149 protein-coding genes are annotated in these 176,859 nt (G+C 71.6%); 74 read left to right on the top strand and 75 right to left on the bottom strand.

Going from position 1 to position 176,859, the window contains the following annotated elements:
• Positions 1–462: 462 nt before the first annotated feature.
• From ACFQU3_RS04375 to ACFQU3_RS04345, 7 genes are all read right to left on the bottom strand, one after another.
• Positions 463–1,752 carry a thymidine phosphorylase gene (locus ACFQU3_RS04375; protein ID WP_385907052.1) on the bottom strand — a complete coding sequence of 430 codons (1,290 nt, stop codon included), beginning with the start codon at positions 1,750–1,752 and terminating at the stop codon, positions 463–465.
• A 67-nt stretch (positions 1,753–1,819) separates the two neighbouring features.
• Positions 1,820–2,236 (bottom strand): cytidine deaminase, encoded by a 417-nt coding sequence (locus tag ACFQU3_RS04370; RefSeq protein WP_385907058.1) that lies wholly within the window; start codon positions 2,234–2,236, stop codon positions 1,820–1,822.
• A 47-nt stretch (positions 2,237–2,283) separates the two neighbouring features.
• A complete protein-coding gene (locus ACFQU3_RS04365; RefSeq protein ID WP_385907049.1) occupies positions 2,284–3,555 on the bottom strand; it encodes an ABC transporter permease in 1,272 nt (423 codons plus the stop codon).
• Positions 3,552–4,670 carry an ABC transporter permease gene (locus ACFQU3_RS04360; RefSeq protein ID WP_385907046.1) on the bottom strand — a complete coding sequence of 373 codons (1,119 nt, stop codon included), beginning with the start codon at positions 4,668–4,670 and terminating at the stop codon, positions 3,552–3,554. The genes ACFQU3_RS04365 and ACFQU3_RS04360 overlap by 4 nt, the downstream gene beginning before the upstream one ends.
• On the bottom strand, positions 4,667–6,187 hold the full coding sequence (locus ACFQU3_RS04355; protein ID WP_385907055.1) for an ABC transporter ATP-binding protein: 1,521 nt from the start codon (positions 6,185–6,187) through the stop codon (positions 4,667–4,669). The genes ACFQU3_RS04360 and ACFQU3_RS04355 overlap by 4 nt, the downstream gene beginning before the upstream one ends.
• 234 nt (positions 6,188–6,421) lie before the next feature.
• Entirely contained in the window at positions 6,422–7,495 is a 1,074-nt protein-coding gene (locus ACFQU3_RS04350; RefSeq protein WP_385907043.1) for a BMP family protein, read from the bottom strand.
• A gap of 111 nt (positions 7,496–7,606) precedes the next feature.
• The gene (locus ACFQU3_RS04345) at positions 7,607–8,860 is read right to left on the bottom strand and encodes an amidohydrolase (RefSeq protein ID WP_385907041.1); all 1,254 of its coding nucleotides are present in this window, start codon (positions 8,858–8,860) and stop codon (positions 7,607–7,609) included.
• A 98-nt stretch (positions 8,861–8,958) separates the two neighbouring features.
• On the opposite strand from ACFQU3_RS04345, the gene ACFQU3_RS04340 reads away from it, so the two are divergent.
• The 5 genes from ACFQU3_RS04340 (at position 8,959) to ACFQU3_RS04320 (ending at position 12,619) form a co-directional block, all read left to right on the top strand.
• Positions 8,959–9,657, top strand: coding sequence for a (2Fe-2S)-binding protein (locus tag ACFQU3_RS04340; protein ID WP_385907038.1), 699 nt, complete (start codon positions 8,959–8,961; stop codon positions 9,655–9,657).
• 10 nt (positions 9,658–9,667) lie between these two features.
• Positions 9,668–10,675: a pseudouridine-5'-phosphate glycosidase gene (locus ACFQU3_RS04335; RefSeq protein ID WP_385907035.1), complete on the top strand. Its 1,008-nt coding sequence runs from the start codon at positions 9,668–9,670 to the stop codon at positions 10,673–10,675.
• Positions 10,672–11,550 (top strand): carbohydrate kinase family protein, encoded by an 879-nt coding sequence (locus ACFQU3_RS04330; protein WP_385907032.1) that lies wholly within the window; start codon positions 10,672–10,674, stop codon positions 11,548–11,550. The genes ACFQU3_RS04335 and ACFQU3_RS04330 overlap by 4 nt, the downstream gene beginning before the upstream one ends.
• A gap of 137 nt (positions 11,551–11,687) precedes the next feature.
• Positions 11,688–11,948 carry a hypothetical protein gene (locus tag ACFQU3_RS04325; protein ID WP_385907029.1) on the top strand — a complete coding sequence of 87 codons (261 nt, stop codon included), beginning with the start codon at positions 11,688–11,690 and terminating at the stop codon, positions 11,946–11,948.
• Positions 11,945–12,619, top strand: coding sequence for an endonuclease domain-containing protein (locus ACFQU3_RS04320; RefSeq protein WP_385907026.1), 675 nt, complete (start codon positions 11,945–11,947; stop codon positions 12,617–12,619). Before ACFQU3_RS04325 ends, ACFQU3_RS04320 begins: the two co-directional genes overlap by 4 nt.
• Positions 12,620–12,654: 35 nt before the next feature.
• Here the strand turns inward: ACFQU3_RS04320 and ACFQU3_RS04315 are convergent, their stop codons facing one another.
• Entirely contained in the window at positions 12,655–14,247 is a 1,593-nt protein-coding gene (locus ACFQU3_RS04315) for a methylmalonyl-CoA mutase (protein ID WP_385907023.1), read from the bottom strand.
• A gap of 222 nt (positions 14,248–14,469) precedes the next feature.
• Entirely contained in the window at positions 14,470–14,982 is a 513-nt protein-coding gene (locus ACFQU3_RS04310) for a GbsR/MarR family transcriptional regulator (protein WP_385907020.1), read from the bottom strand.
• Positions 14,983–15,068: 86 nt separating this feature from the next.
• On the opposite strand from ACFQU3_RS04310, the gene ACFQU3_RS04305 reads away from it, so the two are divergent.
• The 4 genes from ACFQU3_RS04305 to ACFQU3_RS04290 all read left to right on the top strand — a co-directional run bounded on the left by ACFQU3_RS04305 (position 15,069) and on the right by ACFQU3_RS04290 (position 19,721).
• Positions 15,069–15,995, top strand: a complete 927-nt coding sequence (locus ACFQU3_RS04305; protein ID WP_385907017.1) for an ATP-binding cassette domain-containing protein — start codon at positions 15,069–15,071, stop codon at positions 15,993–15,995.
• Positions 15,992–17,644 (top strand): ABC transporter permease, encoded by a 1,653-nt coding sequence (locus ACFQU3_RS04300; RefSeq protein ID WP_385907014.1) that lies wholly within the window; start codon positions 15,992–15,994, stop codon positions 17,642–17,644. The genes ACFQU3_RS04305 and ACFQU3_RS04300 overlap by 4 nt, the downstream gene beginning before the upstream one ends.
• A gap of 40 nt (positions 17,645–17,684) precedes the next feature.
• On the top strand, positions 17,685–18,773 hold the full coding sequence (locus ACFQU3_RS04295) for a mannose-1-phosphate guanylyltransferase (RefSeq protein ID WP_385907011.1): 1,089 nt from the start codon (positions 17,685–17,687) through the stop codon (positions 18,771–18,773).
• Positions 18,774–18,917: 144 nt separating this feature from the next.
• Complete coding sequence (locus ACFQU3_RS04290) at positions 18,918–19,721, top strand: GNAT family N-acetyltransferase (protein WP_385907008.1); 804 nt, start codon at positions 18,918–18,920, stop codon at positions 19,719–19,721.
• Positions 19,722–19,771: 50 nt separating this feature from the next.
• Here ACFQU3_RS04290 and ACFQU3_RS04285 read toward each other — a convergent pair whose 3' ends face one another.
• Positions 19,772–20,773: an SDR family NAD(P)-dependent oxidoreductase gene (locus tag ACFQU3_RS04285; protein ID WP_385907007.1), complete on the bottom strand. Its 1,002-nt coding sequence runs from the start codon at positions 20,771–20,773 to the stop codon at positions 19,772–19,774.
• A 112-nt stretch (positions 20,774–20,885) separates the two neighbouring features.
• Here ACFQU3_RS04285 and ACFQU3_RS04280 point away from each other — a divergent pair, with 112 nt between their 5' ends.
• The 8 genes from ACFQU3_RS04280 to ACFQU3_RS04245 all read left to right on the top strand — a co-directional run bounded on the left by ACFQU3_RS04280 (position 20,886) and on the right by ACFQU3_RS04245 (position 31,013).
• Positions 20,886–22,082 (top strand): glycosyltransferase family 4 protein, encoded by a 1,197-nt coding sequence (locus ACFQU3_RS04280; protein ID WP_385907004.1) that lies wholly within the window; start codon positions 20,886–20,888, stop codon positions 22,080–22,082.
• A 105-nt stretch (positions 22,083–22,187) separates the two neighbouring features.
• A complete protein-coding gene (locus tag ACFQU3_RS04275; RefSeq protein WP_385907001.1) occupies positions 22,188–23,033 on the top strand; it encodes a hypothetical protein in 846 nt (281 codons plus the stop codon).
• Positions 23,033–24,988, top strand: a complete 1,956-nt coding sequence (locus tag ACFQU3_RS04270) for a fumarate reductase/succinate dehydrogenase flavoprotein subunit (protein ID WP_385906998.1) — start codon at positions 23,033–23,035, stop codon at positions 24,986–24,988. The genes ACFQU3_RS04275 and ACFQU3_RS04270 overlap by 1 nt, the downstream gene beginning before the upstream one ends.
• The gene (locus ACFQU3_RS04265) at positions 24,985–25,737 is read left to right on the top strand and encodes a succinate dehydrogenase/fumarate reductase iron-sulfur subunit (RefSeq protein ID WP_385906996.1); all 753 of its coding nucleotides are present in this window, start codon (positions 24,985–24,987) and stop codon (positions 25,735–25,737) included. The genes ACFQU3_RS04270 and ACFQU3_RS04265 overlap by 4 nt, the downstream gene beginning before the upstream one ends.
• 102 nt (positions 25,738–25,839) lie before the next feature.
• The gene (locus tag ACFQU3_RS04260) at positions 25,840–26,562 is read left to right on the top strand and encodes a succinate dehydrogenase cytochrome b subunit (protein WP_385906993.1); all 723 of its coding nucleotides are present in this window, start codon (positions 25,840–25,842) and stop codon (positions 26,560–26,562) included.
• 3 nt (positions 26,563–26,565) lie between these two features.
• Complete coding sequence (locus ACFQU3_RS04255) at positions 26,566–28,566, top strand: fumarate reductase/succinate dehydrogenase flavoprotein subunit (protein ID WP_385906990.1); 2,001 nt, start codon at positions 26,566–26,568, stop codon at positions 28,564–28,566.
• Positions 28,567–28,636: 70 nt separating this feature from the next.
• Positions 28,637–29,389, top strand: a complete 753-nt coding sequence (locus ACFQU3_RS04250) for a succinate dehydrogenase/fumarate reductase iron-sulfur subunit (RefSeq protein WP_385906987.1) — start codon at positions 28,637–28,639, stop codon at positions 29,387–29,389.
• Between the two features lie 79 nt (positions 29,390–29,468).
• On the top strand, positions 29,469–31,013 hold the full coding sequence (locus ACFQU3_RS04245; protein ID WP_385906984.1) for a D-alanyl-D-alanine carboxypeptidase family protein: 1,545 nt from the start codon (positions 29,469–29,471) through the stop codon (positions 31,011–31,013).
• On the opposite strand, the gene ACFQU3_RS04240 is transcribed toward ACFQU3_RS04245, so the two are convergent.
• The 3 genes from ACFQU3_RS04240 to ACFQU3_RS04230 all read right to left on the bottom strand — a co-directional run bounded on the left by ACFQU3_RS04240 (position 30,983) and on the right by ACFQU3_RS04230 (position 33,565).
• Entirely contained in the window at positions 30,983–31,825 is an 843-nt protein-coding gene (locus tag ACFQU3_RS04240) for a class I SAM-dependent methyltransferase (protein WP_385906981.1), read from the bottom strand. The genes ACFQU3_RS04245 and ACFQU3_RS04240 overlap by 31 nt on opposite strands.
• 86 nt (positions 31,826–31,911) lie before the next feature.
• Positions 31,912–33,030 carry a YihY/virulence factor BrkB family protein gene (locus ACFQU3_RS04235; protein ID WP_385906978.1) on the bottom strand — a complete coding sequence of 373 codons (1,119 nt, stop codon included), beginning with the start codon at positions 33,028–33,030 and terminating at the stop codon, positions 31,912–31,914.
• A gap of 4 nt (positions 33,031–33,034) precedes the next feature.
• On the bottom strand, positions 33,035–33,565 hold the full coding sequence (locus ACFQU3_RS04230; RefSeq protein ID WP_385906975.1) for a 2'-5' RNA ligase family protein: 531 nt from the start codon (positions 33,563–33,565) through the stop codon (positions 33,035–33,037).
• Positions 33,566–33,695: 130 nt separating this feature from the next.
• Here ACFQU3_RS04230 and ACFQU3_RS04225 point away from each other — a divergent pair, with 130 nt between their 5' ends.
• Both ACFQU3_RS04225 and ACFQU3_RS04220 read left to right on the top strand, forming a co-directional pair.
• Positions 33,696–33,830 carry a hypothetical protein gene (locus ACFQU3_RS04225; protein WP_385906972.1) on the top strand — a complete coding sequence of 45 codons (135 nt, stop codon included), beginning with the start codon at positions 33,696–33,698 and terminating at the stop codon, positions 33,828–33,830.
• Positions 33,827–35,053 carry a glycosyltransferase family 4 protein gene (locus tag ACFQU3_RS04220; protein WP_385906969.1) on the top strand — a complete coding sequence of 409 codons (1,227 nt, stop codon included), beginning with the start codon at positions 33,827–33,829 and terminating at the stop codon, positions 35,051–35,053. The genes ACFQU3_RS04225 and ACFQU3_RS04220 overlap by 4 nt, the downstream gene beginning before the upstream one ends.
• Here ACFQU3_RS04220 and ACFQU3_RS04215 read toward each other — a convergent pair.
• The 3 genes from ACFQU3_RS04215 to ACFQU3_RS04205 form a co-directional block, all read right to left on the bottom strand.
• Positions 35,026–35,946 (bottom strand): glycosyltransferase family 2 protein, encoded by a 921-nt coding sequence (locus ACFQU3_RS04215; protein ID WP_385906966.1) that lies wholly within the window; start codon positions 35,944–35,946, stop codon positions 35,026–35,028. The genes ACFQU3_RS04220 and ACFQU3_RS04215 overlap by 28 nt on opposite strands.
• A gap of 64 nt (positions 35,947–36,010) precedes the next feature.
• The gene (gene trpS, locus ACFQU3_RS04210) at positions 36,011–37,060 is read right to left on the bottom strand and encodes a tryptophan--tRNA ligase (RefSeq protein WP_385906963.1); all 1,050 of its coding nucleotides are present in this window, start codon (positions 37,058–37,060) and stop codon (positions 36,011–36,013) included.
• 42 nt (positions 37,061–37,102) lie between these two features.
• On the bottom strand, positions 37,103–37,921 hold the full coding sequence (locus tag ACFQU3_RS04205) for an exodeoxyribonuclease III (RefSeq protein WP_385906960.1): 819 nt from the start codon (positions 37,919–37,921) through the stop codon (positions 37,103–37,105).
• 98 nt (positions 37,922–38,019) lie between these two features.
• Here ACFQU3_RS04205 and ACFQU3_RS04200 point away from each other — a divergent pair, with 98 nt between their 5' ends.
• On the top strand, positions 38,020–39,003 hold the full coding sequence (locus tag ACFQU3_RS04200) for a MauE/DoxX family redox-associated membrane protein (RefSeq protein ID WP_385906957.1): 984 nt from the start codon (positions 38,020–38,022) through the stop codon (positions 39,001–39,003).
• 130 nt (positions 39,004–39,133) lie between these two features.
• Here the strand turns inward: ACFQU3_RS04200 and ACFQU3_RS04195 are convergent, their stop codons facing one another.
• The 8 genes from ACFQU3_RS04195 to ACFQU3_RS04160 form a co-directional block, all read right to left on the bottom strand.
• On the bottom strand, positions 39,134–39,751 hold the full coding sequence (locus ACFQU3_RS04195; RefSeq protein WP_385906954.1) for a hypothetical protein: 618 nt from the start codon (positions 39,749–39,751) through the stop codon (positions 39,134–39,136).
• Positions 39,752–39,860: 109 nt separating this feature from the next.
• A complete protein-coding gene (locus ACFQU3_RS04190; RefSeq protein WP_385906952.1) occupies positions 39,861–40,193 on the bottom strand; it encodes a hypothetical protein in 333 nt (110 codons plus the stop codon).
• A 5-nt stretch (positions 40,194–40,198) separates the two neighbouring features.
• Positions 40,199–40,957: a hypothetical protein gene (locus ACFQU3_RS04185; protein ID WP_385906949.1), complete on the bottom strand. Its 759-nt coding sequence runs from the start codon at positions 40,955–40,957 to the stop codon at positions 40,199–40,201.
• Positions 40,954–42,102, bottom strand: coding sequence for a glycosyltransferase (locus ACFQU3_RS04180; RefSeq protein WP_385906947.1), 1,149 nt, complete (start codon positions 42,100–42,102; stop codon positions 40,954–40,956). Before ACFQU3_RS04180 ends, ACFQU3_RS04185 begins: the two co-directional genes overlap by 4 nt.
• A 1-nt stretch (position 42,103) precedes the next feature.
• Positions 42,104–43,135, bottom strand: coding sequence for a glycosyltransferase family 4 protein (locus ACFQU3_RS04175; RefSeq protein WP_385906944.1), 1,032 nt, complete (start codon positions 43,133–43,135; stop codon positions 42,104–42,106).
• Positions 43,132–44,289: a glycosyltransferase family 4 protein gene (locus ACFQU3_RS04170; protein WP_385906941.1), complete on the bottom strand. Its 1,158-nt coding sequence runs from the start codon at positions 44,287–44,289 to the stop codon at positions 43,132–43,134. Before ACFQU3_RS04170 ends, ACFQU3_RS04175 begins: the two co-directional genes overlap by 4 nt.
• On the bottom strand, positions 44,286–45,641 hold the full coding sequence (locus tag ACFQU3_RS04165) for an O-antigen ligase family protein (protein ID WP_385906938.1): 1,356 nt from the start codon (positions 45,639–45,641) through the stop codon (positions 44,286–44,288). Before ACFQU3_RS04165 ends, ACFQU3_RS04170 begins: the two co-directional genes overlap by 4 nt.
• On the bottom strand, positions 45,641–47,662 hold the full coding sequence (locus tag ACFQU3_RS04160) for a glycosyltransferase (RefSeq protein ID WP_385906935.1): 2,022 nt from the start codon (positions 47,660–47,662) through the stop codon (positions 45,641–45,643). Before ACFQU3_RS04160 ends, ACFQU3_RS04165 begins: the two co-directional genes overlap by 1 nt.
• A 199-nt stretch (positions 47,663–47,861) precedes the next feature.
• Between ACFQU3_RS04160 and ACFQU3_RS04155 the strand changes: the two genes are divergently transcribed.
• A complete protein-coding gene (locus tag ACFQU3_RS04155) occupies positions 47,862–49,202 on the top strand; it encodes a polysaccharide biosynthesis tyrosine autokinase (RefSeq protein ID WP_385906932.1) in 1,341 nt (446 codons plus the stop codon).
• Between the two features lie 23 nt (positions 49,203–49,225).
• On the opposite strand, the gene ACFQU3_RS04150 is transcribed toward ACFQU3_RS04155, so the two are convergent.
• Positions 49,226–49,507, bottom strand: a complete 282-nt coding sequence (locus tag ACFQU3_RS04150; RefSeq protein WP_385906929.1) for a PqqD family protein — start codon at positions 49,505–49,507, stop codon at positions 49,226–49,228.
• Positions 49,504–50,406 (bottom strand): nucleotidyltransferase family protein, encoded by a 903-nt coding sequence (locus ACFQU3_RS04145; protein ID WP_385906926.1) that lies wholly within the window; start codon positions 50,404–50,406, stop codon positions 49,504–49,506. Before ACFQU3_RS04145 ends, ACFQU3_RS04150 begins: the two co-directional genes overlap by 4 nt.
• Before the next feature lie 53 nt (positions 50,407–50,459).
• Between ACFQU3_RS04145 and ACFQU3_RS04140 the strand changes: the two genes are divergently transcribed.
• Positions 50,460–51,200 carry a phosphatase PAP2 family protein gene (locus ACFQU3_RS04140; protein ID WP_385906923.1) on the top strand — a complete coding sequence of 247 codons (741 nt, stop codon included), beginning with the start codon at positions 50,460–50,462 and terminating at the stop codon, positions 51,198–51,200.
• Here ACFQU3_RS04140 and ACFQU3_RS04135 read toward each other — a convergent pair.
• The gene (locus tag ACFQU3_RS04135) at positions 51,167–52,228 is read right to left on the bottom strand and encodes a glycosyltransferase family 4 protein (protein ID WP_385906920.1); all 1,062 of its coding nucleotides are present in this window, start codon (positions 52,226–52,228) and stop codon (positions 51,167–51,169) included. The two genes, ACFQU3_RS04140 and ACFQU3_RS04135, sit on opposite strands and share 34 nt — an antisense overlap.
• 149 nt (positions 52,229–52,377) lie before the next feature.
• Here ACFQU3_RS04135 and ACFQU3_RS04130 point away from each other — a divergent pair, with 149 nt between their 5' ends.
• A complete protein-coding gene (locus ACFQU3_RS04130; RefSeq protein ID WP_385906917.1) occupies positions 52,378–53,556 on the top strand; it encodes a glycosyltransferase family 4 protein in 1,179 nt (392 codons plus the stop codon).
• A gap of 82 nt (positions 53,557–53,638) precedes the next feature.
• Here ACFQU3_RS04130 and ACFQU3_RS04125 read toward each other — a convergent pair whose 3' ends face one another.
• The 4 genes from ACFQU3_RS04125 to ACFQU3_RS04110 form a co-directional block, all read right to left on the bottom strand.
• Positions 53,639–55,381, bottom strand: a complete 1,743-nt coding sequence (locus tag ACFQU3_RS04125) for a lipopolysaccharide biosynthesis protein (protein ID WP_385906914.1) — start codon at positions 55,379–55,381, stop codon at positions 53,639–53,641.
• Entirely contained in the window at positions 55,371–56,321 is a 951-nt protein-coding gene (locus ACFQU3_RS04120; protein WP_385906911.1) for a beta-1,6-N-acetylglucosaminyltransferase, read from the bottom strand. Before ACFQU3_RS04120 ends, ACFQU3_RS04125 begins: the two co-directional genes overlap by 11 nt.
• Positions 56,322–56,324: 3 nt before the next feature.
• Positions 56,325–57,299 (bottom strand): glycosyltransferase family 2 protein, encoded by a 975-nt coding sequence (locus tag ACFQU3_RS04115; RefSeq protein ID WP_385906908.1) that lies wholly within the window; start codon positions 57,297–57,299, stop codon positions 56,325–56,327.
• A 76-nt stretch (positions 57,300–57,375) separates the two neighbouring features.
• On the bottom strand, positions 57,376–58,479 hold the full coding sequence (locus ACFQU3_RS04110; protein ID WP_385906906.1) for a glycosyltransferase family 4 protein: 1,104 nt from the start codon (positions 58,477–58,479) through the stop codon (positions 57,376–57,378).
• 43 nt (positions 58,480–58,522) lie between these two features.
• On the opposite strand from ACFQU3_RS04110, the gene ACFQU3_RS04105 reads away from it, so the two are divergent.
• Both ACFQU3_RS04105 and ACFQU3_RS04100 read left to right on the top strand, forming a co-directional pair.
• Positions 58,523–59,641 (top strand): glycosyltransferase, encoded by a 1,119-nt coding sequence (locus ACFQU3_RS04105; protein ID WP_385906903.1) that lies wholly within the window; start codon positions 58,523–58,525, stop codon positions 59,639–59,641.
• 59 nt (positions 59,642–59,700) lie between these two features.
• The gene (locus ACFQU3_RS04100) at positions 59,701–60,939 is read left to right on the top strand and encodes an acyltransferase family protein (RefSeq protein WP_385906900.1); all 1,239 of its coding nucleotides are present in this window, start codon (positions 59,701–59,703) and stop codon (positions 60,937–60,939) included.
• On the opposite strand, the gene ACFQU3_RS04095 is transcribed toward ACFQU3_RS04100, so the two are convergent.
• Positions 60,932–61,519, bottom strand: a complete 588-nt coding sequence (locus tag ACFQU3_RS04095) for a hypothetical protein (RefSeq protein ID WP_385906897.1) — start codon at positions 61,517–61,519, stop codon at positions 60,932–60,934. The two genes, ACFQU3_RS04100 and ACFQU3_RS04095, sit on opposite strands and share 8 nt — an antisense overlap.
• A 54-nt stretch (positions 61,520–61,573) precedes the next feature.
• Here ACFQU3_RS04095 and ACFQU3_RS04090 point away from each other — a divergent pair, with 54 nt between their 5' ends.
• The gene (locus tag ACFQU3_RS04090) at positions 61,574–62,668 is read left to right on the top strand and encodes an LCP family protein (protein ID WP_385906894.1); all 1,095 of its coding nucleotides are present in this window, start codon (positions 61,574–61,576) and stop codon (positions 62,666–62,668) included.
• Positions 62,669–62,725: 57 nt separating this feature from the next.
• On the opposite strand, the gene ACFQU3_RS04085 is transcribed toward ACFQU3_RS04090, so the two are convergent.
• From ACFQU3_RS04085 to ACFQU3_RS04065, 5 genes are all read right to left on the bottom strand, one after another.
• Positions 62,726–63,682 carry a hypothetical protein gene (locus ACFQU3_RS04085; RefSeq protein ID WP_385906891.1) on the bottom strand — a complete coding sequence of 319 codons (957 nt, stop codon included), beginning with the start codon at positions 63,680–63,682 and terminating at the stop codon, positions 62,726–62,728.
• Between the two features lie 106 nt (positions 63,683–63,788).
• Positions 63,789–64,442 carry a low molecular weight phosphatase family protein gene (locus ACFQU3_RS04080; protein WP_385906888.1) on the bottom strand — a complete coding sequence of 218 codons (654 nt, stop codon included), beginning with the start codon at positions 64,440–64,442 and terminating at the stop codon, positions 63,789–63,791.
• Entirely contained in the window at positions 64,397–65,005 is a 609-nt protein-coding gene (locus ACFQU3_RS04075; protein WP_385906885.1) for a dTDP-4-dehydrorhamnose 3,5-epimerase family protein, read from the bottom strand. Before ACFQU3_RS04075 ends, ACFQU3_RS04080 begins: the two co-directional genes overlap by 46 nt.
• A gap of 13 nt (positions 65,006–65,018) precedes the next feature.
• Positions 65,019–65,897: a glucose-1-phosphate thymidylyltransferase RfbA gene (rfbA, locus tag ACFQU3_RS04070; protein ID WP_385906882.1), complete on the bottom strand. Its 879-nt coding sequence runs from the start codon at positions 65,895–65,897 to the stop codon at positions 65,019–65,021.
• 89 nt (positions 65,898–65,986) lie between these two features.
• Positions 65,987–67,327, bottom strand: a complete 1,341-nt coding sequence (locus tag ACFQU3_RS04065) for a UDP-glucose dehydrogenase family protein (protein ID WP_385906879.1) — start codon at positions 67,325–67,327, stop codon at positions 65,987–65,989.
• A gap of 189 nt (positions 67,328–67,516) precedes the next feature.
• On the opposite strand from ACFQU3_RS04065, the gene ACFQU3_RS04060 reads away from it, so the two are divergent.
• The 6 genes from ACFQU3_RS04060 to ACFQU3_RS04035 are packed head-to-tail and all read left to right on the top strand — an operon-like array spanning position 67,517 to position 74,782.
• Positions 67,517–68,773, top strand: coding sequence for a glycosyltransferase family 4 protein (locus tag ACFQU3_RS04060; protein ID WP_385906876.1), 1,257 nt, complete (start codon positions 67,517–67,519; stop codon positions 68,771–68,773).
• On the top strand, positions 68,766–70,637 hold the full coding sequence (locus tag ACFQU3_RS04055; RefSeq protein WP_385906873.1) for a glycosyltransferase family 4 protein: 1,872 nt from the start codon (positions 68,766–68,768) through the stop codon (positions 70,635–70,637). The genes ACFQU3_RS04060 and ACFQU3_RS04055 overlap by 8 nt, the downstream gene beginning before the upstream one ends.
• Complete coding sequence (locus tag ACFQU3_RS04050) at positions 70,634–71,533, top strand: ABC transporter permease (protein WP_385906870.1); 900 nt, start codon at positions 70,634–70,636, stop codon at positions 71,531–71,533. The genes ACFQU3_RS04055 and ACFQU3_RS04050 overlap by 4 nt, the downstream gene beginning before the upstream one ends.
• Positions 71,526–72,491, top strand: coding sequence for an ABC transporter ATP-binding protein (locus ACFQU3_RS04045; protein WP_385906868.1), 966 nt, complete (start codon positions 71,526–71,528; stop codon positions 72,489–72,491). The genes ACFQU3_RS04050 and ACFQU3_RS04045 overlap by 8 nt, the downstream gene beginning before the upstream one ends.
• Before the next feature lie 27 nt (positions 72,492–72,518).
• Complete coding sequence (wecB, locus tag ACFQU3_RS04040; protein WP_385906865.1) at positions 72,519–73,661, top strand: non-hydrolyzing UDP-N-acetylglucosamine 2-epimerase; 1,143 nt, start codon at positions 72,519–72,521, stop codon at positions 73,659–73,661.
• A complete protein-coding gene (locus ACFQU3_RS04035; protein ID WP_385906862.1) occupies positions 73,658–74,782 on the top strand; it encodes a DUF6270 domain-containing protein in 1,125 nt (374 codons plus the stop codon). The genes wecB and ACFQU3_RS04035 overlap by 4 nt, the downstream gene beginning before the upstream one ends.
• On the opposite strand, the gene ACFQU3_RS04030 is transcribed toward ACFQU3_RS04035, so the two are convergent.
• Both ACFQU3_RS04030 and ACFQU3_RS04025 read right to left on the bottom strand, forming a co-directional pair.
• Positions 74,770–76,797 (bottom strand): alginate lyase family protein, encoded by a 2,028-nt coding sequence (locus ACFQU3_RS04030; RefSeq protein WP_385906859.1) that lies wholly within the window; start codon positions 76,795–76,797, stop codon positions 74,770–74,772. The two genes, ACFQU3_RS04035 and ACFQU3_RS04030, sit on opposite strands and share 13 nt — an antisense overlap.
• Complete coding sequence (locus ACFQU3_RS04025; RefSeq protein ID WP_385906856.1) at positions 76,794–81,230, bottom strand: glycosyltransferase; 4,437 nt, start codon at positions 81,228–81,230, stop codon at positions 76,794–76,796. Before ACFQU3_RS04025 ends, ACFQU3_RS04030 begins: the two co-directional genes overlap by 4 nt.
• Before the next feature lie 197 nt (positions 81,231–81,427).
• On the opposite strand from ACFQU3_RS04025, the gene ACFQU3_RS04020 reads away from it, so the two are divergent.
• A complete protein-coding gene (locus tag ACFQU3_RS04020) occupies positions 81,428–82,144 on the top strand; it encodes a DUF6270 domain-containing protein (protein ID WP_385906853.1) in 717 nt (238 codons plus the stop codon).
• Here ACFQU3_RS04020 and ACFQU3_RS04015 read toward each other — a convergent pair.
• Positions 82,124–83,761 (bottom strand): heparinase II/III family protein, encoded by a 1,638-nt coding sequence (locus ACFQU3_RS04015; RefSeq protein ID WP_385906850.1) that lies wholly within the window; start codon positions 83,759–83,761, stop codon positions 82,124–82,126. The two genes, ACFQU3_RS04020 and ACFQU3_RS04015, sit on opposite strands and share 21 nt — an antisense overlap.
• Before the next feature lie 194 nt (positions 83,762–83,955).
• Between ACFQU3_RS04015 and ACFQU3_RS04010 the strand changes: the two genes are divergently transcribed.
• From ACFQU3_RS04010 to ACFQU3_RS04000, 3 genes are all read left to right on the top strand, one after another.
• Positions 83,956–85,200 (top strand): hypothetical protein, encoded by a 1,245-nt coding sequence (locus ACFQU3_RS04010; RefSeq protein ID WP_385906847.1) that lies wholly within the window; start codon positions 83,956–83,958, stop codon positions 85,198–85,200.
• Between the two features lie 66 nt (positions 85,201–85,266).
• Positions 85,267–87,627, top strand: coding sequence for a glycosyltransferase (locus ACFQU3_RS04005; protein WP_385906844.1), 2,361 nt, complete (start codon positions 85,267–85,269; stop codon positions 87,625–87,627).
• A 13-nt stretch (positions 87,628–87,640) separates the two neighbouring features.
• On the top strand, positions 87,641–89,605 hold the full coding sequence (locus ACFQU3_RS04000; protein ID WP_385906841.1) for a glycosyltransferase: 1,965 nt from the start codon (positions 87,641–87,643) through the stop codon (positions 89,603–89,605).
• Between the two features lie 5 nt (positions 89,606–89,610).
• Here ACFQU3_RS04000 and ACFQU3_RS03995 read toward each other — a convergent pair whose 3' ends face one another.
• The 3 genes from ACFQU3_RS03995 to ACFQU3_RS03985 form a co-directional block, all read right to left on the bottom strand.
• Complete coding sequence (locus ACFQU3_RS03995) at positions 89,611–90,429, bottom strand: FkbM family methyltransferase (protein ID WP_385906838.1); 819 nt, start codon at positions 90,427–90,429, stop codon at positions 89,611–89,613.
• A 76-nt stretch (positions 90,430–90,505) separates the two neighbouring features.
• Positions 90,506–91,795 (bottom strand): UDP-N-acetyl-D-mannosamine dehydrogenase, encoded by a 1,290-nt coding sequence (gene wecC, locus ACFQU3_RS03990; RefSeq protein WP_385906835.1) that lies wholly within the window; start codon positions 91,793–91,795, stop codon positions 90,506–90,508.
• A gap of 13 nt (positions 91,796–91,808) precedes the next feature.
• Complete coding sequence (locus ACFQU3_RS03985; protein WP_385906832.1) at positions 91,809–93,680, bottom strand: glycosyltransferase; 1,872 nt, start codon at positions 93,678–93,680, stop codon at positions 91,809–91,811.
• Between the two features lie 142 nt (positions 93,681–93,822).
• Between ACFQU3_RS03985 and ACFQU3_RS03980 the strand changes: the two genes are divergently transcribed.
• The 8 genes from ACFQU3_RS03980 to ACFQU3_RS03945 all read left to right on the top strand — a co-directional run bounded on the left by ACFQU3_RS03980 (position 93,823) and on the right by ACFQU3_RS03945 (position 102,209).
• Positions 93,823–94,734 carry an SGNH/GDSL hydrolase family protein gene (locus ACFQU3_RS03980; protein ID WP_385906829.1) on the top strand — a complete coding sequence of 304 codons (912 nt, stop codon included), beginning with the start codon at positions 93,823–93,825 and terminating at the stop codon, positions 94,732–94,734.
• Between the two features lie 67 nt (positions 94,735–94,801).
• A complete protein-coding gene (rfbB, locus tag ACFQU3_RS03975) occupies positions 94,802–95,815 on the top strand; it encodes a dTDP-glucose 4,6-dehydratase (RefSeq protein WP_385906826.1) in 1,014 nt (337 codons plus the stop codon).
• Positions 95,812–96,672 (top strand): dTDP-4-dehydrorhamnose reductase, encoded by an 861-nt coding sequence (gene rfbD / locus ACFQU3_RS03970; protein ID WP_385906823.1) that lies wholly within the window; start codon positions 95,812–95,814, stop codon positions 96,670–96,672. The genes rfbB and rfbD overlap by 4 nt, the downstream gene beginning before the upstream one ends.
• 114 nt (positions 96,673–96,786) lie before the next feature.
• On the top strand, positions 96,787–97,602 hold the full coding sequence (gene aqpZ, locus ACFQU3_RS03965; RefSeq protein ID WP_385906820.1) for an aquaporin Z: 816 nt from the start codon (positions 96,787–96,789) through the stop codon (positions 97,600–97,602).
• Positions 97,603–97,652: 50 nt separating this feature from the next.
• Entirely contained in the window at positions 97,653–99,521 is a 1,869-nt protein-coding gene (locus tag ACFQU3_RS03960; RefSeq protein WP_385906817.1) for a hypothetical protein, read from the top strand.
• A 7-nt stretch (positions 99,522–99,528) separates the two neighbouring features.
• Entirely contained in the window at positions 99,529–100,179 is a 651-nt protein-coding gene (locus tag ACFQU3_RS03955; protein WP_385906814.1) for a SatD family protein, read from the top strand.
• Complete coding sequence (locus ACFQU3_RS03950; protein WP_385906811.1) at positions 100,176–101,027, top strand: hypothetical protein; 852 nt, start codon at positions 100,176–100,178, stop codon at positions 101,025–101,027. Before ACFQU3_RS03955 ends, ACFQU3_RS03950 begins: the two co-directional genes overlap by 4 nt.
• 192 nt (positions 101,028–101,219) lie before the next feature.
• Positions 101,220–102,209, top strand: coding sequence for a malate dehydrogenase (locus ACFQU3_RS03945; protein ID WP_385906808.1), 990 nt, complete (start codon positions 101,220–101,222; stop codon positions 102,207–102,209).
• Between the two features lie 76 nt (positions 102,210–102,285).
• On the opposite strand, the gene ACFQU3_RS03940 is transcribed toward ACFQU3_RS03945, so the two are convergent.
• The 9 genes from ACFQU3_RS03940 to ACFQU3_RS03900 form a co-directional block, all read right to left on the bottom strand.
• On the bottom strand, positions 102,286–103,254 hold the full coding sequence (locus ACFQU3_RS03940) for a glycosyltransferase (RefSeq protein WP_385906805.1): 969 nt from the start codon (positions 103,252–103,254) through the stop codon (positions 102,286–102,288).
• Positions 103,255–103,264: 10 nt separating this feature from the next.
• Positions 103,265–103,585, bottom strand: coding sequence for a DUF3017 domain-containing protein (locus ACFQU3_RS03935; RefSeq protein WP_385906803.1), 321 nt, complete (start codon positions 103,583–103,585; stop codon positions 103,265–103,267).
• A gap of 9 nt (positions 103,586–103,594) precedes the next feature.
• Positions 103,595–104,479: a bifunctional methylenetetrahydrofolate dehydrogenase/methenyltetrahydrofolate cyclohydrolase gene (locus tag ACFQU3_RS03930; RefSeq protein ID WP_385906800.1), complete on the bottom strand. Its 885-nt coding sequence runs from the start codon at positions 104,477–104,479 to the stop codon at positions 103,595–103,597.
• A 45-nt stretch (positions 104,480–104,524) separates the two neighbouring features.
• Entirely contained in the window at positions 104,525–105,727 is a 1,203-nt protein-coding gene (locus ACFQU3_RS03925) for a glycosyltransferase family 4 protein (RefSeq protein WP_385906798.1), read from the bottom strand.
• A gap of 155 nt (positions 105,728–105,882) precedes the next feature.
• Positions 105,883–107,142, bottom strand: coding sequence for an NAD(P)/FAD-dependent oxidoreductase (locus ACFQU3_RS03920; RefSeq protein WP_385906795.1), 1,260 nt, complete (start codon positions 107,140–107,142; stop codon positions 105,883–105,885).
• Positions 107,143–107,183: 41 nt separating this feature from the next.
• Positions 107,184–109,205 carry an ABC transporter ATP-binding protein gene (locus ACFQU3_RS03915; protein ID WP_385906792.1) on the bottom strand — a complete coding sequence of 674 codons (2,022 nt, stop codon included), beginning with the start codon at positions 109,203–109,205 and terminating at the stop codon, positions 107,184–107,186.
• The gene (locus ACFQU3_RS03910) at positions 109,202–111,097 is read right to left on the bottom strand and encodes an ABC transporter transmembrane domain-containing protein (RefSeq protein WP_385906789.1); all 1,896 of its coding nucleotides are present in this window, start codon (positions 111,095–111,097) and stop codon (positions 109,202–109,204) included. The genes ACFQU3_RS03915 and ACFQU3_RS03910 overlap by 4 nt, the downstream gene beginning before the upstream one ends.
• Before the next feature lie 71 nt (positions 111,098–111,168).
• Positions 111,169–114,174, bottom strand: a complete 3,006-nt coding sequence (locus ACFQU3_RS03905; protein ID WP_385906786.1) for a DUF1116 domain-containing protein — start codon at positions 114,172–114,174, stop codon at positions 111,169–111,171.
• Positions 114,167–115,084, bottom strand: coding sequence for a DUF2877 domain-containing protein (locus tag ACFQU3_RS03900; protein ID WP_385906783.1), 918 nt, complete (start codon positions 115,082–115,084; stop codon positions 114,167–114,169). Before ACFQU3_RS03900 ends, ACFQU3_RS03905 begins: the two co-directional genes overlap by 8 nt.
• 100 nt (positions 115,085–115,184) lie before the next feature.
• On the opposite strand from ACFQU3_RS03900, the gene ACFQU3_RS03895 reads away from it, so the two are divergent.
• From ACFQU3_RS03895 to ACFQU3_RS03860, 8 genes are all read left to right on the top strand, one after another.
• Positions 115,185–116,903, top strand: coding sequence for a helix-turn-helix domain-containing protein (locus tag ACFQU3_RS03895; RefSeq protein ID WP_385906780.1), 1,719 nt, complete (start codon positions 115,185–115,187; stop codon positions 116,901–116,903).
• A gap of 275 nt (positions 116,904–117,178) precedes the next feature.
• Positions 117,179–118,015 (top strand): hypothetical protein, encoded by an 837-nt coding sequence (locus ACFQU3_RS03890; protein WP_385906777.1) that lies wholly within the window; start codon positions 117,179–117,181, stop codon positions 118,013–118,015.
• A gap of 196 nt (positions 118,016–118,211) precedes the next feature.
• A complete protein-coding gene (locus ACFQU3_RS03885) occupies positions 118,212–119,702 on the top strand; it encodes a uracil-xanthine permease family protein (protein WP_385906774.1) in 1,491 nt (496 codons plus the stop codon).
• A gap of 156 nt (positions 119,703–119,858) precedes the next feature.
• Positions 119,859–120,839 (top strand): FAD binding domain-containing protein, encoded by a 981-nt coding sequence (locus tag ACFQU3_RS03880; RefSeq protein ID WP_385906771.1) that lies wholly within the window; start codon positions 119,859–119,861, stop codon positions 120,837–120,839.
• On the top strand, positions 120,836–121,390 hold the full coding sequence (locus tag ACFQU3_RS03875; protein WP_385906768.1) for a (2Fe-2S)-binding protein: 555 nt from the start codon (positions 120,836–120,838) through the stop codon (positions 121,388–121,390). Before ACFQU3_RS03880 ends, ACFQU3_RS03875 begins: the two co-directional genes overlap by 4 nt.
• Positions 121,387–123,819 (top strand): aerobic carbon-monoxide dehydrogenase large subunit, encoded by a 2,433-nt coding sequence (gene cutA / locus ACFQU3_RS03870; protein ID WP_385906765.1) that lies wholly within the window; start codon positions 121,387–121,389, stop codon positions 123,817–123,819. Before ACFQU3_RS03875 ends, cutA begins: the two co-directional genes overlap by 4 nt.
• Positions 123,816–124,484 carry a carbon monoxide dehydrogenase subunit G gene (locus ACFQU3_RS03865; protein WP_385906762.1) on the top strand — a complete coding sequence of 223 codons (669 nt, stop codon included), beginning with the start codon at positions 123,816–123,818 and terminating at the stop codon, positions 124,482–124,484. Before cutA ends, ACFQU3_RS03865 begins: the two co-directional genes overlap by 4 nt.
• A gap of 1 nt (position 124,485) precedes the next feature.
• Positions 124,486–125,409, top strand: a complete 924-nt coding sequence (locus ACFQU3_RS03860; RefSeq protein ID WP_385906759.1) for a carbon-nitrogen hydrolase family protein — start codon at positions 124,486–124,488, stop codon at positions 125,407–125,409.
• A 42-nt stretch (positions 125,410–125,451) separates the two neighbouring features.
• On the opposite strand, the gene ACFQU3_RS03855 is transcribed toward ACFQU3_RS03860, so the two are convergent.
• The gene (locus ACFQU3_RS03855) at positions 125,452–126,414 is read right to left on the bottom strand and encodes an SMP-30/gluconolactonase/LRE family protein (RefSeq protein WP_385906756.1); all 963 of its coding nucleotides are present in this window, start codon (positions 126,412–126,414) and stop codon (positions 125,452–125,454) included.
• A gap of 303 nt (positions 126,415–126,717) precedes the next feature.
• Here ACFQU3_RS03855 and ACFQU3_RS03850 point away from each other — a divergent pair, with 303 nt between their 5' ends.
• The 3 genes from ACFQU3_RS03850 to ACFQU3_RS03840 are packed head-to-tail and all read left to right on the top strand — an operon-like array spanning position 126,718 to position 131,757.
• On the top strand, positions 126,718–128,832 hold the full coding sequence (locus ACFQU3_RS03850; RefSeq protein ID WP_385906753.1) for a hydantoinase/oxoprolinase family protein: 2,115 nt from the start codon (positions 126,718–126,720) through the stop codon (positions 128,830–128,832).
• A 1-nt stretch (position 128,833) separates the two neighbouring features.
• Entirely contained in the window at positions 128,834–130,909 is a 2,076-nt protein-coding gene (locus ACFQU3_RS03845; RefSeq protein WP_385906751.1) for a hydantoinase B/oxoprolinase family protein, read from the top strand.
• A 5-nt stretch (positions 130,910–130,914) separates the two neighbouring features.
• Entirely contained in the window at positions 130,915–131,757 is an 843-nt protein-coding gene (locus ACFQU3_RS03840; RefSeq protein WP_385906748.1) for an NmrA family NAD(P)-binding protein, read from the top strand.
• A 33-nt stretch (positions 131,758–131,790) separates the two neighbouring features.
• Here ACFQU3_RS03840 and ACFQU3_RS03835 read toward each other — a convergent pair whose 3' ends face one another.
• A complete protein-coding gene (locus ACFQU3_RS03835; protein WP_385906745.1) occupies positions 131,791–132,042 on the bottom strand; it encodes a hypothetical protein in 252 nt (83 codons plus the stop codon).
• 218 nt (positions 132,043–132,260) lie between these two features.
• Here ACFQU3_RS03835 and ACFQU3_RS03830 point away from each other — a divergent pair, with 218 nt between their 5' ends.
• The 4 genes from ACFQU3_RS03830 to ACFQU3_RS03815 all read left to right on the top strand — a co-directional run bounded on the left by ACFQU3_RS03830 (position 132,261) and on the right by ACFQU3_RS03815 (position 135,508).
• Positions 132,261–133,208 carry a carbamate kinase gene (locus tag ACFQU3_RS03830; protein ID WP_385906742.1) on the top strand — a complete coding sequence of 316 codons (948 nt, stop codon included), beginning with the start codon at positions 132,261–132,263 and terminating at the stop codon, positions 133,206–133,208.
• Between the two features lie 5 nt (positions 133,209–133,213).
• Positions 133,214–134,350, top strand: a complete 1,137-nt coding sequence (locus ACFQU3_RS03825; RefSeq protein WP_385906739.1) for a ring-opening amidohydrolase — start codon at positions 133,214–133,216, stop codon at positions 134,348–134,350.
• Positions 134,351–134,522: 172 nt separating this feature from the next.
• Positions 134,523–134,876 carry a PadR family transcriptional regulator gene (locus ACFQU3_RS03820; protein WP_385906736.1) on the top strand — a complete coding sequence of 118 codons (354 nt, stop codon included), beginning with the start codon at positions 134,523–134,525 and terminating at the stop codon, positions 134,874–134,876.
• Complete coding sequence (locus ACFQU3_RS03815; protein ID WP_385906733.1) at positions 134,873–135,508, top strand: hypothetical protein; 636 nt, start codon at positions 134,873–134,875, stop codon at positions 135,506–135,508. Before ACFQU3_RS03820 ends, ACFQU3_RS03815 begins: the two co-directional genes overlap by 4 nt.
• Before the next feature lie 32 nt (positions 135,509–135,540).
• Here ACFQU3_RS03815 and ACFQU3_RS03810 read toward each other — a convergent pair whose 3' ends face one another.
• The 3 genes from ACFQU3_RS03810 to purN all read right to left on the bottom strand — a co-directional run bounded on the left by ACFQU3_RS03810 (position 135,541) and on the right by purN (position 139,049).
• Positions 135,541–136,515 carry a DMT family transporter gene (locus ACFQU3_RS03810; RefSeq protein ID WP_385906730.1) on the bottom strand — a complete coding sequence of 325 codons (975 nt, stop codon included), beginning with the start codon at positions 136,513–136,515 and terminating at the stop codon, positions 135,541–135,543.
• Between the two features lie 131 nt (positions 136,516–136,646).
• Positions 136,647–138,263, bottom strand: a complete 1,617-nt coding sequence (gene purH, locus ACFQU3_RS03805) for a bifunctional phosphoribosylaminoimidazolecarboxamide formyltransferase/IMP cyclohydrolase (protein WP_385906727.1) — start codon at positions 138,261–138,263, stop codon at positions 136,647–136,649.
• A 156-nt stretch (positions 138,264–138,419) separates the two neighbouring features.
• Positions 138,420–139,049, bottom strand: a complete 630-nt coding sequence (gene purN, locus ACFQU3_RS03800) for a phosphoribosylglycinamide formyltransferase (protein WP_385906724.1) — start codon at positions 139,047–139,049, stop codon at positions 138,420–138,422.
• Positions 139,050–139,123: 74 nt separating this feature from the next.
• Here purN and ACFQU3_RS03795 point away from each other — a divergent pair, with 74 nt between their 5' ends.
• Positions 139,124–139,516: a hypothetical protein gene (locus ACFQU3_RS03795; RefSeq protein ID WP_385906721.1), complete on the top strand. Its 393-nt coding sequence runs from the start codon at positions 139,124–139,126 to the stop codon at positions 139,514–139,516.
• 19 nt (positions 139,517–139,535) lie between these two features.
• On the opposite strand, the gene ACFQU3_RS03790 is transcribed toward ACFQU3_RS03795, so the two are convergent.
• Positions 139,536–140,813 (bottom strand): DUF6350 family protein, encoded by a 1,278-nt coding sequence (locus ACFQU3_RS03790; RefSeq protein ID WP_385906718.1) that lies wholly within the window; start codon positions 140,811–140,813, stop codon positions 139,536–139,538.
• Between the two features lie 213 nt (positions 140,814–141,026).
• On the opposite strand from ACFQU3_RS03790, the gene ACFQU3_RS03785 reads away from it, so the two are divergent.
• The gene (locus ACFQU3_RS03785) at positions 141,027–141,713 is read left to right on the top strand and encodes a polysaccharide deacetylase family protein (RefSeq protein ID WP_385906715.1); all 687 of its coding nucleotides are present in this window, start codon (positions 141,027–141,029) and stop codon (positions 141,711–141,713) included.
• A 129-nt stretch (positions 141,714–141,842) separates the two neighbouring features.
• Here ACFQU3_RS03785 and sucD read toward each other — a convergent pair whose 3' ends face one another.
• The 4 genes from sucD to ACFQU3_RS03765 all read right to left on the bottom strand — a co-directional run bounded on the left by sucD (position 141,843) and on the right by ACFQU3_RS03765 (position 145,273).
• Positions 141,843–142,736 carry a succinate--CoA ligase subunit alpha gene (gene sucD / locus ACFQU3_RS03780; RefSeq protein ID WP_385906712.1) on the bottom strand — a complete coding sequence of 298 codons (894 nt, stop codon included), beginning with the start codon at positions 142,734–142,736 and terminating at the stop codon, positions 141,843–141,845.
• Positions 142,737–142,766: 30 nt separating this feature from the next.
• Positions 142,767–143,945 (bottom strand): ADP-forming succinate--CoA ligase subunit beta, encoded by a 1,179-nt coding sequence (sucC, locus tag ACFQU3_RS03775; RefSeq protein WP_385906709.1) that lies wholly within the window; start codon positions 143,943–143,945, stop codon positions 142,767–142,769.
• Between the two features lie 234 nt (positions 143,946–144,179).
• Complete coding sequence (locus tag ACFQU3_RS03770; RefSeq protein ID WP_385906706.1) at positions 144,180–144,737, bottom strand: hypothetical protein; 558 nt, start codon at positions 144,735–144,737, stop codon at positions 144,180–144,182.
• Positions 144,737–145,273 (bottom strand): hypothetical protein, encoded by a 537-nt coding sequence (locus ACFQU3_RS03765; protein ID WP_385906703.1) that lies wholly within the window; start codon positions 145,271–145,273, stop codon positions 144,737–144,739. The genes ACFQU3_RS03770 and ACFQU3_RS03765 overlap by 1 nt, the downstream gene beginning before the upstream one ends.
• Positions 145,274–145,413: 140 nt before the next feature.
• Here ACFQU3_RS03765 and ACFQU3_RS03760 point away from each other — a divergent pair, with 140 nt between their 5' ends.
• Positions 145,414–145,953: an RNA polymerase sigma factor gene (locus ACFQU3_RS03760; RefSeq protein WP_385906700.1), complete on the top strand. Its 540-nt coding sequence runs from the start codon at positions 145,414–145,416 to the stop codon at positions 145,951–145,953.
• Positions 145,950–146,561, top strand: coding sequence for a hypothetical protein (locus ACFQU3_RS03755; protein WP_385906697.1), 612 nt, complete (start codon positions 145,950–145,952; stop codon positions 146,559–146,561). The genes ACFQU3_RS03760 and ACFQU3_RS03755 overlap by 4 nt, the downstream gene beginning before the upstream one ends.
• A gap of 64 nt (positions 146,562–146,625) precedes the next feature.
• Here ACFQU3_RS03755 and ACFQU3_RS03750 read toward each other — a convergent pair whose 3' ends face one another.
• On the bottom strand, positions 146,626–147,081 hold the full coding sequence (locus tag ACFQU3_RS03750) for a cobalamin B12-binding domain-containing protein (protein ID WP_385906694.1): 456 nt from the start codon (positions 147,079–147,081) through the stop codon (positions 146,626–146,628).
• Positions 147,082–147,160: 79 nt separating this feature from the next.
• On the opposite strand from ACFQU3_RS03750, the gene ACFQU3_RS03745 reads away from it, so the two are divergent.
• Together ACFQU3_RS03745 and ACFQU3_RS03740 are read left to right on the top strand one after the other, a co-directional pair.
• Positions 147,161–148,153 (top strand): esterase/lipase family protein, encoded by a 993-nt coding sequence (locus tag ACFQU3_RS03745; RefSeq protein ID WP_385906691.1) that lies wholly within the window; start codon positions 147,161–147,163, stop codon positions 148,151–148,153.
• Positions 148,154–148,366: 213 nt separating this feature from the next.
• Positions 148,367–149,203, top strand: a complete 837-nt coding sequence (locus ACFQU3_RS03740) for a M23 family metallopeptidase (RefSeq protein WP_385906688.1) — start codon at positions 148,367–148,369, stop codon at positions 149,201–149,203.
• A gap of 101 nt (positions 149,204–149,304) precedes the next feature.
• On the opposite strand, the gene pcrA is transcribed toward ACFQU3_RS03740, so the two are convergent.
• Positions 149,305–151,812, bottom strand: coding sequence for a DNA helicase PcrA (pcrA, locus tag ACFQU3_RS03735; RefSeq protein ID WP_385906685.1), 2,508 nt, complete (start codon positions 151,810–151,812; stop codon positions 149,305–149,307).
• 102 nt (positions 151,813–151,914) lie between these two features.
• On the opposite strand from pcrA, the gene ACFQU3_RS03730 reads away from it, so the two are divergent.
• The 4 genes from ACFQU3_RS03730 (at position 151,915) to ACFQU3_RS03715 (ending at position 156,801) form a co-directional block, all read left to right on the top strand.
• Complete coding sequence (locus ACFQU3_RS03730) at positions 151,915–152,412, top strand: GNAT family N-acetyltransferase (RefSeq protein ID WP_385906682.1); 498 nt, start codon at positions 151,915–151,917, stop codon at positions 152,410–152,412.
• A 34-nt stretch (positions 152,413–152,446) separates the two neighbouring features.
• Positions 152,447–153,457 (top strand): quinone oxidoreductase family protein, encoded by a 1,011-nt coding sequence (locus ACFQU3_RS03725; RefSeq protein WP_385906679.1) that lies wholly within the window; start codon positions 152,447–152,449, stop codon positions 153,455–153,457.
• Positions 153,454–155,040, top strand: a complete 1,587-nt coding sequence (locus tag ACFQU3_RS03720; protein ID WP_385906676.1) for an amidohydrolase — start codon at positions 153,454–153,456, stop codon at positions 155,038–155,040. The genes ACFQU3_RS03725 and ACFQU3_RS03720 overlap by 4 nt, the downstream gene beginning before the upstream one ends.
• Before the next feature lie 93 nt (positions 155,041–155,133).
• Entirely contained in the window at positions 155,134–156,801 is a 1,668-nt protein-coding gene (locus ACFQU3_RS03715; protein WP_385906673.1) for a sigma factor-like helix-turn-helix DNA-binding protein, read from the top strand.
• Here ACFQU3_RS03715 and ACFQU3_RS03710 read toward each other — a convergent pair.
• The 4 genes from ACFQU3_RS03710 to ACFQU3_RS03695 are packed head-to-tail and all read right to left on the bottom strand — an operon-like array spanning position 156,798 to position 159,236.
• Complete coding sequence (locus ACFQU3_RS03710; RefSeq protein WP_385906670.1) at positions 156,798–157,013, bottom strand: hypothetical protein; 216 nt, start codon at positions 157,011–157,013, stop codon at positions 156,798–156,800. The genes ACFQU3_RS03715 and ACFQU3_RS03710 overlap by 4 nt on opposite strands.
• 30 nt (positions 157,014–157,043) lie before the next feature.
• Positions 157,044–157,406, bottom strand: coding sequence for a hypothetical protein (locus ACFQU3_RS03705; RefSeq protein ID WP_385906667.1), 363 nt, complete (start codon positions 157,404–157,406; stop codon positions 157,044–157,046).
• A gap of 1 nt (position 157,407) precedes the next feature.
• Complete coding sequence (locus tag ACFQU3_RS03700) at positions 157,408–158,115, bottom strand: NUDIX hydrolase (RefSeq protein ID WP_385906664.1); 708 nt, start codon at positions 158,113–158,115, stop codon at positions 157,408–157,410.
• Entirely contained in the window at positions 158,112–159,236 is a 1,125-nt protein-coding gene (locus ACFQU3_RS03695) for a glycosyltransferase (RefSeq protein WP_385906661.1), read from the bottom strand. The genes ACFQU3_RS03700 and ACFQU3_RS03695 overlap by 4 nt, the downstream gene beginning before the upstream one ends.
• A gap of 25 nt (positions 159,237–159,261) precedes the next feature.
• On the opposite strand from ACFQU3_RS03695, the gene ACFQU3_RS03690 reads away from it, so the two are divergent.
• Positions 159,262–160,092 carry a PIG-L deacetylase family protein gene (locus ACFQU3_RS03690; RefSeq protein ID WP_385906659.1) on the top strand — a complete coding sequence of 277 codons (831 nt, stop codon included), beginning with the start codon at positions 159,262–159,264 and terminating at the stop codon, positions 160,090–160,092.
• Between the two features lie 52 nt (positions 160,093–160,144).
• Here the strand turns inward: ACFQU3_RS03690 and ACFQU3_RS03685 are convergent, their stop codons facing one another.
• From ACFQU3_RS03685 to ACFQU3_RS03670, 4 genes are all read right to left on the bottom strand, one after another.
• On the bottom strand, positions 160,145–162,781 hold the full coding sequence (locus tag ACFQU3_RS03685) for an asparagine synthase-related protein (protein WP_385906657.1): 2,637 nt from the start codon (positions 162,779–162,781) through the stop codon (positions 160,145–160,147).
• A gap of 86 nt (positions 162,782–162,867) precedes the next feature.
• Positions 162,868–164,457 (bottom strand): glutamine-hydrolyzing GMP synthase, encoded by a 1,590-nt coding sequence (gene guaA, locus ACFQU3_RS03680; RefSeq protein WP_385906654.1) that lies wholly within the window; start codon positions 164,455–164,457, stop codon positions 162,868–162,870.
• Positions 164,458–164,467: 10 nt separating this feature from the next.
• On the bottom strand, positions 164,468–164,881 hold the full coding sequence (locus ACFQU3_RS03675) for a DUF3817 domain-containing protein (protein ID WP_385906651.1): 414 nt from the start codon (positions 164,879–164,881) through the stop codon (positions 164,468–164,470).
• Complete coding sequence (locus ACFQU3_RS03670; RefSeq protein WP_385906649.1) at positions 164,878–165,645, bottom strand: SURF1 family protein; 768 nt, start codon at positions 165,643–165,645, stop codon at positions 164,878–164,880. Before ACFQU3_RS03670 ends, ACFQU3_RS03675 begins: the two co-directional genes overlap by 4 nt.
• Positions 165,646–165,714: 69 nt before the next feature.
• On the opposite strand from ACFQU3_RS03670, the gene ACFQU3_RS03665 reads away from it, so the two are divergent.
• The 3 genes from ACFQU3_RS03665 (at position 165,715) to ACFQU3_RS03655 (ending at position 170,000) form a co-directional block, all read left to right on the top strand.
• Positions 165,715–166,392 carry a hypothetical protein gene (locus ACFQU3_RS03665; RefSeq protein WP_385906646.1) on the top strand — a complete coding sequence of 226 codons (678 nt, stop codon included), beginning with the start codon at positions 165,715–165,717 and terminating at the stop codon, positions 166,390–166,392.
• Positions 166,393–166,512: 120 nt separating this feature from the next.
• Entirely contained in the window at positions 166,513–168,225 is a 1,713-nt protein-coding gene (locus ACFQU3_RS03660; RefSeq protein ID WP_385906643.1) for an ABC transporter transmembrane domain-containing protein, read from the top strand.
• Positions 168,225–170,000: an ABC transporter ATP-binding protein gene (locus ACFQU3_RS03655; protein WP_385906641.1), complete on the top strand. Its 1,776-nt coding sequence runs from the start codon at positions 168,225–168,227 to the stop codon at positions 169,998–170,000. Before ACFQU3_RS03660 ends, ACFQU3_RS03655 begins: the two co-directional genes overlap by 1 nt.
• A gap of 308 nt (positions 170,001–170,308) precedes the next feature.
• Here ACFQU3_RS03655 and ACFQU3_RS03650 read toward each other — a convergent pair whose 3' ends face one another.
• The 3 genes from ACFQU3_RS03650 to ACFQU3_RS03640 form a co-directional block, all read right to left on the bottom strand.
• Entirely contained in the window at positions 170,309–170,935 is a 627-nt protein-coding gene (locus tag ACFQU3_RS03650) for a glyoxalase (protein ID WP_385906638.1), read from the bottom strand.
• 5 nt (positions 170,936–170,940) lie between these two features.
• Positions 170,941–172,647: a GMC oxidoreductase gene (locus ACFQU3_RS03645; RefSeq protein WP_385906636.1), complete on the bottom strand. Its 1,707-nt coding sequence runs from the start codon at positions 172,645–172,647 to the stop codon at positions 170,941–170,943.
• Positions 172,648–172,712: 65 nt separating this feature from the next.
• Positions 172,713–174,860, bottom strand: a complete 2,148-nt coding sequence (locus tag ACFQU3_RS03640) for an acyltransferase family protein (protein ID WP_385906633.1) — start codon at positions 174,858–174,860, stop codon at positions 172,713–172,715.
• A gap of 220 nt (positions 174,861–175,080) precedes the next feature.
• Between ACFQU3_RS03640 and ACFQU3_RS03635 the strand changes: the two genes are divergently transcribed.
• Positions 175,081–176,676 (top strand): glycosyltransferase family 2 protein, encoded by a 1,596-nt coding sequence (locus ACFQU3_RS03635; RefSeq protein ID WP_385906630.1) that lies wholly within the window; start codon positions 175,081–175,083, stop codon positions 176,674–176,676.
• Positions 176,677–176,859: the final 183 nt, after the last annotated feature.

The raw sequence follows: 176,859 nt of genomic DNA, 5'->3' as shown, positions 1-176,859 counted from the left end.
CAAAGCCCCAAAACGAGGTAATTGGCATCGATTTTTGACACGCTGTTGAGTTCTCAAGAATCGGACACACACCATCAACCACCTCACCGAGGAGGCCTCCGGGGCAACCCTTCAAACTTACCCGCCGGCCCTGTGCCAGTCAAACTCGCTTTCGGCTCCGAGGAGCCGTCCTGAGCTTGACCCGCGCAGATGGCGGACCCGCAGCCCAGAGAGCCGGACCGAAACGGCCGACCTGTGTGCTTTGGGTACCAGCCCCGGGACCGGCCAACTTCGCTCGGTGATCTCTCACCGCCGCGGTGGCGTCCGTTCCTCCCTGTCGGGCTGACGAAGAGAACATTAGCCCGGCCCCGCCGAGAAACACAAATCGGCTCTTCCAGGACTCCACTGCCGGCGCCCCGCAGGCCGCTGACCTGCGCAAACGCCGCATTCGAGGCTCACCAGACGCCGTCGGCGCCCAACCCGTCAGGAGACACGGTCGATGACGATCGCCGGCAGGTCCGGCCGCGATCCCTCGGGAGCGATGGTGAAACCACCCTCGAGCGCCTCGAGAGCCCGCTCGAAGCGCCCCGGCTCGTCGGTGTGCAACGTCATCAGGGGTTCTCCCCCACGCACCGTCGCACCGGGCTTGTGGTGCAGCTCGACGCCGGCGCCCGCCTGCACAGGATCCTCCTTGCGTGCGCGTCCGGCACCCAGACGCCACGCGGCCACGCCGACGGCCAGCGCATCGAGCTGCACCAGCACCCCGTCGGCCGGGGCGAGGACGTGGTGCGTCTCCTTCGCGACAGGCAGGTCGGCGTCCGGGTCGCCACCCTGCGCCCGGATCATCCGGCGCCAGACGTCCATGGCGCGACCGTCCGCGATCACGTCGGCGGGGTCGACGTCGTCGCGTCCTGCGCCGGCCACCATCTCGCGGGCCAGTGCCAGCGTCAGCTCGACGACATCGCCGGGGCCACCACCCGCAAGCACCTCGACCGACTCGCGCACCTCGAGCGCGTTTCCGGCCGTGAGCCCGAGCGGCGTCTCCATGTTGGTCAGCAGCGCGACGGTGCGCACACCCGCATCGGTGCCGAGGCGCACCATCGTCTCGGCGAGCTCGCGGGCCTGGCCGAGCTCCTTCATGAAGGCGCCCGAGCCGACCTTGACGTCGAGCACGAGGGAACCGGTGCCCTCGGCGATCTTCTTGCTCATGATCGAGGTCGCGATGAGTGGGACGCACGAGACCGTCCCCGTCACGTCACGCAACGCGTACAGCTTCTTGTCCGCGGGGGCCAGGCCCGGGCCGGCCGCGCAGATGACCGCCCCGACGTCCTCGAGCTGGCGCATCATCTGCTCGTTCGTCAGGTCGGCTCGCCACCCGGGGATCGACTCGAGCTTGTCGAGGGTGCCCCCGGTGTGACCGAGCCCGCGACCGGACAGCTGCGGCACGGCGACGCCGCAGGCGGCGACGATCGGCGCGAGCGGAAGCGTGATCTTGTCGCCGACGCCGCCGGTCGAGTGCTTGTCGCTCGTCGGGCGGGACAGGCCCGAGAAGTCGAGCCGCTCTCCCGACCGGATCATCGCGTCGGCCCAGCGTGCGATCTCACGCGGGTTCATGCCGTTGAGGTAGATCGCCATGGCGAGCGCCGACATCTGCTCGTCGGCGACGACGCCACGGGTGTACGCGTCGATGACCCAGTCGATCTGGGCGTCCGACAGCTCGGCCCGATCGCGCTTGGCGGAAATGACGTCTACGGCATCGAAGGCTTCGCTCACATGGTCATCCTCACCCATGCGCGCGGATCTGTCGGAACACGGGGACGCGTGCCGTTCACTGCCTTGATCACGGCCTTGAGCTCCCGCGGTTCAGGTCGTCGGGTCCGAACGCCTGCGGCAGGACGGCCGACATGGGCAGCACGCCCTCCGGCGTCATGAGCAGGCACTCCGGGCCGCCGTTCTCCCAGAGCAGCTGCCGGCAGCGGCCGCACGGCATCAGGGGCAGCCCGTCAGCGCCGACGCAGAACACCGCCGTGAGCCGGCCTCCGCCGGTCGCGTGCAGCTCGGAGACCATCCCGCACTCGGCGCACAGATCGACCCCGTAGGCGGCGTTCTCCACGTTGCAGCCCACGACCACGCGGCCGTCGTCGACGAGACCCGCCACGCCGACCGGGAAGTGGGAGTACGGCGCGTACGCGCGCTCCATGAGCGCGACCGCACGCACACGCAGGGACTCCCAGTCGACCGCCGAAGGCGGGGGCACGTCCTCGGGCGACTCGGCGGCATTCGGGCTCGGGGCGTCTGTCGTCACTACTGGCCCTCCCCCTTGCGGTAGATCTGGCCGTCGGCGGCCGGCATTCGCAGTCGTTGCGACGCGAAGGCGAGGACGAGCAGCGTCGTGACGTATGGAGTCGTGCCCGACAGCTCGGCCGGGACCGCGTCCGTGGCGAAGTACCAGACGGCGACGAGCACGCCGACGACGATCGCGAGGATGCCCTGGGTGCGTCGAGCGCGGCGTACGAGCTGCCAGATGCCGATGCCGACGAGCAGGACCGCGAACAGCAGCAGGAACGCGTGGACCGTGGTGCCGCCACCGCGCAGGTACGCCGCATCGGTGTAGCCGAAGAGAGCCGATCCGGCGAGCAGACCGCCCGGACGCCAGTTGCCGAAGATCATCGCCGCGAGGCCGATGTAGCCACGGCCACCGGTCTGTCCGTCGCGGAAGACATTGGCGGCGACGAGGGCGAGGAAACCGCCACCGAGACCGGCCAGGCCGCCCGAGATGAGGACCGCGACGAACTTGTAGCGGATGACGTTGACGCCGAGGGACTCGGCCGCGACCGGGGACTCGCCGACGGACCGCAGACGCAGACCGAAGGCGGTGCGCCACAGGATCCACCAGGTGGCGACGAAGAGCAGCACGGCGATGATCGTCAGGACGTTGACGTTGGTGCACAGGGCCCGGAGTACCCCTGCGAGGTCGGACACGAAGAACCAGTGGTTCGACTCGATGCTCGCGAGCCCGTCGGACACTCCGGGAAGGGAGAACGTAGGCAGCTGCGGCAACGGTGGCGACTGCGTCGGGCCACCTCCGGGCAGCGTGCTGAAGAAGCGGACCGAGAGGTACTTGGCGAAGCCCAGCGCGACGATGTTGAGCGCGACACCCGAGACGATGTGGTCGACACCGAACGTCACGGTGGCGACGGCATGGATGACGGCACCGACGGCGCCGCCCATGACCGCACCGACGAGGCCCATCCACGGGCCCATGTGGTAGCCGAGGAAGCCCGCGCCCCACGTGCCGAGGATCATCATTCCCTCGAGCCCGATGTTGACGACGCCCGCTCGCTCGGACCACAGGCCGCCGAGACCGGCGAGTGCGATCGGGACCGCGAGGCCGAAGGCCGCGATGAGCAGGCCCGAGGAGTCGACGTCGTTGGCGCCGCTGACGACGCGCAGCACCGACAGGACGAGCACGGCCCCGAGGCCCACGACGGCCCACTGGAGCGGCGAGAGCTTCAGACGTCGGGTTGGTCCGGTGGTGACCTTCTGGGTGCCCACCTCGAGTCCGGCGGCGCTCATGCCGGGGCTCCTTCCACGGCCGGTGTGTCGGATCTCGACGCGGCCAGCTCCCGGGCCACGCGCTGCTGCTCGAGTCGGACCTCGACCCGGCGGATGAGCTCGTAGGCGATGACGACGGCGAAGAGGATCACGCCCTGGATGATGAAGACGACCTCGGAGGCGACGCCCGCCCGGATCTGCAGGGCGTTGCTCTGGACGTCGAGGAACGACCACAGCAGGGCCGCCACGCCGATGCCGATCGGGTGGTTGCGGCCGAGCAGCGCGATGCCGATGCCGGCGAACCCGAGACCGGACTGGAACGTCGTGCCGTAGCTGTGGTCCTGGCCGAACAGCAGCGGCATGCCGATCAGGCCGGCGAGGGCGCCGGAGGTGACCATCGTCGTCACGACCATGCGAGGCACCTTGACGCCGCTCGCGACGGCCGCGGACTCCGAGCGGCCGGTGGCACGCAGGTCGTACCCGAAGCGGGTCTTGTTGATGACGAACCAGTACGCGAGGCCGACGATGATCGCGAGCACGATGAGGGTGTAGACCTTGTTGGTCGCACCGGGGATGAGGCCGAGGCCCTCGAGCTCGTTGGACGCGGGGATGGGCTCCGTCGAGATGGTGTTGCTGCCCTGCTGCTTGACCGCGACCTTGAGCAGGAGCCACTGCACGACACCGGTGGCGATCGCGTTGAGCATGATCGTGCTGATGACCTCGGAGATGCCGCGCTTCACCTTGAGGTACGCCGCGATGCTCGCCCAGAGGCCGCCCGCAGCCATCGCGACGACGATCGTCAGCAGGATGTTGACCGGTCCGGGGAACCACGCCTGGCCGGCGAAGAGCGCACCGGCGAAGGCCGCGACCCGGTACTGGCCGTCGACGCCGATGTTGAAGAGGTTCATCCGGAAGCCGACGGCGACGGCGACCGCGGACAGGTAGTAGACCGTGGCGGCGTTGATGATCTGGACGAACTGCCGGGGACGCGGCGAGGACAGGATCGTCGACCACACCTCACCGACGGGGTCTCCGAGCGCCAGCAGAATCGCGGACGTGACGACGAACGCCACGACGAGCGCGAGGGCGGGCGCCGCGACGCCGAGCAGGAGCCGGCGCGGGCTGAGGCGGGTCATCGCGGGCCCTCCGTCGGTGCCTCGCCCCGCGGGGCATCGGTCTCGGGAGCCTCGGGCGGGGCGCCTTGCGAGGCGGCCCCCGTCATCGCCGCACCGAGGTCCTCGGCCGAGACCGTGTCGGGGTCGAAGGTGCCGGTGAGCCTGCCGCGCAGGATCACCTGGATGGTGTCGGACAGGCCGATGAGCTCCTCGAGGTCCGCCGAGATGAGCAGGACGGCGAGGCCGTCCCGGCGGGCCTGGCGGATGATGTCCCAGATGCTGGCCTGGGCGCCGACGTCGACACCACGGGTGGGGTGGGCCGCGACGAGGACCTTGGGCGAGTGGCTCATCTCGCGCCCGATGATCAGCTTCTGCTGGTTGCCACCGGACAGAGAGCCCGCCTTGACGTGGATCGACGGCGTGCGCACGTCGAACTCCTTGACGATGCGCTCCGTGTCGGCCTTGGCGCCGGACGCGTTGATGAGGATGCCCTTCACGTTGGGCTCCTCCGTCTGGTGACCGAGCATGCGGTTCTCCCAGAGCGGCGCCTCGAGCAGCAGGGCGTGCCGGTGCCGGTCCTCCGGGATGTAGGCGACACCCGCCTCGCGGATCTCGCGGGTGCCCCAGTCGGAGATGTCGGTGTCGCCGAGGTGGACCAGGCCGGAGGTCGGCTCACGCATGCCCATGATGACCTCGACGAGCTCGGCCTGGCCGTTGCCCTCGACGCCCGCGATGCCGAGGACCTCGCCCGCGTGGATCGTCAGGCTGATCCCGTCGAGCACGTTGCGGCCCTCGCCGGCACCCGCGAGCACGACGTCCTCGGTGCGCAGCACGACGCGGTCGGTGACCGTGGACTCCTCGGTCTGCGGCGTCGGCAGCTCAGCCCCGACCATGAGCTCGGCGAGCTGGCGGGCGTTGACCGACCGCGGGTCGACGGTGTCGACGGTGGTGCCGCGCCGGATGACGGTGATCGAGTCGGCGACCGAGAGCACCTCGTCGAGCTTGTGCGAGATGAACAGGACGGTGAGGCCCTCGGACTTCAGCTCACGCAGGTTGTCGAACAGCTCGTCGACCTCCTGCGGGACGAGCACGGCCGTGGGCTCGTCGAGGATGATGATGCGGGCGCCGCGGTAGAGGACCTTGAGGATCTCGATGCGCTGGCGGGCCCCGACGCCGAGGTCGGCGACCAGCGCGTCGGGTTCGACGTTGAGGCCGTACGCCGTGGAGATCTCGCGGATCTTGGCGCGGGCCGCGTCACCGATGCCGTGCAGCTTCTCGGCGCCGAGCACGACGTTCTCGAGGACGGTGAAGTTGTCGGCGAGCTGGAAGTGCTGGAACACCATGCCGATGCCCTCACGGATGGCGTCGGACGGCGAGTGGAGGTTCACGACGCGGCCGTCGACCTCGATCGTCCCCTCGTCGGGCCGTTGCACGCCGTAGAGGATCTTCATCAGCGTCGACTTGCCGGCGCCGTTCTCACCGACGATCGCATGGACGGTGCCGCGCCTGACCTTGAAGCTGACGTCCTTGTTGGCCACCACGCCGGGAAAGCGCTTGGTGATGCCCTCGAGCTGGACGGCATACTCGGCGGGTCTCGAAGCGGCTGGCCGCTCGGGTGCTTCAGCGGTGATGGCGACAACTCCTCGTCCGGGCCCGGAGGTCCGGGCAGAAGGTGGTCAGCGGCGCACAGCCGGGGACGGACACGGCCCGCGACGACGCTACCGCGCCGTACGGGCCGTGTCGCCCCTGTCAGGGATTTGCTGCAGGGCAGGTCAGGGCTTCGTCGGGACGGTGATCTCGCCCGAGATGATCTTGGCCTTGAACTCGTCGATCTTCGCCTTGATGTCGTCGACCTTGCCACCGGTGGTCGCGAAGTCCACACCGCCGGCCTTGAGGTCGTAGACCTTGTTGCCCGTGATGTCGTTGCCCTCGGAGCCCGACTTCAGGAAGTCGTAGACGGCCACGTCGACCTTCTTGACCATCGAGGTGAGGATGACGTCGCGGACGTCCGGCGTCGCGGTCAGCGCCTGGTCGGAGTCGACACCGATGGCCAGCTTGCCCGCCGCCTTCGCGGCCGTGAAGACACCGGAACCCGAGCCACCAGCAGCGTGGTAGACGACGTCGGCGCCACCCTGGAAGAGGCCCTCGGCGGCCGTCTTGCCCTTGGCCGGGTCGTTGAAGCCCGAGAAGTCCGGCGGCTGCGACAGGTACTGGCTCTTCACGGCGACGGAGGGGTTGGCGGCCTTGGCGCCGGCAATGAACCCGGCCTCGAACTTCTTGATGAGGTCGACACCGACACCACCGACGAAGCCGACCGTGTTGGTCTTCGACTTGAGGGCGGCGGCCGCACCGACGAGGAAGGAGCCCTGCTCCTCGGCGAAGGTCAGCTGGGCGACGTTGGGGCCGGCCGAGTCGGGCGACGCGTCGTCGATGATCGCGAAGTGGACGTCGGGGTTGGCCTTGGCGACCTTGCCCAGTGCCTTCGCGTAGGCGAAGCCGACACCGATGACGTGCGTCGCGCCGGCGTCGATGAACTGCTGGAGACGCTCCTCGGTGGCGGCCTGCGGCTCACCGTTGACCTGGGTGGCCTCCTTGTACGTGACACCGAGGTCGGTCTTGGCCTTGTCGAGGCCCACAGCGGCCGAGGCGTTGAAGGACTGGTCTCCGCGACCGCCCACGCCGTAGCCGATGCCGACGACGATCTTCTCGCCGGCAGGGGCCGAGCTCGTGCCGCCAGCGGGGGCGGTGCCGTTGCCCGCGGGGGTGTTGTTGTCGCTGCTGCCGCAGGCCGTCAGGCCGAGCGCGGCAGCCGCGACGACCGCCGCGACCTTGGTTGCGTGACGCAAGGTTTGCTCCTTATGTTCCGACGGGCCGACGACGACATCGGCCCAGATGCACGGAACTGTAGACCCGGACGCGACAAGATCTGAGCACGTCAGGGCAAGTCGCAGGAAGTGTTACCGATCCGCGACCGCACTCAGAGGAGAGACGCCACCGAGCGACGGCGTGCCGGCCAGCTGGGCCGCGGCGGAGAACACGACACCGGCCAGGGTGCGGGCACCGACCCCGATCGCGGCCTCGTCGATGACGAGGTCTCCGCGGTGCAGGTCGTACGTGGGGCCACCAGGGGCACGGGTACCGAGGCGCGCCATGGCCCCCGGGACGTGCGTCAGGTACCACGCGAAGTCCTCGCCGCCGAGCGACTGCGGCGTCGACGTGACGAAGGCTCCCGCACCCGTCACCGCTGCGGTGAACGCGTCGATGCAGCCGGCGTCGTTGACGACCGGTGGCACGCCCTTCGTGATCGTGACGTCCGCCTGCACCGCATACGGCTTGACGACCTCGTGGACGACGGCCTCGAGGAGGCGCTCGACGCCCTCCCAGATGGCGGCATCGAGCATGCGCAGCGTGCCGCTGACCTTGCCCGAGGACGGGATGACGTTGGCCGCGCCGCCCGAGTGGATCGACCCCCACACGAGCGCGGCGCTCGCACGCGGGTCGAGGCGACGGGAGAGCACCGCGGGGACGTCCGTCACGACCTTGGCCAGGGCGTACGTCAGGTCCTGCGTCAGGTGCGGGCGCGACGTGTGGCCGCCCCGGCCCGACAACGTCACCTCGACCTGGTCGGCGGCCGCCGTGATGGCACCGACACGCAGGCCCACCTCGCCCGCGTCGAGGCTCGGGTCACAGTGGAGCGCGAAGATGCGGTCGACGCCGACGAGCCCCTCCTGCGCGACGACGTCCTCGGCGCCGCCGGGCATGAGCTCCTCGGCGGGCTGGAAGACGAGGCGCGCGGCGACGCCGGCGGTGGCGAGGCGGGCCTCGGCCTGCTTGAGGGCGAGGGCGGCGCCGATGAGCGCGGTCGTGTGGACGTCGTGGCCACACGAGTGGCTGACACCGTCGGTCTGCGACGCGAACTCGAGGCCGGTCTGCTCGCGGATCGGCAGCGCGTCGATGTCGGCACGCAGCGCGATGCGGTGTCCCGGGCTGCTCGGGCCGATGTCGGCGACGAGGCCGGTGCCGCGCAGCCGGCGCACGCTGATCCCGGCGCGCTCCAGACGCTCCCCGATGACCGCTGTCGTACGGACCTCGCCGCGTCCGAGCTCGGGGTGCAGGTGCAGGTCACGCCGGATGGTGACCAGCTCCGAGGCGTGCTGCTCGACGGTTCGGGCGATGGCCTCGAAGGGCAGCGAGAGGGAGCGGTCGGTCACGAGTACGGGAGTCTAGCCAGAGGATGTCGTAGGTCCGCGCCGGCGGGCCGGGCACGACCCTGGGACGAAACCGATGAGCGACGAGGGACGAAGGCACCATGGATGAGGTGGACGCCGGCACACGGCTGGGCGAGGACGCGGTGCGTCACGTCGTCGGAGTCGTCGACCGCGCGCTGCCCTTCACGACGCTGACGTGCGCGCCCTCCACCGCGACCGTCTGGTGCGGAGACGTCGTGGCCCACGTCAGGGCGGGCTCCGACCCGCTCGCGCCCTGGCGTGCCGCCCTGCTCGCGCAGCTGGAACAGCGTCACGGCGAGCGGGTCAAGGGGCACGTGCCCGCCGCCTTCGTGCTCCAGTGGTGGTGCGAGGTCGTCGCCACCCCGATCGCGTATGCCGCCGCGCTCGGTCCGTGGGTGCTCGTGCCCTCGGGCGCGGGGCTGGGTTTCGAGCTGGCCGCCGGCCTCAACCCGCACCGGATCGTCGTCGAGCCGGCCGGCGTCGAGCTGGCCGTCGAGCCCGAGCCGGGGCGGCGTCTGGAACGCGGCCACACGGCATACCTCGGGCTCGTCACGGAGGTCGTGGCTGCGTACGCACCCGATGTGCGGATGGGCTCGCGGCAACGCTGGGGCGTCGTCACGGACATGTGGGACACCGCGGTGCGGCGTGCTCGCGGTGCGGCCGGCGAGAGCGTCGGTCCCGAGCCGACCCGTGTGTCGTGCTGCTTCATCTACGCGCTGCCCGGGATGCGCGAGTGCGCCGCGTGCCCCCGGAACGGTCGAGGCCGAGGACGCAACTAGGGTGACGGCCATGTCGCAGCGTCTCCCCTCCTCCGACCTGCTCGTCGTCCACGAGGAGGTGCGCGAGGCCCTCGACGCCGGAGTCGGCGTGGTCGCCCTCGAGAGCACGATCCTCGCCCACGGTCTCCCCCACCCCGACAACATCGAGATCGCCGCCCGGATCGAGGCTGCGGTGCGGGCCGGGGGCTCGGTGCCGGCGACGATCGCGCTGCTCGACGGCATCGTCCACGTGGGCCTGGGGGCCGCGGAGGTCGAGCGGGTGTGCACCGACCCCGAGATCGCCAAGCTGTCGGTCCGCGACGTCGGCGTGGCGGCGGCGCTGGGGCGCTCGGGCGCCACGACGGTCGCCTCGACGTCGGCCCTGGCGCACCTCGCCGGCATCCGCGTCTTCGCGACCGGCGGGCTCGGGGGCGTCCACCGCGGCGCGTCCGAGACCTTCGACGTGTCGGCGGACCTCGGCGTCATCGCGTCGACACCGGTCCTCGTCGTCTGTGCCGGCGTGAAGTCGATCCTCGACGTGGCGGGGACGCTGGAGTACCTCGAGACGCTGTCGGTGCCGGTGCTGGGCTACCGGACGGACGCGTTCCCGGGCTTCTACCTGTCGGACTCGGGGCACGCCGTGCCGTGGCGGGTCGAGTCGGCCGAGGAGGCGGCCCGCGTGGTCGTGACCCGTGACCGCCTCGGGACGGATACCGCGGGCGTCGTGCTCGCGAACCCGCTGCCGGCCGAGCGGCAGGTCGACCGGGACCTGCACGACCGCCTCGTCACCGAGGGGCTCGCCCTGCTGCAGCGCGAGGGCGTGCACGGCAAGGACGTCACGCCACGGCTGCTCGAGTACTTCCACGACAGCTCGGGTGGCGAGTCGCTGCGCGCCAACGTCGAGCTCGTCCTGTCGAACGCCCGGCTCGCCGGTGAGGTGGCTGCGGAGGTCGCGCGGCTCTCGATCGTGGCGCCGGTCTCCACCTCCGCTTCCGCTCCCACGTCCGCTCCCGAGTCCGCTCCCACGGCGGCGCCGTGATCTCCCGGCCGGTCGTCGTCGTCGGTGACGTCGGGCTCGACGTCATCACCCGCCCGTCCGGCGACATCCGGTGGCACTCCGACACGCCGTCGGCGGTCGCTCTCGTGCCCGGCGGCGCGGGCGGCAACTCCGCCTCGTGGCTGGCGGGGCTCGGGGCCGAGGTGACGCTCGTCGCGCGGGTCGGCGACGACGCCGCAGGCACGACGTGCCGCCGCGAGCTCGAGGCCGAGGGCGTCGAGTGCGCCTTCGCGGTCGACCCTGCCCTGCCGACCTGCATGGTCGTCATCCTGCTCGACGCCCACGGCGACCGGACGATGTTCCCCGACCGCGGTGCCAACAAGGCCTTCTCGGTGGCCGACGTGGATCTCGAGTCGCTGGGCCTCCCGCTCGATCCGCGGCCGCACCTGCACCTCAGCGGCTACGTCCTGTTCGACGCCGGGTCACGCGAGGCCGGGCTCGAGTCGCTGCGCCAGGCGCGGGCGCTCGGCTGGACGACGTCGGTCGACCCGCAGTCGCCCGCGCTCATCGAGCGCGAGGGCGTGGACACCTTCCTGTCGTGGGTCGACGGCGTGGACCTGCTGCTGCCCAACGAGAACGAGGTTGCCGCGCTCGGCGGGCTCGCGGCGATCCTCGGGCACACGAGCGAGGTCGTCGCGACCTACGGCGCCGGCGGGGCGCGCTGGGTCGGCGACGGTGTGGACGAGACCGCTGAGGCACCCGCCGTCGAGAACGTCGACGCCACCGGGTGCGGCGACGCCTTCAACGCCGGGCTCCTGTCGGCCTGGCTGCGCGGCCAGGACCGTGCCGCGGCCCTACGCGCCGGGGTGGCGGCCGGCAGCGCGGCGGCGGCACGCGTCGGCGCGCGCCCCAGCTAGACGGCATACGCCGGTCGTCGTGGCCGGAACGAACCCCACAAAGGGGCGGACAGCGCCGATTCTCGACCCCGTTCCGGTCGCTCGTCCCCTGTGGATGACGACAGTGCCCCCCGCTCACGAGTGGGGACGATCAGCACATGCGCGCGGAGAAGGTCCTCATCCGGCTCGGTGGCACGGCGACGATGCAGCAGCTGCGGATCGCTGTCGTGCACTGGCGCCACGTCGACGCCGCCTTGGCCGCAGGACGGATCGTGCGGACCTCGCGAGGGCATTACAGCCTCGCGGCCACTGACGCGGCCCGAGCGGCGGCACATGCCCTGAGCGGGGCGGCATCACACCTCACCGCCGCGCTGCACTGGGGCTGGAAGGTCAAGACGGTGCCTGAGAAGCGCACGTGACCGTGCGGCGCAAACGCAGCCTGACCTCCGGCGCCTCGGACGGTGTGGTGCTGCACTGGCGTGACCTCGACGCCGACGACGTCGCCGATCGCTGGGTCACGACCCCGGTGCGAACCGTGATCGACTGCTGCCTGGACCTGCCGTTCGACGAGGCACTCTCGGTCGTCGACTCGGCCCGAGCGGCAGGGCAGCGCCTCGCGGACGTGACGGAGCGGGCGGCCTGGCTCTCACCCCGGCAGCGGGACAAGGTGACTCGCGTCGTCAGCCGCTCGAACCCACGGGCCGCCAACCCGTTCGAGTCGACGCTGCGGGCGATCGCCTTGGAGGTCAAGGGTCTCGTGGTCGAGCCGCAGAGCCGCATCAGGTACGACGACTTCTACGCCAGGGTCGATCTGGCCGACGCGGACCTGCGCATCGTGCTCGAGGCGGACAGCCACGAGTTCCACTCGAACCGCAAGGACTTCGACCGCGACTGCCGACGCTACAACGCGCTGACCGTCCGTGACTGGATCGTCCTCAGGTTCACCTGGGAGCAGGTCATGTACCAACCCGACGTGGTGCGCAGCGTGATGGAAGCCGCCGTCGATCTGCGACGCGCGCAGGGACTGCGACGGACGCGGACGGGCCGAGTGACCGGAACGAGGCCTGTCAACCGGGTCCAGACGGCCTGACCGTCGCGTCGTTCCGGCCGCTTGGACCGGTGCCGTCAGAAGGTCTCGCGGGGTTGGTAGGTGCCCCAGACCTCGCGCAGGGCGTGGGCGACCTCGCCCCCGGTGGCGCGGGCGGCGAGGGCGTCCTTCATCGGGTAGAGGACGTTGTCGGTGCCGCGGGCGGCGTCCTTCAGGCGGGTGAGCGCGGCGGTGACGGCGTCCTGGTCGCGCTCGGCGCGCAGGGCGGCGAGGCGCTCGCGTTGCTCCTGCTCGATCGTCGGGTCGACGCGCAGCGGTTCGTAGCGCTCCTCCTGCTCGAGGGTGAACCGGTTGACTCCGACGACGGTGCGTTCGCCGCCGTCGATCTGCAGCTGCACGCGGTACGCGGAGCGCTCGATCTCGGACTTCTGGAAGCCCTGCTCGATCGCCGCGACGGCGCCGCCCTTGTCCTCGACGGCCTGGATCAGGGCGAGCGCGGCGGCCTCGATCTCGTCGGTCATCGACTCGATGACGTAGGAGCCGGCGAACGGGTCGACGGTCTTGGTCACGTCGGTCTCGTAGGCGATGACCTGCTGGGTGCGCAGCGCGAGCCGGGCGGCCTTCTCGGTGGGCAGCGCGATGGCCTCGTCGAAGCTGTTGGTGTGCAGCGACTGGGTGCCGCCCAGGACGGCGCCCAGGCCCTGCAGGGCGACGCGGACGAGGTTGACCTCCGGCTGCTGCGCGGTGAGCTGGACGCCGGCGGTCTGGGTGTGGAAGCGCAGCATCTGGCTCTTCGGGTTGGTCGCGCCGAAGTCCTCCTTCATGATCCGCGCCCAGATGCGGCGGGCGGCGCGGAACTTGGCGACCTCCTCGAGCAGGGTGGTGCGGGCGACGAAGAAGAACGACAGGCGTGGCGCGAAGTCGTCGACGTCGAGGCCGGCGGCCTGCGCGGCCCGGACGTACTCGATCGCGTTGGCCAGGGTGAACGCGATCTCCTGCACGGGCGTGGCACCGGCCTCGGCCATGTGGTAGCCGCTGATGGAGATGGTGTTCCAGCGCGGCATCTCCTTGTGGCAGTACGCGAACACGTCCGCGACCAGGCGCAGCGACGCGCGCGGCGGGTAGATGTAGGTGCCGCGGGCGATGTACTCCTTGAGCACGTCGTTCTGGATCGTGCCGGTCAGCTGCTCGCCGGGCACGCCCTGCTCCTCGGCGACGAGCTGGTAGAGCAGCAGCAGCGTCGAACCGGGCGCGTTGATCGTCATCGACGTCGAGATCTTGTCCAGCGGCAGCCCGTCGAACAGGGTGCGCATGTCATCGAGGCTGTCGATCGCGACACCGACCTTGCCGACCTCGCCGTGCGCGATCGGCTCGTCGGAGTCGTAGCCCATCTGGGTCGGCAGGTCGAACGCGACCGACAGCCCGCCGGTCCCGGCCTGGACGAGCTGGTGGTAGCGCTCGTTGCTCTCCTTCGCGGTGCCGAAGCCGGCGTACTGGCGCATCGTCCACGGCTTGCCGGTGTACATGCTCGGGTACACCCCGCGCGTGAACGGGTACCGGCCGGGCGCGCCGAGCCTGCTCTCCGGGTCGAAGCCGGCCAGGGCCGAGGCGTCGTAGACCGACTCGATCGGCAGGTCGGACTCGGAGCGCGCGCCAGTGCTGTCAGCCATGGCGCCGAGCGTATCCGCGCGAGGCGGACTCGCTGCCGCCCAAGGCTCGAACGTTGCCCATCTCACGTGACCCAGGACGTATGCCGGGTGGCCGGGGTGCCCGCGGATGGTGGCCTCTCGACTGGCGGGCGGCCACGAGAGTTGACCTCTCGACGGCTGGGGCGCCGCGGATGGTGGCCTCTCGACTGGCGGCAGGACAGGAGAGTTGGCCTCTCGACGGGGTCAGGAGTCGGCGGGCCAGTCGCGGGTGATCTCGGCCTTGCGCTCGCCCCACTCGTCCTCGAGCGCACCGAGCCGCTCGGCGAGGAACTCGAGGAAGGCGACGGACAGCTGCAGGCGTCGCCCGGCCGGGGTCGAGAGCCCGCCGACGGCGGGCACCCCTGCTCGCAGGCTCGTCTCGATCTGGGCGAGCACCCGGTCACGCGAGAGCATCGCCCCGTGCCAGGCGTCGGCCTGCACGACGTAGACGTCGCGTCGGGAGCCGCGTTCGCGTTCCTTGCCGACCATGTAGGTCTGCGTGAGGTAGCGGACCGCCCCGGAGATGGCGGCGGGGCTCACGTCGAGGGCCTCGGTGAGCTCCGAGGCGGTCATCCGCCCGTCCTCGTCAGCCAGGATCTGGGCGAAGACCCGGGCGGCCAGACGCGGCATGCCGGCGTCGGTCAACGTGTCACCGAACCGCTCGACGTAGGCGGAGACCGCCCTGTCGTCGCGTGCTGGTCGGCGCGCTGCCGTCACCTGTTCCTCCTCCACCGTCGGAGCCGTCAGCCTATCCAACGCTCACAACATTCAGTAAATCGTGAATCTTGTGTATTGTCGACGTCATGACCTCAGCGATCCGGGTCCACGACCTGCGCAAGACGTTCGGCCGCACCACCGCCCTCGACGGGCTCGACCTCGACGTGGCCACAGGAGAGATCCACGGCTTCCTCGGCCCGAACGGGGCGGGCAAGTCCACCACCCTGCGCATCCTGCTCGGCCTGCTCCGCGCCGACAGCGGCACCGCGACGTTGCTCGGAGGCGATCCCTGGCGCGACGTCGAGTCGCTCCACCGGCGCCTCGCGTACGTCCCGGGTGACGTCGCGCTCTGGCCGAACCTCACCGGCGGTGAGGTCATCGACCTGCTCGGCACCCTGCGGGGCGGCCTCGACGAGCGACGGCGGGCCGACATGCTCGAGCGTTTCGCGCTCGACCCGACCAAGAAGGGCCGCTCGTACTCCAAGGGCAACCGCCAGAAGGTCGCCCTCGTCGCGGCGCTCAGCTCCGACGTGGAGCTGCTCGTGCTCGACGAGCCCACCTCGGGGCTCGACCCGCTCATGGAGGCCGTCTTCAAGGACGCCGTCCGCGAGTTCCGGGCGGACGGCGGCACCGTCCTGCTCAGCAGCCACATCCTCAGCGAGGTCGAGTCGCTCTGCGACCGCGTCAGCATCATCCGTGAGGGGCGCAACGTCGAGTCGGGCACGCTCGCCCAGCTGCGCCACCTCTCGCGCACGACCATCGAGGCGACGCTGGAGCATCCCGTCGAGGCAGCCGAGGTGGTGGCGCTCCCGGGTGTCACCGACGCCGTCGTCTCCGGCGAGCACGTCACGTGCTCGGTCGAGAGCGGGCACCTGGGGTCAGTGCTCGAGCGGCTGGGGGCACACGGCATACGCAGCCTGGTGAGCGCACCGCCCACGCTCGAGGAGCTCTTCATGGAGCAGTACCGCGCCCCCGAGCCCGAAGCGCCCGTGAGCGAGGCGACGCGCGCATGACCACCACGACCGCACCCCGCACCGCCGGCCACGCGCCGCGGGCCGTCCGCGCCTCCGGCCTGACCGGCACCGCGACGCTCCTGCGCCTCGCCGCGCGACGCGACCGCGTGCTCATCCCGGTCAGCGTGCTGGCCCTCGCGGGCGTCGTCGCGTCGTCCGCCCAGGCGACCATCGACCTGTACCCGAACCCGCAGGGTGCCATCGGCGCCGTGCGCACGGCCCTCGAGAACCCGGCGCTCGTCGCCCTCTACGGGCCGATCTCGAGCCTCACGCTCGACGCGTTCGCGACCTTCAAGACGGTCCTCATGGGCGCCGTCTTCCTCAGCCTGCTCGCCTACGTCGTCGTGCGCCGGCACACCCGCACCGAGGAGGAGGAAGGGCGGCTCGAGCTGCTCGGGGCCGGTGTCGTCGGGCGCCGGGCGCCGCTCGCCGCCGCCGTCCTCCTCGCGACCGGCGCCGTGCTCGCGACGGCGCTGCTGACGACGGCGGCCGCGGTCGGCGTCGGCCTCGACCGCGGCGGCAGCGTCGCGCTCGGCGTCGCGTGGCTGACGATCGGCCTCACCTGGGTCGGCGTGACCGCAGTCGCCGCCCAGCTGACCGAGACAGCCCGGGGCACAGCCGGGTTCGCGCTGGGCGCACTCGGCGTCGCCTACCTGCTGCGTGCCGTGGGAGACACGGCCGCCGCGGGGTCGCCGCTCCGCGCGCTGACGTGGCTCAGCCCGCTCGGCTGGGGGGAGAAGGTGTCGGCGTACGGCGAGAACCGACTGTGGGTACTCGCCCTCGGCGTCGTCGCGTATGCCGGCCTCGTCCTCGCCGCGTTCGCCCTGCTCGAGCGCCGTGACCTCGGCTCCGGAGTCCTGCCGAGCCGGCCCGGCCCCGCCCGCGGCGGCCTGTCGAGCGTCGAGGGCCTGACCCTGCGCCTGGCTCGCGGCACGCTCGTCGGCTGGCTCGTCGCGTTCGTGCTGCTGGGCGGGCTGGTGGGGTCGATGGCCGGCAACGTGCAGGACTTCGTCGACTCCCCCGAGACCGCCGAGATGCTGCGCAAGCTCGGGGGCGGGGGCGGCACGATCGTCGACACGTTCTTCGCCACGGAGATCCATGTGGCCGCCGTCGCGGCCTCCGCGCTCGGCATCGCACTCGTGACCCGGATGCGCTCCGAGGAGGGCTCCGGGCGCCTCGAGCCGCTGCTCGCCTCACCCGTCGGCAGGCTGCGGTGGGCCCTGGCCCACCTGGGACTGGCGCTCGCCGCGACGACCTGCGTCATGGTGGCGCTCGGGCTGGTGGCGGGTGTCGTGGACGGGCGCCGCACCGGCGACGTCGTGGGCACGGTCGGCGCCCTCGCCGGTGCCGCCATCTCGACGCTTCCCGCGACCTGGGTGTGCGTCGCCCTCGCGGTGTTGCTCGTGGGCGCGCTCCCCCGGCTGACCGGGCTGGCGTGGGCGGCGCTCATCGTCTTCCTCGTCCTGGGCGAGCTCGGCGCGCTGATGGGGCTGCCGACCTGGCTCACCGCGATCTCGCCGTTCGACCACCTGCCGGCGCTGCCGGGCGGGACGCTCGACGTTCTCCCGCTCGTCGTGCTCGTCGTCGTCGCCGCGGTCGTCGCGGGCCTGGGACTGACCGCCCTGCGGCGGCGCGACATCCCGGCCTGACGCACGAGGGGACCGTCGCGTTCTCGATACGGTGTGGCCCATGACAGGCATCCCCGGCTTCTGGGCCGTGATCCCCGCCGGCGGTTCCGGCACGCGGTTGTGGCCCATCTCCCGTCGCAGCTCCCCGAAGTTCCTCCACGACCTGACGGGGTCGGGGCAGTCGCTGCTGCGCGCCACCTGGGACCGCCTCGAGCCGCTCGTCGGCGAGCGCATCCTCGTCGTCACCGGCGTCGCCCACGAGGAAGCCGTACGCCGTCAGCTGCCGATGCTCGGCTACGACGCCGTCGTCGGGGAGCCGTCGCCGCGAGACTCTATGCCCGCCATCGGCCTCGCCGCCGCCATCCTCGAGCGTCGCGACCCCGAGGCCGTCCTAGGCTCCTTCGCCGCCGACCACGTCATCACCCGACCCGACAACTTCCACCGTGCCGTCGGGGAGGCCGTCGTCCTCGCCCGCCGTGGCGAGCTCGTCACCATCGGCATCGAGCCGACCGGCCCCTCGACCGCGTTCGGCTACATCCGCCTCGGCGAGGCGCTGGGCGTCGAGGGCGCGGAGAGCGCCCACCGGGTCGACGAGTTCGTCGAGAAGCCCGATGCCGAGACCGCGACGCGCTACCTCGAGAGCGGCCTCTACCGCTGGAACGCCGGGATGTTCGTCGTGGGCGCCACGACCCTGCTCGAGCTGCTGGCAGAGAACCACGCCGAGATGGTCGACCACCTGCGCACGATCGCTGCCGACCCGCGCCGCATGCGCGACCTGTGGCCGTCGCTGCACAAGATCGCCATCGACCACGCCGTGGCCGAGCCGGCCGCTGCGGCAGGACGCGTCGCAGTCGTGCCGGCCGCACTCGGCTGGGACGACGTCGGGGACTTCGCCGCGCTGACCAAGCTGGTCCCCGAGTCCGCGGAGCTGCCCGGCATCACGGCCATCGGTCCGGTGGACGACATCATCAGCATCGACTCGACCGCGACCGTCTCCTCGGGCGGCCGACTGGTCGCACTCATCGGCGTCGACGACCTCGTCGTCATCGACACGCAGGACGCACTGCTCATCACCCGTCCCGGCCGCGCCCAGGACGTCAAGAAGGTGGTCGAGGCGCTCACCGCGCAGGGGCGCACCGAGCTGATCTGACTGCCCGCTCGTGTCGACGGGCCTCGCGGCGTGCCGCTGAGCGGCCCGAGGGTCTGCACCCGCCGCTCCGCTCACGTCGCCACCCGGACCGCGATCTCGTCGATTCCGCGCCACCCCCGCGCCCGAACGGTCGACAGTGGAGGCATGACCTCGATGCTGCCCGAGGACGGCGAGTACCTCACAACCGGTTGGGAGCCCGACGTCGCCCCGGCCGACTCCCTCGTGCGCCAGGCCGTCGACGCGCATGTCTCGTGGGCTCGGGCCCTCACTGCGGCGGCCCGCGGCACGTTCGCCGACGGCTCTGGCTGGTGCAGCGGCAGCGGAGGCGCGGCGTCGGCGCTCCTGAACGTCGCGATCGTCACGGCCCCTCCACATGACTGGGCGGACACCGTGCGCTCGATCTCGGCGGCATACCCCGAGGGCGTGACGGCCATCCTCATCAGCCCGTTCCCCGCTCCCGACCTCTCACCGCACGGGTTCGCGCTCGTCGGTCACCCGCCGCTCATGTTCCGCCCGACGACCACCTCGACGCGGACGCCCGCGACCGCACTCGAGGTGCGTGAGGCGAGGAGCGCCCAAGAGCTCCAGGACGCCGAACGCGTTCTCGTGCAGGGCTACCCGATGCCTGACATGGCCGACCTCCCGCCCGGCGACTTCTACCGCACCGACGTCGTCGAGGGACCGACGCGCGTGTTCGTCGGCTATGACGACGGGGTGCCTGTCGCGTCCTCCGCCGCGCACTCCGCGGCCGGTGTCACCGTCGTCGAGAACGTCGCCGTCCTCCCGTCCGCCCGCGGCAAGGGAGCGGGGGCCGCGCTGACGTGGGCGGCGACGACGACCTGGCCCGACCAGGGCGCGGTGCTCCTCGCGAGCGACGACGGCCAACCCGTGTACGAGCGGCTGGGCTACCTCCGCATCGTGCGCTGGACCTGTTGGGTGCGTCCCTGACCGTCCCTGCTCCATCCCTCTCCGTCAGTGCCGGATGCCGCCGAGCCGGCTCAGGTACCGGGGCTGAGGTCACGCCCCGCGCCGCCCGCAGGCACCCCGGTCTCCTCGAGCACGAAGCGCCAGAAGGCCTCGATCTCCTCGGGCGTCTCGACACCGACCGGCAGGTAGTGCGTCGGGCGGCGCCGCCGGTCGTGCCACAGGCCGCCGGTCCCGATCGCGTCGGACGTTGCGGCGAGCCAGACCGCGGTGTCGGCGCCGGAGTCGGCGTCACGCAGCAGCGGCCTGGTCATCGCGGCGAAGCGTGGGAGCGAGTCGGTGACGCCCGGGGTGTCGGCCCAGCCCGGGTGCATCGAGTGGACGCGGATGCCGTCGGGGGCGAGGTCACGCGCCCACAGCTCCGTGAGGACGAGCTGCATGCGCTTCGTGCGCGCGTACGCCGTGACACCGGAGTAGTCGCCACGTCCGGCCTCGGTGTACTCGGGGTCGTCGACCTCGAGGCGCTGGCCGTAGGCGCCGCCGGACGTCACGAGGACGACTCGACCGCCGGCGAGCGGCTCCCGCAGCCCGTAGGTGAGCACGTGCGGCCCGAGAACATGGGTCGCGAGTGCCAGCTCGTGCCCTTCTCGCGTCGTCGTGCGCTGCCGCGGCATGACACCGGCGTTGTGCACGACGGCGTGCAGGCGCGGCACGCCAGCAGCGAGGTCACGGGCGAACTCGGCCGTGCCGGCGAGGTCGCTGACGTCGGCCACGTGCGTCACGACGTCGGCCAGCGGCGCCTGCTCTAGCAGGACCGAGCGTGCGGCGTCGAGCCGCGACGCGTCGCGACCCGTGAGGTGGACCGTGGCCCCGAGCCTGACGAGGCCACGAGCTGTCGCCAGTCCCAGACCCCCGCTCGCACCGGTGACGAGCACGTGCCGGCCGACGAGCGCTCCGGGCGTGGGGTCGTGCGGCCACCACGCGCGGCGCAGCGCCGGTCCGATGCGGGTGTAGCCGAGCACGAGGGACTTGTCCATGACCCAGTCCAGCGCCGCAGCCGCGTGGTGGAGCACCATGCGCCCACCCTAGGTGGCGAGGAGCGGCGGGGCACGAGCCCGTCATCACGTCGTCACCGGACACACCCCGGTACGTCGCCCGCGGGGCGCGTCCGCTCGCCACCGTGGTCAGGTGCGCATCGCCATCGTCACCGAGTCGTTCCTCCCGAGCGTCAACGGCGTCACGACCAGCGTCTGCCGCGTCATCGAGCAGCTGCGTCGGCGCGGCGACGACGTCGTCGTCATCGCACCTCGATCCCGTGAGGAGGGGCCCGCGACCTTCCACGGCGCGGCCGTGCACCGCGTCGCGTCGCTGCCCGTGCGGCAGTTCGACGTCGGCCTCCCGGTGCCGGAGATCGAGCGGCTCCTGGAGGCGGTCGCGCCCGACCTCGTGCACGTCGCGAGCCCGTTCGTGCTCGGCGCCCGTGGCCTCGCTGCTGCCCGCGCGCTCGACCTGCCGGCCGTCGCCGTCTTCCAGACCGACATGGCTGCCTACGTGCGCCAGCACACCCCGGGGGCGGCCGGCCCTGCCGCGGCCGCGACGACCTGGCGCTGGATCCGGCGGATCCACGGCTGGGCCGACCTGACCCTCGCCCCATCGACGGCGGCGCTCGCCGACCTGCGAGGACAGGGCGTGCCGCGTACGGCTCTCTGGGGTCGCGGCGTCGACGCGTCGCTCTTCAACCCCGAGTGGCGCCGTGACGCCCTGACCCGGGCGCTGCGCCGAGAGCTCGCGCCGGGCGGCGAACGGCTCGTCGGCTACGTCGGTCGCCTCGCGCCCGAGAAGGAGGTGGAGCGCCTGGCCGAGGTCGCAGACCTTCCCGGCACGCGCCTGGTCGTCGTGGGCGGCGGGCCGTCGCGCGGCACGGTCGGAGCCGTTCTCGCCGAGGCCGTCGCCGGCTCGGCCGGCCGGCCCAACCGGCCTCCGGTGTTCCTCGGTCCGCGCCACGGTGACGACCTCGCCCGGGCATACGCGTGCCTCGACGTGTTCGTGCACACCGGCACGTCAGAGACGTTCGGACAGACGATCCAGGAGGCCGGGGCGAGCGGCCTGCCTGTCGTCGCGCCCCGGGCCGGCGGGCCGATAGACCTCGTCGTCGACGGCGTCAACGGCTACCTCTTCGACCCGTCCCGGCCGGGCGACCTGCGCGAGCAGGTGGACCGGGTGCTGGGCGAGCCGGGGCACGCCGAGTCGCTCGGCCGCAGCGGCCACGACCTCGTGCGCGGCCGCTCCTGGGCCCGCGTCGTCGACCGGCTGGTCGGGCACTACGAGACCGTCCTGCGGTCACGTGCCACGGCCCCCGCCGTCGTGCGCACCTCGGCGGCCTGACGTCGCAGGCGATCCCGCGGCGCGTGGGGTTTCATCACCCTTCTGTGACGGACGTGACACTAGAGTGTGCGACGGCGCCAACCAACGACGGTGGAGGTTCGCACGATGAGCGGTACGAGGCTCGACCCGACTTCTGGCGAAGGAGGGTCTGTCGCCGGTGGCGTCGGCTCGCCCGGGCGGGCACAGATCGCCGAGCGGACCCTCCGGGTCGACCGATGGTGGGTCCAGCCCGTCGTCACCTTCACGCTGCTCGTCGTCTGGCTGCTCTACGCGCTGGTCCGCACGGCCTCCCAGCGCGCCTACTTCGTCGAGGAGTACCACTACCTCTCACCGTTCTCGTCGCCGTGCGTGTCGGCGTCGTGCATCCCCGCCGCCCGAGACTTCGGCACGTGGTTCGGGGAGTTCCCGCCCTTCGTGCCGTTCGCGCTGCTCGTCCTGCCGTTCCTGCTCGGCTTCCGCCTCACCTGCTACTACTACCGCAAGGCGTACTACCGGGCCTTCTGGCTCTCGCCACCTGCCTGCGCCGTCGCCGAGCCGCACACGACGTACACCGGGGAGACGCGCTTCCCGCTCATCCTGCAGAACGTCCACCGCTACTTCTTCTACGCGGCCGTCGTCGTGTCGGCCATCAACACGTACGACGCGATCAGGGCCTTCCACGGCAAGGACGGCGGGTTCGGCATCGGGCTCGGCACGGTGATCATGGTCGTCAACGTGGTGCTGCTCTGGCTCTACACCGCGTCGTGCCACTCGTGCCGCCACCTCATCGGCGGCCGCCTCAAGCACTTCTCCAAGCACCCGCTGCGTTACCGCGCCTGGACCGTCGTCTCGCGCCTGAACACCCGGCACATGGAGCTGGCCTGGACCACCCTCGGCACGCTCATGCTGACCGACGCCTACATCGCCCTGGTCGCGTCCGGGGCCCTCACCGATCCGAGGCTGATCAACTGATGACCGCCGAGCTGGAGCACTACGACTACGACGTCCTCATCGTCGGGGCCGGCGGCGCCGGCCTGCGCGCCGCCATCGCCGCGCGGGAGGCAGGGCTGCGCACGGCGATCATCTGCAAGTCCCTCTTCGGCAAGGCGCACACGGTCATGGCCGAGGGCGGCATCGCCGCGAGCATGGGCAACGTCAACAGCAACGACAGCTGGCAGGTCCACTTCCGCGACACGATGCGCGGCGGAAAGTTCCTCAACTCCTGGCGGATGGCCGAGCTGCACGCGAAGGAGGCGCCCGACCGCGTCTGGGAGCTCGAGACGTACGGAGCCCTCTTCGACCGCACCCCCGACGGGCGGATCAGCCAGCGCAACTTCGGCGGCCACGAGTACCCCCGCCTCGCGCACGTCGGCGACCGCACCGGCCTCGAGCTCATCCGCACGATGCAGCAGAAGATCGTCTCGCTCCAGCAGGACGACGAGCGCGAGTCGGGCGACCCGGAGAGCCGGCTCAAGGTCTTCGCCGAGGTGACCATCACGGACCTGCTCCAGGACCCGAGTGGGGCCGTCGCCGGCGCCTTCGGCTACTGGCGTGAGTCGGGCCGCTTCGTGCGCTTCAACGCCCCCGCCGTGGTGCTCGCCACCGGCGGCATCGGCAAGTCGTTCAAGGTGACGTCGAACTCGTGGGAGTACACCGGCGACGGCCACGCCCTCGCGCTTCGGGCCGGGTCGACGCTCGTCAACATGGAGTTCATCCAGTTCCACCCGACCGGCATGGTCTGGCCGCCGTCGGTCAAGGGCATCCTCGTGACCGAGTCGGTCCGCGGCGACGGCGGCGTCCTCAAGAACTCCGAGGGCAAACGCTTCATGTTCGACTACGTGCCCGACGTCTTCCGGGGGCAGTACGCCCAGACCGAGGAGGAGGGCGACCGCTGGTACACCGACCCCGACAACAACAAGCGCCCACCCGAGCTGCTCCCGCGCGACGAGGTGGCCCGCGCCATCAACGCCGAGGTCAAGGCGGGTCGAGGCTCACCCCACGGCGGCGTCTTCCTCGACATCGCGTCTCGGCGCACGCCCGAGGAGATCCTCAAGAAGCTCCCGTCGATGCACCACCAGTTCAAGGAGCTCGCCGACGTCGACATCACGAAGGAGCCGATGGAGGTCGGTCCGACGTGCCACTACGTCATGGGCGGTGTCGAGGTCGACCCCGACACGGCTGCCGCAGCCCGGGTCCCGGGGCTCTTCGCCGCCGGCGAGGTCTCGGGAGGCATGCACGGGTCGAACCGTCTGGGCGGCAACTCCCTCTCGGACCTGCTCGTCTTCGGGGCACGCGCCGGAACGGGCGCAGCGGCATACGTCCAGGGTCTGGGTGGGCAGCGGCCGAGCGTCGACCAGTCGGTCATCGACGCCGCTGCCGCCACGGCCCTCGCGCCCTTCGAGGAGGAGGGCGGCGAGAACCCGTACACCCTGCACCAGGAGATGCAGCAGGCGATGAACGACCTCGTCGGCATCATCCGTACGGCCGAGGAGATCGAGCGCGCACTCGCCAAGCTCGAGGAGCTCAAGGCCCGCGCCCAGCACCTGACGGTCGAGGGACACCGGCAGTTCAACCCCGGCTGGCACCTGGCTCTCGACCTGCGCAACATGCTCGCGGTGAGCGAGTGCGTCGCGCGGGCCGCGCTGCTGCGGCAGGAGAGCCGCGGTGGCCACACCCGCGACGACTACCCGAAGATGGACCCGCACTGGCGGGGCCGCAACCTCATCTGCTCGCTCGACGGCGACGCAGTGGCGGTCGAGGAGCAGCCCATGCCTGCGATGCGCGAGGACCTGCTCGCCCTCTTCGAGGGCACCGAGCTGGCCAAGTACCTGACGCCCGACGAGCTGGCCGCGGTGCCGGCATCCACGGCATCGACGGCATCCACGGCGACACCCACGGCGACACCCACGGACGGGAGCGGGGCATGAGCTACGACGCGAGCTTCCGGGTCTGGCGCGGCGACGCCGAGGGCGGCGAGCTCGTCGACTACACCGTGGAGGTCAACGAGGGCGAGGTCGTCCTCGACATCATCCACCGGCTGCAGGCCACCCGGTCGGGCGACCTCGCGGTCCGGTGGAACTGCAAGGCGGGCAAGTGCGGCTCGTGCAGCGCCGAGATCAACGGCCGCCCGAGCCTGCTCTGCATGACCCGGATGTCGACCTTCAGCGAGACCGAGACGATCACCGTCACCCCGCTGCGTGCGTTCCCCGTCATCCGCGACCTCGTCACGGACGTGTCCTACAACTACGCGAAGGCGCGCCAGATCCCCGCCTTCGCTCCCCCGGACCTCGCGCCCGGCGAGTACCGGATGCAGCAGGTCGACGTCGAGCGCTCGCAGGAGTTCCGCAAGTGCATCGAGTGCTTCCTCTGCCAGGACACGTGCCACGTCGTCCGTGACCACGAGGACAACAAGGAGGCGTTCGCGGGGCCCCGGTTCCTCATCCGCGCGGCCGAGCTCGACATGCACCCGCTCGACGCCCGCGACGACCGAGCCGACTTCGCGCGCGAGGAGCAGGGCATCGGGATGTGCAACATCACCAAGTGCTGCACCGAGGTCTGCCCGGAGCACATCAAGATCACCGACAACGCGATCATCCCGATGAAGGAGCGCGTCGCCGGCCGGCGTTACGACCCGCTCGTGTGGCTCGGCACGAAGATCGGCCTGCGCAAGAGCTGACGGACCTGCGTCATCCGCCCACCACAGTGGAAATAGTCACACTCGCGGTGTACCGGACGGTAGCCGTCTGAACGCGTCCGGCCTCGGGGATAGGGTGCCTCCGTGGCCACCAACACTCTCCCGGCGACGGGATCGACCAGACCTGCCTCGGCCCGCCGAAGCACCGTGTTCATGAAGATGCTCATGGCCGTCTCGGGTGCGTTGTTCGTGTTCTACGTCCTCGCGCACATGTACGGCAACCTCAAGATCTTCTCCGGCGTCGAGGCCTTCGACGAGTACGCCGAGCACCTGCGGACGATGTTCACACCGTTCCTGCCGTTCGGCGGGTTCCTGTGGCTCTTCCGCGCGCTGCTCGTCGCCGCGCTCGTCGCCCACGCGTGGGCCGCCTTCTACCTGTGGAGCCGGGCCAACGGCGCGCGCACGACGCGCTACGTCGCCAAGGCCGCCGCGAAGGCGACGGTCAAGAGTCGGATGATGCGCTGGGGCGGCGTCGCCCTGCTGCTCTTCCTCGTGTGGCACCTGCTGCAGTTCACGATCGTGAAGTTCAACGTCGGCTCGCTCGCGGCCAAGGAAAGCCCCGGCCTGCTCGTCATCAGCAGCTTCCAGGTGTGGTGGGTCGTCCTGATCTACGTGCTGGCGCTCGTGGCCCTCGGGATGCACCTCTACCACGGTGTCTGGAGCGCCACCCAGACCCTCGGCTGGGCCGGCAACGCCGCGGCCCGGGCCCGCGCCAAGACGCTCGCGGCGGTCATCGCGGTCGTCACGAGTGTCGGCTTCGCCCTCCCGCCGCTCGCCATCCTCTTCGGACTCGTCAAGGGAAGCTGACCTGTGACAACCACACCCACGACCTCATCGACGCCTGCGCCCGAACTCGTGTACGGCCTCTACGCCGAGGGCGAGCCGATCACGGACACGAAGGCTCCCGACGGTCCGATCGACCGTCGCTGGAACACCCGAAAGTTCGAGGCCGCGCTCGTCAACCCCGCCAACCGCCGCAAGCTCTCGGTCATCATCGTCGGCACCGGTCTCGCCGGTGGCGCCGCGGCCGCGACGCTCGGCGAGGCCGGCTACCACGTGAAGTCCTTCTGCTACCAGGACAGCCCGCGCCGTGCGCACTCGATCGCCGCCCAGGGCGGCATCAACGCGGCGAAGAACTACAAGAACGACGGCGACTCGACCTACCGCCTCTTCTACGACACCGTCAAGGGCGGCGACTACCGCTCGCGCGAGTCGAACGTCTACCGCCTCGCCGAGGTCAGCGCCAACATCATCGACCAGTGCGTCGCGCAGGGCGTGCCCTTCGCCCGCGAGTACGGCGGCCTGCTCGACAACCGCTCCTTCGGCGGCGTCCAGGTCTCGCGCACCTTCTACGCGCGCGGCCAGACCGGCCAGCAGCTGCTCATCGGCGCCTACCAGGCTCTCGAGCGCCAGGTCGCCGCCGGCACCGTCGAGATGTTCAGCCGGCACGAGATGCTCGAGGTCATCGTCGTCGACGGCAAGGCCCGCGGCATCATCGCCCGCGACCTCGTCACGGGTGAGATCGAGACCCACCTGGCCGACGCGGTGGTGCTCGCGAGCGGCGGCTACGGCAACGTCTTCTACCTGTCGACCAACGCCATGGGCTCCAACGTCACCGCGACGTGGCGCGCCCACCGCAAGGGCGCCTACTTCGGCAACCCGTGCTACACGCAGATCCACCCGACCTGCATCCCGGTGGCGGGCGACCACCAGAGCAAGCTGACGCTCATGTCGGAGTCGCTGCGCAACGACGGCCGGATCTGGGTGCCGAAGCGGGCCGAGGACTGCGACAAGGACCCGCGCCAGATCCCCGAGGAGGACCGCGACTACTACCTCGAGCGGATCTACCCCTCCTTCGGCAACCTCGTGCCCCGCGACATCGCGAGCCGCCAGGCCAAGAACGTCTGCGACGAGGGCCGCGGCGTCGGCCCCAAGGTCGGCGACTTCCGTCGCGGCGTCTACCTCGACTTCACCGACGCCCTCAAGCGGATGAGCGCGGACGCCGTCGCCGAGAAGTACGGCAACCTGCTCGACATGTACCAGCGGATCACGGGTGAGAACCCCTACGAGGTGCCGATGCGCATCTACCCCGCGGTCCACTACACGATGGGCGGCCTCTGGGTCGACTACGACCTCCAGTCGACGATCCCGGGGCTCTTCGTCGCCGGCGAGGCCAACTTCAGCGACCACGGCGCCAACCGCCTCGGAGCCTCGGCCCTCATGCAGGGCCTGGGCGACGGCTACTTCGTGCTCCCGCACACGATCCGCGACTACCTCGCGAAGGGCCCGTTCGAGAAGATCGACGAGTCCCACGCGGCGGTCGTGGAGGCGCGCGCCTCGGTCGACGCCCGGGTCGCCAAGCTGCTCTCCATCAACGGTGACCGCTCCGTCGACTCCTTCCACAAGGAGCTCGGCACGGTGATGTGGGAGTACTGCGGGATGGAGCGCAGCGAGGAGGGCCTGCTCAAGGCCATCGACCTCATCCGTGGCCTGCGCGACGAGTTCTGGCGCAACGTCAAGGTGCTCGGCAGCGCCGACACGCTCAACCAGAGCCTCGAGAAGGCCGGCCGCGTCGCCGACTTCCTCGAGCTCGGTGAGCTCATGTGCATCGACGCCCTGCACCGCCGCGAGTCGTGCGGCGGTCACTTCCGCGCCGAGTCCCAGACCGACGACGGCGAGGCCCTGCGACACGACGAGGAGTACGCCTACGTCGCCGCGTGGGAGTGGGGCGGCCAGGACGGTGCGCCGGTCCTGCACAAGGAAGACCTGGTCTACGAATTCGTCGAGCTGAAGCAGCGGAGCTACAAGTGATCACCCCACACAGGTCAACCCCACACAGGTCAATGTTCGTTCCTCACTCCGACACCTTGCGGGGGCCCCGATGAACCTCACCCTCAAGATCTGGCGCCAGGCCGGCCCCAAGACCAAGGGCCAGATGGTGACCTACCCGGTCACTGACATCTCCGGCGACATGTCGTTCCTCGAGATGCTCGACGTGCTCAACGAGCAGCTCAACGCCCGCGGCGAGGAGCCCATCGCATTCGACTCCGACTGTCGCGAGGGCATCTGCGGCATGTGCGGCCTCATGATCTCCGGCAAGGCGCACGGCCCCGAGGTCACGACGACGTGCCAGCTGCACATGCGCAGCTTCTCCGACGGCGACGAGATCATCATCGAGCCGTGGCGCGCCGATGCCTTCCCGGTCATCAAGGACCTCGTCGTCGACCGCTCCTCGTTCGACCGGATCATCCAGGCAGGCGGCTTCATCAGCGCCAACACCGGGTCGGCCCCCGAGGCCCACTCGGTTCCGGTCCCCAAGCACCATGCCGACCGGTCGTTCATGGCGGCCGCCTGCATCGGCTGTGGAGCCTGCGTCGCGGCCTGCCCCAACGCATCGGGGATGCTCTTCACCGCGGCAAAGATCACCCACCTCGGCGAGCTGCCGCAGGGCCAGCCGGAGCGCAGCGCGCGGGTCGTCAACATGCTGGACCAGCACGACGCCGAGGGTTTCGGTGGGTGCACCAACATCGGCGAGTGCTCGCTGGCGTGCCCGAAGGAGATCCCCCTCGACGTCATCAACCAGCTCAACAAGGACCTGCGTTACGCGCTGATCCACCACGGCACCCCCGAGTGACGCTGCCCGCCCCGGGATCCGTGGCACTTCGATCGACGACCCGCCCCGGACTTCCGGGGCGGGTTAGTCTTTCCCGGCGATGACGCCTCCCGACCGGTCCCGACGTCGTCCGTGGACGCTCCCCGTCGCGGGCGCGTCGCTCAGTGCCGTCGCACTCGGGCTCGCGATGACGACGGCGTATGCCGTCCCGCCCGGCGGACGCCCCCTCTCACCGCGCGTCGGGGCCGCGGCCCAGCCGGTCGCCGTCCCGGCGTGCCGTCCGTGGCAGACCCGTCAGGTCGTGCCGCCCGCCGTGACCCTGACGCCCCGCGTCTTCCCGACGGACGAGGCACCCTCGTGGACGGCGCCTCGGCCCACGAGCGCTGTGCCCACGTCGACGACTTCCACGAGGTCCGCGTCGAGGCCCGCCAAACCACGCGTCGTGTGCCGCAACACGCCGCCGGCGCCGTTCGCCCACCCCGCGTGGGTCCCCGGGAGCGTCGTCGGCGGCTCACGCCTCGCCGAGACGGGCGTCGTCGTCGACCGGCCGGCGACCGTCGCGCCTCCGCCGGACGTGTACGACGTCTCCTACGTCGTCGCCGACCTCGACACGGGCGAGGTCCTTGCCGCGAAGTCGCCGCACGCGTGGCTGCGTCCGGCGAGCACGCTCAAGGCGCTGACCGCCCTTACCCTCATGCCGCGGCTCGACCCGCGGCGGGTGGTCGTCGCGAGCCAGGACGCCCAAGACGCCTCGGGCACGCGAGTCGGCGTCCTCGCGGGCAACCGCTACCCCGTCTCGAGCCTGTTCGACGCGATGCTGATGTTCTCAGCCAACGACGCCGTCTACGCCCTTGCCGATGCAGCAGGGGGCTACGACCGCACGGTCGCGCTGATGAACGAGAAGGCGGCGCAGATCGGGGCGCACGACACCCTGACCGTCGACCCGAGCGGGCTCGACGAGGGCGGCCAGCGCTCGAGCGCCTACGACCTGGCCCTCATCGGTCGTGACGCGATGCGGCTGCCCGGCTTCCGGGCCGCGATCACGAAGCGCGACGTCGTGTTTCCCGGTGGCAAGGACCGCAACGGCAAGGTCTGGAAGCCGTTCCACGTCTACAACATCAACGACCTGCTCACCCACTATCCCGGCGCCATCGGCATCAAGCCGGGACGCACCGACCGCGCCCAGCACACCTTCATCGGCGCGGCCACGCGCGGTGGTCGAACTCTCGTCGTCTCCCAGATGGGGAGCATCACCGGGTCGTGGAAGCCGACGGCCGCACTGCTCGACTGGGGCTTCGCCAACGCCGACCGGGTGACGCCCGTCGGCCGTCTCGTCGAGCCGGGCGAGGCGTCTGCGCCCTCGCCGGCACCGACCCTGCCGCAGCTGCCATCGGCGGGCGCGCCGTCGAGCGGCGCAGAGACAGGGTCAGACGCATCAACCGCCTCGCCCGGCACCGGCACGCCCGAGCCGGTCGCGGCTGCTGCGTCGGAGGCCACCGCGCACGGCGGCACGGCGTCACTGGCGGCGCTCGGTGGCGTCGGCGTCGTCGTCGTGGGGGCGGTCACGCTGCTCGCCGTCGTCCGACGCCGCCGCAGCCGCCCCGCAGTCCGCGGTCAGGCGGGACGCGCGACGGTCCGCAGGTAGCCGCCGAGGCCGGCCGCGCCGAGCGCGAGCCTCGCCGCCTGTCCCGCGGCCTCGAGCGGCCTGCCCTGCTTCAGCGCCGACACGGCGAGCCGGCCGGCGTGCGGGTACGGCGTCGAGCTGCGCACGACCTGCCAGCCCGTCTCGCCGAGCGCCCAGGCGAGGCTCGTGCGGGTGAAGAAGGTGATGTGCTCCGGCGGCCGGAGCTGGGCCCACGCCGAGCGGCGCACGATCCGCCCGGCGCTGTTCCACTGGGGGACCTCGATGACCAGGACGCCGCGGTCGTCGACGACGCGGCGGGCCTCGCGCAGGGCCTCGATCGGGTCGATGAGGTGCTCGACGACGTGGTACATGCTGATGACGCCGAACGGCCCGTCGGCGTCCGGGATGGACGCGACGGTGCGCTGCCCCTTCGCCTCGGCCGCCGCACGGGCCGTGTCACCCACCTCGCACGCGAGCGTGTCCCACCCGTCCCGCGCGGCCCGGAGCGCGAACTCGCCCGTCGCGGCCCCGACGTCGAGCAGCCGGCGGACCGGCACCGTGGAGACCTCCGGGGCCCACTCCTGCAGCTCGTCCCAGGCCCGGACCGCCTGCGCCGCGGCCCAGCTCGCGCCGTCGTAGTCGCCGTAGCCGAACCCCGTGTCGGCGGTGAAGTAGGACGCGCCGTAGAACTCGGCGAGATCGTGCTCCGTCGGTCGAGGCAGCACCGACGCCGTGCCGCACCGCGAGCACCGGACGACGCGGTAGGCACGGTCGGTCGTCCGGGAGAGACCGGTCGCGCGCACGGGTCCGGCACAGACGGGGCAGGAGTCCATGCGCGCATGGTATGTGGCGCTCTCGGCGCGTGAGCCGCATTGAACGGCCCGGGCGGGGCGGGGATCCCGGCTCTTGCGACCCGTCCTCACCGCCTCCGCAGCCGTCGGGCGCCCGCCAGCACGGCCGCGCCGGCGGCCCCCAGCACCGCCCCTGCCGCGAGGCTCGCGCGGTCGGTGGCCCGCGATGCCGGACTCGCGCCACCCGAACCACCGGCGTCGGGACCGGTTGTCGCCGAGGGGGTGGCGGCATACGGGACGAGGCTCGTGTCGGCTCGCGGCGCGGGCGGCGCGGTGAACGCGGGACGCAGGGCCCGGGCGAGGGCCGACCGTCCGGTGTCGTCACCGAGCCGGCCGAGGTCGACCTCGTTGGCCGCCCACGAGGCCGAGAGGAGCACGACCTTGGACATGAGGTTGAGCCAGAAGAGCAGACCCACCGAGACCGCGACCGCGCCGAGGACGGGGTTGGCACTGGCCCGGCTCACGAGGAACCCGCCGAAGAGCTTGAGCAGCGTCAGGACGACCGCGCCGAGCAGCGCCGCGTGCCGTACGTTGCGCCACGGAAGGGGCACACCCGAGAGCATCCGCAGCAGCACGATGAGGATGAGGGTGTCGAAGACGATGCCGACGACGAGGCCCAGCAGGCCGATGAGGGCGCCGTTGCCCTCGAGGCCCACCCAGCCGGCGACGCGCTCGGCGAGGCCGCCGACGACGCTCGTGACGATCGCCGAGAGCGCGATCGCCAGGCCGAGCGTCACGAGGACGAAGAGATCGCGGGCCTTGGTGCGGACCATGTCGTCCGAGGACGCCTCGAGCCCGAAGATGCCGCGGATGCCGGTGCGCAGGGCGCCCACCCACCCCAGACCGGCGAGCAGCAGGGTCGCGAACGAGATGATGCCCGTGAGCGTCAGCGTGAGGCTCGCCGGCGCCTCGACGCTGATGACGCCCTGGGGGTGCCTGGGCGTGCGCACCATGCCCGGCAGCGTGCTGTTGAGCGACTCGGCGATCGTCTCGATGAGGTCGGGGCGGCCCCGGAGCACGAACCCGAAGATCGCGAACGCCAGCGCGAGCGCCGGGAAGACGGAGAAGAAGGCGAAGTAACCGACCCCCGCGGCGAGCAGGTCGCCGTTGGCGTGGCCGTAGCGGGTCCAGGCCTCCCAGGCCCGGGTGGCCTTGAGCCGGGTGAGCAGGGCCGGCGCGGCCGCCATCGGGTCAGGCCCCGGTGAGCGCGAACTCGTGGACCGGGCGCCACACGGTGTCGTCCCCGAGCTCGTAGAGGTGGTACGCGCCGACCTCGAAGTCGACGGCGTAGTCGGCCAGCTCGGTGAAGGCCCGGTCGAGGTCGTCGGGCAGCACGTTGTGGGCCACGGTGACGTGCGGGTGGTAGTAGAACTCGAGGGCACGCTCCACGGGGCCGGAACGCAGCGCCATCTCGAGCGCCTCGCAGTTGGAGACGCCCTGGGCCACCTGAATGAACACGACGTCCGAGAGCGGGCGGAAGGTGCCGGTGCCGCGCAGCACGACGTCGAACGGCGTGTGCCGCGTCGCGACCTCCGAGCAGTGCTCGCGGAAGGCGGCATACTCCTCGGCGTCGACCTCGGTGGGCGGGAGCAGCGTGATGTGCGCGGGGATCTGCCAGGCCTGCGGGTCACCGAAGTCGGCCCGGCGTCGCTGGAGGTAGTCACCGTGTGGGGCCGGGATCGGGATCGAGACGCCGATCGTCAGGGGACGCGCAACACTCACGACCCAGACCGTACCGAACCCGCCTGACGCGCGAGAGGTGTGGGTCGTCCGGATTCGCCCCGTGTGTCCGCGCGACGGGGATCTCGGCGTCTCCCCTCCGCCCGCGCGCGCCACGGCTACGCTGACGCCGATGTCCTCGCAGACGCACCTCGCGCACCTCCCGATGCCGCTCGCCGGGGAGGGCGGATCGGTCGCCCACAGGGGGCGCGTCCTCACCCGCGGCCTGACGAGGGCACGGGCACCATGGGGCGGGGCGCGGGCGTGACGGACGTCGAGGAAGGCGCCCCGCTGCGGGTCCTGCTCGTGAGCGCCGTGGCCAGCCGCGACCCGCACTCGGGCGATGTGACATACACCGAACAGCTCGTCGCCCACCCGCCCCCGGGGGTCGAGTACACGACGTACGACCGCGCGGTCGCGGACGGGACGCTCCGCGAGCTCGGCACGCGCGGCGACGTGCGTACGTCGTTGGGCGGGTCCGCGGGTGCGGCGGGCGCGGCGGGTGCGGCGGCCACTCTCGGCGCCGCCGCCCTGAGGACGGTAGAGGGCCGCGTCCGCGCCACGGGCGCGGTGTTCCGCGAGCCGATCCGGGTGCTTGAGGCCGACCCGACGGCGTTCGACCTCGTGCACGTCCACGTCTTCAACACTCGCTTCGTGGGTGCGTCACCGCCCGTCGTGATGAGTGCCGCCGGACCCCTCGAGTGGGTGTACCGCGACGCGTGGGGGTGGTCCGGAAGGAAGGTGCGACGGGCCAACGCCTTCGATGCGGCGCTCGCGCACGTGGTCGACGCGACCCTGCACGCGCGCCGGCTGGGACGGGCGCGCCGGTTCGTCGCGTTCTCGGAGCACCTGCGTGACTGGGTCTGCGCGAACGGCGTCCCACCGGCGCTCGTCGACGTCGTGCCCAACTACCTCGCACCCCCGCCCGGGCGCCCCGCGACGGCTGCCGCTGAGTCGCGCGCGCCCCGTCGGCTCGGCTTCGTCGCCAAGGACTTCCGGTCCAAGGGCGGGGAGGAGGTCGTCGCGGCGTTCGGGGTGCTCCGCCGGGAGCGGCCCGACCTCGAGCTCGTCGTCGTCGGCAGCGAGCCCCAGGGCGAGCCGGATCAGCTGCGCGCCGCCGGGATCGACTGGCGCGCCTTCGTCCCCCGCGACGAGCTGCTGCGGACGGTGCTGCCCGGCATCGACGTCCTCCTCCACCCGTCCCACATCGACGGGCTGCCGTACGCGCCCATGGAGGCGCTCGCGTACGGCGTGCCGCTCGTCGTGTCCGACTACGGCGCCCTTCCCGAGATGGTGCGGGGCGGCGCGGGTCGGGTCAGCCGCACCCGCGACGTGGCCGACCTCGTCCGGGCGACGACCGAGCTGCTCGACGCCGACGTGCACGCCCGTGCACGTGTGGCCGCCCGCGTGCGGTTCGAGACGGCCTACTCCTCGCAGACGCAGGCGCCGGCCCTGAGGCGAAGCTACGAGCTCGCCCGGCGCACCAGCTGACCGGTCCGGGCCGACACGGTGTCGGCGCCCGCCCGCACGACGGCCGCGGGGTCGAGGCGGGCCGCGGCCCCAAGGTGACCGACCACCCGGCGCCAGTCGCCGCGGTCCTTGGCCCGACGCGCGTTCTCGACACCCTGCCGCGCGTGGAGCCGGTGCGTGTGGCGCAGCCCCTCTCGCGCCGCCAGCGCGACCACGGTGTCGCCGGCCGCGTCGGCTGCGGCGCGATGGCCCTCGAGCACCCACCTGGCCTCGGCCGCCGCCCGCGCGTAGTCACGCGATGCGTTGGCCTCGTGCACGACATAGGTGACGAGGGCGTCCGGGTCGTAGGCCGGGGGGCCGAAGAGGCGGCACAGGTTGAGGGCCAGCGCCCAGTCCTGCTGCTGCCGCAGCAGGGGGTCGTTGCCACCGACCACGACGTACGCGTCACGACGGACGACGAGGCTGCTCAGCAGCACGTGCGCCCGCCCGGCCAGCAGGTTCTGGTAGGTCACCTGCACCTCTCGCGAGGCCTGAGCACCCGTCGGCAGGCTCCAGACGAAGCCGGTGTGCGAGAAGGCGGCCCGCGGCGACGCCTCCAGCCCTTCGAGCTGTCGCCTCAGCTTGGCCGGGTGCCACTCGTCGTCCTGGTCGAGGAACGCGACCCACCGCGAGTCCGTGAGGCCCACCCCGACGTTGCGCGCCACCGAGACACCGGCGTTGGGCTGGCGGTGCAGGCGCACGCGCGGCTCGTCGGCCAGCGGCGCGGGGTCGTCGAGATCCACCGGGTCGGTCGATCCGTCGTCGACGACGACGCATTCCCAGTCGGCGAACTCCTGGGCGATGACGCTGCCCAGGCTCCGGGCGAGGTGCGGCCCGGGGTTGTAGGCGGGGATGACCACGGCGACCTCGGGCACGGGGACACCCTACTGAGGAGCCGGTGACCGCAGGCCCCGATCGACGAAGTCCTGCGGGCCGGGCTCAGGGACGCAGCGTGGACGGGAGCAGACCGACCCTGTCGTAGACGCGGCGCACGGTCGCCTCGGCGACCGCACGGGCGCGCTCAGCGCCGTCGGCGAGGATGCGGTCGAGCTCGGCCCGGTCGGACATGAGCTCGAGCGTCCGGGTGCGGAACGGCGTGACCGCCTCGACGACGACCTCGGCGACGTCCTTCTTGAGGTCCCCGTAGCCCTTGCCGTCGTACAGCTCCTCGAGGATCGCGACCGGGGTGCCGGACAGCGCCGAGTGGATCGAGAGCAGGTTGGAGATGCCGGGCTTGTTCTCCTCGTCGAAGCGGACCTCGCGCTCGGTGTCGGTGACGGCCGAGCGGATCTTCTTCGCGATGCGGGCCGGGTCGTCGAGCAGGCTCACCAGGCCGGCGTCCGAGGCCGCCGACTTGCTCATCTTGGCGGTCGGCTCCTGGAGGTCCTGGATCTTGGCCGTCGCCTTCATGATGTGCGGCTCGGGCACGACCAGGGTTTCACCGAAGCGCTGGTTGAAGCGGCCCGCGAGGTCGCGCGACAGCTCGAGGTGCTGGCGCTGGTCCTCACCGACGGGGACGACGTCGGCGTCGTAGATGAGGATGTCGGCGGCCTGCAGCACGGGGTAGGTGAAGAGACCGACGTTGGTGTTGGTCCCCTTCGCCGACTTGTCCTTGAACTGCGTCATGCGGCTGGCCTCGCCGAACCCGGTCAGCGTGCCGAGCACCCAGTAGAGCTCGGTGTGCTGGGCGATGTGGCTCTGCACGAACAGCGTCGAGCGCACGGGGTCGACGCCGCCGGCGATGTACTGGGCGGCGGTGATGCGCGTGCGCTCGCGCAGCACCTCCGGGTCGGGCACCACGGTCAGGGCGTGCAGGTCTGCGACGAAGTAGAACGCGTCGTGGGTCTCCTGCAGCCGCACCCACTCGACCAGGGCGCCGATGTAGTTGCCGAGGTGGAGCGAGTCGCTCGTCGGCTGCATGCCGGAGAGGCTGCGCGGCCGGCGGGTCGGGAGGGAGGGCGTCGAGGACATGGGTGCATTCTGGCCCATCGGGGCGCGGTGCCCCCAACGCGGGCCGCGCGACGGACCGGCTCAGCCGGGCAGCGCAGCGCCGCCGAGGTCGTAGTCGACGACGACGGGTGCGTGGTCGCTCCACCGTTCGGCATACGTCGGGGCACGGCCGACGGACGCGTGGGTGACGACGGCCGCGAGGCGCGCGGTCGCGAGCTGGTAGTCGATGCGCCAGCCGGCGTCGTTGTCGAAGGCCTTGCCGCGCCACGACCACCACGTGTAGGGCCCTGTCACGTCACCCGCGTGTGCGCGCTGCACGTCGACCCAGGTGCCGTCGGCGAGCCAGCCGTCCATGACCGCACGCTCCTCGGGCAGGAAGCCGGCCTTCGTGAGGTTGCCCTTCCAGTTCTTGAGGTCGGCCTCGCGGTGCGCGACGTTGAGGTCGCCCGTGACGACCATGAGGGCGCCGGCGCCGGCAGCGCGGTGCATCCGCCGCGTCATCGCGCCGAGGAAGGCCATCTTCACGTCCTGGCGCTCGGTGCCCGCCTCGCCGGTGTGGACGTACGCCGAGGCCACGGTGAGGGGGCCGGCGGCGGTCTCCACGTCGACCTCGACCCAGCGGCCCTCGTCGGCGAAGTCGCCGTCGATGCCGACGCGGACGTCGGTGTGGGGCTCACGCGTCACGACGGCTACGCCCGCGCGGCCCTTGGCGCTGCCCTCGGTGTGGGCGACCGACCAGTGCGCGAGGCCCGCCTCGGCGAGCACCTTGGCGAGCTCCACGTCGCTCGCGCGGACCTCCTGGAGGCAGAGCACATCGGGATCCGAGTGCAGCAGCCAGGGGATCATCCCGCGCCTGGCGGCGGCTCGGACCCCGTTGACGTTGGAGGTGACGACGCGCATGCGCCGATTGTGCAGGACACCGTCGACGCCTCTCCCCAGCGCCCGCCGGTTGGCGTGAACCACGCCGGTGGTATGCCGTAACCCGCCTAGAATGCGCTGTGCCCACCGACGCCCTCGTCCTCTCGTCCGCGATCCTCGCCGTCGTCCTCGTCGTCAGTGCGGTGGGCAAGCTGCGCTCGCCGCGGGCGTCGGCGGAGGCCTTCCGCGACCTCCGGGTGCCGGCGCCGCTGGCAGGGCGCCGGGCCGTGGCTGCGCTGCCCTGGGCCGAGATCGTCCTCGCCGTCGCGCTCGTCCTGGTCGGCGGTCCCCTGGGCGTCGTCGCCGCGGTCGCCGCGCTCGTGCTCTTCACGGCATACCTCTGGCTGGTCGTGCGCGCGCTCGGCTTCGACGTCCCGGTCGACTGCGCCTGCTTCGGCGAGTTCGCGCCCGGCCGGATCACCCGCCGCACCGTCGTGCGCAACGGGTGGCTCGTCGCGCTCGCCGTCCTGGCCGTCGGCACCTCGGCGCAGGGCTCGTCGGTCGCGGCACGTCTCGTCGACGGCCGGGCACCGTGGTGGTGGGTCGCCGGTGCCGTCGCCGCCGCCGTCACCGTCCACCTCGTCGTGGGCGGCTCGAGGCCTGCCGAGGAGCACCACGAGCAGGCTGCGCTCGTCGAGGAGGAGGGCGAGTACCTGCGGGTCCGCACGCCGGCGCTGCCCCTGACCCTCGGCGACGGCACCACCACGACGCTGCGTCGCCTCAGCGGCACACGTCCCCAGCTGCTCGTCTACGTGTCCGAGACGTGCGGAAGCTGCCACGAGGTCATCGAGGCGGTGCCGGGGTGGCGCGAGCAGCTGCCGCAGCTCGACGTGCGGATCGTCGTGCAGGCCGACCCGGAGTCCTCCGGCCTCGCGTCGACGCAGGAGCCGCTCTCGGTGCACGACGCCGAGGGCCTCCTCTACGAGACGTTCGACCTGCGCACCCCCAGCGCAGTGCTGCTCGGGGCCGACGGGCTGCTCGCCGGTGGGCCCGTCATCGGGAGCCTGGCGGTGCCGGAGTTCGTCGCCGACGTCCGCGCCGAGCTGGTCGAAGCGCTGAGCTGACGACTCCGGCTCCGGTCACGGCGTCCTCCGCATCGTCCGCGACGTGCAGAGGGCCTCGATCCGTGGATCGAGGCCCTCTGTTCCGTACGTCTGTCCCTATGTCTGTGCCCTACGTCCGCCCCGAGACGTGTCAGCCGCAGTTGGGGTTGAGCCCTGCGGGCACCGGAACGGCGCCCTGGATGCCACACGAACCGCCCCCGCTGGTGGCCGGCGGCGTCGAGAGCACCGGTGTCGAGATGTTGACCGGCGAGGTGTCGATCGCCGTACAGGTGCCGCACTCGTAGCGCTGGTAGTCCAGGCTGAACGAGGTGTTCTTGCTGTTCTGCTGCGTGTTCGTGTAGACGAAGATCCGCTGCGACGTGGCGTCGGGCGTGCAGAACGTGTTGCACGTCGTCGAGCCGGCAGGCGTGCACGTCGCACAGCTGCAGGTGCTGCCATTGGCGACGTAGACCTGGAAGCCGGTGACGAGCTGGTTGTTGACCCGGACGTTGCTGATCACCGTGACGCCCGTCGTCGGGTTGGGACCCGGCGAGTTCGTCGCGATGAGCTCGAAGACGTATCCCTTGAAGATGTCGTTCGCGTTACCGGGGAGCTTGCACGCCGCCCCGGTGAACCGCAGAGGACCCTCGGAGGCTGCCACCGTGGGCGCAGCCCCGGCGACCACGACTGCCGGGACCGCCCAGGCGGCCCCCTTGACGACCGAACGACGACTCGGAGGCGCCGACTCGGCGCCGTGATTGTGTGACATTAAATGAATCCCCCACTCGATGACTGAAACCCCGAAGTGCCTCGTCAATGTAGCGGACCCAGCAGCCTCGGATGCCGGAAATCGCACACCTTGAGGGCTCTCGTGAACATCACGGCCGAATGTCGTCCTGATTGTCCTTTTTGTGGCCCTGACCTGCACTGATGACCTCAGCCGAGAGGAGCGCGAGAACGATCTCGAGCACCCTCTCAGCCAGCCCTCCGCCGGGTGGCGCACCCAGCCGCGACCCCAGCTCGGCCTCGAGCTCGGCCAGGGACGTCCCGCCGCCGATGGCGTCGAGGGCCTCGAGCCCGAGGGGCGAGAGCCGCACGACGCGGTGGAGCGGTTCGACGCCGACCATGACCACCGTGCCGTCCTCGGTCGTGAACTCGTCGACCAGAGGGATGCGCGCCAGCACCGTGTCGGGGTGGAGGGGTACGTCCACGCGGTTCACCGCGACCTCCCGAGGATGTCCCGCACGACCGGCTCGACCTCGACGGCGTCGTGGTAGCGCACGCGCAGCAAGCCGCCGACCGCCTGGACCAGACCTGCCAAGCGGTGCAACGGTCGCTCCACACGTGCAAGCGACGACGTCTCCGGCGCCAGCAGCACGAGGGCGTCGAGCACGTCGACCGGTTCGACGACGGTGGGGGCTCCTTCGGCGCGGTCGCGCCGCAGCAGCACGATCCCGGCCAGCCAGGGCTGGACCCGCGGGACGGTGAGGCCGAGGTCGACCGGGTTGACCTCGTCCTTCGGCAACCCGGTGTCGGGGCGGCGGATCGACAGTGGCTTGCAGTACGGCTCGATGCTGAGGTCGTCGGCGACGGCGACGGTCTCGTCGGAGATGTAGCCCCGTCCCTGTCCCAGGGTGCGGACAAGCGTCGTCTTGCCGGTGCCGCCGGGAGCGACCATGGCGATCGTGGCGCCCGACGTCTGGTCGCAGAGCGCCCCGGCGTGGAACATCATCAGCTGCCCTGCCCTCGCGCCGATCGCCTCACGGGTCACGAGCTGGGTGAGCGTCTGCAGCGCCACCGCGACGTCGTCCGAGGAGGCACCCGGCAGCACGGTGGGGGCCTGCACGACGGGGCAGCCGTCGACCGGGGACGTCGCGCAGGCGGACCAGGCCTGGAGGGCGAGCGGCCGCAGGCGCGGGTCGGTGACGTCGATGGCCACCGTTGCACCGAGTGCGCGGACGTGCAGGAGAGTCATGCGCGCCGGTCCCGATCCCGGAGCCGGCCGAGCACGTCGACGAGCTGGTCCACGCGCCGCGACCAGTCGGCACCGGCCGCCCGCTCGGGATCGGCTGCAGCAGTGGGACCCTCGCCCGTCGAGAGGAGCCCGACGACGGCAGCCGTGAACGTCTCCTGGCCCGCCACCGTGACGAGCGGGTCGTCCACGTCACGGAAGCCGGCCACGGGCGTCGACACGACCGGTCGCCCCGACGCCTGGTACTCGTAGAGCTTGATCGGGTCGAGGCTGTCGGTGAAGGGCGTGACGACGTGCGGCACGACGAGGACGTCGGCGTGCAGCACGTAGGCGGGCACGTCGGTGCTCGGGCGGGCGCCGAGGAGCACCACGCCGGCTGCCTCCAGGCGGCCGCGCTGCTCGGGGACCAGCGCGTCCGGTCCGACGAGCACGAGGTGGCCCGAGCCGGCGAGCGCGCGGGCGGTCGCGGCGCAGAGGTCGAGGTCGAGCCGGTCGCCGTGCAGGGTGCCGACGTAGACGGCGCAGCGCCCGGCCGGCAGGTCGGTGGGCCGGTCGCGCACGACGCGGTAGGCCGCCGTGTCGACGCCGTTGGGCACGAGCGTCACCTCGCGGTCGGCGCCCTTGCTCGCCGCGAGAGCCGGGGAGCAGACGACGACCTCCTCGCAGCGCGCGAGCAGGACGTGCTCCTGTGCCACGACGCGGTCCGTCTCGGCGGCCGCGCGCTCGGCGAGGGTCCAGTCGTCAGTGACGTCGTAGAGCGAGGGCCACGGCGTCGCCTCGACGAGCAGCGACCCGGTCGGGTCGTTGACCCAGAGCAGCGGCTCGGTCATCCCCATCGAGCGCGTCGTCCGCAGCACCAGCCGTGCCCAGCGCTCGTCGACGCGACGGTCGACGCGACGCGGCAGCCACTTGGTCGGCTCGAGCAGCCAGAGGGCCTCCGGGCGGATGCCGTCGACGGGGGGTGACTGGCGCAGCCCACGCCCCAGACGTGGCTGGCCGGCGCCGAGAGCGGCATGGAGCGGGTCGGTCGCCGGCTCGACGAAGAGCACCCTGAGGTCGGCGTCGCGCCGCAGCAGGCCGGCGACGAGGTGCTGGTTGCGGCGCCACACGCCGTCCCAGGCCTCGAGCGAGGTGATGACCAGGTCCACGTCAGACCACCGCCCCGCGGACGGCCGCGTAGACATCCGCCGTCTCGCGCGCCTGGTGCTGGGGCGTGAACCGCTCCCGTTGGACGCCCTGCAGCTCGATGGCGTACGCGTCACGACGGGCGGTGTCGACGGCGAGGCCCATGAGCAGCTCGGCGGCTCGGCTCGCGTCGCCCGCGGGGTGCATGGCGGGGCTCGTGACGCTGCCGACCGTCTCGATGTGTCCACCTGCACCCACCGCCACGACGGGCAGGGCGGCGGCCATGGCCTCGAGGACGGTGAGGCCCAGGCCCTCGATGCGGCACGGGGCCAGCAGGAGCCCGGCGCGCTCCATGAGCTGGGGCACGTCGCTGCGGTGGCCGAGGAACTCCGTCACCGCAGCGATGCCGAGCTCTGCGGCGAGCGCGACGAGACGGCCGCGCTCTGCGCCGTCACCGGCGACCTCGAGGCGCCAGCCGCGGCCGGCGAGCCCGGAGAGGGCGAAGGCACGCAGGGCCACGTCGGTGTCCTTCTCCGGCTCGAGACGCTGGGCGACGAGCACGACCGGGTCACGGTCTGCCGACAGCCGCGTCGACGTGGTGGAGTCGACGCCGGGGTGGATCACGATGCTCGGTGCGTCGATGCTGTCGGCGACGTAGTGGCTGATCGCGATCTGGGCGTCGACCCGTCGGGCGGCACCGGCTCCGGCCAGGGCCGAGACCGGGTTGCTGCCCCGGTCGCGGGCGAAGTGTCGGGTCACCACCAAGGGCGTCCGGACGCCGAGCAACGCCGTTGCAGAGGCGATCTCGGCCGCCGTCATGTGCGCATGGACCACGTCGGCGCTGCGCCCCAGGCGTCGGACCGTGGCCAGCACGTCGGTGACTGTCGTCGCGGGCAACGTGCGCACGCCCAGCCCGGCGGCCTGCGCCATGCGCGCCGGGTCACCGCCGACGACGAGCACGTCGTCGCCGGCCGCCAGCTGCGCGCGGGACAGGCGGGCGACGTGGCTCTCGACGCCGGCGAACGCGTCCGAGCGCACCGCGTGGAGGATCCTCACCGGGCTCCCCCGTCCGCGACCCGGGAGGGCAGCGCGCTCTGGCTCAGACCGGTGAGAACCTCGAGGTAGCGGCGGGCCACGACAGCCCACGCGTGCTGCTCGGCGGTCGCTCGCGCGGCCTCCCGGAGCGGGCCGGGGTCCGCCGCGAGGACCTGCCCCAGCCCCTGCGCGAGCGCCTCGGCCGTCCCGTCCACGACGGCCCCGTTGACGCCGTCGGTGACGACGTCCGGCACGCAGCCGGTGGCCGTCGCGACGACAGGCACCCCGCACGCGAGCGCCTCGAGCACGACGAGGCCGTACGACTCGTAGGCGCTCGGCATCGCGAGAACGTCAGCCGCGTGCAGCCACGGCCTCGGGTCGGGCTGGGCCCCCGCGAAGCGCAGGCGCGCGCCGAGCCGCACTGCGGGCTCACGGCCGGCCTCGGCCGCCACGAGGTCGGGGGTCCCGCCGACGACGACGAGGACCGAGTCGGGCCCCAGGCGCGACACGGCGTCGACGAGCAGGGGCAGGCCCTTGCGCCCGAACTCGTTGCCGATGAAGAGCACGACACGTTGATCGGGACCGAGACCCAAGGCGGCCCGGGCCGCCTCGCGCTCGCCCGGGGTCGGGGGGCGGAGCCGCTCGGTGTCGACGCCGTTGCCGATGACCACGGTCGGGATCGCGAGCCGTGGGTAGGCCTCGCGGAGGAGTCGGTCCTCGTCGGTGACGAGGTTGACGACGAGCCGATGCGTGCTGGGACGGGAGTAGCGCAGCCGGTCGCGCGTGGTCGTGAAGAGGTGCAGCGGGTTGCGGAGCATCCGCAAGGCGTAGTGGCCCCGCGCTCGCATGGCCGCCTGGACGATGCCGTGGTTGACGTAGACGTCGCCGGCCAGGGCGTCGTTGTGGCAGATCGACAGCTGCTCGGGGTGGGCACGCAGGTGGCGCCTCGCGCGCCGGGTGCCGACCGTCGAGAACCACACGACCCGGCCGATGAGGGCGAGCCGCCCGGCCATCCCACCCGCGGGCGCGGGCAGCCAGCCGCCGCCGGCCTCGGCGAGGGTGAACCGGCGTACGTCGACGCCGAGCGCGCGCCACTCCTGCTCGAGGTGGTGCGCAACGGCGCCGACTCCCGTGCCCGGCCCGATCTCGGGAGTGATCTGGACGATGGTCGTCATGCGGTGGCCGCCGGCGCACGTGTGCCGAGGGAGTCCGACCCGGTGGGGGCGGCGTGCTCGTCGCGGCGGTCGGCATGCCACTTCACCCCGAGGCACAGCCCGAGGACGACGAACGGGAGCGAGCCCTGGACGGCCGCCCAGAAGAGGTCGAACTGCCCCTGGACGAGGCGTGTCACCAGGACCGCGACGGCGAGCGTGCCGTAGGTCGGGTCGAGGCGCCAGGCGACACGGAGGGCCACGTACATCAGCGCGAGGAAGGCGACGAGACCGACGACGCCCGCCGACGTCAGCACCTCGATCTCGGCGTTCGGCGGCTGGAACCGGAACGGGAAGCGGTCGGTGTACCACCAGCGCAGGCCCACACCGAACCACGGGTCGGTGATCCAGACGGTGACCGAGTCCTGGAACCACGTGAGCCGCTGGAAGACGGAGTTGAACTGGTTGTCGGACTGCACCTGGTCCTGGACGAGGTTCGTGACGAACACGATGAGGGGCGCGAGGACGAGGAGGGTCAGCTTGGACCGCTTGCGGTCGGTGTTCGAGCGCAGCACGAGGACGAAGATCGCGGCCACGATGCCGATGATGGCCTGCCTCGACTGGGTCGCGAGCACGGCGAGCAGCATGAGCACGACCAGAGCGCGGGACACGCGTCGCGACAGGCCGGCCCAGTCCGGACGGGCATAGACCATGACGACACCGATGCCGCACAGCGTGCCGGCGAAGTTCTTGTGCATGTTGTACGGGAAGGTCGGGTAGACCGGTGTCAGGTCGCCCTGCGAGATGTGGATCGCGCCCTCCACGACGGTGATCACGGCGACGACGGCGATGGTCCAGACGAGCAGGCGCACGCCGATGCGGCCGTGCCCGTTGGCCCCGACCGCCCAGCCGACGAGCAGTGAGCCGGACACCATCATCCAGGCGTGGGCCCACTCCACGGCGTTGGCCGGGTACGGGTTGTTGACGACGGTGACGAGCGTCGCGAACTGGTAGGTGGCGGAGGCCCACAGCACCGCCCGGATGCCGGGGGCGAACGGTCGCCTGGCGAGGAAGACCGCGGGCACGCTCGCTGCGGCGAGGGCGAAGTCGGAGAGCGACAGGTCGACGCCGCCGCTGCCGACGCGCATGACGACGAGCAGGAGCGGCAGCACCGCGACCGGGATGAGGCCCGGCTGCACGGCCGTGAGGCCCGCGGCGAGGACAGCGACGGCGATGACGATGGCCGCTTCCGGCATGGTCACGGCGAGCCGTCCGACGACGGCGACGAGGGCCACGGCGGCGAGGACGAGACCGAGCTGGAACGCGCGGTCCGTGCCGCCGTGGCCGCGCATCCGCTCCGAGATCACGCCGGCCATCATGCCTCCGACGACCGCGCCGACGACGGAGCCGACGACGGCGTCCTCGACGGCGTCGCCGGGTCGACGACCGGCAGGGAGTCGGCGGGTCGTACCTCGGAGCGCAGCGGGCCACGCAGGTAGAGCCGCACGCGTGCACGGGCGGCGCGCCCCCGCTCCCCCGGCAGGACCACACCGCGGACCGCCGAGCCGACCACCTGCCCGGCACGGCTCACCTGCCAGCCGAACGCCCCGAAGTGCTTGCGCAGGTAGACCTCCTGAGCCGCGTGGAAGTGGCCCTCGCGACGCGTGGGGTCGGTGCTCGTGGCCGCTCCCACGTGCTCGGCCCGGGCCTCACGCACGACGGCGTGACGCCAGCCGAGCCGGCTCGCGCGATAGGCCCAGTCGGTCTCCTCCGCGTAGAGGAAGAAGCGCTCGTCGTCGAACGGGCCGACGTGCTCGATCGCCTCGCGCCGCAGGAGCAGCACGGAGCCGATGACGTAGCGGTCGCGACGCAGCCGGCCCAGACCCGCTGCGTCGACCCACGTCGCGAGCGGCGACGGGAAAGGCCACTCGACGCGGGACGGGGCGCCCGCCGCGTCGACCTGTGCCGGGCCGACGCTCGCGAGGTCGGGCGAGGCCAGCAGCGCGGAGTGGAGCATCGTCACGTCGGCGGGCTGGACCACGGCGTCGGGGTTGACCAGGAGCGCGTCGGCGCCGGGGTCGATGACGCGCAGCGCGGCGTTGACGCCCGCGCCGAAGCCACCGTTGCGTCCCGGGTCGACGTAGCGGGCCCCCGCGGCCTCGGCCGCTGCTCGCACGTCAAACGACGAGGAGTTGTCGACCACCGTCACCGACAGCTCGCGCAGCGGGTCGAGGGCCCGGGCGAGCAGCTCAGGCTGGCCGTACGCGACGACGACCACCTCGAGTCGCCGACCTGCCGCGTCGGTCGCGTCGGCCGGCCGCTCGTGCGTGGCAGCGGCGTACATGGCCTCGTGCTCGAGTGCGATCTGGTCCCAGGACGTGCTGGCGGCTCGCTCGAGCCCGGCGGAGCGGAGGCGGCCGGCGACCTCGGCATCGCGGACGACCTCGGCGAGCGCCTTGGCGAGCTCGGCCACGTTGCCCTCGGCGACGACGAGCGCGGCGTCCCCGACGACGTGGGGCAGGGCGCCGCTGTCGCTGACGACGACGGGCGTGCCACACGCCATCGCCTCGAGCGCGACCCGGCCGAACTGCTCGACCCACGAGGGGGTCGTCAGGGACGGCACGGCGATGACGTCGACAGAGCGGTAGAAGGCGGGCAGCGACTCAGGGGGCAGGGCGCCGAGGAACTCGACGCGGTCGGCGAGGCCCAGCGACCCCGCGAGCGCCTCGAGGTCGCGACGCCGGGGGCCGTCGCCGGCCACGCGCAGGCGAAGGTCGGGCTCGAGAGCCACCGCGCGCAGCAGCACCTCGACGCCCTTGGCGGCGTCGAGGCGGCCGGCGAAGCCAGCGACGGGCAGCGTGCGAGGCGTGCCGGCATCCGCTGCCGGCGTGAAGACCGTCAGGTCGGTGCCGAGATCGATGACGCGCGCCCGGCCCGGGAACCCCTTGCGCTCGACGATCCGGCCCGCGGCGTCGTTGCAGACGTTGACGCCCCGCGCGTGCCGCAGCGCCGCGCGCTCGAGCCAGCGGAACGGGACGGGATGACGCTTGTCGATGTTCTGCGCCGAGTAGAGCAGGTAGGGCGCGCGCTGGCGGCGCAGCCAGCGCAGCAGGAGCACCTCGGCCGTGGCGAGGGCGTACGGCTCCTCGTGGATGTCGATGACGTCCACCGGCCGGCCGAGGGCGCGCCACAGGGGTCGCGGGTCGTAGAGGAAGAGAGCGGGATGAGAGCCGACGGTCCGTGCCGCGACGACGTCCTCACCGGGGCGGACGGCGAGCGCGACGACGCGACCGCCCTCGGACCACGACGCGGCCGACACGACGGCGACCTGGTGCCCCCGGCGGCGCAGCGCCCGCTCCCTCTCGCGCCAGGCGTCGACCACGGCGCTGTGGGACACGCGCAGTGCCCACACGACCATTCCAACCCCCAGTCTCCCGTGCCCTCCGCGGATGTCTCGGACTCGGCACAACCTCTTGGATGATATGGGAGGATGCTCCCACGTACCGACGAGTTGGCCGGGGGGCTAGGTGACGTTCCGGGAGTTCCTCAACGTGCTGGCAGCACGTTGGCGGATCATTGCACTGAGCCTTCTTGCCGTGATCGCAGCCACGTCTGTCCAGACGATCATGACGCCTGCCGTCTACACGTCCACCGCCAAGATCTTCCTGTCGGCCACGCAGCCGCCCGATCCGGGAAACGGCACCCAGGTCGCGACGTACGCCGTCAACTCAGACGACCTCGCGAGGTACCTCGACGTCCTCAACGCCCCGTCCGTCATCGAGCCCCTGCGCGCTCGGCTCGGGCTCGCGCCCGGCACACCCATCTCGGTGGCCGGAGAGGTCTCGCAGACGTCCAACATCATGACGATCACCGCCACCGGCGGTGATCCCGTTCTGTTGGCCCGCATCGCCAACGAGGCCGGGCCCGTGCTCGCAGACGTCGCGACGAAGAAGTTCTCGCCCCTGCTCGCCGCCAACGGCCAGTCCGTCGAGGCGACCACCATCGCGCCCGCGACGGCGCCCAGCGAGCCGGTTTCACCCAACGCGAAGCGCAACCTCATGCTCGGTGGCCTGCTGGGCCTCGCCCTCGGCATCGGGCTCGCGCTGTTGCGCCACACCCTCGACACGAAGGTGCGCACCGAGGACGACATCAAGGCCCTGTCCAAGCGGCCCATCCTCGGCGACATCCCGATGGTGAAGTCGGTCAAGGACGGCCTGATGTCCCTCGAGAGCGACCCCCACGGCCGCCACGCGGAGTCGATCCGGCGCCTGCGCACCAACATCCTCTTCGTCGACGTCACGACCGCCGGCCACTCCTTCGTCGTCACATCGTCCGTGCCCGGCGAGGGCAAGACGACGACGACGATCAACCTCGCGCTCGCGATGGCCGACGCCGGCTCGAAGGTGCTGCTCATCGACGGCGACCTGCGCAACCCGTCGGTCGCCCGCACGATGGGGCTCGACGGCTCGTTCGGCCTGACCACCCTGCTGCTCGGCCTGGCCGACCCCGAGGACGTCATCCAGCGCTGGCGCCAGTCGACCCTGCACGTGCTGCCGGCCGGGCCGGTGCCGCCCAACCCCAGCGAGCTGCTCGGGTCGGAGCCCATGGAGATCCTCTTCGGCAAGCTCGCCCACGACTACGACTTCATCCTCGTCGACAGCCCACCCGTGGTGCCCGTCATCGATGCCGTGCTCATCAACAAGCTGACGCACGGGCTCATCATGGTCGTCGGCGCCGACCGGACGAGGAAGCGTGACCTGGCGAGCGCCGTCCAGTCGCTCGAGACCGTGGACGTCCCCGTCGCCGGGTTCGCGCTCAACATGGCGCCCGTCAGCTCGTCGACGGCCCACCGCTACGGCTACTACGGCTACAACCGCGACGCCGATGCCAAGCTGGGCCGCCGGCAGAAGCGCGCACGGGCCAAGCACGAGGCCTGAGGCGCGTCAGCGCGTCAGCCGCCTCAGGCGTCGGGCGGCCAGCCCTCGATGAGATGGCGCTCGCGCAGGTCGGAGACGAACGCGTCGACGTCGGCCGCGATGGCCTCGACTGGCTGCCCGACCGACGCGGCGACGCGCTCGAGCCAGCCGTCGGCGGGCTCCGTCGTGCCCTCGTCCCAGATGACCGCGGCCGCTCCCTCGAGCACGAGGATGGGGCCGGCCGGCAGGTGGGCGAGGTAGACCGTCTGCCCTTCGTCGCTCACCGCGACGCCGGTGTCGGCACCGGGGCGGAAGGCGGGCCTCACCCGCCGTCCCCCTCTCGCCTGCGACCGCGGCGCCTGACCTGCTCGCGCAGCCCCCGGGCGGGCCGCCCGAAGAACTCCGCCAGGATCTCGTTCCGGCTCACGGGCCGGCCGCGCACGATCGTCAGGTGCTCGACGTTGACGAGCACCGACCGAGCTGCCACGCCGACCTTGGCACGCAGGCCGCGGGCGGCGCGCACCCGGGCCCGCCACTCCTCGACCCGGGTGCCGCCGCGTGCGGCGACGCGCCACAGGTCGTATGCCGGGTCGTCCCGGTGGTCGTCGAGGGTGCCGGTGATGACGGAGAAGCCCAGGCCGGCGTCGAGCCGGTCCACCCAGGCGCGGATGCGGTCGCGCTGCGGCTCGTCGGCCGTCGTCCACACCGCCTCGACGTCGAGTCCGGCCTTGGGGTCCTTCCCCCCGCGGGCTGCGTGGAGGAGCAGGAGCGCCGCCTGCGCGTCACGGGACGGCACCGAGCACTCGACGCCACCGAGCGTCACGGTGGTGCGGTCGCGCCAGAGCTCGTCGAAGGCGGCGTCGGGGTCAGGTCCGGTCCCGGGAAAGATGCGGTGGAGGTCGAGCAGACCGAAGTCCTTGTGTCGCAAGGTGGCCGAGTGCTCGAAGGATGAACCGTAGGCGAAGGAGTTGATGAGCTCCCAGCCGTGCCCGCGCAGCTCGTCGAGCAGCAGCCGCACCTGCCCGGGACGGGCGAGGACGTCGGCGTCGGAGTAGCCGCGAACCGGCACGAGCGTCGGGTCGAGTGCTGCGCCCTTGACGTGCAGCAGGTCGGCTCCGCAGCGGTCGGCGATCCACTGGAGGGAGGCGTGCGCGAAGCCGATCCGAACCTCGAGAGGAACCGACGCCCCCATCGTCGGGACCTCCGTCGCCTCGTGGGTTGCCATCGCGCGAACCCCCATAGACTGCAAGCGGACTGGTCGATCGCACCATAACAGCCATGCGGGAGGCGCACGTGCAGCATCGCGAACGTCTCCGGTGGGCCGGTCTGGCAGTGGTCGCCGCGCTCGGTCTCGTCGCCGCCGCGCTCATCTCGACGCGCACCGGCGCCGGCCGCTGGCTCGACGACGCGGTGCGCGACTGGGTGCTCAACGAGCTGCCGGGCTCGTTCCGCCGGCCGCTCAGCGACATCGCCCGCCCGCTCGTCATCGTCGCCCTCGCACCCGTCGTCGTCGTGCTCGCCCTGCTCGCGTTCGTGCGCCGGTCCTGGCGGCGTGCGATCGCCGGCGTGGTCGTGCCGGCGGCTGCGACGCTGCTCGCGCTCGAGGTGCGCGTCCAGGACGTCTTCGGCATCGGCGACGACGCCTTCCCGTCCAACCACGCGGCCGCCGGCCTCGGGCTCCTCGTCGGGGTCGCGATCGTCTGGCCGCGGCGGGTCACCAGACGCGGACTCGGCGCCCTCGCGGCCGCCGGGTTCGGCGTGGGGCTCGGCAACGTGTCGTGGTACGCGCACCTGCCCCGCGACGTCGTCGGCAGCGTCCTGCTCGTGGTGTGCGTCACCGCGTTGGTGCTCGCGGTGCTCGGTGGCGACTCGCCGAACCTCGCCGACGACGTCACGGCCGCCCGCGCGTCGGCGAAGGCAGCCGACGACCCGAGACCGACGGGTCCACGGCCGGAGGCTTCGGATGGGGCGGTCCCATCCGAGCTTCAGGAGCCGACGGAGCGCCAGACCCGCGCGTGACCCTCGGCGCTCGCCTCCCAGGTGAACCGGCGCGCCCGGTCGAGGCCGCGTCGCGCCATGGCCTCGACGTCCGGCCCGCCGGCGAGGACGTCGAGGACCGCCTGCGCGAGCGCAGCACCGGTCGGCTCGACGAGCAGGCCACCGTCGCCGACGACCTCTGGCAGCGACGAGCGGTCGGCAGCCACGACGGGGACGCCGGTCGCCATCCCCTCCAGGGCGGGCAGGCCGAACCCCTCGACGAGCGAGGGTACGACGACGACGGACGCGGCGGCATACAGCCCCGGGAGCAGCTCGTCGGCGACGCGGCCGACGAGGCGTACACCCGGCAACGACCCGAAGAGCTCGGTGCGGCGGGGGTGGGGCGGTCCGGCGAGCACGAGTGTCGTGCCGGGACGCGCGGTGTGCACGCGCGGCCACGCGTCGGCGAGCGCGCCCAGGTTCTTCCGCTCGGACGCTCCGCCGGCGGTCAGAACGTACGGTCCGCTGATCCCGAGCCCGGCCAGCACGTCGGGGGCGAGCGGCCGCGCACCGAAGTAGCGCGACTCGACCCCGTTGGGCACGACGACCGGGTCGCTGAGGCCGAGCAGGTCGACCGCCTCGGCAGCGGTGAACGCCGACACGCACACCACGGCGGCCGCCCGGCGCAGCTCCTCCGCGGCCGAGCGGACCGGCGCCGACTCGTCGGCGTAGCGCCACGCGACGACGTCGTGGAGCGTGACGACCTCGCGTGGGGCAGGCGGCAGCTCGAGGGTCATCCGGTGCACGAGCCCGGCCCGGGCGTACGCGAGACGACCCGCAGCCGCACGGGCGCGCGGTGAGGCGCCGCCGAGCCAGCCCATCGGCAGGCGGTGCGTGCCGGGCAGCGGCGAGCGGAGCGAACGCGCGACGACGTGTCGGACCTGCCACTCCTCGCCGGGACCGGCGAGCGCGTCGAGAGCCGAGGCGGCACGTGAGACGACGTGACGCTCGTACGCCTGCGCCCCCATCGGCACCGCGGTCGCGGTCGTGGCGATCGTGAGCCGGGGCACGGGCGGTCCTGACTGTCGGAGTGCGGTGGGAGTGCGGTGGGAGTGCTCGGAGAGTGCGGTCGGAGCCCGGGACGGGGCCGCCCTCGCATCGTAGGGTGAGACGGCACGCCGGCCGGTCGGCCACGCGTGTCCGATCGAGAGGAGCCGCGGTGGGTCGTCGCGTCGCCCTCGTCACCTCCTCCTACCACCCGCACCTCGGCGGGGTGGAGTCCCACGTGCGCCACGTCGCACGCGAGCTGCACGGCGCAGGGACCGAGGTCGAGGTGTGGACCGTCGACCGCGGTGAACACCTCGGCGTCGCGGAGCTGGACGGCACGGTCGTGCGCCACCTGCCCACCCCGCTGCCGGCCCGTTCGGGCCGGGCTCTGGCCAGCTTCGCGGTCTCCGCACCACGCGCCTGGCACGCGTGGCGGGCGGCCTCGCGCGCGTTCCGTCCCGACCTGCTGCACGTCCAGTGCTTCGGACCCAACGGGGTGTATGCCGCCGCGCTGGCTCGCCGGTCCGGCATCCCGCTCGTGCTGTCGAGCCACGGCGAGACCTTCATGGACGACCACGACGCGTTCGGCACCTCTGCCCTGATGCGCGAGGGTCTCCGGCGCACCATCGCGGGCGCCGCGGCGACGACGGGCTGTTCCGAGCAGGTGCTCGACGACCTGCGCGAGCGGTTCGGTCTCGTCGGTGGCTCCGTCGTGCCCAACGGTGTCGGCCCCGTGCCGACGGCCCCGCCCTCCGGCACGATGCCCGACGCCCTCGGTCTGTCCGACCGGCCGGTCGTGCTGGGGGTGGGCCGGCTCGAGACGACGAAGGGGTTCGACCTGCTCGTCGAGGCGTTCGCCGGGGTCGACGCCGACCTGGGCGCCACGCTCGTGCTCGGCGGCGCCGGCTCGCAGCGCGAGGCTCTTCGGGCCCTCGGCGAGCGCCTCGGTCTCGGCGAGCGCCTCCGGCTCGTCGGGGCCCTCGACGAGGCCGGCGTGCACGCCTGGATGCGTCGCGCCGACGTCGTCGTGATGCCCAGTCGCCGAGAGGCCTTCGGGATCGTGGCCCTCGAGGCCTGGCGCGCCGGGACACCGCTCGTCGCGACCAGCCTGGGTGGGCCGGCGTCGTTCGTCACGGACGGCGTCGACGGGCTGGTCGTCGACCCGGTCAACACCGGCGCGCTGGCGGGCGCCGTCGAGTCGCTGCTTCGCGACCCGCAGCGACGGGCCGCCCTCGGGGCGGCCGGGCGGATGTCCGCGCGCCGCTACACGTGGTCGGTCGTGGCCGATGCGTACGAGGGGGTCTACGCGCGGGTCGTGGCGCCCGTCGTCGAGCGGCGCTCCACCCAGTGACCGAACCGGGAGCGCCCCCGGTTCGATGTGTCCGCGCGACCCGGGGACCGCGGGGATACATCGAACCGGGGGCAGCGGAGCCTCAGGCCGGCGCGGGCTCGTCGACGGCGCGGGCGGTGAGCAGGCCCAGCACGACGGGGCCGACGCGCTTGGCGGGCCGGGGCAGCGCGCGGATGATGGCGTCGGCGTCCGGCACGGTCAGCCCGGACCTGCCCACACGCAGGATCGCGACGTAGAGCACGCCGCCCACCGCGGCGACTCCCACGGCGCGCAGCCACTCGTTGCCGGGCACCGCGGCAGCGGCGAGCATCAGCCCGCCCGCGAGCGCCGCCCCGACGAAGCACGGGAGCGCGTCGCGCGCCGCGAGCGAGACCGTGATGCCCAGGCCGCGCAGCTCCGACCGCGTCAGGAGCAGCAGGCTCGTCATGGAGCCTGCGACGTTGGCGATGACGGCGCCCCACACCCCGAGCGTCGGGATGAGGCTGAGGGCGAGCGCGACGTCGACGACGAGGGCCACCGACGTGGCCTTCAGCATCTCCCCCGCCGACAGGCGGGCCGAGACGAACGCGGCCACGGGGCTGGCAACCGTGACGAACCCGGCCGACACCCCGAGCGCCACCACCACCGGGCCCGCCTCGGCGAACTCCGGGCCGTAGAGGACGGGGACGAGGACCGCGAGTGGCACCACGGCGACGGCTTCAACGAGCCCGACCACCGTCGCGCCGGCCCGCAGGACGCGCCGGAAGGCCGGACGGACCGCCTGCGCATCGACCTCGAGCAGGCCCGAGATGGCCGGCACGAGTGGGCCGACGAAGGCCTGCGCCGGGGCGAAGACGTGGCCGGCCAGCCCGAAGGCCAGCGCGAAGACGCCGACCGCTGCCGGGGCCGCGAGCCAGTTCATGAAGAAGATCTCGCTGCGCGACATGACGAGACCGCCGATGACGCTCGCGAGGCCGACCGGCACGGCATAGCGCCAGAAGCCCACCGGCATGCCCCTGGGGAGCGCTGGACGCAGGACGGCGGTGCGGTAGGCAGCGGAGATGGGGACCAGGCAGAGCGCGACCGCGACGCCGCTGACGATGAGGCGGATGGTCCATACGGAGTCCGGCGTGCCCACGACGAGCACGACGACGACGACCGCGACCTGCGTGGCGAGGGACGTGACGAGGGCGATCTTGGCACCGTCGGCGGTCTTGTTCTCGATGGTCAGGCAGGCGACCGCACCGTCGAACGCCGCGGGCACGGCGATGCCGAAGACGATGGCGATGACCACGACGCTCGGCGGGACGTCGGCGAAGAGCAGGACGACGACCGAGAGCACCGGCATGACGACGAGCAGCCGGAAGCCCTGGGACTGCGAGAGCAGCCGGGACACGGTGGCCGTGCGGCCCGCGGCGTGAGCCTTCGCGCCGAACTGCACGACGGCTGAACCGAACCCGGCCGTCAGCATCCGCGAGACGACCTCCATGAGGGCGGTGAGGAAGGCCAGGCGTCCGTAGTCGGCGGCGCCCAGCACGCGAGCCATGAGGAGGTTGACGAGGAACGCGACGGGGATCGCGATGAAGGTGTGGATGACCGTCCAGACGGCGCCACGCACGGCACTCTGCTGCAGCCCCTCACGGCTCATCGCCCCGGCCGGCTGCGCCTCGAGGTCGTCGACCTGGCGGTCGGGCAGGAGCAGGTCCGCCTCCACCTCCCCCGCCGCCGTCTCGGGGCCGGCGTCCGGTGGATTGGGGCGAGCATCCGGTCCGCCATCCGGTCGAGCATCCGGTCCGCCATCCGGGCGTGCGTCGGCGCCGCCCTCGTCGGGTCGGTCACTCGCCACGGTCGACCCCGTTCACGCGGTCGAGGGCGTCCATCAGCTCTGCGCTGCGCACCGTGTGGACCTTACGGCAGAAGGGTGAGCCGGAGGCCCGGATCTCGGCCAGGTCATCGTGCACGAAGGTGCGGGTCGTGTCCTCCTCGGGCATCCAGACGGAGTAGGAGACGGGCAGCGGCACGGCAGGCGGGCCGGTGTTCCCCAGGACTGTCTGGAGCGCGGCCTCGTCGGCGATGACGGAGCCCTCGAAGAGCCGTCGCAGCGGCGTGCCCTCCGCGAGCTCGGCCAGCACCACCCCGAGGCGGAGGCGGTCCACGGCGAGCCACTGCGAGCCGAGCCGGATGGGCGGCGTGCCCGGCGACACACGGCGCCGGAGCCCGACGTGCGCACCCCGACCGCGGTCGACGAGCCGGAGCGAGACGAGGGGCTCGGTCCGGTGCGCGAGAGCCCACAGGGCGCGACCCGGGAGGCGGCCGGCGCGCAGCACGGAGTCCAGGTGCCGACCGACCGGGGCCCAGCGGTAGGTGTAGCGGGTCAGCGCGTCGTCGCCCACGCCGTGCCGACGCCCCCAGGCCGGGGCGTAGGTGAGCGCCCGCGCGGTGCCCTGCCAGCCCCCGGCCGCGCGCAGCTCGTCCTCCCACGTATCGAGCGTTCTGACGGGATAGCACTGCCCGGACACGAGGACGAGCAGGTCGGGGTCGACGGCCTGGCGTGCGGCCCGCATCGCGTCGAGGGTCACCTCGACGAGCTCCCACGAGCCCCAGTCCGTCGGGCGGCCGTGGGTGGTCACCCGGACCCGGTCGTCGTCGATGAGCGGCGCCGGGAAGCGTCGCGCGTCATGGGTGACGAAGACGGTGGCCAGGGGGCTCGACCGAAGGATCGCGCGCACGAGCCGGGTGACCTGGTCGGCCTCGGTGTGGCTGAGGACGACGTATGCCGCGGGCACCGATCAGGCCCGGGCCGTACGCCGGTCGCCGAGGCGGGTGCGGACGGCCGCGGTGGTGCCGGCGGCGAGACCACCGATGGCCGCCGAGGCGTGCAGGGCCCGGCCGCCCACGGCGCGGACCCTCTGGCGCGGGGTGCGGTCGGTGTCGACGACGGCCTTCGCGCCGTCGACGACGTTGCCGCCCACCTCGCGCAGCGCCACGCCGTAGAAGCGCCGCAGGATCGGCGCCCCCATGCCGAAGGTGTGCGAGAGGAGCACGACGTGGTTGCGGTGGCCGTAGTAGGTGTAGCGCACGTCGAAGCGGCGCCCCCGGGTGTAGGGCGCGGCCACGTGCTCGACGAGGGCCGTCGGGGTGTAGACGATGCGATGGCCGGCGCGGCCGAGCCGGAGCATGATGTCGCTCTCCTCGCGCAGGCACGTGCCGGGGAACAGGTCGACGATGCCGCCGATCTGCTCGAGCGCGGAACGGCGCACCGACATGTTGGCCCCGAGCACGTGGTCGACGTCGAGGTCGCGGCCCGTGTCGGCCGCGAAGTTGCCGGTGAGGGTCCCGTCCGGCAGCAGCCGCCCGACCGCATCGAGGCCCTCGTGCTCCTCGCCGGGCCGTCCGTTGCTCGCGCGGCCGCCGACGGCGCCGACGGCGGGGTCGGCGTAGCGGGCGACGATGTTCTCGAGCCAGTCGGGCTCGGCGTACGCGTCGTCGTCGACGAAGGCGACGATGTCGGAGCGGGTCTCGGCCACGCCGATGGCGCGGGACGTCGCGAGCGTGCCCGGGCCGGCGTCGTTGCGGATGTAGCGCACACCCGGGAAGTCGGCGACGACGTCGGCCGTCAGCCGGTGTGGCGACGAGTCGACGACGACGACCTCGTCGGGCGTGAGCGTCTGAAGACCGAGGTGCTCGAGGCAGGTCCGCACGTTGTCCGGGCGGTTGAAGGTCGCGACGACGACGTCGACCGACGGTGACGGGGCGTCTGGCATGGCAGGAGTATCGCACCGGATCGTCGTGTCCGTGGCTGACCCGGAGATCCCGTCTGCCCCGGTGGGCTGCGGCCTGTCAGCCGTGCCATCCCGCTTCCGCGAGCGCCGCCTCGAGGAGGTCCGTGGACCCGTCCCAGGTGTACCGCTCGGCGTTGCGGCGGCCCGCGGCCACGAGCTGCGACCGACGACCGGGGTGCTCGAGGACCTCCCGGACCGCCTCGACGAGCGCCTCGGGGCGGTCCGGGTCGCACAGCACGGCGCCGTCGCCCGCGACCTCCGGGACCGGCCCGGTGTGCAGCGCGACGACCGGGCACCCGCGTCGCTGGGCCTCCACGACGGGGATGCCGAACCCCTCGTAGACGGACGGGAAGACCAGGGCCGACGCGGCGTCGTAGAGCCACGCGAGCTCCTCGTCGGTGACCCGCCCGGCGAACGTCGCGTGCGCCCAGCGGGCGCCACCGGCGTCGGCGAAGACCCGGCCGTCGCCCCGGGCACCGACGACGACGGAGCGCAGACCTGCCCCCTCGAACGCGTCGAGGGCCGGCACGAGGTTCTTGTGCCGGGCGAAGGTCCCGACGCACAGCACCCACGGCTCGTCACCGCCGGCCACGGCGTCGGCGTCGGCGCCCAGCACCGGCCGGGCCGGGGTGAACCGGTCGACGTGGTCGCTGCCGTTCGGCACGACGGCGAGCCGCCCGGCGTCGACGCCGAGCACCGCCACGAGCTCACGTGCACTGAAGCGCGACACGGTGAGCACGCGCAGGGCGCGCCGCGCCAGCACCCGGTACATCGCGCGGTACCACGTGCGGAAGGCCCGGCTGTAGGTCTCGGGGTGGCGGAAGACCGAGACGTCGTGGAGGGTCGCCACCTGACGACGAGCCGCCACCGGGGCGGGACCGCCGAGGCTGACGAGGAGGTCACGGCGGGCCAGCCATGGCAGCACGACCTGCTCGAAGAGCTGCCCCGTGGCGCGCGACTCGCGCACCCGCGCCGACCCGGCCAGCTCGGCGGGCACGGCCGTCCCCCTCGGCACGTGGAGGACGACGCGCCCCGGGTGCCGGGCGACGAGACGGGTCGCGAGCTCGAGCGCGTAGCGCTGCGTGCCGGTGGTGGCCTGTGACAGGAAGCGCCCGTTGAGCGCGAGCTCGCGGCGGCGATGGCCCACACTGACTCTCGGCACCTGCCCGAATCTAGCGTCCAGCAGGCCTCGAGGATCGGACACCATGACGGATCGACCGCGCGTCGCGATCGCGCACGACTACCTGACCCAGCGCGGTGGCGCCGAGCGGGTCGTCCTCGCGCTGCACCGCGCCTTCCCCGACGCGACGATCCACACGACGCTCTACGACCCGGAGGGCACCTACCCGGAGTTCCGCGACGCGCGCGTCGTGGTCTCCCCCATCAACCGGATCGCGCCGTTGCGCCGCGAGCACCGGGCCGCGCTGCCACTCCTGCCGTATGCCGTGTCGCGCCTGCCCGTCGACGCCGACGTCGTCGTCGCCTCGAGCTCGGGCTGGGCCCACGGCGTGCCGACCACCGGCCGCAAGCTCGTCTACTGCCACGCGCCCGCCCGCTGGCTCTACCAGTCCGACGCGTACCTCGGCACGTCGAAGCGACGCTCGGCACGCGCCCGCGCCCTGTCGGTCCTCAGCGGCTGGCTGCGCCGCTGGGACGCAGGGGCGGCGGCGTCCGCCGACCGCTACCTCGCGAACTCCACGGTGGTCCGCGAACGCATCGCGGCGGCATACGGCATCGAGGCGGAGGTGCTGCCCCCGCCCTACGGCATCGACCCGGCCGACCCGCAGGAGCCGGTCGCCGCACTCGCCGACTGGGCCGCTCCGCGCGGCGACGGCTACCTGCTCCTCGTGTCGCGGCTGCTGCCGTACAAGAACGTCGACGTCGCCATCGAGGCGGTGCGTGGGCTTCCCGAGCGCCTCGTCGTGGTCGGCGCCGGGCCCCTCGAGACGCAGCTGCGGGCGGCAGCGCCCGACAACGTCCGCATCGTCTCCGGCCTCAGCGACGCCGAGCTGCGCTGGACCTACGACCGGGCCCGCGCCCTGCTCGCGCCGAGCCTCGAGGACTTCGGCCTGACGCCGCTCGAGGCCGCGGCGTTCGGGGTGCCGACGCTCGCGCTGCACGGCGGCGGCTACCTCGACACGATCGACGCGCAGGCCAACGGGACGTTCTTCGAGGAGCCGACGGTCGAGGCGGTGCGCGCAGCGGTCGTCGCCAACCGCGCCCGCACCTGGGACGCCGACCGGGTGCGCGCACACGCCGAGCAGTTCTCCGAGGCGCATTTCCGCGAACGCATCCGCGCGGAGGTCGACCGCTTCCTAGAATGACGCCCGGGGCACGACGACGGGGGGGTCGGCCGTCCTGGGGCACGCACTCGAGGGGGACCATGGACGGCACGACCGCGCCGACGACCGCGCCGATGACCGCGGCCGAAGCACGTCCGCCGGCGACCCGGCGGCTCGCGTACGTCGACACGCTCCGCGGCTTCGCCGCCCTGTGGGTCTTCCTGCTCCACATCCACGGCTACTGGCTCGACAACGTCCGTCCGCCGAAGCTGTCCGGAGACGGCGTCCTCGTGCGCGTCATGGGCTTCGGCGGCGCCGGCGTCGACATCTTCATCGTCCTGTCGGGGTTCTGCCTCACCCTTCCGCTCCTTCGTGCCGGTCGCGTGCGGGACCTCCAGCCGCGCCGGTTCTTCCGTCGCCGCGCCTACCGGCTGCTGCCGGCCTACTACGCCGCCGTCGCCCTGGTCATGGCCCTCGAGCTCGTGCCGGCGCTGCGTGAGCGGCTGGTGAGCCGCGACCTCACGCCCGTCGACGCAGTCACCCACCTGACGCTGACCTTCCCGTTCTTCGGTGACACGCTCTCGTCGGTCAACGGCTCCCTGTGGTCGATCTCCCTCGAGGCGACCCTCTACCTCGGTTTCCCGCTGCTGCTCCTCGTGCACCGCAGGCTCGGCATGCGCGGCGCGCTGCTCGTGACACTCGGCGTGGCGCTCCTGTGGGGGGCGTTCGGCGTGTGGTGGACGGGACAGGCGCACCCGGCCGGCTTCCTGCCGTCGACGGACAAGCTCTTCCCGGCCCGCTGGTTCCAGTTCGCGCTCGGGATGTGGGCAGCGACGCTCGTCACCTCGCCGAGAGCCGGTCACGTCTCGCGCGCCGGGATCGCCCTCCCGGTCGCCCTCGCGGTCGGCCTGGCCGGGTACGCCGCCGGGTGGGGTCCGGTGAGCGCGCTCGGGTTCGGGGTCGTGGCCGTGTGCCTGCTCGTGCTGTTGGCGAGGGTGCCCGGGCGGGTCTTCGAGTCGGGCCCGCTGCGCTGGCTCACGGCCCTGGGCGTCATCTCGTACAGCTTCTACCTGCTGCACCAGCCGGTCCTCCTGCTCTCGTCGGGCCTGGCCCGGCCCGACGAGTGGGGCATCGCGCCGACGACCCTCGTGGCGCTGACCGTCGCGGGCACGGCGACCGTCCTCGTCGCCGCGGCGTTCTACCACGCGATCGAGAAGCCGTTCCTCGTGCGCGGCAGCATGCGAAGCGTCGTGCGTGAGGACACGGGCGACACGGGCGACACGGACGACACGCCCGGACGGCCGGCCGCGGGCGAACCGAGGCGCGCGCCGGCTACGTGACGGCGCGCACGACGAGGAACCACGCCACGACCGGAGCGCCCACGACGAGGATGATGGCGAGGACGCGCAGCGCCGCCGCGTGACCGTAGACCTTGGCGATGACGGCCGCGACGACGCCGACCGCGAAGATCCCGAGCGAGTAGTTCGCGAACATCGCGCTCAGCTCGACGAGCTCGGGCGACGTGGTGATGTTGGCGATCGTCGCGGCCTTGCCGGCCGGCCCCCAGGGCGCCGGGAGCGGCACCTGGGCGAGCAGGAACGCGGCGACGCCGAGGACGTCGGTGCGCACGTACGTCCGCCGTCGCGCGGAGACCTGGCTGCGACTGCGCACCGACGGCTGCACCGGCGGTGGCGGCGAGGTGAGCGCTCGCGGGAGCGTCAGCAGCAGGCCGGGCAGTCCGGCGAGGCCTGCGAGCAGCGCGCCGTAGAGCTTGGGCCGGTCGTCCGACGCGAAGGAGAAGGCCGTCACGACGGGCACGGTCGCGCGCGTGAGGAGCCACACGTAGGCGGCGAAGACCAGGACGGCGGCGATGGCGAGGGGGACGTCGGCGTTGACGCGCCTGCCGGCCTCTCGGGACATGGCGGACAGTGTAAGCAGCACACGTGCCCCGCCCGTCACACCTACACTGGCGCCGTGGACAGCACCAGAGAGCGCGGAGCCGACCTGTTCGAACGTGACCAGGCGGGTGCCTCCGACGGCGCCTCCGGCGGGTCCGGTGGCGGCCGGTGGGACGACGGCTCGTCGTCCGACGACCCGTCGCGCCGCCGCGAGAAGAAGCGCAACCGCAAGGTCCTCGTTGCGGCGCTGATCCTGCTGCTGGTGCCCGTCCTCGCCGTCGGTGGCTACCTCGCGTGGCTCAACCAGATCGTCTCGAACAACGTGAAGACCCAGCTGCTGCTGCCCGACGACGCCGACGGCGCGAAGCCGACGAACGACGCCGGCGAGGTCATCGACGTGCCGACCGGCACGGGCACGAACTACCTCATCATCGGCAACGACGCCGGGCCCGGCCGCGTCGGCGCCCGGTCCGACGTCATGGTCCTCGTCCACGTGCCCGCCGACCACTCCAACGTCAGCCTCATCCACTTCCCGCGTGACCTCTACGTCTCGATCCCCGGCAAGGGCAAGAACAAGCTCAACGCGGCGTACGCGTTCGGCGGAGCGCCGTTGCTCGTCCGGACGATGCAGAACCTGCTCGGCGTCCGCATCGACCACGTCGCGATGCTCGGCTTCGAGGGCTTCAAGTCGATGACCGACGCGGTCGGGGGCGTCGACGTCAACGTCGAGGAGGCCTCCGAGGGCGACGGCAAGGTCTTCCGCGAGGGCATGATGCACATGGACGGCGAGACCGCCCTCGTCTTCGTCCGCCAGCGCAAGCAGCTGAGCGAGGGCGACATCTCCCGTGGCCAGCGTCAGCTCGCGTTCATCAAGGCGCTCATGCTCAAGACGCTGAGCAAGGAGGTCCTGACCAACCCGATCCGGCTCAAGGACTTCATCCAGGCGGCCACGAGCAACCTCACCGTCGACCAGAGGCTCGACGTCGGCACGATGCGCTCCGAGGCGTTCGCGATGCGCGGTCTGCGGGGCAACGACATCCGCTTCATCACGGCGCCGTTCACCGGCTTCGGCACGAGCCCCGAGGGCGCGTCGATCGACATCGTCGACACGGTGAAGATGGACGAGCTCGGCGAGGCCATCCGCACGGACGCGATGAACTCCTACAAGTAGGAGGCAGCCCACAGGAGGGCGCCGACGGCATCGGTGTGCGGGTCGGGACGAGCGGGGTCAGACGCGCTTCCACGACGTCAGGTCGCCGACCGAGACCCACGTCTGGTCTCCCGACACGATCCAGCCGGCCCGACCGGTCACGGAGAGACCGACCTGGCCGCGGACCGGCGACGTGACCGGAACGCACGCGACGATGGTGGCGTTGCGGCCCTCCACGACGCGGACGACCTGGACGCCCTCGCACGCGCCCACGATGCGGGCGGCGTACGTCGTCAGGGTCGTGTCGACGAGGAGGTTGCTGAGGGCCACGCCGCCCGGGGCGTCACCGGAGTCGGACCACGTGACCCCTCCGTCGTTCGTGACGACGACGGAGCCGTCGGCGCACAGGGCCTCCGCCTGCGACGCCGACGTGCGCGAGAGGTCGACGACGACGGCGTCGTCGCAGGGGGCCGCCGCGTCCTGCTGGGGCGCCAGCACCGAGCTCGGCTCGTCGAGCTGCCGGGCCCAGCCGCCGCTGACCGTCGTCGGTGCCTGCCAGGTGCGGCCCACGTCGCTCGTGGAGTACTGCTTGAGCGAGCAGTCGGCACCGGCACCGACGACGAACGCGCGGGCCTCGTCGAGCGGTTGGACGCGCACCACGGCCCGGGACGGCGCCCGCAGCCTCGTCCACGTCTCGCCGCCGTCGCTCGTCACCTCGAGGACGGCCCCTCCCGCGTCACAGCTGCCCGTCCTCGCCCGCCAGGCGGTCGCGGCGTCGAGTGCGGTGACGAGCCGGGACACGGGGACCGCCTTCGCTGCCGGCGAGGCGGTCCTGCGCGGTGGCGTGGAGGTCGCCGGCTCGGTCTGCGGGGTGGTCTGTGGGTCGGTCGCCTGGTCCGTCGCGAGGCCGGCCGTGCGGGTCACGGTCGGCAGCGCGGACGTCTCCTCGCGGCCCGCCCCCAGGGCAACCGCGACCAGCGCCACGTCGGCGGCCAGGAAGGCCAGCAGACCGGCTGTCGCCAGTCGGTTCTTCATGTCGGTACTCCCCCTCGACGCATGCTTCCTCCCCTCCCCCGGGGGACATGCTAGAGGCGAATCGCCTTGAACGAGGCGGCAGCCCGATCTCGCCGTCGGGGCTACCTCAGGTGCTGCTCGGCCGCAGCGCCTCGGCCACGACCCTCAGCTGCGACTCGATCTCGTGCGACATCAGGACATATGCGGCAGATCCGCGTCCGTATGGGTCGGATATGTCCGACTCCTCCGGCTGGCGAATCGTGGAGCGGCCCCGGCGGCTCCACGCGAGGGCGGCGAGACGAGCGGCCCAGGACGCGTCGGGCGCGCCCGGTCCGGTCGGTGTCTGCGTCTCGAGAGCGGCCATCTCGGCGCCGAGGTCGGCGTCGCGGAGCAGGTCGGCGAGCTCGCCGAGGCTGAACGTGCGGCGCAGCGCCCGGGGCAGGAGGGCGACGACCTCGTGGCGGTGCCGTTGCGTCGCGGTGACGACGAGGTCGGCGTCGCGCAGCAGCGCCGGCGTGATCTGGCGGGCCGCGAAGCCGGCCGCGTCGGCCTCGAGCTCGCCGAGGGCCTCGACCGATCCCGGCTCGATGGGAGCACCGACGAGCGCCCGGGTGCCGGCGCTGGAGACCTCCACTCCCGTGCCGGCGAGCAGCTGGACGAGGCGCCGCTCGATGTAGGGCGAGCGACAGACGTTGCCGGTGCACACGACGAGGACCCGGCCGGCCACGTCCGTCGTCATGTGCGCGTCGCTGGGGCCAGCGAGGAGGAGTACGCGAGGCATGCCTCGAGGGTGGGCAGCAGCCCCGCGTCGGCGGCTTCGTCAAGAGTGGGTGCGGCGGCGTCCTTGGGCGACAGGAGCGGCACGAAGCCACCGGGAAGGGCCAGCCCGATGCGCGGGTCGAGGGGGTTGACCCCGCGCTCGATCGCGGGGGTGAACACCTCGGAGCAGAGGTAGAGCGCGGTCCCGCCCTCGATGCAGGCGAGGGCGTGCCCCAGCCCCTCGGCGACGTAGACGGCCCGCCGGTCGACGGTGTCGAGCACCACCGAGTCCCACTCCCCGAAGGTCGGCGAGCCGACGCGGACGTCGACGACGAAGTCGATGAAGACGCCGCCGGTCGCCGTGACGTACTTGGCCTGCGAGGGCGGCACGTCGGCGAAGTGGATGCCGCGCACCACACCCGGCCCCGACACCGAGATGTTCGTCTGCCGCACGCGCAGCTCGTGGCCGATGGCCTCGGCGAGGTGGTCGACGCGGAAGCCCTCGGCGAAGACCCCACGCTCGTCGCGCAGCTGCCGCGGCGTGATCTCGAACGCGCCGGCGACCTTCAGCGGCCGAATGTCCATGACGTCCTCGCGTTCACGGGGTGTCCCTGCCCTCGGCGAGCAGGGCGTGCAGGTAGAGACCGTAGCCGCTGCGGGCCTGGTCGTCGGCGTGCCCGCGCATCGCCGTGTCGTCGAGCCAGCCGTTGCGCCACGCGACCTCCTCGACGCAGCCGATCTTCTGGCCCTGCCGGGCCTCGACGACGTGGACGTACTGGCTCGCCTCGATGAGCCCCTCGAACGTCCCGGTGTCGAACCACGCGGTGCCGCGCGGCAGGACGCTGACCGACAGGGTGCCCCGGCGGAGGTACTCGTCGTTGACGGCCGTGATCTCGAGCTCGCCGCGCGCGCTCGGCCGCAGCCCCTTGGCGATGGCCACGACGTCGTTGTCGTAGAAGTAGAGGCCCGGCACGGCATAGCTCGACTTCGGGTCCGCCGGCTTCTCCTCGATGGAGATGACGTGGCCGTCGGTGCCGAACTCCACGACGCCGTATGCCGTGGGGTCGGCCACGCGGTAGGCGAAGACGTGCCCGCCCTCGACGTCGGTGTGGTCGGCGAGGCGGGTGCCGAGACCGGGCCCGAAGAAGATGTTGTCACCGAGGACGAGGCCCACGCGATCGCCGCCGATGAAGTCGGCGCCGAGCACGAACGCCTGGGCGATCCCCTCGGGACGCGGCTGGACGGCATACGCGATCGTCATGCCCCACTGCGAGCCGTCACCGAGGAGGCGCCGGAACTGGTCCGCGTCGACCGGGGTCGTGATGACGAGGACCTCGCGGATGCCCGCCATCATCAGGGTCGACAGCGGGTAGTAGACCATCGGCTTGTCGTAGACGGGCATCAGCTGCTTGCTGATGCCCCGCGTGATCGGGTGCAGCCGGCTGCCCGTGCCCCCGGCGAGGATGATCCCCTTCATGGCACGGAGCCTAGGTGCTGCGTCGGCGCGCCGCCCGGGAGTCGGCAGAAGGCGCAAACCGGGCGCCTGGCCGCCTCACCGTCCCATCCTCACCACGTGGACGCGGTGCGTCCCATCCCGCGGTAGTCCCAGCCGGCGTCGGCCCAGGCGTGCGCGTCGAGGACGTTGCGCCCGTCGATGATGCGTGGCGTGGCCACGAGCGACTTGGCGTGGGCGGGGTCGATGGCGAGGTAGTCCTTCCACGCCGTGAGGAGCATGACGAGGTCGGCACCCTCGAGGGCCTCGTCCGCCGTGTCGACGATGTGGAGGTCGGGACGCTGGCTGCGTACGGCTGCCGCGCCCGCCGGGTCGGTCGCCACGACGTTGGCGCCGCGGCCCCACAGACGGCCCGCGATGTCGAGGGCCGGGGAGTCGCGCACGTCGTCGCTGTCGGGCTTGAACGTGAGGCCGAGCACCGCGACCTTGACCCCGACGAGGCGGCCACCGGCCATGCTCGTCGCGAGGTCGACGGCGTGGTCGCGACGACGCATGTTGATCGAGTCGACCTCACGCAGGAACGTCAGCGACTGGTCGACGCCGAGCTCGCCCGCCCGGGCCATGAAGGCACGGATGTCCTTGGGCAGGCAGCCACCGCCGAAGCCGATGCCGGCCTGGAGGAACTTCGGTCCGATGCGCTCGTCGTGGCCGATGGCCTCGGCGAGCCTGGTGACGTCGGCGCCGGACGCGTCGCACAGCTCGGCCATCGAGTTGATGAAGGAGATCTTCGTGGCCAGGAACGAGTTCGCGGCGACCTTGACGAGCTCGGCCGTCGCGTAGTTGACGAGCAGGCGCGGGATGCCGGCCGCGATGATCGGCGCGTAGACCTCGTCGAGCACCGCACGGCCGGTGTCGCCCGCCAGCACGTCGTCGGGCAGCCCGTAGACGACGCGGTCCGGAGCCTGGGTGTCCTGCACCGCGAAGCCCTCGCGCAGGAACTCGGGGTTCCACACGACGACGGCGTCGAGCCCGGCCTCTGCCACGCGGTCGGCGATCGCCTGCGCGGTGCCCACGGGGACCGTCGACTTGCCGACGATGACGAGCGGCCCGTCCGCGTGCGGCCGGGCGTGGGCGAGGATGTCGTCGACCGCGGTCCAGACGTAGCTCATGTCGGCCGCATAGCTGCCACCACCCTGCGGCGTGCCCACCGCGATGAAGTGCACCCGGGCGTCCCCGATGGCGCTCTTGTCGGTCGTGAACGTCAGTGCCCCGGACTCGACGCCCTTGCGCAGCACCGGCTCGAGGCCCGGCTCGTGGAACGACGGGACGCCCGCGGCGAGCCGGTCGATCTTGGTCTGGTCGATGTCGACCCCCACGACCTCGTGGCCGAAGTCGGCCATGCACGCGGCGTGGACCGCACCGAGGTATCCGCAACCGATCACCGAGATTCGCACGGGGGAAGCATACGCAGGGCGGCCGTCGCGGGAATGGCGCGCGAGTGAACGCCACCGCACGAACACGCACGTTTCTGTGCCATTTCACAGGTCGGACCCATCTCTGGATAAACTTGCCCGGTTAGCCCGATTCAGGGGATTCGAGCGGACGAGGCGAGAGTGCGTGCGTGTCCGTAGGGCGGTGGTGTGATGAGGATCCTGCTCCTCACTCACCACTACGAACCAGAGCTCGGTGCCCCTCAGCAACGCTGGGGGGCGATGGTTCGACGCTTCACCCGTGCCGGGCATGACGTCGTCGTCGTCGCCCCTTCTCCTCATTACTCGTTCGGCGGGCTCATGGACGAGGCAGCGCAGATGCGTCGCGGCTCCGTGCACCGGGGTGCGTACGGCGAGACCGTCCACCGCGTGGCCTTCCGCCCGCACACCGGGCGGCTGGGCTCCCGCCTGCTCGACCAGGCCGTGAGCTCGCTCGACTCCACCCGCACCGTCCTCACGCGCGTGCGGCGCATCCGCCCCGATGTCATCATCGCCACCGCCCCGGCACTGCCGACGCTCTTCTCCGGCGCCCTCCTCGCTCGCACCATCGATGTGCCCCTCGTCACCGAGATGCGCGACGCGTGGCCCGACCTGCTCGCTGTCGCCGACGACTGGGACGCCGCGGCAGTACCGGCGCCCTCGAGGCGCGCCCAGGTGTTCCGGCCGCCCGTGCTGCACGCTGCAGGTGCGCTCATGACCGCGTTGCAGCGCCGCTCCTCCGCCGTCGTCACGACGACCGAGAGCTTCGCCTCGGCTCTGCGGTCACGCGGCGTGCGCAGCGTCCACGTCGTGCGCAACGGGGCCCACGAGCTGCCCGGCTACCGGGTCCACTCGCCGCGCGAGCCCGACGGCGAGCTGCGCGTGCTCTACCTCGGCACGGTCGGCCGAGCCCAGGGCCTCGGCACCGCGGTCGTCGCCGCCCGGCAGGCCCATGCCGCCGGCGTCGCGGTGCGCCTGCGCATCGTCGGGGCCGGCGCAGAGCACGAGGCCGTCGCCGCGATGGCGTCCAAGGGCGACGTGCCGATCGAGATCCTCGGACAGGTGCCCAAGGCGCAGGTCGCCGAGCACTACGCCTGGGCCGACACCCTCCTCGTCGCCCTGCGGCCATGGGCGCCGCTCGAGCTGACCGTGCCGTCGAAGCTCTACGAGGCCATGTCGATCGGCATCCACGTCACCGGCATGGTCGACGGCGAGGCCGCCGCCATCCTGCGCACCGCAGGCATGGGCGCCATCGTCCCGCCCGGCGACGCCAACGCCCTCGCCGAGACCTGGGCCAAGCTCGCCAACGACCCGTCGCAGCTCTACGTCGGCGACGCGGGGCGCGAGTGGACGCACGAGCACGCCAACGACGACCGGCTGGCCGAGCGCTACCTGTCGATCCTCGAGGACGTCGTGGCACAGCATGCGTGACCGCCGGACCTCGTCCGGCACGGGCGTCTCAGGCGGCGCCGGGCGCACGCTCTCCACCGTGCGCAACCTCGCCATCCTCGCGCGGGTCGGGGCCCGGCACTTCGAGGACGACCCAGCCCTGCTCGCCGTCCAGACCCTCCGACGCCTGCCAGCTCCCGTACGCCACGGGCTCGCCGGGGCGGTCGCAGCGGGGGCCCGCCTCTCGAGCCGGGCCGCCGGCGGACCTGTCGTCGGCACGGCCCTGGCGCAGTTCCTCGCCGATCGCCCCGCGGCAGCGCGTGCCTCGCTGGCCGGCGTCGCGCCGACGCGACGGTCCACGCGGCGTCTGCACGCCGAGCTCGCCGTCGCCCTCGGCGACGAGCCACCGGGGGATGCGCCCGACCCCGTTCGCGCCCGAGCCCTGTGGCGCCGCGGGCGCGTCGGCGAGGCCATCACCGCGCTGCCGGCCGGCGTCTCCGGCGCCCTCGGCCGCCAACGCGCCCGCCTCGAGTCCGAGCGCGCGATCCTCGAGCCCGGCTTCCGCCTCGTCGCCGCGTCGTCCCCTGCCTCGTCGCCGGCCTCGGCGCCGGCGTCGTCACCCGCTTCGTCAGCGCGCCCGGCGGGCAGCGGCACCATGAGCCCGCCGGACGGCATACGCGCCCTGCACCTGCTCACCAACTCGCTGCCCTGGACCCAGTCGGGCTACTCGTTGCGCTCGCACGCGGTCCTGCGTGCACAGGCCGCCGAGGGGATCGCCGTCGAGGCGGTGACCCGGATCGGCTACCCGGTCACCGTGGGCCTGCCGCACGCGCGCGACACCGATGTCGTCGACGGCGTGCGCTACCGGCGCCTCGTGCCCTGGTCGATGGCCGACACCCAGGTCGAGCGGCTTCGTCAGACGGCCGCCCTGCTCGTGCGCGAGGCGCAGCGCTTCAGGGCCACCGTGCTGCACACCACGACGCACTACCCCAACGCCGTCGTCGCCGCCGGTGTCGCGGCGACGACCGACCTGCCCTGGGTCTACGAGGTGCGGGGCCAGCTCGAGAAGACGTGGGCCGGCTCGCTGCCCGTGCACGAGCAGGACGAGGCGCACCGCAGCGAGCGCTACCGCCTGTGGCACGCCCGCGAGGCCGAGCTGGCCCGTGAGGCCGACCACGTCGTGACGCTGTCGCGGGCCCTGCGCGACGACCTCGTGGCCCGCGGCGTGCCCGCCGAACGCATCACGATCGTGCCCAACGCCGTCGACGACGCGCTCGTCGCATCGGGGACGGACGACACCGTCTCCCCGGCTGACGCGCGGCGACGCCTGGGGCTCCCGGACGAGGGGTTCTGGGTCGGCACGGTGTCCTCGATCGTGGCCTACGAAGGCCTCGACCTGCTGCTCGAGTCGGTGGCCCTGCTGCGGGCCGACGGCCACGACGTGCGCTGCGCCATCGTCGGCGAGGGCGTGGCGCGGGCCGAGCTGGCCGCGCTCACGACACGCCTCGGGCTCGACGGCGTCGTCGTCATGCCCGGGCGGGTGGCGCGCGACGAGGCGCCGCACTGGCATCGGGCGCTCGACGCGTTCGTCGTGCCGCGGCGTGACCTCGAGGTGTGCCGAACGGTCACCCCCCTCAAGCCCATCGAGGCCATGGCGCTCGGACGCCCCGTCGTCGTGTCCGACCTGCCCGCCCTGTCCGAGATCACGGTGGAGCCGGGTTCGGGCCTCGCCTTCACGCCGGGAGACGCCGCCGCGCTCGCGACTACACTGCACACCTTGTACGCAGACGGAGACCTCTGGGGCACGCTCGCCACGCGTGGTCGCGAGTTCGCGGCGACGCGTACGTGGCGGGCGCAGGCCGCGGCATACCGGGACATCTACGAACGGCTGAGGGGCACGGCATGAGCAGGGAGACCACCCGCCTGCGCTCTCCTCTCGTCGAGATCGACGACATCAACCTCGAGTCAGTCGACGTCAGCCGGCTCCAGCCCGTCGGCCAGCGCGCCCCGCTCGGCGCCTACGTGCGCTCCCTGTGGGATCGCCGGCACTTCATCGTCGCCGACTCGCGGGCGCGGGCCTTCTCCGGCAACCGCGACACCCTGCTCGGCAACGCGTGGCTCGTCGGCCGCCCGATCCTCGACGGCCTCGCCTACTTTGTCATCTTCGGAGTCGTGCTCGGGGCCTCGCGCGGCGTCGACAACTTCATCGGGTTCCTGCTCGTCGGCGTCTTCATGTTCTCCTTCACCTCGCGTTGCTTGACCGACGGTGCGGGCGTCATGGCCTCCGGCAAGAACCTCATCCGCGCGTTCTCCTTCCCTCGGGCGGCCATCCCGATCGCGCTCGTGCTACGCGAGACGATCTCGATGCTCCCCGTCATGGCGACGATGTTCGTCATGGTCGTCGCGATCCCGCCGCACGCGACCATCACGTGGCGGTGGGCGCTCTTCCCGCTCGTCTTCGCGCTGCAGGTGATGTTCAACGCCGGGCTCGTCTTCTATGCCGCCCGCATCACGAGCGCGATCCCCGATCTTCGCATGGTGCTCGGCTTCGTCTCGCGCTTCTGGCTCTACGGCTCGGGCGTCATGTTCTCACTCGATCGCTTCATCACCCACCCAACGGTGCTCGAGATCGTCCAGTTCAACCCGGCCTACTGCGTGCTCGAGCTGTCCCGCGACCTGCTCGTCTATGGCCAGACGCCCGAGCTGACGCTGTGGCTGACCCTCGGTGCGTGGGCCGTCGCGACGCCGGTCCTCGGCTTCCTCTACTTCTGGCAGGCGGAGGAGGACTACGGCCGTGAGTGACACCGTGAACGCGCCGGACGGGCCGGCTGGGTCGAGCGGCGGCCCCGACGCGGCCGACGCACCGAAGAAGGGCATCGAGGTCCCGGTCGGCGACCCGACCGTGCTCGTCAACCACCTCTCCGTGCACTACCGGGTGCCGAGCAGCGAGCGCGCCCGCGGCCCGCAGAGCCGCGCAGCGCGGGTGCTGACCCGCGTCGGCTGGAGCCGCACCGTCACCGTCAAGGCCGTCCGCGACGTCACGTTCGTCGCGCGCGCCGGAGAGTCCATCGGTGTCGTCGGACACAACGGGTCGGGCAAGAGCACGCTGCTGCGCGTCATCGCGGGCCTCGAGACGCCGACGGCCGGCACCGTGCTCGCCTCGGCCACCCCGTCCTTCCTCGGCGTCAACGCTGCCCTCCTGCCGGAGATGTCGGGCATGGCCAACGTCCGGCTCGGGCTGCTGGCGATGGGCATGACGCCCGCCCAGGTCAAGGACACCATCCCCGAGGTCCTCGAGCTCGCAGGCCTCGGTTCCTCGATCCACCTGCCGATGAAGACGTACTCGTCCGGCATGGGCGCCCGGCTGCGTTTCGCGATCTCGGCTGCGGCCCGCCCCGAGATCCTGCTCATCGACGAGGCCCTCGCGACCGGCGATGCCGCCACGAAGGAGCGCAGCGAGGCCAAGATGGCCGACATCCGCAAGCAGGCGGGCACCGTCTTCCTCGTCTCGCACGCCGCGCAGACCATCGAGGAGATGTGCACCCGGGCGATCTGGCTCCACGAGGGCGAGATGGTCCTCGACGGTCCCGCCTACGAGACCGCGCGGGCCTACCGGTGGTGGGCCTGGAACGTCGCCAAGGGTGAGCACGGCAAGGCCGAGGGCCTGCTCGAGGACGCCCGCGCCCAGCTGCGCGCGACGCACGTGGCTGCCCACGACAGCACGACGCGCCGCTACATCGCCCGGCACCGACACATCTAACCGACACATCCAGAGGACAGTGAAGAGATGACGTTGAAGGTCATGACCGTCTACGGGACGCGACCCGAGGCGATCAAGGTCGCGCCTGTGGTCAAGGCGCTCGAGGCCTGTCCCGACTTCGAGTCGACGACCGTCGTCACGGGTCAGCACCGGGAGATGCTCGACCAGGTCAACGCCATCTTCGGGATCGTCCCCGACCACGACCTCGACGTCTTCGCGCACGGCCAGACGCTCAACTCGATCATGGCCAAGGTCTTCGACCGGCTCGACCCGGTGCTCGTGCAGGAGCGTCCCGACGCGGTCGTCGTCCAGGGCGACACCTCGACGGTGGCCGCGGCCTCGATCGCGGCGTTCTACCGCCAGATCCCGGTCGTGCACATCGAGGCCGGTCTGCGCAGCGGCGACATCTCCTCACCCTTCCCCGAGGAGGCCAACCGCAAGCTCACGAGCCAGGTCACCGCCCTGCACCTCGCACCCACCTCGACGTCCCGCGACAACCTTGTCCGCGAAGACATCGACGCGGCCACCATCGCCGTGACCGGCAACACCGTCATCGACGCGCTGCTGCACACCGTCGAGCAGCAGATCCCGTTCACCGACGCGCGCCTCGCCGAGGCCGAGCGATCCGGCCGCTCGGTCATGCTCGTGACCACCCACCGCCGCGAGAACTGGGGCGGCGCCATGGAGGGGGTCGGCCGCGCGCTCAAGGCGCTGGCGCAGCGCTACCCCGAGCAGCTCCTCGTGCTCCCGGCCCACCGCAACCCGATCGTGCGCGAGGCCGTGCTGCCCTACCTCATGGGCCTCGGCAACGTCGTGGTCACCGAGCCGCTCGCGTACGGCGAGTTCACCCGGCTCATGGCGGCCTCGAAGATCGTCCTGACCGACTCCGGCGGCGTGCAGGAGGAGGCTCCCTCGCTCGGCAAGCCGGTGCTCGTCATGCGCGAGAACACCGAGCGTCCCGAGGCGGTCGACGCCGGCACGGTGCGACTCATCGGCACCGACGAGCAGCGCATCGTCGACGAGGTGAGCCGCCTCATGGACGACGACAGCCACTACGCGAGCATGGCCAACGCCGTGAACCCGTACGGCGACGGTCGCGCGGCCGAGCGGTCCGTGGCCGCCATGCGCCAGCTCTTCGGGCTCGGCGAGCGCATCGCCGACTTCGCGTGACTCCCCCGGCACCGGCGCCGCGCCGGGTCCGCACGCTCGTGCACGGCAGCTGCGTCTCGCGCGACACCTTCGAGTTCCTCGACCCGAAGGCCTTCGAGCTGACGGCGTACGTCGCGCGCCAGAGCCTCATCAGCGCCATGGGCGCGACTGCTCCGGCGCCGGTCTGCTTGGCGCGCCTCGACAGTCCGTTCCAGCGCCGGATGCTCGCGGGTGACGCCGCCTCGTCGCTGCCCGGCGTGATGCGGAAGCTGGCGGCCGAGGTCGACCTGGTCGTGCTGGACCTGTTCGACGAGCGCCTCGGGGTCTTCGAGCACCTCGACGGGTCCTTCACCACCGACTCAGTGGAGCTGCGCACCCTCGGCGAGGAGGGGCTGACGGCCGGCTCGATGCACCACCGCTTCGGCAGCAGGGTGCACCGGCGGTTCTTCCAGACGGCGCTCGAGGCGTTCCGCACACTGCTCGACGATCTCGATCTGCGTGACCGCACGGTCCTGCTCGCCCCCAAGTGGGCGCCCAGCAACCGCGATGGCGGCGAGCCGACGCCGAGCTTCGGTGACCGCGCCGACGCGATGAACCCCGTTTTCGACCACTACGTAGACGCAGCCGTCCACGCGCTCGACGTCCCGGTCCTCGGGAAGGATGTGCAAACGTACGCAGAACCCGAGCACCGTTGGGGCTCAGCGCCGTTCCACTACGACGACGACACGTACACCGCCCTCGCCGCGGAGGTTGCCGAGGCTGCCCCCGGCACCCCGAAGCGCGCCCCGGTTCGTGTGACGACCCTGCGCCGTGTCGGTTCTCAGCCTGTCGTGACCTTGCGTCAGGTCGGTCCCGGGCAGATCGTCGCGACGACCCGGGCACACGACGCCACGGCGTTCGCCTTTCATCTGTACGCCGGCACCGAGCAGGTTCAGAAGGTGCACTACCGCCGCTCCCCGACCCACATGTTCGACGTGACCGGCCGGGGCAGCGGGCCGTTCCACGTGCGGGCGTTCGTCAAGGACTCGACCGGTGGGCGCACGCCCGTGGTGAGCGAGCGGCTCCGCCTCACCCGCTGGCCGTCCCAGGGCGGGAACATGCTTGAGACGGTCCACGCCCCGTCGCCGGCTCAGCGCACATAGATCGACGTGGTCGTGCGGGCGGAGGCCGGCTGGCCCGCCGCCGCGCGCGCGTAGCCCCGCACCCGGTAGCGCCCGGGCGACAGCGCCGACCAGCTCGCCTCGGACCGACCGGAGTAGCCGACCTCAGCCACGAGCGAGGACCCCCGGTAGAGCTTGAACGCGTACTGCGTGGCGCTCTCGAGGTGCAGGCGGGCATGGAGCGTGGCCCCATCCTGGGTGTTCTCCAGCGCTGCGTCGATCCGCACGTCGAGATCTCCGCTCGGGTCCCCGGTGGCCTCGGTCCCCTCGACGCGCGCCGCAGCGACGGCCGCCGGAGCGGGGAGCTCGAGTCGTTCGTCGACGACGTCGATTGTCGTCACGAGCGCCACGTCTCGACCTGAGAGCCGCTGGCGCACGACAGGACAGGGCACGGCGTGGCCGAACCGCGGAAACCTCCATCCCTGCACCCGTGGTGGCGGCTCACCTGAGTGCACCGACTGCTGGACGGCCTGTTCCGATGTGAACCTCAGCGTGAGCCGGCGACGGCCGTCGTTGACGAGGTCGAAGCCGTCGGAGCGGAGCACGACGTCGAGGTCCGGGCCCACGTGCCAGTAGACGTCGTAGTCGTGCTCCGCGGCGGCGGACACACGGTCGACGACCGTCAGGCTCGTGCCACCGACCCGCTCGGAGACGTCGAGGCTCCGCTCGTGGACGGCGCCGGCCAAGCGGCCGTTGCGGCCGACAACGCGGAAACCGTCGGGTCGTTCCTGCTCGATCCGCATCGAGACCTCGCCGGCGCGACGACCATCGGTGCGAGGCGTGCTGCGCTCGTCGACGACGAGGGTGTTGTGCGCGTGCTGGGAGTAGGCGTACCGCGTCAGCGGATCGGCGTACGTGTAGCCGTTGGGTCCCGCCTCGACGAGCAGGTCGAGCCCGCCACTCGTCAGCCACACGGAGTTCTCGTCGGAGTGCTTGTGATAGCCCGAGTTGTACGCTGCCGAGAAGTAGACATAGGTCGCCGAGCGGTCACCCCACGCTGAGCGGTAGACGGCGTACCCGGACGCCGGCAGCAGCAGGACCCGCGCTGACGGGCGCGTGCCCTCAGCGCCACCAGTGGCCGCGTACAACATCCGGTCGTCGTGGAACACTTCCCGGGCGACAGCCGCGATGTTCGACGGCTGCGTGTCGCTGACGAGCGGGTACACGCCGGAGGGCATGACAACGTGCGTGGCGTACGCCGTAGCACTCGTGAGGACGGCGCTCAGCTCCTCGACGTGGTCGAGCCCCACGGCCGCCGCCAGGTCGCGGTGGTCCTTGAGGTAGCGCGAGACGAGCACGTGGTAGTTGGGCGCGTTCTCGATGTGCACGCCCTCGCTCGTGAAGCTGTGGAGGAAGTAGTCGACCAGCCTCCGGTGGGCCGTAGACACGAGACCCTGACGCACGTCGTCGTCGCGCCAGTCGGCGAGCGCCGCGTACGAGATCAGCGCAAGGTCCTGGAACATCCCGTGGTTGTTGTGACCGGCATGAAACTCCTCGGTGGCGAGCAGCGCAGCCGAGCGGTCGAGAAAGCCGCGCAGCCACTCCAGCTCGGCGTCACCGAGAGCGCTCAGGGCAGGGAGCAGCGGTAGCACGTGGAGGACCCGCTGGGCCGTTGTCTCGTCGTGGAAGGCCATCGGATGGGCATCGGCACCGAGAGGGTGCGCCGCGTCCCACGCCCGGAGCAGCTCGAATACGAAACGCCGGTCGACCTCCCGGGCCCGGGGTTCGTCGAGCACGCTCGGGAGGTCGCCGAGGAAGAGGAAGCCGTGCAGGTGCCGGCCCCGGGATCGTTGGGTCGTGTCGGCCCATGGCTCGGCCGTCATGTCGAGACCAAGCGGGAACGAGCCGAAGTGGATCGTGTCGAGCACGTGCTCGCGAAGAAGACGGCGGGCTCGCGCGATGCTCTGGTTTGCGGTGCCGCTGGGCAGCCGGAGCCGAACGTGTTCGGCGAGTCGTTCGAGCTGAACGCCAGCCGGCTGCGATGGCGTGAAGATCATGGCTGCACCTCACCCGACAGCAGGGCCACGAGCCGGTCCAGGACAACGGGACCGGCAAAGCGCTCACGCGCCTCCGCCCGCAGTCTTGCAGCGTCGGTGTGCGCGGTGGCGATGCGTTCGACGAGGCTGTCGATGGTCGGCGAGATCCACTCGCGCGGATAGACGAGGTCGGCACCAGGCCAGGCCAGGGTCGCGGGAAGCGCACCTGACGCTGCACCGTCGGCGATGGTCAGGTGGAAGGACTCGAAGTCGCTGACGGACAGGGCGACCCCGATGCCGCGGTACCACTCGGGCATGTCGTCACCGTGCCCCTCGAGCACGACGCTCCCGGGTTGGTCGGCGTTGAGGACGTCGATCCGCGCCAGCTGCCGCTCGTACCACTCGAGCTCGTCAGGACGCTGCTGCATCCATGCGAAGTCTGCGGGAACCTTTCCCCGGACCCGCAGCGTGTGTGGAAGGCCGCGAGCCCGGAGGCCCTCGACGACGTCAAGGGCAAGGTCGAGTCGCTTGGTGCGCGGCACGATGCCGACGAGACCAATCGTCGTGTCGGCGCCGTCGTGCTTGTCTCGACGAAGCGCCTCTACGTCGACGGGATTGGGAACGACGATGCACCTGTCTCGCGGAAGCCCGTGGCTGCGAATGGCGGCCTCGAGGACCAGCCCGCCGACGAACACGTACGCGTTGACAGCCTCGTGGTGGATGCGGGCGAGGTACGGCCGACGAAGCTCCTGCGAGTGCACCCGCACGACAAGGCGCTGGTCGGGTCCGATGTGTTGGGAGTACCAGACGGCGTTCCCAAGTCCCCATTCGCAGAAGACGACGTCGGCGTCGGCGAGCAGCTCGGTCGACCGTGTCTCGTCGTGATCGCTGTGCGAGCTCCACTCGTCCACGTTTACGGTCGCACCACGGTTGCGCAGCTCGTCCATCAGGCTGGTTGCGAACTTGAGGTCGTGGCCGGCTACGAGGACACGGAGGCCATGAAGGCTGTCGGCGCTGTCGAGCGTCAGGTTCGTGTCTCCGGCCACATGCGTGACCGGAGCAGTCGAGGTGGGTGCGGACGGAACGAGCAGACGGACACCTCTCAGTCCCTCGACCCGCAACGCCTCTGACAGTTCGGCGCACTGACGCAGCACCGTCGTCGAGACCAATCCCTCGAGAACATCGGCACTCGGGATGGGAAGGGCAAGAGGCTCGCCGTGCGTGGGCGCGGCCTGTGCAACAGGCACGATGCGCTCCCACGGGCCGAAGAGATCGGCGAGCAGGAGGTCCTCGAAATGGGTGCGCCCCACTGGCTCATCGACGACGCCGACGAAGTCACAGGCCGTCTCGACTACTGAGCCATCCTCGACCTCGAGGACGCGAATCCCGCTGTGCGCCAGCGCCTCTCGCAGCCGTTCCGCGTCTTCCTCGCACCAGACCTCAGCCGGCCGCACAGACTGGCCGAGAACGGAACACATGACATCAGGACGGTTGCCATTGAGCCGGACCGCATACGTCGGGAGAGCGCGCGCCGCAACAGGCACTCCCGCCGTCCGCGCGACGATGGCCATGGCCGACTCGACGGTATGGGCTCGCAGGACAGTGCGCATCTGGAGCCACCCCTCGCGTAGTCGGGCCCCCGGATCGTCGCTCCAGGTGCGGAGCAGGGCCCGCCATACGAGGGGGTCGGAGCTCGTGGGGATAGCCGAGCCGAGGGTTTCGTCGATGCCGCGCCCCGGACCGGAGAGCACGACACCACCGCAGGCCGCGACCTCGACGACTCGTCGCGAGAACATCGTGGGTGAGCCGGACACCGAATTCACGTTGAGGCTGGCGAGGTGGGCCTTGTAGCTGTCGATCACCTCGTAGTAGGGCAGCGAGCCGCGCACGGCAGCCGTGAACGCAGGCGGGAAGTGATAGGGCGAGTCGGGTTGGTCGGCCTGCCGGTCATAGATGGCCAGGCCGAACGGGCGTGCGGTCTCCAGCAACCTCGATAGCTCCTGGGAGCGCTTCGCGTAGCGGTCGCCGTAGTACGTCCCGGCATAAGCCGCCGTGTGCTCAAACGGCCGCGCTCCCGGAAGCGGGTTGTGCAGGCGCGGTTGCGCGTGAAAGGGCAGGGACGCCACTGTGCGCACCGTGCCAACTCCTGCCGTGGCATAGTCGGCGATCTTGTTGGCATCGGTGGTGAAGACGTGGTCGCACAGCGTGGCGGTGGGAACGAACCGGTCGAAGTGGACCGGGTCCTCCTTGTTCCAGAAGACCGACGGCACGCCCAGCTCGCGGGCTCGGGCGAGCAGCGACACGAGATCGCTATGTTCCTCTTTCGTGTATTGCCCGACTCCCCGGTGCCACTGGCCTCCGTTGCCATTCCAAGCCGATTCGACGAGCACGAGGTCGAGGCCTGCGACCAGCTGCTCAGGCCAGCCTTCGCGCTCGAGAGGCACGACGTCGAACGAGGCCGTGAGGGTCTCAGTGGTGAACTCGTCGGCGATGAGGCCGATGCGCAGCGACGCCAACGGAATCGGCCCAGCTGCCTCTGCCGCCGCGATGGCCCGCTCCGTTGCAGACCTGTGAGCGATGAGCATCTGGGCGCCCAGTCGGGTCCAGGTCCGCTCGTCGAGGCACCAGAGGCGGCCGGTGCGGCCTAGGTCGGCGCAGGCGTCTGGGGCCTCCACCAGCTGCTGCAGGACATCGGCGAGGGAGGTGGGGTCGCCCGCCCGGAACAGCCTCGCTCGGGTCTCACCGTCACCGGCGAGGTCGCGGTGGGGGGCGACGTCCGAGAGCACAACAGCCTTCGAACTGCTCAGAGCCTCGAGCGGCTTGAGCGGCGAGACCATCTCGGTCACGGGCAGGGACAACCGCGGACAGGGCATGACGTCGAAGAGGCTGAGGAGACGCGGCACCTGTGCGGACGGCACACGTCCGAGGAAGCGCACGACCGACTCGAGGCCGAGCTCGGCCACCTGTTCCTTGAGGGCGGGTTCGGCGCTGCCCGACCCGGCGAGGGCGACCTGCACGTCGACGCGCCGGTCGCGCAACAAGGCCGCCGCGTCGACGAGGACCGCCAGCCCTTCATAGGGCACCATGCTCCCGGCGAAGCCGATGACCGGCACGTCCGTGCGCAGACCGCACTGGGCGGCATACGCCGCGTCCTTCGGCAGCGGAAGGAACTCCCTGGGGTCGACTGCGTTGGGCGCGACGGTGATCCGGGCGGGGTCAACGCCCCGGCGGACGAGCTCGTCGCGCGTCTGCTCTGTGATCGCCAGGACGCCGTCAGCCTCTCGCGCCACCAGGGTCTCGAGGTCGGCCTGAATGCGGAACCGCTCGGTCTCCTCCCAGCCCGGCTTGTCGGAAGCCTCGGTTACCTCCCAAAGACCCCTCACCTCATAGACGAAGGGCACACCGATCCGCCGAGCGGCGATGAGTGCCGCGAGACCGACCCGGTAGTTCGACGCGGCCTGGACGAGCGCGGGGCGACGCAGCCTCGCTTCGCGCACGAACGCGTCGGCGCACTCTTGGAGATAGTGGTCGGTCGGCGTGGAGGCGAGGGCGTGGCCGGGCAGATGGACGTATTCGACCCCGTCCACCTCTACGACGTGGCGAAGTTCCTTCGGCTTGGCGACGTCGACCTTGCTGTCCCATGGGTAGCCGGACCTGCTCACGACGACGACGTCGGCGTCCGCGGCGCGTAGACCCGAGGCGACGCCCCGGGTGCGCAGAGAGTAGCCGTTGGTGTTGAACGCCGGGGTCGAGTGGACGCAGTAGAGGACGCGCCCCTGCTCCGGAACGTAGGCAGGGCCGCGCCCCCGGGCCGGCAGGGACACGCCGTCGCGCCTGATGCGGTGGGCGGCAAGGATGCGTTCAGCCAGCTGGCGGTCGCGGGGGCCGAGCGCTCCGGCGATCTCGGGATGGGAACCCAGCAGCTCCGCGGGCTGGCTGACGAGACCCTGCTGGAACCATGCGCGGCTCAGGACGTGACCGAGCCGCTCGGGGGTCGGCTGCTCGGCGAAGCGGGTCAGCAGCTCGTCATACGAGTAGTCGCTGAGCCGGCGCTCGTCGCCCACTTGGTGCCCGTTGTGGCGCTGGCCGGGGACCGTGCTGGCGGACGCTCCCTTGGACGAGTCCATGGGAGTGGACCCGGCGGCAGGCACCTGCCGGGACGTGCGCACGAGCGCTGCCGGGGCGGCGATGGCCCGACCCACCCGGTAAGCCCGCGACCCACGCACACGCTTGAGGTCGCCTTTGAGACGTGCAGTCTCCGCCCGGTAGGCGTCGAGTGCCGCATTGGCGCTGCCCAGACGCTGGGTGAGCTCTGCCTTCTCCCGGCGCAGCCGCTCTAGCTCCTTGCGATCTCGATCCGCGGCTCTGGCCTTCTGGCGGGACGATTTCTCGCGCTCGACGAGGCCGATGTACTTGGTCCAGAGGTCTCCGGGGTCGCTCGTGACCTCGGCCAACAGGCGCCCCTCCAGCTCTCGCGGGTCTCGCCGCTCATCCGAGTGCACCACCGTGTCCCTGCCTGTTCAGTCCATTGCGTCCGCCGGCCAGTCTAGGGAGGATGCCGGCCGGCGACGCGGAGCCGGTACGCATGTCCGTTATAGCCTGATAGCCGCCGTCCGCCTGACGGAGCCAGTTCGACCAGGAGACCATCGAAATGTCCGAGCTCGGTGCCGTCGGTGCCCGCGTCCTCATCTACGGCAGCTGCGTGTCGCGCGATGCCTTCGAGCTGTCCGAGGCCCCTCCTCTGGCCGACTACGTCGCCAGATCGGCCCTCGGCAGCGCCTTCAGCCCTGTCCCCAGCGAGCCCCCAGCGGGACTCGACCTGGCAGCCAATCCATCTCCCTTCCAGCGCCGCATGGTGCAGCTCGACATCGAGAAGGGTCTGCCTGGGGTGCTCGGGGCGACGCCGCACGACGTCCTGCTACTCGACCTCATCGACGAACGGCTCGAGCTCGTGCGCACCGGCGAATCATGGATCACCGACTCCCCCGAGGCGCGCACGTGCGGTCTCGACAGCCTCCCGGAGGACAGAGTACGCGTCGGCACCGACGAGTACTTCGCGCTGTTCGAAGCGGGGCTCGCCCGATTGGTCGAGCTGGTGCCGCCGCATCGGATCGTGCTCAATCGCGTGCTGTGGGCGACCCACACAACAGCCGGTGACGAACTCCCCCATCCGGACTACATCCGTCGGCACAACGTCGCCCTCGAGGCGGCATACAAGCGCATCGACACGACAGGCATCCGCTCGATCGACTACGAGCCTGGGCTGTTCGTCACCGACCCGACTCACAAGTGGGGCGCCTCGCCGTTCCACTACGGCGCGGCCTTGTACGTCGAGACACTGAGGGCGCTACACGAGCTCGTCGGCTGAGGGGCACGGCCGGTCGGTGGCCTGCCGCCCACGGGCCCAGAAGGTCTCGACCACGTCGGCGGCCGGTCCCTCGCCGTCAGCGACGACGGTCAGACTCGCGCGCATCGCACGAGCGCCTGCCGGGGGCTCGACCTCGACGCACCAGCAGCGCTCCGGCTCGTAGTGGCGAGCAGCGCGCCAACCTTTCGGGGCCGAGCCCTCGCCGCCGTTGAACACCGCAACGGTTGCCGTCTCATCGAACCTCAGCAGCAGCTCGACGCCCTCGAAACGGGCCGTCAGCGTTGAACCATGGAACCTCAGCTGTGCTTCCTTGGGGAGCAGGTATCGCTGCACGGCGACCTCCCCGCCGGGTGCATCGAAGGCGTCCTCGATCAGGAAGATGTGGTTGCCGTGCCGCGTATAGCGCCGCAAGGCGTGGTAGGACCCGTCGACGACGTAGCGGCATTCGTACTCCTGGGAGCCGCCCTGCCCCTCCCGGACCAGCAAGGAGCTCTCTTGGCGCGGTGGCTTGGCCGCAAACATGTCAAGGGACCTGAGGTGGTCGAATCGTGGGAAGTACAGGCCGGTGTGTCCGCGCTGGGACACCACGGAGACCCCCACAGCGTCGCCCACGTCGTAGTTGAGCAGACCGGCATCGATGAGCAGGTCCTGCCCCCGCACCTGAAGGCGGATCGACGTGTCGTCCACGTGCTTGTGGACCACCCCCCGGTAGCCGGAGGTGATGGACACATAGAAGTCGTCGTCTTTGAACACGTAGAGCCCATTTCCGGGCGACAGGAGCTCACCGTCCATCGAGCGATACGGCGACGTGCCCCCTGCGTCATCGCCGATCGGCGGAACCCGATTGCCGGGCATCAGCTGGAGCCCTAGACTTGCTTTTCCCCGCTCCAGCAGTGCCCGCCACTTCTCGACGAACTGGGAGGGGTCGCCGATGAGCTCCGTGAAATCCGCCATGGTCTCGATGAGACGCAACCACAGGATCTGGTAGGCCGGAGTGTTCTCGTTGACGATGGCGTCGGCGTCGAACGCACCACCGACGATCGCATCGAACTCCCGAGCCCCTCGGATGCCGCACTCACGCGCCACTCCCGCGAAGCCGTCGAATACATGACCAACGTGGGCCAGCGCCCTCGTTAGCATGACGCCGTGGTTGTTGTGCCGGATCATCCCCGCACTCATCGCGGAATCGGCGACGGCCTCGACGAAGTCGACCAGTACCGCGCCCCGCTCCTCGACCACGCCTCGGTCCCGTACGACCGCCATGGTCGCGCAGGCGGCGAGCAGCTGAGTCGCATGTGCGTGGTCGAGGGAGTTGATCGGCTGGTAGCCATCCGAGCCCCGCAGGGCGCGAAGGTGCGAGGCATAGCTGGAGAAGACATGCGCGGTCGTCTCCCAGTCCCCGTGGTCCAAAAAGAAGTACGGCGCATACGTGAGCGACTGAAACCACAAAGTCGACGTGACATGGTCCGTAGGAAAAGTCTCATCCCAATGTGTGGATGAATTTCCGATGCGCCGCGAACCCCCGTTCGGGAAGTGCACGACGTAATCATCGTCAGCCTTTTCTACCCGCCATACTCCGGAAAGGGGTCCGACGAATCGGCGCACGTATTCAGACATGGGCAGAGCCGAGGACGCTGGCATGGGACCCCCTACGTGTGGTGGGCGCCCACTGCTGCACCATGGCCACACATCGGTCATAATTGGACGGATGGGACACGGAGTCTATAGGTTGCAAATCATGACGGGGATGACCACTGCAGGCTGGTGTCCCTCAGGCGTTCGACGCGCCCAGGCTGCCGTGTGGGGTGCGGATGACACACCCTGAGGCCTGCGCCTACGGTGAGTACGCGCAGGTCCGAAACTGGACCTCCGTAGCCGAGTTCTGCGAGTCCTCATGGGATGCCGGAGTTCACGTCATCGCTCTCCCGGACGGCCGACACCTCGATGTACAGATCGGTGGGGACGCAGCACAGCTGGCTGGCACACGTGGTCGGGCACTCCCTGTCTTCTTCTCCGGGGCGGTGGTTCCCCGCACGGGGAAGACCGGGCCGTTCTTCTCCGGCTCCGGCATTGCTGAACGCCTATCCTCCCCTTTCATCGCCGTGAGCGACCCAGTCGTCGATGAATCCAGCGAGCTCCCGCTGGGCTGGTACACGGGCCGCGCCAGACAAGGTCTCCAGAACATCATCGTCCACATCCTTCATACGGCACAGGATCGGTTCGGCGAGCTCGTGCTCATCGGCGGTTCGGGCGGCGGCTTCGCGTCCATTCTTTTTGCCGACCGATTGGGTGCTTCGGCATTTGTATGGAATCCGCAAACAGATCTCCTCAAGTACGCACCACCAGTGGTGCGGCAGTACGTCGGGGCGGCCATGGAGCTCAACGCTGACGAGGTCCTTGACGCGGATTACGGCCAGCGATCCGAGTTGCTCGAGGGCAGCGGCATCCAGCACCTCGTGACAACACCTCGGGGCCCAGGACTCCGGCGCCTCGCATACCTGCAGAGCGCCTCCGACTGGCACGTGGGTGTCCACGCAACTCCCTTCTTGAGGGAGAGGGGCCTGACCTATCGAGCCAAGGGAGTCTGGAGCGACGGCGCCGGTCGGGCCATGCTGCTTGCGAACTTCTCGTCAGGTCACACCCCTCCGCCGTACCAGGCAATCCTCAGGGGGATCGAGCTCTTCCTCATCCCGGAAGGCACAGCTGGTGACGTGTTGCTCTCGCTCCAGCATCAGGGCCTTCTACCCAACGTCGACGAGGACAACGCTCCTCGGGACCTCGTGGACGACCGCTCGACGATTGAGGCGAACCTCAGGCTCGTCGTCACGGAGGACGGACCCAGCAAGCAGTTGCGTCTCGACTGGGGAAACCTCCCGAAGGGATTCGGCGGGATCACCGCCACGTTCCGCGCGTCGGACGGGGAGATTCTGTTCCCAACTGACAAGGACCCCTACGCCACGAGCCTCGATCGCGTCGACACTCCCCACCACACTCTGTCCGCCACTGTGGTGGACGGGCTGGGCCAACAGCTCTGCAACTTGCGGCCCACGCAATAGCTCGGTCTGCTCCCGTCCACCACGAAGGCTCAGCCCCTCGATTGACCCACCGACTAAGGCATTCCATTGAGCTCCAGCAAACCCCTCTTCGATACGTCGGTATCCCCCAACGGCGCAGTCCTCCTCGGACGCGGCATCAAGGTTCTCTTGCCTCTCGACGGTGACCCAGTTGACGTGGCCCTGGACGTTTCAGTGCCCGCCAGCCAACCGGGCGCCCAGTCGCCAAAGGCACTCGTGGCTGGGGTCGAGTTCGTCAACGAGATCGGTGTGAAGGTTCCAGCGCCGAAGGGTTGGTTCAGTTCCAAGCAGTTCGGCTCATTCCGGTACGTCTCGGCCAAGCCACGGATCCGTGTGGAAATTGACCCACCGGCCTCGGCACGGCACGTCCTTCTCACCCTCGCGCCGTGGGCCATGCCGACGGACGGGGTAACCGTCGGCAACGCCGTGACGGTCTTGAGGCGCAAGTCCGAGGCGAGTCCGGACCTCCGGCTCGGGAAGATACTTCCCGTCCCGTCGGTCGTCGACCTTGCCCCTGGCAGCAAGGCCGACTGGGTGCCGCTGCGCAGTGCGACCCCTCCTGTGGTGCTGCCCGTCATCGGCGGCCAGGACCTCCTTCTCGACATCCGGCTGCTCCGGAACGTGGACCACACGGAAGCCACGAACAGCCCGCCCGCGCTCGTCAACATTGAATGGTTCGACGCCCAAGGCAAGAGCATCGCGAGCCGAGGGCGCATATCGCGCAACCAGCGTTTCGGCGAGTTCCGCTACGTAAAGCGTGACAACGGACGACCGAACCTGTGTCTTCTGCAGCCGCCGTTGACCGCGGTGCGCGGCGTCGTTAGGTTGCGCCGTTGGGGCGGCCAGCCTGGAGACGTCAGTTTTCAGCGTCAGGCCGTCGTTACGTTTCGTGGGCTGCAGTCGCGCACGCAACGCACAGCGCGGCCGGTTCGACCCGTCGAGAAGCTGCGCGTGGCCATGGTCTGCGATGAGTTCACCTACAACAGCTTCGCGCCGGAGTTCGACCTACTGCCCCTCACTCCCGACGGGTGGCGCGAACAGCTCGAGGAGTTCCAGCCGGACCTCTTCTTGTGCGAGTCCGCTTGGGCGGGCCCGGACTCGGTCGCCCGTCCGTGGCGCGGACGCGTGTACGCGAGCGCGAACTTTCCGCGCGAGAACCGCGGTGAGCTGTTCGGCATCCTCGAGCACTGCCGAGACGCGGGTATCCCGACAGCCTTCTGGAACAAGGAGGACCCGTCCCATTACGAGGACCGCCGGCACGACTTTGTGCGCACGGCCCTCCTCTTCGACCACATCTTCACCACAGCCCTCGAGTGCGTCGAGCGCTACAAGCTTGACTACGGCCACCCAAGTGTCCACTGCCTGCCATTCGCCACACAGCCGCGACACTTCAACCCGATTACGCAACGCGAGCGCACCGACGAGGTGGTTTTTGCAGGCAGCTGGTACAACCAGCACCCCGCTCGAGTCGAGGCGATGGCACGGATCTTCGACTCCGTCCTCGACGCCGGCCGCGACCTCGTGATCTTCAACCGGCATCACGGCGACACCGACCCCAACCACCTGTTCCCTGAGCGGTACGCGCCCTACCTGCGTCCCGGTGTCTCCCACCTCGAGATGGCCGATCTGTACAAGCGCAGCCGCCTGGGCCTCAACATCAACACCGAGACGGCGTCGAAGACCATGTTCGCGCGCCGGGTCTTTGAGCTCATGTCGAGCAACACGCTCGTGCTGAGCAACCACTCCGCCGGCATGGAGGATTTGTTTGGGGACTCCGTGGTCTTCGTCGACCGCGACCCTGATCGGCTTGCCTCTTTGACCGACGCGGACATCGACCGTATACGTGAGGAAGCACTCCGTGAGGTGCTGTCGAATCACACCTACCGCCATCGAGTTCTGCAGATTCTCGACGCGGTCGGCATCCCTTATGCCGTGTGCGAGGACCGGCCGGCGCTGGTCACCGTCATCTCGAGCGCCGCCGAGGCGGAGTCGGCGATCCGCGCGTTCTCCTTCCTGTCCAGCTCGGCCGACGGCCTGCTACTGGTCGTCGACGACAGCGTCCCGGCCATCGAGGTGCGTGCCTACTACCGTCGCTTCAATCGTGGTGGCATCCGCGTTGTCGACCAGCGCCTGATCGGCGACGGCGCAGGGCTCGGCCTCGGCCTCGCGTTCGACCGAGTGGTTCTGACGAGCGACATACAGTCGCTGACCCCGGAGATGCTCCGGGACGTCAGGCTCCACTCGAGCTACATGGATGAGCGCATGGCTTTCGCCACCTCGCCGGAGGACCGCTACCGGTTCATCGAGATCGGGTCGGAGATGCCTGATCACCGGGTCGTGCGCCTGCGCGATCTCGACGCCGCCATCCGGCTGCGCGACGACCGTACGACCCCCTACTACGCGATCTGAACCAGGAACCCTCGTGACCCCCACCGCCCTCGCCGCCCCCCGACTCTCGGTTGTCATTCCGACGTTCAACGTGGCTTCGAAGATCGGCCGGTGCCTCGCCTCCTTGACCCAGGTGGGGCTCGACGAGTCCGAGCTCGAGGTCGTGTTCGTCGACGACGCATCGCAGGATGAGACGGTCTCGATTCTCGAGCGTGCGTGCTCCGAGCACCCCGGCTGGACACTCGCGCACATGCCAGCCAACAGCGGCTCGCCGTCCGCGCCGCGCAACCTCGGGCTCTCCCTAGCGACCGGCACGTATGTCTGCTTCATGGACGCCGACGACGAGTTCCTCCCAGGAGCGGTGACGCACTACCTTCTGCACGCGGAGCGCTCGTCGCTCGACCTTCTCCGTGGCGCGCTGCTCGTCGACCGCGGCACCCACGCCCCGACGTTGACCAACCATCTCACCCCGTTCGCGCCCACGACGCCGGTGGCTGCACGCATCGCCGCCATCATCCGCGGCACGAGCACCACGGTGCCGGGCCTTATCCGACGGTCTTTGCTCGAGTCGAACGGCGTCCGCTGGGACGCAGACCTACGGATGGGCGAGGACACCGTCTTCCTCGTTTCGGTCATGCGTCAGGCCGCACGGATCGACCATCTCGAGGAGCCGCTCTTCATCTACCGCAACGCCGTCGACTTCGGTGCATCCTCCACCCAGAAGTACGGCCGACGGGAGCTGGACAACCACCTGCGAGTATGGACCCAGGTCAGCGCAGCGCTCAGCGAGCTCGGCATCGACTACATGGCATTGCGTGGTCAGGTCGCGCTGCAGGCGGTGCTGACAAGCCTGCACCGCTTCCACGACGGGACACTCGACCAGGCAACGTTCATTCGTTTCAGTGAGTTCCTGCACGAGCACTCGGACGTGGTTAGGAGCTACGACCTCGCGGCTCGCCTCAAGTCCAGTCTGGAGATCGCACTCTCGGGCGACTACGCCGCGTTCATGGAGGCGATCAAGCCGCGGCTGCTGATCGGCGGATACGATCTCAAGTTCATCCAGGGCGCGTACGAGGCCCTCTCCCGGCACTTCCAGGTCAAGGTCGATGCATGGAAGGGCCATGAAGTCCATGACGTCAACGCGAGCACCCAGCTGCTCCGATGGGCCGACGTCGTGCTGGCGGAGTGGCTGCTCGGCAATGCCGTCTGGTACTCCAAGAACAAGCGCCGAGAGCAGCGGCTCGTCGTGCGCACACATCGGTTCGAGTTGACGCGGGACTACGGCAACCAGGTCGCGCACGGCCGTGTGGACCGTTTTTTCGGGGTGTCCGTGCCGACGGCCGAGCAGATTCTCCGCACCTTTCCCGGGATCACCCGTCGCCAGCTGCGGATCATCCCGAATTTCATCGACACGCACTCATATGAGCGTACGACAAACCCCGAGCGCGTCTTCAACCTCGCGATGGTCGGCATCCTGCCATCGCTGAAGGGTTACCGGCGGGCCCTGGACCTGCTCAAGACGCTGCGCGAGGTTGACGACCGCTACACCCTCACGACGTTCGGCAAGCGGCCCGAGGACCTTCCCTGGGTGCTCTCCGACCCGATGAACGCGGCGTACTACAGCGACTGCAGTGAGTTCATCCAGGAGCACGGGCTCGAGGAAGCGACGCGCCATGAGGGCTGGGTCTCGACGCGGCAGGTGCTGAAGGACTACGGCTTCGTGCTCTCGCTCAGCGACTTCGAGAGCTTCCACGTCGCACCGGGCGAGGCCTTCGCCGCCGGGAACGTCGGGCTCTTCCTGCCCTGGGATGGGGTCGAGTACATCTACCCTTCCACGTACGTCCTTCCGGACATCCCAGCCATGGCCGAGCAGATCCTTGCGCTGCGCAGCATCTCGGCGTTCGACTCGTACCGCGAGGAGGGCGCGCGGTTCGTCGAGCAGGAGTACGGCATCGACGCCTTCGTCGAGCAGTTCACGGAGATGATTCGCGCGATCTGACAGCCTCAGCGCAGACTCGCGATGCTCTCGTTGACTAGCCGCAGGCGGTAGTAGAGGTCACGCGTGGCGATGTGCGACATCGAGGTGTGCGTGATGAGGTGCCTCTGAAGCACCACCTGTTCGAGTGGGGTGCGCGCGGGCAGAAGAACCCACGTCGACGTCGCGTTGTAGCGGGCGAGATAGCCGTAACCCAACTCCACCACCATCTCGTCGAGCCGCGCGAGCTCATCCGGACGCGCGGCCTCGCAAGAGATGACGGGCCGGTCGCGATCGATGAGGCCCCGGGCACCCTGAAGGACGTCCACGTCCATGCCCTCGACGTCGACCTTGAGCAAGGCAACCCGTCCGTCGAGTCCTGCGTCGTCGAGGGCGATTACCTCGACGCCGGTTTCGGCGGGCAGGAAGCGCGTTGACCCGACATTGGCCCAGTTGACCCCGGCGGCCACGACATGTCCCGCCTCACGGCCGAGAGCAATCGCGCGCACCTCGACGCGATCCTGCAGGCGGCTCTCGAGAACGTTGCGCTCGAGCAGCGCGACGGTCGGCGCAAAGGCCTCGAACGCCACGACGTTGGCCTGGCACACGCCTGCGAAGTACAACGCGTGGTTGCCGAGATTCGCGCCCGCGTCGATGACCATGTCCCCTGGCGCCACGAACACGGCAAGGGCGTCGAGCAGAACTCGTTCATAGAAGTCCGAGGTGCGGCGAACGGTCTCGAAGATGTGGTCACCCACGAAGCCAATGACGTCGAAGTCATGACCGTTCTGCGTGAACCGGACGGCCGCCGTAGGGCGTGCGTCAGTCACGGCATCGTCCGCCGTCATTGGCTCTCCTCTGCGCTCTGTGCGCGGACGCGCGCATCCTTGGTCTAGACCCCCGAGGGTCCCGCTCCAGTCCGGTCTACCTCCAGATACCGCGGGTGTCGATGACGGCCTTCTCTTCGAGGACCGAACGGTTGAGCCGCTTGAACTCCTTGTGGTCCACGAGGAGCACGACGATGTCGGCGGCCGCGATGCCGGCCACCGTGCCCTCGAGACGCACGTTGTCGAAGCTGGTCAGCGTCGTCGGGAGCGCGTCGATGTTGGGCTCGATCGCGAGGATCGTCGCATCGGGGTGGCGCTGCGCGAGCTGCCGGGTGATCTCGAGCGCCGGCGACTCGCGCAGGTCGTCGATGTCCGGCTTGAAGGCGAGGCCGAGGGCGGCGATGACGGGGCGCTTGAAGCGGTCGGCGCGCTCCTTGACTCGACCGAGCACCACCTCGGGCTTGCGGTCGTTGACCTCGCGCGCCGTCCGGATGAGGCGGGCGTCCTCGGGGACCGCGCTCACGATGAACCACGGGTCGACTGCGATGCAGTGGCCGCCGACGCCGGGACCGGGCTGGAGGATGTTGACGCGGGGGTGCTTGTTCGCGAGCTCGATGAGCTCGAAGACGTCGATGCCGAGGCGCTCGGCGATGATCGACAGCTCGTTGGCGAAGGCGATGTTGACGTCGCGGAACGAGTTCTCGGTCAGCTTGGCCATCTCGGCGGTCGTGGCGTCGGTGAGGTGCAGCTCGGCGTCGCAGAAGATGCCGTAGAGGTCGCGGGCCCGCTCGGCGGCGCCGCGGGTGAGGCCGCCGATGATGCGGTCGTTGGTGACGAGCTCGATCATGACGCGCCCGGGGAGCACCCGCTCGGGACAGTGCGCGAACTCCACGACGGGACGGCCACCGGCGCCGTCGAGCGACAGGTCGGGGCGGGCGTCGAGGACGCGCCGGGCCAGGTGCTCGGTGGCGCCGGGCGGGGAGGTCGACTCGAGGATGATGAGCTCGCCGCCCGAGAGCTGCGGGACGATCGCGTCGGTCGCCGCGTCGATGTAGCTGAGGTCGGCTTCGTGACCGTCCTTGAAGGGGGTCGGCACGGCCACGATGTACGTGTTCGCCTTCGGCGTCTCCTTCTGCGCGCGCAGCAGGCCCTTGCTCACGGCGCCCGCGACGTGGGTCGCGAGGTCGGGCTCGACGAAGGGCACCTCACCACGGTTGACGGCGTCGACGTGGCGGTCGCTGACGTCGACCCCGATCACCTCGACGCCGTTGCTCGCGAGGATCGCGGCCGTCGGGAGGCCGATGTAGCCGAGGCCGATGACGGCCACGGTCTGTGAGCCCACGGCCGATGCGGTGGTAGCCGGTGCGCTGAGGGTTTGCGCGGTCACGGGTTCTGCCCCTTCAGAAGATGACGTGGTCCACCGCCCGTCCGTACGCGACGACACGGGAGTTGGCCAGCAGCTCCGCTGACGATGCCTCCCAGGTGTGCGCCCGGGTGGAGGACCGAATCTGGACGAACCCGAACCTATCGCACGAATAAACCTGAAGCCCGCCGCCGACCACCCGGCGCAGGAAGGCGGTGTCCTCACCGCGTGCGACGTCCTCGAACGGGTGGGCCCGCGCCACCTCCCGAGAGGTCATCATCGTCGGCCCCATGACGAAGTCGGTGAACTGGTGCTCACGCTCCGGGAAGCGCACGACCGTGACGTCCTGGGCCTCGAGGTACATGTGGTGGGCCTGCTTGCCGACGACGTCGGCCCCGGAGTAGCCGAGCGCGTCGAGCTGGTCGCGCAGGTAGTGCGCGCTGTAGACGTCGTCGTCGTCCATCTTCGCGACGACGTCGCCCTCCGCGGCTCCGACGAGGAGGTTGAGACAGGCGCCGAGGCTCGTGTCGGACGGCGCCGTGAGCGTCCGGAACGACTCCAGCCCCAGCTCACGCGCCAGCCCCGCCAGACCGGCGGGCGCCTCGAACCCGTGGGTGAGCAGGACGAGCTCGACGTCGACGTCCTGCTGCGCCGCGACGGTTCGCACGACGTGCTCGAGCTGACCGGGCCGGTTCGACGACACGAGCGCCGACACCGGGCGGGGTCGCACGACGTGGGCCCCCAGCCCGACGCCTCCGAGCACGTCATCGACGCGGTGGGCGTAGGTGTGGCCGCGCCAGATCCTCCGCTGCGCCGAGTGGACCATCCTGTCGCGCAGCTCCGGGCTGTTGACGAGCGCCCGCAACGTCCACTCGGCCTCCTGCGCCTCGCCGACCTGCGGCACCTCGTCGGACGGGAAGAACGCGCTGATCGCGGGGCTCGGGGTCGACACGACGGGCGTGCCGCACGCCGTGATCTCGAAGATGCGCCGGGCGCACATGCTCGGGCTGCCGACGACGCTGTTGACGTTGAGGAACACCTTGTACGCGCGGTATGCAGTGAGCATCTGGGCGTACGTGAGCGACCCCACCACCCGCTCCCCCAGCTCGCCGGGGAACTGGTACCGCGCGTCGCCGCCGAGGTAGCGCGAGAAGATCTCCAGGCCGTACGGCATACGCCGGGAGACCCGCGCGGCTGCGCCGAGGAGCAGGTCCATCTGCTCACGCCGCTCCGGGTGGCGGTGCGCGAAGTACATCCCGGCGAACGCGATGTCGCGCGCCTGGTGCCCGACGGTCGGCCGCACGGGGTTGTGGATCGCCGGCTGCGCGGCGAACGCCAGCACGCCGACGCGGTCGTGGCCGAGGTCGCGGCAGTAGTCGGGCACACGGTCGCTGTCGGTCGTGCGCACGTGGTCGAAGAGCCGGGCGGTCTCGAGGAAGTCGGCGTAGTGGCTCGGGTCCTCCTTGTTCCAGAAGACCGTCGGCACGCCGGCATCGCGGCACCACTCCACGAGCTCGACGAGGTCGGCGCGCGGCGCGGAGGGGCCCGTGAGGGCGTACTGCCAGGCGTCCGAGTTGCCGTGCCACGCCGACTCGACGAAGAGCAGGTCGAGCCCGCCCGCCACCTGCTCGCGCCACGTCGAGGGGCGCAGCACGACCTGGTCCCACTCGGGGGCGAACGCCGTCCGGCTGAAGTCGTCGAGGATGACGCCGACCCGCAGACCCGGGCGGCTAGGGGGGCGGTCCGGCGTCGGCCACGGCTCGAACGCCGCCGGGTCGAACGCGTTGCCGCGCACCTGCCCACGGCGGATGGACCGGCGGGAGAGGAACGTGCGCAGCTGCGGGAGGCCGCCGCGGCGCAGGTGCCAGAGCGCCTTGCGCAGGTCCCGTCCGGGAGTCGCCGTCGGCATCGCTCTCGCAGTCCTGTCTCGTCGGGCGCGGTCCGGGAGGCCTCCCGGGCGACCGCCGGCCGGGCGCCAATCTAGCCCACGGCGCGCCGGGCGGCCCCCGCACGTTTGGGTGAACAGTGTCCTGCTATTGCACAATTGCCCCATGCGACGGTCCAGGACGAAGAGTGCGCTCCTGGGCCTCGTGATCCTCCTGGTCAACGTCTCCGTCGTCGTCGCGGTCGTCTCGCTGACCGGCGGCGGCCCCGACGGCACCCCCGAGCTGCCGCCCTCGGCCGGCGCGCACACGTCGAGCTCCGGCACCCCGGTCCCCGGCACGACGACCGCGTCGGGCACCACGCCGGCGGCCACGGCGCTGGCCGCCCAGGCCGCGGGCCTCGTCGGGTCGGGGCGCGACCTCACGATCGCGGTGCTGGGTGACGGCACGGGCGACGAGGACGGCGAGTGGGTCCAGGTCATGGCGAAGCTGCTCAGCGACACTCACCAGGTCAAGCTGCGCAACCTCAACGAGTCCGACCCCACGCGCTACGACGCCGCCGTCGCCTACGGCACGACCGGGCCCCAGGCCACGGTGTGGAACGGCAGCCGCCGCGATGTCGGCGCGGCCTATGCGGCCCGAAGGCTCGACTTCCTCGTTCCCGCGCGCCCCGACGTCGTGCTCATGAGCTACGGACGCGACAACACCGCCTCGACGATGCCCGCCGCGCTCAAGAGCACGTATGCCGCCCTACGCGCCAAGTGGCCCACGGTCCCCGTCCTCCTCGTCCTCCAGGCCCAGGACCGCGACGATGCCATCGGCCCGGTGCGTGTCGCCGCCGAGGAGTGGGCGGCCACGAACGGCGTGCCGACCGTCGACGTCGCAGCCGCGTTCTCGGCCGCCGGCGACCCCAACCGGTTCGTCTCGGTCGTCGACCCGCCGAGTGTCAACTCGAAGGGCGGCCGTCTCTGGGCGCGCACGGTCTTCGCCGCCCTCGGCGGCGACGTGTCGGCCCTGCCGGCGGACGGCTCGCTGCCCGGGACGACGCCTGCCGCCGAGACCACGACGACCGAGGGCTGAGCCGCCGCGGGTGGCGGCGCCGGCCGAACTCCCGGCCCGGCGCCGAGGCGGAGGCTAACCTCACCCCATGCGCGTGCTCGTCACCGGCGGAGCCGGGTTCATCGGCTCGAACTTCGTGCTGCGCGCCCGCGAGACCCGGCCCAGCTGGTCGCTGACCGTGCTCGACGCGATGACCTACGCCGCCAACCCCCGCTCGCTCGCGCCGGTCCTCGCGGACCTCGGCGGCGACGGGTCGGTGCGCCTCGTGGAGGGGTCCGTCGCCGACGCGGCCGTCGTCGACGACCTCGTCTCCGAGCACGACGTCGTCGTCCACTTCGCCGCAGAGTCGCACAACGACAACTCCCTCGAGAGCCCGTGGCCGTTCGTGGAGAGCAACGTCGTCGGCACCTTCACGCTGCTCGAGGCGATCCGCCGCCACGAGAAGCGCCTGCACCACATCTCGACCGACGAGGTCTACGGCGACCTCAAGCTCGACGACCACGAACGCTTCACCGAGCGGACCCCCGTCAATCCGTCGTCCCCCTACTCGGCGACGAAGGCAGGCGCCGACCTGCTCGTCCGCGCCTGGATCCGGTCGTTCGGCATCAGGGCCACCATCTCGAACTGCTCGAACAACTACGGCCCACACCAGCACGTCGAGAAGTTCATCCCGCGCCAGATCACGAACATCCTCGACGGCATCCGGCCCAAGGTCTACGGTTCCGGCCTCAACGTGCGTGACTGGATCCACGTCGACGACCACAACGACGCGGTCATCGCCGTCCTCGAGCAGGGCCGCCTCGGCGAGACCTACCTCATCGGTGCCGACGGCGAGCGCAACAACCTCGAGGTCGTCGCGACGCTCCTCGAGATCATGGGCCGACCCGCCGACTGGTTCGACCACGTCGACGACCGCCCCGGCCACGACCTGCGTTACGCCATCGACGCGACGAAGCTGCGCCGCGAGACGGACTGGCGCCCGCGCTACGCCGACCTGCACGCGGGTCTTGCCGCGACGGTCGAGTGGTACGCCACCCATCGCGAGTGGTGGGCCGACGCGAAGGTCGAGGCCGAGCGGACGTACGCCCGGCTGGGCCGATGACCGACGGTGGTGGCGCGCTCCGCGTGCTCGTCACGGGAGCCTCCGGCATGCTCGCGCACGACCTCGTGCCGGCGCTGCGAGCCGCCGGCCACGCGGTCACCGCCCTGGGCCGGCCCGATCTCGACGTCACCGACGCGGCCGAGTGCCTCGCCGGGGTCGCCGGGCACGACGTTGTGGTCAACGCGGCCGCGTGGACCGCGGTCGACGACGCGGAGACGCACGAGGCACAGGCCTTCTCGGTCAACGCCGTGGGCGCCGCGAACCTCGCCCGGGCGGTCGCCCGCGCGGGGGCGCGCCTCGTCCAGCTCTCCACCGACTACGTCTTCGACGGCACCGCCACGACCCCGTATGCCGCCGACCACCCCGTCGCGCCGTGCTCGGCCTACGGCCGCACCAAGGCCGCGGGTGAGTGGGCCGTCCGAGCCCAGTGCCCCGACGGCGTCGTCGTCCGCACGGCCTGGCTCTACGGGTCCGGCGGGCCGAACTTCGTCGCGACGATGCTGCGGCTGGCAAGCGAGCGCGACACCCTCTCGGTCGTCGACGACCAGGTCGGCCAGCCCACCTCGACCGTCGAGGTCTCGGCGCTGCTGGTGCGCCTCCTCGACGCGGGCCTGCCCGCCGGCATCTTCCACGGCACCGCGGCCGGCCGCACGACCTGGTACGGCCTGGCCCGTGCCACGTTCGAGCTGTCGGGCCTGGACCCAGACCGGATCGCACCCGCGACGACGGCCGGCTTTCCGCGCCCAGCCCGCCGGCCGGCATACGGGGTCCTCTCGCACGACAGCCTGACCGCCGCCGGCATCGAGCCGATCGGCGACTGGCGCGACGGCCTCCGAGCGCATCTCGCCGGGCGCTGACTGCCGCCCGGCGCGCGCCTCTCCTGCCCTGTCCGCCGGGTGCTGTTCGACTACGCTGCGAGCACCGGGAGTCTCCCGGGTGGCCCGACGTCGACGTCATGCTGGAGGAGCCCGATGTACACCCCCAAGCTGAGCTCACGGCTCGCGGTCGAGGCCCTCGGCACCTTCTGGCTCGTCTTCATCGGGTGCGGCTCGGCGATCTTCAACGCGAAGTTCCTCGTCCGGGCCCTGTCCGACTCGGCGCCCGTGCAGGTCGGCATCGGCCACCTCGGCGTCGCGATCGCCTTCGGCCTCGCCGTCACGACCATGGCGTACGCCGTCGGCCACGTCTCAGGGGCGCACTTCAACCCGGCGGTGACGATCGGCATCGCGGTCGCGAAGCGCTTCCAGTGGCGTGAGGTGCCGGCCTACGTCGGTGCCCAGCTCGTCGGCGGCCTGCTGGCCGGCGGCGCGCTCGCCGGCCTCGTGTCCTCCAAGGGCCTCGCGACGACCGGCAACCTCGCGGCCAACGGCTACGGCACGCACTCGCCCGGCGGTTTCGGGCTCGGCGGCGTTCTCGTCGTCGAGGCGCTCGTGACGGCGTTCTTCGTCTACATCATCCTCGGCGCGACGAAGGACGACGCCCCGAAGGGCTTCGCGCCCCTCGCGATCGGCTTCGGCCTGCTGCTCGCGCACCTCGTCGCCATCCCGATCAGCAACGCGTCGATCAACCCGGCCCGGTCCACGGCCGTCGCGTTCTTCAACGGCAACGACGCGGTGGGCCAGCTGTGGGCCTTCTGGGTCGCGCCGATCGTCGGCGGCCTCATCGCCGGCGCCACGTACGCGTGGATCACCGGCGAGGAGCGGGAGCACCTCGACATCAGCGGCTCCACCGACACCGTCTCCAACGCTGCCGTGGACGAGCAGGGACGACCGGTTCTCGACAGTTGACGTCGGCTCCGAGGACGGACAGGACGGCTGACCGCCACGGCCACACGGCCGTGGCGTCGACCGGACTGGGAGCGGCAGCTCTCGCCGCCATCGGCACCTCCGCCTGGCTGGCCACCCGGGGTTTCGACCGCACCGACGAGGGCTTGTACCTCAACGCCATCGCCCACCCCGGCGACGACCGGTCGACCATCCTGCTCTTCGGCTACGCCTACCATCCCCTCTACGTCCTCGTGGGCGGCGACGTCGTGCTGCTCCGCTGGGCCGGCCTGCTGCTGTCGGTCGTCGCGATCGGGTCGCTGGCCTGGGTGGCGCTCGGTACTCGTGCCCTCGTCGGCCAGCGCACCCTGCCACCGGCACTCCGCGGTGCCGCAAGCCTCGGGCTGGGCGCGACTGCCCTGACGACGATCGCCCAGATGCCCTCGACCCCGAGCTACAACACGCTCGCTCTGCAGGGGCTGTCCCTGACGGCGACCGGCCTCGTGCTGGCTGTCACCCGTGCCGGCTCGGCAGGCACTGTCGGAGCGGCCCTCGTCGGCGTCGGCGGATGGGTCACGTTCCTGGCGAAGCCGACGACGGCTGCCCTGCTCGCCGCCATCGTGCTGGCCGCGGCGCTCGCCCTGCCCGGGGCCTGGCGGCGCCGCGCCTGGGCCACGATCGTCGCTGCCGTCGCGTCCGCCATCCTGGCCCTGCTCCTTGGCCGGGTGAGCCCGACCGGGATCATCGACGTCCTGTCCAACGGGCTGGCCACCTCCACGGCGCTGGGCGGACATGACGACCTCGTCCGCTGGGATGCCTTCCCGCTGCGAGGAACGGCATTGCTCGTGATCCTCGCGGCCGGTGTGGTGGCGACCGGCGTGTTCCACCTCGCGGACCGCGCGAGCCGGGTTCGGGTGCGTCGGGCCGCCGGTGCGGCCCTCGGCAGCGGGTTCGTGGCCGCCCTGGTGCTGGGGCTTGCAGCCATCGCGGTCGGCGCGATCGAGCAGTGGGACCGCGCCGGTGGCGGCATGTCCGTCACAGCCACCGCCGGAGCCGCGACGATCCTCGCTGCGTGTGGCGCCGGCCTCGTCACCGTCATGGTCGCGTCACTCGTCCGGGCACGCCCATCCGAGGTCACCGGCACTCACACGGTCTCGGACCGCCCTGAGCCGCGTCACCTCGGGCCCGTGCTCGTGGGAGTGCTCATCCTGCTGCCGCCGGCCTATGCCCTGGGCACGAACCTCAACCTCTGGACCGCCCAGGGACGCGCCGGCTCCTTCTGGGTCGTGGCGCTCTGCGTGCTGCTGCTGCGTCACTCGGGCGCCTCGTCCGCTCCGTCCGCCCCGGCGCTCTGGACGGTACCGGTGGCCGCCACGCTCACCCTGCTGACCGCGATGCTCGTGGCGACGGCCGTCGCGCCCTACCGCTACCAACCGCTGCGTACGGCCACGACGCCCACGCAGGTGGGATCCGGCACGGTCCGCCTCACGCCGGCCGACCACCAGCGCGTGGCGGAGCTGGCGGCCCTCGCCAAGCGCCTGGGCGTCGACGCGCGTACTCGCGTGCTGGACCTCACCGGGGACTCGCCCGGCTCGATCTTCCTGCTCGGCGCGCGTCCCGTCGGGCAGGCCTGGATCCTCGGCGGATACCCCGGCAGTGAGTCGGCGGCGCGACTCGCCATCGAGCACGACCGGTGCGGCATGCGAGGTGCACTGCTCTTCGTCGCCGAGGATGCACCTCGAGCCCTTCCCGCCGGGGTGCTCGACACGGTCGGGTTGGACCTCCACCGTGACTACGAGGTGGTGGGCGTCTTCCACCGCGCGCGGTCCAGCTGGGCGCGCAGCGCGGCAACGGTCGACACCGTGACCGTCCACCGTCCACGGCATGGTCTGCTCATCCCGGGATGCAGCCCACAACTTCATCCGGATCAAAAGAAGTTATGATCTTCACATGCCAGATCTGAAGAGCAGATCTTCACCGGTGGTGCTCATCGGAGACATCGTGGATTCCCGCACGCACCGGGACCGCCAAGCCCTGCACGACCTTCTCGAGGAGGCCCTCGAGCAGGTCAACTCCGCGGTGCCGGTAGACGACCCGGCCGTCATCACCCTCGGAGACGAGTTCCAGGGTGTCTACCCCACGCTCGGCGCGGCAGCCCAGGCCAGCTTCCTGATCCGTGCCGGGCTGCACCCCCGGGCCGACGTGCGCTTCGGCCTCGGTCGCGGCGAGGTCGCCACGCTCGATCCCGAGCGTGGCATCCACGACGGTCCGGGCTACTGGGCAGCCCGCGACGCGATCGTCCTGGCGGAGGACCGCGCGGACCGCGCGCAGACCCGGACGTCGCGGACGGCATACGTCGCCCCGGACGAGCCGCCGGGGCAGGTCGCCGCCGTGCAGGCCGCCCTCGACTGTCTGGACTTCATGGTTGGCTCGCTGTCGACCACCTCTCGCGAGATCCTCGGAGGACTCATGCACGGCCAGGCCCAGCACGACCTCGCCGACCGCGTCGGCATCAGCCCGTCCGCGGTGTCGCAGCGTGTCCGCCGCGACGGCATCGGCGTCGCGCTCGAGGCCATGACGGCGCTCGGGGGCCTGCCGTGACGTGGCTCTCGATCGCCCTCGTCGGCATCGGCGTCGGCGACGTCGTGCGCTCGACGTCGTGGCGGCCGGGTCGGGTGGTGGGCCACGTCGCCACACCGGTGGTGATCCTTGCCGTCGGGCTTCTCGCCGGTCTGCACACCGCCGTGGACGTCGTCGCACTGGTCGTCGCGGCCGCGGTCGGCACCCTCTGGGCCGAGCTGGCCCGCCACACGCAGCAGACCGGGCGCCTGGCGCTCGCGCCGCTCACCGCGTTCGCCACCCTGGTGGTCGGGCTCCTCGCCTTCTCGGGCGCCGCAAGCCCCGCAGGCGGTCCGCTCGCGACGTGGCTCGCGTGGGCCGACCTGCCCGGCAACGGCGGCCTGCCACCCGGGCGGGTCCTGCTCCTCGTCGGGCTCGTCCTGTTCAACGTCGCGACGGCCAACACCATCGTGCGCCTCGTGCTGCTCGCCATCGGAGCTCTGCGGCCATCCGACGTGACGGCAGCCAACGCCGCGGCAGCAGCAGCCGCGTCGCTCACCGGGCGGGCCGCTCCCCCCGTCTCCGGGCAGCCGGCCGACCGCCTCAAGGGTGGCCGGCTCCTCGGCCCCATGGAGCGCATCGTCATCCTCGGCCTCGGGCTCGCGGGCGAGTTCGGGGCCGCCGGCCTCGTCATCGCCGCGAAGGGGCTGCTGCGGTTTCCCGAGATCCAGGCCGCGGCGCGCAGCGCCACGGGCGACCCGGCCGACCCGACGCAGGCCGCGTCGTACTCCGGTGGCCCAGCCGGCATCGACGACGTCACCGAGTACTTCCTCGTCGGCAGCTTCGTCAGCTGGCTCGTCGCGCTGAGCTCCCTCGCGCTCACGGCCTGACGCGAGCCATCGAGTCCCCCTGCGCGACAGGGGTTCTGGCGTCCGGCTCGCGGTCATCGGGCGTGATCGTCGTCACCCAGCCGGACGAGGCGTGCGGGATCCGCGATGCGAGCACGGGCACCCCCCGGCCCTGCACACACGCACTGATAGCGTCGGAGCGTCCAGCGCCACACCGATGTGAAGGGCCATCCCGTGAGCACTACACCCGTCAAGGTCGCCGTCACCGGCGCCGCCGGCCAGATCGGCTACAGCCTCCTGTTCCGCATCGCGAGCGGCGCGCTGCTCGGGCCCGACACCCCCGTGGAGCTGCGCCTCCTCGAGATCACCCCCGCGCTCAAGTCGCTCGAGGGCGTCGTCATGGAGCTCGACGACTGTGCCTTCCCGACACTCGCCAAGGTCGAGATCGGTGACGACGCGACGAAGGTGTTCGACGGCGTCAACCACGCACTGCTCGTCGGCGCCCGCCCCCGCGGCCCGGGCATGGAGCGCGGCGACCTCCTCGAGGCCAACGGCGGCATCTTCGCCCCGCAGGGCAAGGCGCTCAACGCAGTCGCCGCCGACGACATCCATGTCACCGTGACCGGCAACCCGGCCAACACCAACGCCCTCATCGCGATGAGCAACGCCCCCGACATCCCGACCGAGCGCTTCTCGGCGCTCACGCGGCTCGACCACAACCGCGCGATCAGCCAGCTCGCCGCCAAGCTCGGCGTGCCGGTCACCGAGGTCCGCAGGATGACGATCTGGGGCAACCACTCCGCGACGCAGTACCCCGACCTGTTCCACGCCGAGGTCGGTGGCCGCAACGCCGCCGAGGCCGTCGGCGACCAGGAGTGGCTCGCGAACACCTTCATCCCGACCGTCGCCAAGCGCGGCGCCGCCATCATCGAGGCGCGGGGCGCGAGCTCGGCCGCGTCGGCCGCGTCGGCGACCATCGACCACGCGCGCACGTGGGTGCAGGGCACGCCCGACGGCGACTGGGTCTCGATGGCCGTGCGTTCCGACGGCTCCTACGGCGTCGAGGAGGGCCTCATCAGCTCCTTCCCCGTCACGGTCAAGGACGGCGCCTGGAGCATCGTGCAGGGTCTCGAGATCGACGAGTTCTCGCGGGGCAGGATCGACGCGTCCGTCAAGGAGCTCGCCGAGGAGCGCGACGCCGTCAAGGGTCTCGGCCTGATCTGACGGCCTCAGCCTGACGTCGAGGGCGCCGGTCACCGCGTGGTGGTCGGCGCCCTTGCCCACGGGCGGCCCGGTCCGGTCAGCGACGCCGGCCGAGACGTTCGGCACGGGCCTTGAGGGCCTCGGTGAGGTTGGGTGTGCTGCTGCGCGGCCGGACGTGCGTGCCCCGCACGCGCCAGAACTTCGCCTCGGCCCACTTCGTCACCTCGCCCGGGTGCCGCCACCAGAGGCGCACCAGGCGTAAGCGGTGGGTGAGCTTCTCGCGGAGCAGCCGGACCGCGGGCACGTCGCGGGTGTAGACGAGCTCGAGGTCGAACCGTTCGTTGACGACCCGCGGCGACACGCGCGCGCCGACCGTCATGTTGAGCAGGTTGGTGCCGTGGATGACCTGCACCCACATGGGTGGCGCGCTCACCTCGCGCAGCGGCCCCCACTCACGGGCGCGGGCGTGCCTGGCCATGTACACCGTGCGCGGCGGAGTGCCCGGGCGCCGCCTCTCCACGAGGGTGAGGAACGGGCTCGAGAGCTGGTCGTAGAGGTACGTCCCGCCGCTGCGGTCGATCTGCACGCCGCGCGGGAAGTCGACGAAGAGCCCGTCGGTCGGCGTGAACTCCTGCTGCACCGCGGCCATGAAGTCCCGGGCGATGCCGTCGTCGCTGTCGAGGCGGGTCGTGAGCAGCCAGGGCGCCGGGGCGCCGCCGCGCGACCTGAGGTCGTCGACGGCCCGGCCGAAGATCGCGGGCGACCAGGGCTCGTGCGACCAGACCGGCGTGAAGGTGCCCTCGGCGAGCGCCTCGACGTCCGCGCGGAAGTCGTCCGGGCAGCGGTCGTCGAACAGGACGAGCCAGGTGAAGTCGGCGCCACGCTGGGCGCGCACCGACGACCAGCAGGCGTCGACGAAGAAGCCGAGGCGGTAGCGCAGCCAGTCCTCCTGGGCGGGGACCGCCGCCGAGAACGCCGCGCTGAAGCGGGTCAGCAGGACGTGGTCGAAGTGGGCGCCGTCCAACGCCGCACCGCCTTCGCGCGCTCCGCTCGACCCGGTCGGCACGGCCGTCAGCTCACCGGTCGGCGCTGCCGACCGCCGGGCGGTCGGCCACGTCGGCGCGCACGTTGACCGTCGCCGATGCGATGAGCACCCCGAGCCCGAGGGTCAGCAGGATGAGGACGTCGAGGGCCCGGGAGCGCACGTTGAGGCCACCCGCCTTGCGGGAGGGGCGGGCGACGAGCCTGATCACGGCGCCGATGAAGAAGGCCGCCGCGACGATGCGCCCGCCCCAGCGGACGTCGAGGAAGGCGATGACGAGCACCCCGACGGCCGCCATGCCGGCGACGAGGTACCACCAGCTGAGGACGACGAAGCCGCTACCTCGCCACTGCATCGAGGCTGCTCAGGAACCGGTCGCAGCCGCGGAGGCGACGGACTCGGCAGATTCGGCGGCAGACTCGGCGGCTTGGACGATGTTGGTCAGCAGCAGGGCGCGCGTCATCGGACCGACGCCGCCGGGGTTGGGGCTGACCCAGCCGGCGACCTCGGCGACGTCGGGTGCGACGTCGCCGGCGATCCGGCCGTCGAGGCGGCTGACGCCGACGTCGAGCACGGCGGCGCCGGGCTTGACCATGTCCTTGGTGACGATGCCGGGGACTCCGGCGGCGGCGATGACGATGTCGGCCTGGCGCACCTCGGCCGCGAGGTCCTTCGTGCCGGTGTGGCAGAGCGTGACCGTGGCGTTCTCGCTCTTGCGCGTGAGGATCAGCCCGAGAGGCCGCCCCACCGTCAGGCCGCGGCCGACGACGACCACCTTGGCGCCGGCGATCGGCACGTCGTGGCGACGCAGCAGCTCGATGCAGCCCATCGGCGTGCAGGGCAGCGGCGCGCGCTTGCCGAGGACGAGCCAGCCGAGGTTCGTCGGGTGCAGACCGTCGACGTCCTTGGCGGGGTCGACGCGCGAGAGCAGCGCCATCTCGTCGAGGCCGGTCGGCTGCTGCACGAGGAACCCGGTGCAGGCGGGGTCGGCGTTGAGCTCGTCGATGACGGCCTCGACCTCGGCCTGGGTCGCCGTGGCGGGCAGGTCGCGTCGCAGGCTCGTGATGCCGATCTCGGCGCAGTCCTTGTGCTTGGCGTTGACGTACCAGTGGCTGCCGGGGTCGTCACCGACGAGCACGGTACCGAGCCCCGGGACGACGCCCTGCTCGCGCAGCCGTGCGACCCGCTGGGTCAGCTCGACCTTGATCGCCTTGAGAGTGCTCTTGCCGTCGAGGATCTGTGCCGTCACGGGGAACATCCTGCCACCCCCGGCCCGGTGGCCCGTGCCACGGCCTCAGTCCGCCACGAGACCCATGAGGCGCTGGACGTTGCCCTCCCAGGTCAGGGACTCCGCACGGTTCCGCAGGGCCTGCCCACGGCGGAGGCGCTCGTCCGGCTGTGTCACGAGCGTGTGGAGCGCATCGGCGAGCCGCTCCGTGTCGTGCGGGTCGACGTAGACGCCGTCGGGCCCGAGGTACTCCGGTATGCCGCCGCTGCGGGCCGACACGACCGGCAGCCCCGAGGCCATCGCCTCGGTGACGACCTGTCCCGCGGGCTCCTGCCACTCGACGGGCATGCAGAAGATGTCGGCCGCTCCGTAGACCTCGGGCAGAGCACGCCGGTCGACGAACGGCGTGAACTCGACGAGGTCGCCGAGCGGCGCGGCCGCACGGCGCAGCTCGCGTTCGTAGTCGGAGAGCCCATCGGCCGGTCGCAGGCCCGCCGACCCGACGATGCGCACCCGGAACGCTTGAGTTCGCCGAGCGAGCGCGTGCGCCGCCGCGACCAGGTTGTGGGCGCCCTTGTGGGGCACGACGTTTCCGACGAAGAGGATTGTCGGCGGGCCCTCTGTCGCGCGGGCGGCAGGACGGAACGTCTCTGAGTCGACTCCGTTGCGCAGGACGTGCAGGTTGTCGGGCCGGAACCCGATGCGGTCGACGATGGAGCGGGCGAGGTACTCGCTGACCGTGACGGTGACGTGCGTGCGCGCGATGACCCGCCGGATCTCGGCGGGGCGCCACGACCGGAACACCTCGTTGCCGAGGTGCAGGACGACCTTGCCGCCGAAGCGGCGGTTCAGCCGACCGGTGAGGGCCCCGGCGTAGTTGTAGACGACGAGCGCCTGGGCGTCGGGCGGCACGGCGTCGAGCGCGTCACGGTGGAAGCGGGCGATGAGGGGGCGACGGCCGAACGCCAGGCCGCAGGCAGCGTCGACGCGCCGTTCGAGATCGGTGAACCACTCGCGCCTCGTCGACCTCGACGACGCGTACCGGACGAGAGTGCCCTCGTCGTAGTCGTGCTCACGCCGGTCGCTGACGACGACGTACGTCCGCCCGCCGAGTGCCTCATGCGCACGGGCCTGCGCGTTGATCTTCGTCGACATGGCGTTACCGGTGCCGTGGGAGTACTCGGAGAAGACGTACGTCACCTGTGCGATGGGACTGACGAAGGGCGCCGTGACGGCCCGACGGTCACCCGTCTGTCGTGCAGCCTCCATCGTCCTCACTCCTGTGCCGTGACCCCGAGATGTGTGGCTCTGCCACGGACAGAGCGTAGGAGACAACCCGGCGCCGCGAGACGAAAAGGGACATGACGGCATTCGGCGTCGTGGTACGCGTCTGGTTCGGGTGGCGCGATCGCCGGACGCCCCTGTCAAGCGAGGTCGGAGAGCGCCACGTCGGGGTCGGAGAGCCGGGCGCGGTCGACCACCGTGCGGTCGCGCACCAGTCGCTGGACGTCGTCGATGGTGTCCCAGACGTTGACGTGCATCCCGGCCAGGACGCGGACGCCGTTGCCGTCGGGCACGACCCAGAACGCCATGAACTCGTTGCCGGACGGGTCTCCGCGCAGCACCACCTCGGCATTGCTGCCGCGGGGCACGTAGCCCGCGTACTCGAGTCCGATGTCGTACTGGTCGGAGAAGAAGAACGGGATGGGGTCGTAGGTGACGTCCTGCCCCGCCATCGACCGGCCCGCGGCCAGCCCACCGTCGTTGGCGTTGGCCCAGTGCTCGACGCGGACGTTCGTGTCCAGGGTGGTGCTGCGCCAGTTCGCGACGTCGCCGGCAGCCCAGACCCCGTCCGCTGACGTGCGCAGGGCCGGGTCGGTGACGATGCCGTTGTCGGTGGTGATCCCGGCGCCCTCGGCGAGCCCGGTGTTCGGCGTGATGCCGACGCCGACGACCACCGCGTCGGCCGCGAGGGTGTCGCCCGACGTGGTGACGACGCCGGTCACCGACGAGTCACCCTCGATGCGCTCGACACCGTCGCCGAAGCGGAACTCCACGCCGTGAGAGCGGTGCAGGTCGGCGAACCAGCCACCGACCTGCTCACCCATGACGCCGAGCAGCGGCGCGGCCTGCGGCTCGATGATGGTCACCGCGCTGCCGGCCTCGCGTGCGGCGGCTGCGACCTCGAGGCCGATCCAGCCCGCGCCGACGATGACGATGCGGGCGCCGTCGGTAAGCCGCTGCTTGAGGGCCTCGGACTCCTGCATCTGACGCAGGTAGAGCACCCCGTCGAGATCGGCGCCGGGCACCTGGAGGGTCCGGGGCGACGACCCGGTCGCGAGGAGCAGCCGGTCGTAGGCGATGACGTCGCCGTCGCCGACGGTCAGCTCGCGCTTCGCGGCGTCCAGCGATGTCGCCGGGCTGCCGAGGCGCAGGTGGACGCCCTGCTCGGAGTACCAGTCGCGGTCGTGCGTGAACACGGTGTCCATCGGTTCCTCACCCTTGAGCACGGCCTTCGACAGCGGGGGCCGCTCGTAGGGCAACCGGTCCTCCTCGGCCACGACGACGACCGCGCCGTCGCGGTCGCTCTCACGGATGCCTTCGATCGCCTTCGCCACGGCGAGCCCGCCCCCGACGAGGAGGTATGCCGTGCGCTGCTGCTGTGCGGACGTGTCAGTGCTCATGTGCCCACCTTCACATGAGGTCGGGGGCCCGTCGAGCCCGGTCAGGAGGTCCAGGCCCGCCAGAGGGAGGCGTACTCGCCGTCGCGCTCCACGAGCTCGTCGTGGCTGCCGAGCTCGGCGACCCGGCCGTCGATGACGACCGCGATGCGGTCGGCGTCGTGGGCCGTGTGCAGCCGGTGCGCGATCGCGATGACCGTGCGGCCGGTGAGCAGCGCGTTCATCGAGCCCTCGAGGTGACGTGCCGTGCGTGGGTCGATGAGCGAGGTCGCCTCGTCGAGCACGATGGTGTGCGGGTCGGCGAGGATGAGACGGGCGAGGGCGATCTGCTGCGCACGCCCCGGAGTCAGCGCCTGCTGGCCCGAGCCGAGCCTGGTGTCGAGGCCGTCGGGCAGCCGCTCCACCCAGTCCAGGGCGTCGACCGCCCGCAGCGCCTCGCGCACCTGCTCGTCGGTGGACCCCTCGCGGGCAAGCACGACGTTGTCGCGCACCGAGCCGATGAAGACGTGGTGCTCCTGCGTCACGAGGGCCACCTCGGTGCGCAGCTGGTCGAGCGGCAGCGACGTCAGCTCGACGCCGCCGACCGTGACGGACCCGGTGCGCGGACCGTGGATGCCGGACAGGAGCCGGCCGAGGGTCGACTTGCCGGAGCCACTGGGGCCGACGATCGCGAGCCGCTCACCGGTGTTGAGGCTCAGGTCGATGCCGTGCAGCACGTCGTGGTCGGCCCGGTAGGCGTAGCGCAGGTCGCTGCCGGCGAGCTCGCGCCCGGACGGCTGGGCGTCACCGGCCACGCGGTCGGCCGGGACCGTCGCGATGCCCAGCAGGCGCGTCGTCGACGCGATGCCGACCTGCACGCGGTCGACCGTGTGGACGAGCATCTCGAACGGTCCCCACAGTGCCTCCGTGTAGAGGATCGCCGTCGTGATCTGCCCGAGCGTCGCCCAGCCCTGGGCGTACCCGACGGCGCCGAGGAGCAGGACGAGCACGCGAGGCAGGCTGAACGCGACGTCCATGACGGCGAAGAGCAGGTTGCGCAGCGTCATGGTGTAGCGCTCGGCCTGGCCCGACACCTCGATGTCGTCGTCGCCACGTCGCAGCCGGTGGCCGCTGAGCCCGAGCGCCTCGACGGTGCGCGCGCCCTCGACGGTCTCGGTGAGCGTCGTGTTGATGCGGGAGTACGTGCCGCCCTCGGTGAGGTAGCCCTTCGGCGCGCGGTCGAGGTAGCGGCGCACCTGAATCAGCGCCAGCGACATGAGCACGATCGACGGGAGTGCGAGCAGCGGCGAGTTGCTCACCATCGCCACGAGCGTGAGCACCACGGTGATGCTCGCGATGATGGACTCGGGCAGGGCCCAGCGCACGCTCTCGCTCATGGTGCCGACGTCGCGCGTGACCCTCGTGACGAGGTCGCCGGAGCTCGCGCTCTCGACCCGGGAGAGGGGCAGCCGCAGGATCGCCCGCACGACGTACTCGCGGGCGCTGGCCAGGACACTCTGGCCGAGCACGGCCGAGGAGGTCTTCGCCGCGAGGGTGAAGACGCTCTGCAGCACGACGAGGCCCGCGACGACGAACGCTGCGGCGTTGGCGCCGGCGAGCGCCGCCTCGACCCGCCCCGCCTGCACGTCGGTGACCGTCGAGTCCACCAGCTCACCGAGGAGGCGGGGGACGAGCAGCCCGGCCGTCGCGGCCAGCGCGTTGGCCAGGACGACGGCCAGGACGAGGCGGCGTTCACGCGAGAGCAGCCCGCCGATGAAGCGCACCACCCGGCGGGTGTCGGCGATGGGCAGGCCGGTGCGGGCGTTCATCGTGTCGGCGACGAACTCCTGGGCGCGCCGCTCACGCAGCAGGTGCCGGCGGTGGAGTGCCGTCAGGCGCTCTCGCACCGACGCCGACCCGGGCAGTCGCAGCTCCTCCGGCACGGCCGGCACGTGCGTCGCGACGTCCCACGTGCGCGCGGACTCGGCGGCGAGCTCGGGCGGCAGCAGCGACGTGCGCGGGCGGACGGCGACACCGTCGACGTCGATCGCACCGGGTGTCGTGACCGAGCTGTCGGCGCGGCTCATCGGGACTCCTCCGAGACATGGGCAAGGACGGACGTGTCACCCTCGCCGCGCACCACGACGGCGCGGTAGGCGGGCGAGTCGGCGAGCAGGTCGGCGTGGCGTCCTCGTGCGGTGGCCGTGCTGTTCTCGAGCAGGATGATCTCGTCGGCGTGGTGCAGCATCAGGGGCGACGCGGTCATGACGACCGTCGTGCGGCCGGCCCGGTGCTGCCCGAGGCGGGCGGCGATGAGGGCCTCGGTGTGGGCGTCGACCGCGGACGTGGGCTCGACGAGCACGAGGACGTCCGGGTCGGCGGCGAGCGCGCGCATGAGGACGAGGCGCTGGCGCTGGCCACCGGAGAGCCCACGGCCGCGTTCCTCCAGCTCGCCCTGCCAGCCCCCCGGCAGCGCGTCGAAGACGTCGTCGGCGGCCGCGGTGTGAAGGGCGCGCTCGGCCTCCTCGAGGGTGAGCCGTTCGAGCGGGTCGACGGCGGAGCGCAGGGTGCCGGCGAAGACCTGGGGCGAGGTGTCGCTGACGAGGATGTGACGGCGTACCTCGTCGAGCTCGACCCGCGAGAGGTCGACACCGCCGACCGTGACGCCCCACGGCTGGCGGGCGCGCTCCTCGTCGCGGAGGGCCTGCTCCTCACGCGCGCGTGCACGGGCGGAGCGCTCGCGGCGCGCAGCGCGGCCCTTGAGCTCCTCGGAGATCTCGTCGCTGACGAGGGCACCCTCGTCGCTCGGCAGGTAACGGCCGAGCCGGTCGGCGAGCGCCGCAGAGTCGTCCGGCACGGCCGAGACGACCATCGTGAGTATGCCGGGGCGGATGGTCGCGCCCGACTCGCCGTCGACGATGAGCCCGTCTCTCGACAGCGCGGCGGGCTCGTCGGGGTGCACCCACGGCGGCCGTTGGCCCAGGACGGCGACCGCCTTGCGGGCCGACACGACGGACCGGGTCCACTTCTGGGCGAACTCGACGAAGGTGCGCATCGGCTGGATCAGGAAGAGGCCGTAGCCGAGGAAGCTGACGAGCTGGCCGACGGTGAGGCGGCCCTGGGCGACCTCGCGCGTGCCGAGCCACATGAGCCCTACGACGAAGGCGCCCGAGAGGAGGACACCGACCGACTCGACCGCGGCCTGCCAGCGACCCGCGGCAACCCCGGACTGCCGCACGCGCTGGGACTGGTCGGCGTAGTTGCCCCCGAAGGTCGCCTCGCCGCCGATGCCGCGCAGGATCCGCAGCCCACCGACGATGTCGGTCGCCATCGACGTCAGCTCGGAGTTGCGGGAACGCTCGACACCCTGCCAACGCTGCATCGGCCGCAGGAGGGGCGTGCCGAGCAGCACGAGGAGCGGCGCCGCGACGAGCACGAGCACACCCATGCGCACCGAGGTGCTGAGGACGATGCCGGCCACGACGAGGTAGGCGGCGAGCTGCGAGACGGCGCGCGTCGTGATCTCCATGAGCGCGCCGAACTGGTCGCCGTCGCTGCCCGAGACCGAGAGGACCTCGCCGGTGGGCGTGCGCCGCGTCAGCACGTGGCCGAGCTGGAGTGCCTTGCGTGTCACGAGCTTCGTCGTGCCGTAGAGCGCGATGAGCCACTCGCGGACGATGACGGTGTGGTACGCGATGCCGCTGCAGGCGCCGAAGACCGTCACGGCGGCGAGGCCGAGCACCCAGCGGGTCGTCGCCGCGGAGTCGCCGGCCACGATGCCGGTGTCGATCGCCCGGCCGACCATCCACGGCCCGACGGTCTGCGGGACCATCCAGATCAGCGCCGCGAGCAGGCCCGCCAAGAAGAGGCCGCCGTTCTGCCGGACCATCCACCACAGGAGGGCTCGCGGGGTACGCGTGTCGGGCACCTCGGCGTCGCGGTCGGTGTAGGAACGGATGTGGGGCGGGAAGTCTCGCATGGCCTAACCACCCTAGGTCGGGCCACCGACACCGACCCACCGATTTTCTCCCCCGGCGAAAGCGCCTGGTGTCAGTGGCCGACCGCTTCCGCGAGCGCGGCGAGCGCCTGGGTGAAGCACTGCTCGGGCGGCGTGACGAGCCCGGCGCCGACCTGGCCGGTCCCGGCGACGCGTCCGGCCATGCCCGTGTTGATCTGCGGCAGGATCCCGGTGCGCGCGACGGCGACGACGTCGATGCCCGTCGGCGTCCCGCGGAACTCGAGGATCGGCACCTGGTAGGCGGTGTGCTCCCCCACCGTGATCTCGTACATCGTCTGGGTGGCTCGCAGCGCGAACGGCACGTCGCCGCCGACGAAGCGCACGATCGCCGGCGCGGCCGCCATGGCGAAGCCGCCGATGCCAGCCGTCTCGGTGATCGCCGAGTCGCCGATGTCGGGGTTGGCGTCGTCGGGGCCGTAGGAGCCGAGGAAGAGCCCCTCGGGCGTGTTGGCCGGACCCGTGAACCAGGCATCGCCCGTGCCCGAGACGCGGATGCCGAAGTCGGTGCCGTTGCGGGCCATGGTCGTGACGACGGACGAACCCGGGATGCCATGCGCGGCAAGGGTGCTCAGCTTGCAGGCCGGCATCCCGAGGTTGAGGAAGAAGTGCTCGTTGGCGCCCGAGAAACGCACCGCCTCGGCGATGTCGCTCGAGCTCGCGTCGGCCGTGATCATCGTCGGCAGCAGCTCGCGGAGAAGCATGAGGGAGCCGGCGCGGTTGCGGTTGTGGCCCTCGTCGCCCATCTGGAGCATCTGCGCGATGATCGCCTTGACGTCGATGCCACCCTCGCGGTCGACGCGCACGCGCACGGCCTGCTGGAGGATCGGGCCGAGCACGGTGTTCATCCAGTGCAGCCGGTCGATGACCTCGGGCCCGTAGGCGCCGTAGCGCAGCACCTTGCCGAGGCCCTCGTTGAGCGAGCACCACGACGTGTTGTCGTGCACCTCGTCGCGCAGCTCGTAGAGCCACATCGACGGGCTGATGACGCCGGCCATCGGGCCCACGGCGTCGCGGTGGTGGCAGGGCTCGAGGGTGATGCCGTCACCCTTCTCGAGCTTCGCCTCGGCCTCCTCGGCGGTGGTGGCGAGGCCCTCTAAGAGCATCGCGCCGACGAGGGCCCCGCGGAGCGGTCCGGACGCCCGGTCGAAGGTGATCGGGGGGCCGGCGTGCAGGAATGTGCCCCGCTCGAGACCGAGCGCCTCACTGGCCGGACGGACGTCGACGAGGTCGGCGCCGGCCGCGAGCATCCGCCGCAGCGCCTCGGCGTTCGCCGCGTCACGACGCGGGTCTGCGATCACCCGGCTGAGACCGAGTGCCGTGCCGGAGAGCGGCGGCTGCCACGCGGCCTCGATGACCGAGACCGCTTGGGCACGAAGGGCATCCGCGAACAGCGAGACCCCCACGGCCGCCACCGTGATGTCACGGCTGAGCAGTCCGCCGAGCAGCTCGGCACTGTCCGTCGCGCGCAGGCCACCCGGCGCGTATGCCGTGTCGTGCGTCGCGTGCTCGGCTTCCGCCACGTCGTGGCCGAGCAGGCGAAGGGCGCGACGGGTCGCTTCTGCGTTCGACAGGAGCACCTCCGCGCCCGCGGAGACGAGCAGGTCAGCACTGCGAGCCATTCCCTGCGGATCGCCCTGCGTGGCAGTGAGAGACACGACGACCGGCAGTGCGCGGCCGGCCGCGGCAGCCACCTCCCGGGCCGAGCGGATCGCGTCGGCGAGCTCGGGCGCCGGGTCCGCGTGCGCGCCGTGGCCGAGGACGAGGTCGAGGAGCAGCACGCCGCACGTCGGGTCGGCGGCCTCGGTCGCGATCCGCTCGAGACGCAGCGTCGGGTCGATCATCGGGTGCGCGCGGCCCTGCGTCAGCGCGTCGTCGCCGAAGTCGATGACGACGTGGCCGGTGTCGCGCAGGTCCGGCCCCAGAGACAGGTCGGGACGCAGCGGGATGTTGGACCGGATGTCGCCGAGCACCGCGCCCGCGACGAGCATGGCCTCGTCGGCAAGCGTGCCGCCACAGAAGAGCCCACGCAGCGAGTGTCCTTGCGGCACAGCATTCGTCGTGCCGGTATCGAGGGTCGGTGCACCGTCGGTGTCCGGACGCCACGACGGCCATCGCTCGGGCACGCTGTGACCGCTGGCGACGACCACAGCCTCGACCGCGGCGGTGAGGTCGGGACGACCCGCCCCGAGCGTGGCCCAGTGGACCGGCTTGCCGAGCCCGGCGGCATACGCCTGGAGGTCGGCCAGCACCTCGGCGGCTGGGGGCTTCGACACGACGACGACGGACTCTGTCGCGGGGTCGGCAGCGAGCGCGGCCAGCGCCTGCCTCGTCGAGCGCGCGGCGACGGCAGACGACAGGTCGCGCCCGCCGACGCCGAGGCAGTGGCTGATCCCCACGCCCGCCGCGTCGAGCAGGCACATCACCTGCTGGGCGCCGGTGCCCGAGGCTGCGACGATGCCGACTGGTCCGGGGCGCACGACGTTGGCGAAGCCGAGCGCGACGCCACCGACGACTGCCGTGCCGCAGTCGGGGCCCATGACGAGCACGCCCGCCTCGGCGGCGGCGTCCTTGAGCGCCACCTCGTCCTCGACCGGCACGTTGTCGGAGAAGACCATGACGGAGACGCCGGCGCGGATCGCGTCGAGGGCCTCCGTGACGGCGTGCTCGCCGGGCACCGAGACGAGAGCGAGGTCGGCACCGGAGAGACGAAGGGCGCCCCCCAGCGTCCGCGGCGGCGGCGCCTCACCGAGACCGCCGGAGGTGCTTGCGGCGGAACGGTTCTGGGCCAGTGCCGCCTCGAGAGCCGACTGCCCCGCGGCGATGCCGTCGTCCTCGCCGCGGATCGCGATGACGAGGTCGTTGGGCGCGGCCTGCGGGACGTCGAAGCCCATGCCGCGGATGACGTCGAGGTTGAGCTCGGTGGCCATGGCGACCTGGGCCGCGTCCACACCGGGCGCCGCCGCAACGGTGCGCGACACCTGCATGAGCGTCACGGAGTCGAGGTAGGCACCGGTTCTCAGCTCGACGTGGTCAGCCACGAGGGGCTCCTTCCTGGGCGGGGTCGAGGGCGTCGACGGCGCGGAGCGCGCCCGCGACACCGGACAGCAGGTCACGGCCGGACGTGTGCCCGATCGCGAGGACGCGGGCGACGAGCTCGGTCATGCCGCGCGACGGGTCGAGCGACGGGCTCGTCGGCCGGATCTGCCGGTCTTGCGGGCGTTCAGGGCCGTCGGTCCGGTCGGTCGACCCGGCCACGCAGCGGGTGACGAGGCGCACGACGTCCGGGACGGCATACCCCTCGCCGGCGGCCACGAGGAGCGCGGCGGACAGGCTCGTCGTCCACGGCAGCACGGTCCGGACGGCGGTGCGGACCGCCGACCTGGCGCGGCGGGAGCGGGGGGTGTCGACGGCGGCGAGCGTCAGCAGCACGCCGCACAGGACGTCGTCGCCGCTCGGGGTCAGCCCACGGCCGACGCCGATGAGGCCGCGCACGCCGGGCTCGACGGTGCGGTCGGCGAGCGCGGCCGACGTGAGGTCGCGGGCCAGGTCGCCGAGGACCCCTGCATCGGGCAGTCCGGCCTCGGGCAGCCCGTGCGGGGAGCCGGCGCCACGCGTCGTCGGGCGCACCCGAGCAGGCCGCTGGAGCCGCGCGGCGACGACCTCGGCGCGTGGGAGGCGTACGCGCCCCTCCCCCACGACGACGTGCGCGCCGGGGTCGACGCCCCACGACAGCTGCGCGGACGGCCTGGCGACGACGAGCCCGATGGGAAGGGCTACCGCGTCCGAAGCGAGGACCGCGAGCACCCGCTCGTGGGCGCCGAGGTCGAGGTAGAGGCACGTCGGGAACGCCGCCAGCACGCGGCACCTCCGCGGCGCACCGGCGACCTCCGCGGCGACGAGCGGGGACACGGCGGCCGGCAGCAGCGTCAGGTCGAGCCCGTCGTCCATGCGCCCCTCCGGCCGTGTCCAGGGTGTCCAAGGTTGTCCTCGGCGGTCCGCCGACAGGGACCGCTGCCGCGACGCTATCGACGCTGGGTATGGTGCGCTCATGGTGAAAGTTGCCAACGATCCGGGCGTCGTCGAGGGTGAGTTGCCAGCGGTGAGCCGCTACGGCGCTGCCGAGCCGGACGTGTCCGGCATCTCGCTGCGCCTCATCGCAGGTCTCGCGGCGACGGCCCACGGGTCCGTCCACGCGACCCCGCACCGCCTCGACGTCAGCGTCGACAGCACGGCGCCGCTGCGGTCCGCGCTCCGCGACGCCGGTGCCGCGGTCCCGCTGAGGCACCGGCTCGTCCTCGCCGACGCCGCCGCACTGGCGGAGCACGGCGGCCGGCTCGGCGAGATCGTCACCGCCCTCGACCGGTCCGGCGCCGCGGGCCTCGTCGTCTCCGGTCTCTCCGACCGCGCAGCCGGCGACGCCCGCCGCGTCGCCGACGCCACCGGGCTGCCGCTCATCGACGTGCCGCTCGACCACATCGCCACGTTCACGACCGAGGTGCTGAGCGCGATCCTCGAGCACCAGACGGCGATCCTGCGCCGTCTCGAGGACGCCGACCGCGCCCTCGTGCAGATCGTCCTCGCGGGCGGCTCGCTCGACGACCTGTGCGAGCAGGTCGTCGGCTTCCTCGACGGCGCCGCCATGGTCACGACCACCGACGGCCGCGTCATCGCCCGTGCCGGGTCCGAGCGCGAGCTCGAGCACGCCGAGTCGCTCGGGTGCTTCGACCGCTCCGGGCGGCTGCTGACCGAGGCCGAGCCGATGGGTCCGCGCCCCGACGGGCCGACCGCCGACCGCGCCGCGGTGCGGATCGTCGCGGGGCACCTCGACCACGGCGTCCTCATCGCGTTCTGCAGCCACCGGCGGCTCACGGTCGACGACGTGCGCCTGCTCGAGCGGGCCGCGACGGTCGCCGCCCTCGCCATCACGAAGGACCAGGCGGTCTCGGCGGTCGAGAGCAAGTACCGCGCCGAGTTCCTGCGCGACGCCCTCGCCGGACGCGCGGGCTCCCCCGTCGACGCCGTCGCACACGCGAGCTCCCTCGGCTGGGACATCGACCGCCCGATGGTCGTCGTCGTGGCCGAGACCGACGAGGACGACGACCGCACCACGCGCGACGCCGAGGAGGTGCGCTTCCTGCAGCAGCGGTTCGCACGGGCGTGGACGCACGCCGTCGCCGTCCGCGACCCCCGGTCTCCCGTCATGGGGTTCAGCCGTGAGGTGGTCGCCCTCATCGGCGTGCCGGCCGATGCCGACACCGACCACGTCATGCGCATCGTCGGCGACTACGTCCGCGTCGTCCGCGGCGACGGCGGTGGTGGTCGACGCAGCTTCTCCGCCGGCGTCTCGCGGCCGATCTCGTCCGTCGCGGCGTTGCCCCAGGCCTACGACGAGGCGCTGTCGGCCGTCACGGTCGGCCGCCAGATGCACGGCGACGGCGCCCTCACGCACGTCGACGGGCTCGGCATCTACCGCCTCCTCGCGCTCATCCCCGACGGGGCCGACCTGCGCCGGTTCGTCCACGAGTCACTGCGCGAGCTCGCCACCGACGACTCCCCGGAGTACGCCGGCCTGCGAGAGACGCTCGGGGTGCTGCTCGACACGAACCTCAACGTCGCCGAGACCGCGCGCCTCCTCTTCTTCCACTACAACACGCTGCGGTACCGCATCGGCAAGCTCGAGAAGATCCTCGGGCCCTTCACGACCGACCCCGACCTGCGCCTCACCCTGGCCCTCGCCCTCAAGATCCACCAGATGCGCGGCATCTGACCGCCGCCGACCGCCGCCCTGCCGTACGCCGCCCTCCCGCCTGTGGAAGATCGGACCCCCTCCCGAGGCGGTGACCTTCCACGGAGTCGCTCCCTGCGGAGGGACGGCGCGGGCGTAACCCCGGTTGGCCGACGATCGGCCGGTGGATGCGCTGCTCAGGGCCAGGGCCGCAGGACAGTCCGGCCTGCTCAGCAGGGCCCAGGCACTCTCAGGAGGCCTGAGCCCCAAAGCCGTCGAGTGGCGACTGGCCACAGGCCAAAGGCCGGTGGTGTGTCGTGCACCCCGGGATCTACCAGACGATGCCCGGCCGCGAGGGCTGGGAGACGCTCGCCGTGGCTGCCCTGCTGCACGCCGGACGCGGCGCCGCCCTCTGCGACAGGAGCGCCGGCCACGTGTGGGGGCTCGTCCGCCACGCACCCGACCCGATTGGCGTCGTCGTGCCGGCCGAACGACGGGTCCGTGACGTACCTGGAGTCGTTGTCACCCGCAGTCGCCGAGCGGCGGAGCGGGTGGATCCCCTGGCGTGGCCCCACCGTACGACGGTGGAGCACACGGTTCTCGACCTGGCCTCACCTCGACCAGCAGACGCCGCCATCGCTCTCGCCGCCAAGGCCGTCGGCCTCGACCTCACGACGCCCCAGCGCCTGCGAGCGGCCCTCGACCAGCGACCCAGGCAACCGGACCGGGCTTTGCTGCTCCAGGTGCTGACCGACGTTGCCGACGGATGTGAGAGCAGGGCCGAGCGACGTTTCGTGCATGACGTCGAACAAGCACATGGCCTCCCGTGTGGCCGTCACCAGTCCCCTGTCGGGCGCGCGGGGCGGCGCGACGTCGAGTATGAGTGGGGCGTGGTCGTGGAGGTGAACGGGCGACTCGGACACGCGTCATGGACCGACGTGCAACGTGACGGCCGCCGCGACCGGGCGACCACCGTCTCCGGGCGCGTCACGCTCCGCTGCTTCTGGACCGACCTCGTGCCGACCGCGTGTGCACTCGCTGCCGAGGTGGCCCAGGTGCTGCGCGTTCGTGGGTGGCTCGGGCGTCCGCGTACGTGCGGGCCGAGCTGCACCATCGACCCGCAATCGCCCTTGTGGAACATCGCACCCCGCTGAGGGGGTGCCAACCTCCACGCGGCGACCCAAGAACCGTCGGTACGGGGTGACGGCATACGTCATGACATGCCATAGGGCAGCCCTCGGCGTGTATCAACGTTTGACGAACGCAGTCCCCACCGGTGGGAGTAGTTTTCGCCCATCCCGGAGTGGGACGTGAACCACATCACCAGATGTGGCAACCATAGGAGTCGGAATGGCTTTGGGCTGGAAACTGCACGGGGACGGCAAGACCATGGGCCCCGACGACGTCGTCGCACCCGACGAACGACTGTCGTGGGGCAAGACGATCGGTCTCGGCGCCCAGCACGTGGTGGCGATGTTCGGGGCGACGTTCGTCTTCCCCCTGATCATGGGTCTCAACCCGCAGCTCGCGATCATGATGAGCGGCATCGCGACGATCTGCTTCCTGCTGATCGTGAACGGCAAGGTTCCGAGCTATCTCGGCACGTCGGCGAGCTTCGTCGGGGCCGTGGCGGCGATCCGGGCCCAGGGCGGCACCTCCCAGGAGGTCACCGGGGCCATCCTCGTCGCGGGCGTCGTGCTCGCGCTCGTCGGCGTGGCGATCCACTTCCTCGGTTCGTCCGTGCTGCACAAGGTGCTGCCACCGGTCGTCACCGGCGCGGTCGTCATGCTCATCGGGTTCAACCTCGCGCCGGTCGTCGCGAACATCTACTGGCCGCAGGACCAGTGGGTGGCGCTGCTCGTCATGGCCTTCACGATCATCTGCGCGGTCGCCTTCAAGGGCTTCATCTCCCGCATCGCGGTCTTCCTCGCGCTCATCTTCGGCTATGTCGTCTCGTGGCTCTTCGACAAGGTCTTCGGGCAGATCACCTCGTTCGACGCCGGCGCCGGCAAGGTGACGACGCACTTCCGCACGAACTTCGACAACCTCGCGAGCCAGCCCTGGTTCGGCCTGCCGCCGTCGACCACGACCGGAGCCGACGGCAAGGAGATCGTCGGCATCCACGCGCCGTCCTTCACCATCGCGGCGATCCTGCTCGTCCTCCCGGCCGTCATCGCCCTCATCGCGGAGAACACCGGCCACGTGAAGGCCGTCGCCGAGATGACGAAGGCAGACCTCGACCCCTACATGGGTCGCGCGATCGCCGCCGACGGAGTGGGCACCGCGCTGGCGTCCTCGGTCGGTGGGTCGCCGACGACGACGTACGCCGAGAACATCGGCGTCATGGCGGCGACGCGCGTCTACTCGACGGCCGCCTACTACGTCGCCGCGGCCGTCGCGATCGTCTTCGGCCTGTCACCGAAGTTCGGGGCGCTCGTCGCGTCGGTCCCCGGCGGAGTTCTCGGCGGCATCACGGTCGTGCTCTACGGCATGATCGGCCTGCTCGGCGCGAAGATCTGGAAGGAGAACGGGGTCGACTTCGGCAACCCGATCAACCTCGTCCCGGTCGCGGCAGGCATCGTCATCGGCATCGGCAACGTGTCGCTCGTGTTCACCTCCGACTTCTCGCTCGGCGGCATCGCGCTCGGGACGATCGTCGCCGTCGTCGCCTTCCACGCGGCCTGCGCCATCGCACCGGCCGACCTTCGCAACCGCGCCGACGGGGTGGTGGGAGGCACGATGATCTCGCTCGGCGAGAAGGAGGGCGACTACGGCGATGCGGACGGCGTCGACGACCTCTACCAGGACCGACCGGGCGGTCCGGACCGACGCCGGCCCTGAGCCCCGGTGACCAGCTACGCGTGACCTCGACGCCGTGGGCCCCCGATCTCGCATCGGGGGCCCACGGTCGTTCGGGCAGAAGTTGCCAAAAGCCCGTGGTCAGCGATGCACAACCATCACTAGTGCCACGCCGCATCGGAAGGCAGGATCAGTTCGGTGAAGCCCGCACCCTTCGTGCACCACGCACCCGTGAGCGTCGAGGAGGCCGTCTCGGTCCTCGACGAGGTCGGCCATGACGGCAAGGTCCTCGCGGGCGGCCAGAGCCTCATCCCGATCCTCAACATGCGCCTCGCCTCGCCGGGTCACCTCGTCGACATCAACCGGGTGACGGGGCTGGACTCCATCGAGGTGAGCTCGGGGGCCGTGCGCGTGGGCGCCCTCGTGCGCCACGCCGCGCTCGAGCGGTCCGAGGAGGCGTATGCCGCCCTCCCCCTCCTGCGCCAGGCGCTCGTCAACGTCGCCCACCCGGCGATCCGCAACCGCGGCACGACCGTCGGCTCGATCGCGCACGCCGACGCGGCCGGCGAGATGCCGGCGATCCTCGCCCTGACGAACGGCGTGGTCGAGGTCGCCGGCCCGGCCGGGCCGCGCGAGGTGCGGTGGTCGGACTTCTTCCTGGGCGCACTCGAGACCTCCCTCGCCGCCGAGGAGCTCGCGGTCGCGGTCCGGTTCGGGCGGTTCGTCGCGGGCACCGGCTCGGCGTTCGTCGAGGCCGCACGCCGGCACGGCGACTACGCCATGGCGGGGGTCGGTGTGGCGGTGACGGTGACCGACGGTGTCGTGTCCGGGGCCCGCGCGTCGTTCGTCTCGGTGACCGACGTCCCGACCGTGCTCGACCTCGGCGAGGCCCTCGGCGGTGTCGAGCCGGGCACCGGCGCGTGGACGGTGGCCGTCGACGTCGCCGCCGACGCGGTGAGCGGGCACGTCGACCCCGAGGGCGACATCCACGCGAGCGCCGACTACCGCCGGATGCTGGTCACCGAGCTGACCCGCAGGGTCCTCCCCCAAGCCGCCGCTCGCGCCGGTGCACCACTGAGTTCGAGACCGAACGACTCGTTCGGTGCCGAACGCGCCGGTGCACCACTGAGTTCGAGACCGAACGACTCGTTCGGTGGGCAGGAGGGGCAGGGGCGATGAACGAACGCGTCGACATGGTCGGACAGGCAGAGGCGCTGCACGCCGTCACCGTCACGGTCAACGGCGTCCGCCGCACCGCGAGCGTGCCTGCCCGCCGGCTGCTCTCCGACTTCCTGCGCCACGACCTCGAGCTGACCGGCACGCACGTCGGCTGTGAGCACGGAGTCTGCGGCGCCTGCACGGTCCTCGTCGACGGGGCGCCGATGCGCTCCTGCCTCATGTTCGCCGTGACGGCCCAGGACCACGAGATCACGACCGTCGAGGGCCTCGGCTCGGCGCCCGACGCCAGGGTTGCCCCGACCGGGGAGTCGATGAACCCCGTCCAGCAGGCCTTCGCCGAGTGCCATGGCCTCCAGTGCGGCTTCTGCACGCCGGGTTTCCTGACGACGGTCACCGCCTACCTCGAGGACAACCCATCACCGACGAGCGAGCAGGCGCGAGAAGCGATCTCGGGCAACTTGTGCCGGTGCACCGGCTACCAGAACATCGTCAAGAGCGTGCTGCGCGCAGCCGAGATCAAGAGCGAGCGCGCAGCCGAGGAGCGGTCATGACGACGCAGATGTTCGGCGCGCGGATCAAGCGCAAGGAGGACCCGCGCCTCGTCACGGGCGGCGGCCGCTACCTCGACGACCTCGGCCATGACGCGCTCGCGGCGGCGTTCGTGCGCAGCCCGCACGCCCACGCCCGCATCATCGACGTCGACGCGTCCGACGCGGTCGACGTGGAGGGCGTCGTCGGCATCTACGTCCACGACGACCTCCCGGGCCGCGTGGGCGAGCCGCTGCCCCTGCTCATCCCGCACCCCACGCTGACGCACGGCCGCACCGGCTACGCCCTCGCGCGCGACGAGGTCAACCACGTGGGCGAGCCGGTCGTCATGGTCGTGGCCACCGACCGCTACGTCGCCGAGGACGCCTGCCAGCGCATCCGGGTCACCTACGAGCAGCTGCCCGTCGTCGTCGGCATCGAGGCGGCCCGCGACGGCGAGCTCCTCGTCCACGACGACGTGCCGGGCAACGTCGCCGCTCACATGCTCCAGGAGGTCGGCGACGTCGACGCGGCGATGGCCGCGGCGCCCCGCACGCTGACGCTCGAGCTCGACATCGAACGCAGCGCCTGCACGCCGATGGAGGGCAAAGGCGTGTACGCGCGGTGGGACCTCGAGCGCGGCGAGCTGCGGATGTACTCCTCGACGCAGACCTCGACGGGCGTGCGCGCGGCCGTCGCCGCCAAGCTCGACCTTCCCCTCGCCAAGGTCGAGTGCATCGCTCCCGACGTCGGCGGCGGCTTCGGCGTCAAGATCATGCACCCATGGCCCGAGGAGGTGCTCGTCCCGTGGGCGGCACGCCTGCTCAGCCGCCCGGTCAAGTGGGTCGAGGACCGGCGTGAGCACTTCATCGGTTCGGCGCACGAGCGCGGCCAGCTGCAGACGGTCACGGTCGGCTTCGACGACGAGGGCCGCGTGCTCGCCCTCGACGTGAGGTTCTGGCACGACAACGGCGCCTACACGCCCTACGGGATCATCGTCCCGATCATCACCTCGACCCAGCTCCTCGGGCCCTACAAGCCGGGCGCGTACCGCTGTGAGTTCTGGTCGCTCTACACCAACACCGTTCTCGTCACGCCCTATCGGGGTGCCGGGCGTCCACAGGGCTGCTTCGCGATGGAGCGCACCATGGACGCCATCGCCGACGAGCTCGGCCTCGACCGCGCCGAGGTGCGGTCGCGCAACTTCATCCTCCCGAGCGAGATGCCCTACGACCACGGCCTGCTCTTCCAGGACGGGCGGCCGCTCAAGTACGACTCGGGCGACTTCCCCGCGAGCCTCGCCAAGCTCAAGTCCCTCGTCGGCTGGGACGACTTCGCCGACTACCGCGCGAAGGCGGAGGCCGAGGGCCGCAAGGTCGGGCTCGGGATCGGCTGCTACGTCGAAGGAACCGGTGTCGGCCCCTACGAGGGTGGCCACATCCAGATCGAGACGAGCGGCCGGGTCAACGTCGCCACCGGCCTGACGTCGCAGGGCCAGGGCCACGAGACGGTGTTCGCGCAGATCGTCGCCGACGAGCTCGGCGTGCGCCTCGAGGACGTCTACGTGACGACGGGCGACACGCGCAAGATGGCGTATGCCGTCGGGACCTTCGCGTCGCGCGCCGCGGTCATGAGCGGCAGCGCCATCGCCCTCGCGGCGCGCAACGTCCGCGCCAAGGCGCTGCGCATCGCGGCCGACGCCCTCGAGGTGTCGCCCGAGGACCTCGAGATCGTCGAGGGCACCGTGCGCGTCAAGGGCGCTCCAGCGACGTCGATGGGCCTCGGCACGGTCTCGGTGCTGTCCAACCCGCTCCGCTACGCGTTCGACGACGCCGCCAAGGCCGCAACGCAGTTCGCCGGCACGTTCGACCCCGACAAGCCCCCGGTGGCAGAGGACGAGGAGCCTGGGCTCGAGGGCAGGGACTTCTACTCCCCCACCCAGGCGACCTTCGCCAACGGCATGCACGCGGCGATCGTCGAGACCGACCCGGTCACGGCCGAGATCCGGATCCTGCGCTACTGCGTCATCCACGACTGCGGCACGATGATCAACCCGATGATCGTCGAGGGCCAGGTGCACGGCGGTGTCGCGCAGGGCGTGGGCGGCGCGCTCTACGAGCGGATGGTGTACGACGAGTCGGGCCAGCTGCTCAACGCGTCGTTCATGGACTTCCTCATGCCGTACGCATCCGAGGTGCCGACGATCGAGGCCGACCACCTCGAGACCCCGTCGCCGCTGAACCCCTTGGGCATCAAGGGTGCCGGCGAGGCCGGCTGCATCCCGGTGTCGGCCGTCATCGCGTCGGCGATCGAGGACGCCGAGGGCTTCCCCATCACCCGGATGCCGATCTCGCCGAACGACCTGTGGGACCTGCGCCGTCGTCACGCCGCCGGCGAGATCCCGCCGCTGCATCGCCTCTCACGCCCGTCCTCGAAGGAGCCGACCGCATGAAGATCACCGGATCCGCCACCCTGGCGGCCGAACCGCAGCAGATCTGGGACGCCTTCCACGACCCGGCCGTGCTCGCGCGGTGCCTCCCCGGCTGCGAGCGGCTCACCGAGCTCGGCCCGGACCACTACGCGATGACCGTCACCGCCGGCGTCGCGGCGATCAAGGGCACCTACGACGGCGAGGTGTCCCTGCGCAACCCGCACCACCCCGACTCGTTCACGATGAAGGCGTCCGGCGCGGGGGCGCCCGGCACCGTCGACGCGGACGTCGTCGTGCGTCTGGCTCCGTCGTCCACCGGCGGCACCGACCTCACCTATGACGCCGACGCGGCGGTCGGCGGCGTCATCGGGGGCGTCGGCCAGCGGATGCTCGCCGGCGTGACGAAGAAGATGGCGGGGCAGTTCTTCTCGGCCGTCGACGCCGATATCGCGGGCGCGCGGCCTGAAGCCGCGGCCGCGAGCGCGTCCGCGGGTGTCCCCTCGCCGGTAGCACCCGGCATACGGGCTGCGTCGACCGGACAACCCACCGGCGCAGGCACCGTGTATGCCGGCCGGCCGGCAGCCGCGGCCGGGTCCCGCGTTCGCGACTACGCCTTCGGGGTCGTCACCGGTGGCGTGGTCGCGATCGTGGGCGTGCTCGTCGGCTGGGCGATCGGGAGGCGCTGACATGCGTGCGTTCACCGCAGCCGCGGTCCAGGTGGCTCCACTGCCCGAGAAGCTGTCGCCCGAGACGATCCGTGCCAACGTCGAGGCCTGCGTCGACTGGACACGGCGCTGCGTCGAGATGACGGGCGCAGAGCTCGTCGTGCTCCCCGAGACGGCGACCACGGGCTTCACCCCGGGATGCTCGAAGGAGGAGCTGTGGGACCTCGTCACCGAGCTGCCCGGGCCGATGGTCGAACCGATCCAGGCGGTCGCGCGCGAGCTCGGCGTGCACGTGTGCGTCGGCAGCTACGAGCGCGGCCCCGAGCGCGGCGTCGTCTACAACTCGTCGGTGCTCGTCGGTCCGTCGGGAGACGTGCTCGGCGTCTACCGCAAGACGCACCCGTTCTGCTCGGAGATCGTCACGGGCGGCGGCTGGGTGACGCCCGGCGACACCGTGACCGTGTGCGACACGGAGCTCGGGCGCATCGGCATGATCATCTGCTTCGACGGCGACTACCCAGAGCTGTCGCGCATCCAGGCGGTGCAGGGCGCCGAGGTCATCTGCCGCCCCTCGGCGCTGCTGCGCTCTGCCGACATCTGGGACCTGACGTCGCGGGCTCGCGCCTACGACAACCACGTCTATGTCATCGGCGCCAACGCCGTCGGCGCCGACCCGGCCGGCGTGCTCTATTTCGGCAACTCCCACATCGTCACGCCGATCGGGCACGTCGTGGCCAAGGCGGCCACGCATCCGGGGTGGGTCACGGCGCGACTCGACCCCGCCGACGCCCTCGCGTCGCTGACGCCGGGGTCCAACATCGGGCAGTCGTTCGACCACCTGCGCGACCGCAACCTCGACCTCATCCGCAACCACCGCGAGGACCTCGAGCGGCCGGCCGAGTCGTCGTTCCCCCACGCCCCGATCCACCGCGGCGAGGCCGGCTGACGGGGCGGGCGGGCGGGCTAGGCTGACGGGGCGCTCAGGCGGTCAGGGAACGAACTGCACGAGCTCGAACGGCGTGCCGGGAGGCGCTCCGGGACCGATGGGCTTCGGGAACCCGAGGTCGAACTTGCCGTTGACCACGGCATACCGGTTCCCCGACTTCGCGATCGTCGTGGGGACCTGGAAGGCCGGGTCGGTGACGACCTGCGTCACGGCCCCCGACGTCCAGTCCGGTGACAGGCTCACCCGCGAGACCCGGTTGGCGAAGTTCTCGACGACCCACAGGTCGTGCCCGGCGAGCAGGATGCCGTCGGGCGTGCCCGGCGCGAGGGATCCCGACGTCAGCACGATCTGCGCGCTCTCGCCCGAAGTGGGGTCGACCGTGTAGAGCGCCCCACGCTCGGTGTGGTTGACGATGAGCGTGCGCCCGTCGGGGGTCGCGTCGATGCCGTTCAGGCCGAAGCCGGCCGGGCCTGTCGCCGGGCCGGTCACGTCGAGCGTCACCGGGGCGCCGAGCGAACCGTCCTCGTGGATGGGAACCCGGTAAAGCCGCGGTGCGAACGTCTCGGTGAACCAGGCCGCGTCCCGGGTGACGACGACGTCGTTGACGAGGGAGGCGCCGGGTGTGCCGAGGGAGAACTGAGCCACGTCGTCGCCCGTGGCGAGGTCGTAGACGTAGGCCGTGCCGTTGAACCCGCCCGCGACGAAGAGCAGGCCGTGGCGCACGTCCGCCTTCAGCCCGCCGGCCTGCCGCTGCTCGACGTCGACGAACTTCTCGACGGAGCGGTCGCGCAGGTCGCCGCGGTAGATGTCGCCGTCGACGAGCGAGCCGGCGTAGAAGGTGTGGTCCACCACCGCCACCCCCTCGGGGGCGAAGTCCACCGGGAGGTCGATGACATGGGGAAACACCGCCGAGGCGCCGGACAGCGCGACGACGAGGGCGGGGGCGGCGAGGACGGCAAGCGCACGCTGCGCGCGGGATCGCGGCCGGGGACGACGTGGACTCATGACGGGCTCCTTCTTCACGGATGACCGCGCGCGTGAACCACACCGCACCCCCGCGGGCCCGTCGTGGCGCGCTCCCTGCCTGCAGACCCTCCCCCGGACGGCGCGCCCCGCACGCCACTGTCCACGGTAGACCTGCCCTGCGCCCGGCGGGTGCGAAACCGTGACGACGGGGTACGGCCGCCGTCTGGCGAGGGTTGACCCGGACCGTGGCATCCGTTGGCAGGTTGTGCCAACGAATGAGCACCGGCGTCACCGCTTGAATCGGTGGTGCGAACGAGCCGACCCGACGTCCCAGGAGCGCGCATGCCCGCCATGAGTCCCACCACCACTGCCCGGCGCATCCGCATCGGCATCGACACCGGCGGGACGTTCACCGACGTCGTCGCCCTCGACGAGGACTCGGGCGAGCTCGTCACGACGAAGACGCCCTCGACGCCGAGCAACCCGGCCGACGGCTTCCTCACGGGCGTGCGCAAGGTCCTCGACCTCATGGGGGCGAGCGGCGACGACATCACGGCCGTCTCGCACGGCACGACGGTGGCGACGAACAAGCTGCTCGAGGGCAAGGTCGAGGCGCTCGGCTTCATCACGACCGAGGGCTACGAGTTCATCCTCGAGATCGCCCGCCAGGCCGTACCCGACGGCTACGGCAACTCCTACTTCTGGGTGAAGCCGCCGCGCATCGTCCCCGCCGACCACGTCAAGACGGTCGGCGGACGCCTCGACTTCGAGGGCAACGAGATCCGGCCGTTCGACGAGGCCGGGGCCGTGGAGGTGGCCCGCTGGTTCCGCGACCGCGGGATCACGACGATCGGGGTCTGCCTGCTCCACTCGTACGCCGACGACAGTCACGAGCTGGCGATGCGCGAGGTGCTGCGGCGGGAGCACCCCGAGGCCGTCGTCTCGATCAGCTCCGAGGTCCTGCGGGAGTACCGGGAGTACGAGCGCTCGATGACGACGCTCGTCGACGCCGCGGTCAAGCCCAACGTGTCGCGCTACGTCGCGAACATCCACCAGCGGCTCGACGAGTTCGTCGGCAGCAGCGAGAAGCTGCCCTTCTACATCATGAAGTCCAACGGCGGCGTGCTGTCGGCCGACGAGGTCGTGCACCAGCCGATCACGACGGTGCTGTCCGGGCCGGCGGCAGGCGCGCTCGGCGCCGGTCTCATCGCGAGCCGCGCCGGCTTCGACAAGGTGCTCACGTGCGACGGCGGTGGGACGTCCACCGACGTCTCGGTCGTCCTCGCGGGCGAGCCGACCCTGACGACCGAGGGCACGGTCGGCGCGTACCCGAGCAAGATCCCGATGATCGACGTCGTGACGGTCGGTGCGGGTGGCGGGTCGATCGCCTGGGTGTCGCCCGAGGGCTCGCTCAAGGTGGGCCCGCAGTCCGCCGGCGCGGACCCCGGGCCGCTCTGCTACGCCAAGGGCGGCAGCGAGCCGACGATCACCGACGCGCACGTCACGCTCGGCCGCATCCCCCCACACCTGCTCGGCGGAGAGATCCCCCTCGACGTCGATGCTGCCCGCTCGGGTCTCACCGGCCTCGCCGGCCGGCTCGGGCTCGACCTCGAGCGGTGCGCCACCGGCATCCTCGAGATCTCGGCGTGGAACCAGGCGAACGCCCTGCGCCAGGTCTCGGTCAAGCGCGGTCTCGACGTGCGCGACTTCATGCTGACCACCTTCGGCGGTTCCGGCTCGCTGCTCGCCTGCCGGCTCGTCGACATCCTCGGCCTCGCCGGCGTCGTCGTGCCACAGAACCCCGGCAACGTCTCCGCCTTCGGCCTGCTCACCGTCGACGTCAAGAACGACTACGTCCAGACGTCCGTCGCCCGGCACCACTCGCTCGACCACGCCGCCGTCCAGAAGACGTTCGACGACCTCACCGACCGGGCGGCGAAAGCCCTTGATGCTGAGGGCTTCCCACGCGAGGCTCACCGCTACTCCCGCACCGTCGACCTGCGCTACTTCGGCCAGGCGTACGAGGTCCGGGTCGCGGCCCCCGACGGTGACGTCGACGACGCGTATGCCGCCGGCGTGGCCTCACGCTTCCACGACGAGCACCGCGCGCTGTACGGCTACGACTTCAGGTCAGACCCGACGCAGCAGGTCGAGTGGGTCAACCTGCGTGTCACCGGAGTCGGCCCGATCACCCGTCCCGAGCTCCGAGAGCTCGCACCGGGCGACGGCACGTCCGACGTGCGTGAGCGCGCGCACCGCAGCAACCGCCCCGTCTGCTTCGACGCCGACACGGGGTATGTCGACACCGACGTCTGGTGGCGACCCGACCTGCTCGCCGGCGACACGATCCACGGACCGGCGATCGTCGAGGAGTTCGGCTCGACGGTCCCGGTACACCCGGGCTTCGTCGTCCGCGTCGACCCCTTCGGCAACCTCGTCATCACCAAGGAGGCCTGACATGTGCTTCTCCTGCCAGACCGCGCACACCCGGCTCGCCGCGGTCGGCGCGGCCACGGGATCGCACGCCGCCGGTTCACCCGCAGCCGAAGTCGGTCACAGCGCCCACCCCGGCGCCGGCTCGGAGGAACCGCCCGCCAACCCCGCAGGGCTCCCCACGGCCTACGAGCACGGCAACCGGCTGACGCCGGAGGGCACGACCGTCGACCCGATCCACGTGGAGATCGTCGAGGGCACCCTGGCGAGCGTCGAGATGGAGGTCGAGACGGCCATCGCCCGCACCTCGCGGTCGCCGATGATCCGCGACGCGCACGACTTCCGTGCCGGCATCCACGACCGGCAGCTGCGCAAGCTGACGGGGCGCTCCTACAGCGCGCTCGTGCACCCGATCGTCCGCGACTTCCCGCTCGCCGAGATGAGCGAGGGCGACGTCTTCTTCCACAACGACGTCTACGAGTCCGAGGGTGGCATCGGCCACCTGCCCGACCTCTGCGTCACGGTGCCGGTCTTCTCCGGCGGTGAGGTCGTCGCCTTCGTCCAGGCGTTCGGCCACCACGACGACATCGGTGGGGCGGTGCCGGGCTCGATGCCGAGCAACGCGCGAACGGTCTTCGAGGAGGGGCTCTCGGTCCCACCGATCAAGCTGTGGGACAAGGGAGTTCCCAACCAGGCTGCGCTGCGGATCATGACGCGCAACAGCCGGATGCCCGACAGCCTGGCCGCTGACCTCGATGCCGAGTGCTCGGCCTGCCTCATGGGCGCGCGCCGGCTCTCGGAGCTCTTCGAGCGCTACGGTCGCGACACGATCGAGGCCACCTTCGACGCGATCCTCGACCGGACGACCGAGACGTACCGCCGCGAGATCCTCAGCAAGATCCCCGACGGCACGTACGTCTGGGAGGACTACGCCGAGCACGACGGCGTCGACGAGCCGAAGCTGCACACCCAGCGGATCACGCTGACGAAGCAGTCGACCGGCGGGCCCGGGCGCTCTGAGCAGTACCCGGACGGCGGTCCCAAGCTCGTCATCGACTTCACCGGCACCGCACCCCAGGCCAAGGGCCCGATCAACCACTGCGGCGACTACGTCGGCGGCAACTTCCTCAAGAAGTGGCTCGCACCGATCCTGCGCAACCTCGCCGACACCCCCGAGCGGATGGCCGAGCTCGACGTCAACGAGGGCATCGTGCCGCTCATCGAGATGAGGTTTCCCGAGAAGGGCACCCTCCTGACGCCCATCTACCCCGCGCCGACGAACGCCCGCACGTTCGTCATCCTGCGCCTGCTCGGGGTGCTCGCCGGGGTCGTCGCCAAGGCGGTCGACGGCAAGATGCCCGCCGACCAGGAGACGATCCGCTACACCGGCGTCTACGGCAAGGACCGAGACGGCAACGACTACCTCATGCGCGAGGTCCTCGGGGGCGGGTCCGGGGGCCGTTACTACGCCGACGGGGAGGACACGATCCACGTCGTGCCCGACAGCCGCAACCTGCCGACGGAGTTCACTGAGAGCCGTTTCCCCTTCATCGTCGAGCGCCTCGGACTCGCGGTCGACTCCGGCGGTGCGGGTCGTCACCGCGGCGGCCTCGGCTACGAGAAGCACATCCGGATGCTCAAGGACGCCCACTTCATGTCGATCGCCGACCGGTCGATCCTCGCGTGCTGGGGAGTCAAGGGCGGCAAGGCCGGTCGACCGTTCCAGGTGACCGTCGACGTCGGTGGACCCGACGAGCGCACGGTCGACGCCCTGGCCGACGCCGAGGTCGTCAAGGCGGGCCAGGTCATCCGCATCCGCACGACCGGTGGTGGCGGCTGGGGCGACCCCCTGGACCGCCCCTACGAGGAGGTGGAGCGCGACCTGCGGTGGGGCAAGGTCTCCCTCGAGGGGGCCCGCCGCGACTACGGCGTCGTGGCATCCGGCACCAAGGACGCACCTGTCCTCGACACCGCCGCCTCGGACGCCCTGCGCGAGCAGCAGCGCGCCGAGCGCGCCGACGCCCAGCCCTTCTTCGACCGTGGGCCCGGGTACGCGACACTCGCCGCGGGCCGGTCGGCGGCCGATGTCGACTGGGTCTGATCCGCATGAGGACCGTTCTCGTGATCGGCGCCGCCGGCAAGACCGGCCGAGCCGTGGCACGCGCGCTCACCGCGGCGGGCGCCGAGGTGCGGGCTGCGGTGCGCTCGCCCGACAGCGGCCCCAGGGCGTATGCCGCTGGGGCCCGGTCGATCTCGGTCGTTGACCTCGAGTCCGGTGCAGGTCTCGACGAGGCCCTCGAGGGCGTCGACGGCGTCTACCACCTGGCCCCCAACGTCCACCCGGACGAGGTCGGCATCGCGGAGCGCGTCGGGTCGGCGGCGGCCCGCGCGGGTGTGCAGCGCTTCGCGTTCCACTCGGTGCTCCACCCCGACGACGCGTCGATGCCGCACCACGTCCGCAAGGCCGAGGCCGAGCACGTCGTCCGCTCCCTGCTGCCGGGTGCCACGGTGCTGCGCCCGGCGGCATACCACCAGAACCTTCTCGACGCAGCGCGGTCGGGACGCCTCGCGGTCCCGTACTCCCTCGACGCGCCGTTCACCAACGTCGACCTGGGCGACGTCGCCGCTGCGGCCGCCCTGGTCCTCACCCGCCCCGGTCACGAGGGCCTGACGCTCGAGCTGGCCGGGCCCGAGATGCTCACCGTGCGCGACCAGGCGGCCATTGCGGTCGACGTTCTCGGTGTCCCGGTGTCCGCCGAGCGGATCTCGCCGGAGTCCTGGGTCACCGGCCGCGGCGCGAGCCTGTCGGCACAGGCGCGCAGCGACCTGCTTGCGATGTTCGCCGCCTATGACCACCACGGGCTCGTCGGCGACGCAACGACCCTCAGGCGTCTGCTCGGCCGCTCCCCACGGACGTGGTCGGACGTGCTCCGGGCCTCGGGCAGCTAGGTCCGGGCGGCTCGCCGAACCCGGGAGTCCCGCTCAGGGACGGTCGATGTCGCGCTCCTCGATCGTCTGCCGCACCGTGTTGGTCGGGCTCGTCGCCCCGTGGGGGCGCTCCTCGCGCGTGATGACGCGCCGGCGCTGGTTGCCCTTGCGCCCCTGCCAGATGAGCAGGCCCCCGGCGACCATGAGGATGATGCCGACGGTCGGCAGGCTGACGACCGACGTGTTGGCCCGCACCGCGAAGGTCAGGATGGCCCCCACGACGGCGAGCAGGATTCCGACACCCACGTGCCCCCACCTCTCTCGGCTCGTTCCCGGGACGCTGCGAACCGCGCCCTTGTCATTATCTCCCCGTACCCGCCACCCGGACGCGAGTCACGACGCCTCGGTTCGGCCGCGGGACGGCATACATCTGCCAAGGTGCGGGTCTGCATTGGGCAGGAGGTGACAACGCGCCCGCCCGGCGGCTCTCCCTAGGCTCACGCCATGACGACCGAGGACACGCCGTGAGGGTGCTCGTGGCGCTGGGCGGCAACGCCATGACGGGGCCCGACGGCAGCGCCACGCCAAAGGCGCAGCGCGAGGCGATCACGGTCGCGAGCGGCCACCTCGCCGACCTCGTCGCCGCCGGCCACGAGGTCGTCGTCACCCACGGCAACGGCCCCCAGGTCGGCAACCTGCTCGTCAAGAACGAGCTCGCTGCGCACGTCGTGCCCCCGGTCCCGCTCGACTGGTGCGGGGCGCAGACGCAGGGCACCATCGGCTTCACCCTGGTCGACACCCTCGAGGCAGCCCTCTCCGCGCGCGACGCCGAGCGGCCCGTGGCCGCTCTCATCACGCGCACGCTCGTCGCCGCCGACGACCCGGGCTTCACCCACCCGACGAAACCGATCGGACGCTACCTGCCCCGCGAGCAGGCCCAGGCCCTCATCGACCACGGCGAACGCTGGGAGGACCGTGGCGAGAAGGGCTGGCGCCGTGTCGTCGCCTCGCCCGAGCCGGTGGAGGTCCTGGAGACCCGCACGCTGCTCGTCCTCCTCGCCGCCGGATACGTCGTCGTCGCGGCCGGTGGCGGGGGAATCCCCGTCGTGCGCAGCCACGGCGGCGGCGTCCACGGCGTCGAGGCCGTCATCGACAAGGACCTCACGGCCGCGCTGCTCGCCCGCGCGGTCGCCGCCGACGTCCTCGTCATCGCGACCGACGTCGCACACGCCGTCGCCGGGTGGGGCACCCCCGACGCCCACGACATCGGCAGGGTCACGCTCGCCGAGATGGAGGCGTATGCCGCCGACGGCCACTTCGCGTCGGGCTCGATGGGCCCGAAGGTCGAGGCCGCGATGCGGTTCGTCCGCTCGGGCGGCCGCCGCTCGATCATCACGTCCCTCGACCAGCTGGCCACCGCCGTTGACGGCCACGTCGGCACCGTCATCGAAACCCCTGAAAGAGAAAGGTGATTCACGTGCCCGAAGCCATTGAGGTGCGCAAGGTCCCCATCCACTCGGTCGCCGACGCCTCAGAGCTGGCGAAGCTCATCGACGACGGCGTCATGGAGGCAAGTCGGGTCATCGCCATCATCGGCAAGACCGAGGGCAACGGCGGCGTGAACGACTACACGCGGATCATCGCCGACCGCGCCTTCCGCGAGGTCCTCGTCGAGAAGGGCGCGCCGGCCGAGCAGGTCAAGCAGGTCCCGATCGTGTGGTCCGGCGGGACCGACGGCGTCATCAGCCCGCACGCGACGATCTTCGCGACGGTGCCGGCCGAGAAGGCCGAGCCCTCGGACGACCTGCGGCTCACGGTCGGGTTCGCGATGAGCGAGCCGATCAAGCCGGAGGAGATCGGCTACGTCGCGATGGTGCAGAAGGTCGCCGACGCCGTGAAGGTCGCGATGGAACGCGCCGGCATCACCGACCCGGCCGACGTGCACTACGTGCAGACCAAGACGCCGCTCCTGACGATCCACACGATCCGCGACGCGAAGTCGCGAGGCCAGCAGGTCTGGACCGAGCACACGCACGAGTCGATGGACCTGTCGAACGGGACGACCGGACTCGGCATCGCCGTCGCGCTCGGTGAGATCGAGATGCCGACCGACGCCGACGTCATGCACAACCGGTCGCTCTACTCGTCCGTGGCCTCGTGCAGCTCCGGTGTCGAGCTCGACCAGGCGCAGGTCGTCGTCGTCGGCAACGCCCGCGGAGTCGGCGGCCGCTACCGCATCGGCCACTCGGTCATGCAGGACGCGCTCGATGCCGACGGCATCTGGGAGGCGATCAAGGACGCCGGCCTGGGCCTGCCCGAGCGCGCTCACCCGAGCGACCTGCAGGGCCGGCTCGTCAACGTCTTCCTCAAGTGCGAGGTCAGCCAGGACGGCCAGGTGCACGGCCGCCGCAACGCGATGCTCGACGACTCGGACGTGCACTGGCACCGCCAGATCAAGTCGTGCGTCGGCGGTGTCACGGCCTCGGTCACGGGCGACCCCGCGGTCTTCGTCTCGGTGTCGGCCGCTCACCAGGGGCCTGATGGTGGCGGCCCGGTCGCAGCGATCGTCGACCTGGGCGAGGGCGAGCCCACCGGCTACCGCTGGACCCGCTGACCCGTCGAGTGGCCACCATCCGCTGCCCCACCCCCGTCGAGTGGCCACCATCCGCTGCCCCACCCCCGTCGAGAGGCCAGTTCCGTCACGCGACTGGCCTCTCGACGTGTCGGCGGACCGCGCGCTGTCTGTCCCCTGGCGCCAAGGACCGAACCGCACTATCTTGTGACGCATGGTACCGGGCGACGAACGCATCCTGACGCACCTGCGTCGCGGGGCCGTCGAGTACTGCGTGCTCGCGATGGTCGCCGAGGAGCCCGCCTACGGCCTGGACATCGCGCGCCGCCTCACCCGCGAGGGCATCCTCCTGACCGGTGAGGGCACGCTCTACCCCCTGCTGTCGCGGCTGCGCACGGCAGGGTTCGTCGAGACGACGTGGGAGGAGTCGACCGAGGGCCCACCTCGTCGCTACTACGCGATCACCCCGACAGGACGCGAGACGCTCGACGCCTTCCGCCGCACGTGGGCACCCTTCCGCGACGCCGTCGACGCCGCCGTCGACGCACCCAAGAGGAGACGACCGTGAACCAGACCCATCCGCTCGTCGATGCCTACCTCGATCGCCTCGAGCACCTGCTCCAAGGCGCCGACAGCGCGACGCGCAGCGAGGTGCTGGCGGGCGTGCGTGAACACCTCCGCAGCACCGCCGCCGCGGACGCCGACGACGCACGCGTGCGACAGGCCATCACGGAGCTCGGCAGCCCGGAGCAGATCGCGGACGAGGCCCATGTCGGCGGTACCGGCAGGAGCGGCATCGGCCCTGGCACGCCACGCGTCACCGAGCGACCCTGGCTGCCGATCCTCGTCATGGTCCTGTCGCTGGGCTGGCTGGTCCCCCTGGCGCTCCTCCCGCTTGCCGGTGTCGTTGACGCGGCCGCGGCCCTGCACCCGTCGGAGCTCATCTTCTTCTTCATTGTCGCGTTCCCGGTGTGGCCCGCCGTCGCGCTGCTCGTGGCGGCGTCACGGCTGTGGCCCCTGCGCGAGAAGGTCGCCCTCGCCGTCGCGCTCCCCGCGACAGCCGTGTGGCTCGTGGCCGTGTCCCTCGTCCCAGTGGCGTTCGTGCACGCTGCCGGCATGCTGGTCGGCGTCCTCGCCGCCGCGACGACGATCATCGTGGTCAGCCGTCGCGGACTCCGCAGAGCGAGGCAGGCGCGCTGACCGGGCTCGCCTCAGCGGTCAGCGGTCAGCGGTCAGCGGTCGGCTGGCGTGAGTGCCTCGTCGGCTCGGTCGGGAACCGGGACCGAAGGACGGTTCGACCACTGCTCGTGCACGGCCAGCCCCACGACCGACACGAGGACGACGGCAAAGCCGAGCCACTGCGAACCGGCGAGAGTGGCGTCCAGTGCCACCACTCCCACGAGCGCGGCCGTCAGCGGGAACGCCAGCTCGGCCAGTGTCGCGCGTGAGGCCGGAGTGCGACCCAGGGCCTTGTAGTAGAGCAGCAGGGCGAGCAGGCCGGGGAACAGCGCGAGCAGCAGGATGTTCGGCGCGGCATCGAACCCGACCGCGAGAGGCGTGGACGTGACGAGACTCAGCCCGAGCAGGGTGAGGAGGCCGACGGCGAACCGCAGTGCGGTGAGGTCCGAGAAGCGCAGCTCGGCGCTGGCCGCCCGTCCCAGCACCGTGCCGGCCGCCCACAGCGTGGCGGCGCCGACGGCGAGCGCCGCGGCCGTGGCGCTCGAGACGCTGACGCCGAGCGGGTCGGCAAAGGCCAGCAGCCAGGCGCCGAGGAGGGCAGGGACGGCGAAGAGTGCGTAGCGCGCGTGCAGCCGCTCACCGAGCAGGAGGGCGGCCAACGCGACGGCGATGACCGGCTGGAGCTTCTGCAGCACCTGCGGCGTGATGGGGTCGCCCATCCGGAAGGCGGCCGTGAACAGGGTCGTGGCGAGGGCGGACGAGCCCGCACCGATGACGAGCACGCTGGCCTTGGTGCGGGTGCTCGAGGCCATCAGCCGCCGGACGGCCGGGACGATCCATGGGCTGACGAGCACGACGAGGACGAGGTGCTCCCAGAAGACGATGGCGAGTGCGGGGTACTCCTTCGCGAGCGGCCCACGCCACAGCGCGGAGAGCCCCCAGAAGGAGGCTGCGACGGCCACGAGCCAGGTCCGGTCGGTACCACGGAAGCGGCCGGCCCTTGAGGCTGCGGCACGGATGTCGGTCATGGGCGTCAGCCTGTCACCCCCGCCCGCGCCACCGCCACGCGGTCGGCCTCCGCGGGCACACGGCATACGGCACTGGCACGGACGGCGACGGCCACGACCCGAGCGGGGTCGCGGCCGTCGGCCGAGCCGGGTCAGTGGGCGAAGTGCCGCGTCCCCGTGAAGTACATCGTCACGCCGGCCGCGCGGGCCGCCTCGATGATCTCCTCGTCGCGGATCGACCCTCCCGGGGCCACGACGGCGCGCACGCCGGCATCGAGGAGGATCTGGAGCCCGTCTGCGAAGGGGAAGAAGGCGTCGGACGCCGCAACCGAGCCGCGAGCGCGGTCCTCGCCGGCACGCCGCACCGCGAGGTAGCAGGAGTCGACCCGGTTGACCTGGCCCATGCCGACTCCCACGGCCGCACCGTCCTTGGCGAGCAGGATCGCGTTCGACTTGACGGCGCGGATCGCCCGCCACGCGAACTGCAGGTCGGCGAGCGTCGTGTCGTCGGCGGCCTCACCGGCGACGAGACGCCAGCTCGCGGCGTCGTCGCCCCCGGTGACGTCACCACCCTCGCCGCGCACGACGGCCGCGACCTTGTCGACCGACTGCACGAGCAGGCCCCCGCTGACGGGCCGGGTCTCGATCGGGTCTGCCGCCTGGGCCATGCCCGCCGGAAGACGCAGCACGCGGAGGTTCTTCTTCGCGGTGAGGATCTCGAGGGCCTCGGGCTCGAAGTCGGGCGCGATGATGACCTCGGTGAAGACCGGCTTCGCGGCCGCCGCCATGGCAGCCGTGACGGTGCGGTTGGCGGCGATGATGCCGCCGTACGCGCTCACCGGGTCGGTCGCGTGGGCGCGCTCGTAGGCCTGCTCGATGGAGTCGCCGACGGCGATGCCGCAGGGGTTGGCGTGCTTGATGATCGCGACGGTGGGCTGGTCGCCGTGGTCGTGCGCGGCCCGAACGGCGGCGTCGGTGTCGACGTAGTTGTTGTACGACATCTCCTTGCCGTGCAGCTGCTCGGCGCTGGCCACGCCCGGACGCCAGTGGCGGTAGAGCGCCGCGCTCTGGTGCGGGTTCTCGCCGTAGCGCAGTACGGCCGCCCGGTCGAAGGTCGCGCCGGTCCACGCGGGGAAGCCGGTGCCGTCCGTCGTGTCGGCGACGACGTTGCCCATCCAGTTCGCGACCGCGTTGTCGTAGCTCGCCGTGTGCACGAACGCCTCGGCCGCGAGCCGGCGGCGCTGCTCGAGCGTGAAGCCGCCGACACCGAGCGCCTCGACGACGTGGCCGTATGCCGCCGGGCTCGTCACGATCGCGACGCTCGCGTGGTTCTTGGCGGAGGCCCGGACCATGGAGGGCCCGCCGATGTCGATCTGCTCGACGCACTCGTCCTCGCTCGCACCCGAGGCCACGGTCTCGCGGAACGGGTAGAGGTTGACGACGACGAGGTCGAACGCCTCCACACCGAGGTCGGCCAGCTGCTGCACGTGGTCGGGGTTGCGGGTGTCCGCGAGGATGCCGGCGTGCACCTTCGGGTGCAGCGTCTTCACCCGGCCGTCGAGGCACTCGGGGAAGCCGGTCAGCTCCTCGACCTGTGTCACGGGGACACCCGCGGCGGCGATGGTCTTCGCGGTGGACCCGGTCGAGACGATGGAGACGCCGGCGGCGTCGAGGGCGCGGGCCAGCTCGTCGAGGCCGGACTTGTCGTAGACGGAGACGAGCGCCCGCTTGATGGGGCGGCGGCCGTCGGTGCCGGTGGCGGCGGTCATGTGCACTCCTGGTTCGGTGACGTCGGTCGCGGCGTGCGCCGGGTCGGTGGGACCCGACGGCATCCGTTCTCGCGAGGCACCCAGGCGTTCGATGCTCCCGACGTCACTCCCCGGTGGTGGCCCACCTGCGCCAGTCGTGTGGCGACCAGCGTAGCGTCAGACGCCGCCGATCCGAACTCGTCGCCCGTCGACCGAGAAGCCCTCGCGCGCGAGGCGGCGCACGACGTCGACGAGCAGGTCGCGCTCCTGGACCTTGATCCGCTCGTGCAGGCTCTCCTCGGTGTCGTCGTCCTCGACGGCGACGACCCGCTGCTCGATGATCGGGCCCGTGTCGACGCCGGCGTCGACGACGTGGCACGTCGTGCCGGTCACCTTGACGCCGTAGGCGAGGGCGTCGCGAACGCCGTGCGCGCCGGGAAAGCTGGGCAGCAGGGCCGGGTGGGTGTTGACGACGGGCTGCGCGCCGAGGGTGGCCGGCCCGAGGATCCGCATGAAGCCGGCCGTGACGACGAACCGGGGCCCTGCCGCTGCCACCTGCTCGGCAAGCGCGAGGTCCCACTCGTCCCGGTCGGCGAAGTCCTTCGGGCGCGCGACGAACGTCGGGATGCCGGCCCGCTCGGCACGCTCGAGGCCGACGCACTGCCGGTCGGCGCCGACCGCGGCGATCCGCACGCCGTACGCGGGGTCGGCGGCCGCGTCGAGCAGGGCCTGCAGGAGCGTGCCCGATCCGGACACGAGGACGACGACGTCGACAGGTTGCGGTCTGGCGGCGGCGTCGGTCGTCACGCGCACAGGGTAGCGGCCGGCGCGCTCACGGCCCGGTGGGGTCCGGGCCCTCGACATGGGCGAGGATGGAGGGCATGACCGAGCCCCAGCAGGAGCAGGAGATCGCGTTCGCGCGCGAGAAGGCCAAGCGCACCCTGCCCGTCGCGCTGCTCGTGCTGCTCGGCCTCGTCGCGATGTACCTGCCGCTGCCGAAGCGCTTCGTCGCCTTCCTGCCGCTCATCGTCGCGATCGTGCTGACCATCCGGCTGCTCCGGTTCCTGTCGATGCGCTCCGGCCGGGAGAAGATCTGGCCGGTCTTCACCCTCGTGATCGTCGGGATGCTGCTGTCGACCCTGGTGTTGCAGGTCGCCTTCTACGGCACGGTCAGCGCCTACGAGGAGTGCCTCGCCGGCGCGCAGACGAACCTCGCCCAGGCCGACTGCGAGAAGCTCAAGGAGTCGAGCATGCTGGGGCTCATCGTCCGCTGAGGGCCCACGCGCCCGAGCGCTAGGCGCCGTCGGCGTCCGGCTCGGGCTGCGGCGCCCGTCGCTCGCGGACCCGCTCGGCGAGGAGCACCGCCCCGGCCCAGAGCAGTGCGCCGCCGACCACCTCGGCCGCGAGCGCCGCGGCGAACGGGCCCAGGTGCGGCCCGACGGCCGAGAGCCGGTCGACCCCGACCGCGCCGTTGCCCAGGGCGGTGAGCCCGACGACGACGGCGACCGCGATGAGGGCCGCGACGGCCGTGGCCGAGACGCGGGAGCGGACGTTGCCGAAGAACTCGAGCTCCGCGTCGACCCGGTGCCCGAGCCACACTCCGGCCGCGACGGGAAGGAGCACGACGGCATACAGGGTCGCGGGGTAGTCGGTGGCCTGGGGCAGCGCGCCGAGCACCGGCACGAGCGGAAGCAGCCCGGGCTGCGCGGCGGCAGGTGCGATCGTCGAGCCGAGTGCGATCTGGAAACCGGGGCCGGCGAGGAACGACAGGGCCCACGTGGCGGCGTTGCCGAGCAGCGCGAGCTGACCGAGACCGATGATGACCAGGGCACCGACGTTGGCGCCGTACTGGTCCTGGACGTCGGCCACTGCCGACCACGACAGGACCAGCCGCAGCGCCACGACGACGATCCCGACACCGAGCAGCAGTCCCGCACCACGCCAGCCGACGCGCCACACGGACGGCAGCCACGTCGGTCCGCGACGGAACCACGAGCGTACGAACGCGGGAGCCGTCTCGTCGTCGGGGCGGACCATGACGAAGCCCAGAGCAGCGAGCGGCACGAGCAACGAGCCGAGCACCGCAGCCACGCCCGGGGTGGCCGGCCCGCCGAGCGTGAAGAGCGCGAAGGCCGCCGACGCGAGGCCGTAGCCCGTGACGAAGCCGGGCACGACACCCCACTGCGCGACCCGGCTCCAGTCGGCGGCCCCGACGCGGAGACGTTCGGTGGCGGCGAGACGCCGCGCCCACCGGTAGGCGACGAGGACGAAGACGAGCAGGAGCAGCAACGGCGTCAGGGAGATCGCGACTCCCCCGGCGCCGACCGACTGGCCGTGCCCGAGGAACCAGACGGCGCTGGCGACCGACACCGCCGAGAACCAGCCGACCGAGGTCTCCGGCGCCGCGAGCCAGCCGACGAGCGCGGGCAGCACGACGACCGTCCACGTGCCGACGGCGGCGAGCAGCCCGGCGCGGAGGGCTGCGGGCATCGCCGATGCCGCACTCGTCGTGGCGGTGGCCGACGATGTCGTCGACGTCGTGGGCGTGCTCGGCGGGGCCAGTGGTCTCACTCCTGCGCTCGGTCTGTCGCGTCCATGGTCACAAGGACTCCGGCGCGGGGCGAGCACCCACGCCGGGCGTCCCCGGTCTTCTTCTTCGTGACGTGAACGCCGCTCATCCGTGACGTGAAAGCCCGCGCTCGCGTGGTGGGGCGGAGAGACACTGTGAGTGGGGATACACCCCGGGCGCCCGCCCGGGGCGAGGGGGTCGATGGGGGATCAGCCATGAAGGGAACCAGTCTGCTTGCCGTCCTTCTGACGGCCGTCGGCGTCGGTCTCGTAGGAGCCACGCCATCACCGGGGGAAACCGGGTCGGTGGGACCGCCCGAGGTGCGGGTGTCACTGACGACCACGACGACGTCGGCGGGAACGGTCTACCTCACGTTCGACGACGGTCCGCACCCGACCTGGACGCCCAAGATGCTGGCCGTGCTGCGCAAGTACGGCGTCCGGGCGGTGTTCTTCGAGATCGGCCAGAACGTGGCGAGCTATCCGTCGGTCACGCGCAGCCTGCGCACCTACGGCAACCTCATCGGAAACCACACGTGGAGCCATCCGGACCTCACTCTGCTGTCGAACACCGCGGTCACCTCGCAGCTGGGCCGGATGGAGTACGCGCTCGGCTACCGGCCACGGTGTGTGCGACCGCCCTACGGTGCGACGAACAGCCGCATCGCGACGATCATCGCCGACCGGGGCCAGCGGCAGATCCTCTGGACCGTCGACCCCCGGGACTGGTCGCGGCCCGGCACGTGGACCATCGTCAACCGGGTGCTGGCCAACGTGGCCCCGGGCTCCCGGATCCTGCTGCACGACGGAGGCGGTGACCGGTCGCAGACCGTGGCCGCCGTCGACCTGCTCATCCCGAAGCTGCGGGCCCGCGGCTACGTCATCGGCCTCATGGCCTGTTGACCGACCCGGGCGTATGCCGTCACGTCGTCTCCGGGACGCAGTCCGGCGGCATACGCCCTGGGGTTGCAAACATGCGAGCGGGCGGTCACCGGAAGGTGGCCGCCCGCTCGGGAACGCTTGTCGCTCAGGCTACTTCGCGAGGCCCTGCATGATGTCGCGCATGAGCTGAGCGGTCTCGGACGGCGTCTTGCCGACCTTGACACCGGCGGCCTCGAGGGCCTCCTTCTTCGCCTGCGCGGTGCCCGAGGAGCCCGACACGATGGCGCCGGCGTGGCCCATCGTCTTGCCCTCCGGAGCGGTGAAGCCGGCGACGTAGCCGACGACCGGCTTCGTCACGTGCTCCTTGATGTAGGCCGCCGCACGCTCCTCGGCGTCGCCGCCGATCTCGCCGATCATGACGATCGCGTCGGTGTCGGGGTCGTTCTGGAACGCCTCGAGGCAGTCGATGTGCGTCGTGCCGATGACCGGGTCGCCACCGATCCCGACGGCCGAGCTGAAGCCGAAGTCGCGCAGCTCGTACATCATCTGGTAGGTGAGGGTGCCCGACTTCGAGACGAGGCCGATGCGGCCCGTGCCCGAGATGTCGGCCGGGATGATGCCGGCGTTCGAGACGCCCGGCGTGATGAGGCCGGGGCAGTTCGGGCCGACGATGCGGGTGGTGCCCGTCGACTTCGCGTAGTTGTAGAACTCGGCGGTGTCCTTGACGGCGACGCCCTCGGTGATGACGACGGCGAGCGGGATCTCGGCGTCGATCGCCTCGACGGCGGCGGCCTTGGTGAACTGGGCCGGGACGAAGATCACCGACACGTTGGCGCCGGTGGCCTCGATGGCCTCCTTGACCGTGCCGTAGACCGGGACGGCGACGCCGCCCTCGAAGTCGACGGTGGTGCCGGCCTTGCGCGGGTTGACGCCGCCGACGATGTCGGTGCCGGACTTGAGCATGCGCTGCGTGTGCTTCATGCCCTCGGAGCCGGTCATGCCCTGGACGATGACCTTCGAGTCAGCGTTGAGGAAGATTGCCATGGTTCGTCGTTCTCTCTCTGGACTCGGGTGTCAGTTGGCGGCGGCGAGCTCGGCGGCGCGGCGCGCGGCGCCGTCCATCGTCGGCTCGATCGTCACGAGCGGGTGGTTGCGCTCCTGCAGGATGCGACGTCCCTCCTCGACGTTGTTGCCGTCGAGGCGGACCACGAGCGGGCGGTCCTCCTCGTCGCCGAGGGCGTCGAGGGCGCCGACGATGCCGTTCGCGACGGCGTCGCACGCCGTGATGCCGCCGAAGACGTTGACGAAGACGCTCTTGACCTGCGGGTCGGACAGGATGATGTGCAGGCCGTTGGCCATGACCTCGGCGCTGGCGCCGCCACCGATGTCGAGGAAGTTGGCCGGCTTCTGGCCACCGAACTCCTCGCCGGCGTACGCGACGACGTCGAGCGTGCTCATGACGAGGCCGGCACCGTTGCCGATGATGCCGACGGAGCCGTCGAGCTTGACGTAGTTGAGGTCCTTCTCCTTGGCGGCGGCCTCGAGCGGGTCGGCCGCGCCCTTGTCCTCGAGCGCCTCGTGGTCGGGGTGGCGGAAGTCGGCGTTGCCGTCGAGGGTCACCTTGCCGTCGAGGGCGATGATGTCGCCGTCCTCGGTCTTGACGAGCGGGTTGACCTCGACGAGCGTGGCGTCCTCGTCGCGGTAGACGGCCCACAGGGTCTGGAGGACGGGGGCGACCTTGGCGGCGGTGTCGGCGTCGAAGCCGGCTGCGGCGACGATCTCCTGGGCCTTGGCCTCGTCGATGCCGACGTTCGGGTCGACCGCGACCTTGGCGAGCGCCTCGGGGCGCTCCTCGGCGAGCTGCTCGATGTCCATGCCACCCTCGACGGAGCACATGGCGAGGTAGCTGCGGTTGGTGCGGTCGAGCAGGATCGAAAAGTAGTACTCCTCGGCGATGCGGGCGCCCTGGGCGATCATCACGGTGCCCACCGTGTGGCCCTTGATGTCCATGCCGAGGATCTGGCCGGCGAGCTGCTCGGCCTCCTCGGCGCTCTTGGCCACCTTGACGCCGCCGGCCTTGCCACGGCCACCGGTCTTCACCTGGGCCTTGACGACGGTGACGCCGCCCGACTTCGGCCCGATCTGCTCGGCGGCTGCCCGGGCCTCCTCGGGGGTTGTGGCGGTGGCACCGGCCAGCACGGGGACCCCGTGCTTCTCGAACATGTCGCGGGCTTGGTACTCGAAGAGATCCACGGGTGGGGTCCGTCCTCGTCGTCGATTCGAATCGTCGTCGACTGCGCCGCTGCGGCGTTCCCGGGCTCGCGCACTCGCGCTCTCACGCTCGAAGGGGGCCCTGCGCCGGAGCGCAACCGAATCAGGCTGTCCCCCGGACTCTAGTGGCTCCGACCGCTGGCGACCCCATCGGGTCCACCCGACCGGACGAAGATCACACGCCCGTCCGGGCGAAACCCTGGCTCCCCACACGGCTCACCCGAGGTCGTATGCCGCCGAGCTCGCTGTTCGACGCGGCTCACCCCGCGTCGTCGCCCGGGACGTCGGCCGCGGGCGCAACCACGTGTGGAGGCCGAAGCCGAGCCAGACCGTGGCGACGACCAGCAGTCCGAGACCGGCCCAGGCCGCCGGCGGCGCGTCGGCTCCCTCCAGGCCGGGCCGGGCTCCCAGCACCGTGGCGGCCAGGCCCGCGACGAGCGCGACGACACCCACCGTGCGCGCCCGGAGGCTCTGCGAGCCCCAGAACCTGATGGCCAACGCTGTGCCCACCGCACCCGGGAGGAGGATCATTCCCGGACTCGCAAAGAGGAGGAGGCCCGGCACCCCCACCAGGCGCCACCACGCGCTCCGCCGCTCCCGTCTGGCCTGCGCCGTGACCCACCACCCTCCCCAGAGCACCGCACTCAACCCGACGATCGACGCCGTGCCCGCCCAGGAGAACTCCGGGTTCGTCGCGAGCAGCCGCATGAAGGCCCGTGCCAGCAGTCCCCACGCGATCCCGACGAGCAGCCCGCGGCCGAGGGCTCGGTACATCACCATTCCACCGGCAGGCAGGCCAGTCGCGGACCGGCCGCGCCCGTGGCCGGGTCGGTGGGCGACGCGTGCACGACCACGGACCGCGCCCCGGGCTCGACCGGGAAGCTCACGGCGGCGCTCGAGTCGCCTGCACCGGTCGAGTCGACGGTGAAGTCGAGCCACACCTCGGTCCGACCCGACACGACGACGAGGTCGTGGCCTGCGTGCGCGTCGGCGTTGTAGTGCCCGAGCGCAGCCGCCGGGGCGTCGGTACCGCACGGCCCGTTGTGCACGTGCGCCCCGAACGTCGTGCCCGCCACGGAGGGATCGACGCCGCGGACGTGCAGGACCGCGGTGGTACCCGACGTCCGGTCCACGAGCTGCAGCTGCGCCGACGCGTGGTCGAACGGGCCCGCCGTGGCCGTGCTGTAGTCCCGCAGCTCGTCGGCGAACCGCAGGACGGCCGCCCCCGCGACCGCTGTTGCCGCCAGCGCGACCGAGGCCGACACCCCGACGAGTACTGCCGTTCCCCCACGAAGTCCCTTGCGTTCCATGGCTTTCGCCTCCTCCAAAGTCGAGTGAACCTACACTTGGGAGACGCTCGTCACGGGGGCTCGGGGCGACAAGGATCCGACACAAAGATTCTTGAATCTGCTTGTCACCCAAACGCATTCATCGCTCGTCTGTCGAAGTGATGGACGGACTCACGGTAGGGGTCTCGACGACGAGAGATCAGGTCCCCGACGACTTCGAGTCGCAGGCCGCCGCACTCTTCAACGCGGAGGCCCCCTCCCTGCTGCACCTCGCCCGCTTCTACGTGGAGGACAAGACCGCGGCCGAGGACCTCGTGCAGGAGGCGTTCATCCGGTTGAGCCGGAGCATGGCAAGGCTGCGTGATCCAGCCCGTGGAGCCGCCTACCTCCGCTCGATCGTCATCAACCTCGCTCGCGACCACAACCGCCGCGGGCTGGTCTCGCTGCACCACCGCCCGCCACCGCCCGACGACGCCCCCTCGGCGGAGGAGGCGGCCCTGGGACACAGCATCCGCCAGGAGGTCATCGACGCCCTGCGTGCACTGCCGGGACGCCAACGCGACTGCCTGACCCTCCGCTACTACTACGACATGTCGCCGGCGGACATCGCCGACGGACTGGGGATGTCGGTCAACTCCGTCAAGACACACCTGCAGCGCGGCCTGCGCTCCCTGTCGGTCGCGCTCCGGGAGGACTCATGAGCGATATCGAGCACCTCATCGAGAAGGCGCTGCGCCCCCTCGGCGCGACACCCCCACCACCGTCGCGCGACCTCTTCGCGCGGGTCCTGAACTCGGTCGCCGACGACCGCGTCCGCCGCCGCCGCACGCGTCGCGTCCTGGCCCTGTGGGTCGCAGCCGTGGCAGCCGTGACCCTCCTCGTGACCACCCTGACCCCCCAGTCGAACGGAGAACTGCTCATGCCCTGGTGGATCCTCGAGCTCGGGACGAATCTCGTCCTCGTCGGCATCGCCCTCTGGCTCGGCCCCTTCATCAAGAGGTTCGGTCGCGCCTACGCCGCAGACGTCTTCCACGACAACCCGTTGACCGGCAAGAGCTACATCGTGCTGACGGACATCGTCTACTACCTCATCTTCACGGCCTACATCTGCTTCACGGTGAACTTCGCGCCCACGTCGGACTGGCAGAACGTCGGGACCGGCCTCGTCACTCCGCAGCAGCTCCAGTGGGAGGTCGTCCGGATCGGCGGCATCCTGCTGATCATCGGTGTCCTGCACGGCCTCAACATCGTGCTCATGCCCGTGCTGGGCCGGCTCTTCTCCCTCAACCGACGCGTCGACCGCACCTGACGGCGCTACGTCCCACAGGCATACGGCCGCGGCTCGCTCGAGCCAGCGGGCTCCAAGGGACGCGTCAGGCCGGGTGGACGTTGGCGCGCACCCAGCCGACGATCTCCATCGTCGTTGCGCCCGGTGTGAAGACCTTGGCCACCCCGAGCTTCTCGAGCTGCGGGATGTCGTCGTCGGGGATGATGCCACCGCCGAAGACGACGATGTCGCTCGCGTCGCGCTCGGCGAGCAGCTCGACGACGCGGGCGAAGAGGGTCAGGTGCGCACCGGAGAGGACGGAGAGCCCGACGACGTCGGCATCCTCCTGGATGGCCGCCTCGACGATCTGCTCGGGTGTCTGGTGCAGCCCCGTGTAGATGACCTCCATGCCGGCGTCGCGCAGTGCGCGGGCGACGACCTTTGCGCCACGGTCGTGGCCGTCGAGGCCCGGCTTGGCGACGACGACGCGGATGACGTCGGTCGACGGTGCACTCGACGTGGCAGGGACGGCAGCGGCCTCGGTGCCGGGGGTCTCGCTCATGCCGGGCACTCTAGCCAGCACCGTGAGACGCGGCGCGCAATAGTGATGCATCGCCCACCCCTCGGGGTACGGTCGGGAGGTGGCAGTGGCAGCACGAGCGGCAAAGACGCCGCGCCAGACCAGCACCGCGACGCGTGGCGCGAAGGGCCAGAGGGGCTTCTTCGCGGCCGTCGGGGAGGTGGCGGGTGCGCTGCTGAGCCCGACCGGTCTCGCGGGTGCCGCTCTCGAGGCGTCGTGGATGGGGCTGCACCTCGGGCTCTACCCCTTGGGGCTGCTCGGTTCCCGCGCCAGCGACCGCCGCCAGGGCTACCGCCTGGGGCACCTGCCACCGACGCAGCGGGGACTCGCCATCCGCAACGTCGAGGCGGCCGAGACGCCGATCCTGCTCGTCCACGGCATGGTCGACAACCGCTCGATCTTCACGGTCCTGCGCCGCGGTCTCGTCCGGCGCGGCTTCGGGCGCATCGAGACGATCAACTACTCGATCCTGACGGGCGACATCAGGGCGGCAGCCGCCGACCTCGGCGCCGAGGTCGAGCGGATCGTCGAGGAGACCGGCTACGAACGGATCCACGTCATCGGCCACTCGATGGGCGGCCTCATCGCCCGCTACTACGTGACCCGCCTCGGCGGCGACGCCCACGTGCACACGCTCGTCACGCTCGGCACGCCGCACCGCGGCAGCTACCTCGCCTACACGTGGAACAACAGCCTCACCCGGCAGCTGCGGCCGGGCAGCGCGCTGCTCGACGAGCTCGCCGGCCCGGTGCGCGACTGCCAGACCCGTTTCATCGTCTACTGGTCCGACCTCGACCAGGTCGTCGTCCCCCAGCGCAACGCGGCGCTCCACCACGACGACCTCAACGTGCACAACATCGCGCTGCACGGCGTCGGTCACATGAGCCTGCCCATCACGAGCAGCGTCGTCCATGGAATCTCCACGGCGCTCGCGCACCTCGACACGAGCGGCGCGACGGTCACACCCGGCGTGAGCGCCCTGCGCAGCCGCCGCGATACCACGTCGGACCCCCGTCGCGGTGGCAGCGGAGCCCGTGTCGCGGCACCTCGTTGATGCCGGGGCGCCACATCCGGCCGGCTCCGAGCGCGACACGGATCCGGCGTGTGCAAAACCTGTTGCGAGCCGCCTCGATGCCCTAATGTCGTGCGCAGTCGCGACCTCCACCGCGACTTTGTGACGTCCAGAGACGTGGCGCCCGATTTTGGATAACGAAATGGTCACGTTAGGCTGGCGGCTCGCAACCTGTGAACGATAGGTAAGTCTTTCGTGCCCAAAACCAGTTACGTCGGTCGACATCGGCCGGCAGCCAAGCCATCGCGGGGTCGACAGTTCGTCGTCCCCGTTGCTCTGCTCTCCTCCACCGTCGCCGGTGGCCTCGTCATCCGTGACGCGGGCGCGAGCCAGCTGAGCGCCGAGGCTGCCGCCATGAAGAACGTCTCGAACTCCGTCGCCGGTCTGGGCCTCGCCGCAGACCCCGACGCCGTGGCCGCGGCCGCCGCGAACCGAGCAGGGGCACGCTCGTCGCGCGACATGGCCCGTGACGCGAAGACGCTGATCGTCGGAGCCACCGAGACTGCCGAAGGTGCCGCGGCCAGGGCGAAGGCCGCCGCCGACAAGGCGGCCGCGGACAAGGCCGCCGCCGCCAAGGCGAAGGCCGATGCCGCCGCCAAGGCCAAGCGTGAGGCGCTCGAGCGCGCGATCGCCCGGTCGCACCGCTGGGTCTCCCCCGTCTCCGGCTACACCCTCACGTCGGGCTTCGGCTGGCGCTGGGGCAAGATGCACCCGGCCCAGGACCTCGCCTGCCCCACGGGCACCTCGGTCCGCGCGCTGTCCTCCGGCACCGTCGTCTTCGCCGGCTGGTCCAACGAGGGCTACGGCTACATGGTCAAGATCCGCTACTGGGACGGCACCGTCTCGTGGATGGCCCACAACAGCCGCCTGCTCGTCTCCATCGGCGAAGAGGTCTCCCCCGGCCAGCGCGTCGCCTACAGCGGGAGCACCGGCAACTCGACCGGTCCCCACGTGCACCTCGAGATCCACCCCGACGACGGCTCGGCCGTCGCCCCCGTGACCTGGCTCGCCAAGCGCGGCGTCTATCTCTGACCGAGGTCCTTCACGACCCGAGGCCCGTCCCCTTCCGGAACGGGCCTCGTCGCATCTCCGGCGTATGCCGTTGCGCCAGAAGGAGACCGGGGCATCGGCCCCTAGAGCTTGACGAGCGGGGCGTAACGCAGCAGCAGGCGCTTCGTGCCGGTGTCGGCTCCGAAGTCGACGTGGGCCATCGACTTGTCGCCATCACCCTCGACACGGACCACGGTGCCGAGCCCGAACGCGTCGTGGCTGACGCGGTCGCCCGACTGGAGCGCGATGACGGGGCGCTTGCCGGCGCTGCGGACGCCCGGACGTGCCGCCAGCGTCGCGACCGCCGGCTGGCCGGCGCCTCGCGCGCCGCTGAACGACGGGCCGAGCCGCTGCCAGTCGAGCAGGTCGCCGGGGATCTCGTCGAGGAAGCGCGACGGCGGGTTGTACTGCGGCGCACCCCAGGCCGAGCGAACTGCCGCTCGTGAGAGGTAGAGCCGCTCCCGGGCTCGGGTGATGCCGACGTAGGCGAGGCGACGCTCCTCCTCGAGCTCCTTCGGGTCACCCAGGGCGCGCATGTGCGGGAACGTGCCGTCCTCCATGCCGGTCAGGAAGACGACCGGGAACTCGAGACCCTTGGCGGTGTGCAACGTCATCAGGGTGACGACCCCCTGCGCCTGCGCCTCGGGCTCGTCGGGGATCTCGTCGGCGTCGGCGACGAGCGAGACCTGCTCGAGGAACTCCTCGAGATCGGTTGCGGGGCCGACGTCCTCGGCCTCCTGGCCGGGCACGACGCCCGCTTCGATGTCGGCGCTCTCCTGCGCCTTGCGGTCGTCGAACTCCTGCGCCACGGCGACGAGCTCGGCGAGGTTCTCGACGCGGGTCTCGTCCTGTGGGTCGTGGCTCGCGCGCAGCTCCGCGAGGTAGCCGCTCTGCTCGAGCACCGCCTCGAGGAGGATCGCGATCCCCCCACCGCCCTCGCGGACGACACGCAGGGCCTCGAGCATGTCGGTGAAGCCCTTGATCGCCGCCACCGAGCGCGTCGCGATGCCCGGTGCGTCCTCGGCCCTGCCGAGCGCCGCCACGAACGGGATGCGCTCGCGCTCGGCCAGGGCCGCGACACAGGCCTCGGCGCGGTCGCCGATGCCGCGCTTGGGCACGTTGAGGATGCGCCGCAGGTTGACCGTGTCGGTCGGGTTGGAGATGACCCGGAGGTACGCGAGGGCATCCTTGATCTCGCGCCGCTCGTAGAAGCGGGTGCCGCCGACCACCTTGTAGGGCAGCCCGACTCGCACCAGCACCTCCTCGATGGCGCGGCTCTGCGCGTTGGTGCGGTAGAAGACTGCGACGTCACCGGGCTTGACCTCGCCCTCGGCGGCGAGGTCGTCGATCTGCTTCGCGACGAACGCTGCCTCGTCGTGCTCGTTGTCGGCGACGTAGCCGACGATCATCGCGCCGTCGCCGGAGTCGGTCCAGAGGTTCTTGGCGCGGCGCCCCTCGTTGCGGGCGATGACGGAGTTGGCCGCGCGCAGGATGCGCTGTGTCGAGCGGTAGTTCTGCTCGAGCAGGATCGTGCGCGCGTCGGGGTAGTCGTTCTCGAACTCGAGGATGTTACGGATCGTCGCGCCGCGGAAGGCGTAGATGGACTGGTCGGAGTCGCCGACGACGCACAGCTCGGCCGGCGGCACGGCATAGGCGCCCTCGGGGCCCTTGACCTCGCCCACGAGCTCCTTGATGAGCTGGTACTGCGCCTGGTTGGTGTCCTGGTACTCGTCGACGAGGACGTGGCGGAAACGACGGCGGTAGTACTCGGCGACGTCGGGGAAGGCCTGCAGGATGTTGACGGTCATCATGATGATGTCGTCGAAGTCGAGCGCGTTGGCCTGGCGCAGGCGGCGTTGGTACTGGGTGTACGCGTCGGAGACGGTGCGCTCGTAATGGTTGCCCTCACTCACCTGGCCGGCGTAGGTCTCCTCGTCGATGAGCTCGTTCTTGAGGTTGCTGACCTGCGCGGAGAAGCTGCGCGGGGGGTAGCGCTTCGGGTCGAGGTCGAGGTCGCGCAGCACGAGGCTCATGAGCCGCTGGCTGTCGGCGGCGTCGTAGATCGAGAAGGTCGACTTCATGCCGACCTTGGCTGCCTCGCGGCGCAGGATGCGCACGCACGCAGAGTGGAACGTCATGACCCACATGGCCCGCGCGCGCGGCCCGACGAGCGCCTCGACTCGCTCGCGCATCTCGGCGGCCGCCTTGTTGGTGAAGGTGATCGCGAGGATCTGGCCCGGCTGGGCGTGACGCTCACCGAGCAGCCACGCGATGCGGTGGGTCAGCACGCGCGTCTTGCCCGACCCGGCGCCGGCGACGATGAGCAGGGGTGTGCCCTCGTGGACGACCGCCTCGCGCTGCTGCGGGTTGAGGCCCGCGAGCAGCACGGCGGGATCGAGCTCGGCCCGCACCTCGGGGGACACCTCGACGCCACCGCGCGCGGCGGCCTCGGCCCACGTCGGGACACCCTGGTCCGTGACGTCGGCACGCCTCGGCCGCCCCGACCCTCCCGACCGCGCAGACCCCTCGGAGGGCCCGTCCTGACCGTGCTCGAATCCGGGGATGGGAAGGTCGTCGAAGAGCGTGCTCATGATGGTCCAAGCCTACGTCGGACCGCCCACAGCGCCTGACCGCCGCTCCACAAGGACCGCTACGACGTACCGGGCCTCGACGCACCCGGGCCGGCAGGCAGGATGGGGCGGGTGAGCGACATCGAGATCCGCGAGGCCACAGCGTCCGACGTGCCCGACCTCATCCGGCTCGTGCAGGCCCTGGCCGCGTACGAGAAGGAGCCCGACGCGGCCACCGCGACTCCGCAGCAGTTCGCCGACGCCCTCTTTCCCGCCCAGGGCGACCCCACGGCATTCGCCCTCGTCGGGGTGCGGGAGGGCGCGGTCGTCGCGATGGCGATCTGGTTCCGCAGCTTCTCGACGTGGACCGGGCAGGCCGGCATCTGGCTCGAGGACCTCTTCGTCGACCCGCACCAGCGGGGCCACGGCATCGGCAAGGCGCTGCTGGCGCGGCTCGCGGCGACCTGCATCGAACGCGGCTGGACCCGGCTCGAGTGGGCGGTCCTCGACTGGAACACGCCGTCGATCGAGTTCTACCGCGCGCACGGCGCCCGCACGCTCGACGACTGGACGACCTTCCGCCTCGACGGAGACGGGCTGGCCCGGCTCGCCTCCGCCTGATGCTCCCCGGGAGGCCGGTCGTAGGGTGGCGGGCATGACCCACGCGACCAGCGTCTTCGTCTCCGAGCCCGGCGACCGCAGCGTCCTCGAGGTGCGCACCCACGACCTGCCGGACCCCGCAGAGGGCGAGGTGCAGGTGCAGGTCGCCGCCGCCGGCGTGAACTTCATCGACGTCTACAAGCGCCAGGGCGTCTACCCCATGGCGACGCCGTTCGTCCTCGGCGAGGAGGGCGCAGGCACCGTGACGGCGGTCGGCCCCGGCGTCACGGGCGTCGCCGTCGGCGACCGCGTCGCCTGGTGCCAGTCGACGGGCAGCGAGTCGACCCTCGTCAACAAGCCCGCCCCCCTCGTCGTGCCCGTCCCTGACGGCGTCGACCTCGAGGTCGCCGCCGCCGCCATGCTCCAGGGCCTCACCGCGCACTACCTCGTCACGAGCACGTATGCCGTCAAGGAGGGTGACATCGCCCTCGTGCACGCCGCAGCGGGCGGGGTCGGGCAGCTGCTCGTGCAGATGGTCACGGCACGCGGCGCCACCGTCGTGGCGACGGCCGGATCCGACGAGAAGCTCGAGATCGCAAGGCGGCTCGGCGCCCAGCACCTCATCAACTACTCCACGACAGACGACCTCGCCGGGGCCGTGCGGTCGGCTGCCGGGCGTGGCGTCGACGTCGCCTACGACGGTGTCGGCAAGGCCACCTTCGACGCGTCGCTCGCCTCCCTGCGACCGCGCGGCATGATGGTCCTCTTCGGCGGAGCCAGCGGCCAGGTGCCTCCCTTCGACATCCAGCGGCTCAACACCAGCGGGTCGCTCTTCCTCACCCGTCCGACGCTCGGCAGCTACGTCGCCGAGCGGGCCGAGTTCGAGTGGCGCGCCGACGAGGTGCTCGGCGCGGTCGCCGACGGCTCGCTGTCGATCGACATCGGCGGGCGCTACCCGCTGTCGGAGGCGGCGGCAGCCTACGAGGCGCTCGAGGGACGGCGCACGACGGGCAAGCTCATCCTGTTGCCCGGGGCTCCCGGGGCTCCCGGGGCGCCCGGAGCATGAGCCGCACCCTCTTCCAGCACGAGCGCATCTGGACCGGCACCGCGTCCGACCCGTGGACCGACGCCCTCCTCGTCGAGGACGGACGCGTCGTCGCGGTCGGTGCCGAGGCGCGGGAGGCCGCGTCCGCCGGCGCCGCGGGCAGCACGGCATCCGTCGTCGACCTGCCCGGAGCGCTCGTCATGCCCGGTCTGCACGACGCCCACATCCACACGGCCTGGCTCTCGCGCGACGCGTCCTCGGTCGACCTGCGCGAGGCACGGTCGCTCGAGGAGACGCTCGACCTCGTGCGCGCCCACGCCGAAGGCCTGCCCGAGGGCGAGTGGCTGCACAGCGGGCGCTGGAACCACAACCGATGGGCCGTGCCCGAGCAACCCGACCGGCACGCACTCGACACCGTGTCCGGCAACCGGGTCGCCGCTCTCGCGAGCACCGACGGGCACACCATCTGGGCGAACTCCCTTGCGCTGCAACGAGCCGGTATCACTCGCGACACGCCTGACCCCGTCGGCGGCGAGATCGTGCGCGACGCGCACGGCGAGCCGACCGGCATCCTGCGCGAGTCGGCCCAGGAGCTGCTCGACGTCATCCCGCACGAGCGGTCACCGCTCCGGCCCTGGCTCGAGCGCTGCCAGGACCGGTTGCTGTCTGTCGGGCTCACGAGCATCACCGACATCGACGGCGAGGACGCGCGGGCCGCCTACGCCGAGCTGCACGCCGACGGCGCACTGCGGTTGCGCGTCACCAAGTGCACCCGTGACCCCGACCTCGAGCTCGCGATCTCCGAGGGCCGGCGCTCGGGGCAGGGGGACGACCGCTTCCGGGTCGGGCCCGTCAAGTTCTTCAGCGACGGTGCGCTCGGCTCGCACACGGCGCACATGACCGAGCCGTTCATCGGCCACGAGGGGTGCGGCATCGCGGCCATGCCCTACGAGGTCCTGCTCGAGCGCACCCTCCTCGCGGCGAGGTCGGGGCTCGACGTCGTCACCCACGCCATCGGTGACGAGGCCAACCGGCTCGTGCTCGACTCGTTCGCGGCGGTCCGGGCGGAGGACCTCGACGTGCTGCTGCGCGTCGAGCACGCACAGCACGTGCGGCCCGTGGACATCCCGCGGTTCCGGGCACTCGACGTCGTCGCCTCGATGCAGCCGAGCCACTGCACCGCTGACCTCGAGCTCGCCGACGAGATCATCGGGCCACGGCGGCTCGCCTCGTACGCCTGGCGCAGCTTCCTCGACGCCGGCGTCCGGGTCGCCTTCGGCTCCGATGCTCCCGTCGAGGACCCGAACCCGTTCCACGGCCTGCACGCCGCCGTCACCAGGACGCGGGCCGACGGCACGCCCGTCGGGGGTTGGCGCCCCGAGGAGCGGGTCTCGCTCGACGAGGCGGTGCACGCCTTCACCGTCGCCGCGCACGAGTCGGTCGGACGCACCGACGTCGGTCGGCTCGCGCCCGGCCAGCTCGCCGACCTGCTTGCGGTCGACCGCGACCTCTGGGCGCTCGAGGAGTCGTCTCCGGCCGACATCCGCGACGCCGTCGTGCTCCAGACCTGGGTCGGCGGGGAGCTCGCCTTCACGCGGGACTGAGCGAGGCGGCATACGGCCGGAGCCGCTCAGGGGCAGCGCCGAGGACGGTGCGCACGGGGCCGAGGTACGTCCATCCTGTAGGGAGGAGGACGCATGCGCGAGATCGACGCCGACTTCGCCGCCTACGTGCGGGCGCGACAGCTGCGACTGCTTCGCGCCGCGCAGCTCGTGTGCGGCGACCTCGCGCGGGCCGAGCGCCTGGTGCTGCACGCGTTCACGAGCCTCGCGCTCCACTGGGACCACGTGCGCGCGAGGACGCCCGACGCCTACGTACGCCCGCGCGTCCACCGCGCCGCCCTGACCGCCGCGGAGGCCGACGAGCGTGCCGGCGGCACGTCCCCCGCGGTCCCGTTTCGCCTGCGCCGGCTCACGCCCCGACAACGGGCAGTGCTCGTGCTGCAGTGGTACGACGGGCGGACGGTCGACGACACGGCCGGCGTCCTGGGGATCTCCCCGGAACAGGTCCGCGAACTTGCCGACGCCGGCCGGGTCGCCCTCGCGTCCGGCGACGAGCAGCCCCCGTACGACGTCGAGGTCATGGCGTTGCTCGAGGCGGCGAGTGCGCCGGTCCGCGAGGTGGACCTGGCCGAACGGGCCTGGCACGACGCGCTGCTGCACCGATCGACGACGCGTCGGCGGGCACTCACGGGCGTCGCCGCGGCCGCGCTCGTCGTCGGTGGCGCAGCCCTCGCCGGTCATGAGCCGACGGTGACCGGGCTGACCGTTCCCTCGCCGGTGAGCCTGACTCCGGTGCCGCGGGCCGAGCAGGCGGTGTGGCGCACGACCGCCGACGGCCTCCGGTACGTCGTCGCGCCGCCTGCCGGCACCGAGTCGACGCTCCCGCCGATCCGTACAGGGCTCCCAGAGGTCATCGACCCGAGGAGCAACCACCGTCGGGTGAGCACGCTGGCCCCCGGTGTGCTGGGGGCGTTCGGCGACGCCGTGTACCTCGAGGAGCGATCGCCCGGCCGGTGGGTTCCGGTCGTCGTCTGGGGCGACGGCGAACAGCTCACCGTGGACACCGTCCTGCTGACCGACGTGCGTACGACGGCTGGTGTGTCGAAGCCTCCGCTGGGGATCTGGGCGTTCTCGGGCGACAAGACCATGATGGCCTTCGCCCAGCCGGGCAAGGTGGTCGTCTTCGACGTGGGTACGCGCACCGTGCGGACGACGGCGATCCCCTCCCCGACCCTCGAGTGGGCGTCGTGGCGCGGCAACCACCTGCTGGCGGGCTCCGCCGACGGCACGTGGTCGCCCGGCCTGTCGCCGCTCTGGCCCGGGCCGGAGCCACCACGACGTCCAGGCGCGAGGGAGTACCGCGTCGTGGGCGCTCGCACCGTCCTCGACGACCACCCGCCGAACCCGGCTGACCGGCCCACGCCCGTCGGCTGGCCGCGTACCCGCCCCGTCGGCGAGACCGTGTCGGACGCCGACCAGTACGCGTCCGCGTTCAGCATCGACGCCGACGACGCGCGCGACCTCGTTGCCGTCCGACCTCGAAACGTCATCGTCGCGACGAACGCGCTCGGCCGCGACCGGATGCTCGTCTTCGGCGAGGAGCAGCCGCGATCCACCGACTGCTGCTCGGTGCTCGGGTGGACCGTGCGCGGCGAGCTCGTGTACCTCTCGGTCGCGCCCTCCGAGACGTGGGTCATGGCGTGGAACGTCGAGACCGGCATCGTGCACCGGGTCTCGCACTTCCTCACGTCCGACGCCGTGCCACCGGTCATCGCACTCGGAGCGCGCTTCACCGTCGGCTAGGGCGCCCCGGGGACGACGGAGAGCAGCAGGGTGGCGAACCACGTCAGCCCTCCGACCGCGAGCAGGAAGATCCCGATGACGGCCATGTTCCCCGCCCCTTCGGCCTGCGAGACGAGGCGGCGCCGGCGCCCGAGGACGACGAGAGCCGTGCCGACGAGGAGCCACACGAGTCCGACGAGCAGACCGGCGAGAACGCCTGCGTTCCAACGCATCTCAGGCGCCGCGCGGTGGGAGGACGACCGTCACCACAGTGCCGCGACGAGGACGTTGACGGTGGCGCCACCGCCGGCGATGTCGAGGAGCCGGCCGGTGTCCTCGCCCCTGCGGGCGCGGGCGGCCCCGATCTCTGCAACGGCCACCACGACGAGCGCGATGGCGAGCTTGACGGCGATCTTCGTGTTGTTGACGACGTGCTCGTCGTCCTTGACGGCGGAGGCGATCCCGACGAGGAGGAAACCCGTGAGGATCTGGGCGCGGGCGCCCCACAGGATGGGGGCGGTCACGGTGCGTCCCGTCCGGACGGCGACCCACCCGCCGACGACCGCGGCCATGCCGAGCAGGTGGAGGGCGACGAGAAGGTTGTAGGCGAGGTCCATGGCGGTCATCCTACGGAGCGTCGGAGAGGGGTCCGTGCCGGGCTGTGAGACTGCGCGACAACGGCGGCATGGGCAGTCCGTCGATCTCGTCGGGCGAGAACCACCGGGCATCCGACGTCGTGCCACCGACGTCGTGGATGACGGGGTCCGACGGTGACGCACAGGTCGCCCGGTAGATGAGCCGCACCGCATGGAAGTCCTCGACGACCCCGTTGGGCGCGCGCCCGACCCAGTGGTGCGACTGGATCTCGACGAGGGCACCGAGCTCGATCAGCTGGCCCGTCTCCTCCCACACCTCCCGGTGCACCCCGTCGACCGGGGACTCGCCGGCGTCGAGCCCACCGCCGGGCAGCCCCCAGTCACCGGCGACGTGGGTCTGCGTGTTGAACTGCGTCAGCAGCACGCCACGTTCGCTCGTGACGACGGCATACGCTGCGACGCGCTGGTACGCCTCCCCCACCTCGTCGTCGCCGACGCCGACGTCCCTGCGGACCGTCGCCGACCGAGGCGGTATGCCGTCAAGCTGGACCACGCGGAAGCCGAGCTCGAGCGCCCCGTCCTGGCGCACCGTCGCGAACGCCGGCGCCTCGATCACCCAGCCCGCAGCACCGAGGACGACCTCGGGGTGCTCGCCGTGACGCAGTGCCACCTCGAGGAGCCGCTCGTCGTCGGAGCCCAGCGCGACGAGGCGGATCCCGCCCGGGATGTTCGTCCTCATCGGCGCACCAGCCCGACAGCGCGTTCGTACTCGGCGACGGCCATGGCGGCGACGTGCGACCACTCCTGCTCGGGCGGGTGGGAGACGTTCCAGGCCCGCATCCGCTCGACGTCGTCGGGGTCCTTCGCCAGGCGGGCGATCGCCTCGCTCATCTGCGAGTCACTCGACACGACAAGGCCGTTCACACCGTCCGCGACGAACTCGCCCACCCCCGAGCCGGATCGGCCGATGACAGGGAGCCCCACGGTCCGCGCCTCGAGGGCGGCGATACCGAACGACTCGAGGCGGGCCGGTGACAGGTAGACGTCGGCAGCGGCATACCTCTGGCGCAGCTCGTCGCGCGTGACCCGGCCGGGGAGCGAGACCCAGCCGAGACCCCGGTCGCGCACGAGTGCCTCGACCTTGCGGCGGTCGGGTCCGTCGCCGAGGACCGTGAGGGACACCGACCCGGGGCCTGCCGCGAGCTCGGCCCGGGCGACGAGCTCGACGAGGGCCGCCGGACGCTTGCGCGCGGCGAGGCGCATCGCGGTCACGAGGCGCAACGGCCCCGGTGCTCGCGCGACCGGACCGACCGCCCACCGTGCGACGTCGATGCCGTTGGGCAGCACGCCGACCCCCGCCTCGGGGCCGACGAGCCGGCGCAGTGGCTCGGCCGCGACATCCGACACCGCGGACATGGCGACTCCCCTGGCCGCCCACCGGCGCACGAAGTGCGCCGCCCGGAACACCGGCGCCATCCCGGCGAGCATGCAGTGCCACGTCATCGCGGTCGGGAGACCGAGGCCGAGCGCCACCCGGGTGCCGTCCCACGCGAACGGTGAGACGACGCCGGTCTGCACGTGGGCCACGTCGAAGCCGCCGCGCACGAGGCGGCGGCGCAGCTCGGCCGGTGCCAGCGGGTTGACCGGCAGCTCCCACGGCATCCGGGCGGCCAGTCGGTGCACGGGCACCCCGTCGACGACCGTGACCGCGCCGTGCATCTCGCCCTGTGCGCCCCGGGTCGCCGTGAACACCTCGACGTCGTGCCCCGCGGCCATGAGGTGTCGCGCGAGGTCGTGCGTCTGGACCTCGATCCCGCCCAACCGGGGCAGGTAGCAGTCGGACAGGAGGGCCACCTTCACGGGCACCACTGTGTCATGGGCCAAGATGGTGACTGTGCGGCACACCCTCCTGGCCTTCCACGCCCACCCCGACGACGAGGCCCTGCTGACCTCGGGGACGATGGCGCGTGCGGCCGCCGAAGGGCACCGAGTCGTGGTCGTCGTCGCGACCGACGGCGAGCTGGGCCTCGCCGCGAGCGAGTACGCGGGCGCCGGCACGTTGGCCGCGACGCGCATGGACGAGCTGCGGGCGAGCGCCCGAGCTCTCGGGGTCGGCAGGGTCGAGCACCTCGGGTACGCCGACAGCGGTCTCGGCCCCGAGGTCGCGCCCGACCCGCCGGGTGGCACCCGCTTCGTGCGCGCCGACGTCGAGGAGGCCGCCGAGCGGCTCGCCACCATCCTGCGTGAGGAGCAGGTCGACGTCCTGCTCCACTACGAGCCCAACGGTGGGTACGGCCACCCCGACCACAGGCAGGTCCACGTCGTCGGACGCCGCGCGGCCGAGCTCGCCGGCACGCCGAAGGTGCTCGAGGCGACCGTGCCCCGCGACACCATCTGTCGCGCGATCGACCTCGCCGCCCGCGTCTACCGGTTCCCGCCGGAGTTCGACCGGCCGAGCTTCGACCGGGCCTTCTCGGCGCGCAGCGAGATCACCCACCGGATCAACGTCCGTCGCCACATCACGGCCAAGCGGGCCTCCATGCGTGCTCACGCGTCCCAGGCGAGCGCCGACGGAGGCGCGGACCGGACTCTCGCGGCGTTCCTGCGGATCCCCCGGCCGCTCTACGACCTCGTCTTCGGGCGGGAGTGGTTCGTCGACCGGTCGCTGCCGGCCGGGTCGCCGATCAGGCGCGACGTCTTCGAGGGAGTGGACTGACGGTTCTGGCCTCTCGACGGGTGGGAGGCCGCGGACTCTGGCCTCTCGACGGTCAGGTGGAGGGGTGCTCGAAGACGACTGCCATCGGGGTCTGTTCTGAGCCCTGGCCGAGCGGGTTGTCGGCGAACATCGCCTCGTAGCGCTCCTTCGGTCCGGGCGCGTCCTTGCCGAGGACGTTGCGACCGATGTCGTTGGCGTCCATGACGACCGTGCCGCCGAACGTCTCGCGGTAGGTCTCGGGGACCTGCTCACGGATCACGGCAGACAGGCGGGCTGCGACCTCGTCGGGATCCTTGGGACCGAGCTTCGCCGAGACGTTCGCCGGGTAGACCGAGTACTCGGTGGGCCCGTCGATGGCGCGGATGTCGCCGCCCACGAGGTCGTAGAACAGGCCCCGCCTGCCGAGCACCTTGCCCACGGCGCCGCCTGCCGACGCGAGGAGGACGCGGGGCAGACCGGCCTCCTCGATCGCGAGCTGCATCGTGAACGGCGACCCCAGGCCGATGCCGGCCGGCGTGCGCGTGACGTAGCGGCTCAGCAGCCGTGCCGGCCTGCCGACCTTGATGTCCCAGATGAAGAACGAGCGCCCCTGCGTGATCGCGACGATCTTCTCCGAGATGAAGAAGTACCACCGGCCGGTCGTCGCTCCGGCGTGCTCGGCGCCGGCGCCCGGCAGACCGGAGAAGAAGCGGTCGATGTACGTGAGGGTCTTGGTCTCGAGGTCGTCCTCGCGGGCATAGAGGTCGGTCCGCAGCGGGTAGCGGCGCACGGACGTGCCGTCAGGGGTCACGAGGTCGAGCTGCTTTCGCGTGTTGGGCTCGTAGTCGGTCTTGACGTGCTCCTCGCCGGTGTCCTCCTCGGTGTCGTGCTCGTCGAAGAACTCCTGGAGCCACAGCTCGAGGTTGAGCATCCGCCAGACGGTCATCGAGTCGATGGAGTTCGTGCCCTTGATCCAGCCCTCGAAGGCGTGCAGCACGGCGCTCTGGTCGAAGTAGGGACGGTTCGCGAACGACTCGGACAGGAACTCGCCGTAGATGTGGTTCTTGAGCCGCATGAACCACTCGCCCTGCGGCGTCGTCGAGCCGACCTTGTCGCGGCGGTCGACGACCGAGTCGGGCAGCAGGCCACGCATCGCGTCTCGGAGCACGCGCTTGCCGACGCCGTCCTTGACGAGCGCGTCGTCGTCGAGGCCGAAGACGAAGCGCACGAGGTCGCGGTCGACGAACGGCAGCCGGACCGACACCCCGAAACGCCGGGCGTTCTTGTCGGTGTAGCGCAGCCGGGCGGGCAGCGAGCCCGAGAACAGGTCGTCGGCGAGGCGAGCGCGCAGGTCGGAGCGCTCGACGGCATACGTCTCGGTGGCGTGCTCGCGCGCGAAACCGGCGTCGAGGAGCGAGGTGACGGGCACGTCCTTTCGGCCGTGCAGGCGGTCGCCGATGAGGGGTCGGCCCCGCCGGTAGAGCACGTCGAGCGAGTGGCCAAGCTCCGTCGCCGCCGCCACCGCGCTCCGGGACCGCAGCTCGCGCAGGTGGATGAGGTGGTGCGGTCCGAATCCGGCCAGCGTCTCGTCACCACCGTGGCCGTCGAGGACGACGGCGTCCTGTTCCCCGGCCTCGCGCAGCACGCGGTACTGGGTGTACGCGCCGGTCGAGACGAGAGGCTCCTCCTGCGTGCGCACGAGGTCGCGCAGGTCCTTCTTGAACTCGGTCGGCGTGGGCTCGATGCGGTGGTGGCGGACCCGGCCTGCGAGCGCGGACACGACGGCGTCCATGTGCGCGACCTCGTCGTTGCGCGACCCCGGGTAGGCGGCGGACCACGCGTCGTGGACCTCGTCGGCGAAGGAACGGCCGGGCTCGCGCTCGACCTCGTCGAGCAACGCCACGATGGCGGCCGAGTCGAGACCCCCGGAGAGCGAGGTGCCGATGCGTCCCGACGTCGTCGCACGTCGTCGCACCGCTGCCGTCAGCAGGGCGCGGAACTCCCGCGCGACGTCCGGTGAGTACGCACGCGGCGCGCTGGAGAGCTCGGCCAGCTCCTCGCGCAGCCGGGTGAACGGCCGGCGCTCGAGCCCTTCCGGGCCCAGCGTGACGATCTCACCCGCACCGACGCGCTCGATACCCGCGAAGAACGTCCTCGGCCCGTCGTCGTGGACCCGGAAGCGCAGGTAGCGGTAGATCGTGCGGTCGTCGGGCCGCCGCTCGTGCAGGCCGCTGTCGAGGATGCCGCGGATCTCGCTCGCGAAGAGCCAGCCGCCGCCTGCTGCCGCCACGTAGAGCGGCCGGAGGCCGAAGTGGTCTCGGGCGAGTGTCAGGCGGCGCGTGTCGGCGTCCCAGACCGCGAGGGCGAACGCGCCGTCCAGGCGATCGAGGCCGTCGGTCCCCCACTCGGTGAAGGCGGCCAGGACGACCTCGGCGTCGCTCCCCACGGAGAAGTGGTGGCCGAGGGTCTCGAGGTCTGCACGCAGCTCACCGCGGTTGTAGAGCTCACCGTCGAGGGCGAGCGTGAACCGTTCGCCCCGCCCCTTCACGAGGCGGGCCGGTTCGCCGCCGTCGCGCGGCACGCGAGCCCCGAGACCTGCGTCACCGTCGCGCGACACGGCCGCTGCCGGAGCCGTCGGGTGCGCCCCGAGAAGTCGGTCGAGCAGGGCATCGTCGGCAGGGACAGCAAGGTGTCCGGCGATTCCGCACATGGGTTCCACCCTAGTTGGGTGCAGCTCCCCGGCCGGATGCCGTGTCGCCGAGCGGACGTCCGCACGCAGCTGGGGTCAGGCCCCGGTCACTCCCACTCGATGGTGCCCGGCGGCTTGCTCGTGACGTCGAGCACGACGCGGTTGACCTCTTCGACCTCGTTGGTGATGCGGGTCGAGATGGACGCCAGCACGTCGTAGGGCACGCGCGCCCAGTCGGCGGTCATCGCGTCCTCCGAGGCCACGGGCCGCAGCACCACCGGGTGGCCGTACGTGCGGCCGTCGCCCTGGACACCCACGGAGCGCACGTCGGCGAGGAGCACGACCGGGCACTGCCAGATGTCGCGGTCGAGCCCTGCCTTCGTCAGCTCCTCGCGTGCGATGGCGTCGGCCCGGCGCAGGACGGCCAGACGCTCGGCGTCGACGGCACCGATGATCCGGATCCCGAGGCCGGGGCCCGGGAAGGGCTGGCGCCAGACGATGACCTCCGGCACACCGAGCTCGAGGCCGACCTGGCGCACCTCGTCCTTGAAGAGCGTGCGCAGCGGCTCGATGAGCGAGAACTGGAGGTCGTCGGGCAGGCCCCCGACGTTGTGGTGGCTCTTGATGTTGGCGGCGCCCTCGCCACCGCCGGACTCGACGACGTCGGGGTAGAGGGTGCCTTGCACGAGCCACTTGACGGGGTGCTCCTCGTCGCCGCGGTCGTGCACGACGTCACGGGCCGCCTGCTCGAACACCCGGATGAACTGCTCACCGATGATCTTGCGCTTCGCCTCGGGGTCGGTGACGTCGGCGAGAGCCGCGAGGAAGCGCTCGCGCGCGTCGACGACGACGAGGTCGACTCCGGTGGCCTCGACGAAGTCCTTCTCGACCTGCTCGGCCTCGCCCTCGCGGAGCAGGCCGTGGTCGACGAAGACACATGTCAGCTGGTCGCCGACCGCCTTCTGGACGAGGGCAGCCGCGACGGACGAGTCGACGCCGCCCGAGAGGGCGCAGAGGACGCGGTCCTCCCCGACCTGCTGGCGGATCGTCGCGACGAGGTCGTCGACGACGTGGCCGGGGGTCCAGTCCGGGGTGATGCGGGCGCCCTTCCAGAGGAAGTTCTCGAGGACGCGCTGGCCCTGCTCCGAGTGGAGCACCTCGGGGTGCCACTGCACGCCGTAGAGCCGACGCTCGTCGTCCTCGAAGGCCGCCACGGGCGTGCCGGAGGTCGAGGCCGTCACGGCGAACCCCTCCGGGGCGGCGCTGACGGAGTCGCCGTGCGACATCCACACGACCTGGCTCGAGGGCTGGCCCGCAAACAGCGTCGAGTCACCACCACTGATGGCCGCGTCGGTCTTGCCGTACTCGCGTGCGCCGGTGCGCGCCACGGTGCCGCCCAGAGCCTGGGCCATCGACTGGAAGCCGTAGCACATGCCGAAGACGGGCACTCCGGCGTCGAGGAGCGCCGGGTCCAGGCGCGGTGCGCCCTCCTCGTAGACCGAGCTCGGCCCGCCGGACAGGATGATCGCCGCGGGCTCCTTGGCGAGCATGTCGCCCACGCTCATCGAGTGCGGGACGACCTCGCTGTAGACCTGGGCCTCGCGCACGCGGCGGGCGATCAGCTGGGCGTACTGGGCGCCGAAGTCGACGACGAGGACGGGGTGGCTCTGCAGGTCGGTCGGCTGCGCGTCGGTCACGCGGGCCAGCCTATCGGCCGTCCGGAGCGGCTCGGTCGCCGCTTCGGTCGGCGCCCCCGGATCCGTCGCCAGCCAGGTACGCGCGCGACAGCAGCGCCTCCGTCTCGGCCGTGTTGCGCCGCTCGGCGATCCACGGCACGACGGGCACGAAGCCGGCGAGCAGGTTCTTGACTATGCGCACCGGACCCCAGGCCGCCTTGAGGCCGAGGTTGGCGACCGAGGCGGCGTACGCCATGTAGATGACGCCGTGGACGGGGCTCCAGTACTCCGTGAGGAGGTTCGTCTGGTCGAACACGTACTTCATGACCATCTCGAGGATGAGCACGAACAGCGCGATGCCGGCGACGATCGCGAGAACGCGGTAGACGGACAGCGCGGAGCGGATCTGCTTCGGCTTCGCCAGGGCCTGGGGGTATGTGCTCACGGGTCGGTACCTTCTCTCGGTGCAGCGGGCGGCTCTCCCGCCGGCTGCTCTGCTCGGAACATCTTCCACCACATCCAGATCGCGAAGAGCGCGAAGACCCACCACTGCACGGCGTAGGCCGCGTTGCGCAGGTTGAGGGGGGCATCGAGCTCGGGCGGTGGCACCCGGGTGAGGCCCGACGGCGCGAGGTCGGCCCCCGGCGCTGCCCCCTCGGACTCCGCGGACGCGAGGACGACGACGTTGTAGAGGGCGCCCGGCCACTCGTTGACGAGGGAGGCGAGGTCGATCGAGCGCACCTGCGGCGCAGGCAGATCCGTGCCGTCGCGCGGCGACTCCGTCGGCCCGAGCGTGCCGGTCACGGTGACGACGCCGGCCGGTGGCTCGGGCGCCGACGTCGGGGTGCCGGGGACGAACCCGCGCAGCACCGCGACCGTGCCGCCCGCCGTCTCGAGCGGCGTGACGACCCACGAACCCTCCCGGCCACCCAGCCGACGGTCGACGACGACGATGCTCCGCCCGGCGGCATACGTCCCCGTGACCGAGACGGGACGGTTGGAGAACTCCGCCCTGAAGTCGGCATGAGGCGCCGTCACTCGCTGGAGGGGCGCGCGCGGGAGCGAGGAGGCCGCGGCGACGGCCTCCAGGCGTCCGGAGTCGCGGGCCACGCCCAGCTGCCACAGGCCGAGCAGGACGCACGCGGTGACGACGACGGCGAGGGCCGCGACCATGCCGACCCAGCGAGGGGTGAGCAGCCGCCGGAACACGCCCCAAGGGTAGGTCACCCCGCGACGCCGACCTGACCGGGTCACCGATCCGTGCCAGACTCCTCGGCCATGTCCACGCTGCACGGCCGCCGGGGCCGTATGCCGTCCCGTGCCCTCCTCGTCGTGGCCGCGCTGTCCGCCATGGCCCTCCTGACCGGCTGCGGCGCCACCGACATCCCCACCCCACGACGCACGGTGACCGTGTTCGTCGATGCTCCCGGCGCGACGCCGGCACCCAGCCCGAGCGCGAGCCGGCCAGCCGTCGGCACGATGCAGCCCGCGGACTCCGCGAGCAGCGTGCCGACCGCCCTCGCAGTGGGCCGCCAGCGCGGCGCACCGCACTCCTACGCGGAGGCCAGGGCCCGCCTCGAGGCGGCGTCACCGGCCGCGGCGGCCACGGACCGCTTCCGGAGTCCCACCGGCAACATCGTGTGCACCATCGGCGGCTCCTCGTCGCTCGCGGCGTGCGAGGTGAAGAAGGGGCGCATCGACCCGCCGCTCCCCTCCATCTGCCCACCGGACGGACCGAAGGACGTCGGACGCATCGAGCTCGACGCGTCGGGCGCGGTCCCGGTGTGCAACTCCGACACCCTCCGTGAGGGTGACGAGCCGCAGCTCCCCTACGGCTCCCGCACCGCGTCGGCCGACCCCGTGGGCTGCGTGAGCGAGGAGTTCGGCGTCACGTGCGTCGACGCCTCGACCCAGCACGGCTTCTTCCTCGCGCGGGACACGTTCGTGACGTTCTGAGCCGGCAGGCGCCTGCCAGCGAGGGATTGACCTCACGTCCGCTTGAGCTCCTACGGTCGGCGCGTGAGCCCGACGGAAAATCGCATGAGGCGCAACCTCGCCGAACGTAGGATCGAGCAAGTGACCTCGCTGCCCCACGCCGACCCCGGAACCCCCGACGTGACCAGCCCGACGGCATACCTCCGGTGGGTCGGCGCGAGGCAGTCGCGGACCCTGGTCATCGCGACGGCCTTCGGCATCGTCTGGCTCGTGAGCCAGGCGCTCTTCCCGGCCGCCATGGGAAAGGCGATCGACGACGGCATCATCGGAGGCGACGCGGGCTCGCTCCTCAGGTGGTGCGCCATCCTGCTCGGGCTCGTCGTCGTCAGTGCGCTCGCCGGCGTGATGCGGCACCGGTACGCCGTCGAGAACTGGATGCAGGGCGCGTTCCGCTCGGCCCAGCTCATCGGCCACAAGACCGCCGATACCGGCGAGGCCCTCACCCGAACGGTCCCCACCGGCGAGGTGGTCGCGACCGTCAGCTCGGACGCCATGCGCATCGGCGGCTTCTACGACATCCTCGCGCGCTTCGCGGGGGCGGTCGCGTCGTACGTCGTCGTCGCGCTCATCCTGCTCGACGCGTCGACGCCTCTCGGCCTCGTCGTGCTGGTCGGTGTGCCGGTGCTCGTCGGCTGCCTGGCCTTCGTCGTCCGCCCCCTGCAGGCGCGCCAGCTCGCGCAGCGCGACGAGACCGGCAAGCTCATCGGCCTCGGCGCCGACACCGTCGCCGGGTTGCGCGTGCTGCGCGGCATCGGAGGGGAGCAGACGTTCCTGACCCGGTATGCCGCCCAGTCCCAGTCGGTGCGCGAGGTCGGCAACCGGGTGGCGGGCTACCAGGCCGCGCTCGACGCGGCCCAGGTGCTGCTGCCCGGGATCTTCGTCCTCGTCGTCGTGTGGCTCGGTGCGCGCTTCGCCATCGCCGGCGAGATCACGGCGGGCCAGCTCGTCGCCTTCTACGGCTACACGGCCTTCCTCGTCATCCCGCTGCGCACCGCGACCGAGATGGTCGACCGGGCCACCCGCGCCCACATCGGCGCGCGCAAGCTGACCCGGATCCTGCGCATCGGCGCCGACCAGGTCGAGTCCACCTCGTCGCAGGCGCTGCCGGACGGGCCGGCACGGCTCTTCGACCCGCAGAGCGGCGTCAGCATCGAGCCCGGCAGCCTGACGGCCGTGGTGTCGGCCCGGCCGGAGGAGTCCGCGGCGCTCGCCGACCGTCTCGGTCGCTTCGGTGTCGCCGCGACGGACGTGCGTCTCGGCGGGACTCGGCTCGCCGACGCGCCCTTGGCCGAGGTGCGCCGCCGCGTCGTGGTGTCGGAGACCGACCCGCGGCTGTTCACGGGCACGCTGCGTGAGGAGCTCGACCCCAAGGCCGAGCACGACGACGCGACTATCCTCGAGGCGCTGTCCGTGGCGAGCGGCGAGGACGTGCTCGAGGCCCTGCCCGGCGGCCTCGACAACGAGGTCGAGGAGCGCGGGCGGGCCTTCTCCGGTGGCCAGCGCCAGCGCCTCTCCCTGACGCGAGCGCTCCTCACCGACGCCGAGACGCTCGTTCTCGTCGAGCCGACGAGCGCCGTCGACGCCCACACCGAGGCCCGGATCGCCGGGCGACTCGCCGCCGCTCGCGCGGGCCGGACGACCGTCGTCATGTCCGCGAGCCCGCTCCTGCTCGACCAGGCGGACCGGGTCGTCCTGCTGCGGGACGGGAAGGTCGCCGCCACGGGCACGCACAGCGGGCTCATGGCCGAGGACCCCGACTACCGACGAACCGTCGTCCGAGGAGAGGAGGACTGATGAGCCCGACACCGGCGCCCACCACCCGCACGCTCCCGGTGGCCGACATGGACTCGGTCAGGGCGCACACGCGCGGCCTCGTCCGTCGGCACCGAGGCAGCCTGGCCAGGGTCATCGGCCTGCACGCCGTCGCCGCCGTCGCTGCCCTCGTCGCACCGCGCGTCATGGGCCTGCTCGTCGACGAGATCAGCCACGGCCGCTCGCTCGACGTCGTCGACACGCTCGCGACGTGGATCGCCGGCGCGGTCGTCCTGCAGACGGTCGTGACGTGGTTCGCCCGCCGGGCGTCCTTCGTCATGGGCGAGACGGTCTTCGCGGAGCTGCGCGAGCAGTTCATGGGCAGGGTCGTCGAGCTGCCGTTGTCCACCGTCGAGCGAGCCGGCACTGGCGACCTCGTGTCGCGGACCACGAACGACGTCGAGGCTCTCTCGCGCGTGATCCGCTTCGGCGTCCCGGCGATCTTCGTGGGCGCCGTGACGACGACCATCACTCTCGTCGCGGCGTTCCTGACGGGGTGGCAGGTCGCCCTCGCTGTCGTCGTGGGCGTGCCCATCCTCGTGCTCTCCACCAGGCGCTACCTCCGCTTCGCCCCGGAGGGCTACCTGCGCGAGCGCGCGACGTACGCCGTGCTGGGCGGGGTCGTCACCGAGTCGGCGGACGGCGCGCGCACGGTCGAGGCGCTCGGCCTGGGTAGCCGCCGCCGGCAGCGCATGGACGACGCCCTGCGCGAGTGCTACGACGCCGAGCTCTACACGCTGGGACTGCGCATGCGGTGGTTCCCGGCCGTCGAGTTCGCCTTCTTCGCGCCGGTCGCCATCACGCTGCTGTGGGGCGGTTTCCTCATCTCGCGCGACGTGGCGACGGCCGGCACGGTCACGGCAGTGGCGCTCTACGTGCAGCAGATGGCCGGCCCGCTCGACGAGCTCATCTCGTGGCTCGACGAGATCCAGGTCGGTGCGACGTCGCTCGCCCGCGTCATCGGCATCGGCGACGTCCCCGCCGACCGGGCGGCCACCGGCGAGGAGCCGGCCGACGACCACCTCGAGGTCGACGACGTCCGCTACTCCTACCGCGCGGGCCGCGACGTGCTGCGCGGCGTATCGCTCGACCTGAGGCCCGGTGAGCGCCTCGCCATCGTCGGCCCCTCGGGCGCCGGCAAGTCGACGCTCGGGCGGCTCATGGCCGGCATCGACGGACCCCGCGAGGGTCGCGTCGCCGTCGGTGGCGTGCGCCTCGTCGATCTCGAGCTGGCCCAGCTGCGCGGACAGGTGGCGCTCGTGACGCAGGAGCACCACGTCTTCGTCGGCTCGCTCGAGGACAACCTGCGGCTCGCCCGGCCGGAGGCCTCGCGCGAAGAGCTGCTCGGGGCGCTCGCCGCCGTCGACGCGTACGACTGGGCGCAGGACCTGCCTGCGGGACTCGACACGGTCGTGGGCTCCGGCGGCCACCGGCTCACCGAGCCGCAGGCCCAGCAGCTCGCGCTCGCCCGACTCGTCCTCGCCGACCCGCACACGCTCGTGCTCGACGAGGCCACGTCGCTGCTCGACCCACGCGCAGCGCGCCACCTCGAGCGGTCCCTCGGCGCGGTCGTCGAGGGGCGCACCGTCGTCGCGATCGCGCACCGGCTGATGACGGCTCACGATGCAGACCGCGTCTGCGTCGTCGAGGACGGGCGGATCAGCGAGATCGGGTCGCACGAGGAGCTGCTCGCGGCCGATGGGGCGTATGCCGCCCTGTGGCGGTCCTGGCGCGACGAGCCCCAGCCGGCCGTCTGAGCGACGGCCGCGGCGCCGTCGAGGCCACGCACCAAGCATCGAGCCACTCGCACGGCACCCAGCCACCCGGATGCGGGTGGCTCGGTGCCGTTCCGGAAGCTCGGGATCCGATGCGTGGCGTCGGTGCGGAGGTTAGTTGCAGGTCCAAAAAGACCAAGGCAAAGAAATGACAAGGCCCGTAACCCTGTCCGACGTGCCTCGTTGTCAGCGCGGTGCCGGGCTGGCTCTCGACCGGTTGCTGGCCGGGCACCAGTGGGTGGGGCCGTCTCTGAGGGGTGACGGCCTCACCCTCCTTCTGACCCAGGCGCTCAGCCACCGATGCGAACGGGCGCCTTCTCCCACGCGAAGCCGTCCGGGTCGGCGAAGGGCCCGGCATCACTGCCGATCGCGAGCCGGTGCGATCCCGTGCCGTCGACCGGCACGCCGGCGTCCTTGGCCAGGGCGCGGCGGCCGTACAACGCCAGCTTCACCGGGCTAGACGGAGTGGCGAACTCGACGTACTTGCGGCCGAAGCTCTTCGCCACGGTGAGGCCGCGGTCGACGTAGAACTTCTTGCTCGCGGCCACATCCGCGACTCCCAGCAGCAGGGCGATCTCGTCGATCTGCCTGGTGGCCGGGCCGGTGTCCTTCTTCGCCGACGTCGCGACCTTCCAGATGGTCCCGTCGGGTGCCCGGACGACACCGCCGGTGCCCCAGAAGGACTTCGCGGCCGGCTTGAGGACCGTGGCGCCGGCGTCGAGGGCGGTGCCGATGAGGCTGTGCACGGTGGACGGCTGGGACACGATGAGCGACAGCGTGAACCCACGGAAGCCGGTGCTCGGCGCGTCCGAGGCCCGCACCTGCACCTGGGAGTCCAGGCCGAACGCGGCGGTGTGGAAGAGGGTGGAGGCCGAGGGGTCGGCCACTTCGAGTGTCACTGAGGTGATGGTTGTCATGCGTTTCACGCTAGATGTGGCTCGGTGACCGGTGCTTCTCGATTCCTGACCGGTCCTGCTCGGTACGCCTCTCCCTGTGCGGGGCGTGGGTCGGCCTCGCCGCACGCCGGCCACAGCGACACGGCGCGCTCGGCCTGCGCCGCGATGGTCAGGCTCGGGTTGACGCCGAGGTTCGCCGAGACGGCGGCCCCGTCGAGGACGTGCAGCCCCGGATAGCCCCAGACACGGTGGTACGGGTCGATGACCCCGGTCTCGGGAGAGTCGGAGATGACCGCGCCCCCGAGGAAGTGCGCCGTCATCGGGATGTCGAGCACCTCGCCGACGGACGAGCCGGGCCAAGCCCGCTCACCCGTCGTGCGCGAGAGGCGAGTGGCCAGGGCGCGGACCGCCTCGTTGCCCTCAGGGATGTACGTCGGGTTCGGCTCCCCGTGGCCCTGCGTCGAGCTGAGGTGCCAGCCGAAGAGGCCGCGCCGCCGGCGGACGGTGATCGAGTTGTCGCTCGTCTGCATGACGAGCGCGATGACCGTCCGCTCGCTCCAGCGCCGTGACGACAGGGACCGCGCGAACACCCACGGGTGCCTGACCGCGGAACCGGCGAACCTCAGCCACCGGGGCACCGGGCCACCGCCGTCGACCTGCATGACCGCGAGGGCTCCCATGAGGTTGGAGCCCTTGCCGTACCGGACGTTCTCGACGTGCGTCGTGTCGGAGACGTGGAAGCTCGAGGTGATCGCGACGCCTCGGGTCAGGTCCACGTCGCGCGGGACCCGAGCCGTCATGGCGCCACCGAGCGCCTCGGAGTTCGTCCGGGTCAGCTCGCCGAGCCGGTCCGAGAGCCGCGGCAGGCCACGCTCCTCGGGCTCGGCCTTCATCGCGTGGAGCAGCGAAGCCGTGCCCCACGCCCCCGCTGCCACGACGACCTGGGACGCCGTGACGGTGCGTTCCTGCGCCCGACGCCGACCCCAGGCCCCGCTACGGAAGCTCGTGACGGCATACCCGTGCTCCGGCGCAGCCGGGTCGAGCGGGCGTACGCGGGTCACCGTGCGCAGCGGCTCGATCGTGACGCCGCGGCGCTCGGCGAGCGCGAGGTAGTTCTTGACCAAGGTGTTCTTGGCGCCCACGCGGCAGCCGACCATGCAGTTGCCGCACTGCGTGCACCCGGTGCGCGAGGGTCCCTCGCCGCCGAAGTAGGGGTCGGGCACCCGCCTGCCGGGCTCTCCGAAGAAGACACCGACCGGCGTCTTGCGGAACGTGTCGCCCACACCGAGGTCGGATGCCGTGTCGCGCATGAGCTGCTCGACCGGTCCCTCGCACGGGTTGACGGTGACGCCGAGCATCCTCTGGGCGGTGGCGTAGTGGGGCGCGAGCTCGGCCTGCCAGTCGGTGATGTGGCCCCACTGGCGGTCACGGAAGAAGGCGGCCGGCGGGACGTAGAGCGTGTTCGCGTAGTTGAGCGAGCCGCCCCCGACGCCGGCGCCCGCGAGGACGAGGCAGTCCGGCAGCCGGTGGATGCGCTGCACGCCGAAGAGACCGAGCCGCGGCGCCCAGACGTAGCGGCGGACGTCCCAGCTGGTGCGGGCGAAGTCGTCGTCCTCGAAACGGCGTCCCGCCTCGTAGACGTGGACGCGGTACCCCTTCTCCGCGAGCCGCAGCGCGGCGACCGAGCCGCCGAAGCCGGACCCGATGACGACGACGTCGTGGTCGAACTCCATGCCGACAGCCTAGGGACCGGGATGCAGCAGAGGCTACTCTCAGTAACCTTTGCCACAGGCGAGGCTCAGGCTCCGGGTATGCCGTCCAGCGCCGTCCGCAGCGCCTTCGACACCTCGGGGTAGAGCGTCAGCGAGAACGACTTCGTCATGTGGCCGTGGTCGAAGTACGTGATGAGCCCGCCGAGGACGGCGGGACACGAGCCGTTGCGGCAGAGCAGGTCGGTGACCTCGAGGCGGGTCACCTCGCGTCCCTCGCGACCGGCCGCGGCGTCGGCCAGCGGGTCGGGCTCGAGACCCGACGTGCCGGCATACGCCTCCTTCGTGGCACATCGGCCCACGTCGTCGAGGTAGCGGGCGACGCAGTCCGGGACGCTCTCGGCGGATCCGGGCGTGTCACGGATGACGAGGATGCGCGAGCCGGCCTTGATGAAGGTGTCCATGACGCGGTTGTAGGCCGCCTTGGCCACGCTCGTCTTCTGGCTGGCGGGCACGCCGGCGAGGGGCTGCAGGGTGCGGTCCGACATGACGACGAGGTCGTAGTCGCCCGTGGTGATGCGCTCGCGGGCCCACGCGTTCCAGGCGACGCAGTTGTCCTCGAGGGCCTTCGTCCCGAACTTGACCGGGATGTCGACCGAGTAGCACTCCGACGCGATGTAGGTGTCGACCCGCCAACCGCGCTCCCGAGCCGTCTTGAGGATCGGCGGATGCCACTGCCCGGCGTGCGAGTTGCCGTAGAGCGCCACCTTGACCGGCGCGTTCCTGGGCCCGTAGGTGCAGACCTTGTGGCGCGTGAACGGGCGGTTGTTCCAGCAGTCGTCGGCGTAGACGTCCGGCTTGTCCTCCGCGGCCTTGATCGGGTTGGACAGCATGCCCATCTCGCGACCCGCACACGCCGCGTCCCGGAGGTAGTCGACGCCGACGCACTGGGCCGTCGAGTCGATGACGACGGCCTCGGCGGCCGCGGTCGCGCGTTGCGTCTGCCAGAGGGAGAGCCCCGCGACCATCAGCGACAGCCCGAGACAGGCCGCGAGGAGCACGAAGGAGCGCTTCGTGCTCCTGGCGATCCGCGGCGTGAAGCGCATCAGGTCCTCGATCCAGCGCTTCGACAGGCCGGACAGCGCCAGGACCACGACGAGGATCAGGATCTTCTCGCCCCACATGACGTTCTCGACGTCGAGGGCGAACGGCGCGATGACGATCGCCGGCCAGTGCCAGAGGTAGACGGAGTACGACACGTCGCCGAGCCACTGGACGGGGCGGTTGGACCAGAGCCGCCGGGGGCCGGCGGCGAGGTCGTCGGACCGGGCGGCCAGGACGGCGGCGGCACCCAGAGTCGGAACCAGCGCCGCCACGCCGGGGAACGGGGTCGCGCCGGTGAAGGTGAGCGCGGACCACAGGATCGCGGCGAGCCCACCCCAGACGAGGCCGGCCCGCACGAGCGGGCTGCGGACGCGCAGGCCCGCGTACACCGCTGCGGCCAGGGTCGCGCCGACGCCGAGCTCCCAGATGCGGGTCGTCGAGACGAAGTACGCCTGCGCGGCGTCCTCGCCGGTGAACCACGCCGAGAAGCCGAGCGACGCCAGGCTCACCGCGCCGATGACGTAGAGCGGCGGGAAGCGGAAGGACCGCCCGAGCCGGCGGCAGACGAGCAGCGCGAGACCGATGAGCACCGGCCACACGATGTAGAACTGCTCCTCCACGGACAGCGACCAGTAGTGCTGGGTCGGCGAGTGGAGCTGGTCGGTTGCGAGGTAGTCGGTCGAGGTCAGCGCCAGCATCCAGTTCTCGACGTAGAACGCCGAGGCGATGACCTCGGTGGACACCCGCGCGTGGACCGTCTGCGGCAGCCAGACGAGACTGGCGGCGAGGGTCGCGACGAGCACGACCGTGGCCGCGGGGATGAGGCGGCGGACCCGGCGCGCCCAGAACGACAGGAGGTCACGGGTGTGACGGATCGGCCGCTCGAGCAGGTGGAGCGTGATGAGGAAGCCGGAGATGACGAAGAAGACGTCGACGCCTACGTAGCCGCCGGTCAGGCGCTGGGGCCAGAAGTGGTACAGCACGACGAGCGCGACAGCCACCGCGCGCAGGGCCTGGATGTCCTTGCGCGGTGCGACCTGCTCGCGCCGAGCCGCCGCCGCCGGGTGGGGTCGGGTCGCGAGATCCGTGGGGCCGCCGACGATGGCTGCGCTCGTCGCGTCGGGTGCTGCCAAGGAGGTGCTCCGTACTACTGGGACTGCTCGTACACGGCGGTGGACCGCGAAAGGACCACGACAAACTAACGCACCAACCTGCCAAAGACCGATTCGCCGCAGGCGTCGCGGGAGCTGACGCGACCGACCGACACGGCGTGAGGCCCACCGGAGCCGACCGGTGGACCGCAGCGTCCCGGCTACGATGGGCGGCCGCCACCTCGACCGGAAGACGACCTGCGTGGACACCCCCTCCCCCCTGCTGCTCACCGTCATCTCCAACGTGCACAACGACCCCGACAGGCTCCCCCGCGCCGTGCGGTCCGCGCTCGCCGGCTGGGACGGTCCGGGCATCGAGGTGCTCGTCGTCGACGACGGTTCGACGGACGAGACCGGCGCCGTCGCCGACGCCCTGGCCGCCGAGGACGACCGCGTCCGCGTGCTGCACCGTGGCGAGAACGACGGCGCGCCGGGCGCCCCCCGCAACCTCGGACTCGACGCCGCGCGGGGCGAGTGGGTGGCGTTCGTCGACAGCGACGACGAGTACCTCCCCGGCTCGCTGCGGCGACTCGTCGACGCGGCTCTGGAGGCGGACGCCGACGTCGCGACCGGGGCGGTCGCGCGCTACAACGAGCGCACGGACCGGGTCACCGCCTTGCCCGCCACGGACTACGTCACCGGCCCCGTCGACCCGCTCGAGCCGGGATCACCCCTCTGGCAGGACACCATCGCCGTCGCCAAGGTCATGCGGCGAAGCCTGCTCGACGACCGCGGCATCCGCTTCCCCGAGCGGATCCTCTACGAGGACCAGCCCTTCACGGTCGCGCTGTGGTCGAGCGCGCGCCGCATCGCGACGCTCGACGAGGTCGTCTACCACTGGTACGTCAACAACGTCGCAGGCGAGGAGTCGATCACGGCCCGGAGGCACGAGGTCGAGAACTTCCACGACCGCATCGCCGCCAACCGTGCCATCGACGCCCAGCTCGCCGACCGACCCGACCTCGCCGCCGCCAAGCTCGACAAGTTCGTCCGGCACGACCTCGCCCTCTACGGCAAGGACCTCGACGCGCGCGACGCCCACTACCGCACCGCCTTCATCACCGCGGCACGCGACTACCTGCGGGAGCAGCCCGTGCAGCTGCGCGAGGCCCTGCCGCAGCCCTACCGGCTCGTGGTGCGCGAGCTCGTCGACGGCGACCCCGAGAGCGCGGTGGCCGCCGCCCTCTTCGCCTACCGCCGCAAGCACGTCGAGCGTCCACTCGACCACCGTGCGGGTCGCTGGTGGTGGCCCTACCGCTCCCCGGATGGCGCGAGCCCAGACCATGACCTGACGCTGCTCGTCGAGAAGGAGCACGCCTTGGGTCGGCAGCTGCGCACGACCACGGCGAACGCCGTACGCGTGGAGTCCGGCGCGCTCCACCTCGAGGGTGTCGTCGTGGACGGCGACGACAGCCTCGGTGCGATGTCGCGGCTCACGGTGCTCCTCGTCGAGCGCGACTCGGGGTCGACCCTCGCCTCGGCGACGACCCGGCTGCGCGACCGCGGGCGCTTCGACGTGCGTCTCGCGCTGCCCTCAACCGACCTGCCCGCACCCGACCTGCCCGCACCCGACCTGGACGCACCGCCGTTCAGGGCGTGGGACGTCAAGGTCACGTTCCCGAGCAGGCTCGCGCGCCTGCTGCCCGGCCGCGGGCGCAAGCCCAAGCCGGTCGAGGTGCCCGCCGCACTCGAGCTCCCGCCGCTCGACGGCGGGGTCGAGCTCTACCGCACCCGCAACGGCAACCTCTCCTTTCGGCCCGTGCTCGAGAGTGCCGAGGGCGCAGAGGGCGACGACTGACGGAGGGGACGACTGGAGGCGACGGCTGGCTCGTCGTCGCCTGCCGGGGTCAGCGCCGTCAGCGCCGGTCGAGGGCCTCGATCGCCGCGGTCACCCGCGCGCAACACCCACCATCACGCATCGGGAACGTCGCCTCGATCCGCTCCTGGAACACCGGACGCGCCGCATACCCGTTCTCCGCGA

This window comes from Terrabacter sp. GCM10028922, from assembly GCF_042666095.1.
Classification (GTDB): Bacteria; Actinomycetota; Actinomycetes; order Actinomycetales; family Dermatophilaceae; genus Terrabacter.
The sequence above is the reverse complement of the archived record's forward strand: the minus strand, read 5'-3'. Positions and strand labels throughout refer to the sequence as shown.

What these genes read in the sequence shown, in the direction of transcription:
- ACFQU3_RS03915 (WP_385906792.1), bottom strand. Translation starts at nt 109,205, where the DNA reads ATGAGCCGCGCCGACAGCTCGGTCACGACACCCGGTGCGATCGACGTC.
- ACFQU3_RS04145 (WP_385906926.1), bottom strand. Translation starts at nt 50,406, where the DNA reads ATGGCAACCCACGAGGCGACGGAGGTCCCGACGATGGGGGCGTCGGTT.
- ACFQU3_RS04050 (WP_385906870.1), top strand. Translation starts at nt 70,634, where the DNA reads ATGAGCAGGGAGACCACCCGCCTGCGCTCTCCTCTCGTCGAGATCGAC.
- ACFQU3_RS03715 (WP_385906673.1), top strand. Translation starts at nt 155,134, where the DNA reads ATGCGCGAGATCGACGCCGACTTCGCCGCCTACGTGCGGGCGCGACAG.
- ACFQU3_RS03840 (WP_385906748.1), top strand. Translation starts at nt 130,915, where the DNA reads ATGAGGACCGTTCTCGTGATCGGCGCCGCCGGCAAGACCGGCCGAGCC.
- ACFQU3_RS03850 (WP_385906753.1), top strand. Translation starts at nt 126,718, where the DNA reads ATGCCCGCCATGAGTCCCACCACCACTGCCCGGCGCATCCGCATCGGC.
- ACFQU3_RS03920 (WP_385906795.1), bottom strand. Translation starts at nt 107,142, where the DNA reads ATGAGCACTGACACGTCCGCACAGCAGCAGCGCACGGCATACCTCCTC.
- rfbD (WP_385906823.1), top strand. Translation starts at nt 95,812, where the DNA reads ATGACCGACGGTGGTGGCGCGCTCCGCGTGCTCGTCACGGGAGCCTCC.
- ACFQU3_RS04115 (WP_385906908.1), bottom strand. Translation starts at nt 57,299, where the DNA reads ATGCCAGACGCCCCGTCACCGTCGGTCGACGTCGTCGTCGCGACCTTC.
- ACFQU3_RS04360 (WP_385907046.1), bottom strand. Translation starts at nt 4,670, where the DNA reads ATGACCCGCCTCAGCCCGCGCCGGCTCCTGCTCGGCGTCGCGGCGCCC.
- ACFQU3_RS03995 (WP_385906838.1), bottom strand. Translation starts at nt 90,429, where the DNA reads ATGACGGCGGACGATGCCGTGACTGACGCACGCCCTACGGCGGCCGTC.
- ACFQU3_RS03765 (WP_385906703.1), bottom strand. Translation starts at nt 145,273, where the DNA reads ATGGAACGCAAGGGACTTCGTGGGGGAACGGCAGTACTCGTCGGGGTG.
- ACFQU3_RS04095 (WP_385906897.1), bottom strand. Translation starts at nt 61,519, where the DNA reads ATGTCCCGAGAGGCCGGCAGGCGCGTCAACGCCGACGTCCCCCTCGCC.
- ACFQU3_RS04290 (WP_385907008.1), top strand. Translation starts at nt 18,918, where the DNA reads ATGACCTCGATGCTGCCCGAGGACGGCGAGTACCTCACAACCGGTTGG.
- ACFQU3_RS04085 (WP_385906891.1), bottom strand. Translation starts at nt 63,682, where the DNA reads ATGAAGAACCGACTGGCGACAGCCGGTCTGCTGGCCTTCCTGGCCGCC.
- ACFQU3_RS04305 (WP_385907017.1), top strand. Translation starts at nt 15,069, where the DNA reads ATGACCTCAGCGATCCGGGTCCACGACCTGCGCAAGACGTTCGGCCGC.
- ACFQU3_RS03645 (WP_385906636.1), bottom strand. Translation starts at nt 172,647, where the DNA reads ATGGAGTTCGACCACGACGTCGTCGTCATCGGGTCCGGCTTCGGCGGC.
- ACFQU3_RS03760 (WP_385906700.1), top strand. Translation starts at nt 145,414, where the DNA reads ATGGACGGACTCACGGTAGGGGTCTCGACGACGAGAGATCAGGTCCCC.
- ACFQU3_RS04075 (WP_385906885.1), bottom strand. Translation starts at nt 65,005, where the DNA reads ATGGACATTCGGCCGCTGAAGGTCGCCGGCGCGTTCGAGATCACGCCG.
- ACFQU3_RS03665 (WP_385906646.1), top strand. Translation starts at nt 165,715, where the DNA reads ATGTCCACGCTGCACGGCCGCCGGGGCCGTATGCCGTCCCGTGCCCTC.
- ACFQU3_RS03955 (WP_385906814.1), top strand. Translation starts at nt 99,529, where the DNA reads ATGCCAGATCTGAAGAGCAGATCTTCACCGGTGGTGCTCATCGGAGAC.
- ACFQU3_RS04185 (WP_385906949.1), bottom strand. Translation starts at nt 40,957, where the DNA reads ATGACTCTCCTGCACGTCCGCGCACTCGGTGCAACGGTGGCCATCGAC.
- wecB (WP_385906865.1), top strand. Translation starts at nt 72,519, where the DNA reads ATGACGTTGAAGGTCATGACCGTCTACGGGACGCGACCCGAGGCGATC.
- ACFQU3_RS04020 (WP_385906853.1), top strand. Translation starts at nt 81,428, where the DNA reads ATGTCCGAGCTCGGTGCCGTCGGTGCCCGCGTCCTCATCTACGGCAGC.
- ACFQU3_RS04140 (WP_385906923.1), top strand. Translation starts at nt 50,460, where the DNA reads ATGCGGGAGGCGCACGTGCAGCATCGCGAACGTCTCCGGTGGGCCGGT.
- ACFQU3_RS04265 (WP_385906996.1), top strand. Translation starts at nt 24,985, where the DNA reads ATGAGCTACGACGCGAGCTTCCGGGTCTGGCGCGGCGACGCCGAGGGC.
- ACFQU3_RS04205 (WP_385906960.1), bottom strand. Translation starts at nt 37,921, where the DNA reads ATGCGCGTCGTCACCTCCAACGTCAACGGGGTCCGAGCCGCCGCCAGG.
- ACFQU3_RS03685 (WP_385906657.1), bottom strand. Translation starts at nt 162,781, where the DNA reads ATGTGCGGAATCGCCGGACACCTTGCTGTCCCTGCCGACGATGCCCTG.
- ACFQU3_RS04250 (WP_385906987.1), top strand. Translation starts at nt 28,637, where the DNA reads ATGAACCTCACCCTCAAGATCTGGCGCCAGGCCGGCCCCAAGACCAAG.
- cutA (WP_385906765.1), top strand. Translation starts at nt 121,387, where the DNA reads ATGACGACGCAGATGTTCGGCGCGCGGATCAAGCGCAAGGAGGACCCG.
- ACFQU3_RS03720 (WP_385906676.1), top strand. Translation starts at nt 153,454, where the DNA reads ATGAGCCGCACCCTCTTCCAGCACGAGCGCATCTGGACCGGCACCGCG.
- ACFQU3_RS03860 (WP_385906759.1), top strand. Translation starts at nt 124,486, where the DNA reads ATGCGTGCGTTCACCGCAGCCGCGGTCCAGGTGGCTCCACTGCCCGAG.
- ACFQU3_RS03795 (WP_385906721.1), top strand. Translation starts at nt 139,124, where the DNA reads ATGACCGAGCCCCAGCAGGAGCAGGAGATCGCGTTCGCGCGCGAGAAG.
- ACFQU3_RS03925 (WP_385906798.1), bottom strand. Translation starts at nt 105,727, where the DNA reads ATGGAGGCTGCACGACAGACGGGTGACCGTCGGGCCGTCACGGCGCCC.
- ACFQU3_RS03700 (WP_385906664.1), bottom strand. Translation starts at nt 158,115, where the DNA reads ATGAGGACGAACATCCCGGGCGGGATCCGCCTCGTCGCGCTGGGCTCC.
- ACFQU3_RS03750 (WP_385906694.1), bottom strand. Translation starts at nt 147,081, where the DNA reads ATGAGCGAGACCCCCGGCACCGAGGCCGCTGCCGTCCCTGCCACGTCG.
- ACFQU3_RS03705 (WP_385906667.1), bottom strand. Translation starts at nt 157,406, where the DNA reads ATGACCGCCATGGACCTCGCCTACAACCTTCTCGTCGCCCTCCACCTG.
- rfbA (WP_385906882.1), bottom strand. Translation starts at nt 65,897, where the DNA reads ATGAAGGGGATCATCCTCGCCGGGGGCACGGGCAGCCGGCTGCACCCG.
- purH (WP_385906727.1), bottom strand. Translation starts at nt 138,263, where the DNA reads ATGACCGCCGCCACCGGCACCGACGGCCGCCGCCCCATCAAGCGGGCG.
- ACFQU3_RS03730 (WP_385906682.1), top strand. Translation starts at nt 151,915, where the DNA reads ATGGGGCGGGTGAGCGACATCGAGATCCGCGAGGCCACAGCGTCCGAC.
- aqpZ (WP_385906820.1), top strand. Translation starts at nt 96,787, where the DNA reads ATGTACACCCCCAAGCTGAGCTCACGGCTCGCGGTCGAGGCCCTCGGC.
- ACFQU3_RS03895 (WP_385906780.1), top strand. Translation starts at nt 115,185, where the DNA reads ATGGTGAAAGTTGCCAACGATCCGGGCGTCGTCGAGGGTGAGTTGCCA.
- ACFQU3_RS03785 (WP_385906715.1), top strand. Translation starts at nt 141,027, where the DNA reads ATGAAGGGAACCAGTCTGCTTGCCGTCCTTCTGACGGCCGTCGGCGTC.
- ACFQU3_RS04055 (WP_385906873.1), top strand. Translation starts at nt 68,766, where the DNA reads ATGCGTGACCGCCGGACCTCGTCCGGCACGGGCGTCTCAGGCGGCGCC.
- ACFQU3_RS04100 (WP_385906900.1), top strand. Translation starts at nt 59,701, where the DNA reads ATGGACGGCACGACCGCGCCGACGACCGCGCCGATGACCGCGGCCGAA.
- pcrA (WP_385906685.1), bottom strand. Translation starts at nt 151,812, where the DNA reads ATGAGCACGCTCTTCGACGACCTTCCCATCCCCGGATTCGAGCACGGT.
- ACFQU3_RS04340 (WP_385907038.1), top strand. Translation starts at nt 8,959, where the DNA reads ATGGATGAGGTGGACGCCGGCACACGGCTGGGCGAGGACGCGGTGCGT.
- ACFQU3_RS03810 (WP_385906730.1), bottom strand. Translation starts at nt 136,515, where the DNA reads ATGACCGACATCCGTGCCGCAGCCTCAAGGGCCGGCCGCTTCCGTGGT.
- trpS (WP_385906963.1), bottom strand. Translation starts at nt 37,060, where the DNA reads ATGGGCCAGAATGCACCCATGTCCTCGACGCCCTCCCTCCCGACCCGC.
- ACFQU3_RS03875 (WP_385906768.1), top strand. Translation starts at nt 120,836, where the DNA reads ATGAACGAACGCGTCGACATGGTCGGACAGGCAGAGGCGCTGCACGCC.
- ACFQU3_RS04240 (WP_385906981.1), bottom strand. Translation starts at nt 31,825, where the DNA reads ATGGACTCCTGCCCCGTCTGTGCCGGACCCGTGCGCGCGACCGGTCTC.
- ACFQU3_RS04030 (WP_385906859.1), bottom strand. Translation starts at nt 76,797, where the DNA reads ATGATCTTCACGCCATCGCAGCCGGCTGGCGTTCAGCTCGAACGACTC.
- ACFQU3_RS03655 (WP_385906641.1), top strand. Translation starts at nt 168,225, where the DNA reads ATGAGCCCGACACCGGCGCCCACCACCCGCACGCTCCCGGTGGCCGAC.
- ACFQU3_RS04300 (WP_385907014.1), top strand. Translation starts at nt 15,992, where the DNA reads ATGACCACCACGACCGCACCCCGCACCGCCGGCCACGCGCCGCGGGCC.
- ACFQU3_RS04335 (WP_385907035.1), top strand. Translation starts at nt 9,668, where the DNA reads ATGTCGCAGCGTCTCCCCTCCTCCGACCTGCTCGTCGTCCACGAGGAG.
- ACFQU3_RS04245 (WP_385906984.1), top strand. Translation starts at nt 29,469, where the DNA reads ATGACGCCTCCCGACCGGTCCCGACGTCGTCCGTGGACGCTCCCCGTC.
- ACFQU3_RS03935 (WP_385906803.1), bottom strand. Translation starts at nt 103,585, where the DNA reads ATGCAGTGGCGAGGTAGCGGCTTCGTCGTCCTCAGCTGGTGGTACCTC.
- ACFQU3_RS03980 (WP_385906829.1), top strand. Translation starts at nt 93,823, where the DNA reads ATGCGACGGTCCAGGACGAAGAGTGCGCTCCTGGGCCTCGTGATCCTC.
- ACFQU3_RS04295 (WP_385907011.1), top strand. Translation starts at nt 17,685, where the DNA reads ATGACAGGCATCCCCGGCTTCTGGGCCGTGATCCCCGCCGGCGGTTCC.
- ACFQU3_RS03910 (WP_385906789.1), bottom strand. Translation starts at nt 111,097, where the DNA reads ATGCGAGACTTCCCGCCCCACATCCGTTCCTACACCGACCGCGACGCC.
- ACFQU3_RS04170 (WP_385906941.1), bottom strand. Translation starts at nt 44,289, where the DNA reads ATGACGACCATCGTCCAGATCACTCCCGAGATCGGGCCGGGCACGGGA.
- ACFQU3_RS03650 (WP_385906638.1), bottom strand. Translation starts at nt 170,935, where the DNA reads ATGACAACCATCACCTCAGTGACACTCGAAGTGGCCGACCCCTCGGCC.
- ACFQU3_RS04225 (WP_385906972.1), top strand. Translation starts at nt 33,696, where the DNA reads ATGTCCTCGCAGACGCACCTCGCGCACCTCCCGATGCCGCTCGCCGGG.
- ACFQU3_RS03690 (WP_385906659.1), top strand. Translation starts at nt 159,262, where the DNA reads ATGGTGACTGTGCGGCACACCCTCCTGGCCTTCCACGCCCACCCCGAC.
- ACFQU3_RS04060 (WP_385906876.1), top strand. Translation starts at nt 67,517, where the DNA reads ATGAGGATCCTGCTCCTCACTCACCACTACGAACCAGAGCTCGGTGCC.
- ACFQU3_RS03900 (WP_385906783.1), bottom strand. Translation starts at nt 115,084, where the DNA reads ATGGACGACGGGCTCGACCTGACGCTGCTGCCGGCCGCCGTGTCCCCG.
- ACFQU3_RS04080 (WP_385906888.1), bottom strand. Translation starts at nt 64,442, where the DNA reads ATGCCTCGCGTACTCCTCCTCGCTGGCCCCAGCGACGCGCACATGACG.
- sucD (WP_385906712.1), bottom strand. Translation starts at nt 142,736, where the DNA reads ATGGCAATCTTCCTCAACGCTGACTCGAAGGTCATCGTCCAGGGCATG.
- ACFQU3_RS04315 (WP_385907023.1), bottom strand. Translation starts at nt 14,247, where the DNA reads ATGGCTGACAGCACTGGCGCGCGCTCCGAGTCCGACCTGCCGATCGAG.
- ACFQU3_RS04235 (WP_385906978.1), bottom strand. Translation starts at nt 33,030, where the DNA reads ATGGCGGCCGCGCCGGCCCTGCTCACCCGGCTCAAGGCCACCCGGGCC.
- ACFQU3_RS03865 (WP_385906762.1), top strand. Translation starts at nt 123,816, where the DNA reads ATGAAGATCACCGGATCCGCCACCCTGGCGGCCGAACCGCAGCAGATC.
- ACFQU3_RS04275 (WP_385907001.1), top strand. Translation starts at nt 22,188, where the DNA reads ATGAGCGGTACGAGGCTCGACCCGACTTCTGGCGAAGGAGGGTCTGTC.
- ACFQU3_RS03770 (WP_385906706.1), bottom strand. Translation starts at nt 144,737, where the DNA reads ATGTACCGAGCCCTCGGCCGCGGGCTGCTCGTCGGGATCGCGTGGGGA.
- ACFQU3_RS04285 (WP_385907007.1), bottom strand. Translation starts at nt 20,773, where the DNA reads ATGGTGCTCCACCACGCGGCTGCGGCGCTGGACTGGGTCATGGACAAG.
- rfbB (WP_385906826.1), top strand. Translation starts at nt 94,802, where the DNA reads ATGCGCGTGCTCGTCACCGGCGGAGCCGGGTTCATCGGCTCGAACTTC.
- ACFQU3_RS03845 (WP_385906751.1), top strand. Translation starts at nt 128,834, where the DNA reads ATGTGCTTCTCCTGCCAGACCGCGCACACCCGGCTCGCCGCGGTCGGC.
- ACFQU3_RS03725 (WP_385906679.1), top strand. Translation starts at nt 152,447, where the DNA reads ATGACCCACGCGACCAGCGTCTTCGTCTCCGAGCCCGGCGACCGCAGC.
- ACFQU3_RS03755 (WP_385906697.1), top strand. Translation starts at nt 145,950, where the DNA reads ATGAGCGATATCGAGCACCTCATCGAGAAGGCGCTGCGCCCCCTCGGC.
- ACFQU3_RS04010 (WP_385906847.1), top strand. Translation starts at nt 83,956, where the DNA reads ATGACACACCCTGAGGCCTGCGCCTACGGTGAGTACGCGCAGGTCCGA.
- ACFQU3_RS04015 (WP_385906850.1), bottom strand. Translation starts at nt 83,761, where the DNA reads ATGTCTGAATACGTGCGCCGATTCGTCGGACCCCTTTCCGGAGTATGG.
- ACFQU3_RS04270 (WP_385906998.1), top strand. Translation starts at nt 23,033, where the DNA reads ATGACCGCCGAGCTGGAGCACTACGACTACGACGTCCTCATCGTCGGG.
- ACFQU3_RS03710 (WP_385906670.1), bottom strand. Translation starts at nt 157,013, where the DNA reads ATGCGTTGGAACGCAGGCGTTCTCGCCGGTCTGCTCGTCGGACTCGTG.
- ACFQU3_RS03855 (WP_385906756.1), bottom strand. Translation starts at nt 126,414, where the DNA reads ATGAGTCCACGTCGTCCCCGGCCGCGATCCCGCGCGCAGCGTGCGCTT.
- ACFQU3_RS03820 (WP_385906736.1), top strand. Translation starts at nt 134,523, where the DNA reads ATGGTACCGGGCGACGAACGCATCCTGACGCACCTGCGTCGCGGGGCC.
- ACFQU3_RS03885 (WP_385906774.1), top strand. Translation starts at nt 118,212, where the DNA reads ATGGCTTTGGGCTGGAAACTGCACGGGGACGGCAAGACCATGGGCCCC.
- ACFQU3_RS04195 (WP_385906954.1), bottom strand. Translation starts at nt 39,751, where the DNA reads ATGTCACACAATCACGGCGCCGAGTCGGCGCCTCCGAGTCGTCGTTCG.
- ACFQU3_RS03985 (WP_385906832.1), bottom strand. Translation starts at nt 93,680, where the DNA reads ATGCCGACGGCGACTCCCGGACGGGACCTGCGCAAGGCGCTCTGGCAC.
- ACFQU3_RS04105 (WP_385906903.1), top strand. Translation starts at nt 58,523, where the DNA reads ATGACGGATCGACCGCGCGTCGCGATCGCGCACGACTACCTGACCCAG.
- ACFQU3_RS04165 (WP_385906938.1), bottom strand. Translation starts at nt 45,641, where the DNA reads ATGGCCGGCGTGATCTCGGAGCGGATGCGCGGCCACGGCGGCACGGAC.
- ACFQU3_RS04325 (WP_385907029.1), top strand. Translation starts at nt 11,688, where the DNA reads ATGCGCGCGGAGAAGGTCCTCATCCGGCTCGGTGGCACGGCGACGATG.
- ACFQU3_RS04365 (WP_385907049.1), bottom strand. Translation starts at nt 3,555, where the DNA reads ATGAGCGCCGCCGGACTCGAGGTGGGCACCCAGAAGGTCACCACCGGA.